The sequence below is a fragment of the Nostoc sp. JL23 genome (assembly GCF_017115065.1).
GTDB classification, from domain to species: Bacteria; Cyanobacteriota; Cyanobacteriia; order Cyanobacteriales; family Nostocaceae; genus Nostoc; species Nostoc punctiforme_A.
Map to the genome: position 1 here is coordinate 1 of NZ_JABXKN010000034.1, position 173,293 is coordinate 173,293.

Annotated in this window: 128 protein-coding genes and 5 pseudogenes; 74 read left to right on the forward strand and 59 right to left on the reverse strand. The window is 41.8% G+C overall.

All coding sequences use genetic code 11. The features are described from left to right. The first annotated feature begins 43 nt into the window (after window positions 1-43). Window positions 44-565: a class I SAM-dependent methyltransferase gene (locus HWQ42_RS05580; protein ID WP_292810042.1), complete on the forward strand. Its 522-nt coding sequence runs from the start codon at window positions 44-46 to the stop codon at window positions 563-565. Between the two features lie 16 nt (window positions 566-581). Continuing rightward, window positions 582-1,535, forward strand: coding sequence for a lysophospholipid acyltransferase family protein (locus HWQ42_RS05585; RefSeq protein WP_292810045.1), 954 nt, complete (start codon window positions 582-584; stop codon window positions 1,533-1,535). Between the two features lie 10 nt (window positions 1,536-1,545). Here the strand turns inward: HWQ42_RS05585 and HWQ42_RS05590 are convergent, their stop codons facing one another. Next, the gene (locus tag HWQ42_RS05590) at window positions 1,546-2,511 is read right to left on the reverse strand and encodes an SGNH/GDSL hydrolase family protein (RefSeq protein ID WP_292810047.1); all 966 of its coding nucleotides are present in this window, start codon (window positions 2,509-2,511) and stop codon (window positions 1,546-1,548) included. 763 nt (window positions 2,512-3,274) lie between these two features. On the opposite strand from HWQ42_RS05590, the gene HWQ42_RS05595 reads away from it, so the two are divergent. After that, entirely contained in the window at window positions 3,275-6,169 is a 2,895-nt protein-coding gene (locus tag HWQ42_RS05595) for a glycerol-3-phosphate acyltransferase (protein ID WP_292810049.1), read from the forward strand. After that, window positions 6,166-6,513, forward strand: coding sequence for a cupin domain-containing protein (locus HWQ42_RS05600; protein ID WP_292810051.1), 348 nt, complete (start codon window positions 6,166-6,168; stop codon window positions 6,511-6,513). Before HWQ42_RS05595 ends, HWQ42_RS05600 begins: the two co-directional genes overlap by 4 nt. Window positions 6,514-6,886: 373 nt before the next feature. Here HWQ42_RS05600 and HWQ42_RS05605 read toward each other — a convergent pair whose 3' ends face one another. Beyond that, window positions 6,887-7,243: a hypothetical protein gene (locus HWQ42_RS05605; RefSeq protein ID WP_292810053.1), complete on the reverse strand. Its 357-nt coding sequence runs from the start codon at window positions 7,241-7,243 to the stop codon at window positions 6,887-6,889. Between the two features lie 647 nt (window positions 7,244-7,890). Here HWQ42_RS05605 and HWQ42_RS05610 point away from each other — a divergent pair. Continuing rightward, window positions 7,891-8,265, forward strand: coding sequence for a DUF2809 domain-containing protein (locus tag HWQ42_RS05610; RefSeq protein WP_292810055.1), 375 nt, complete (start codon window positions 7,891-7,893; stop codon window positions 8,263-8,265). 655 nt (window positions 8,266-8,920) lie between these two features. Here HWQ42_RS05610 and cobJ read toward each other — a convergent pair. The 4 genes from cobJ to HWQ42_RS05630 all read right to left on the reverse strand — a co-directional run bounded on the left by cobJ (window position 8,921) and on the right by HWQ42_RS05630 (window position 11,923). Further along, window positions 8,921-10,648: a precorrin-3B C(17)-methyltransferase gene (gene cobJ, locus HWQ42_RS05615; protein WP_292810057.1), complete on the reverse strand. Its 1,728-nt coding sequence runs from the start codon at window positions 10,646-10,648 to the stop codon at window positions 8,921-8,923. A 228-nt stretch (window positions 10,649-10,876) separates the two neighbouring features. Next, entirely contained in the window at window positions 10,877-11,089 is a 213-nt protein-coding gene (locus HWQ42_RS05620; protein ID WP_292810059.1) for a type II toxin-antitoxin system HicA family toxin, read from the reverse strand. Beyond that, window positions 11,079-11,300, reverse strand: a complete 222-nt coding sequence (locus tag HWQ42_RS05625) for a type II toxin-antitoxin system HicB family antitoxin (protein WP_292810061.1) — start codon at window positions 11,298-11,300, stop codon at window positions 11,079-11,081. The genes HWQ42_RS05620 and HWQ42_RS05625 overlap by 11 nt, the downstream gene beginning before the upstream one ends. 233 nt (window positions 11,301-11,533) lie before the next feature. After that, window positions 11,534-11,923: a hypothetical protein gene (locus tag HWQ42_RS05630; protein ID WP_292810063.1), complete on the reverse strand. Its 390-nt coding sequence runs from the start codon at window positions 11,921-11,923 to the stop codon at window positions 11,534-11,536. 166 nt (window positions 11,924-12,089) lie between these two features. On the opposite strand from HWQ42_RS05630, the gene HWQ42_RS05635 reads away from it, so the two are divergent. Then, window positions 12,090-12,791 (forward strand): DUF547 domain-containing protein, encoded by a 702-nt coding sequence (locus HWQ42_RS05635; protein WP_292810065.1) that lies wholly within the window; start codon window positions 12,090-12,092, stop codon window positions 12,789-12,791. On the opposite strand, the gene HWQ42_RS05640 is transcribed toward HWQ42_RS05635, so the two are convergent. After that, window positions 12,776-13,531, reverse strand: a complete 756-nt coding sequence (locus HWQ42_RS05640) for a TIGR04283 family arsenosugar biosynthesis glycosyltransferase (protein ID WP_292810067.1) — start codon at window positions 13,529-13,531, stop codon at window positions 12,776-12,778. The genes HWQ42_RS05635 and HWQ42_RS05640 overlap by 16 nt on opposite strands. A 238-nt stretch (window positions 13,532-13,769) precedes the next feature. Continuing rightward, window positions 13,770-14,261 carry a rhodanese-like domain-containing protein gene (locus HWQ42_RS05645; RefSeq protein WP_292810069.1) on the reverse strand — a complete coding sequence of 164 codons (492 nt, stop codon included), beginning with the start codon at window positions 14,259-14,261 and terminating at the stop codon, window positions 13,770-13,772. 149 nt (window positions 14,262-14,410) lie between these two features. On the opposite strand from HWQ42_RS05645, the gene HWQ42_RS05650 reads away from it, so the two are divergent. The 4 genes from HWQ42_RS05650 (at window position 14,411) to HWQ42_RS05665 (ending at window position 18,284) form a co-directional block, all read left to right on the forward strand. Next, window positions 14,411-15,298 (forward strand): pirin family protein, encoded by an 888-nt coding sequence (locus HWQ42_RS05650; RefSeq protein WP_292810071.1) that lies wholly within the window; start codon window positions 14,411-14,413, stop codon window positions 15,296-15,298. A gap of 218 nt (window positions 15,299-15,516) precedes the next feature. Continuing rightward, complete coding sequence (locus tag HWQ42_RS05655) at window positions 15,517-16,017, forward strand: DUF1772 domain-containing protein (protein WP_292810073.1); 501 nt, start codon at window positions 15,517-15,519, stop codon at window positions 16,015-16,017. 68 nt (window positions 16,018-16,085) lie between these two features. Further along, a complete protein-coding gene (locus HWQ42_RS05660) occupies window positions 16,086-16,769 on the forward strand; it encodes an isoprenylcysteine carboxylmethyltransferase family protein (RefSeq protein ID WP_292810075.1) in 684 nt (227 codons plus the stop codon). A 111-nt stretch (window positions 16,770-16,880) separates the two neighbouring features. Further along, on the forward strand, window positions 16,881-18,284 hold the full coding sequence (locus HWQ42_RS05665; RefSeq protein ID WP_292810077.1) for a collagen-like protein: 1,404 nt from the start codon (window positions 16,881-16,883) through the stop codon (window positions 18,282-18,284). A 3-nt stretch (window positions 18,285-18,287) separates the two neighbouring features. Here the strand turns inward: HWQ42_RS05665 and HWQ42_RS05670 are convergent, their stop codons facing one another. From HWQ42_RS05670 to HWQ42_RS05680, 3 genes are all read right to left on the reverse strand, one after another. Further along, entirely contained in the window at window positions 18,288-18,848 is a 561-nt protein-coding gene (locus tag HWQ42_RS05670) for a nitrate transporter (protein ID WP_099101952.1), read from the reverse strand. Window positions 18,849-19,302: 454 nt separating this feature from the next. Further along, window positions 19,303-20,478, reverse strand: a complete 1,176-nt coding sequence (locus HWQ42_RS05675; RefSeq protein ID WP_292810078.1) for a patatin-like phospholipase family protein — start codon at window positions 20,476-20,478, stop codon at window positions 19,303-19,305. A gap of 516 nt (window positions 20,479-20,994) precedes the next feature. Continuing rightward, window positions 20,995-22,314 (reverse strand): dihydroorotase, encoded by a 1,320-nt coding sequence (locus HWQ42_RS05680; RefSeq protein WP_292810081.1) that lies wholly within the window; start codon window positions 22,312-22,314, stop codon window positions 20,995-20,997. A gap of 379 nt (window positions 22,315-22,693) precedes the next feature. Between HWQ42_RS05680 and lepB the strand changes: the two genes are divergently transcribed. From lepB to HWQ42_RS05705, 5 genes are all read left to right on the forward strand, one after another. Beyond that, window positions 22,694-23,335 (forward strand): signal peptidase I, encoded by a 642-nt coding sequence (gene lepB / locus HWQ42_RS05685; protein ID WP_292732253.1) that lies wholly within the window; start codon window positions 22,694-22,696, stop codon window positions 23,333-23,335. A gap of 440 nt (window positions 23,336-23,775) precedes the next feature. Beyond that, window positions 23,776-24,570 carry an MOSC N-terminal beta barrel domain-containing protein gene (locus HWQ42_RS05690; protein ID WP_292810083.1) on the forward strand — a complete coding sequence of 265 codons (795 nt, stop codon included), beginning with the start codon at window positions 23,776-23,778 and terminating at the stop codon, window positions 24,568-24,570. A 523-nt stretch (window positions 24,571-25,093) separates the two neighbouring features. Next, window positions 25,094-28,702, forward strand: coding sequence for an ATP-binding protein (locus HWQ42_RS05695; protein WP_292810085.1), 3,609 nt, complete (start codon window positions 25,094-25,096; stop codon window positions 28,700-28,702). Then, a complete protein-coding gene (locus HWQ42_RS05700; RefSeq protein WP_292810088.1) occupies window positions 28,699-30,534 on the forward strand; it encodes an EAL domain-containing protein in 1,836 nt (611 codons plus the stop codon). The genes HWQ42_RS05695 and HWQ42_RS05700 overlap by 4 nt, the downstream gene beginning before the upstream one ends. A 267-nt stretch (window positions 30,535-30,801) precedes the next feature. Beyond that, complete coding sequence (locus tag HWQ42_RS05705) at window positions 30,802-32,193, forward strand: response regulator (protein WP_292810090.1); 1,392 nt, start codon at window positions 30,802-30,804, stop codon at window positions 32,191-32,193. Window positions 32,194-32,215: 22 nt separating this feature from the next. On the opposite strand, the gene HWQ42_RS05710 is transcribed toward HWQ42_RS05705, so the two are convergent. Both HWQ42_RS05710 and HWQ42_RS05715 read right to left on the reverse strand, forming a co-directional pair. Further along, on the reverse strand, window positions 32,216-32,890 hold the full coding sequence (locus HWQ42_RS05710) for a response regulator transcription factor (RefSeq protein WP_292732243.1): 675 nt from the start codon (window positions 32,888-32,890) through the stop codon (window positions 32,216-32,218). 106 nt (window positions 32,891-32,996) lie between these two features. Continuing rightward, a complete protein-coding gene (locus HWQ42_RS05715; RefSeq protein WP_292810234.1) occupies window positions 32,997-34,091 on the reverse strand; it encodes a HAMP domain-containing sensor histidine kinase in 1,095 nt (364 codons plus the stop codon). Window positions 34,092-34,728: 637 nt separating this feature from the next. On the opposite strand from HWQ42_RS05715, the gene kdpA reads away from it, so the two are divergent. The 4 genes from kdpA to HWQ42_RS05735 all read left to right on the forward strand — a co-directional run bounded on the left by kdpA (window position 34,729) and on the right by HWQ42_RS05735 (window position 41,097). After that, a complete protein-coding gene (gene kdpA, locus HWQ42_RS05720) occupies window positions 34,729-36,414 on the forward strand; it encodes a potassium-transporting ATPase subunit KdpA (protein ID WP_292810092.1) in 1,686 nt (561 codons plus the stop codon). A 403-nt stretch (window positions 36,415-36,817) separates the two neighbouring features. Continuing rightward, the gene (gene kdpB, locus HWQ42_RS05725; protein ID WP_292810094.1) at window positions 36,818-38,923 is read left to right on the forward strand and encodes a potassium-transporting ATPase subunit KdpB; all 2,106 of its coding nucleotides are present in this window, start codon (window positions 36,818-36,820) and stop codon (window positions 38,921-38,923) included. A gap of 338 nt (window positions 38,924-39,261) precedes the next feature. Next, window positions 39,262-39,864: a K(+)-transporting ATPase subunit C gene (kdpC, locus tag HWQ42_RS05730; protein ID WP_292810096.1), complete on the forward strand. Its 603-nt coding sequence runs from the start codon at window positions 39,262-39,264 to the stop codon at window positions 39,862-39,864. Between the two features lie 75 nt (window positions 39,865-39,939). Beyond that, window positions 39,940-41,097 (forward strand): universal stress protein, encoded by a 1,158-nt coding sequence (locus HWQ42_RS05735; RefSeq protein WP_292810098.1) that lies wholly within the window; start codon window positions 39,940-39,942, stop codon window positions 41,095-41,097. Between the two features lie 104 nt (window positions 41,098-41,201). Here HWQ42_RS05735 and HWQ42_RS05740 read toward each other — a convergent pair whose 3' ends face one another. The 5 genes from HWQ42_RS05740 to HWQ42_RS05760 all read right to left on the reverse strand — a co-directional run bounded on the left by HWQ42_RS05740 (window position 41,202) and on the right by HWQ42_RS05760 (window position 48,459). Next, window positions 41,202-42,617, reverse strand: coding sequence for a folate/biopterin family MFS transporter (locus tag HWQ42_RS05740; RefSeq protein WP_292810100.1), 1,416 nt, complete (start codon window positions 42,615-42,617; stop codon window positions 41,202-41,204). A 360-nt stretch (window positions 42,618-42,977) separates the two neighbouring features. Further along, the gene (locus HWQ42_RS05745; RefSeq protein WP_292810102.1) at window positions 42,978-45,212 is read right to left on the reverse strand and encodes a glycoside hydrolase; all 2,235 of its coding nucleotides are present in this window, start codon (window positions 45,210-45,212) and stop codon (window positions 42,978-42,980) included. A 78-nt stretch (window positions 45,213-45,290) separates the two neighbouring features. Further along, window positions 45,291-45,521: a NifU family protein gene (locus tag HWQ42_RS05750; RefSeq protein WP_012408256.1), complete on the reverse strand. Its 231-nt coding sequence runs from the start codon at window positions 45,519-45,521 to the stop codon at window positions 45,291-45,293. A gap of 764 nt (window positions 45,522-46,285) precedes the next feature. Further along, window positions 46,286-48,049: an ATP-binding protein gene (locus HWQ42_RS05755; RefSeq protein ID WP_292810104.1), complete on the reverse strand. Its 1,764-nt coding sequence runs from the start codon at window positions 48,047-48,049 to the stop codon at window positions 46,286-46,288. Between the two features lie 173 nt (window positions 48,050-48,222). Continuing rightward, window positions 48,223-48,459: a hypothetical protein gene (locus HWQ42_RS05760; RefSeq protein ID WP_292810106.1), complete on the reverse strand. Its 237-nt coding sequence runs from the start codon at window positions 48,457-48,459 to the stop codon at window positions 48,223-48,225. Window positions 48,460-49,010: 551 nt separating this feature from the next. Between HWQ42_RS05760 and lepA the strand changes: the two genes are divergently transcribed. From lepA to HWQ42_RS05790, 6 genes are all read left to right on the forward strand, one after another. After that, window positions 49,011-50,822 carry a translation elongation factor 4 gene (gene lepA, locus HWQ42_RS05765; protein ID WP_292810108.1) on the forward strand — a complete coding sequence of 604 codons (1,812 nt, stop codon included), beginning with the start codon at window positions 49,011-49,013 and terminating at the stop codon, window positions 50,820-50,822. A gap of 402 nt (window positions 50,823-51,224) precedes the next feature. Next, the gene (locus HWQ42_RS05770; RefSeq protein WP_292810110.1) at window positions 51,225-53,408 is read left to right on the forward strand and encodes a PAS domain S-box protein; all 2,184 of its coding nucleotides are present in this window, start codon (window positions 51,225-51,227) and stop codon (window positions 53,406-53,408) included. Window positions 53,409-53,612: 204 nt separating this feature from the next. Beyond that, window positions 53,613-54,800: a glycosyltransferase family 4 protein gene (locus HWQ42_RS05775; protein WP_292732220.1), complete on the forward strand. Its 1,188-nt coding sequence runs from the start codon at window positions 53,613-53,615 to the stop codon at window positions 54,798-54,800. Between the two features lie 292 nt (window positions 54,801-55,092). After that, window positions 55,093-55,575, forward strand: coding sequence for a hypothetical protein (locus HWQ42_RS05780; protein ID WP_292810112.1), 483 nt, complete (start codon window positions 55,093-55,095; stop codon window positions 55,573-55,575). Further along, window positions 55,575-55,754 (forward strand): hypothetical protein, encoded by a 180-nt coding sequence (locus HWQ42_RS05785; protein ID WP_292810114.1) that lies wholly within the window; start codon window positions 55,575-55,577, stop codon window positions 55,752-55,754. The genes HWQ42_RS05780 and HWQ42_RS05785 overlap by 1 nt, the downstream gene beginning before the upstream one ends. A 330-nt stretch (window positions 55,755-56,084) precedes the next feature. Continuing rightward, complete coding sequence (locus HWQ42_RS05790; RefSeq protein ID WP_292810116.1) at window positions 56,085-57,134, forward strand: cyanophycinase; 1,050 nt, start codon at window positions 56,085-56,087, stop codon at window positions 57,132-57,134. A gap of 715 nt (window positions 57,135-57,849) precedes the next feature. Here HWQ42_RS05790 and HWQ42_RS05795 read toward each other — a convergent pair. Then, window positions 57,850-59,979 carry a serine/threonine-protein kinase gene (locus HWQ42_RS05795; protein ID WP_292810118.1) on the reverse strand — a complete coding sequence of 710 codons (2,130 nt, stop codon included), beginning with the start codon at window positions 59,977-59,979 and terminating at the stop codon, window positions 57,850-57,852. Window positions 59,980-60,113: 134 nt separating this feature from the next. On the opposite strand from HWQ42_RS05795, the gene HWQ42_RS05800 reads away from it, so the two are divergent. The 4 genes from HWQ42_RS05800 (at window position 60,114) to HWQ42_RS05815 (ending at window position 66,324) form a co-directional block, all read left to right on the forward strand. Then, window positions 60,114-60,812: a rhomboid family intramembrane serine protease gene (locus HWQ42_RS05800; RefSeq protein ID WP_292810120.1), complete on the forward strand. Its 699-nt coding sequence runs from the start codon at window positions 60,114-60,116 to the stop codon at window positions 60,810-60,812. Window positions 60,813-61,152: 340 nt separating this feature from the next. Continuing rightward, window positions 61,153-63,774: a PAS domain S-box protein gene (locus HWQ42_RS05805; protein WP_292810122.1), complete on the forward strand. Its 2,622-nt coding sequence runs from the start codon at window positions 61,153-61,155 to the stop codon at window positions 63,772-63,774. Window positions 63,775-64,172: 398 nt separating this feature from the next. Then, window positions 64,173-65,507 (forward strand): GTPase family protein, encoded by a 1,335-nt coding sequence (locus HWQ42_RS05810; RefSeq protein WP_292810237.1) that lies wholly within the window; start codon window positions 64,173-64,175, stop codon window positions 65,505-65,507. A gap of 169 nt (window positions 65,508-65,676) precedes the next feature. Beyond that, window positions 65,677-66,324 (forward strand): GNAT family protein, encoded by a 648-nt coding sequence (locus HWQ42_RS05815; protein WP_292810124.1) that lies wholly within the window; start codon window positions 65,677-65,679, stop codon window positions 66,322-66,324. Window positions 66,325-66,362: 38 nt separating this feature from the next. On the opposite strand, the gene HWQ42_RS05820 is transcribed toward HWQ42_RS05815, so the two are convergent. After that, entirely contained in the window at window positions 66,363-67,592 is a 1,230-nt protein-coding gene (locus tag HWQ42_RS05820; protein ID WP_292810126.1) for a DUF4336 domain-containing protein, read from the reverse strand. A gap of 310 nt (window positions 67,593-67,902) precedes the next feature. Between HWQ42_RS05820 and HWQ42_RS05825 the strand changes: the two genes are divergently transcribed. Continuing rightward, complete coding sequence (locus HWQ42_RS05825) at window positions 67,903-68,292, forward strand: hypothetical protein (protein ID WP_292810128.1); 390 nt, start codon at window positions 67,903-67,905, stop codon at window positions 68,290-68,292. A 792-nt stretch (window positions 68,293-69,084) separates the two neighbouring features. Here HWQ42_RS05825 and ptsP read toward each other — a convergent pair. The 5 genes from ptsP to HWQ42_RS05850 all read right to left on the reverse strand — a co-directional run bounded on the left by ptsP (window position 69,085) and on the right by HWQ42_RS05850 (window position 80,701). After that, window positions 69,085-71,595: a phosphoenolpyruvate--protein phosphotransferase gene (ptsP, locus tag HWQ42_RS05830; protein WP_292810239.1), complete on the reverse strand. Its 2,511-nt coding sequence runs from the start codon at window positions 71,593-71,595 to the stop codon at window positions 69,085-69,087. A 67-nt stretch (window positions 71,596-71,662) separates the two neighbouring features. Then, a complete protein-coding gene (locus HWQ42_RS05835) occupies window positions 71,663-72,418 on the reverse strand; it encodes a hypothetical protein (RefSeq protein WP_292810130.1) in 756 nt (251 codons plus the stop codon). 195 nt (window positions 72,419-72,613) lie between these two features. Further along, window positions 72,614-76,429: a calcium-binding protein gene (locus HWQ42_RS05840; RefSeq protein WP_292810132.1), complete on the reverse strand. Its 3,816-nt coding sequence runs from the start codon at window positions 76,427-76,429 to the stop codon at window positions 72,614-72,616. A gap of 1,043 nt (window positions 76,430-77,472) precedes the next feature. Further along, a complete protein-coding gene (locus tag HWQ42_RS05845) occupies window positions 77,473-77,646 on the reverse strand; it encodes a hypothetical protein (protein ID WP_292810134.1) in 174 nt (57 codons plus the stop codon). Then, the gene (locus HWQ42_RS05850) at window positions 77,639-80,701 is read right to left on the reverse strand and encodes a calcium-binding protein (protein ID WP_292810136.1); all 3,063 of its coding nucleotides are present in this window, start codon (window positions 80,699-80,701) and stop codon (window positions 77,639-77,641) included. Before HWQ42_RS05850 ends, HWQ42_RS05845 begins: the two co-directional genes overlap by 8 nt. Before the next feature lie 912 nt (window positions 80,702-81,613). On the opposite strand from HWQ42_RS05850, the gene HWQ42_RS05855 reads away from it, so the two are divergent. From HWQ42_RS05855 to HWQ42_RS05865, 3 genes are all read left to right on the forward strand, one after another. Further along, complete coding sequence (locus HWQ42_RS05855) at window positions 81,614-82,072, forward strand: M67 family metallopeptidase (RefSeq protein WP_292810241.1); 459 nt, start codon at window positions 81,614-81,616, stop codon at window positions 82,070-82,072. Window positions 82,073-82,205: 133 nt separating this feature from the next. Continuing rightward, window positions 82,206-83,378, forward strand: coding sequence for a molybdopterin-synthase adenylyltransferase MoeB (gene moeB, locus HWQ42_RS05860; protein WP_292810138.1), 1,173 nt, complete (start codon window positions 82,206-82,208; stop codon window positions 83,376-83,378). A 321-nt stretch (window positions 83,379-83,699) separates the two neighbouring features. Continuing rightward, a complete protein-coding gene (locus HWQ42_RS05865) occupies window positions 83,700-84,899 on the forward strand; it encodes an MFS transporter (RefSeq protein WP_292810140.1) in 1,200 nt (399 codons plus the stop codon). Window positions 84,900-84,966: 67 nt separating this feature from the next. Here HWQ42_RS05865 and ftsH4 read toward each other — a convergent pair whose 3' ends face one another. The 3 genes from ftsH4 to HWQ42_RS05880 form a co-directional block, all read right to left on the reverse strand. Further along, window positions 84,967-86,835 (reverse strand): ATP-dependent zinc metalloprotease FtsH4, encoded by a 1,869-nt coding sequence (gene ftsH4, locus HWQ42_RS05870; RefSeq protein ID WP_292810142.1) that lies wholly within the window; start codon window positions 86,833-86,835, stop codon window positions 84,967-84,969. Window positions 86,836-87,411: 576 nt separating this feature from the next. Further along, entirely contained in the window at window positions 87,412-88,494 is a 1,083-nt protein-coding gene (locus tag HWQ42_RS05875) for a peptidoglycan-binding protein (protein WP_292810144.1), read from the reverse strand. A 122-nt stretch (window positions 88,495-88,616) separates the two neighbouring features. After that, the gene (locus tag HWQ42_RS05880; protein WP_292810146.1) at window positions 88,617-89,330 is read right to left on the reverse strand and encodes a hypothetical protein; all 714 of its coding nucleotides are present in this window, start codon (window positions 89,328-89,330) and stop codon (window positions 88,617-88,619) included. A 673-nt stretch (window positions 89,331-90,003) separates the two neighbouring features. On the opposite strand from HWQ42_RS05880, the gene HWQ42_RS05885 reads away from it, so the two are divergent. Continuing rightward, window positions 90,004-90,660 (forward strand): class I SAM-dependent methyltransferase, encoded by a 657-nt coding sequence (locus tag HWQ42_RS05885; protein ID WP_292810148.1) that lies wholly within the window; start codon window positions 90,004-90,006, stop codon window positions 90,658-90,660. A gap of 59 nt (window positions 90,661-90,719) precedes the next feature. Here HWQ42_RS05885 and HWQ42_RS05890 read toward each other — a convergent pair whose 3' ends face one another. Further along, window positions 90,720-91,676: an aldo/keto reductase gene (locus tag HWQ42_RS05890; RefSeq protein ID WP_292810150.1), complete on the reverse strand. Its 957-nt coding sequence runs from the start codon at window positions 91,674-91,676 to the stop codon at window positions 90,720-90,722. Window positions 91,677-91,978: 302 nt separating this feature from the next. On the opposite strand from HWQ42_RS05890, the gene HWQ42_RS05895 reads away from it, so the two are divergent. Next, the gene (locus HWQ42_RS05895) at window positions 91,979-92,719 is read left to right on the forward strand and encodes an SDR family oxidoreductase (protein WP_292810152.1); all 741 of its coding nucleotides are present in this window, start codon (window positions 91,979-91,981) and stop codon (window positions 92,717-92,719) included. A gap of 93 nt (window positions 92,720-92,812) precedes the next feature. On the opposite strand, the gene HWQ42_RS05900 is transcribed toward HWQ42_RS05895, so the two are convergent. Then, on the reverse strand, window positions 92,813-94,564 hold the full coding sequence (locus HWQ42_RS05900; RefSeq protein ID WP_292810154.1) for a protein kinase: 1,752 nt from the start codon (window positions 94,562-94,564) through the stop codon (window positions 92,813-92,815). 481 nt (window positions 94,565-95,045) lie between these two features. Here HWQ42_RS05900 and HWQ42_RS05905 point away from each other — a divergent pair, with 481 nt between their 5' ends. Continuing rightward, window positions 95,046-95,909, forward strand: coding sequence for a methyltransferase domain-containing protein (locus HWQ42_RS05905; RefSeq protein ID WP_292810156.1), 864 nt, complete (start codon window positions 95,046-95,048; stop codon window positions 95,907-95,909). Window positions 95,910-96,247: 338 nt separating this feature from the next. On the opposite strand, the gene HWQ42_RS05910 is transcribed toward HWQ42_RS05905, so the two are convergent. Next, window positions 96,248-97,798, reverse strand: coding sequence for a YcjF family protein (locus HWQ42_RS05910; protein WP_292732176.1), 1,551 nt, complete (start codon window positions 97,796-97,798; stop codon window positions 96,248-96,250). A 221-nt stretch (window positions 97,799-98,019) separates the two neighbouring features. Here HWQ42_RS05910 and HWQ42_RS05915 point away from each other — a divergent pair, with 221 nt between their 5' ends. From HWQ42_RS05915 to HWQ42_RS05925, 3 genes are all read left to right on the forward strand, one after another. Then, window positions 98,020-99,456, forward strand: coding sequence for a carotenoid oxygenase family protein (locus HWQ42_RS05915; RefSeq protein WP_292810159.1), 1,437 nt, complete (start codon window positions 98,020-98,022; stop codon window positions 99,454-99,456). A 269-nt stretch (window positions 99,457-99,725) separates the two neighbouring features. Then, on the forward strand, window positions 99,726-100,208 hold the full coding sequence (locus HWQ42_RS05920) for a hypothetical protein (protein ID WP_292810161.1): 483 nt from the start codon (window positions 99,726-99,728) through the stop codon (window positions 100,206-100,208). 373 nt (window positions 100,209-100,581) lie between these two features. Then, window positions 100,582-101,439 carry a lysophospholipid acyltransferase family protein gene (locus HWQ42_RS05925; RefSeq protein ID WP_292732170.1) on the forward strand — a complete coding sequence of 286 codons (858 nt, stop codon included), beginning with the start codon at window positions 100,582-100,584 and terminating at the stop codon, window positions 101,437-101,439. Window positions 101,440-101,506: 67 nt separating this feature from the next. On the opposite strand, the gene HWQ42_RS05930 is transcribed toward HWQ42_RS05925, so the two are convergent. The 4 genes from HWQ42_RS05930 to HWQ42_RS05945 form a co-directional block, all read right to left on the reverse strand. Next, window positions 101,507-101,767: a MoaD/ThiS family protein gene (locus HWQ42_RS05930; protein ID WP_292732168.1), complete on the reverse strand. Its 261-nt coding sequence runs from the start codon at window positions 101,765-101,767 to the stop codon at window positions 101,507-101,509. A 334-nt stretch (window positions 101,768-102,101) separates the two neighbouring features. Next, complete coding sequence (gatC, locus tag HWQ42_RS05935; protein WP_292732166.1) at window positions 102,102-102,392, reverse strand: Asp-tRNA(Asn)/Glu-tRNA(Gln) amidotransferase subunit GatC; 291 nt, start codon at window positions 102,390-102,392, stop codon at window positions 102,102-102,104. Window positions 102,393-102,522: 130 nt separating this feature from the next. Next, a complete protein-coding gene (locus tag HWQ42_RS05940) occupies window positions 102,523-103,044 on the reverse strand; it encodes a photosystem I assembly protein Ycf3 (protein WP_289797571.1) in 522 nt (173 codons plus the stop codon). A gap of 199 nt (window positions 103,045-103,243) precedes the next feature. Next, window positions 103,244-103,945: an SOS response-associated peptidase gene (locus HWQ42_RS05945; RefSeq protein WP_292732164.1), complete on the reverse strand. Its 702-nt coding sequence runs from the start codon at window positions 103,943-103,945 to the stop codon at window positions 103,244-103,246. Between the two features lie 212 nt (window positions 103,946-104,157). Between HWQ42_RS05945 and HWQ42_RS05950 the strand changes: the two genes are divergently transcribed. Further along, window positions 104,158-104,769 carry a glutathione S-transferase family protein gene (locus HWQ42_RS05950; RefSeq protein ID WP_292810163.1) on the forward strand — a complete coding sequence of 204 codons (612 nt, stop codon included), beginning with the start codon at window positions 104,158-104,160 and terminating at the stop codon, window positions 104,767-104,769. 247 nt (window positions 104,770-105,016) lie between these two features. On the opposite strand, the gene HWQ42_RS05955 is transcribed toward HWQ42_RS05950, so the two are convergent. Together HWQ42_RS05955 and HWQ42_RS05960 are read right to left on the reverse strand one after the other, a co-directional pair. Beyond that, window positions 105,017-105,244, reverse strand: a complete 228-nt coding sequence (locus tag HWQ42_RS05955) for a DUF167 domain-containing protein (RefSeq protein ID WP_292810165.1) — start codon at window positions 105,242-105,244, stop codon at window positions 105,017-105,019. Next, window positions 105,222-105,638: a DUF2809 domain-containing protein gene (locus tag HWQ42_RS05960; protein ID WP_292810167.1), complete on the reverse strand. Its 417-nt coding sequence runs from the start codon at window positions 105,636-105,638 to the stop codon at window positions 105,222-105,224. Before HWQ42_RS05960 ends, HWQ42_RS05955 begins: the two co-directional genes overlap by 23 nt. A gap of 849 nt (window positions 105,639-106,487) precedes the next feature. Between HWQ42_RS05960 and HWQ42_RS05965 the strand changes: the two genes are divergently transcribed. The 6 genes and pseudogenes from HWQ42_RS05965 to HWQ42_RS05990 form a co-directional block, all read left to right on the forward strand. After that, window positions 106,488-108,305: a calcium-binding protein gene (locus tag HWQ42_RS05965; protein ID WP_292810169.1), complete on the forward strand. Its 1,818-nt coding sequence runs from the start codon at window positions 106,488-106,490 to the stop codon at window positions 108,303-108,305. Window positions 108,306-108,710: 405 nt separating this feature from the next. Continuing rightward, window positions 108,711-114,491 (forward strand): DUF4157 domain-containing protein, encoded by a 5,781-nt coding sequence (locus HWQ42_RS05970; protein WP_292810171.1) that lies wholly within the window; start codon window positions 108,711-108,713, stop codon window positions 114,489-114,491. 15 nt (window positions 114,492-114,506) lie between these two features. Further along, entirely contained in the window at window positions 114,507-114,953 is a 447-nt protein-coding gene (locus HWQ42_RS05975) for a hypothetical protein (RefSeq protein ID WP_292810174.1), read from the forward strand. Between the two features lie 24 nt (window positions 114,954-114,977). Beyond that, entirely contained in the window at window positions 114,978-115,385 is a 408-nt protein-coding gene (locus HWQ42_RS05980) for a YbjN domain-containing protein (RefSeq protein WP_292810176.1), read from the forward strand. Window positions 115,386-115,592: 207 nt separating this feature from the next. Next, on the forward strand, window positions 115,593-116,387 hold the full coding sequence (locus tag HWQ42_RS05985; RefSeq protein ID WP_292810178.1) for a hypothetical protein: 795 nt from the start codon (window positions 115,593-115,595) through the stop codon (window positions 116,385-116,387). Between the two features lie 30 nt (window positions 116,388-116,417). Beyond that, a pseudogene (locus HWQ42_RS05990) lies at window positions 116,418-116,723 on the forward strand (YbjN domain-containing protein); the annotation flags it as partial. Window positions 116,724-116,830: 107 nt separating this feature from the next. On the opposite strand, the gene ilvN reads toward HWQ42_RS05990, so the two are convergent. Next, window positions 116,831-117,349, reverse strand: a complete 519-nt coding sequence (gene ilvN, locus HWQ42_RS05995) for an acetolactate synthase small subunit (RefSeq protein ID WP_099101540.1) — start codon at window positions 117,347-117,349, stop codon at window positions 116,831-116,833. 266 nt (window positions 117,350-117,615) lie between these two features. Between ilvN and HWQ42_RS06000 the strand changes: the two genes are divergently transcribed. After that, window positions 117,616-117,981: a BON domain-containing protein gene (locus tag HWQ42_RS06000; RefSeq protein WP_292810180.1), complete on the forward strand. Its 366-nt coding sequence runs from the start codon at window positions 117,616-117,618 to the stop codon at window positions 117,979-117,981. A gap of 37 nt (window positions 117,982-118,018) precedes the next feature. On the opposite strand, the gene HWQ42_RS06005 is transcribed toward HWQ42_RS06000, so the two are convergent. Further along, on the reverse strand, window positions 118,019-118,951 hold the full coding sequence (locus HWQ42_RS06005; protein ID WP_292732153.1) for an alpha/beta fold hydrolase: 933 nt from the start codon (window positions 118,949-118,951) through the stop codon (window positions 118,019-118,021). A 128-nt stretch (window positions 118,952-119,079) separates the two neighbouring features. Then, window positions 119,080-120,099 carry a saccharopine dehydrogenase-like oxidoreductase gene (locus HWQ42_RS06010; RefSeq protein WP_292810182.1) on the reverse strand — a complete coding sequence of 340 codons (1,020 nt, stop codon included), beginning with the start codon at window positions 120,097-120,099 and terminating at the stop codon, window positions 119,080-119,082. Window positions 120,100-120,661: 562 nt separating this feature from the next. Between HWQ42_RS06010 and HWQ42_RS06015 the strand changes: the two are divergent. Further along, window positions 120,662-120,754: pseudogene (locus HWQ42_RS06015) on the forward strand (Uma2 family endonuclease); the annotation flags it as partial. Between the two features lie 157 nt (window positions 120,755-120,911). On the opposite strand, the gene HWQ42_RS06020 reads toward HWQ42_RS06015, so the two are convergent. Next, complete coding sequence (locus HWQ42_RS06020; RefSeq protein ID WP_292810184.1) at window positions 120,912-121,298, reverse strand: VOC family protein; 387 nt, start codon at window positions 121,296-121,298, stop codon at window positions 120,912-120,914. Between the two features lie 82 nt (window positions 121,299-121,380). Next, window positions 121,381-121,545 carry a PEP-CTERM sorting domain-containing protein gene (locus tag HWQ42_RS06025; RefSeq protein ID WP_334812581.1) on the reverse strand — a complete coding sequence of 55 codons (165 nt, stop codon included), beginning with the start codon at window positions 121,543-121,545 and terminating at the stop codon, window positions 121,381-121,383. Between the two features lie 258 nt (window positions 121,546-121,803). Between HWQ42_RS06025 and HWQ42_RS06030 the strand changes: the two genes are divergently transcribed. Beyond that, a complete protein-coding gene (locus tag HWQ42_RS06030; RefSeq protein WP_292810186.1) occupies window positions 121,804-123,225 on the forward strand; it encodes an esterase-like activity of phytase family protein in 1,422 nt (473 codons plus the stop codon). Between the two features lie 352 nt (window positions 123,226-123,577). Then, a complete protein-coding gene (locus HWQ42_RS06035; protein ID WP_292810188.1) occupies window positions 123,578-123,871 on the forward strand; it encodes a DUF433 domain-containing protein in 294 nt (97 codons plus the stop codon). A gap of 626 nt (window positions 123,872-124,497) precedes the next feature. Here the strand turns inward: HWQ42_RS06035 and HWQ42_RS06040 are convergent. The 3 genes from HWQ42_RS06040 to HWQ42_RS06050 form a co-directional block, all read right to left on the reverse strand. Next, on the reverse strand, window positions 124,498-124,698 hold the full coding sequence (locus tag HWQ42_RS06040) for a hypothetical protein (RefSeq protein ID WP_069072488.1): 201 nt from the start codon (window positions 124,696-124,698) through the stop codon (window positions 124,498-124,500). A 143-nt stretch (window positions 124,699-124,841) separates the two neighbouring features. Continuing rightward, on the reverse strand, window positions 124,842-126,122 hold the full coding sequence (locus tag HWQ42_RS06045; RefSeq protein ID WP_292810190.1) for a VWA domain-containing protein: 1,281 nt from the start codon (window positions 126,120-126,122) through the stop codon (window positions 124,842-124,844). Continuing rightward, window positions 126,119-127,375, reverse strand: coding sequence for a VWA domain-containing protein (locus HWQ42_RS06050; RefSeq protein WP_292810192.1), 1,257 nt, complete (start codon window positions 127,373-127,375; stop codon window positions 126,119-126,121). Before HWQ42_RS06050 ends, HWQ42_RS06045 begins: the two co-directional genes overlap by 4 nt. Window positions 127,376-127,613: 238 nt before the next feature. Between HWQ42_RS06050 and HWQ42_RS06055 the strand changes: the two genes are divergently transcribed. The 3 genes from HWQ42_RS06055 (at window position 127,614) to HWQ42_RS06065 (ending at window position 129,925) form a co-directional block, all read left to right on the forward strand. Continuing rightward, window positions 127,614-128,276 (forward strand): ATP-dependent Clp protease proteolytic subunit, encoded by a 663-nt coding sequence (locus HWQ42_RS06055; protein WP_292732139.1) that lies wholly within the window; start codon window positions 127,614-127,616, stop codon window positions 128,274-128,276. Window positions 128,277-128,396: 120 nt separating this feature from the next. Beyond that, complete coding sequence (locus HWQ42_RS06060; RefSeq protein ID WP_179067384.1) at window positions 128,397-129,008, forward strand: ATP-dependent Clp protease proteolytic subunit; 612 nt, start codon at window positions 128,397-128,399, stop codon at window positions 129,006-129,008. Window positions 129,009-129,301: 293 nt separating this feature from the next. Next, window positions 129,302-129,925 (forward strand): J domain-containing protein, encoded by a 624-nt coding sequence (locus tag HWQ42_RS06065; protein ID WP_292810194.1) that lies wholly within the window; start codon window positions 129,302-129,304, stop codon window positions 129,923-129,925. Between the two features lie 946 nt (window positions 129,926-130,871). Here the strand turns inward: HWQ42_RS06065 and HWQ42_RS06070 are convergent. Further along, on the reverse strand, window positions 130,872-132,074 hold the full coding sequence (locus HWQ42_RS06070) for a PLP-dependent aminotransferase family protein (RefSeq protein ID WP_292810196.1): 1,203 nt from the start codon (window positions 132,072-132,074) through the stop codon (window positions 130,872-130,874). Window positions 132,075-132,205: 131 nt separating this feature from the next. Between HWQ42_RS06070 and HWQ42_RS06075 the strand changes: the two genes are divergently transcribed. From HWQ42_RS06075 to HWQ42_RS06085, 3 genes are all read left to right on the forward strand, one after another. Beyond that, the gene (locus HWQ42_RS06075; protein ID WP_292810198.1) at window positions 132,206-133,021 is read left to right on the forward strand and encodes a basic amino acid ABC transporter substrate-binding protein; all 816 of its coding nucleotides are present in this window, start codon (window positions 132,206-132,208) and stop codon (window positions 133,019-133,021) included. A 395-nt stretch (window positions 133,022-133,416) separates the two neighbouring features. Beyond that, entirely contained in the window at window positions 133,417-135,411 is a 1,995-nt protein-coding gene (locus HWQ42_RS06080) for a serine/threonine phosphatase (protein WP_292810200.1), read from the forward strand. Window positions 135,412-135,567: 156 nt separating this feature from the next. Then, window positions 135,568-136,854: a protein kinase gene (locus HWQ42_RS06085; protein WP_292810202.1), complete on the forward strand. Its 1,287-nt coding sequence runs from the start codon at window positions 135,568-135,570 to the stop codon at window positions 136,852-136,854. Between the two features lie 77 nt (window positions 136,855-136,931). On the opposite strand, the gene HWQ42_RS06090 is transcribed toward HWQ42_RS06085, so the two are convergent. Beyond that, complete coding sequence (locus HWQ42_RS06090; RefSeq protein ID WP_012407469.1) at window positions 136,932-137,150, reverse strand: DUF4327 family protein; 219 nt, start codon at window positions 137,148-137,150, stop codon at window positions 136,932-136,934. 910 nt (window positions 137,151-138,060) lie between these two features. Here HWQ42_RS06090 and HWQ42_RS06095 point away from each other — a divergent pair. The 3 genes from HWQ42_RS06095 to HWQ42_RS06110 all read left to right on the forward strand — a co-directional run bounded on the left by HWQ42_RS06095 (window position 138,061) and on the right by HWQ42_RS06110 (window position 145,219). After that, window positions 138,061-138,459 carry a tetratricopeptide repeat protein gene (locus HWQ42_RS06095; protein ID WP_292810204.1) on the forward strand — a complete coding sequence of 133 codons (399 nt, stop codon included), beginning with the start codon at window positions 138,061-138,063 and terminating at the stop codon, window positions 138,457-138,459. Window positions 138,460-138,488: 29 nt separating this feature from the next. Further along, complete coding sequence (locus HWQ42_RS35445) at window positions 138,489-144,455, forward strand: class I SAM-dependent methyltransferase (protein WP_334812539.1); 5,967 nt, start codon at window positions 138,489-138,491, stop codon at window positions 144,453-144,455. A gap of 131 nt (window positions 144,456-144,586) precedes the next feature. Then, entirely contained in the window at window positions 144,587-145,219 is a 633-nt protein-coding gene (locus HWQ42_RS06110; protein ID WP_292810206.1) for a transposase, read from the forward strand. Between the two features lie 131 nt (window positions 145,220-145,350). Here the strand turns inward: HWQ42_RS06110 and HWQ42_RS06115 are convergent, their stop codons facing one another. The 3 genes and pseudogenes from HWQ42_RS06115 to HWQ42_RS06125 all read right to left on the reverse strand — a co-directional run. Continuing rightward, window positions 145,351-147,570: a tetratricopeptide repeat protein gene (locus HWQ42_RS06115; protein ID WP_292810208.1), complete on the reverse strand. Its 2,220-nt coding sequence runs from the start codon at window positions 147,568-147,570 to the stop codon at window positions 145,351-145,353. A 135-nt stretch (window positions 147,571-147,705) separates the two neighbouring features. Continuing rightward, on the reverse strand, window positions 147,706-148,257 hold the full coding sequence (locus HWQ42_RS06120; protein WP_292810210.1) for a type IV pilin-like G/H family protein: 552 nt from the start codon (window positions 148,255-148,257) through the stop codon (window positions 147,706-147,708). A 205-nt stretch (window positions 148,258-148,462) separates the two neighbouring features. Continuing rightward, window positions 148,463-148,582, reverse strand: a pseudogene (locus HWQ42_RS06125) (Uma2 family endonuclease); the annotation flags it as partial. 41 nt (window positions 148,583-148,623) lie between these two features. Between HWQ42_RS06125 and HWQ42_RS06130 the strand changes: the two are divergent. The 6 genes from HWQ42_RS06130 to HWQ42_RS06155 all read left to right on the forward strand — a co-directional run bounded on the left by HWQ42_RS06130 (window position 148,624) and on the right by HWQ42_RS06155 (window position 155,038). Next, window positions 148,624-149,214, forward strand: coding sequence for a DUF2887 domain-containing protein (locus tag HWQ42_RS06130; RefSeq protein ID WP_292810212.1), 591 nt, complete (start codon window positions 148,624-148,626; stop codon window positions 149,212-149,214). Between the two features lie 389 nt (window positions 149,215-149,603). Next, window positions 149,604-150,974 (forward strand): thioredoxin-disulfide reductase, encoded by a 1,371-nt coding sequence (gene trxB / locus HWQ42_RS06135; protein WP_292810247.1) that lies wholly within the window; start codon window positions 149,604-149,606, stop codon window positions 150,972-150,974. A 119-nt stretch (window positions 150,975-151,093) separates the two neighbouring features. Further along, window positions 151,094-151,990, forward strand: coding sequence for an ABC transporter permease (locus HWQ42_RS06140; protein ID WP_292732330.1), 897 nt, complete (start codon window positions 151,094-151,096; stop codon window positions 151,988-151,990). 59 nt (window positions 151,991-152,049) lie between these two features. Further along, complete coding sequence (locus HWQ42_RS06145; RefSeq protein WP_094347563.1) at window positions 152,050-152,259, forward strand: hypothetical protein; 210 nt, start codon at window positions 152,050-152,052, stop codon at window positions 152,257-152,259. Window positions 152,260-152,394: 135 nt separating this feature from the next. Further along, complete coding sequence (locus tag HWQ42_RS06150; RefSeq protein ID WP_292810249.1) at window positions 152,395-153,315, forward strand: ROK family protein; 921 nt, start codon at window positions 152,395-152,397, stop codon at window positions 153,313-153,315. Between the two features lie 247 nt (window positions 153,316-153,562). Beyond that, window positions 153,563-155,038, forward strand: coding sequence for an ABC transporter substrate-binding protein (locus HWQ42_RS06155; RefSeq protein WP_292810214.1), 1,476 nt, complete (start codon window positions 153,563-153,565; stop codon window positions 155,036-155,038). Window positions 155,039-155,229: 191 nt separating this feature from the next. Here the strand turns inward: HWQ42_RS06155 and HWQ42_RS06160 are convergent, their stop codons facing one another. Together HWQ42_RS06160 and HWQ42_RS06165 are read right to left on the reverse strand one after the other, a co-directional pair. Beyond that, window positions 155,230-155,652 (reverse strand): hypothetical protein, encoded by a 423-nt coding sequence (locus HWQ42_RS06160; RefSeq protein ID WP_094347562.1) that lies wholly within the window; start codon window positions 155,650-155,652, stop codon window positions 155,230-155,232. Window positions 155,653-155,828: 176 nt separating this feature from the next. Beyond that, entirely contained in the window at window positions 155,829-157,466 is a 1,638-nt protein-coding gene (locus HWQ42_RS06165) for a CTP synthase (RefSeq protein ID WP_292732119.1), read from the reverse strand. Between the two features lie 84 nt (window positions 157,467-157,550). Between HWQ42_RS06165 and HWQ42_RS06170 the strand changes: the two genes are divergently transcribed. Continuing rightward, window positions 157,551-159,305 carry an N-acetylmuramoyl-L-alanine amidase gene (locus tag HWQ42_RS06170; RefSeq protein ID WP_292810216.1) on the forward strand — a complete coding sequence of 585 codons (1,755 nt, stop codon included), beginning with the start codon at window positions 157,551-157,553 and terminating at the stop codon, window positions 159,303-159,305. Between the two features lie 69 nt (window positions 159,306-159,374). On the opposite strand, the gene HWQ42_RS06175 is transcribed toward HWQ42_RS06170, so the two are convergent. Further along, window positions 159,375-161,948: a DEAD/DEAH box helicase family protein gene (locus HWQ42_RS06175; protein WP_292810218.1), complete on the reverse strand. Its 2,574-nt coding sequence runs from the start codon at window positions 161,946-161,948 to the stop codon at window positions 159,375-159,377. Window positions 161,949-162,321: 373 nt separating this feature from the next. On the opposite strand from HWQ42_RS06175, the gene HWQ42_RS06180 reads away from it, so the two are divergent. Continuing rightward, window positions 162,322-162,594, forward strand: coding sequence for a hypothetical protein (locus HWQ42_RS06180; RefSeq protein WP_292810220.1), 273 nt, complete (start codon window positions 162,322-162,324; stop codon window positions 162,592-162,594). 222 nt (window positions 162,595-162,816) lie between these two features. Here HWQ42_RS06180 and HWQ42_RS06185 read toward each other — a convergent pair. Beyond that, a pseudogene (locus tag HWQ42_RS06185) lies at window positions 162,817-163,637 on the reverse strand (Uma2 family endonuclease). A 163-nt stretch (window positions 163,638-163,800) separates the two neighbouring features. Here HWQ42_RS06185 and HWQ42_RS06190 point away from each other — a divergent pair. After that, window positions 163,801-164,202: a hypothetical protein gene (locus HWQ42_RS06190; RefSeq protein WP_292810222.1), complete on the forward strand. Its 402-nt coding sequence runs from the start codon at window positions 163,801-163,803 to the stop codon at window positions 164,200-164,202. A gap of 232 nt (window positions 164,203-164,434) precedes the next feature. Here HWQ42_RS06190 and HWQ42_RS06195 read toward each other — a convergent pair whose 3' ends face one another. Then, window positions 164,435-164,884: a pentapeptide repeat-containing protein gene (locus HWQ42_RS06195; protein ID WP_292810251.1), complete on the reverse strand. Its 450-nt coding sequence runs from the start codon at window positions 164,882-164,884 to the stop codon at window positions 164,435-164,437. A 171-nt stretch (window positions 164,885-165,055) separates the two neighbouring features. Between HWQ42_RS06195 and HWQ42_RS06200 the strand changes: the two genes are divergently transcribed. Next, window positions 165,056-165,586 carry a YraN family protein gene (locus HWQ42_RS06200; protein WP_292810224.1) on the forward strand — a complete coding sequence of 177 codons (531 nt, stop codon included), beginning with the start codon at window positions 165,056-165,058 and terminating at the stop codon, window positions 165,584-165,586. Window positions 165,587-165,656: 70 nt separating this feature from the next. Here the strand turns inward: HWQ42_RS06200 and HWQ42_RS06205 are convergent, their stop codons facing one another. Next, window positions 165,657-166,046, reverse strand: a complete 390-nt coding sequence (locus tag HWQ42_RS06205; protein WP_099103349.1) for a hypothetical protein — start codon at window positions 166,044-166,046, stop codon at window positions 165,657-165,659. A gap of 245 nt (window positions 166,047-166,291) precedes the next feature. Between HWQ42_RS06205 and queA the strand changes: the two genes are divergently transcribed. After that, window positions 166,292-167,518: a tRNA preQ1(34) S-adenosylmethionine ribosyltransferase-isomerase QueA gene (gene queA, locus HWQ42_RS06210; RefSeq protein WP_292810253.1), complete on the forward strand. Its 1,227-nt coding sequence runs from the start codon at window positions 166,292-166,294 to the stop codon at window positions 167,516-167,518. A gap of 128 nt (window positions 167,519-167,646) precedes the next feature. Further along, the gene (locus tag HWQ42_RS06215) at window positions 167,647-168,747 is read left to right on the forward strand and encodes a tetratricopeptide repeat protein (protein ID WP_292810255.1); all 1,101 of its coding nucleotides are present in this window, start codon (window positions 167,647-167,649) and stop codon (window positions 168,745-168,747) included. Window positions 168,748-168,949: 202 nt separating this feature from the next. Here HWQ42_RS06215 and HWQ42_RS06220 read toward each other — a convergent pair whose 3' ends face one another. Next, window positions 168,950-169,645, reverse strand: coding sequence for a TrkA family potassium uptake protein (locus tag HWQ42_RS06220; RefSeq protein WP_292810226.1), 696 nt, complete (start codon window positions 169,643-169,645; stop codon window positions 168,950-168,952). Window positions 169,646-169,798: 153 nt separating this feature from the next. Then, window positions 169,799-171,133 (reverse strand): TrkH family potassium uptake protein, encoded by a 1,335-nt coding sequence (locus HWQ42_RS06225; protein ID WP_292810228.1) that lies wholly within the window; start codon window positions 171,131-171,133, stop codon window positions 169,799-169,801. A 564-nt stretch (window positions 171,134-171,697) separates the two neighbouring features. On the opposite strand from HWQ42_RS06225, the gene HWQ42_RS06230 reads away from it, so the two are divergent. Together HWQ42_RS06230 and HWQ42_RS06235 are read left to right on the forward strand one after the other, a co-directional pair. Beyond that, complete coding sequence (locus HWQ42_RS06230) at window positions 171,698-172,144, forward strand: phage integrase SAM-like domain-containing protein (protein ID WP_292810230.1); 447 nt, start codon at window positions 171,698-171,700, stop codon at window positions 172,142-172,144. Window positions 172,145-172,200: 56 nt separating this feature from the next. Beyond that, entirely contained in the window at window positions 172,201-172,359 is a 159-nt protein-coding gene (locus HWQ42_RS06235) for a hypothetical protein (RefSeq protein WP_292810257.1), read from the forward strand. A gap of 353 nt (window positions 172,360-172,712) precedes the next feature. Here the strand turns inward: HWQ42_RS06235 and HWQ42_RS06240 are convergent, their stop codons facing one another. Further along, window positions 172,713-172,907, reverse strand: coding sequence for a hypothetical protein (locus HWQ42_RS06240; RefSeq protein ID WP_292810232.1), 195 nt, complete (start codon window positions 172,905-172,907; stop codon window positions 172,713-172,715). Window positions 172,908-173,029: 122 nt separating this feature from the next. On the opposite strand from HWQ42_RS06240, the pseudogene HWQ42_RS06245 reads away from it, so the two are divergent. Further along, a pseudogene (locus tag HWQ42_RS06245) lies at window positions 173,030-173,293 on the forward strand (hypothetical protein); the annotation flags it as partial.

Sequence of the window (173,293 nt, forward strand, 5' to 3'; positions counted from 1 at the left end):
TTGAGAAAACATATTTCTTGTTTTTCTTGGAATAATTTATTCTTTGGAAGTCCCTAAATCAGTCGTGGAAATTGGCTGTGGCACAGGTAAAAATACGCTTTTGCTTTCACAAATTGCTATGAAAGTTTGTGCGATCGATTTTTCAGCACAGATGATCGAAAAGGCGAAAGAGAAAGTGAGGTCTGCGAATGTGGTATTTCTTACAGAAGACATTACCAAGCAATGGACTTGTGGCAATGAGTCTGCCGATTTAGTCACTTGTAATCTTGTTCTAGAACACATCGAAGACCTCAGCTTGATATTTTCAGAAGCATCTCGTGTATTAGTCAAAGGAGGATACTTTTTTATCTGTGAGCTTCATCCATTCAAGCAATATCAAGGAACAAAAGCTAATTTTCAAAGACAGCAAGAGTCTATTGAAATTCCTGCATTTGTGCATCATTTATCAGAATTTTTTAACACAGCGAAACTTCATGGCTTCCTACTTGAAGACTTCAAGGAGTGGTGGCATGAACAGGATAAAAATAAACCACCAAGACTAGTATCAATCTTGTTGAGAATGTGAAAAAATTTTTGGGGTATTGAAATTTAGAGCAGTTGCAGAGATACTTGCAAGAGTGATGGAAGATGGGCGACTAATTATGGAATGTCCAAAACAGGTAGAGAATATTTCTGTCAGCGCTGACAATACTTTAACATCAGAATTCTCGAAAAAGATTCATCACTCATTAACACAGCGAGATGCTCAGTTTATTGAATCATTGATGCCTGTATGGGAATGGTTTTACCGTTATTACTTTCAAGTAAAAACTGATGGATGGCACCATATACCAACAACAGGAAAAGTACTACTGGTTGGCTCTCATAATGGGGGAATGGCTTCTCCAGATTTAATAATGATGATGTACGATTGGTTTTCTAGATTTGGAACCGAGCGTTTGGTGTATGGTTTAATGCACCCTTCCGCTTGGAAAGTGAGTCCAGAAATAGCAGGATTAGCCCAGAAATTCGGAGCAATTGTTGCACATCCCAAAATGGCTAGCGCAGCTTTTGATCGGGGTGCTAGCGTTCTGGTATATCCTGGAGGACAATATGATATGTTTCGTCCTCATAGCCAACGTTATAAAATTCATTTTGCCGGTCATCAGGGCTTTATCAAGCTGGCTTTAAAGCAAGAAGTTCCGATTATTCCTGTAATCTCGGTAGGCGCTCATGATAGCTTGATAGTTTTATGTGATTGCTATGATTTCGTCAAACAATTGCATCAGTGGGGATTGCCGTGGTTATATCAAATTGACCCTGGAGTTTTCCCAATTTACTTAGGTTTGCCTTGGGGCTTGTCTATTGGCCCTCTGCCAAATATTCCTCTACCTGTGCAGATTCACACTCGTGTCTGTCATCCAATTACTTTTGAAAGATATGGTCAAGATGCAGCTAGAGATCGTAACTATGTGAATACTTGTTATGAAATAGTCCAAAGTCAAATGCAGGAAGAGTTAAATAATTTGGTTAGAAATACTCAGAAATCTAACTAAAACACGAATATTAGTGACGAAGTGACGAATCTCCCAGTATTTCCAAAAGCGATCGCTCCATAACTTCACTGATAAATTTATTACCTTGTAAGTTGAGGTGGATGTGGTCGTGAAACAAACCTTGGGGGTTGGTAGTTGAATTGAAATTCGGTAAAAAGTCAATATAGTTAATTTGCTGTGCTTTGGTAAAATCGCTCAAGCGCTGACGTGCTTTAATTTCGTAATCGCGGGGGCCTGGTTCACCAATTTCTCGTAGTAAGGGAGTCATCACCAGCAGAAATTTGCTGTTAGATTGGCGAGTCAAGGCTTGAATTTTAGCGATCGCCTCCAGATTAATCCCCACGCGATCGCCTGATTCATTTTGCACGGCTTGCAGTTCTGGTATTGGCTTTTGCTTGACGATGTAACGCTGCCACACTTCCACTAATGCCAGGGGAGGTTTACGATCGGGATAATTGCGATCGCGTCCTACTGGTAATGAAGTAGGAGGAGTAGCAAACAAATCATCGGTATTAAGTAATACCACCACTACTTGCGCGTTAAAATTGCCAAACTTCTCTAAATAAGCTAATTCATTCCTTGGTCCCCAAGAGTTAGCTGAAGCATTTAGTACTTCTACTTCCTGATAATTACTATTAGGGGATGATGCTAGAGAACGCATCATCAAACTAGATATTGTATTAGTCTGATCAGTCCACCAGCCACCATTAGCAATAGAATCACCTAAGAGGAGAATTCGCAGCCCAGTAGGTGCTGGTAGCTTTTTGATCGGACTACCTCGCATAGAATATTCATTAATTTCAATGCGATTCCCAAAACGACGGGTACGTTGGTTAGGAGCCAACAAATAACCAATTTGCTCATCGCCAATATAAATCAGGGGATTACCAAAACCAAACAGCGATCGCAATCCGATCTCGATTACTAAAAACAATCCCACAACGACCGCCAAAATTACGCTCAGTGCTATTTTCACCTACTCACACCCTCTTATACTGAGTTGCTTTTCAATGATAGTAGGGGATTGGGCATTGAAGAAGGGAATAGGGTACAGGTTAGAGGGTACAAGTTATTCCCTGTCACCTATCACCTATCACCTGTCACCTGTCCCCTTATCCCCAGCCCCCAGTCCTAAATTTTTAAAGTGAATTTAACATCATCCGCAAATAGAAGGACTACAATCAAAACGGACAAATATTTCATGCTCCAACAACAGAGGATTACAAAGCTGTGTCCGACTTAAATCGCGGAATTATGAAATTTAAGGGAGCAGATTCCCCAAAAGTAGTCACTATCTCTACCGTGTTGCTTCTGGGATCGATCGCTGCTCTCGTCATCTGGGCGCTACAAGCTGCCTATGCGCTAAACTAAAACCATTAGTAGTCTAGAAGGACACTTGTCTTAAACGGTTTCCGTCTTAGCCAAGTGTCCATTTAGCAACTAGTAATTGAAGAAGAATCCAGAATCCAGAATCCAGAATCCAGAATTCAGAATGCTTTTCCTTGCGGGATTCAAACCACTAGCTGATTGTAGACCTCTAAAATCTATAATTTGGATTATTTTTAAACCCCTGTGTTCATGTCCTAGCCATACTCCCATCCATTCTGAATTCTGACTCCTGACTCCTGAATTCTCTTTGAAAAAGCCCCCTTAATAACCATCAAAAATTTCAGAAAAACTTTAGATTTTAGATTTGAGGTTTTAGATGGAAAATTTAAATCTAAAATCCAAAATCCAGAATGTTTGAACCTTGGGGTATTTTCGTTATTTTAATTATCTGCCCCCTTTTGGGCGGATTACCCCTGATAGCATGGATAACTTACGCCCTAAAGCGGAAGCAGTTATCACAAGTTGGTACAGGAAACATTAGTGTATCAGCTGCCTTTTATCATGGCGGTAAAATTGTCGGAATTCTGGCAGTCTTGTCAGAAGCTTTTAAAGGAGTTGCGGCAGTCTTACTCACCCGCATTTTCTTCCCAGATGGATCGTTTTGGGAATTGCTTGCCCTAATCGCTCTGGTAATCGGTAGGTACTGGATAGGCAGAGGAGCAGGTACGACAAATGTTGTCTGGGGATTTGTCGTACACGATCCACTAGTCGCGATATTTGTATCTTTCTTTGCAGGTATTACTTTTACAATTCTGCAATCAAGAAAGTTAGTCAAATTTGGGGTTTTGCTGCTTTTTCCTTTGTTTGTGGCACTTCTGCACTTTAGCGATATTCCCAGAATACTTGCGGCTGTGGCCTTAGCTGGTTTAATGGGCTGGATTTACACCAAAATTCCTGATGATATGAAACTGCCAGCCCAAGAGGCACAAACAGAATCGCAAGGGATGTTGGAATTTTTACGCGGCGCTCGCACAATGGTTTCTCTAGATGAAGAGTTGAATGCTGCCATAGTCGGAGAAAAGGCGGCAACATTATCTCAAATTAAGCGCTGGGGCTATCCAGTGCCGAAGGGATGGGTACTAGCACCTATCGACAATCCAGAAGGGTTAACAGAATTTCTCCAACCATCAGAATTATCTCCCTTGGTGGTGCGTTCCTCGGCTATTGGAGAAGACTCAGAACACGCTTCTGCTGCTGGACAGTATGAAACAGTTGTAAATGTTACTAGTTCAGAGGCATTACAGTCAGCGATCGCTCAAGTTCAAGCTTCCTACAATCATCCATCTGCTATCCAATATCGGCGCGATCGCGGCTTAAATGATACAGCAATGGCTGTGTTGATTCAGCAACAAGTCCAGAGTGTATATTCTGGAGTCGCTTTCAGCCGCGATCCCATTACCCAGCAAGGCGATGCGATCATTATTGAAGCCCTTCCAGGCAGCGCAACGCAAGTCGTTTCGGGAAAAGTCACACCAGAACAATATCGCGCTTTTGTCGTTGAAACAGAAAATTCCTACTCTGTACAATTAGAGGGTCAAGGACGAGTCCCGCAATCATTAATCAAACAAGTTGCATACTTAGCTTACCGACTCGAAAAACGTTATCATGGCACTCCTCAAGATGTCGAGTGGAGTTATGATGGGCAAACGCTTTGGGTGTTGCAATCTCGACCGATCACTACTCTGTTGCCTATCTGGACACGTAAAATCGCTGCTGAAGTGATTCCTGGAGTAATTCACCCCTTAACATGGTCAATTAATCGTCCCTTAACTTGTGGAGTTTGGGGAGAATTTTTTACTTTAGTTTTAGGCGATCGCGCCTTGGGGTTAGATTTCACGAAAACAGCAACTCTGCACTATTCCAGAGCTTACTTTAATGCTTCCCTCTTAGGAGACATTTTTCTCCGCATGGGATTGCCGCCGGAAAGTCTGGAATTTTTAACCAGAGGAGCTAAATTAAGTAAGCCGTCCTTGCAGTCAACTTGGGAAAATTTGCCAGGACTAGGGAAGTTGTTGAAGCGGGAATTAAGTTTAGAAAAGGACTTCAAGGAAGATTATCACAAACGCTTCATTCCTGGGTTGTCGCAGTTGGCGCAGGAAGATATAGATAACTTGGAACCACCGAAACTGTTGGCAAGAATTGATTTTATTCTGGAGTTGCTGCGTCATGGAACGTATTACAGCATTTTAGCTCCTTTAAGTGCTGCCCTGAGACAGGCAATTTTTCGGGTAAAAGATGGGCAAATCGATCATAGCGTCACCCCAGAGGTAGCGGCATTGCGATCGCTCAGTGCCATAGCTACAGATGCCAAGCAGGTATTGATTGAGTTTGAGCCACAGCAAGTATTTGAGCAATTAAAGCAAACCCCCGAAGGACAGAAGATCCTTCAAGCATTTAACGAATTGCTGCAAGATTACGGCTACTTAAGCGAAGTAGGAACCGATATCTCCGTTCCCACTTGGCAGGAAAATCCCCAGATGATTCAGCAAATGTTTGTGCAGTTAATGCAGGGGAACGAACCGCAAGCAGGTGCTAAAGACGCGATTAATAGTATCTTTGCCAGTAAGCGCAAACGCTCTTTCGTGCAACGGCGTGTAGATATCAAAGGACGAGTCACCGAAGTTTATTCCCGACTTTTAGCTGAATTGCGTTGGAGTTTTGTGGCTTTAGAGAAGATTTGGTTAGAGTCTGGTTTACTTAGGCAAACAGGCGATATCTTTTTTCTCAACTTTGATGAAGTGCGGCGTCTAATTGGGGATGAAGATTCTAGCTTAATAGAGCAGTTAGATAAGTTATTAGAATTTAGGCGATCGCAATTTGTACAAGATAGCGAGATTATTCAAATACCTCTTTTAGTCTACGGCCATACACCTCCTCACCCCTTAGCTCCCTCTGAACTTTACTCTGACCAAATTTTACAAGGTATTGGAGCCAGTCATGGGCAAGCCGAAGGTAGGGTGAAAGTGTTGCGAAATTTACAAGACATTCCAGACATCGATCGAGATACGATTCTGGTGGTGCCTTATACAGATTCCGGCTGGGCCCCATTGTTATTAAGGGCTGGAGGATTAATTGCCGAAGCTGGGGGAAGGCTTTCTCACGGTGCGATCGTTGCTCGTGAGTATGGAATTCCCGCAGTGATGGATGTTCGTGGTGCTACATGGATCTTGCAAGATGGTCAACGAGTCAGGATTGATGGGTCTAGGGGTATTGTGGAATTATCTAATGATTTAAGACCCGAATGATTACCACTTGCCTGAAAGACTTGCCTGAAGAGTCGGTTTCTCACAATGCCGAAATCAAGAAAAAGGTGATGTTACGCTTCGGCGATTTACCTCACCTAACTAACTTTTCTCAAGCACGTTTTGCTCCTGGACAAACCGCACCAGCACACACGCATCAAGATATGTGCGAGGTATTCTTTGTAGAAGCTGGTTCAGGAGTAATTCACATTGATGGTACAGAATACCCCTTGCTTCCGGGAAACTGCGTAGCCATCGAACCGGGAGAAGTACACGAAGTTGTCAATAATGGCTCAACTGAACTTGTTTTGACATACTTTGGTTTGCGAGTCGAAAAATCGAGCTAATCATCAATTAGGATCGTTAACTAGCAATTTAGGTTAGTTTGATTTTGAATAAAACACGTAGTGGGGGCATAACAATGTTATGTCCTTAGAAAAGTTTGTGGATGTTGTTAGGACCAGCCCTTTCAAGGTGACTCGTAAAATCTCTGTTTTTCTCTCTGCGCTCTCTGTGCCTCTGCGGTTTAAAAGTAATTTATTTAACCACAGAGACGCAGAGAACACAGAGTTAAGAGATTAAAGAGGAATTTTTTGAGCAAAATTTTTACTCACCTTGAAAGGGCTAGTCCTAGTTGTTTATAAATTAATACAGTTCAGATCAACCCAAAACCCTGATGTAGAGACGCGATTTATCGCGTCTTCAAAGATCAATGATTTACTAATATACTAAGGGTGTCGCCCCGCGCATCTGACGCAAAGAATTTATACAAGCAGGACAATCACAGCCAAATAAGTCGATTGCCACATTGCTTTCTTCATCATTGAACTCCAGCATCGGAGCATCTTCTCGAGAAAACTCTATTTCACGCTGATAGTTTGGGATTTGAGCCAATACGGAAGCTCTGGCACATACTAAACCCACTTTATGTTTATTGCGTATACAAGATAGACGATCTGTGGTTTTGGCTCCTGGTTCTGGCTCCATAGCTTGTGCGTGATTCAGCATTACTCCCATAGAGAGAAGAGAGCTAATCAGCACAGGAGAAGAAAGCAAACTCAGTATGAATTTGTTCATTGGTTTTCCTGAAAAACAGTCTCGATTGCTCAGATTATCCGATTAAATCTTACAGTGCAAGTAAGTGTCTATCAGGAATAGCCCAAAATCCAGATGTAGAGATGCAATTTATCGCGTCTTTGCGATCTAAAATTTTCATCAAAAAACCTTAACCGAACCGTATTGTTATATAACGCCAGTCTGTTTCTGATAACGTCAAAGCAGAAGTTGCTACAGGCTGCGCGAAACACCGAAACGTGAAGGCAGAAGCTCTTACAGGCTGCGCAAAACACCGAAATGTGAAGGCAGAAGCTCTTACAGGGAAGACGGAAGCTCTTACAGGCTGCGCGAAACACCGAAATGTGAAGGCAGAAGCTCTTACAGGGAAGACGGAAGCTCTTACAGGCTGCGCGAAACACCGAAATGTGAAGGCAGAAGCTCTTACAGGGAAGACGGAAGCTCTTACAGGCTGCGCGAAACACCGAAACGTGAAAGCAGAAGCTCTTACAAGGAAGACAAAACAGAGAAATTTATGGGTATACAAAGAGTTTTATTTCCCATTGTCATTTGGAAACCTACTCAGTAATAATAGAATTTTCAACAGAGTCTATAAAAAATTGAAGAGGTTTATAGTCAAAACAAGTGTTTTTTGAGCGCTATTGATTGCCATGTTTATCTTCAACAAAAAATATTTTTACCTCACACTTCTATTATTTTTAATAGAGATATGTATTGCTGTTTTTGTCAATGATAGTTTCATTCGTCCTTTTATCGGTGACGTTTTAGTAGTTATACTAATTTATTGCTTTGTCAAAGCTTTTTGGAATATACATTCATCCATCGTTGCTTTATCAGTTTTGGCATTTTCTTGTACTATTGAGATTCTTCAATATTTTAATTTCGTAAATAACTTAGGATTGCAAAAATATAAGATTCTGGCTGTTGCCTTGGGAAGTGTATTTGATTGGAAGGATATCATTGCTTATGCAATAGGTATCATAACAATTCTATGGTTGGAAAATAGCAGGACTTACGCAAAATAATGGAAAAACGAACCGCATACTCCTACGGAGAAGCAAGCTACGCGCAGCGTCTCGTTAGAGCTGACTTTTCACGGGATCTCGAAAACCTCTCTCCAAACCTCTCTCCTCGCAGGAGAGAGGCTTTGAATTCTCCCCCTTCCCTTGTAGGGAAGGGGGCTGGGGGGTTAGGTTCCGCGTTAGCTTTTCCACATGACGTGAAAAGTCAGCTCGTTAGAGAAGGCGCAAAGGACACAAAGGAATGAGAGTTTCAGAGAGTTATTGCGTAAGTCCTAAATAGAACATGATTACTTAAAAGTTGTTAATAATACAATGTCTAATACCAATTTTCTATGAAGCTGCATATAATTCGATCCCCCCTAGCCCCCCTTGGCAAGGGGGGAACCGGAAAAACATCTATCAAAGTCCCTCTTTTTAAGGGGGATTTAGGGGGATCAAGATATGTGCAACTTCACATTAAATTGGTATAAGCTAGTAATGAAAAGTTTGTAGTAAGCACTAAAGTGCTTAGAAAATTAAGGACTAAAGTTCTTACTACGAACTTGATTACCCATCAATTTTTAAACTTTACAGACTACTAGAAACTATTTACAAGTAAATCTTAAGTAGGGTGTGTTATGGTTTTAGCCTCTTCGCTGACAGCGCCGATCGCGCCTATTTATTGTTGAGTATAGCGACGCGGCGTATAAACCCAGATATTACCATCGCGGCGTTTGATGGTTCGGGTTTTTGTGGAACCAACAAGAATAATTGTCCGCATATCAGCGCTTGCTGGTGTTAACTGCTCAAGTGCGATCGCTCTTACCGTTTGTCCTGGCCGACCGAGATTCCGTGCCAATACTACTGGTGTATCTGGTGTTCGATGTCGTAGTAAAATATTTCTTGCTTCTGCCAGTTGCCAGGTACGCTCTTTGGAAACAGGATTGTAGAAAGCAATGACGAAATCAGCCTCAGCAGCCGCCGCAATTCGTTGGGCGATCGCAGACCAAGGTTTCAAGATATCAGAGAGGGAAATAGCACAGAAGTCATGTCCAAGGGGCGCACCAATGGCTGCTGCTGCTGCCTGCATTGCAGAGATGCCTGGGGCCACATGAATGTCAATACTGTCCCATTCTGGTTTAGCATAGCGATCGCACACCTCAAAAACCGCTGTTGCCATTGCATAGATACCGGGGTCGCCAGATGAAACTACAGCTACATATCGCCCAGATGCAGCCAAATCTAGGGCCATCTTTGCGCGTGCTTCTTCTTCGCGGTTGTCAGATTCATGCCGTTGCTTGCCATCAGCCAGAGAACCAACTAAATCTAAATAAGTTTTATAACCCACCAGATCAGTTGCCGACTTGAGAATCTCCTTCACTTCTGGAGACATCCACAGCGAACCACCAGGACCCGTGCCAATAATCGCTAACCGTCCCCGTGGCTGACCGATGGTATTGGGGTCAATTACTTGAGGGGCAATAGCGATCGCAATGTTAGGAGAAGGAGAAGATAAAGGGGATGTACCTGTGGCGGCGATCGCTGCGGCTTCGGCGGGGCTATAACCTTGTGAAAGTAGACTTTCTAGCTGATTTTGGGTAAAAAAGCGGGTGGGTACTCCCAAGGCGCTAGATACGGCGTGGATTGTGGGATCGGCTGCGGCGGTGATGGGTGCAAATATCCCGGCGACTGATGTTTTTTCTAGTTTGGCATCAGCTAGTAGCTGTTGTACTAAAGCTACTGCATCATCAATGATGCCACTAATTGCGATCGCGATCGTTGCTGGGTGGTAGACAAGACAGTTAGCTCTAGGAGTTACCAAACGTTCTGTAACTTGGATGGTCAAATCTCCCTTGGCATCTATCGGCAATTTACTATCACTCAACCAAGGTGCTATTCCTTCGAGCTTAACTTGCGCCCCAGCTAGCACATCTGAGATAAATTTCTTCGCATCGTCTGGGTTTGCCAAATGGTATCCAGGGGGAGGAGATAACAGCGTTGTGCCCAAACGTAAATCGCCTGTGGTCGTAATTGCAGCTTTGACATCAAGGGCTTCGGCAATGCGACGAGCCAAATCGTTGACTCCACCAAGTCCGCCCAAGAGAGGGACAACAGCACTACCATCTTCAGCCACAGCTAGTACTGGTGGTTCCTGTCGTTTATCCGAGATTAAGGGAGCTAACGTCCTAATTAAAATGCCAGCAGCACAAATGCCAATCAAGGGCTTTCCCTGCATAAATAACTCGCGTAGCGTCTCACCAAAATTTGTAAAGCTGACATCAACTTCTGATGTGCGACCCTCTAAACCGTATAGTGTTGCCCCTGGTAAGACGCTGATTATTTTGCGTGCTACTGTCACGCTATTTTGACCCAGTATTACAATGGCAGGTGCAACATTCATCATCATAAATAGATATCTTGCAAAATTTGATATCCTTCAAATGAAACCACAGATTTAGACATGTAGCGACTTCACATTTACAAGCTTGAGGAATTCCTTCAGTTTATAGCGATCGCATTTCTGAGAGAATTAGGAGTGCGATGTCTACGACGGGCAACTCTTGGAGACGCTACGCGTAGCTTGCTTCCACGTTCGCGTAGCGTCCCGTAGGGAAGTGGTACGCCTACGTGCTAATTATTTTAGCTGGTTAAAATCTTCTTCTGTAATGCCCAACTGCTTGAGAATTTCATAAAACAACCAACTACCAATTTCAGCATTGCTATGAATGGGAATTGTGGTTGCTCGTCCATCTGGATGTTGCCAACGAGCATGATTGCCTTTCTGCCGCACTTTTTCAAAACCGAGTTTCCGTGCTACTCGTTCTAATTCACTGGCTTTAGCTGGCATTTACAATTACCAATTCAACGTCTTCGGGTAGAGAACGTCCTTGTTCTTTGTATTCCTCCTGAATCATTTCAAAAACATAGACAAGTTCAGCACGAGCTTCATCTGGCATTTGTCCCCAAGCATGACAACCGGAAATCGCTGGTATATATGCGACAAATGTACCATTGTTATCGGGACGGATAACAGTGGTGTAGTCTTGTAAAGAATTCATGGGTATAGCCGCAAGTTTGACTTATACCTTCAGTTTACAGCGATATCTGACAACAAGCAGGGGTGCGATGTCTAGACGATCAGTTAACAGCAAGGCAATGTAGAGGCGATCGCATTCTCTCAAAAAAGTGCGATCGCTTGTTAAATTAAGGATTACAAACTCCTAACATCTGACTGGAAATTAGAACTCCAACCAAAATCCAAAGAATTTCATCCCTAATCCCCAATCCCAACTCAATTAGCTTTACGCTCTTTCAGCACTTGATCTAGCAAGTCTCTAGCAGGTTGTGCTTTAGCCAACGCTACTTGATGGTCATTATAAGCACGAACAAGGCGAGAAAGACTGCTCACACCTGCCTTTAGTTGCTCAAGTTCTTCACCAGCAACTAGTTCTCCATCAAGCATCCGCCCAATCAACGGTTTGATATCGCCTACTTCCTGCCGGACTTTTTGGAGCTTTTCTAAAGAACTCAGTAAGGTTTTTAGTGAGTTCAATATGTCGTCAATATCTTGGGCATCCTCCACTGGTTCAGGCGGATTTTCAACTGTTATCGTATCTTTGTCTGAAACTGTAGGCAATTCCTCTACAGACGTTTCACTTATAACCCCGTTTGACCGTGCCATCAACGCTTCCTCAAGGAATTTTCCTCAGTGTATCGCTGATTTCAAGTTGCCAAAGATAGTATTGTTATAATTCGTTAAATAAATACTTGTACAAATTCAACTCTACGTTGCGATCGCGAAAGCAAAGAATTCCCTTAGCTACGGCCAACATCTAAACACAGCAATAATGATTGATTTTGAACCTTGGGACAGGTTGTTGCGTCAGTATGTCGATCAAGAGGGTCGTGTAAACTATATTGCTTGGAAAACTGAGCAACCTCAAGCGATCGCAGATTGGTTGTCGAGTCAAAAAAATCTGGCTTTTACATCTAATAGCAACACTTCTGAGCAATTGGCATTGTGGATCAACCTTTACAATGCGTTCACCATTTCGACAATTTTGGAGAGATACCCGCTTGAGTCAATTCGTCCGCGAATCTTAGGCATTCCCAACTGGTTGGCTTTTTTGTGGTTCTTCCAACGTCGTGCTTATTATATATTTGACGAACATTACAGTTTAGCCCAAATAGAGAACCAGATTCTGCGGAATAAATTACAGGAGCCACGAATTCATTTTGCAATTGTCTGCGCTTCCGTTGGTTGCCCGTTACTGCGTGCTGGAGCTTATTTTCCTCAACAAGTTACTCAGCAGTTAGATGAAGATACCCGTCGCTTCATTAACAATCCTGAAAAAGTTTGTTATGACTCAGATAGTAAAACACTCTACTGTAGCAAAATCTTTAAATGGTATCGTCAAGATTTTCTTAAGGTCAAATCCTCCATTCCAGAATATATCCACTCTTACCTAGAAACAGACCTGCCGATGAATGCCTCAACGCCAATTTCCTATCTCTACTATGACTGGGGACTGAATCAGCGAATATCTTGATAAAATTGTTTGAGATAATTTGCATCAACGCCAATTCCCCACAAAAAACCGATATAAAGGTAGATTGCGTTTGCTTTCCAGCTACCCCATTTTGCGACGCGGCGATCTGAAGAGTGAACAATGCGGTTCACCAGATAAATACGTCCTTTTTTAACCAATTTCAGGCATAAATCTCCATCTTCCATAATCGGCAATGCCTCATCAAATCCGTTGCAATCCCAAAAGTCAGTGCGACGACAAAACATTACCTGATCTCCAAACAACAGGCGCAATCCTCGAAAAAACAGGTGAGGCTTAAATAGCAGTGGTGCGTAGTAGGTTTTTAAATAATTATGTAGAGAGATGCCCCAACGAGTCGTTTGAGATCCACTCATCAGAGAAATGAACCCCCCACAGGCAATGGTTGGCTCTAATAAGGTTTGCTCTATTACAGTGATTAAGTCATCCGGCACCCAAGTATCTGCATGAAGAAAGCAAAGAATATCTCCAGTTGCAGCCGATGCTCCGTAATTCATCTGAATAGAACGCCCACGCTGTTCAGATGAGAGAACTTGTACGCATAGCGACTGATTGAATGACCCAAAGCATTGTTTTGCCACTGCCACTGTCTCATCATCACTGCCACCATCTACTACTATTACTTCAAAAGCAGGCGGATTAAGTAAAGTCAATTGGCGCAATGTCCGCTCTAAGCTAACTGCTTCGTTTAAAGTAGGAATTACAATCGAAACTTGAGACATGCAGCATAAGTAGTTTTATCGTTGCTTTTATTCTACTTGCTTAATGTTGACAAGCTCTTAGTGCAGCATTTCATTAATTCCTAGCGAATTAATGAAAGGCAATACCCTGCATTGTTAATGCGTTAGCCGCCTTGTTAATGCATCGGCTTGCATTGTTAATGCGGCGGCGGCCTTGTTAATGCGTCGGCTTGCATTAAAAACGCTACGTTTTTACGCATAACTGTACTTAGTCCAAAGGTCAACACTCCTGAGCATGGTAAGTAGCTTTTAGTAGTTTTCCCCAGATTGCATTGTAAGGATGTACAACCTTTGTCGGATGACCATTTTGAAAGATCGGTCTGCCTTCGTTTGCCCACTGAAAAATTCCACCAGTCAAGTTATAAATGCACTTAATCCCGGCTTCATCCAGTTTTTGGGCTAATTTTGCGCTCCGGTAGCCAACAGCACAGTACACAACAATTGGTCTATCTTTTGATACTGTTGCAACTGCTGCTAAGTCCTCTGTGAGAGGATCTATGCGTACTGCTGTTTCGATATGACTAACTGCATACTCAGCTTGACTTCGTGCATCTAGCACTAATGGATGGAGCTTTGCAGAATCTGATAGTAATTCAGCTAATTGGTTACAATTAATTTCCTCAACAGTAGGAAACTGAAATCTAATCAGAAGTTTAAGAAAGTTAAATGTGAGCGATCGCACTTGTGAAAAGACTCTCTGGTTAGCAAACAATACTTCTAATAGTAAAAAACTATCAAAGAATAGGCGATCGCATTGGCATCAACTCTCCAAAACAAACAGATAACTCATCGAGATTAGCTTATTTCCAAGTAAATATACTTATAATAATTACAGCATTTACTAATCACCTGCGATGATTTATGGCAATTCTTCAACTGATTGAACCCGAAGTTAAAAATCTGGGTGGTTTTTCTGCCCGCCGCAGTTTGCCATATCCTAATCGCCAAACGGTTGGTCCGTTTATCTTTTTCGATCATCTTGGCCCGTCCGTCATGCCCCCCAATCAAGGCATCGATGTCCGACCACATCCTCATATTAATCTGGCAACGGTAACTTATTTATTTGATGGTGCTTTGATCCATCGCGATAGTTTGGGTACTGTGCAGGAAATCCAACCAGGTGCAGTCAACTGGATGACAGCAGGAAAGGGGATTGTCCATTCAGAACGCTCACCTGACTTTGACCGTCAGCAAGAAACTACTATTCATGGCATTCAAACCTGGGTTGCCCTGCCTGTTGAACACGAAGAAACCGAGCCAACGTTCATTCACTATCCGGCTGAAATCCTTCCCACCTGGGAAGAGAATGGCGTTATCATCAAACTTATTGCTGGGCAAGCATTTGGCTATACCTCACCAGTGAAAGTTCTCTCACCTATCTTCTATTTAGATGCAGTGTTGTCTGCCAACATCCACTTCACTATCCCTACAGATTATTCACAAAGGGCAGTATACAGTGTCACAGAGGGATTAAGGATTAATGATGAACCGATGGAGCAATATCGTCTTGCTATTCTAGAGCCAGGCGATCGGGTTGAGGTTTCTGCTACAGATGCTGCTCGATGTATTGTTATTGGCGGTGAGCCGTTAGGTACACGCTACAAATGGTGGAATTTTGTCTCTAGCCGACCAGAGCGAATAGAGCAAGCTAAAGCTGATTGGCGCGACTATCGCTTTGCTAGCGTGCCAGATGAAACAGAGTTTATTCCACTGCCAGAAGTGATAACAGAAGCTAATCCTTTTTCATAAGTGTGTCACACTTCAACGCTCACTACCTCGCTTTAAGATGGGCAAGTTTAACCCAAGTTGCCAGTTACTCTTATGAGCGATCGCTTTGGGACAATTAAGCAATAAAATGCCCTTCAAGAAGAGAAAATTAGGAGGCAGTTATGCCACTTGATAGGTGTATGGAATTGCATCTGCATATTATATGGTGAAATATGGTAGCTGCTGTGAGGCAAAGCCAAATGACACTTATACAATTGTGGCGATTTATCACAATCATGCTAGCTTCCTTTAGTCTAAGCTTGTCTATGGCTCATTTGCTAGAACTACCGCGAAGAATGCAATTTGACCAACAACTCTGGGTAAAAGTAACCGTTTTTGAAAATGTTTATCGGTATTTTGGCTCAGTTGGTGCCGCATTTGAAATTGGCTCAGTTCTAGCAGCAATTGTGTTGGCGTTCCTCGTCCGTAAACGTGGCTCAACATTTTATTGGACGTTAGGAGGAGCGATTCTTTTAGTGCTGGCTCTTGTCAGTTGGGTAATATTTGTAGCCCCCATGAACGCGGAATTTGCAACGTGGCTGACTAATCCCGTTCCGTCAAACTGGATGCGATATCGTAACCAATGGGAGTATGCACATGCAGTTAATGCCTTGGTTAAAATAATTGGCTTCAGTTCACTTGTAATTTCTGTGCTGGTTGAAACAGCAAAACGAAAGGTTGCTCATTCTAATCACTTGTAATAAATTTCAAGTTGGTGATTATTTTAGATCGCACTTGCAAATTAACCTCGTCATTAGGTAAATGAGCGATGTTTATTTTAAAGGTACTAATCGCAATTGTTTGGAACATTGCTATCTTTGGTGGTTTACTATTCTTGCCAGCAGGAACGTTCGACTGGTGGCGTGCTTGGTTATTCCTCGGCGTTGTCGAAATTGCGACGATCGCAACCATGATTGGTGTTTTCCGAGATAATCAGGACTTGCTCGCTGAACGGTTCAAGCCTCCTATCCAAAAGGAACAACCACTTACCGACAAGATCGTTACCAGTTTGTTGGTGATTGCCTTCCTCGGTTTGGTTGTCTTCATTCCTTTAGATGTGTTTCGATTTCAGCTGCTGGTGAAGCCAGGAGCGATCGCTTCGGCTGTGGGATTGATCTTTTTTATTGCAGGTTGGTGGATTATCTCTGCTTCCTTCAAAGCTAATACATTCGCGATCCCTGTGGTGAAGCATCAGGTAGATAGGCAACAAACGGTCATTGATACGGGAGTCTATGGCATTGTACGGCATCCGATGTATGCAGGGGCAACTCTGGAGATGATTGGGATGTCTCTGTGGCTGGAGTCTTACGCTGCGGCATTGCTAGCGATCGTTCCCATTAGTCTACTAGTTGTGAGGATTGCCTTTGAAGAACAATTTTTGAAGCAAGAACTCAAGGACTACGACGCTTACACCGAAAAAGTTCGATACAGGCTGTTACCGTACCTCTGGTAACTCAGAATTTAAGGTGCATCGTGAGTGTAAAATTACTGGACAAGAGGGAGCAAATTGTTGAAAGTCAGCGTCAGGAGTAGATAATTCAACTAAAGTTATAGGTGTAACTAGATGCACAATGGTTTTAGGAGTAAGCTGCCACTACTGCTGACATTCTGCTTATTTACTAGCTTTTTGCCTGCCTCTGGTTCAGTTTTATGTCCAGCCGTTGCCTCTGATGAATACTATAAAGTAGCCAGAAATTATGGCAGAGATGGACGTGCAGGAACCGATGGGCGATCGGGTAGAGATGGTAGCAGCGGTGAAAACCAAAATATTTTTGTCAATGGTTCACCTGTAAATCTTGACTTGTCGGGTAAAGATGGTGAAGACGGGGAAGACGGTGAAGATGGTTATCAACCTGACTGTGCTTCCCAACGCAATCGCGTTAGTCATGACATAAACGCACCAGACGGCGGTAGTGGCGGTAATGGTGGCAAGGGAGGAGATGGGGGAAATGGTGGTTCCCTCACAGTCTATTACAGCAATTTGGCAGACTTACGGAATATTTCTATCCGGGCAACTGGTGGGGAAGGCGGGCGCGGTGGTAGAGGTGGCAACGGTACGGAGGGTTGTAACTGTCACAGACGGAGATGGGAAGTAAAAACCTGCAAGGGAACTCCTGGTAGCCCTGATTACAAGTGTACTGAAAAGGTTTATCGATGTAGCGATGGTAGGGATGGGCGAGATGGCAGCGATGGTAGCGATGGTAGCCAAGGGCGCTTAGGAACTTTGAGTATTGTCAATAGCAAGGAACCTTTGGCAGCTGATACTCCAACTGTGCAGCTAGCAATGTCGGAACTGATAAATAAACAGTTCAAACTCTCGAAGAATAAGTGGAATCAACGCATAGGCGCAGCTTCTCTACTTGCGCCTGGTTCTGCGATCGCCGATGATTATCGAGAGTTTGAACAGCGTTTAGAAGAGGCTTTTCAAATAGATTGGCAAGAAAGACAACCCATTACCAGCTTTGGCAATCAAGCCGTAACACTAAATTTAACTGATAACAAACAAGTAAAAATTACTTTTTCTGAGGAACTATGGGTTGAAGGTAACAGCAAAAGTGAGGCTAACTTAACAACATTTACCGTTAACCATGCCATTCCCAAAAAAGATGTCACCCGGTTAGCTGTGGCAGAGTTTGCCGATGCCGGACAAAATCTCAACTTAAAAATAGTTGATTTGGCAGCCAAGTCTGATGCTATTAATACTCAATTTCGCGTAAAATTTCGCGCCCAAGATAGCTCACACGGTTTTTCTGGCTACAAAACTGAATTTGAAGGGGATATTCCCACAGAACTTGTGACTCGTGACTACAATCGTTTTACTCTAGCTTTGAGCAAGCTCAAAATTCCTGACGAAGCTTTACGCCCTGGTGTCAACGTTGATATTGAAGTCGTAGCAACTCGTTCTTTAGGAATACGTTCTGCCAAGCAAACTATTAGCTGGCAGGGTACAATTCGCAAGCCTAGATAAAGTTTAAGAAGATTTTTTGCCATCTGAAACCATTTGCGAGAGAATATAGGCTGCAAAATCTAGTAACTGATCCAGCAAAAAACCAATGATACCGATGTATAAGATTTCCTGGATTATATAATCAGTATTGCCAGCTTTATACGCATCCCAGAGGGTAAAGCCAAGTCCTCTTGGCCCTGTTAACATTTCTGTGGCAATAACGATAAACCAAGCTACCCAAATGCTAACTTTCAAGGCATGAAATATATGAAAAATAGCTACTCGAAAGTTATTATTCTGTCTCTTGAAATGCTGCATCCCTATTGCGGTATTAATAATCATCGTCCAGAGAGTTCCCAGAAAAACTACTACAATAGCAGCCGAATCACTCTCTTGAAACGCTATTAGGGCAATAGGTAGCAAAGCTATAGGAGGGATACTATGTGGTATCTGAAATATCAGCCGAAATAGCTGATAAATCATGCTATTTATCCCGATGAAATATCCGATAAAACTACCCAATACAGCGGCTGGAATATAACCAACAAATAACCGTTGCAGGCTAGCTAAAATGTCTAAAAACATATTATTTTCTCTGCCTCAGTTCTCATGGAAAACATTCGGGAAATACTGTGGCAACAACACAAAACAGGGCTGAGAAAAATGTATTGGATTACACATTCTATTTTGTTGCTAAAAAATTTTTTATATCTTCTCCTCGTTAATTACTAATTAAAAAATTTAGGTATTATTACGATGTGATAGTAGTAGTACAAAGAAGAGGTAAAGCTTGAATTTACTAAACTTTATCAGAAAAGCAAATTTTAATTAGTAAATTAAATACAATTTATAGAATTTATCGAAGAAGGCAGTTCTTGCTAGAGCTTACGTGCGTAGTTTACCGCCGTAGGCATCGCTCCTTGATTATCTAAGCTGATGGAACGAGCCAAAAAAAGCCTTGAACAAGGCGTAGGGATCAATTGGATGGGTATTCAAACCCCAACCAATTGTAGAAAGTTGTAAATAATAACACAGTTTGCTAGTTATCTCTAATAAAAGACGCGATCGCCTTTTTTATCGGAGAACCGGAATCGTCTCTGGTATAGTACGTAAGACCTTGCTCAATGAATGCAGACGTAGTATCTATTAACTGCTGAAGAATCTCGGAATTAGTATCATCTATTTCTTCACTAACTTTTTCCCCTGTAAATTTATTTTTCCGCTCTTCTGGAGATAATACAATCCGAGGATCTTTATAAGTCTCTTTCGGCTTAGGTTTAAATGTCTCATTTAAGTCAAACTGAAGACGTAAGTAACGTTTAGACTCATATCCACCCATGATTTGTCGGCAAATCGTACTATCAATCTCAGATGTAGGTTCCATAAAAATGTTAGTCAGATTTTTGATCCAGTCTAAGCCTCTCCATTTGCTGATTTGCTTATATTGATATGGTTCACCAGTTTGACCTGTGCCAATAGAAAGAATAGAAATATCTTCCAATCGCAGATTATCTAGTTTATATTGTTGCTTGATTTCTGGAGATACTGAAGACTGGCTAATCCTCATCGCTAAACTCAAAGCTGCAAGAGCAGGATTATTAGCAGAAACTCCTCCATCAATGTGTGGGAATTCCCAATCACCAAATTTTTGTTTATCTACAGGTTCTAATTTATATGGTGGAAAAAAAGTGGGCGCTGAGGCAGAAGCGGTACATATTTCCCATAAATAGCAGTCATCGTACCATCTGTCTCCTAAATCGGGATGACAATTTGTAAAAAATGTTGTGTTGCGATATAGCGTATCGTAAGCAAGAATCAAAAGAATGGGTTTTTCGATATCCTTGATTCTTGTGGATTTATAGGCATCTTTGAGTACGCTAGTAATTCCATCATGAGAATATTTAGATGGAGAAAATACATCAATAATTGATTTGATGATGGATGGAAAGTTTTTGTAGCGCTCTTTTATCTCCAGAGGGAATATATCTTTACCTCTATTTTTATACATTTTAATGAGTTCATCACTCTCATTTCCGAGAGCAATTCCTCCTGCTAATATTGAACCAGTAGAAGTACCAGCAACCATGTCAAAATATTCGTGTAAAAACTCTCCTTTTCCCTGAGTTCTAATTTCTTGTTCTACTTGTTTAAGTATTCGTGCTGCAACAATTCCACGAATACCGCCACCGTCTAAAGCCAAAATTTTGAAGGACATAGCAATTCTCTTTGATTATTTTTCTATGGACAAGCATCATGAGATGAATCAGAATCCCATTCCATTAACTTGTTTACTCTTATCCGACTTGTCCGACTTATCCGACTGGAAGAATACCTAAGTTTTTTTTTAACGAAGTGCCTTCTCTACGAGACACTACCTATAGCTTGCTTCTCTGTAGAGGGGAGTACGCGGTAGTATTGGTGTCAACTTAAGGTAAAAGCCAGCCTAGAAGATATTTTCTCCTTCCCAGGCTCCGCATTCCGCAATACTCTTCGGTTAAGGCAAGAGACGCGATGAATCGCCGTCTCTACAATAGTCAATCTTTCGTAGAGACGTCGATTTATCGCGTCTTTGTGATGATTTAACTTGAAACACTTAGAAAATACAGCAAATTTCTACGTTGTGAGGTACAGAAATACCCCACCTGCACAATCTGGCATGAAGGTTGGGGAGGAATATATCTTATGTAGTTGCTGTAAATTCAGGGTTTTAGTAAGGTTAAATCAATATTTGCTACAAGAAAGTTAAAGCTTGACCCCGCACTTGCGTATTTACCTGGCCTTTGTCATAAACTATTTCACCGCCGACAATGGTGGTTTTAGCCCAACCGGTCAGGTTCCAGCCTTCAAAAGGACTCCAATGGCATTTGGTTAAAAGTTCCTCGCGCCGGACTGGGCAATATGTATTTAAATCTACAAGCACCAAATCGGCATCATAACCAGGGGCGATCGCTCCCTTATTCGGAATACCATAAGCCACAGCTACAGCTTTAGACATCCAGTTCACAACTTGAGCAACGGTACACTTGCCCTCCATTGCCGCAGTTAACATTAAAGCGAGAGAAGTTTCCACCCCAGGCATTCCTGAAGGGCTATTGGGATATTCTTGAGCTTTTTCTTCTAAGGTGTGTGGTGCGTGATCTGTCGCAATGAAATCAATCACGCCATCGCGCAAAGCTTGCCAGAGAACTTCGTTATCGTGGGGCGATCGCAAAGGTGGATTCATCTGTGCTAATGTGCCAATTGTTTCATAAGCACTAGTATTTAACAACAAATGTTGTGGCGTAACCTCCGCTGTCACCCAACTTGGTTTCTCCTGACGCAGCAAATCTGCTTCTTCGGCAGTTGACATGTGGAGAATATGCAGACGACGTTGATATTTTTGAGAAAGTTTTAATGCTAGTTGGGTTGCCAGCAACGCCGCTTGATTATCTTGAATTTGCGAGTGAACAGCTGGATCGTGAATGTTGGCAAATTCTTGGCGGCGTTGGTTGATTCTAGCTTGGTCTTCGGCATGAACGGCAATTAAGCGATCGCCTTTAGCAAAAATCGCCTCCAATGTTGTTTCACCATCAATCAACAACTGACCATGCATCGACCCCATGAAAATCTTAATTCCCGGTGTTGGCTTTGCTAAAAGCAAATCTGGTAAATTCTCTGCTGTTGCCCCAATAAAAAAGCCATAATTAACTAAGGATTTGTGTGAGGCCCGTTCTAGCTTGTCGTCTAAAGCCTGTTGTGTCGTAGTTAGGGGGCGCGTATTGGGCATTTCTAAAAAGGAAGTGACTCCCCCTTTAGCACAGGCGCAACTGGCGGTGAATAAATCTTCTTTGTGTTCTAGTCCAGGTTCCCGGAAATGCACTTGCGGATCGATAATTCCTGGCAACAAAGTTAAGCCTTCTGCGTCAATTTCAGTGACTAGTGCTGTTTGGGAGATTTCTGGCGCAACTTCGACTATTTGGCGATCGCGCGTCAACACATCCCCAACCATCAGTTCACCATCGGGTAAGATTATGCGAGCGCGGCGAATCAGTAACATTTTTGGAGATGACATAGGGATAACCAAGTTTAGACAGCGAGTTATGTATTACAGAAAACCATGCTTTTAGGTTAAACTTATTCGCGATCGGAGTAACCAATTTTTGCCGCGCCTTAAAAAAAAGTTTATTTTTAACAACAGAGGCAGCAGAAGTTTAAGTCCTCCACAAAATCTCCGATTTGGTGGACTGCAATTAGATAGGGTTGAACGCGAGAGCGTCTCATCTAGAAGCCTGATCTCTCCTGCCTCCTACCTCCTTCCCAATCCACAATCTAAAATTGGTAGTCAAGATGCAAACATAACTAGGAAATTAAAATTTTCCCGCTAAGATTAACAGATAAAGTCTCACTAGGCGAGTTAATTACCTACGTCTTTCATTAAGTTAAGTAATTTCATGCATAATCAAGTGTCTGATAACAATTCTAGTCAACAACCCGATAATTCTTGGATCGCAGAGCTAGGTAGAACAATTGTATTGAGTATTGTTCTAGCTCTAGGAATTCGTACCTTTGTTGCTGAAGCACGCTGGATTCCTTCTGGATCAATGGAACCGACTTTGCATGGTACGCCAAACCAGTGGGAGGCAGACAAAATTATTGTCGATAAGTTGAAGTATAAATTTGCTGACCCACAGCGGGGAGATATAGTAGTATTTTCACCGACAAAAGAACTACAAAAAGAACAATATCAAGATGCTTTTATTAAACGTATAATTGCCCTACCTGGAGAAAAAATACAACTTAAGGATGGCAAAGTCTATATCAATAACAAACCTCTCCCAGAAGCCAATTACCTCAGTTCTGGGCAAACCACAGTTATTGATGTTTGCCAATCAGGGCCACAGCCACCTTTTTTGGCCAAACCCCAGACTATACCAGCCGATTCATATTTAGTATTGGGTGATAATCGTAACAGTAGTTATGACAGCCGCTGTTGGGGTGTTGTCCCCCGCCAGAATATTATTGGACGTGCTGTAGTTCGCTTCTGGCCTTTAAATCATGTTGGCGGCATCGATAAATCGCCAGTATATCCATAATTAACAAACAATATTGCTCAAATAGTTAACAAAAGAATTTTAGATTTTAGATTGGGGACTACTAAATCACCAATCTAAAATCCAAAATCTGTCTTGAAAAGTTTAGTTCGCTCTTTGCGAGATGCTAGGACTTTTCGCCAAATCTCAAATCCAAATATTCCTATGACCGAAAACGAAAAGGATACAGAGCAACTAAATTTATCAGCCCTTTCAAGGTGACTCGTAAAATCTCTGTTTTTCTCTCTGCGCTCTCTGTGCCTCTGCGGTTTAAAAGTAATTTATTTAACCACAGAGACGCAGAGAACACAGAGTTAAGAGATTAAAGAGGAATTTTTTGAGCAAAATTTTTACTCACCTTGAAAGGGCTAGTCCTATTTATTTATGTGTGTCTAAAATGTTTGAATTTTGAATTTTGAATTTTGAATTTGGAGCGAAGCGACGTGACGCCTTACCTAGCTAAGATTTTACTGTATCCAGTTAAATCACTGGATGGTGTTGAAGTTGAGAACGCTAAAGTTCTTGCCAGTGGCGCACTACAGTATGACCGCGAGTTTGCCATTTTTGACAAACAAGGTAGATTTGTCAATGGCAAGCGTCATGCTAAAATCCATTTACTAAGGGCACAATTTGCACTCTTAAATAGAACTATCTCATTGCAAATCCCCGATGCCAACTCACAACAAATTTTTCATCTAGATAAGGAACGGCAAGCATTAGAAGCAATTTTGAATGATTATTTTGAGTTTACTGTCACATTGGGACAAAACTCTTTGATGGGTTTTCCTGACGATACACACTCACTTGGCCCAACGGTAATTAGTACAGCCACATTGACAGAGGTAGCTTCTTGGTTTCCTGGTTTAAGTGTAGATGAAATGCGCCGTCGGATGCGTGCCAACATCGAGATTGGTGGTGTACCAGCATTTTGGGAAGATCGGCTATTTAGCGAGCAAGGTGATTTAGTCTCTTTTCGAGTGGGAGATGTAGACTTTTTTGGGGTTAACCCATGTCAGCGTTGTATAGTCCCAACACGCAATTCTTACTTAGGGGAAGCTTACCCAAACTTTCAAAAAATCTTTACAACCCAGCGACAAGCAACTTTGCCAAATTGGGTTGCTTCATCGCCTTTTAATCACTTTTATAGATTGAGTATTAATACTCAACTGCCCCCATCATCAGCTGGAAAAATTTTACGAATCGGCGATCGAGTTGACATAAATATACAACAAAGTTAATATTCCGTCAAAATAAACAATCCAAAGTAAATTTTTTTGGATTTTTTTGTTTATGCTGTGTATTTGCATGACAATTCTAAAATTGTTGTAGTTAAATATAAGTTTTTGTACGAGTCCAGGGGTTTCCAGTCCAGAAAATCAACACATCAGCAATTAAAAATTAAATTTAGGATTGGGTGCCAATGGCGACCTAAATTTTAGAATGGCATACTGGAGCTTATTGGTTAAATTTCAGTTCATCTGAGAAAATTTGTGGAAATATTGCCAGATAAAACTGAGCAAATTCAGGTGCGATGGCGTACCCACGTAGATGATTTCTATAGGGGACTACTCCTGTGCAAAGTTTGAAAATTAGGCATTGGAGGAATTCAGCCAGTCAAACAAGTATAAGCATTTTGTCTTGTTTTATACTAGAAATATAAAATTTTCATAAAAAGCAATATATGTCGTTGTTGTACTTGTATAAAATATAGCTGGCATAGCAAAATGCACTTAGTAGATGCTGGGGAAGAATAAAACTACAATGTTATCCAAACTTCAGCCCGTCAAATCATTTAATCGCTTAGTTGGCAAAGTTTATGGCAAGATGCCCCTGAAATATGTTCTGATTGTGCCCTTTATCTTGCAAATTTGTGGTGCAGTGGGACTTGTGGGCTATCTTTCCTATCAAAACGGCCAAAAAGCGGTAAGGGAGCTTGCTACTCAATTAGAAAATGAAATCTGCGATCGCATTGAACAGCATCTTGATAGCTATTTAACAACCCCGAAGCAAATTAATCAAATCAACTTAGATGCGATTGAGCTAGGTTTGCTTAACCTTTCGGACTTTCAAACCACCGGTAATTACTTTTGGAAACAAATGCAGGTTTTCAATGTTGGCTATAACAGCTTTGCCAATCCCAAAGGTGAATTTATCGGTGTTGAACGTCTAGATAATGGCCGGCTCTTAATTAATGAAGTTAGCGCCAAGCATGGTATAGGCAAACTCTATGTTTATCCTACAGACAAGCAAGGAAATCGCCGCCATTTACAAGAAGTCAAAAATTACGATCCTCGCGTAGAAGCTTGGTATACAGATCCAGTCAAGATAGGCAAACGAGTTTGGAGTCAAATTTATCAATGGGAAGATAAACCAGAAATTTTATCCATATCTTCCAGCTATCCGGTTTACGATAAAAATCGCAAATTCGTTGGGGTAATTAGTGTTGATTTATTGTTGTCACAAATCGGCAATTTTTTAGCTAAGTTAAAGGTCAAAGAGTCGGGTAAAACTTTTATTTTAGAACGTTCTGGGTTAATAGTGGCTTCTTCTACTAGCGAGCCACCATATACGATCGTTAATGGTAAAGGAAAACGTCTATCAGCATTAGATAGTCAAAATCATTTAATTAAACTCACAACACAGTCTTTGATCGAACGCTTTGGCAGTCTTAAGTTTGTTGGGGGGAAGCAACAGCTAAGTTTTAGTGCCGATGGAATGCGTTATTTTGTACAGGTAAAAAGCTGGAAGGACGAACTGGGTTTAGATTGGCTAATTGTGGCGGTGATTCCCGAAGGCGAATTTATGGAGCAAATTAATGCCAACACCCGCATCACTATTTTGCTGTGCATAATTGCTTTTTTAGTGGCTACAAGAATTGGGATTTTGACTGCTCGTTGGGTAATTAAGCCGATTTTACAATTAAACAGATCGGCGAAGAAAATTGCTCAAGGTGAATGGGAGAAAACACCAGATATTCAGCGTTCCGATGAACTGGGGGAACTAGCCAAATCATTTGAAACTATGGCAAAGCAACTCCAAGCATCCTTTAGTGCTTTAGAAGCAAAGAATGCCCAGATGCAAGTTTTAAATGAGGCGCTATCTCATAATCAGAGTCAGCTAACTCAATTTTTAGAAGCCATGCCAGTAGGTGTACTTATCATCGATGGTGAAGGTAAACCTTATTATACAAATCAGATTGGGCAGCAAATTCTCGGTCAAGGAATAATCGCCCAAGTTAACACCGAAGAATTGTCAGAGGTATATCAAGCTTACCTTGCCGGGACAGATCAACTTTACCCCAGCGATCGCCTGCCGATTTTAAGGGCATTACAAGGGCAAAGCACCAGGGTTGATGATATGGAAATTCGCCGTTGTGGCAAGATTACTCCCATTGAGATTTTAGGAAAGCCAATTTATGATGAATCAGGGAATCTTGCTTTTGCGATCGCCACATTTTTTGATATCACCCAACGCAAACAAACAGAAAAGTTATTAGCAGAATACAATCGCACCTTAGAGGCTCAAGTAAAAAAACGTACTGAAGAGTTCCAGCAAGTTATCGAGCAACTGCAAACCACCCAAGAAGAACTGATTCAATCGCAAAAAATTGCTGCACAGGAACAACAAGCAGCTGTTCGGGAAGCAGCGCGAAGTGCTGCCGCCAACCTCGCCAAAAGCGAATTCCTTGCTAACATGAGCCACGAACTGCGTACCCCACTCAATGCCATTCTTGGTTTCACCCAAGTCATGAGTCGAGATTATTCGCTATCTAGCGAACATCAAGAAAACTTGGCAATAATTAATCGTGCTGGCGAACATCTACTCAAATTAATTAACGACATTCTCGAAATGTCTAAAATCGAAGCTGGCAAAATCACATTAAATTGCAGCAGCTTTGACTTAATTCATTTGTTGAAAAACTTAGAAGAGATGTTGCACTTGCGTGCTGCATCTAAAAATTTAGAATTACTGTTTGAATATGCGTCAGATATTCCTAAATACATAGAAACGGACGAAAATAAACTGTGTCAAGTATTGCTCAACCTGTTGGGAAATGCTATCAAATTTACCGATCGAGGGAGGGTGACACTACGGGTGAGAGTGGGGACAGGAGAGCAAGGGAATAGGGGAGTAGGGGAGCAGGGGGAGCAAAATCTTTCTTATCCCTCTTTTCTTTTCTTTGAGATACAAGATACTGGCTGTGGTATTGCCCCACAAGAACTTGACTTGCTGTTTGAGGCTTTTGAACAAACCGAAATCGGTAGAAAATTCCAACAAGGGACAGGATTGGGTTTAGCGATTAGCCGTAAATACGTGCAACTGATGGGAGGAGATATTACTGTCACCACTACGCCTGGTGTCGGTAGTACATTTGCCTTTGATGTTCAGATTGCTCTAACTTGCCCTAGAGAAATCCCGATAAACCAAATTAAATCACAAATTAGAGCTTTAGCACCTAGTGAAAAAGTATACCGCATTTTAGTAGTTGACGATTCCAAAGAAAGCCGTATATTGCTAGTTAAAATTCTCACATCTCTCGGCTTTGAAGTTAATGAAGCTACAGATGGTAGTGAAGCGATCGCTAATTGGGAATCTTGGCAACCACACTTGATTTTTATGGATATGCGAATGCCAGTCATGGACGGTTACGAAGCCACAAGAATTATTAAAGCTAGAGAAATCGGACATGGGACAACCAATACGTCGAGGAGGTTCCCAAAATTGAAACAACTGGTGTCATCGGCGAGCCAATACCTTGCAGAAGAGTTAACAGGTTCAGGCGAGGGTGAGGCTCTCAAAGTTGTACGCCAAGAGTCTTCTACACCAGAAACAACTGGTGTCATAGAAAATGATCCTTCTGGTACGTCCACATTGCGATCGCGGATGCCAACAACTTTGCCTCCCCCTTATAACTTCTCTAGAACAATGCCAGATAGCTCCAATACAAATACAATCATTATTGCCCTAACTGCTAGCGCCTTTGAGGAAGAACGCCAGAAAATTTTGTCCATTGGCTGTGATGATTTTATTCGCAAGCCATTCAAACAGGAAGTATTATTGGAAAAACTGAGCAAGCATCTGGGTTTAAAATATACCAATCAAGTAGAAACCACAAACACAGTAGTTGTCAATCAAGCTAAACAGATTTTTGTAAGTGTTGCCGAACTCCTGGGCCATTTATCACAAATGTCACCTGAGTGGCTCCAACAGCTTCACTATGCCGCAGCCAGCTGTAGCGATGAACTGATTTTAGAGTTACTCAAGCAAATTCCATCAGATAATGCTCAAGTTTTTCAAGTTCTCAGGGATTTAGCAAATAACTACCAGTTTGAGAAAATCATGGAATTGACTACAACAAACTTAGAATGAATTACGAGCATTTAGACCCTAATAAAAAAGATATTTTGATCATTGATGATATGGCGGATAACCTGCGGGTTTTATCCTCCATATTGACAAGGGAAGGGTATAACGTTCGTAAAGCTTTGAACTGGCAAATGGCACTGACGGCAACTCAAACATTATTACCTGATTTGATTCTACTCGATATCATGATGCCAGAAGTAGATGGGTATGAAATTTGCCAGACCTTTAAAGCTTGGGAGCTAACAGCCGATATTCCAGTAATTTTTATTAGCGCTTTAGATGATGTTTTTGACAAAGTTAAAGCCTTTAAAGTCGGTGGTGTAGACTACATTACCAAACCTTTTGAGTTTCAAGAAGTTTTAGTGCGTGTGCAAAATCAACTGGCATTGAGATCGGCACGATTAGAAATATTGAAACTAAATGTTGAACTAGAACATCGGGTAAAACAGCGGACTGGAGAGCTAGAAAAAACTCTCCAAAAACTCCAGCAAGAAATCCATTCTCGCCAGAAATTGCAAAGTCAACTGCTAGATATAGCACTGCATGACTCCCTGACTGGATTATCAAACCGAGTTTTGTTTATTAGGCGACTAGAAAATGCTCTAAATCGGGCGAAACAAGAATCTAGTTATCAGTTTGCAGTACTTTTTTTGGACTGCGATCGCTTCAAAGTTGTCAATGATTCCCTTGGTCATCCGGTGGGAGATGAATTGCTGATAGCCATTGCTCAACGCTTACAAGCATGTATCATACCTGTTGATACTTTAGCACGATTGGGCGGTGACGAATTTGGAATTCTCTTAGAAAATATCACAGATATCAATATAGCAATCCAAGTTGCCGAAAGGATTTTGCAACAGTTATCACTAGCTTTTAAACTTTCCAGATATGAAGTATTTATGAATGCCAGTATTGGCATTAGTTGGGGCAATAAAGATTACGATCGCCCAGAGTATTTGCTGCGAGATGCTGATACGGCAATGTATCGGGCTAAGGCTCAAGGAAGGGCCAACTATCACGTTTTTAATCCAGCAATGCATCAGGAAGCTATTCAGCTTTTAGAGTTAGAAAATGACCTGCGGAGGGCTGTTGAAAGGCGAGAATTCCTCGTTTACTATCAGCCAATTATTTCCCTAGTTACAGGCAGAATTTCTGGATTTGAAGCCTTGGTGCGCTGGCAACATCCGATTCGTGGTTTGATTTCTCCCATAGACTTTATTCCTGTGGCCGAAGAAACGGGTTTAATTAATGCCATCAATACTTGGGTATTACAGTCAGCTTGTCATCAATTAAGCATCTGGCAACATTATCCAGTGACACCAGAACCTCTAACGATGAGTGTTAATTTGAGTGCAAGGTTATTTTTACAGCCGAATTTGGTAGAACAAATTGACCGAATAATTTATGAAAATAAAATCAATCCGGCATATTTAGAATTAGAAATTACCGAAAGTGTAATTATGGAAAATACCGATGCGATAAAAATAATTCTTGAACAACTAAAACAGCGAAAAATTAAGTTAATTATGGATGATTTTGGTACAGGATATTCCTCTTTAAGTTACCTGCACAGCTTTCCTTTAAATGCACTTAAAATTGATAAATCCTTCGTCAAACGAATGCAGGATAACAAAGAGAATATGGGGTTAGTACCAGCAATGATTGGCATTGCCAACTCAATGGGGATGAGTGCGATCGCTGAAGGTGTTGAAACAGAAGAACAGTTAGCACAATTGAGAAGTTTAAACTGTAATTTTGCTCAAGGATATTTATTTTCTCAACCCATAGAACAACAACTGGCTCTGAAGTTGCTCAACTCAGCACCTCAATGGTAGCTATCAAGTAACATCTTGGAAAAATTTCATTGTTGATCCTTGGCTAAATAGGACGGAGTGCTAGCTACTATAATCCTTACAGCAGTTGATCGGGTTGCTAAAGTTGATAACTGGCCAATAGCTTCGATAATCTGCAAAACTCTCCAGCCACGTGAGAGTTAAACTATAAATATAAGTATTTCGGTGAAATCGGTCAACAAATTTTAGGGTGATTTCAAACAAGGATTTACTATCCTCAATAATTATACGCATAACTTTTGATCAATAATGCATTTTAATCAAACTAACCATCAGAAAAGAAATATTTTGGTGGTCGATGATACTCCAGATAATTTGCGGCTTTTATCGGCGATGTTGACTGCACAAGGTTTTGAAGTTCGCAAAGCCTTAAACGGTAAAATGGCACTGACTGCATGTCAAATGGTTTTGCCCGATGTGATTTTGCTAGATATCAATATGCCTGGTATGGATGGCTACCAAGTTTGTCAACAACTGAAAGCTGACGATAAAACTTGTGAAGTCCCAGTAATTTTTATTAGCGCCCTGGATGATGTTGTAGATAAGGTAAAGGCATTTGATGTTGGTGGTGTAGATTATATTGCAAAACCTTTTCATGGGGCAGAAGTAGTATTGCGAATTGAAAATCAAATTAATTTACGTTTGCTGCAAGTAAAACTGCAAGAAAAAAACTTTTTACTCCAACAGGCTATTGACGACTTAAAAGCCTCTCAAGTTCAACAAATTCAGAATGAAAAGATGGTGGCGCTAGGACAGTTAGTAGCTGGGCTGGCTCATGAGATTAATAACCCGATCAGTTTTATTTATGGAAATCTCCAATATGCTGGTCAATATGTGGAAGACCTGGTAAATATAATTGAAGTCTATCAGCAGGAATATCCCAAACCCACAGCAAAAGTTCAGCAAATAGCCAAAAATGTAGACTTGAATTTTATTATTAAGGATCTACAAAGTCTGATAGGTGCAATGTATAGAGGCTCCGATCGCATTCGGGAAATTGTACTGGCGCTACAACATTTTTCTCGGCATGATGAAGCAGAGATGAAACGGGTAAATATCCATGAAGACATCGAAAATACTTTAGTAATGTTACAACATCGGCTTAGGGAAGCAGCCGATCGCCCGGCAATTGTTGTAGTGAAAGATTATGGTAACTTGCCCCTAGTCACTTGTTATGCGAGTGAACTAAATCAAGTATTTATGCATTTGTTGAATAATGCTATTGATGCCATAGAAGAGGGAGTGGGAAGTGGGGAGTGGGGAATGGGGAATGTGGAACTCTCTGAGGATCGGGGGCAATGGGGAGTGGGGAATCAATCTTCAACTCCCTACTCCCTACTGCCTACTCCCCAAATTCGGATTCATACAGAAGTGACAGACTTGAATCTAGTCAAAATAGCGATCGCTGATAATGGTCTTGGTATTGAAGAGTCGTTGCGATCGCGTTTATTTGACCCATTTTTTACCACAAAACCTGTGGGTAAAGGTAGTGGGCTAGGATTATCTATTAGTTATCAGATTATCGTCCAAAAACACCGAGGAAATATAAGCTGTAACTCATCTGTGGGCAAAGGAGCAGAGTTTGTGATCGAAATTCCTATAGAGCAACCTAATATCTCATCGCAATTTTCAAAATCTTAAAAGAATTTCTTTCCCGATAAATCTAATTAATCAACAATTCTGGTGCTACCAATCCTTTTTGGATAGCTAAGACTGCGGCTTGAGTGCGATCGCGTACTTCTAATTTCTGTAAAATAGCATGGACATGAACCCGCACTGTACCAGGGGCAATGTAGAGAATTTCAGCAATTTCTTGATTACTTTTGCCAGCTGCTACCAGTGCCAAAATTTCTTGCTCCCGCTTCGTTAAAGGATTTTCTAAAGATTCCTCAGTTTTTGCAGACTGCACCGCCATCGAATTCCCCTCAAAAGCGGCTCTAATTTCAGTTGTTGCCGTTTGATCCCACCAAGAAGCGCCCGCAGCAACCGATCGCACTGCTAATATCAAAGACTCAGCCGGAATACCTTTAAGGCAGTAACCTTGCGCCCCGGCGGCAATTAACCGTGAAATCAGGGGTTTTTCAGAACGAGACGTTAAAACAAGAATTGGTAAATTTGGGTGCTTCTGCTTGATTTGGCGACAAGCCTCAATCCCGCCAATTCCCGGTAAACCTATATCCAGCAAGACCAAATCCAGAGGATAGCGATTGGCGAATTCTACAGCTTGTTCCCCATCTTCCGCTTCTGCAACAATCTCCAAACTGGTTTCTTGTTGCAACCGCATTCGCAAACCAAGCCGAAATAATTCATCATCTTCAACTAGTAAGATTTTTGTCATTTGTCATTGGTCATTGGTCATTGGTCATTTGTCATTTGTCATTTGTCAGGAATATTATTTTCTCCTGCTTCCTCTGCTTTCCCTGCTTCCCCTGCTCCCCCACTCCTCATCTCCCCGGTGGTGGACAAGCCGGGAGTCGGAAACCAAACACTGCCCCGCGTGGTGAGCGATTCTCTGCCCAAATTGTACCCCCATGAGCAGTAATAATTTGCCTGGTCAAATAAAGTCCTAGTCCAGAGCCGGAGACGTGGCGATCGCTATTTCCTTGATAAAATCTCTCAAATAAGTGAGGTAACTCTTTTTCGGTAATGCCGGAACCAGTATCGAGTATTTTTACCACTTGGTCGCTAGAATAGCCTTCAAATACTACTTCCACTTTACCGCCACGAGGGGTATGGTTAATGCCATTACTCAGGAGATTGCTGAAAACTCGCCCAAGTTGCAAAGAATCGCCGTTTACCCAAAGAAAGCTCCGAAAATCTGATTCACCATAGTGCAGAGAAATATAAACCTGTCGTGTTTTCGCTAGTTCAGTCAGTGTCGCAACGATCTCCTCCGCCACTGTCACCAAGTTAACTGGTGATATCTGTAGTTTCAGTCCTTCGGCATCATTGCGGTACACATCTAAAAGTGTTTGGACTAATTGCAATGTACTCTGATGACTACGAGCCATTGTTTGTAAGACTTTTGCTTGCATAGGCGTGATTTCACCAAATTGCTCATTTTGAAAATATTTCAGCGTTTCAATTGCTCCTAATAGGGGTGTTTTCAAATCATGCGTTAGGGTAGAAACAAAATCTTCACGCATGGTAGCTAGTTGTTCTTGGGAACGTAATTGTGCTTGCGTAAAAGCGATCGCTTCTTCATTGCGGTGGTTGCGGTAACTTAACCAACCCGTTACCATCAACGCCAATACTGCAATCAACCTATTTGCCAACGTTGGAGAATTAATCATTTCTCCTCCGGGAACAAACAAATTCAACAATGTTAATCCTGTAGCTGCAAGAGTGATCCCCAAAACTGCTCCCCGATTCAATCGAGATGCTAACAAAATCGTTCCTGTGTAGAGGTAGCCAAATACGTACTCAGGGGGTGTTAAATATTCTAGTATTATCACGATCGCAAAGACGATCGTTATTAACCCATACGTTCTTCCACGCTCATTTATAGCTTCTCTCATAGCCAATAATCGACTTAACATCGTCATTTATGATTTACTAAAAAATTGTGATTATCCAATCTGTATAACTATTTAATTTACCAATTACGATCTATCTGCAATCTATATCTGCAAATGCCAACTTAAGAATTAACCCGAAAATTACGATTCCACAAGACTGGAGAGTGCAAACTGGGTATTTGCTACAAGAAGCGGCGTCTCTACCACTATCTTCCTAAACCCTAATCCCATTAAAAAATACTTTATGATATTTATATTCTTTGAAACTAGCAAACTTGGAAAATGTATTGTATAAACAAATAATCCTAAGTAGTGAGATAGATGAATTAATAGTCAAAATTAAATATTCTTAACAAAAACTTTAATAAGTATCTGGAAAATAGTCACAACAGAAAATATTCAGGAGTTCTGTTAGCGGTAGCGGGACGTTTAGCCTCTACTGAACAAAAAGTAATGAGTAAGAATTAATACTTATGAATTTTCCTACTTTCAGCCGAGGCACTTATTACTCGGAATTAATTTGATGCTGAGTGCGATTATTGCGTTTTGTACTCAGTATTGTTTAAGGAAATCCCTTGAAATCAAATACTCCTACAGTTAATCTATTATTTCTAAGAATTGGCTTGCTACCACTGAAATTTAATTTAGCGCAAAATATATGGGACAAGGTTTTTTGCAAATTGGCTTAACGCTGTGTATTGTCATAGCAATCACTCCATTATTCGGAAAATACATAGCGCGTGTCTTTTTGGGAGAAAGAACACTGCTTGATTTTTTAATGAACCCCATAGAGCGAAGTATGTTCGTACTTGCGGGTGTTCGGAGAAAAGATGATATGACAGGTTGGCAGTATATTCGAGCCGTACTCTGTTGTAACTTGATTATGGCTATTTCAGTGTATTTTCTGATTTATTTTCAGAGACTATTACCCTGGAATCCAAACGGCTTCGGTGCTATCCGTTGGGATGTATTGCTGCACACAACGATTTCATTTGTAACGAATACCGACCAACAACACTATGTAGGTGAGACAACCTTAAGCTATTTTAGTCAGGTAGCGGCTTTAGGCTTTTTGATGTTCACCTCCGCAGCCACCGGTTTAGCCGTGGGAATTGCCTTTATTCGCGGCTTGACGGGTAGAAAACTGGGAAACTTTTACGTCGATCTCGTCCGTGGAATTACGCGAATCTTGCTGCCGATTTCGATTATTGGCGCGATCGCTTTGCTGGTAACAGGTGTACCACAAACCTTGGCTGGGACTATGGATATACAAACCTTAGAAGGCGGGACGCAATATCTGGCGAGAGGCCCGGTGGCATCCTTTGAAATGATCAAACTTTTGGGCGAGAACGGCGGTGGCTTTTTTGGCGTAAACTCAGCACATCCCTTTGAAAATCCCAATGGCGCTTCTAATTTGATAGAAATGCTCGCCATGATTTCTATACCCGCAGCCTTGATTTATACCTACGGTATATTTGCCAACAATATCAAACAAGCTTGGCTACTTTTTTGGATGGTGTTTGTGATTTTTGTCGTTCTGGTGGGAGTGACAGCCGTGGGAGAACTGCAAGGTAATCCCCTAGTTAATACCGCCTTTGGATTAGAACAGCCCAATTTAGAGGGCAAAGAAGTTCGATTTGGTTGGGCACAAACAGCATTTTGGGCAGTAATGACTACTGCTACTATGTCTGGTGCTGTGAATGGGATGCACGATTCTCTGATGCCGCAAGGAATATTTTCGACTCTCTTCAACTTATTTATCCAGGTTATCTGGGGTGGTCAGGGAACTGGAACAGCTTACTTATTTATTTACTTAATTCTCACAGTCTTTCTAACTGGACTAATGGTAGGACGTACCCCAGAGTTTTTAGGACGCAAAATTGAAAAGCGGGAAATCGTTCTCGCTAGCGTAGTGCTGTTGATTCACCCAATTCTAGTTTTGATCCCCAGTGCGATCGCTTTGGCTTATCCCATCTCCCTATCTGGAATTAGCAACGCTGGCTATCACGGTATTTCTCAAGTAGTTTATGAATATGCCTCAGCAGCAGCAAATAATGGTTCGGGTTTAGAGGGCTTGGGGGATAACACCTTGTGGTGGAACTTGAGTACTTTAGTTAGCCTAATCGGAGGACGCTACATTCCGATGATTGCCATCCTGCTGCTAGCTGACGGGATGTCTCGCAAACAACCAGTACAAGAAACCCCTGCAACCCTGAGAACTGATTCTCTGGTATTCACTGGGATCACGGCTGGAGTGACGCTGGTTTTAGGAGTATTAACTTTCTTTCCCGTTCTGGCTTTAGGCCCCATAGCTGAGGGTTTGAAACTAGCATCTGGCAGTTAGAAAAGTTATGAGTTATAAGTTTGAAATTAAGAAAGTATCAAAAAGTAATTCAGGAGGCAGGAGGCAGGAGTAACCCAGACTTAAAAGTGTGAGATTCAAGCAAGAAAGGTTTATATAGCTGTAGTTAGATATGTTAGGACAGTGTTGATTGCTCAACGCCCTGCTAACGGCACTCAGCTATATCTTGCACTACGCGTCTCGTACCAGTATCTTATTTTTAACTGGGTAATTACTCAGAACTAAAGTTTTAATTCTTACTTCTTTCCTCCTGGCTCCTGCCGTTATTTTATAAATTATCCGGTTTCGTAGGATGCGTTAGTAACGCATCCTACAGGTTGGATATTTTTTTATTAGAAGTTCCTATAACTCCTAACTCCTAACTTCTCGCTCCTAAACTTTATTTATGAATCCAGTGGCAACTAACTTCAAAGCTAGACGCCCAAGTTCTCGTTCTGGCGATCGCCGCCAAAAACGTAAAAAGACTAGGGCAAATAATAAGTGGCTGTACTTAAGAGCAATTAGAGATGCTTTTGTCAAGCTCAACCCTAAGTATGCAATCAAAAATCCAGTAATTTTTGTGGTTTGGGTAGGGACAATCATCATCCTATTGCTAACGATCGATCCCAACCTATTTGGCCCAACCCTTCAAAAGAACCCGCAAGTTTTCAATGTCTTGTTGTCGGGGATTTTATTTTTTACAGTTTGGTTTGCCAATTTTGCCGAAGCAGTGGCAGAAGGGCGAGGTAAAGCCCAAGCCGATGCCTTGCGATTAACAAAGTTAGAGGCGATCGCTAAAAAACTTGCTGCCGATGGCACACTTAGTGAAGTTTCATCCACCAGCCTCAAACAGGGCGATACCATCTACGTCGTTGCTGGGGATATCATCCCCGCCGATGGTGAAGTAATCATGGGTGTTGCCTCAATGGATGAATCGGCAATTACTGGGGAATCCGCACCAGTATTAAAAGAATCAGGCTCTGACGTTGCTAGTTCCGTCACTGGTGGAACGCGGATTATCTCAGATGAACTAATTATCTGTATTACTACTGACCCAGGCAAAGGCTTTATTGACCGCATGATTAAGTTGTTAGAAGGGGCAGAACGCAGCAAAACACCCAATGAAATTGCCATCACAGTATTGTTGGCAGTTCTCAGCTTAGTGTTTTTGTTAGTTGTAGTCACCTTGCCTGCACTTGCTTACTATGTCAACAGTCCAGTCAGCGTCCCAACTTTAATTGCCTTATTAGTAGCATTAATTCCTACCACCATTGGCGGGTTACTAAGTACCATCGGTATTGCTGGTATGGATCGAGTTGCCCAATTTAACCTCATTGCCACATCAGGACGAGCAGTCGAAGCCTGTGGTGATATCAACACTTTACTTCTCGACAAAACAGGTACAATTACCCTTGGCAACCGTCTAGCGGAAGAGTTTATTCCCCTCAACGGTCATTCAATGTCAGAAATTGCGAATGTTGCTTGGGCAGCTAGTGTCTTTGACAATACACCAGAAGGAAAATCCATTGTCCGACTGGCAGAAAAGTTGGGCGCACGGTTTGATTTTGACTCTAGTCAAGCAGAAGGAGTCAGTTTTTCGGCCAAAACCCGGATGAGTGGCACAAACTTACCTGGTGGGTATGAGGCTAGAAAGGGAGCAGTAGAAGCTATTAAAGGATTTGTCCGTTCTCGCAATGGACGCGATATACCAGAATTGGATGCTGTCTACGAACGAGTTTCTCGCTTGGGAGGCACACCCCTAGCAGTTAGCTTAGATAACGAAATCTATGGAATTATTTATCTCAAAGATATAGTTAAACCTGGTATCCGCGATCGCTTTGAGCAACTGCGAAGGATGGGAGTGCGTACCATCATGCTAACTGGAGACAACCGAATTACCGCTTCTGTCATTGCCAAAGAAGCTGGGGTTGATGACTTCATTGCCGAAGCCACACCAGAAGACAAAATCAGTATCATTCAGCAGGAACAAGCAGCAGGTAAACTGGTCGCCATGACGGGAGATGGAACTAACGATGCTCCCGCATTAGCTCAAGCTAACGTCGGCGTGGCGATGAATACAGGAACGCAAGCCGCAAAAGAAGCCGCTAACATGATCGATTTGGACTCCGATCCCACAAAGCTGCTCGATATCATTGGTATTGGTAAACAATTGTTGATTACTCGCGGGGCATTGACGACATTTTCCATCGCTAATGATATTGCTAAATACTTTGCAATTATCCCAGTGATATTTGTCGCTGCTAACCTGCAAAGCCTGAATATTATGAATTTGACTAGCCCTAAATCTGCTGTACTCTCAGCGTTGATTTATAATGCTTTGATTATTCCCGCTTTGATTCCCTTGGCATTAAAGGGTGTGAGGTTTAGACCGCTGACAGCTAATCAGTTACTCCAACGCAATATCTTAATTTACGGTCTAGGCGGGGTGATTGCGCCGTTTATTGCAATTAAGTTGATCGATGTACTAATTACACTTGTGGGCTTGGCTTAAGGATAGCAAAAGTAGAGACGCTAGGAAACGATCGCATCTTGACCAAAGTAAAATAATAAACATTTTTACTTTTACCTGTTGACAGGGGGGACAAGAAGAATATGAATAAATATCGTTTTCATTCAGCACTGCTTTGACGATATCCTTTGTTTAGTCGCAATGGCATAAACAACATCTACCACTCGCTATTTTTATCCTGCTGTGCTTGAATGTGGTAACTGCCCCAGTTGTTGTTTATGCTGTTGCTAACAGTATCTTATAAACTCCTGTTAGGGGGGCAAAAAAATTAAAAATTAAAAATTAAAAATGAAATTTTAGGCGCAATTGGAAAACTTTTTATGGCTATTATTCGAGAAACCATCAGAGCAATTTTTATAACTCTAATGCTTTGGTTGTTGACTGCAATCATCTATCCGCTGGGAATTCTTGTAGTGGGTCAAGTTTTTTTGCCCTATCAAGCTAATGGCAGCATCATGCGGAATCTAAGTAATGAACCAATTGGTTCAGCTTTGATTGGTCAGGTGTTCACATCTGAGCGATATTTCCATCCTCGTCCTAGTACTGTTAGATATAGCCAAGGCAAAAAAGCCAAGCCAACTGGCATATCTGGTGCTAGCAATCTCGCTGCAAGCAATCCAGAACTACTTAAGCGGATTTTAGAACAGGCAGATAAATTGCGAGAGGAAAATCTTCAACCCATAGCCGATATAATTTATACCTCTGGTTCTGGTTTAGATCCGCATATTTCCTTTAAAGCAGCACGGCAGCAATTGACGCGGGTTGCTGGTGCGCGAGGAGTAAAAGAAGATGAGATTTTACGTTTAATTAATAAGTATACTGATGACAGATTTTTATGGATTTTTGGCGAACCGGGAGTCAATGTTCTCCGATTGAATTATGCTCTTGACTTGCAAGATATTAATCGTCAGCAAAATCAGTAAATGGGCATGGGGCATTGGGCATTGGGCATTGGGCATTGGTAATGATGGTTTTGCCATGCAATAGGAGTGCTATAAATGTCAGATAAGACTAATACTGGTTCGGCTGGGAATGCGCCTTTAAATTCTGCAAGTTACTCGCTTTATCCGGCACGACGGCGGGGTAAGCATAAAATCTTTATTGGTATGGCTCCTGGAGTAGGCAAAACCTATCGGATGCTGGAAGAGGGACACGCATTCAAACAGGAAGGAATTGATGTGGTCGTTGGGCTTTTGGAAACCCACGGACGCAAGGAGACAGCTGAAAAGGCAGAGGGACTGGAGATTATACCCCGTAAGAAATATCCTCGCGGTGAGATGACGCTGACGGATATGGATACAGATGCTATTTTAAAGCGATCGCCCCAATTAGTCTTAATCGATGAACTTGCCCATACCAATGTCCCTGGTTCTCCACGCGAAAAGCGCTACGAAGATGTAGAAGTAGTTTTGGCCACCGGGATTGATGTCTACTCCACAATGAATGTGCAACATTTGGAAAGTCTCAACGATCTAGTAGCTAGAATTACAGGTGTGATAGTCCGTGAGCGGGTTCCTGACAGGATTATGGATGAAGCAGATGAAATAGTGGTAGTGGATGTCACACCAGAAACGCTGCAAGAACGGTTATTAGAAGGCAAGATTTACGCACAGCAAAAAATCCAACAATCCCTCGATAATTTTTTCCAACGCCGCAACCTGATTGCTTTACGGGAGTTGGCTTTGCGGGAAGTGGCAGACAACGTGGAAGGAAATGCGATCGCCTCTACTCCTAACGGACAATTTTGTAATATTCACGAGCGGGTTTTGGTATGTGTATCTACTTATCCCAACTCAGTGCAATTGTTACGTCGGGGTGCGAGGTTGGCTAACTATATGAACGCGCCGCTTTATACCTTGTTCGTTGCCGATCCAGAACGCTTTCTCACCAAAGAGGAAAGCTTACACATCCACACTTGTGAGAAACTTTGTAAAGAATTTGAAGGTACTTTTCTTCGTGTTACCAACAGTAACATCGCCAATGCGATCGCTGAAGTCGCCGAGAAACATCGGATCACCCAAATTGTAATTGGAGAAAGTCAGCGATCGCGCTGGCAAATGCTCCTCAAAGGATCTTTGACACAAAAATTGGTACGCTTGCTCAAAAACATCGATTTGCATATTATTGCCAGCGAAAAAATGGTTTCATCCAAATAGGGCAGGGGGGCAGAGGGGCAGAGCGAAAGAAGTGAAACTCTTTATGTGCAATGTTATGAGTCCTGCACTTTTTACTTCATTTACTTGAAAACTGCTGTATAACACTATTCTAGTATTTCCGACTTTGGTTCTCTCAATATCAACTCAGGCATCAAATCAGTGGAAAATGCTTGTTCCTCATTTTTGAATGTCTCAGTTTCCTCTTCAGCAGCAGGTAGCCATTTGATAAATGGTAGGGGTAACAGCGTGCTGAGGTTAGTAATTAACACCAAAATCCAAAGTGACTCAAAGTTTGTTGCGGTGATCCCCAGCCAATATGTGATTAATGCCCCGAATGCATGGGAAACCGTTCCGGCTGAATTATAGACTGACATTAACAAGGCAAATAATGTTGCTTCCACACCAGAAGGACAAAGCCTTGCTGCTAGAACCATCACTTGCATAAAGGCAATTTTCCCCATCACAGTCAGAATCAGGCTATCACCCAAACTAAACCAGTGGTCATCTATACCCAATAGCCTGTTTGTGTGAGTCACCAACAACAGCATCGTCATCCCCAAAATTGACGAAAGGACAGTACTCCAAGCAAAAATCACGCGAAAAGGGATGCTTTTGAGGAAACGTTGAAAAATCCAAACACCTGCCAAAGAAGCAAAACTTCCCACCAAGTTTACTCGCCCCAAAAATTCTGGTTCAAAGTGGAGTTCGTTGGTAGCGAAGTAGAAAAAGGCTGAGTCAGCATTTGGGGTAGCTTGCCAGATGAAGATAAATGCCGTTGGTAACCAAATTGCTTTTTGGCTAATGGCTTGGCGTAGCTGCTCCAGTTGATGTTTGATGGGTAAAGGGTTGGTCTGATTAGTATCTTGAGCATCTTTGCTAACGGGGGACTCAGCAATTAACCAAGCCACCCCTGAAACGATCAGCGGAAATAAAGCGGTAATCCCAAAGACTGTACGGGTAGTAAAGTATTGGAGTAGTAGACCGCTACAGTAGGCTGTTATTAAACCTCCGATCGCAGAAGCACCCCAGCACAGAGATTGTAGTGAACCGGCTTTTGCTTGGGATTCGTCTCTGGCTCGTTCTACAACCAGCGAGTCAACGATGACATCACTCATGGCGACACTAAGAGAACCTAGAGCGATCGCTAAGGTAGCTGCCCAGCTAGTATGAACTATTGTAGCCAGACTTATCCAAGAAGCAGTTCCCAGTATCCCGGATAAAATCAAGTAAGGACGGCGACGATAGCCAAATATAGGCAAGCCATCAGAGATAAAACCAAACACCGGCTTGATCATCCAAGGTAGGAAGACAATTCCCAATAGCGCCGATACCTGGACTGGACTCAGCAGCAGTTCATCTTTGAGAAAAAAGCTAACGGCTAGACGCGATAGCCCTAAAATTCCTTGGACAAAGTAAACGGTGAGAATTGCAATTAACTCTGCATTAGGTTCATTACCCAAGAAGATTTTTTGTGTTAATGAGTCTTTGACCTTGGACAAGCCAGATGATTGATCTACCATTCGATAAATATTTTTTAAATTTTATTTACTTGTCTATCATATCGATTCTTAAGAAGTGAGTTTTTTCTAACGTATGGTAATGGTATCACTGGTGTTTTTCTCAAATCCATTTATGCTTGTACTTGGGAAGGGTTTTTACTGAAGCCTGAAGCATTTATTTTTGCATTTACTCTCAAATCTGCATTTATCGAATGAGCAAAATATAATGCTTTAATTTCATTCAGTATCTGAGTTAGTTTAAGTGGCGGTTGCCGTCACGCGACCGCACACTTTGTCGTGAGCGATCGCACGACTCCACCGGAAGCTATTGGAGGTTAATAGGTATTTAATGAAATGGTATAACACCAAGAATATTGAGTGTTAAGGCACCTCAATGGGAATCAAAGCATTTTCTGGCAAGTAATTGGAAAAACGCCCTTCATCTGCAAGCACCAAAATCAGTCGCAGAGGATAATCTGGCGGAACTTGCAAGTCTGCCCACGGTACTGCTAACTCTAAACAATTATTTAAAGCTACTTGAGCGCGACTGAAACGGGGATGCCATTGATAATTGTCTCCAGCTTCCCGAAACTGAATCGATTGCGTCAGCAAGTTAACTTCTAAAAGATGGTGGAAATGGTAATTAAGTGGGGCTGCATCTGGTACATCTGCCAAGGGAATTGGGCTGTTAACCATTGTTTTTTCTGGATAGAACCACAGCAAATTCAACTCTGCTGGCAAATCTTGTCCTGGTGCGGCGCCACTTTTAAAGTCCAGCCGCAAATAGAAATTTAAGTGATCCACCCCGTACCAAAGCCGCTGGATGACGCTGCTATTGTGCATTGTCCCCCGCGCCCCGCCGATTTCTATGCGTCCAGCTTTGTCCCAATCTTGCTCATCACCCTTACCATCAATGACGGGGTGAATAAACCCTTGTGGAGCGTGGTTAGCCTGTGCTTCGTGGATTTCCACTGGTTGCTTGAGATAGGGCGGTACAGGTTCATTTAATGCCTTGTAAATGCCAAACAGATGTTCTCGAAACAACCGATCAAAGATCGCATCCTGATTTGAGGAGTGTCCTGCACCAAACCACCAAAACCAGTCGGAACCCTCTGCGGCATACAATGCTTCCCACGCTTCGGGGTTGTTTTCTTCCGTCGCTTCGGGATGACTTGCAAGCATTTCCCTTGCTGCTGTCAAATAATCCCAAGCACGATTTTTGGCGGGATCGCCGATCCAAGTGGTGAAACTGCCATCTACCCAAGAACCACTATGTAGCTGCCCTCCGGGGATGGTGGCTGTAGCTGGAAATTCTTCCAGAAACTCGGAGACAGTGACGAGTTTCAGGTGGGGTTCATCGCTCAAACTTTGATATAAAGCTTCTAAGAAAGGTTTACCATCTTGGGGATAAAATTCCCAGCAATTCTCCCCATCTAAGGCGATAGTAACTAGCCAAGGTTGTTCACTATGACTATCTCTTTGCATTTTAGCGATTGCTTGCAAATGTCCCACTAAATCTGCTGCTGCCTTTTTTGCTGGCATTGCACTATAAGTAAAACCAATCAAGTCTGATAATCTGTGGTCACGAAACACAATTGACAAGTCGCCCTCGGCGGTTTGCAGGCGATAGGGACGGTACAACAATTCTGGTTGCTCCACATTCCCCGCCCCATCCCGATGAAAAAGGTGTTTCAGCGTCCATCCTAAGACGGCTTCATCTGAGCATATCCACTTAAAACCTTGGTTAATAATATGCGGAAGTACCGCCGGACTTACCGACTGTTCCGAAGGCCACAAACCACGAGGTATCTGTCCAAAGCGGTCTTTATAAAAGTCCCAAGCTTTCCGCAAGTGGCGGGGAATATCTTCTTCCCACTGAAATCGCTGTTTGGGTAGTGTCATATTGGGCACAGCTACCCGACCGGAGTTAGTATCAGCTAGCAAGGGTAAAATTGGGTGGGTGTAAGGCGTGGTCGTAACTTCTAGCTGCCCCGCCTCCTGCATTTTCCGATGTTGGGGGATAATCTGGCTGAGGATTTCCCGCTGTTTGGAATAAATGCGCTGGCGATCGCTTAAAGTAAAATTCCGTCCCTGTTTTAACCAAGCAGCAATTTCTGGGTCATCCCAAAACAGCGGATCGATCCAAGCCAAATTGTGCCAAGCTAGCAAATCACTATAATCTGGCAATTCCCAATTTGCTAAACACCAAGCTTGCCCTTTTTCCTGCCTTTGCTGGTACAACTCGGCATAGCGGGGATGTGGATCGATCAAGGTATGGTGATTGGCATCGAAAAAGTGTTGGATAATAAATTCCCGCTGTTGCTGGGTAAGTTGCTCATCCGGTGTCAAGCTGGCTGTGAGGTAAGGGTCAAAAGCAGTACCAGCAATATAATCTTCGAGTTGCAATATCAGCGATGGAACTAAATTCACCGTTTGGTGTAACTTAGGATACCGCTCTAAGAGCAATACCAAATCCAAATAATCTTTAGTACCATGCAAACGTACCCAAGGGAGACGGTACTGCTGACTCGGAGATAGCGAAACGCCGCTGCCAGGAGATTTGTACAGCGGCTGATGTTGATGCCAGATAAAAGCAATGTAGAGAGGATGAGACATAGAAATAGTTAGGAGTTAAGAATAAGGAGTTAGGAGTTAATTGAAAACTCATAACTCCTAACTCCTAACTCCTAACTTTTACACCACTTGCTCAATTTCTGCAATTTCGGGAATCATTTCCTTAAGGCGGCGCTCAATACCCATTCTCAAGGTCATTGCCGAACTGGGACAAGAACCACAAGCACCTTGCAGCCGCAGTTTTACAACGGGCCCATCAAGTTCTACGAGTTCCACGTTGCCGCCATCAGACATAAGATAAGGGCGCATTTCATCTAAAACTGTTTCAACGTTGTCAATTGTGAGTTCCATAGTTTAGACCTGCTAAGTTAGGGATGGGCATAGGAAATGGGGGAGGCAGTGCGGTGAGGCAGCCCCCGTCTTGGCGGTTTCCGTCGATGGGGGACTGCCGAACCCGAAGGGTCTTGGGGTTTCCCCAAGTGGAGCAACTGCCGTTATGGGGCATTGAATAATAACGATCCCTGTAACCAACGCACCCTTACTCATTAACCATTATCCAAAGTTTTATTTTCCAGCTTTGTTAAATCGATCCTAAATCTAATTGCCGCTAGATTGTCAGGTGTCAGTTTTTTATGACTTTTGACTTAACCACTGCTGGTTTTAGCAACTTGATAGATATTAGATTAGCTGAACAATTTCTTGTGCAAGCCCTCCTACTCTACTTTAGCCTTTAAAGTACTGAAGAGAACGTAAAGAGGTGAGGACAAGGAAGGTTTTTCCCAATACTCCTCAAGAGTGCTGAGTAAGGAATATTACTCAGCACTCGGAACTCGGAACTGTTTTGCCCCATGCCCGATATGATTATTAATAGGACCAGCCCTTTCAAGGTGACTCGTAAAATCTCTGTTTTTCTCTCTGCGCTCTCTGTGCCTCTGCGGTTTAAAAGTAATTTATTTAACCACAGAGACGCAGAGAACACAGAGTTAAGAGATTAAAGAGGAATTTTTTGAGCAAAATTTTTACTCACCTTGAAAGGGCTAGTCCTAATTAAATAATAATTACTAAAAAACTTTAAAGTTTAAAACTCAAAACCCAGTATTCCCAAGTATCCAAACTCAGCACTCAGCACTACTTGTTGAGTCGCTATCATTAGACGAAACCATGACTGGTTGTTGATATAGTGGCACGGTGAATGTGACTGTTGAGCCAAGTCCTTCGCCCAAACTATAAAAATGTACCTCGCCCCCCATTGCCTCCACTAGCTTTTGGGATATTGCCAGTCCCAAACCTGTGCCGCCGTACTGGCGAGTCCGGGAGCCATCCACCTGAGAGAATAATTGAAACAGTTTATCTTGTTTGTCTAAGGAAACACCAATACCAGTGTCTGCCACACGTACTCTCACCATGCCAGGAAATTGCTGATCTTGAAAGTTCGCCTTTTTGAGTACTAAATCGGCGCTGACGGTAACGCCACCCTCATGGGTAAATTTGATGGCATTACCTACCAAATTGAGCATCACTTGTAGCAATCGTTGGTAGTTACTTTGGACAATTATTTCATCTGAGGTAGCAGGCATTTGCATCCGAAAGCTGAGGTTTCTCATTTCGGCTTGGGGACGCATAAAACCTTCTACATGACTGAACAGCTCATCTAGCTTGACTGGAGCATAAGCTAGCTCCATTTTCCCAGCTTCGATTTTGGCAATGTCCAAAATATCGTTGATGATATTCAGCAGATGTATTGATAATTGGTGAGCTTCTGTCAAAAACTGATTTTGTTCTTCTGGATCGTCTGCCATCCCTTCCAAAATCAGCTTCAAAAAGCCAATCATACCGTTGAGGGGGGTACGAATTTCATGGGATACATTAGCTAGAAACTCACTTTTGAGGCGGGAAGCTTCTTCGGCTTTTTGACGGGCTATTTCTAATTCTTCATATAAAGTAGCATGAGCGATCGCAGTTCCCAATTGATCTGCTGCTTCTTTTGCCAGTTCTAATTCCGATTCTGTTAATGTATAGCATTCATCCTGCCAATTCAAGGCAACCAATCCATTAGCTTGGTCTTGATAGCAAGTCGCAACTACTAAAGTTTTCTGCCGCCCAGACTCTTTGTATCCAGCCACTTCCATCATAACTGGTTCTAGGGTTGCCAAGGCTTGAGCAAAGGCAGGCTCAGAAGCTATATCTATGTCTGAGCCAAGCATTGATTTGAGTTCTGGCTGGCGATACTCAGCCTTCACCTGCACTTTTGGGCTTGAGGGCTGATAAGGACAAATAATGCAGCGTTCTAGCCGCAGTGCTTTCCCCAAACTATCAACTGTTTGCTGCCAAATAATATCTAAATCCAATGTCCGGCGAATATTTCTGGTAATGCGATTTACCAATTTTTGGTGTTGCTGTGAACGCAAAGCCAACTCTATTTGTGTGGGCGTTTTTGATGCCACGCGCGCTTGTTTTTTGTTGAGTGTCGCTTGTACTAACCGTCCCATCACTAAAACGGTAGTAGCAGTGGTTCCCAAACTCGGCATAATCGGACTAATCACTAAGTCCAACTCAAATAATTCCTTCTGATAGCTAAACCAACATTGAAACCTTTCTGGCACCAAATTTGTCAAAATTCGGTGCAATCGTTCCAAATAAGTAACCTTATCCACCGGGACAAAAGTTTGAGTCTGGTTCAGATCGTCAACTATTTTTTCAGTACTTAACCCCAGGAGTTCGCTGTACTGCCAACAAAAGGTCAGATAGCGCCCTGCCCCATCTTGCGTATAAACCAACTCGGCTCCTAGAGTTGGTAATAAGCCATCAGTCTTACTGGTAATAGATTCCAGATTTTGGGAAAATACATTCGACAATTGGGAATTGGCAGTAATAGTCATTAATTGAGTTGGATAGACAAAGGGTATCCGACCGTAATTTTACTAAAGCCGCTGAAATTTATACATAAATTTTTACAGCTTTTTTGGGTTTGATGGGGTATTTTTTGGTGTTCTGAAAACCAGATCGGCAAACTTTACTTTTTTTAACTTGCATTGACAGTTAAATAATGGCGTCAATCGTTCCATTCACCGCGAGGAGGAACAGGAGTACGCACAGGCGTGCGCGTTAGTTCGTCATCTCTGAGGATTTCACCCCGTAACCACTGGCGAATTGCCACCTCAATTACTTTACTTGGGTCATTGGTGAGATGCTGAATTTGCTCTAGTAACTCGGAGTCTAGGCGGACAGCAATTTCTACCTTATCGGCTGGTGTATTTTCCGCTTTGGTAGTTTTCTCTCTCATATTCATAGGTTTATATACTCTGAATTCTTTGAATTGGTTTTGTCTAAAGCTTTGTAAAGTAGTTATATTCATTATTTGGGCTAATTCGCTGAAAAATTTTCAAGGGCACAGTTAAATACTTCCCTGAAATAGCACCAAAGTAACAGTTTTAAGTTTTAAATCGCATTTTTCATATAACTGACTAGACAATGGCTCTAGAAATTTTGCCGATAAATCAGCGATTATGGGCAATTAGCAGTCGCAATTGCCCGCGATCCCTACACGATCCCTACATGTACTTATTTACATTTATTGTACGCTCCTAGCTGTTGAATACTAGCAGCGACAAATAGACTTTCATAATATTCTTAAATGTCCACCTATTTAGATCGAAAGTTAAAGATGGGGTGAAGAGGGGCAGAGGGGCAGAGGGGCAGGGGAAGAATAATAACTCCTAACTCCTAACTCAGCACTCAGAACTCAGCACTAAAACCGGAGCGTCTTGGCTAAGAAAGCATTAAAATACATTAAGTAAATTGCCCTTTTAACTTTGGTTGCTGCTAAGGCAAAGATAGTATATGACTGACGTTCCCGCAGTTCGCATTCGCAATTTTTGTATTATTGCTCACATCGACCACGGGAAATCAACCCTCGCCGATCGCTTGCTACAAGCTACTGGCACTGTTGAAGACCGACAGATGAAGGAACAGTTTCTCGACAATATGGATTTGGAACGGGAGCGCGGCATTACGATTAAGCTGCAAGCTGCCCGGATGAACTACACAGCCAAAGATGGTCAGCAGTATGTGCTGAATTTGATTGACACTCCGGGACACGTGGATTTCTCTTATGAAGTCTCCCGCTCTCTTGTTGCTTGCGAAGGAGCGCTATTGGTAGTAGATGCGTCCCAAGGTGTGGAGGCGCAAACTTTGGCGAATGTATATTTAGCGTTAGAGAGTAACCTGGAAATTATTCCGGTTTTGAATAAAATCGATTTGCCGGGGGCTGAACCAGAACGGGTAATTAGCGAAATTGAAGAAATTATCGGTCTAGATTGCAGTGGGGCGATTCTGGCTTCTGCTAAAGAAGGAATTGGGATTAATGAGATTTTAGAAGCAGTTGTTGAACGGATACCGCCACCGCCGAATACGATAAATGAACGCTTACGAGCGTTAATATTTGATAGCTATTACGACAGTTACCGGGGAGTAATTGTCTATTTCCGAGTGATGGATGGCACGTTGAAAAAAGGCGATCGCATCCATTTAATGGCATCCGGTAAAGAGTTTGAAATTGATGAGTTAGGTGTCCTTTCTCCGACTCAAAAGCAAGTTGATGAACTGCACGCTGGGGAAGTAGGCTATTTGGGAGCGGCAATTAAAGCTGTAGCTGATGCACGGGTAGGAGACACAATTACCCTGAGTAAGGCAAAAGCGGAGTCACCCTTACCAGGTTACGCAGAAGCGAACCCGATGGTTTTTTGTGGAATGTTCCCCATTGATGCCGATCAATTTGAAGATTTGCGGGAAGCCTTGGAAAAGCTGGAACTCAACGACGCAGCGCTGCATTACGAACCCGAAACTTCGAGCGCAATGGGGTTTGGCTTTCGTTGCGGTTTCTTAGGTTTGCTGCACATGGAAATTGTCCAAGAACGTCTAGAGCGAGAGTATAACCTAGATTTAATCATTACAGCCCCCTCGGTGGTTTATAAGGTGATTACCTTAAAAGGTGAGGAACTGTACATCGATAATCCTAGCCGTTTACCTTCTCCCAACGATCGCGAAAGAATTGAAGAACCCTACGTCCAAGTAGAGATGATTACACCGGAAACTTATGTTGGCAGCTTGATGGAGTTGTCACAAAATCGCCGGGGCATCTTCAAAGATATGAAATATCTCGCCCAAGGACGAACCACCCTCACTTACGAGCTACCCTTGGCGGAAGTTGTGACTGACTTTTTCGATCAAATGAAGTCGCGATCGCGCGGTTACGCTAGTATGGAATATCACATCATCGGCTACCGTGAAAATCCTCTGGTGAAGCTGGATATCATGATTAACGGCGATCCCGTTGATTCCTTGGCGATGATTGTGCATCGAGATAAAGCTTACAACGTCGGGCGGGCAATGGCAGAAAAACTCAAGGAACTAATTCCCCGCCATCAATTCAAAGTGCCAATTCAGGCATCTATTGGCAGTAAAGTTATTGCCAGCGAACATATCCCCGCTTTGCGGAAAGATGTGCTAGCCAAATGTTACGGTGGTGACATCAGTCGGAAGAAAAAACTTTTGCAGAAGCAAGCAAAAGGTAAAAAGCGGATGAAATCTGTAGGTACTGTAGATGTACCCCAGGAAGCCTTTATGGCAGTGCTGCGCTTGGATCAAAACTAATAGAATTCAGGAGTCAGAAGTCAGAAGTCAGAAAGAATTGGAGTCAGAGTAGCGGATAGCGCAACGGTAGCAAGTCCGCATCTGAGAAAGAGGCAAGGGAGCAGGGGAACAGGGGAGAATTTGCAGTAAGTCTTTCTCCTCTGTCCCTCTGCCTTTTAGGCCCCCACCACAGTTTTCTTGTTCTGAATTATGTATTCTGTATTCTTTTTCAATATCCGTTAATTTTAATTACAAAGGCTGGAAACAGCAGCCTTAAGTGTACGAGTTTCAGTATGCTGCTGGCAGGTTTAGCTTTCAAAAAGCCACACTGACTCGCTGTTGGCTCAACCATCCTTAAGTGTGTCTCTAATGCGGGATTTCTAACAGAAAAAATGATAATTTATTGTAGAAATTCAAAACATCATGAGTCGCAAGCAGACAGAAGAACAACTTTCTGAAGTAGAACAAAAGTATCGCACTCTGGTAGAACAAATTCCGGGCGTTGTTTATGTCTCACCGATTAATAACACTACAAAAGTTGCTTATATTAGTCCACAACTGCAACAATTATTAGGCATTGCTCCCGAAGATTGGAACTTTGGTTTCTTTAATAGTTGGTTAGATTACACTCATCCAAGCGATCGCGATCGCCTTTGGCAAGCTGTAAACACTACAATTGCTACCGGAGAGCCTTTGAGAATTGAGTATCGGATGATTAGGCGCGATGGCAGAATAATTTGGGTACGAAACCAAGCCAACCTCGTTTTCTGTGCCGATGGACAAACTCAGTTACTTCAGGGTTTAGTATTTGATATTAGCGATGTCTATGACGAGCTTTGCTTACGAAAACAGGTGCAAGAGAGCGAAGCACGTTATCGTACAATCCTCGAAGACCAAACAGAATTGATTGCTAGAGGCTTACCCGATGGTACTGTTACTTTTGTTAATGAAGCTTTCTGCCGATTTTTTGGACTGAAGCGAGAAGAAATTATCGCCCAGCACTACCAACCTGTTGTGTTTGAAGAAGATCGGGAACGTGTGTTTAGTCTGGTAAATTCTATCAGCTTAGAAAATCCCGTTATTACCATTGAAAATCGAGCCATAGCTTGCGAAGGGGTGCGGTGGACGCAGTGGATTGTTCAAGGGATATTTGATGAGCAGGGGATGCTTGTAGAACTTCAATCTGTTGGACGAGATATAACTGAACGCAAACTGGTAGAACAAGCTTTAAGTGAAAATGAGCAAAAATTCCGGGCGATTTTCAATCAAACCATTCAGTTTATGGGATTGCTTCAGCCGAATGGAATTGTATTAGAAATCAACCAAACAGCACTGGACTTTGCTGGGATTAATCGCGAAGAAGTAGTTGGCAAGCCTTTTTGGGAAGCAAAGTGGTGGACAATTTCTCTAAATACTCAAGAGCAATTAAAAACTGCGATCGCATCTGCTGCTAATGGTGAATCTATTCGCTATGAAGTTGAGATTTTAGGTCGAGATGCTCAAGCGATCGCGATTGATTTCTCACTGCGTCCTATACTTGATGAAAGCGGGCGTATTACCCTACTCATCTCAGAAGGACGAAATATTACTGAATATCAAGCCGCGCTTCAGGAACGCCGCAAAGCTGAAGAGGCATTGCGCTCCAGTCAAGACTTTCTACAAAAGGTTGCTAATACCGTACCGCATATTTTGTATCTATTTGACCTTTTAAAAGGAACAAGTGTTTATCTTAATGAGAAAAGTGCGACAGTTTTAGGCTACTCTCCAGAGGAATTTTGTAACGCAGATCCACACTGGTTCATAAATTGCTTTCATCCAGACGACCGACACCTCTGCTATGACATAGCGAATCGCTTCGTCAACCTGAACGACAATCAAGTACTTTCCACTGAATACCGATTCCGACACAAAAATGGAGAATGGCGTTGGCTAAATACACGAGAAGTCGTATTTGCCAGAGATGCTAACGGCAGTCCAACGCAGATTCTTGGTTCGGTAGAAGACATTAATACCCGTAAAGAAGCTGAAGTGATGTTGCGACAACAGGCCGAGGGAGAACGGCTAATTAATGAAGAATTACAAAGATTAGCTACCCTAGATGGCTTGACTCAAATAGCCAATCGCCGTCGATTTGATGAGTATCTGGAATCTGAGTGGCAGCGACTCAAACGCGAGCAATTGTCACTGTCTTTAATTTTGTTAGATGTCGATTTTTTTAAACTCTACAATGATACTTATGGTCATTTAGGAGGGGATGATTGTTTGCGGCAATTAGCAAGTGCCCTCAAAAATATTGTTAAGCGTCCAGCCGATTTAGTCGCTCGTTACGGTGGGGAAGAGTTTACTATCATTCTGCCTAATACAGAGATTCAAGGAGCAATCTATGTAGCTCAAACTATCCGACAAGCAGTCTGCGACTTAGCCATTCCCCATACTCAGTCTCGCGTGTGCGATCGTGTTACCGTTAGTCTAGGCGTTGTTAGCATTGTGCCAAATTCTGAAATTTCGCCGCCAGACTTGATTAATGCAGCAGACAAAGCACTTTATGTAGCCAAACAGCAAGGACGCGATCAAGTTCATGCTGTTTCCGTCGTTATCCCTTCTTGACACCTAGTTGCGAAGGGGAGGCTCAATTACGAATTATTACTATACCTTGCTTTCTATCCTTAGCCTACAGTTGATAACCTTTAAGAAAATCACTGTTAAAAAATCTAAACATTTTAGTAAAAGTACTCACTGCGTTGGCCAGACTTGTATTTTTAGGTAAATGTGGTTTCTTAGATATTTATAAAGTGTTGGGGAGTCTAGTAGATGAAGATATTGGTACTGAGTTGGGAGTTTCCACCAAGGATTATTGGGGGAATTGCGCGGCATGTAGCGGAGTTGTACCCGGAGCTGGTAAAGCTAGGACATGAAATCCACCTGATTACAGCAGAGTTTGGTCAGGCATCGATGTATGAGGTTGTTGAAGGAGTGAAAGTACATCGAGTACCAGTGGCATATAGTAACGACTTTTTCCACTGGGTAGTGAATCTCAACTTGAGTATGGGAGATCACGGTGGTAAGTTGATTTTAGAAGAAGGACCCTTTGATTTAATTCATGCCCATGATTGGTTAGTCGGAGATGCTGCGATCGCTCTCAAGCATAATTTTAAAATACCACTAATTGCTACAATTCACGCTACAGAATACGGACGCTATAACGGTATTCACACAGATATCCAAGGCTATATCAATGGCAAAGAAACCTTGCTAGCTTACAATGCTTGGCGGATTATTGTTTGTAGCGACTATATGCGCCAAGAAGTAGAACGAGCGCTCTACAGTCCTTGGGACAAAATAGATGTCATTTATAACGGTATCCGAGCCGAAAAGAAACAGCATCACATCGATTTTCATGCTCTGGATTTTCGCCGCCAATTTGCCGCAGACGATGAGAAAATCGTTTACTACCTCGGTCGTATGACCTATGAAAAAGGTGTACCTATATTACTTAATGCCGCACCCAAAATCCTTTCAGAAATGGGAGGTAATGTTAAATTTGTGATCGTTGGTGGTGGCAATACTGACCATCTCAAACGCCAAGCCTGGGATTTAGGAATTTGGCATCATTGTTATTTTACCGGTTTTCTCTCCGATGAATACTTAGATAAATTTCAAACTGTCGCTGACTGTGCGGTTTTTCCGAGCCTTTACGAACCCTTTGGAATTGTAGCTTTAGAAAGCTTTGCTTCTCGTGTACCTGTAGTCGTTTCTGATACTGGTGGTTTTCCAGAAGTGGTGCAACATACCAAAACAGGTATTGTGACTTGGGTGAACAATCCCGATTCATTAGCTTGGGGAATTTTGGAGGTTTTGAAAAATCCAGGTTATTGCCAATGGCTGGTGGATAACGCTTATGAGGATTTAGAACAAAGATTTAGCTGGCCGAAATTAGCCAAGCAAACCGAGCAAGTATATCAGCAAGTTGTACAAGAGCGATCGCAAATTGCTTGGTAAGATAAATCCTTGACTTCTTGAAGAAGTCGGGGATCTAAAATTTTATTTGAACCTGCATAAATCCTTAATCAACCTTTGATAAGTTTATAGCTGGCACTGCTTCAATTTATAGAGTAGTGCAAATTTAATCTGGTTTTAGATATTACAGCATATTTCAAGTTAGTAAGGTACACAAGCTAAATCTGTTACCCAGGTATAAAGCGTTTTTTACTCCTGAATTATGCTGCATTTTTGGAAATGCGAAATCAGTAACACTATAAAAAGCTAATTCATCAAGGATGACTATAACTATATGAAACTGCTTCCTTTGGATAAACTAGGAGCTAGAGAAGCCAACGGTATTGTTGATTTTGGACTATTTCTGCCTTGGGTTTCTCAAAAGGATGGAAATCGGCTAATAATTAAAATTATCCACGAAAAAGATCAATTTATCCAAGATATTCAGCCTTTAGAATTTGAACTAAAGCATTCTATCGACTCAGAGTATGGTGATTATTGGTCAACTCAGGTAGATATCAAAACTCAATCAAAACCCAGTGCCAAATCTGCATGGGGAGAACCAGGTAGATATGTTTACCGTTATTGCTTACAAAATCCCAATCAGGGAGAAATAGATTGGATTCTTGACCCTTTTGCCAGAGAATTTGGTGTAGGTAAATTATCCGCCTTCACACTTGGCTATCAACAATATGAGTGGAGCCAGAAGGAAAAAACCTGGAAAACTCCAAATTTAAAATGCTATTTTCGCGCAAACATGGTAACAAGTTTAGCCTAGTGGCACTTAACTTTAGCGATCGCGATCAAAATGTACCCTTCTGGTTCCCAATTGCTGGCAATTATCAGGAAGAACTAAATGGTGAAAACAATTTAATCGGCGTTCCCAGTTATTCAGAATATTGGGTAACTATTCCCAGTAACTACGGAAGAATCTGGACACTGACAACCAACACCTAATCTATTTTAGGTTTCATCTGACCAGAATTAAACGCTACAAGCAATGTAGAATTTTTGCACAGTAACGCAGACAATTAATGATCGCTCTGCGTTATTTTGCGTTAACAAACAGTACAAGCCCTGTACGCTGGAAATTCTACCCTATCTAGTGCCACAGTTAAGCTAGTGCGCGTCTAAATTGCACATTTTTCGTTAAGACTGTCCTAAGTCAATTGGTTATTCACAACAACTGATAAATGACTAATGACAAAGGACGAATTTCACGAATAAATAAGCAATTAAAATGCGTCACAGCCTAGCAATAATTGCAGTTTGCTCTAGAAGTTTAGTATGACAAAGGCATTCCCAAGCATAGCAAGGCGCTTGAAAAGTACAGGAATCAAGTTGTTGAAGATGGGAACCTTCCTAATAACCCGTTTTATTGCAAGCTGGAAACGCTTCTTCCTGGGTGACACTGTTGATGTTCGCCCCTCCACCTCTCCCTCCTTTGATTTCCGTCCCTCCTTAGCGGGCCCAGTCCTGAGTTTGGGTGGGGGAGGCCCCGATGTCGATGATGCTATCCAGTGGATGATTAACCAAGTTAGGGGTGGTAGTAACTCCAGCACTAAAGTTAATGTTGTAGTTCTCCGCACTAACGGTAATCACGATTACAATCGGCTAATTTATGCCATGAAGGGTGTAAATTTTGTGGAAACTCTTCTGGTTAGGGATAGACAAGAGGCAAACAAAGCTGAGATTTATGAAAAAATCCGAAATGCTGATGTAGTTTTCTTTGCTGGCGGGGATCAATGTCAATATATCCGCAACTGGAAAGATACCAAGCTTGAGGCTGCCGTTAAGTCAGTTTACCTGAAGGGAGGTGGTATTGGTGGCACTAGTGCGGGTGCAATGATCCAAAGTGATTGTGTCTATGATGCTTGCGCTTCTTCCGAAAAAGGCATTGAAACTAGAGACGCACTCGAAGATCCCTACCGAGACATTACTTTTACTTACAACTTTTTCAATTGGAGTAATTTGAAGGGAACTATTGTAGATACACACTTCGACAGACGGGAAAGAATGGGTCGAATTATGACTTTCATTGCGCGTCAAATTAAGGATGGTGTATCTAGCAGTGTTTTAGGTATAGCGGTTAGTGAAAGTACATCGGTTCTTGTGGATAAAAACGGTTTGGTGAAAGTTATGGGTAGGGGTGCGGCATACTTTGTACTTGGTAATCATCTGCCAGAAGTATGCGAACCCCGAAAGCCTTTGACCTTTTCCAATTACAAAATTTGGAAAGTTCGCAGTGGCGATACCTTCAACTTAAGAAACAGACCAACTTCTGGGTACTATCTCAGGAGTGTCAAAAGGGGACGGATTGATTCAAATCCCTATTGAGTCGGGAATGATGGCTAGGGCTGTTTTATATCTTGTCCGCTTGATTACTTATTAAACCCGAATCACCCCACCCGGCAAAAGGTACGCTTTGTCTCCCCTCCCCGATGCTTTGGGGAAGGGGATTAATTTTTAGGAATTATTTGTGTGTACACCGTAGCCTATTAAGAAAGGGAAACCTGTAGCTTTAGCTATAAGCTCTTTGGGCAATACGGTTCAGTTAAGGCTAAAACTGTTGTCCAAGTCAATTTTTTAACGAACCGCCAAGGTGCAGAGGACGCAGAGAGAAGAAAGAGAAGGAAAAAATTGCTTAACTGAACTGTATTGCTCTTTGAGGTTATTTTATTATGGGCAATTTAACAGACACGATCCAATCCTAACTTACGTGAGTTCGATGAACCTCTCCCTCCCAACCTCCCTCTCCGAAACGGAAAGGGAGGAGCAACGAAAAATTCAGCTTTTTGCTCCCCTCTCCGTGTCGGAGAGGGGCTGGGGGAGAGGTCAAATAAGACTTGTCGAACTCACGTTAACTTCGTCAATTTGATAGGTTGCTTAGGGGTTGTTTGAAAAGTGGTTGGCTATGATTTTAGGCACTAGCTGATCCCCCCTAGCCCCCCGAAAAAAGGGGGGAATCGGAATCAAAGTCCCGCTTTTTAAGGGGGATTTAGGGGTATCTAGAATGTTTTTTTACCGAAAAGAAAACTTTTAAAACATCCTTTTAGGGTGTTGTCTGCGGTGGATTGGTGGAATTAGGAAATGGAAGAATTGGTACGATTACAGGCTGTGGTTTTGCGCCTTGCAGTTGAATTTGGGCTTGATTGCGGCCGTCTATTGCTTGTTGGTAATTAGGCTTGTATTTTATTGCTCGATCGTAAGAAGCGATCGCATCTTGATATCGTTTCAAATTTAATAGGGCATTGCCTCTGCTATACCAGCTTTCGGAATGGTCTGGTTTATAACGAACTGCCTTATTATAAGACGCGATCGCATCTTCATATTTCTGCAATATGTATTGCGAATTCCCTAAATTATACCAAAGTTGATAGTTATTTTGCTTCAGCGTTGCCGCTTTATTATAAGCTTTTATTGCTTCTTCATAGCGTTGGTTTTGATGCAGCGACCATCCCAAATTATACCATGCTTGATAGCTTCTGGGGTTGTATTTAATTACTTGATTAAAAGATTCAATCGCTTCTGGATAACGCTGCAAATTCAGCAGTATATTACCTCTAGATAACCAAGCTTGGTAATAATCTGGCTGATATTGCACCGATTTATCATAAGCTGCAAATGCATCTTGATAGCGTTTTAAATTTACTAGCGCATTCCCTAGATTATACCAGGCTTGCTCGTAGTCTGGTTTTAAATCAACGACTTTTTGATAAGCTGCGATCGCTTCTTCATATTGCCTAGAATTCTGCAAGGCTAATCCTTTTTTATACCACGCTTCATAATTATCTGGTTTGAGTTCAATCGCTTTTTCATAAGATTTAATTGCCTGGTCATATTGGTTTAAATTACTGAAAGCTTCACCCTTAGCATTCCAGACTTCTGAGTTGTCATTCTTTAATTCTAAGGCTTTGTCAAAAGAGGCGATCGCTTCTTGATATCGTTGTAAATTTCCCAATACAGTGCCACGTCCAATCCAAGCATCTAAATAATCTGGCTGAATTTGAATTGCTTTATCATAAGCCACTAATGCTTCTTTATATTTTCTTAATTTATTTAGCGTTTTGCCTTGACCATTCCAAGCTTTAGCATAATCTGGTCTAAGACTAATGGCTTTTTCATACACTTCTAGCGCGTCTTGATAACGTTGCAAATCAAAAAGTGTATTTCCTTGTTTAGATAATTCTATGGCATTATTTGAATTAATGTAACTCCAAATAAATATTGATGCTACTCCGCCAACAGTCAGGAAAAATATTGTTAGTAAAATTTTACCTAATATACCTTTTTTAGGTTCAGGTTTGTTGATATTTTTTGGTGGAGAAGGAGGAGTTAACGCTATTGTTTGCGTGGGTGGTTGTGTTAACTCTTTCAGCGCTTGTAATGCCACCGTTGCTGAAGGATAGCGTTGCCGAAAGTCGTAGCACACCATTCTATCTAAGAATTGAGCAAATTCTGGTGTTACCGTGGCTTTGTCATGCCAGATAATTTCGTTAGTATCAGCATCCTTTACTATTTCCTCTGGTGATAATCCAGTGAGAGCTTGAATAGCAATTATTCCCGCAGCATAGATATCACTGCTCAATTTTGGCGTACCATGAGCTTGTTCGCCAGGAATATATCCAGGTGTACCGATAGCTACTGTTGCTAGAGTTTGACCTTGGGGAGTTATAACTTGAGTAGCAATTTGTTTCACTGCACCAAAATCAATTAAAATTAATTTGCCATCTGGTTGGCGTCTGAGAATATTGTGGGGATTTACATCACGATGAATTACATTTTGTTGATGGACAAATTCTAAGATTGCCAAAAGTTCTTGTAAAAGTGAAATGACTTCCTCTTGACTGAGGGTTTTACCTGGTGTTAATTCTTTACTCAAGTCATGACCTTCGATCAATTCCTGTACAAGATAGAATTCGGCATTTTCCTCAAAGTAAGCTAGAAGTTGGGGAATGCGATCGTGAGTTCCTAATTTATACAGAACTTGCGCTTCCGTATCAAATAAACGCCTAGCTGTTTCCAAAGTTACTGGATCACTTGCCTGGGGTTTGAGTTTCTTAACAACACATAGAGGTGAACCAGGTAATTGGGTATCACAAGCCACAAAAGTTTCACCAAAACCCCCACCTCCCAAGTTACTAATAATTTGGTATCTTCCTACAAGTGTGTTTCCTAGCATCTTGTTTGCCTAGTTAAGTGCGATGCGATCTGATTTCAATCTTGCCACACGTTAAGGGGAAGTGAAGGAGTGAGGGAGGCAGGGGAGGTAGAGGAGGCAGGGGAAGAATAACTAATGACTAATGACAAATCTATATGATTCCTATTAGTGATAATATTCGTTGTCGAAGTAAGCCAATTATTAATTACTGGTTGATTGGCATTAACCTGGCTGTATTTTTATGGGAACTTAAACTAGAGTTTAGCGGTCAATTAGGCTATTTTGTCCATAGTTGGGGTGTGATACCAGCGCAGATTAGTGGAGCAGTTACAAATGCTCTCTTTTTCAACTCTGCGGCTTGGATAGTTGTAGTTTGGCGGGTATTTACCCTATTTTTTGGCATATTTCTACACGGCAGTTTTAGTCAAATATTAGGAAATTTACTATTTTTGTGGGTTTTTGGGAAAACTGTAGAAAATCTTCTAGGACACGGACGCTATCTAGGATTTTATCTGGCTGCTGGTGTGATGACAGGGGTAATACAAATTTTGGCTGAACCGAGTTTGACAGTTCCATTGATTGGGGCAAATGGTGCGATCGCAGCTATTTTAGGAGTATACGTTATGAAGTTTCCTAAAGCTAAAATTGACACTGTTTTGCCGCTAATAATCTTGTATATCCCTATCCAGCTACCAGCCTTTTTCTATATATTTTGGTGGTTTGTACAACAATTATTTTATGGTATCGGAAGTTTAAATATTCCTCCTGTTGGCGTAAATCAATCGGGTGTTGTCTTCTTAGGGCAGGTTGTGGCACTATTAATTAGTGCAGCTATCATCCGATTGAAGAAATAAAATTTATTTAGCTATCTAGCTATTTTTGTAGGGTGGGCACTATTAAGTGACTGATGTCACAAAGCTCGATTTTGATATTTTTGGCAGGCGGTGCTTACCCTACAATTATCGAAACTCATATATACCTTTTGGGTGAGATTCATAAACTGTTTTTGCTCCAAAAAGCATATATTCAATAATAAAAAAACGATCGCGGCGATAATTTTTTAATTTTTAATTTTTATGTACCTTTTCAGAGGTTACATTTGATAGCTGAAATATTTATTTATAGGTGAAACTAGGGGAAACCTACTCTTCAAGTCGATATTGTCGATATTATTAAATATTAACGGTGTACAATATGCAAGATGTTGATAAAATTAACTTTCAAGTTACTGATGAATTAGCAGTTTTACGGCAGCGTGTAGCTGAGTTAGAGCAATCAGAAATATTTTATCAACAAAGGCAAACAGCCCTTGAGGAAGAATTAATAGAACTAAAAAGACAGCTGCCAGTAAAAGCAGAAAATTCTCATCTTCAAGTTGTTGATTGGCAGATTGAGAAGGATGCATCTGGACATCAAAATTTACCAACAGATGTAGCAGTAATTTTACAGCAACTCCAACAAGAAATTGCAGAGCGACAGGAGAGTGAAGAACGACTTAGGCTAGCTCTAGATGTATCCCAGATGGGCTTGTGGGATTGGAATATTGTTACCAATCAAGTTATCTGGTCAGAAAATTATGAACTGCTTTTTGGTTTACTTCCAAGTAGTTCTGATAGCCCTTATGAGACGTTTAAAAGGTGCGTTCATCCTGAAGATAGCCCATCTGTCATGCAAGCGATCGCCCACGCTTTGGCACAAAAAACTGACTACAATGATGAATTTCGTATAGTTCGCCCAGACCAAAGTACACATTGGATTTCCGCCAAGGGAAAATTTATCTATGACGCTCAAGGGCAAGCGGTACGAATGATCGGCGTTTGTATGGAAACTACTGTGTGTCAGCAGGCAAAAGAAAGTACTCGCGAACTGACGACACAAGTCCAAGAACAGGCAAATATTTTAGATGCCATCCTTACCGCCTCAGTCGATCATATTTACATCTTTAATCGCCAAGGTTGTTATCAGTATGTTAGCCGTGATGGCGCAACTTTACTAGGTTTAAAGCCCCAAGATATTGTCGGGAAAAGTTTGCCAGAAATGGATTTACCCGCTGACCTAATAATGCAAGTAGATATTCAACGACTTGCTGTCATGAGAACTGGGCAGCCGATAAAAGATGAGTGTAAATATTTTACTGGCGATGGGTTGCATTATTATGAATACATTCTCACACCATTACGAAATTATAACCAAAGTATTGAAGGCGTAATTACTGTTTGTCGCGATATTACCGAACACAAACGGGCAGAAAAGACTTTACGTGAAAGTGAAGCGCGATTTCGGCGTTTGTTTGAATCTAACTTGATTGGGGTCGCTTTTTGGAATGTGCATGGCTTTGTTAATGATGCCAATGATGCCTTTCTTCAACTAGCTGGCTACACTCGTGAGGAATTTACCACTCTAGGTAGAATTAATTGGAGAGAACTTACTCCTATTGAGTATAAAGATTTAGACGATCGCGCCTTTTTGGAGGTGCAAACCACTGGAGTTTCCAGAATTTTCGAGAAAGAATACATCCACCGCAACGGTAAGCGAGTACCAATAGTTTTGGGGATAGCTTTGCTAAATGACTCCCAAGACAACGGTGTTGCTTTTGTACTGGACATAACCGAGCGCAAATTGGCTGAAGAAGAATGCGATCGCCTACTCTACCGCGAAAAGACAGCACGCCAACAAGCAGAAATCGCCAACAAAATTAAAGATGAATTTCTGGCGGTTCTCTCCCATGAACTGCGAACCCCACTCAACTCCATTCTGGGATGGTCGAAAATGCTGCGGACTCGCAAATTTGATGAAAAAACTACTCACCACGCCTTAGAAACCATTGAACGCAACGCCAAGTTACAAACCCAGCTAATTGAAGATTTGTTGGATGTGTCGCGCATTCTCCAAGGAAAATTAAACTTGAATATCTGTCCTGTCAGCTTGGTAATGGTAGTTGAAGCAGCACTAGAAACAGTACGACTAGCAGCACAAGCCAAGTCAATTCAAATTCAGACCGTATTTGATACCAATTTGGGACAAGTGATGGGCGACCCAAATCGGCTGCAACAAGTTGTGTGGAACTTGCTCTCCAATGCAGTAAAATTTACACCAACAGGAGGACGGGTAGAAGTTCGACTCATGGAAGCTGCAAATCAGGCTCAAATTCAGGTGAGCGATACAGGTAAGGGAATTAGCCTAGACTTTTTGCCTTATGTGTTCGATTACTTTCGTCAATCTGATGGTACAACTACAAGGACATTTGGTGGACTAGGTTTAGGACTAGCGATCGTGCGTAAGGTTGTAGAAATGCATGGGGGAAATGTTCAAGCCGAAAGTCTTGGAGAAGGACTGGGTGCAACCTTCAGTGTCGAGTTACCGCTTTTGGTTAGAAGCGAACAGGTTCGGGGTGAAGAGAATCAGTCTTCATATTCTGAGCCGGAATCCTCGCTGCCTGCGGACACTCAAGTTTTGGTAGTGGACGATGAACCAGATATCCGCGATTTAATTACCTTTATTTTGCAAGATTACGGTGTGCAAGTAACCGCCGTATCATCAGCACAAGAAGCACTACAAGCGCTATCTGAGTCGATACCAGATGTTTTAATTAGCGATATTGGAATGCCAAAAACAGACGGTTATATGTTGATGCGGGAAGTGCGATCGCGATCGCCCCAACAAGGAGGAAACGTACCAGCGATCGCGCTGACAGCTTATGCGGGGGAAATGAATCAGCAGCAAGCATTAGCCGCAGGATTTCAAATGCATATCTCCAAACCAGTAGATCCAGATGTATTGGTGAAAGCGATCGCTGATTTGATTGAATCAAGTTGATATAGGTAAGCGTCCGTCGGCTGTCCATCACTTTAGTGTTGTGCGATGTTGCAATGGCATTGTTAGCCGACACAATCGCATTGTCAGCCGATGCAATGGCATTGTTAGCCGATGCAATGGCATTGTCAGCCGATGCAATGGCATTGTTAGCCAATGCAATGGCATTGTTAGCCAATGCAATCGTATTGTCAGGCGAAACAATCGCATTGTTAGCCAAAACAATTGCATTGTCAGGCGAAATAATCGTATTGTTAGCCAAAACAATCGCATTGTCAGGCGAAACAATCGCATTGTCAGTCCCCAAAACGCGATCGCCCCGGAACACTACTAAAGGTACTAGTTATCCCTTTGAAAATCGCTATAAGATGACTAAAAGGGTCTTCTACGTTTGGATGAAAATGACTGAGCAACGTGATGCCGACTTACCGTCAACTGATTCTCAGCAATTGAGTGAACCGAGCGACAAAACGATTACCAAGTCGGTTGATAATTCCTGGACAAATCAGATTGGTGGTGTTTGGAACAAAGCAACAACACGTCTAACGCAACTTTTACCCGTAGAACAAGTGGCACAGACAGTTGTGGAATGGTTTAGTGTAAGCGAGACTCAGGTTGCAGAGATTTTAGAGAAAATCCGAGCCGAACTGCCAACAACAGAAGCCCTTTTAATTGGTAAACCCCAAGCCGGAAAAAGTTCTATTGTCAGAGGATTGACGGGAGTTGCTGCTGAAATTGTCGGCCAAGGATTTCGCCCACACACACAACACACCCAGCGCTATGCCTATCCTTCCAATGACCTGCCATTACTGATTTTTACTGATACAGTGGGGCTGGGTGATGTCAAACAAGATACTCAAACAATTATTCAAGAGTTAGTTGGCGATTTACAACAGGAAACTCGTTCCGCCAGAATCCTGCTTTTGACCGTCAAAATCAATGATTTTGCAACAGACACCCTACGACAAATTGCTCAACAACTACGCCAGAAGTATCCAGACATTCCCTGTCTCCTGGTAGTCACCTGCTTGCACGAGGTTTATCCTAGTGATATCGTCGATCATCCCACCTATCCGCCAGATTATCAGGAAGTCAACCGCGCATTTGCGGCAATGCAACAAGCCTTTGCAAAAATAACAGATCGCGCTGTACTCATTGACTTTACCTTAGAAGAAGATGGCTACACGCCGGTATTTTATGGCTTAGAAGCACTGCGAGATTCCTTGGCAGAACTACTCCCACAAGCAGAAGCCCAGGCGATTTATCAGCTATTAGATCGAGAGGAAGTTGGGAAGCAAATTGGCAATCTTTACCGAGATGCTGCACGTCGTTATATTTTGCCATTTGCGATTATGTCTGCAACTCTGGCTGCTGTACCTCTGCCATTTGCCACAATGCCCGTACTGACTGCCTTGCAAGTATCAATGGTGGGTTTGTTGGGTAAATTATATGGGCAGACAATTACTCCATCTCAGGCAGGAGGTGTTGTGAGTGCGATCGCAGGTGGTTTTTTAGCACAGGCCATTGCCCGAGAGTTAATTAAATTTATACCAGGTTTTGGTAGTGCGATCGCAGCCTCTTGGGCAGCTGCCTATACCTGGGCACTAGGCGAAGCAGCCTGTGTTTATTTTGGTGATTTAATGGGAGGTAAGAAACCCGATCCCCAAAAAATTCAATTGGTAATGCAAGAAGCATTTCAGGCGGCGCAAGAACGGTTTAAGGGAATCAAACGTTAATACTCAAGAATCCCTTTCACAAATGAGAAAGGATAAAGCACCTGTTGCTAATCAGTTAAAATACTCAAAATATTTTTAATGAAAATGATAATTGTATATGAGGAGAAGGCGAGTAACGCTTGCCTGCCTTTGATGTGAGATTATCTGTCTGTAGGGAAGCAATAAAATCATGCAAGACCGAACTTGGCAGCCACCAGGATTTATTCAACTCAACGGTCAATTTGTAACACTCAGACCCCTGATTCCAGAAAGGGATGTGGAAACCTTGTATGTAGCTTCACACGGCACTCCTGAAAAAGAAGCCGTATGGAATTATCTATTTTACGGCCCATTCGATCGCCCTTCTATAATGAAAGACTGGATGGAAAAAAACATAGTCAGTAAATCCGACCCTCTGACTTGGACAGTCTTTGAAAACTCAGCAAATACTCAAGTTGGCATTGTGGCATTACTTGCAATTGTTCCAAATCATGGTCGTGCTGAAATTGGTCATGTCTGGTTTACTCCCGCAGTCCATAAAAGTAAAATCAATACAGAATCGCAGTTTTTGCTACTTCAGCATCTTTTTGATTGTCATTCTTATCGTCGAGTTGAGTGGAAGTGTAATTCCCTCAACCATGCGAGTCGAACTACCGCTACCAGAATGGGATTTATTTATGAAGGTCGTTTTCGGCAACACATGTTTGTGCGTGGAAAAAACAGAGATACTGATTGGTTCGCAATGACAGATAAAGAATGGTCGCGTTGTAAAAGCAATTTTGAAAAATGGCTTTATTCCCACGAAAATGTTTCATTAATGGAACTAAACAACAGCTAATTTTGCATTCTTTAACACAGCAGTTACCAAAAAATTTCTTACACCTTCTCCTTTGGTGCTGGTACAATGCCAAACTTATTTAAACCTGCATCGATTTCTCTAAGTGTTTTAAAATCCTCCTCTGGTAAAGGATAGCTGCTACTGCTAAACAAACCTCCACTGAAAGCGGGCTGTTTTTCCAAAAAAGAGAAAGCTTGGCGAAACTGATGTGGTTTAGCTTTAATCGGTGAATCAAAGTGGCAGGGAATTATCCACTCGAAGTCCCAACTTGCAACTTTATCAGCCCAGTCAATGGTTTCTTGTGGTGCGCGGTTAAGAATCAACGTTTGTAAAATTGGTGCGACAAACAAACGCCCATCACCTCGCAGGGCATCAAACGATCGCTGCCAATCTGACTGCCATTTAAAGGGGTACAATCCAAAATAAGCTTTCCTTGAGCGTTGTGGAGCTTTTAAGGAATCTTGTAACACCTGACTCCATCGGCGTATATCTAATGCCTGTGGTTGAAAATACAAAGCAAACAGACAGATGCGCTGCCAACCCTTACGGCGATTTACTTGAATATCTGCAACAAGATCAGAAGCAGAATCCTTGGCATGAAATAATAAGGGATATGAATCTAATAAAACGATCGCAGGTGGATCTTCTGGAATAGAAAGTACAGAATCTGTGACTAAAAGAGTATGCGATCGCTTGTGGAAAAAAGCAACTTCCGCAAACCTTCCAGGGCCAAGTCCGATGGGGCCCAGCATTGCATAATCAAACTCGCCAGCAAACGGCGTTTTGCTACTATCTTCTGGAAGTACTTGAGTTCGTTTTGGGGGTAAACCAAGCCAGCTAAGGGGGAGATTTAGCGGGAAACTCCACTGATGCGGAGCCACAAAAACCTGTGCAGTCGGAAAGTATCTGGCGAAGGGACCAACGAAGACTTTGTGTTCTATACCAGAGATAGTTGGCAAAATGATGTACTTAATGTTGCCATATTTCGCCACCAACTCATTCACAAGTCTGATGCACTCTGGGGTTGGTGCAACAGGCGCATAGACGAGAAGACCCCCTGTTTCCAGCTTTACAACAGTCATGCGAATCGGGACGACAACGTAGAAAATGCCCTGAATCTGGTCAAAATTCCAGATTGTGTCCTTAAGCACTTCTTGACGAATTGTCTGCCGCCTACCGTAGGGGTAGAGTGGCACAACAGGCCATAATCCCCAGGAAAAATCCTTTGGATAAATCTGTTGTGTGTTGACTATGCGTTCATCAGCCACTCTGCAACCCCCTCCAAATTCGCAATACTCAAATTGTTTTTATTTGCTATCCACGAAGTTGGAGAGCAAATTGTTGAGATAATAATACCAATTTGTAATTCGTAATACTTGCCAAAGGTAAGAAGTAAGCTACGTAATTAGTAATTCGTAATTAAAAGGGGTTAGATTTACTCTGGATTTCCAGCTTTGCATCTGTAGGTTTTTTTGCAAATGGTATTACCAAAAAGAGATTTTACGGCACTGGGGTTCTTTTTATGCGTCTTCATAAAGAATTGGTATCAGTCCTAAAAACAATTAATCGGAGAACAACGTGAAAATAGCGATTATTGCTAAAACATTAATTACATCTATAAGTTTGTTAACTTTGTTTGCCCCAAGTCAAGCATCGGCTCAACTGATACCGCAACCTTGGGTTTCAGTCGGTGGAAAAGATGGTGATGTAACTTATGCTGTCGGAGCTAGGGCTTTGAATTTCGGGGTTGAAGTGGGAACTGGCGCTGATGGTGCTACGGGAGTAGATGTTTTAAAATTTATCAATTTGCCTGTAATTTCACCTTATGTAGGAATTAGACTTTATTCTGAGGATAAAGGCGTTGCAGTTTCAGGTGGCGTTCAGGTAGGTGCTACTAATAACGTTTTTGTTGGTGCTGGTTACAATACTATTCGCGGCTTTAACGGGCAATTGGGAATAAGATTTTAACTAATATCATGTCCGCTTAATTACTTATTAAACCTGAAGAACCCCACCCCCGCCAAAGCTATGCTTTGTCTCCCCTCCCCGCTCTTCGGGCTACGGTATACACAGAAGTTTCTTGTGACCTGCAATGGCATTGCATTGACTAACAATGGCATTGCATTGACGGACAATGGCATTGCATCGACTAACAATGGCATTGCATTGACTGACAATGGCATTGTATCGACTGACAATGGCATTGCATCGACTGACAATGGCATTGCATCGACTAACAATGGCATTGCATCGACTGACAATGGCATTGCATTGACTGACAATGGCATTGTATCGACTAACAATGGTATTGCATCGACTGATATCATGTCCGCTAGATTACTTATTAAACCTGAAGAACCCCACCCCGCCAAAGCTATGCTTTGTCTCCCCTCCCGAAGAGCGGGGAGGGGCTGGGGGTGGGGTGCAATGACTGTGGAAATAATAACTATAGCGGTTCTCACGTGGATGCAATACACTCTGACCTCTCTCCAAACCTCTCTCCTAAAAGGAGAGAGGCTTTGAATCTTGCTCCCCTTCCCTCGTAGGGAAGGGGCTGGGGGTTAGGTCCGTATTGGACTCAACCGAGAAGCGCTATAATTATACGGACATGATATGACAATGCTATTTCTCTTGTTCCCATGCTTTGTATAAGAATGAGTTAAGCCTCATCAAGCAAGGTTTTTAGGACTTGTATGTACACCGTAGGCTCTTCAGGAGAGACTGGGGGTGGGGTGTATTGACTGTGGTTAGCATAACTAATTATGCAGGGGGAGTAATTGAAGTTGAGATTAGTTTTCTAACATGCTCTGCGGAGTCTTGTTGCAATGCGGATGCCGCGATCGCTTCACTTTCAACTATACAAAACCTAGCGATCGCCTGTTTCACTCCAGGTATACTTTGGGGATTCACGCTCAACTCATCCAGCCCTAAACCTAATAAAATTGGTGTTGCTAAAGTATCTGCTGCCAATTCTCCACATAATCCTACCGAAATCCCTGCCGCATGGGCAGCTTGGACAGTTTGCTGCAACATTCGCAACACGGCTGGATGTAGCGCATCAACCAAATTTGCCACGCGTGGGTTAGTGCGATCGCTAGCCATGACGTACTGAGTCAGATCGTTAGTCCCTATACTAAAGAAGTCTACTTCAGCAGCTAACCGATCGGCGATCGCAACTGCTGAAGGAACCTCCACCATAATTCCTACTTTCATCGCGGCATCAAAGGAAATACCAGCTTGATTTAGTTCAGCTTGCACTTCACCCAAAATTACCTTAGCTGCACGTACTTCAGTTACAGTAGCAATCATCGGCAACATGATCTTAATTTGGTGTCCGACACTCGCTCTCAAAATTGCCCGTAACTGAGTTTTGAACAAATCTAAATGATCCAAACAGAAACGAATTCCCCGCCAACCTAAGAAAGGGTTAGCTTCTGGAAACCCTACTCTGAGATAGGGAAGTGGCTTATCACCACCGACATCGAGAGTACGAATAATTAGCGGACGATTATCTAAAACTTGGGCGATCGCTTGATATACTAATAATTGTTCTTCTTCAGTCGGGGCGCTGGTTCGGTCTAAATACAGAAACTCAGTGCGGAGTAGTCCCACACCTTCTGCACCGCTAGCCACAGCAACTTGCACATCATTTATACTACCAATATTGGCGAAAACGCTAACTTGCCGACCATCACGAGTAATCGCTGGCTGATGTGCCTTAGCTCGTGCTTCCTGTTGAGCCGTTTGCCAAGCTGACTGCTTTGCTGCCAGTAAATCCAGGATTTCTGATTCTGGTTCTACCCAAGCTCTGCCACTTTCACCATCAAGTGCCATCAGTGTACCATCAGCCAACTGCAACACCTGGGCATCTACTCCCAAAACTGCGGGAATACCCAACGTTCGGGCGATAATTGCACTATGGGAGGTGGCGCTACCAGAAGTAGTACAAATACCCAACACCTTTGTCGGATCTAGTCCCGCCGTATCTGAGGGGGTTAAATCAGTCGCCACCAAAATCGCTGGTGACTCAAGATGCAAGTTAGCCGCAGCATTCCCAGCGAGTAATCGCAGCACTCTTCGCCCGACATCTACAACATCGTCAACTCGCTCTTGCAGATAAGAATCCTCAAGTGCGCGGTAGGAAGTCGCTACTTCATCGACTACAGCTTGCCAAGCTGCTTCAGCATTTATATGGTTTTCTAAAATGCGCTGATGAGCCACTTCCAAGAGTACTGGATCTTCTAAAAATAGTAATTGGGCATCAAAAATGGCGGCTTCAGCATCACCAATTTGCAGAGATGCTTGTGAAAAAACCGCTTGAATTTCTTGTCGGGCAATATTAATAGCTGCCTGTAATCGTTGCCACTCTGCATCAGGATCGTCTACGTGGTATTCCTTAATCGCAATGTGAGTAGGTTGATAATGAACAACAGGTGCGATCGCTACTCCTGGAGAAGCTGCAATCCCCGAAAGTTCGCCGTGAGTTGCTGGAGCAACTTCATGGTGAAATGCTGGTGGAGAATTCAAGGCAACATTATCTTCACCAAAGTTATTTGCAAATAATGCCTGCAATGCTGACAGCGCCTGATCTGCATCAGAACCTGTGGCAGTAATTAGCAGTTCGTGTCCTTGACGCACCCCTAAAGTTGTAACTTGGTTAATACTGTTACCCCTGACTAGCTCAGTATTTCTCGTTAAATTCTGCACCAGAATTTGCGATTGAAACCGGGCTGCGGTTGCCACAAACTGGGCTGCGGGGCGGGCGTGTAATCCTAAGCGATTGCTCACAATCAGCCGGATTTCTGGCGTTGGCGATTCTATATTGGTTGTTATTGGGGTAACAACTGACAACGGCCTACTAACTACACCCAATTGAGTTGCTTTGGCGAGGAGTGCGCCGCGTGCTTCCGCCATAACTTGGTGAATATCTCTACCAGCCGCCGCCGCCACTACAGCAGCGATCGCGCCTTCTACTAGAGATGCTTCGCACAAATACACTTTCTCCTGCTGTGCTTCTGGCAGAAACTCGATTGCCATTTCTGCACTCAGCAAAGCACTACCCAAATCCATCAACACCAAAACACCATCATCAGAAAAAACAGAAGCGATCGCCTCATAAACCTGAATCGGATCTGTACCCAATGGATTTTCAGGATCTTCAATACCTGCTGCAACAGCAATGGGGACTTGGCCTTGAACCATCTGCGCGGCGAGTTCCCGCACACCCAAAGCTAGTTGTTTACTGTGAGAAACAATAACAATTCCGATCAATGCCACACCGTCAACCTTGTTGAGAGGTTTGCGTTTAGCTAGTTATCCATTTCATTTTCCCATTCTGCTACAATTGCAACTGCCCGAAAATATTCCGGTCTTTCCAGCTAGAAATACGAATAAAATAGCCTTCTGTTACGGAAATACGTGGTGTCCACTCATAAACTCCATCGCTAGCAGTACGGGAAGAAATGTTTTGGATAAGTTTGTTCCCATCGTACAACTTAATCGAGACATCACCGCCAAAATTATCCCGCCACAATATTAAAAAAGGTTGATCCTTCTTTGGAAGTACCTTACCAACTGGTTGAGCGATCGAGATTTTTGGTGCAACCTGATTTGTGCTTTTCTTACGGAATCCCAGATAATGAGGTAAATGTCGAAAAGTAGGATTTTCTTGCAGATTAGACAGTTGGGGAACAATAATGTTTCCCTTTTGGGAATTGAACAAATAAGTTGATCTGCCACCGTCAACGGTAATGATATCGCCTTTGACTCCTAATTTACGTAATAAATCGGCTGCCTCATCAAGAGTTGCTTGGTTCACCGTCATAATCAACAAAAGCTCGTCACCTTTAACACCATCCTTGTTTAGAGTACCGATGACTTGATACTTATTCGCTTGGTTTTGGGCTAATACTTTCGCCGGATGATCGCTATATCGGTAAGTGACGATCGCATTCTTCACTGCTTTTTGGTTAAGAGGCGCACCGCTAGCTTGGTTGTAATCGGTAATGTACGCCTGTTTATCATCCCAGACTAAAGTCTTGAGGCGAAGTAGTCGAAGTAGTCGAGATGCTCGGCACAAGTCAAGGCAAGTCACTCAGTGACCGAGGAGCAGGGGGAAAAGGCTTTTCCGATTTTTGCACAGATGCGATAGTCATAAGTGATTAACCGGACTTGAGATCGCTAGACATCTCTGAAAAAGAAGTAATTGCATTGAGCAGTCGAATGCAAGGTGCTTACAAAAGCACCTCGCAACCTGTGTCGTTTAACGAGCAGAGAATGTTAATTACGATTAAACTAATACAAAGTTCTTTTCAGTTAGTGTTACACCACCAGATAGTTGTGCAAATTTTACCTGAGTAAATGTACTTGCACTGCCATCAAGGTCAAAATATAGCGCACCTGTAATATCGTCATAGATAAATCGTTGATTCCTTGTTGTTGCAGATGTTCCGATGGTAAACTGACTTGTTTGAAGTGAAGGCGTTGACAACCCGCCACCAAAATCATAAGTCGATACCTGAATCAGTTCATTAGTAGCATTGAAGTCATAAATAGTATCAACACCTTGGTTGTAACTATTGAAAGCAAAGGTATCAGTACCAGCTCCTCCAATTAGACTATCATTACCATTGCCACCTATGAGAAAGTCATTGCCATTGCCACCTGTGAGGATATTTTTACCAGAGGCGTCATAGGCTATAAGAGTATCATTACCATCGTCCCCAGATAGCAGGTTATCGCCTGTTGAACTGCTAGCATCCAAGCGATCATTTCCTGCACCTCCGTTGAGGGTGTTATTACCAGACGAGCGAGAGTCGTTGAAATCACTGGAGTTGTAGCTGTAGTAGTTACCAGAAAGATCAAGCTGATCATTGCCATCACCTCCCGAGAGCAGGTTATCACCTGTTAAACCACCAGCTCTCAAGCGATCGTCACCTCCACCTCCGTCTAGGGTGTTATTGCCCTCCGATCGTGAGTCGTTAGAGTCGCCGTAGCTGTAGCTGTAAGAGCCAATAAGGTAAAGAGTATCATTGCCGTTGCCACCAGAGAGCAGGTTATCGCCTTTTGAACCACCAGCACTCAAGGTATCGTCACCTGCACCTCCTTCTAGGGTGTTATTCCCCAAGGAGCGAGAGCCGTAGGAGTTGCTGGGGAAAACTGAGCCAGAAACCCTAAAAAAGCCAGAGATGTCAAGAGAATCATTGCCATCACTTCCAGAGAGCAAGTTATCGGCTGTTGAACCGCTAGCATTCAAGGTATCGTCACCAGCACCACCGTCAAGGGTATCATTGCCTGTAGTGGTAATGAGAGTATCATTTCCCACACCGCCAATGAGAATATCATTTCCTACACCACCTCTAAGCAGGTCATTACCACTTTTGCCGTCGATGATGTCGTCACCCCCTTGACCATTGATAACATCATTGGAGTTGTCAAAACCCGTTATATTGTTGTCGAGGTCATTGAGGAAGGTAACTGTGTTCCTGTTGAAAAGGCTAGTTTGAGTGGAATTGGCATCAAACACATCAAAACTGTCAATGATGCTAGTTTGTCCATCAAACAGGATATTTCCAATAGCTGGTTGTGAAGAAGTTACTGGCAGATTATCCAGATTTTCTAATTTGAAGTTTTGGAGAATGACTTTGCTATTAGGAACATTTTCAAAGGTGATTTCTAAGTTGTTACCATTTTGAGTTAATTGCAGATTTTGAGCATTGAAGACACTACCTATAGCGAATACACCACCCGTAAATTGCAAGGTGTCTGAGGAGGCAATCACTGCCGCAGACGGATTTGAGCCTTTACCTACGCCACCGAAATCGGTGATAATATCAGTGTTAGTGTCGTTAGAGTAGTAGCTGTCGTTGAAGTTGTAAACAAATTTATCATTGCCCGCGCCACCAGTTAGGGTGTCGTCACCACTCCCACCTGTCAGGATATCATTACCGACACCGCCAATAATCGTATCATTTCCACCATAGCCCCCAAAGAGCGTATCATTACCACTGTTACCAACAATGTTGTCATTGTGATATGTACCTGAGATATTTAATCGCTCGATATTTTTGTAGCTAACCCGATTCGTGCCTGCCGTAATTGCTCCAATGTTAGTAGAGGTATTGAATGTCGTTGTAATCCCCCCAGAAACACTGTTGTAATTGCTGTAATCGACAGACAACACATCGTCACCCTGACCTCCATCGATCGTATCTTTACCACCATAGCCCGCAGAGAGTGTATCGTTCCCACTGTTCCCCACAATATTGTCATCGTAGGCTGTACCTGAAATATTTAATTGTTCGATATTCTTGTAGTTAACCCGATTTGTGCCTGCTGTAACTTCTCCAATGTTAGTAGTGGCATTGAATGTCGTTCTGATTCCACCTGGAGAATTGCTGTAATAGACGGACAACACATCCTCACCCTGACCTCCATCGATTGTATCTTTGCCACCATAGCCCGTAGAGAGCGTATCGTTGCCATTGCTCCCCACAATATTGTCGTCGTAGGCTGTACTGGAGATATTTAATCCTTCGATATCCTTGTAGCTAACCCGATAAGTACCCGCTGTAACTTCTCCAATATTAGTAGTAGCATTGAATGTCGTTGTGATCCCTTCTGTAGCTAAGGTGTAATCTACAGACAACAAATCATCACCCTCACCTCCATCTACTGTTTGAGTCACTAAATCAGAGGGGGCAGTCTCTGGGGATGTCGTCTTTAAATAGAAAAAATCATTGCCATCGCCCCCAGAGAAGAAGTTATTGCTTGTTGAATACTCAGCACGCAATGTATCGTCACCAGCGCCACCATTGAGGGTGTTATTGCCTGAGGAGGTTAAAAAATTATCGAAGGGTGTGACATAGCCAGAGATGTCAAGAGAATCATTGCCATCTCCCCCAGAGAGCAAGTTATTGCCTGTTGAATTGCCAGCATTCAAGGTATCGTCACCAGCACCACCATTGAGGGTGTTATTGCCTGATGAGCTAAAATTAGGCTCCCCTCTATAAGTATAAATGCCAGAAGTGGAGAGAGAATCATTGCCATCTCCCCCAGAGAGTAAGTTATTGCCTGATGGAGACTCAGCATTCAAGGTGTCATCACCAACGCCACCATCGAGGGTGTTATTACTTGAGGAGGGGTAATAGATGTATCCACTGACGCTACTATAAACGTTAGAGGTAGAGAGATAATCATTGCCATCGCCCCCAGAGAGTAAGTTATTGCCAGATGTTGCCCCAGCATTCAAAACATCGTCACCAACCCCACCGTTGAGGGTGTTATCGCCTGTTGAAAATTCGACATTCAAGATATCATTGCCCGCACCACCAACGAGAGTATCATTGCCTGTGAGGGAGTCATTCCCGACACCACCAACGAGAGTATCATTCCCCACACCACCAATGAGGAAGTCATTACCCGCACCACCTCTGAGTATGTCGTTGCCACTTAAGCCGTCAATGAGGTCATCCCCGCCCTGACCATTGATGACATCATTTGAGTTATCAAAGCCGCTAACATTATTGTTGAGGTCGTTAAGAAAAGTAACTGTATTCAAGTTGAAGATAGTGCTTTGAGTAGAGTTAGCATTGAAGACATCAAAGCTATCTATAGTGCTAGTTTCTCCATCAAATAGGATATTGCCCAAATCTACAGTGGCATCTGTAGATTTGCTGAGGTTTTCCAGGTTTTCCAGAGCAAAGTTTTGCAGGATAACTGGCACATCAAAAAACCTCGTTATATAAGCATCCCCTGCAAAGCTGATTTCCAGATTGTTGCCTTTTTTGGTCAACAACAAATTTTGGGCTATGGCACCAGTGCCCTGGAATTCTAGGGTATCCACTTCGGCAATGACTGCTGCTGTTGGGTTTGTCCCTTTACCTACACCACCAAAATCGGTGATTATCATAGTATTGTTGTTGTTGTTGTTGGTGTAGTTGTAGTAGTAGTAGACGAATTTATCGTTGCCGCCTCCACCACTTAAGGTGTCTTTGCCACCGTTAGGATATATGGTATCGTTGCCTGCAAGACCCTTAATTGTATCCGCGTCATTATAAGTACCCTGTAGGGTATCATTACCGTTGGTTCCAATGATATTTGCCATAACTTTTACCTACCTAAATCGATTTTTTTAGTAACATCAGTTGTCAATTTGCAGATTGTGCTGTTTAAAAGCGCAAAAATTCACCGAAATCTACATACTTTATACGTCACCCTTGAGGAACAGTAAATTTCTCGAATATTCATCTTATTCCAAGGTTTTTACGTATACTTTTTTAAGAGTCTCAAACTATCTAAGTCTTAAGCAACTGTACAAATTAATTAGCGTGTGAATTTCCGATAACTGGTGATTTCAGGCTTTTTTTATCATTCTTTTTGAGTAAAAATCACTCTTCCAAGTATCGGAAAGTTCAGCTTCAATGAAATTCATCCTTCATATTTGATATTTGTTTTTTTGCCAGTGCCTAAGTCCTTATAGAAGAGAAAATAATCAACAGTTGACTCTTAATCGGGAAAAAGATTTTGATGTCTTCTTTGTGGGCTGTTATCCGTGGGTGTCTAGCTTGAAAATAGAGAACATCTTAAGAGCCTCAAAATAACTACATAGTCAATAAGCTGTTAAGCATATAAGAAAGCACATTGAGATCGCAGGAGGGCAGGGGGCAGGGAGCAAGGGAGAGGGTTTGCAGCTTTTATCACCATAAAAATGATGCAATTTAAATGACGATTAGCTTATCATACTTAGATGTCTATACTTAAATACTCATCTTTGCATACTCTTCACATTACTTGCTGAAAAATGTATACACAAGTACTGAGCTTTGTATATTCTTTATATTCTACTGAGGTCTAGGCAATAAGAAAGTAGAACCTAGTAGGCAAATGTTTTAAAGAGTAATAAAAAATACATTTTTTCTTTTTTAAAGGCTGTGATACCTTCTCTGCCAGACGCTACGCGTAGCTTGCTTCCCCGGAGGGGTACGGTAAGCTTTCCTGCGGAAGGCTGCGCGATCGCTAACGCCTGCGGTTTTTGCTAGCCTACGCCTTGGTTAACTTATACTACGATGAGAGCGATCGCCTGCCAATATATAACCGTGCAAAAATCGCTATAGGTTATCAAAATTATTAACGCAGACATAAATCGACTTAACCAAGAATACTGCAAATCATCCGCACCCATGCCAAAAGTTTAGCAACAAAACCCAACACATAACTTTCTGTTAACACTAATTGTATTAATGAATCGAATTGAGATGCCCAAAAGGGCATTTCACAACCTGTACTTAGAGTGATAGCAAAGCGGTAAGCACGATTAGACAACCACAAAGTTGTTTTTGGTTAGTGTTACACTACCCAAAAGTTGTGCAAATTTTACCTGAGTAAATTCGCCTGTACTGCCATCGGCATCAAAGTACAATGCGCCCGTAATATTGTCATAGATAAATCGTTGATTACTTGTTGTTGCTGATGTTCCGATTGTAAATTGATTAGCGAAGAGTGAACCTATTGATAACCTTGCAGATGTTACGATTGTAAACTGACCAGCTAATGATAACTCCTTATCAAAACCAGCAGATGATACCTGAATTAGGTCATTGCTGGCGTTGAAGTCATAAATAGTATCAACACTTCCATAGTAACTATCGAAAACAAAAGTATCAGTGCCAGTTCCTCCATACAGACTATCATTACCCGGGCCACCTGTGAGGATATCATTGCCATCATCTCCAGAGAGTAGATTATTGCCTGAATAGGCACTACCAGCACTCAAGCTATCATTACCTGCACCGCCAATAATCGTATCATTGCCACCATTGCCAGAGAGCGTATCGTTGCCACCGTTACCTACAATGTTGTCATCGTACTGTGAACCTGATATGGTTAATCGTTCGATATTCTTGTAGCTAACGCTATACGTGCCCACCGTAATTGATCCAATGCTAGTAGTAGCATTGAATGCCATTGCGATCCCCCCTGTAGCATAAAAATAGACGGACAATAAATCGTCACCCTTACCCCCATCTATCGTATCATTGCCACCAGTGCCAGTGGAGAGCCTATCGTTGCCATCGCTCCCCACAATGAAATCATCGTAATCTGAACCTGAGATATTTAATCGTTCAATATTCTTATAGCTAACGTTATTCGTGCCCGCCGTAATTGAGCCAATGTTATTACTGGCACTGAATGTCGAAGTAATTGCCCCAGCAGCAAACCCAGAATTGACGGACAACAGATCGTCACCCTTACCCCCATCTATCGTATCTTTGCCACCATTGCCCGTGGAGAGCCTATCGTTGCCATCGTTCCCCACAATATTATCATCGTAATCTGTACCTGAAATATCTAATTGTTCGATATTCTTGTAGCTAATGCTATACGTACCCGCCGTAATTGAGCCAATGTTATTACTGGCATTGAATGTCGTTGCGATCCCCCCTGTAGCATAATAGCTGTAATTGACGGACAACAAATCGTCACCCTCACTCCCATCTATCGTATCTTTGCCACCATTGCTTCCAAAGAGTGTATCGTTGCCATTGCTCCCCACAATGTTGTCATCGTACTGTGAACCTGAAATATTTAATCGTTCTAAATTCTTGTAGCTAATGCTATACGTACCCGCCGTAATTGAGCCAATGTTAGTAGTGGCATTGAATGTTGTCATGATTCCTCCGGTAGGATTGCCAAAAAAGACAGACAACACATCGTCACCCTTACCCCCATCTACCGTTTGTGTTACTAAATCAGAATTAGAGGGGTCATAATAGGATAAGAAGCTTACATAGAAGGCATCATTACCATCGCCGCCAGAGAGTAGGTTATCGCCTGTCGAACCGCTAGCATCCAAAGTATCATCACCAGCGCCACCGTTAAGGGTGTTATTGCCGGATGAGCGATAGTCGTAGTAGAAGTCGCTAGCTTGATTCTGATCGTCGCCAGAGATGTTAAGAAAATCATTGCCATCGCCGCCAGAGAGCAGGTTATCACCTCTTGAACCGCTAGCACCCAAGGTATCGTCACCAGCGCCACCGTTGAGGGTGTTATTGCCAGACGAGATAGAGTTGTTGGAGTCTGAGTAGTTCCCGCTGCTACCTCTATACTCATAGCCAGAGATGTCAAGAGAATCATTGCCATCGCCTCCAGAGAGCAGGTTATCGCCTTTTGAACCCCTAGCACTCAAGGTATCGTTACCTGCACCACCGTTGAGGGTATTATTACCTAACAAGAAAAGGTCGTCTTCTTGTGGACCATAGACGGAGCCGAAGTCGTACTGGTAGCCAGAGGCAAAGAGAAAATCATTGCCATCGCCCCCAGAGAGCAGATTATCGCCTAATAAAGAGTCAACATTCAAGGTATCGTTACCTGCACCACCGTTGAGAGTATTATTGCCCGCACCACCTCTCAAAAGGTCGTTACCACTCAAGCCGTCAATGATGTCATCACCCCCCTGACCATTGATGACATCATCTGAGTTGTCAAAGCCGTTAACATTATTGGAGAGGTCATTAAGAAAGGTAACAGTGTTCTTGTTGAAGATAGTGCTTTGAGTGGAGTTGGCATTGAAGACATCAAAGCTGTCTGTGATGGTAGTTTGCCCATCAAACAAAATATTGCCCAAGTCTACAGTGGCTCCTGTAGATTTGCTGAAGTTATCCAGGTTTTCCAGGACAAAGTTTTCCAAGATGAGTTTGCGACCACCAAACACCCCAGAAAAGCTGATTTCCAGATTGTTGCCATTTTGGGTCAACAGCAGGTTTTTGGGAGTTAAGCCTGCACCTTGAAATGTTAGGGTGTCCATTTCGGCAATGACTGCTGCTGTCGGGTTTGTTCCTTTACCTACGCCACCGAAATCAGCGATATTGTTATTGTTGTAGCGGAAGGAGGTGTAAACAAATTTATCCTTGCCACCGCCACCTGTAAAGATATCCTTGCCACCGCCATCTGTGAGGATGTCATCGCCATTACCACCGTTGAGGGTATTATTACCAAAAGCGCCAGAGGCGGAAAGAGAATCATTGCCATCACCCCCAGAGAGCAGGTTATCAGCTGGTGAATTGCTAGCATTCAAGGTATCGTCACCAGTACCACCGTTGAGGGTGTTTTTGTCAGGCGAGTCTTGTTCCTGGAAGGAGTACTGCGGATCGGGAGAGGAGTTAGAGACGGAGAGAAAATCATTGCCATCGCCCCCATTCAGTAACTTATCGCCTGATGAATCGCTAGCACTCAAGGTATCGTCACCAGCATCACCAATGAGAGTATCATTTCCTGCACCACTTCTCAAAAGGTCGTTGCCTATTTTACCATTAATCGTGTCCGCGCTGTCGCTGCCCATTAGAGTATCATTACCGTTGGTTCCAATAATATTTGCCATAATTTTTACCTACCTAAATAGATTTTTTCAGTAAATTAACTTCAGTAAATTAACTTCAGTTTTCAAGTTGATATTTGTGCGGTTTTCAGGCACAAAGGAATTGCCGAAATTTGACATTTTCGGCATCCTTTATACGTCATTCTTGATCAAAAGGAATATTTCTTGAAGACTCACACTATTCCAAGACTTCTAAGCATCACTTCTTTGAATTTCTCAAACTATCTAAGTCGAATGGCACTGTACAAATTAATTAGAGTATGAATTCATGACCATTGGTTATTTCAGGCTTTTTTAATCATCCTTATTCAGTAAAAATTACTCTTCACAGTATAGAAAATTTCGGATTAAATGCCTAAAATGCGTCCTTCCTATTTGTTTTTTGCCAGCGCCTAAATCCTACTAAAAGAGAAAATAGCCAACAGTTGACTTTTGATTGGGAAAAAGATTTTGATGCCTCCTTGTGGGCTGTTATCTGTGGGTGTCTAGCTTGAAAATAGAGAATATCTCAAGAGCCTCAAAATTACTACATAGTCAATGCCAATATTTTACTTAAATGTCTATACTTAGATACTCATCTTTACATAGTCTTCACATTACTGGCTGATAAATGTATGTACAAGCACTGAGCTTTGTATATTCTTTATATTCTTATAATTTCTAGGTCATAAGAAACCATAACTTATTAGGTAAATATTTTGATGAGTTATACAAAATACATATTTTCTTTTTTTAATGCTGCGATACCTTCTCTGCGTTCGCGCAGCGTGTCGTAGACAGATGCTACGCGTAGCTTGCTTCCCCGGAGGGGTACGGCAAGCTTTCCTGCGGAACGCTGCGCAAACGCCTGCGGTTTTTGCTAGCATACGCATTAAGCAAGAATTGTTAGAAGTTGCTAAAATTACAAACGCAGACATGATTGAACTTAGCCAAGAACACTTGCAAACCATCCGCACCCATGCCGAAAGCACCTATCCAGATGAGTGCTGTGGTATAATTTTGGGCTATCTGGCTAATGAGGGCAAAACTGTGGTAGAAGTCATGCCAACAGAAAATGCTTGGAATACAGAAGCGGCTGCTGAGTTTCCAGGAGAACGCACAACAGAAAGTAAAAGACGGCAATATACGATCGCACCCGAAGTTATGTTAAAAACACAAAGGGAAGCACGCGATCGCTCATTGAACATTATCGGCATTTTTCACTCCCATCCAGATCATCCTGCTATACCCTCAGAATGCGATCGCCTATACGCTTGGCAGGGATACTCGTATATAATAGTTTCCGTCCAAAACGGCAAAGCTGGAGAACTCAAAAGTTGGAGCCTTGATGATACTCATCAGTTTCAAGCAGAGGAAATTGAAAATATAAAATAACTGACTTAGTTTAAAGACAGTCACTCATAGCTGTTTTCGCCGCCATCACAAATGAAAATTCGTCTTTCCCACTCTTAATAAGATCCAGTTTTTCGATAGGATTAATATTCCGCTTTCCCACATCATAACTGCTATGCTCAATCCCAATCTGGACGAAATCCAGTTGACCAAAGACGATTACGAACGCTACTCCCGACACCTGATTTTACCGGAAGTAGGACTAGAAGGACAGAAGCGCCTGAAAGCCGCTAGTGTAATGTGTATCGGTACAGGTGGACTCGGTTCACCACTACTTTTATATTTGGCGGCGGCGGGTGTTGGACGCATCGGAATTGTGGATTTTGATGTTGTCGATACTTCTAATCTGCAACGCCAAGTAATTCACGGGACATCCTGGGTGGGTAAACCCAAGATTGAATCGGCAAAAAACCGTATCCACGAGATTAACCCCTATTGTCAAATTGATTTATACGAAACTCGTCTAACTTCCGAAAACGCCCTGGATCTGATTCAACCTTACGATATCGTAGTGGATGGTACTGATAACTTCCCCACCAGATATCTAGTTAACGACGCCTGCGTATTGCTGAATAAGCCCAACGTCTACGGTTCAATTTTACGCTTTGAAGGGCAAGCTACTGTATTTAATTACGAAGGTGGCCCGAATTATCGTGACCTTTTCCCAGAACCACCACCACCAGGGATGGTTCCTTCTTGTGCAGAAGGTGGCGTATTGGGAATTTTGCCAGGAATTATTGGTTTAATCCAAGCAACCGAAACTGTTAAAATCATTCTGGGACAAGGCAACACTCTCAGCGGGCGATTGCTGCTATACAACGCTTTGGATATGAAATTTCGGGAATTAAAGCTCCGTCCGAACCCGATTCGCCCAGTGATTGAAAAGCTGATAGATTACGAAGAATTCTGCGGGATTCCACAAGCTAAGGCAGAGGAGGCAAAACAGCAGTTGGAAAGTCGAGAAATGACCGTCAAGGATTTGAAGGAATTGTTGGATAGCGGTGCGAAGGATTTTGTACTGCTAGATGTCCGCAACCCTCATGAGTACGACATTGCTAAGATTCCGGGTTCAGTGTTGGTGCCCTTACCAGACATTGAAAATGGGAATGGCGTTGCTAAGGTGAAGGAAATATTAAACGGCCACCGCTTAATTGCTCATTGTAAGATGGGTGGGCGATCGGCAAAAGCCCTAGCTATTCTCAAGGAAGCCGGGATTGTCGGGACGAATGTTAAAGGCGGAATTACCGCTTGGAGTCGAGAAATCGATCCTTCAGTTCCAGAGTATTAACAAGAGAGGCAGAAGGCAGGAGGCAGGAGGCAGGAGGAATACTAGCCTCTGTTTTCTGCCTTCAGCAGAGCGAGTTTGCGGTTTAAGTCCTCACTTCCCATCTCCTGATGACCTTTTTGGAATTAAAAGTTAAAAGTTAAAAATTAAAAATTGTTCTATTTTTAATTAATTAATTTTGCTACAGAGCTAACAATGATAGATAGCGTAGTGTTAGCGAGGCCACGTACTCCTGCAAAGAAGCAAGCTAGGCGCAGCGTCTCGTAGAGAACGTCTTGAAATTTTAAATTAATAATTTTTAATTTTTAATTGGAGCGAAGCGACTTGACTACCTCGAAATCTCATCTGAATATTTTATGGGTACAAGTTTGGGTGTTGGCAGCGGTGCAGGGAGCAATTACCCTCTCGTGGTTAATTTATAATATATATTTGCCGCAACTTTTGACTCAGTTTGGTTTTCCTGCTTCATTGGCAGTTGGTTTGGTGCTAGTCGAAAATGGTTTGGGTGCGGTGTTGGAACCATTGATGGGCGGACTTTCAGACCAAGCTAGGCGCTGGGTAGGAACTCGGTTTCCTTTTATCTCAGTAGGTATGATTCTCGCATCGGCTTTGTTCATTGCGATACCATGTGTTGTAAGTTTGATCCCACCTACTACCGTGATGCGATCGCTCTTACCTATAGTATTGGTAGCCTGGGCATTGGCAATGACAATATTTCGCTCTCCAGTTATGTGCCTATTGGGGATGTATTCAAAACCAGCCCAGTTACCTTTAACAGTAAGTTTTGTCACTTTAACAGGCGGTGTGATTGGAGCTTTTAAACCAATAAGCTACAAGTTTATTCTGAGTTTAGGCCCAGTTTATACCTTTGCGATCGGTTCTTTTGTGATGCTGGGGGCGGCAGCCGTGTTTCGCTTAGTCAATCCCCCAGAAGTACCAGTGGATAGACACCAAGCAGAAACAGTAAAGTTGCCCTTAGAGAAATTGGGGTTGATTTTAGGAACTGGTTTCGGTGTTGCGTGGGGTATCCGATTTCTCATGGATGTCTTGGGTAAAGTACTCAAAACCCAACTGAATACTGATAATATTGATATGCAACTGGTGTGGATTGGAATAGCGATCACAATTGCCAGCATACCAGCGGGTATCTTCGCTGTCAAAATTGGTAATCGTCAAGCAATGCTTTGTGGGATCTGTGCAATCATTCCCTCGTTATTAATAATGATATCTCTGGGCGCACAAATTCCGATCGTTGTGGTAATCGTTGCGAGCTTTAGTTTAATTGTCAACGGGGCAATTCCTTTTGCTTTGGGACTAGTACCCCAGCGGTGGGCGGGATTAGGAATTGGGATGTATTTTGGTGGGTTTGCTTTAGCGATGAGTTTGTTTGGCATTATATTTCCCCAACTGCAAGTAATAACACCTTTTATTGGTGCTGTTGGGGGTGGATTGGCATTTTTGTTTGCTGGTGTTTGCATTGCGGTGAGTGGCATTTCTGAAACGCAGAGGAACCCAGAGGTTTAACGCAAAGGTACGCAAAGTTTTTCTCTGCGTACCTCTGTGGATGAAATCTGACTTTCTTAATTACGAATTACGAATGAGTTACAGGTTTAACTTGACTCAACAAACTGTGCAGTTTTTCGCCTTCAATGACCTCTGTTTCTAAGAGTTGAGTAGCGATCTCTTCTAGCAAGTCTCGATTCTGTCTGAGAATCTCTAGGGCTTGCTCGTGGGCTGTTTCCACGATTTCCTTGACTTCGCTATCAATGGCTTTGGATGTGTCTTCACTTACCGCCCGTCGAGGATTAGCCCCACCATTACCCAGGAATGCTGCTTGTTGCCCTTGTTGATAAGCTAATGGCCCTAAGACTTTACTCATCCCATAGGCTGTTACCATCCGTTCTGCCAAGTCAGTTGCTCGTTGCAAATCGTTGGAAGCACCTGTGGTAATACTGTTAAACACAATCTCTTCGGCGGAACGTCCACCTAACAAAGTTGCAATCTGACCCCGCAATTCTGCTTCATTCATCAAAAAGCGGTCTTCAGTTGGTAATTGCAGAGTGTAGCCCAAAGCTGCCATCCCACGAGGAATAATCGAAATCTTTTCTACACGACCGTTTCCGGTTGTGAGCGCCCCGACCATTGCGTGACCAACTTCATGGTATGCAACAATCTTTTTCTCAGTCTCGTTCATCACGCGACTCTTCTTCTCTAAACCGGCGACAACCCGCTCAATTGCTTCGGCAAAGTCTTCTTGAGCAACCTTTTCACGCAGATTGCGCGCTGCCAATAATGCGGCTTCATTCACTAAGTTTGCCAAATCTGCGCCAGCAAAACCGGGGGTACGAGTAGCGATCGCTTTTAAATTTACATCATCTCCTAATTTTACCTTTTGAGCGTGAATCTTGAGAATTGCTTCACGATCAGATAAATCGGGACGGTCTACCAACACTTGGCGGTCAAAACGACCTGGACGCAGCAATGCAGGATCTAGTACTTCGGGGCGGTTGGTAGCTGCTAGCACAATCACTGTTGCATCCCCAGCCGCAAATCCATCCATCTCTGTTAGTAATTGGTTGAGAGTTTGTTCTCGCTCATCGTTACCACCGTAGAAGCCGTTACTGCTACGAGACTTACCAATCGCATCCAATTCATCAATAAATACAATACAAGGAGCTTGTTTTTTAGCCTGTTCAAACAAATCCCGGACTCTGGAAGAACCTACACCGACAAATAATTCTACAAACTCGGAACCAGAGATGCTGAAAAATGGAACTCCTGCTTCTCCTGCTACGGCTTTCGCTAAAAGTGTCTTACCAGTACCAGGAGGGCCAACCAACAGCACACCTTTGGGAATCCTAGCGCCAATTTGCGTAAACCGTGCCGGAGTCTTGAGGAAATCTACAATTTCTACTAACTCAGTTTTTGCTTCTTCTACCCCAGCCACATCTGCAAAGGTGATTTTAGCAGATTCGCCTTCAACGTAAACCTTAGCTTTGCTCTTACCAATGGAAAGCGCACCTTGGGGGCCACCGCCACCACCACCACGAGCGAGAAAGAACTGCCAAATACCAATAAAAATCAGTGGTGGAATCACCCAACTTAAGAGGGTTGTAAACCAAGTATTCTTGGGTGGCGGTGTAGCAGCGAACTCAACTCCCTTTTCTTCTAGCAGTTTGGGTAACTCTAAATCAAAGATTGGTGTCGTTGCAAATACTTGAGCCGGCTCGGCATTTTCTGCTTTTAATTGGTAGATAATCTGGTTTTGACCAACGGAAACGCGGCTGACTTCCCCTTCTTGAACTTGATGAATAAATAAGCTATATGGAACACCAGTAGGGCCAGAAGCAAATAAACCAGGCAAAAATAAATTTAAGAGCAGGAATAACCCTGATACTGCCAGTAATATATTAGCAACGATCCGAAACTGAGGTGACTTAGGCTGTTCTTTAATTGCCATAGATTTTACCAATCCTTAAGAATGAAAACTAACTTGAATAATTGGGCATAGGGTATGGGGCATGGGGCATTGCTTTTCCCCTGCTTCCCCTGTTCCTTATTTCCCTTAACGCTTTGAGAAACTTGATTAAAGACTGGTCAAGAATGCTGGTATATTCGCCCAATCTGAGCAATGTCTACAACGGGCTGTAAGGCTCATGATGCTCGTTAGCCCTTGCATCTCTCTTTGGGAGAAGACTCGCTAACGGTAACGCAAAATTCTTCTAGCTTGTCTCGGTCTTTAAGTATACTACCGTTTCTCATAATTTCTCCCATTTAGCAATGTTTGCAGCATTTGTGTACTTATTTATGTAACTAAACTTAACAATTTAATTAATCTTTGTGAACTAACGAGCAAATACGGTTTACCGTACTCAAAGGATATGCAGAGATTGGGAGACGCAAATAGAAATCCCCCACGAAGAGTTATTCTGGAGCCTTGGCGGAGCTTTCCTTGCTCCACTGCTGAATTCTTCTTCAATAATTTCACTTTGAACTTTGGAACTGCATTCTCCATATATGCGGTTCCTCTTAGCCATTAATGTCCATCATTTGACCAGTGGGGGCGATCGCTAGATAATTTAATCACACCGTAAGAACGGCCAACCTGCCATAAAGTAGAATTTTCATAACTCGTTCGTGGCTGATTAATACTAACTATAGTTCCACTAGCGTTTTTGATATTTAAGGTTCCTGACCAAGTAATTTCCCAATCAATTGCTAATCTTTGGGTATGACGAGAGGTAAGAACAGGTCGAAAAGCAATATTATAAGCAGACACCATTTCTTTAGCAGCTTGGACAGAACCAGCATTGGTGTAATGTAGCCAATTAATATCTACATTAGGCATAGGTGGAACATCTTTGGCAGCAATTTCATTATTACTAATACGGAAAGCATAGTGCATTAAATAAGCTCGTTCTGATGGGCGGAATACTGAAGCTACACTAATATTAGCTCCGGCATTTTTTAAAGCTTGCTCAAAAGCTTGTACTTTTTGACGGAAGGGAGAAGCTAAATCATCAATTAAATCGCTGTCGGGGAAAACATTAACCCAGGCTTTTCCACTCAGTAGTTGTCTTAATTTTTTGGCGTATTCAGTTATGTTGTCTAAAGCCAACTCTAAATCAATGCCAAGCTTGGTTTTTGTTGTATTAGAAAGCTGTTGAGCTAACTCGGCTCGAAAATTGATGTCTCTTATTTTATAAGTTTCTGCTAGTCCTTTTGTACTGTTAGGGCCAAAGTCCCCATCAGCGACTAACGGCGGATTCAAACGACCGATCGCTGTTAAACTTTTTTGTAAATCTTTGATCTCATTCTCTCCAAAGTTGAGATAGGTTAATAATTTTTCTCCAGCATTGGTATAGATAGCAAAATAAATTGCAAAACCTTGCTCTAGCGCTTTTTTATAAGTAGCAGTATCGACAATTCCCGTTACTGTTAAAGCATTACTAGTCTGATAATCACGAGTTGCTTGAGTTGTAATATTCCCAAAATCCCCATCAACGGCAGCAATAGGGAAGTCATAATCTAAAAGAAATTTCTGCCAAGCAGTTACAATTAGCCCTTCGGATTTTTTCTGGAGAGTCGGAAGTTGCAAAGCTTGAAGTTTAAAGCTCATAGTTTTTATTGAATGAAACAATTGTGTTCAGTTAATTTTTATGTCACTATTCACTCTAAGACAGTAAAAAGTAAAAAAGCCTGGGTGCAAACAATCGTACAGATCATTATACACAGGCTAGTCTAGGAATAATATTCATAAGCAATTGCGTCACCTAAGTTTCCAAGTGTGATAATTGTTTTTTTTCCAGTAATTTTCTCCCCAGAACCAGTTAAAACGTATGGAGTAATCTGAAGGCGCTTTCCTTGAGGCATTTCAAGATTTTGAAATTCTTGAAATGCTTTAATTGCTCTCTGACTTCCAACAAATTCTGCATTGTTAGGAGACATACTCTTTTGCTGATAAGCAATAGATGTCTCTCTCATACGGGAGTAATCCAACAAAAAGATGCCTGTTGACTTAGCTGGCACAGTACCAGGTACGCCTACACATTCAAGAGTCCCTATCGCACTTTCTTGACCTCTCATGTCTAAATATGAGTAAGGTAAATCAACCAAATTAATAAATTTGTTTTTGTACAAATTTATTAATTTGGTTTTATTTGAATTTTTTCTAGGGAGCCTAATCCCTACTTGATTAATAACAACAGGAGATATTCCCTGATTGTATATCTCAAAAAGCAGAAATTCTTGTTGAGGACGCTGAAGTATAAGAGGCCCATTGTGAGCGCGTTTTACAACTACACTTACTTTTGTAGTATCTTTCTTTAGATTCATCCATCCAATTATTAACGCACCAGTTGAAGTAAATGCACCGATCGTCTTAATTGGGTCACTGATCAAAGCAGACCAGATTATATTTAAGGTACTCAATATAAAATTTACAATTATTGTCATGAATTATCTCTACACTAATTTCGTCAGTAACTCATGTGGGTATTCGTCGTATAATTTAAGTTACTACCGCTGCCAATTTAGTATCTCGTACTTCATTAGAGCGATTGGAGTTCAATAAATGCTGTTTTGCAAAACCCACTTTGGATTATAACATCCGCAATTATATTAGCTTTTCTCATGGATACTTAAAATAGAAAGTAGCTATCTCTTTAATTTGTTGGCAAATGTGGTCAGAAACTTTCTGGAAGTCAGCTACAGCAAATTGCGTAGGCTAGGAAAACCCCAAGCATCGCCCATACTGTTGTCAAAAATCCGCCAATTCTGATTTGGGATGAGGATACTCTACGGTAGGTAATGAAACCAAAGCGGCTATTCAAAAATCTCTGGCTATAATTACCCAAAATTATATAACCATAGCGTAGGCAAAGCCCGCACTTCGGCTACGCTCAGTGACCACCGTAGGCATCGCTCATCGCCGTATATATAAACGCCTCTTTTGGTCTTTCTGTGATATCTTACGGTCAGTCGCTACGTGTAATACGTTAATTAAATTCATCCTATCAGGTGAGTCTAATGGGTGAGGTACAAGAAACAGGAAGTATTGTACCTTGAGGCTATAAATAAATGGTTGTTTAGCACCCCAATTTCTAGGCTCAAAATTAGGAAGTAGATAATGACTGTAAACCAAATTATTGGAGATTCAAAAAATCAGATTTTTGCAAACCTTGGGAAACATTTGTTTGGCTGGATAATGGCTCCAAGTACCAGCAAACACGATAAAATTGTCAGCGATCGCAAACATTCTCTTTTTGCTAATCTCCAAGGTAAAGTGTTAGAAATTGGGCCCGGAACAGGCACTAACTTATCCTACTATCCTAAAGATATTCATTGGATAGGAATTGAGCCAAAGGCAGATACACATTCTTCTCTCCAAAAACAAGCCGAAAAACTGGGTTTAAACATCGACCTCCGCATTGGTAATGCTGAATGGTTAGATGCCGAAGATAATAGTATAGATACTGTTGTTAGTACCTTGCTTTTATGCTCAGTGCCAAATATAGATTATACATTACAGGCAATTTTAAGAGTACTTAAACCAGGTGGACGCTTCTTATTTATTGAACATGTCGCCGCAGATCAAGGAAGTTTATTGCGACAAATACAAAACACAGTTAGTCCGATTTGGAAAGCAATAGGTGATGGTTGTCATCCAGATAGAGAAACTTGGATAGCATTAGGAAAAGCTGGTTTTAGTAGCATCCATTATGAGCGATTTGATGCGCAATTACCAATTGTTAGTCCTCATATTATCGGCGTAGCGACAAAATAAAAGTATGAATAAACCCCCGACTCAAGCCGTGGGGTTTATGAAGTTTTCCACCAGAGATTTTATGGATTCTCGCGCAGGAAAGTTTCAATATCATTTAGTTCCTGCTGATTGAGGCGGAATTCTCCAGCACCAATGATTCCTTCCACCTGCTTGGGATTGCGTCCGCCAACGATCGCCGCAGTCACCGCCGGATTATTTAAAGTCCAAGCGATCGCTACTTCACCTGGGGAGCGATCGTGTTGTTTACCAATGTGTTGCAACACCTCGACTAGCTTCAGGTTACGAGATAGACGTGGCTCCTGAAATTCACTATTGTTTTTGCGCCAATCATTATCTGGGAAATTAGCAACCCGCTCAGGTGTAATCGCCCCTGTGAGCAAGCCAGATTGCATCGGTGAATATACAATCACACCTATATTATTTTCTTTAGAAAAAGGCAGAATTTCTTTTTCGACATCAGGCTTCACCAATGAATAAGGCGGTTGCAATGATGTAACTGGTGCAATCTCTTGGATACGTTTTAACTGTTCTACATTGAAATTGGAAACTCCGATATAGCGAACCTTCCCCTCATCCTTGAGCTTGGCTAGAGTTGTCCAGCCTTCTTCGATATCTGAGTCAGGGTTGGGCCAGTGGATTTGGTAGAGGTCGATGGTTTCAATGTCGAGTCGGCGCAGACTGGCTTCAACCTCCCGCCGCACAGAATCTGCTTTGAGACTGCGACCAATTTCACCCTTTTCATCCCAGATCATTGAGCATTTCGTGAAAATGTAGGGGCGACTAGATCGACCTTTGAGTGCCTTAGCAACAACCTCTTCAGAATGTCCTAAACCATAAATAGCTGCGGTGTCAATCCAATTAACGCCGAGATCAAGAGCGCGATTGATCGCTGCGATCGATTCCTGATCATTTTGCTCTCCCCAACCAAAAGCCCATTCACCGCCACCAATCGCCCAAGCACCAAAGCCGATTGGGGTAATGTTAAGCTCTGAATTGCCAAGCTGTTTGGTTTGCATATCTACCTTCTTTAAGAATTTTTGAGTCAATTGTTACTTTACGCTGCAAATATTTTCTCAACAGCTATCTCAGGTGTGAATTACTACTGGTGCAAACACGACAGCCAATCACTCTTAAATGTTGTGTTGATACACACTACTGATATACCAATAGGCTTGGGTTAAGGGTTATTGGTATAGATAATTGGTATTTGAAAACACGATTTATCGCGTCTCCACATCAGGATTTTGTATTGACTCGTATACTAAACTTGCTCAAAGATAGTAACATTTGTCAGTGTCGAGCAAAATAGAGAAGCTATATGTCAGAAGATTTAAAAGGCAAAGTTGCGCTGATCACAGGTGCAAACAAAGGTATTGGGTATGAGATTGCCCGCCAATTAGGTTCTAGAGGTGCTACTGTTCTTGTTGGTGCAAGAGATATAAGACGTGGTGAAAAAGCGGCGGATAAACTTCGTTTCAGCGAGATCCATGCCCGAACAATTCAACTTGATGTAAGTGACCAAAAAACAATCGACTCTGCGGCTAAACAAATCGAGAGTGAATTTGGAAAACTTGATATCCTGGTGAACAATGCTGGAATAATAAGTGATGGCGATCGCCTTCCACCTAGTCAAGTTGATATTGAAACACTGCGACATACTTATGAAACGAATGTATTTGGAGTGTTTGCAGTTACAAAAGCATTGTTACCACTTTTAAAGAAGTCAAAAGCAGGGCGAATAGTGAATTTATCAAGTAGTTTAGGTTCTCTGACTCAGAACTCCGATCCAAATTATGAATTCGCTGATTTTAAGCTTCTTGCTTATAACTCATCAAAGACAGCAGTGAATGCAATCACAGTTTTATTGGCTGCCGAACTTAAAGATACCCCAATTAAAATCAATGCTGCCGATCCTGGTTTTACAGCAACTGACATTAATCAATATCAAGGATATCGCACTGTTGAGCAGGGAGCGATCGCACCAGTGAGACTCGCTACTTTACCAGATGATGGTTCTAGCGGAGGTTTTTTTGATGAAAATGGTGTGGTTCCTTGGTAAAAAGTAGAGGCTATTGGGCATGGGTTATTTCCCTTGTCCCATCGCAAGCTATATACAGCATCTCGTAGAGAGCGTGATTACGAATTACTAAATTTACCGAATATTAATTTCTTGAAGGTAATTTACTTCTTGAAGATATTCAACCTGAGTAGTTGAGCTTTTCGGGGAGAATAAATTTGTTCTTTTTGCAGAAGCTATCTTTTGATTGTCAGCCAGTACGCGTTGCTTTTGAGTATACTCATTCAATTTGACTTGAGCTTGAGCATAAACTAAAGTATCTTGGGGAATATTTCTGAGAAATTTTACGGCACGATTAAAATCACCAATAGATGCTTTTTTATAGGCTTTCTGTAAAAAGTAGGCTGCTCTGATCTGCCGCTTTCGATTGTATTCAGCTAACTTGTCTTGAACTAAAGCACCTGCATGGCTTTCTTGAGGAATTTGACGCAGATATTGTAAGGCAGCAGAAAAATCTTTTTCGGTAGCTCTTTCGTAAGCTTTTGTTAATAAATCTTGCGTCTGTATTTCAATGTTAACAGATGCTTTCTGAACTATTTTATCTGTTTTAGATTGCCAATAGAAAATCTTGGGAACTTTCGCAGCAGCATGAAGAACATCTGACCATCTGCTCTCATTAAAAGCTAGTTGTGCTATTTCATATTGCTGTGCAGCTACTTGCCATTGTTCTTGCCATTCTTCAATTGTGGCTTGCGCTTCTGGATAAACATTGCTGTGGGAAGGAATTGATTTAGCGAGTGCGATCGCTTCTTTCAAATCTCCTGCTTGATATTCTTTTGTTGCTTTAAATAAAGTATCTGTTTCTGAGTATGCAGGTGCAGTACTAGCTAAAGAATATACACTAAATCCCATCAATAATGAATTAGCCGCCAGCCCTACTTTCATTCCTGTTAATAACGGGGATGATTTTCTAGACGCAGGATTTTTCGCTACTTCTAGGGAAAATTGAGAATCTCCCTCTAATGTTTCTGATGGCTGAGGTTCCCAGATTATTTGTTTAAGTATCCGCAGCACTTCACCCGCAGACTGAAAGCGGTCTTGGTGATTATAGCGGATCATTTGGCTGAGAACAGCAGCTATATAATCGTTAACTGGCGTGTTTTGAGAACGCCAAAAAATTTCATTAGTAGAAGGATCGGTTTTTAATTGTAGTGGTTCTAGCCCTGTTAAAGCCTGGATAGCAATCATACCCAAAGCATAAATATCACTGTTGGGCTGTGTTTGACCAATAAATTGTTCTGGCGGTATGTATCCCAATGAAGTGACGGGAATTCTATAGATGGGCAATTCTGCACCGATGCCAAAATCGATAGACTGGATTGAGCCAAAGTCAATCATAACTAATTTGCGATCGCTATCACGTCTGATCAAATTTTCCGGTTTGATATCGCAATGGATCACGCCTTGAGAATGGACAAATTCTAGAATAGCTAAGACATCTATCAAAAATTCTACAACTTCGCTTTCACTCCACAGACACCCGAAATATTCTTCAATGGGCAATTCCGCAGTCAGCGCATGTCCTTCAATACACTCCTGCACTATATAAAATCGCTCGTTTTCTTCAAAGCAGGCGATGAATTCAGGAATTTGGTCATGGCTTCCCAGAAGCTTCAAGGTTTGGGTTTCAGTCAGAAACAGTAACCTCAACATATCCAAGTAGCCGGATTCGGAACTGCTAACTTTAATCTGCTTAACAACGCATTTGGGATTCTCTGGATAATCTACGTCTACAGCAATGTATGTTTCTCCAAATACCCCTGCACCGAGGCTTTGGACAACTTGGTAACGCCCTTGTAGTAATTTACCGATTATGTGGTTGGTCATGACCTGGTTACTCAGTAAGTCCTTTTATCTAGTTTTTCTGACATTCCCTCCTGTTTCCGGAACACTTTAGAAATAAATAACCAGAATTTTGATACTTTAAATACAAGTTAAATTTTGTTAAGTATTATTGCGTAGAATTAATTCAAGCTTATATCAAAATAAATACTAAAATATTTGCTTGCAAAGTATTAGTGATGCCACATTCTTAACTGGGATATTGATGTTTATAATAGTTGCCTTGTAGAAAAAATACCTTAAAATACTTAGTATTAATTTTTAGAAAAACCGCAAATTTAAATTTCTTCTTGGCTAAAAGTATTCTTCAATATCTTGCGGAGAATACGCTGAAGATGAAGGTATTTTCTGAACAAAAAACATCTGAGGACAACAGGAGAGTAATACTTACAGCAGGTACGCCACCGCACCCATTTATGAGAACGCTATTTGCCTTATGCTAAAGCGGAAAGTAAAAACAACACTTATGAAATTTGCACAAAATATTACCCGCCGCAAAGGCTTACTGAAAGCCCTGACTCTAGCAATCCTTGTATTGGCATCCGTAATGCCCCCAACTGTTCTAGCCAACGATAGTGAAAAAGCAACATTTAACAGCACAACCACACTCCAAACCATACTCAGCAGCAGTCATCGCTCCGTTGCAAATCGTGACCGAGACAAGTACCGCCACCCAGCCCAGACCCTCGAATTCTTCGGTCTGCGCCCAAATATGACCGTAGTTGAATTGTGGCCAGGGGACGGCTGGTATACTGAGATATTAGCCCCATTTCTAGCGTCCAAGGGACTACTTATAGTTACTAACTTGACTCCCAGCATGAGTAAACCCGCTTTGGCTTTCCAAGAGAAGCTGGCAGCTAATCCAGAGGTTTTTGGTAAGGTCAAAGTCGCCCAAATCAATCCCCCAAATGAACTAACTCTAGCCCCAGATAATTCTGTGGATATAGTTGTTACCTTCCGCAATATTCACAACTGGGTCAAAGCTGGCTATGACGAGCAGGTTTATGCGGCGGCTTATAAAGCACTCAAGCCAGGGGGCATTTTGGGAGTGGAAGAACACCGCGCCCTTGAGGGGACTTCTTTAGAAGAGAGTATTAAAACTGGCTATATGTCTGAAGATGGGGTAATTGCGGCTCTAGAGAAAGCTGGCTTCAAATTGGTAGGCAAATCAGAGATTAATGCCAACCCAAAAGATACCAAGGACTATCCGGGCGGAGTTTGGACACTACCTCCAACCTTGAGCCAAGGTCAAAAAGATAGGCAACGCTTTCTCACTATTGGGGAGAGCGATCGCATGACCCTCAAGTTCATCAAACCCAAAGCCTCCTAAGAGGGGAACAGGGAGACAACTGTTGCCTCCTGACATGAATAATTACTATTGACTGTGCCAATTTTAGATTTTAGATTTTAGATTTAGGATTTAGGATTTTTTAATCCAATACGTTTCAGTTAAGGCTAAAACTCTGTTCTGTTATCCAAGTCAGTTTTTTAACGAACCGCCTTCGCGTAGCGTCTCGTAGAGAAGGCGCAGAGGACGCAGAGAGAAGAAAGAGAAGAAAAAAATTGCTTAACTGAACTGTATTGTTTTTTAATCCAAAATCGTCAATCCAAAATCAGTTGACCCTTGTGGTCGGGATCAATCCAAAATCCAAAATTTAAAATCCAAAATCAGTTGACTTCTTCATCATGTTCAACCACCTCAGATTTATCTTGTAATGGCTTCACCACTCGCGCGATCGCTTCCTGAATAAAAGCTTTAATAAATTCATCTCTGCGATTAATCTGAAACTGTCGCTGTACAACTTCCGTCATTCCCCCATCACCCCAATCTTGGTCATGACGAAAATATTCAATAAAACTTTTACCGGCTATTCGCGTTAAATAAGCTGCTGTCACGCCTTGAATTGCTCTACCAATAATAAAGGTGGCAACATTGAGTTGCAACGCTGTAGATAATAATTGAATTGCTCCCTTAACAATGCCTAAACTAGCGATTGTTTTTGCTAAAGAAAGAGCTAATTCTCGTCCCCGTTCCATATTTAATTCACAGCCATACACTCTGCCAATTTCCACAACCATTTGAGCGTTGACTGCGGCTGTTGCCAATAAATCTACAACTGGTATCGGTGTAACTGATACCACACCAGCACCAATCCATTGAAACCGTTCTACAATTTTGTCAGCTTGACGGCGACGCTGGCCATCGATAAGTTTTCGCGCTTCATCTCCTAATCGCAGAGATTGCAAAAGAATATTATCCGCCACCAAATCTTCACCTTCGGCGCGTAAAACAGCAGCCGTGCGCCGCAGCAAAGGAACAATATCGGGTTCTGGCTGGAAGGTTTCGCCAGTTTCTAGTTGTGCAGGTTGAGGATTCGCAGCGATCGCAACCACATCATTAGTAGCAATAAATCCCCGTACCCGTTGACGCAATCTCGCGAGGATGGATTCTTTATCTTCGTCTGTATATAAATCAGTTTTGTTGAGAACTAGGAGCGATCGCTTGCCAATTTCTGCCAACCCCCGTAGTGGCTCATATTCTGAACGCCGTAAGTCATTATCTACCACAAACAACAGTAAATCTGCTTCTGTCGCCAGTTCTCGTGCCATCTGTTCCCGTTCCGTTCCCGCCACCCCTGCTTCTAAAATCCCCGGCGTATCCGTAATTAAAATCTTGCGTTCTAATCCCTTCAACCGCAGACAATAGGTTTCTCCAACCTGAGTTGTACCCATTGGTGCATCCACCTGACCAACCATGCGTCCCATAATCGCATTTACTAGGGAAGTTTTGCCAGCGCTCCCCGTACCAAATACCACTACTTGAATTTCACCTCGTGCAAGGTTGGCTTCAATCTCTCGCGATCGACTTAATAAAGCCTGGCGTGTGACTTCATCTTGAATTTGCGCTACCTGTTGCCGCACAGCCTGGAGAGTTGTAGAAGCTGCATCAGATTTAGCAGCCGGAATTTGTGCCGCAGTCGCTCGCTTCGGATTGCGACGCGATCGCTTTTCCCCGGATCTAATCACCAATACATAATAAACAAAAGCTGCAACCAAGGCTCCAATGAGGATAATCAGCAGCAACAGCAGTAAATTACCTAGCAACGGCGAATAGGATAATTGCCAATAGAGGCGTGACAGGGAATCAATTAGCCATAGGGCTAGCCCCAAAATGACGATCAGACCGACAATCAGCGTTACTATGCGTGACAGAGGCATGGCTGGGAAAGATTAGTGAGTATTCAGTAGGCAGATGCTTCTAATATTAATAGTTTCGGTATTTTTTACCAGAGTAGTAAGAGGCAGGGGGCAGAGGGACAGGAGAAAACAGGCTTTCTTGATAAATCAACAATGTTCACTCCATTTTTTGCATCTTTAAAAAATTGCAACAATGTAAAAATGCAATTGTCTACATTATCGATATTTCGAGAAGTTTTAGTATGCAGACTATTACCAAAAAGTCAATAAATAATTCCTGGGCTGGTGCGATCGCAGAACCTGCAAAAGAATTTCCCCTTACTCAACTGTCAATTATTTCTGGCAAAATTCCAGATGGCTTGCGTGGCACACTTTACCGTAATGGTCCCGCACGCCTAGAACGCGGTGGCGCTCGTGTCGGACACTGGTTTGATGGAGACGGGGCAATTCTCGGCGTTCATTTCACAGATGCAGGAGCTACCGGAGTCTATCGCTATGTGCAAACAGCAGAATATCTAGCTGAAACTGAAGCGGATAGGTTTCTTTATGGTGTCTATGGGATGCATCCGCCAGGCCCCATCTGGAAGCGCTGGGGTCAACAAATCAAGAATGCAGCGAATACCTCAGTGTTGGCATTACCTGATAAATTATTGGCTCTATGGGAAGCAACAAATCCCTACGCTCTTGATTTGCAAACTTTAGAAACGAAGGGATTAGATGATTTAGGTCCTTTGGATAACGGATTACCTTATTCTGCCCATTACAAGCGTGATGCACAAACAGGCGAGATTTTTAACTTTGGAATCAGTATCGGAAGTTCTATACAACTAAATCTCTACAAAAGCGATGACACGGGCAAAATTATCACAAAAACGGCTTTTAAGCTAGATCGCTACTCGATAATGCATGATTTTGTTTTAACTCAAAGGTATCTGGTGTTTTTCATGCCACCAATGCGGATGAAAATGCTGTCACTTTTGCTAGGTGTGACTACCTTTAGTGAATCTCTGTTGTGGGAACCTCAATTAGGAACCCAGGTGTTAATCTTTGACCGGGAAAACTTATCCTTAGTAAGTCGTGGTGAAACTGATGCCTGGTTTAATTGGCATTTTGGTAATGGCTATGAAGATGAAGACGGTTCCGTGGTTTTGGACATGGTGCGATATGCAGATTTTCACCAAACTAATGAGTATTTCAGAGAATTCGCAAGTGGTGAGACGCACACAGTAACTCAAGGAACATTGTGGCAAGTCCGCCTCAATCCTCAAACTGCTAAAGTGTCAGCAATGCAGCAAGTTGTCAATCGCAAGTGTGAATTTCCCGTAGTGCAGCGATCGCAAGTTGGGCAACTTTGGCGCTATACTTATGTATCATTAATGCCCCACAGAGGGGATATAGACAAAGAATGGTTCGGTGCGATCGCCCGCTTCGATTACAAAACTGAAACCCTCACTGAAGCAGACTTAGGCGAAAACCGCTATCCTTCAGAACCCATCCACGCCCAAGATGCCCAAAACCCTGAGCAAGGCTGGGTGCTAACCGTTGTATACGATGCTAATACTCATAGTAGTGAAGTTTGGGTATTTGATAGCGATCGCCTGGATGCAGAACCCGTTTGCAAACTAGGATTACCTAGCGTCATTCCTCACAGCTTCCACGGCACTTGGAACCCAGCTTAACAATTCGACTGGGGACTTGGTAAGAAGCAAGGGAGCTGGGGAGCAGGGAGAAATCAATTCAAAATTCAAAATGACGCTCGCGGACTCGCTAACGCTGCGCTAACAAAATTCAAAATTGAAGACTGGGAAGGACACGGGGATAAGGAGAATAACTATGCCCCATGCCCCATGCCCAATCCCCAATCCCCAATTCACTCTAATCTTTGATAATTGCTAAGTGTAAAAACGTAGTATCCTACATATTGGTATCTAAAAATAAGTCCAAAATCATGAGGAGAAACTCTATAGCATTACTAGTTAGCGGAGTGATTGTCAGCTTTGGACTATCATCATTGTTAGCTCAAGCACAACAAAAAGTTTCTGATGCCCAAGTCGCGGCAATGGTAGAGGCGTTGCGACTAGCTGCACCGCAGACCGGCATCGCAAATGATGGACTTTACAGTGAATGGCAAGTTAAACCAGAAACCTTAAAAGGCTGGTCGAAATATTGTCTCAAAAAAGAACTAACTCCGACGCAGTTTGAAAATAGCCCCACGAAGGCACGCCAAGTTGTATCTTGCATCACGCGCCGTGAGTTTAACAAGCAATTTCTCGCCAGCAATAATAATGAAACCGCTGCTGTGCGTGGCGTCGGTTGCTGGTGGATGACTGGCAGCTATACAGGCTGCAACAGTGGATTTACTGCTACATATCTTCAAAAGGTTGTCGGTTTTTACCAGCAGCAGCGTTCAAAACCAGCAACTACTCCATAGATAAGGTAAACCACATCTAGTTTACATATCTAAAATTTATATAACTCTTGTGGGGTGGGCATCTTGTCCGCCGTAGTTATGCAATTTAAATGTGGAACAGCTTATCACCGAATTAATCGCCGCGATGTGGCAATAGAAATATGAGTAGAAAGTAATTTAGAGACGTAGTAGTGCTATGTCTCTTCAAGGGTTATGAAAAACGCATATTTAATTTCACCGAATATCTAATGATTAAGCGATCGCAATTAAGTAAAATCAACCCCTATGCGTGTATGTTGACTTTAATACAGAGTTTTAGCTTTAACCCAACCGTATTGAGTTATATCTAAACAAGGGATTGTTTGAACTTTGCCAATGCTGTTAGAATGCCTTGATGTCAAAAAAGCAACATTTATTAAACAAAAAACTCGGTTGGTCTTTGGATGAGCGAGATCCAAAGTTCATAGAATCTCTGATGCCTCTGTTTGGCTTTTTGTATCACTACTATTTCCGAGTTCAAACTAGTGGCTGGGAGAATATTCCACCCCAGCAAAAAGTCTTATTAGTTGGTTCGCACAATGGGGGACTCGCGGCACCCGACATGGCAATGATGATGTACGACTGGTTCCGAAGATTTGGTGTAGAGAAACCAGTTTATGGTTTGATGCATCCCAAGGCTTGGCAGGTTAGCACGCCACTAGCGCAGATGGCTGCCAAGGCTGGAGCAATCATCGCCCATCCGAAAATGGCTTACACTGCCTTGCGCTCTGGAGCGAGTGTGCTAGTTTATCCCGGTGGAGCCGAAGATGTCTTCCGACCGCATTATTTACGTAACAAAATCTACCTTGCGGGGCGACAAGGATTTATCAAGTTAGCGTTACGGGAAAATGTGCCGATTGTGCCTGTGATTTCCTGGGGCGCTCACGATACACTTATTGTTATCGCTGACTGCTACAAAGTTGTGCAGCAACTCCACGAGTGGGGGATGCCTTGGCTATTAGGTATCGATCCAGAAGTTTTTCCAATCTATCTCGGACTGCCTTGGGGATTAGCAATTGGCCCATTACCCAATATTCCATTGCCAGTGCCCATATATACGCGGGTTTGTCCGCCAATTGTATTTGAACGCTACGGCCGTGAAGCAGCTAGCGATCGCTATTATGTCGATAAATGTTATGAATTAGTTGTTAGTCAGATGCAGCAAGAGTTAGATAACTTAATAAAGCTAACTGCTAAGACCAATTCTCTTTGAATAGTTATGAGTTAGAGTTTTGAATTTTTAATTTCTCACTCCTAACTCCTAACTCCTAACTCTTTTCCTAGCCGCCGCTAACTGGTGGAATCAACACAACCTCATCCCCATCTTGTAGTAGGGTATCTGGTTCGACAAATATCAAATTAATCCCAAAACGGGTTAAATCGCGCCATTGGGAGAGTTCAGGGTGTTCAGCTATGAGGCGATCGCATACTGCTTTGACTGGCATACTATTAGGAAATTCCAGCACTAGTTCCGAAACCCTAAAGGCTTCTTGATAAGCAGCGAACAATTTGACGGTAACGGTGATTACAGATTTAGACATAGAACATACTTTGGCAGTACGAGCAAGTGTTTTAATAATTGCCAATAATCTAAACAAATGTTCAACATACTTATGTATGTCTTGCTTCCCCACCCCTTGTGCGGGAAACAAATCTAAGTATACGCTGTTAGGACTTGCTCTAAGCGTACTCCTACGGAAAAGCAAGCTACGCAGTAGCGTCTCTAAAAGTTGCTATGCCGTTGGCGTACTCGTGCAAGTCTCGCAGATAAGCCTCTAGTACCATTTTTTGGAAGTAAGCTACGCGTAGTAAAGAAGGCTTTACGCTGCACTATCGTCAATCTAAAATGCAAATCTAAAATCCCAAATTGTTTGACTATTCAGCGTTGAGGATTTTTGGCACTTTGAAAAATTCGCCTTCCTGTTCAGGCGCACCGTTGAGAATACTTTCCCGGTCAGGATAGGGTTGCAATTCATCCTCTCGTGTGATATTGCTGACATCAATTGCGCGTGTTGTTGGCAGCACATTACTGACATCAAGTTCATTCAATTGTTCGATATAGTCCAGAATACTTCCCAACTGGGAAGTGAATTGTTTCTCTTCTTCTGGAGTCAATTCTAAACGAGCAAGATTAGCTACTTTGTGAACTTGTTCTTGGTCAATCATCTTTTTTTAGTTAGGAGTTAGAGACGCAATTAATCCCGTCTGTACAGGAGTTAGGAGTAGAGACGCGATAATTAATCGCGTCTGTACAGGAGTTAGGAGTGATTGATTAATAATTCCTAACTCATCACTTTTAGAAGAATACGTCAATTTGCGATCGCCCGGTGGTTTTCAGCCAGTTTTGAGCTTCGACATAGTTATTGGGGGCCATGCGAATCGCACGAATCCAATAGTCTGCTGCTTGGTCAAAAAGTGCTTCGCCAGCCTCGTTATCTCCAGCTTCTTTTTCTTTTTCGCCTTGATAGTGGTAAATTACAGCGATGTTGTTCAAGGCTTGGGGCATACGTGGGTTTAACTCAATTGCCTGATGATACAGTTCTAAAGCCTTGTTGTGGTCGCCATTGCTGGCATAAATTAGCCCCATATTGTAGAAAATATAGCCGCGATCGTTGGTATCTTCCTCTAATGTTAGAGCTTCTTCATAATATTCCAATGCCTCAGCATATTCCCCTTCCGCTTGGGCCGACATACCATCTCGATAATAAACAAACGCTTCTTTAGCTTTTTTGTTGGTTGGCAGGATCTTCAGAATGATATCCGCCATCACAGTAAAGGATTTGTCAATAAAATTATCGTTTTTTTGTGTTCTTGGCATATTTGTCTCTGGGTATTGGGTATTAGGGCATTGGGCATGGGGCATGGCGCCTGGAGAAGGGACAAGGTAGACAAGTCAGAGGGGGGAGACAAGGGAGAGACTTGTTCAATAATTCCCCCTTGTCCCCTTGTCCCCTTGTTCCCCTATTCTCCCGCCCCTCATCTCTCTCATTTCCCCAATCCCCTAGTTCACTCAATAGTTAATTTAACTGATTTGCGGGGGCATTCTTCTCGCTGAGGGGTACGATACATTCTGAACTATTATGTCGAGAGTTGTTTACCAAGGTGCTAACTGGATATGCAATCATTGCTGGCGCTGGATAGGGACGCAATAGCTGCTGTAGGGTTTGGGCCGTTTGCACTTGGGAATCTAGCCATAAATCGTAATCTTGTGGCTCTAGAATCACTGGCATCCGCTCGTGGATGGGTTGGAGTAATTCGTTAGCTGCCGTTGTCAAAATTGTACAAGAGATTATTTCTTCGTTAGCAGGCGATCGCCATCTCTCCCACAAACCTGCAAAACCGAAGGGTTGCCCATCTTGAAGACGAAAATAAAATGGCTGCTTCTTACCTTGTTGGCGTTGCCACTCATAAAAGCCATCAGCTAACACTAAACAGCGTCTGTGCTTAAAAGCCGAACGAAAAGCGGGTTTTTCGGCAACAGTTTCGGCCCTAGCATTAATCAGCTTTGCTCCCATTCCTGCATCTTTCGCCCATGACGGAATTAATCCCCAATGCAACTGCTTAAATTCCCGCTTTTCGCTTTCGGGATTTTGCAACACTGTCGCCACCATTTGCGTAGGCGCAATGTTATATTCGGCTGCCAAATCGGGAACAGACTCGACATGGAAAACTTCAGACAATCCTGCTGCCGACTGATTTAGAGTAAATCTTCCACACATAGTTTTATTTTCGACCACTAACTACATTAAATGTCTCAATCTAGAATCTCAATCTAGAAATAAATAATGCTTTTTTTTATTTTCTCGAATAATTTCCTGTAGTACGTTCAGATACTAAATACAAAAAAAATATCCGGTTTTGGGAAAATCTTTTGGTAAAATATTGTATTTTGAACCTTCACTTCTCAACATATTCCTAACTGTATTTTAACATGGAACTACTGCATCTGTACGATTTTTTACCTTCTGGACATGGTTATAAGATACGTCTTTTATTGACACAACTAGGTATGCCTTTTGAGAGGATAGAGCTTAACATCTTGAAAGGCGAGACTCGAACACCAGAATTTTTAAGTAAAAATCCTAACGGTAAGATACCTGTTCTGGAAATCGAGCCAGGGAAATATTTGGCAGAATCAAATGCCATACTGGTTTATCTGAGTGAAGGTACAGAGTTTTTACCTTATGACCGCTTTTTACGAGCGCAAGTGCTGCAATGGTTATGTTTTGAACAATATAGCCATGAGCCTTTTATTGCTACATCAAGATTTTGGATTTCTATTTTAGGTAAAACTGAAGAATATAGTGAAGCTATCAAACAAAAACGTGAACCAGGCTATGCAGCACTTAACTTGATGGATAAACACTTAACTTCTCAAGATTTTTTTGTAGGAGAGCGTTACACGATTGCTGATATCGCCTTGTTCGCTTACACTCATGTAGCTGATGAAGGTGGGTTTGATTTAATACAATATCCTGCTATCCAAGCTTGGATAGAAAGAGTCAAAACTCAACCAAGGTATATCAGCATTACACAGGCATGAATCAATTCAAAATTCAAAATTCAAAATTAAATTCAGCCACAAGGGGTGGGGTTTCTACCTATCTTGGGAAGCAAGGATTCTTTCGCCCACAAGGGGCGAGGTTTTAAACCTTCACTTTTTTCGTAAAAATTAATTTTACAAGTTTATATCTCTCCTTCCTTGCCTCTAGTAGAGAATCTACTAGGTGGAATGTAGCTCACAGGAGATAGCAAAGTCTTCAAAAAAGGTATTTATTATTAAGTAGCAGTTAGGTATTCGTATCAATTTCCATCAGCTTTTGCCGAGAGGAAAAACCTGACTTAATTCTGATATGAGACTTGGGTACATCAAATTTATCTGCTAGTAGTTTAATTAACTCTTCATTAGCCTTACCATCAACTGGAGCCGATTTTAAATAAACAGTCAGACTGCCATCAGGTTGTTCTTCAATTTTTTGCTGTTTTGAATTAGGTTTAACCTTGACTTTTTTTTGCATAACCTATTCCGTGTAATTGTCGCAGCCACAACCAGCCTAAAACAGAACCCAATACATAATGAGGAAAATCCCACCAAACAAAGGTGGTACCAAGTAACAATTTACCTATCAAAGTGGCACGAATTTGCTCTAATAGTGGCGGATGCCAAAGTTGCAAGAATTCTAGTATACAGGTAATCACAAAAACCCATATAGGAATTTGGATTACTGCTGCACAACTTCTGAAAAAGCAAAATGCGAACAGACACCAAAATATTTCGTAAAATACAGCTGCTCCGTAGTCATTAAACCAGTGATGGGCAGGCCCATTATAATACTTAAACAAAAACCCTATTGGTACAACGATGAGCACAGAAATAATAATAAATATTGTTTGGTTACGGTATCGAAGCATTTTCTATAGACTAGAGACTAAGCAAAATTTTAGCAACGGAACGACTATAAGTCTCGGCTGGGTACTTGGGAAGAAAATATAAGTAAGATTTAGTTAAGGGTCTGAATCGCCATTCAAATTTTCAATAGTCCCCAATTTACGCGCTCTGGTTTGGCTTCAGTCCCCTTTCAATCCTACATAGGCTATTGCTCCAAATACAGAGTTGGGATGTATTGATCTATAGGGAAGCAATATATGACTAAATATTCATGTTTATCATCCCACAGCATAGAGAAATGTTATTTTGTAATTAAACATAATAGTTATTTAACAAAAAAAGATATTTCAACCTAACTTCATGACAAACACCATCAAGCTAAAAAGCTGGCGAAATCAACATTAACCAAACGAATCAGTAGATTTGAAAAAATATTTAATTTCAGGTTTACAGACACATATCAATGTATTATAAATCGTATTTATTAAGGATTTGGAAGATTTGGTAAAAAAGTTCGTGTAACCTTATACTTCATAATAGTTAGATAATTACAGCATAGGTTCAAAAAATTGGCATAAAACCAAAGTATTTGAGCTAATTACTGAATAATTTGCGTAATCAATTAAGGAATTTTCAGAAAATAAATTATCTGATTTTGTAGGGTAGGCGTTTCGCTTGCGACTGTGGGCTGACCGGAAAAGTCAGCCCACAGTAAGTAGTTGGATATTTTCTCTTGAGAAGTTCCTAACTAAATAGTTAATGTTTTTTAACATGAGATTATGCAAATTACAAGTAATCTACATTGAACTGATAAATAGTTCTTTGATTAATGCTGAACTTACGTATTTAGTGAGAAATTTAGGAGAGATAAGATGGCTTTCGGTACTACAAATCCTGACACGATAAATGGGAGTTTGGGAAATGACACCATAGTTGGTTGGGCTAGTGGTGGTAACGCCAATAGTACCTCCGGTAACGATATATTGAATGGTTTGGCTGGTAACGATTCCCTCGCAGGTGGGACTGCAAACGACAGTCTAAGCGGTGGAGATGGCAATGATACACTTGATGGGGGCACAGGAAACGACACTTTAAAAGGTGGTGCAGGCAGTGACATCTTCAAAGGCAGTCAGGGTAACGACAGCATTGATGGTGGAGATGGCATTGATACCGCAGACTACACTCAACTCGGTCAAACCATTACCTTGTCAGGTGTCGGAACTATTCAAAAAGGTGGAGGATTGGGAAAAGACCTACTCTTTAAAGTCGAAAAGGTTATTGCTAATTCTAAGGTTGCCAACAATACCATAGATGCATCCCAATCTTTGGCTGGGGTATCTATCGCCGTTAACCTGCAAACCCAAAGTTTAGCTGCCAGTAACGTTCCTGGTTTAGGAACATTGTCATTTACCGCAGTCAACTTTGATAATGTCATCGGCACAAATGGAAATGACATCATTGTTGGTGACAACCAAAATAACCAATTATCCGGTAATAATGGCAATGATACAGTTGATGGGGGTATAGGAAATGACACTTTAAAAGGTGGTGCAGGCAGTGATACCTTCAAAGGTAGTCAGGGTAACGACAGCATTGATGGTGGAGATGGCATTGATACCGCAGACTACACTCAACTCGGTCAAACCATTACCTTGTCAGGTGTCGGAACTATTCAAAAAGGTGGAGGATTGGGAAAAGACCTACTCTTTAAAGTCGAAAAGGTTATTGCTAATTCTAAGGTTGCCAACAATACCATAGATGCATCCCAATCTTTGGCTGGGGTATCTATCGCCGTTAACCTGCAAACCCAAAGTTTAGCTGCCAGTAACGTTCCTGGTTTAGGAACATTGTCATTTACCGCAGTCAACTTTGATAATGTCATCGGCACAAATGGAAATGACAGCATTGCTGGTGACAACCAAAATAACCGATTATCCGGTAATAATGGCAATGACACACTTGATGGCGGTTTAGGTATTGATACTTTGAATGGGGGAGCAGGTGACGATACTTACATTGTTGACACTACTCTTGATACCATTACAGAGGCTGCGAATTCAGGCATAGATAACGTCCGGTCTTCTGTCAACTACACACTAGGAGCCAATCTGGAGAACTTGAGGCTCAGAGAAGGTGGCAACATTACCGGGATAGGTAACAGTTTTAACAACTTTCTTTTTGGTAATACTTCTAATAACACTATAAATGCGAGAGCAGGCGATGATACCCTAGACGGTAATAATGGCGATGATATCCTCAATGGTGAGGACGGCAATGATAGCCTACAAGGTGGACCGGGCAATGAAATACTCAATGGGGGATCTGGAAACGATATCCTAATCGGTACTTTTCCTGGTAGTCCATTTCCACCTGGATTAGGGGAAACTGATACCTTAACTGGCGGGGCTGGGGCAGATAGATTTATTCTAGGGGATGCTGTAAATGTTTTCTACGACGATAACAATACTACGAATCCTGGTTTTGGAGACTTGGCTTTTATTACTGACTTCAACTCTAGCCAAGACCGAATTGAACTCAACGGATTTTCACAGGATTACCGCTTGCAAGTTGTTGGAAATAACACACGAATATTCTTAGACAAACTGGGAGCAGAACAAGATGAGATCATCGGTATTGTGCAGGGAGTAGTGGGTCTGACACTTGATAGTGACAGCTTCACTTTTCTATGAGCGGAAAAATACTGGATAAAGTACAAATAATACACTTGCCAGCCCTGAAGGGTTATCTTGCCTGAAGATGGCGGAACTTTCTCTGGTAACAGTTTTAATCCTGATTTTTCTTATACACTAGGAGTCAGTTTTGCATAAAAACTTTGCCAACTTAAGAAAGTACTAATTTCAGAATACAGATTCGAGGATACTTTTCCTCGTGGCTAGGGGAACACGGCTGCGTGTTCCTCTTTGTCCGACATAAGACTATTTACAAGCTAGTACTTATCTCCAGGGGCAACACATCTTAATTATTTCTAATTGATTAGCGTTCTAAAATTATCTTGATAATTGCAATTTTGGGTAAATGATAGTCAAAACTAATCACCTAGACAAATTGAATCGTCAATAGTTGCAATAAAACCGATGAAATCCCTTAAAAGTCCTTCATCCAGCTTTTCTAATTTTCAAGCACCAGAACAAACTCCTCAATTGGCCTATAGACCGTTTGGTGGCCAAACTCAAAAAGCTTCATTCTCTACGCCCGTGACACAAACGGACGTAGAGAATGAAGCTTTTGTAGAAGAAAAGATGGAAGTAACTGGATTGGAATTACAAGCCAAGCATCGGACGATTACGCCAGAGGGACAAGAACGGCTGACTGTATTGCAAGCCAAGATGGAGCGGTCGTTGAATTCTCGACTGGAAAAAGCAACTCGATTTGGTCATAGCTTTGCCAATATTCCAGTCAGAAGACCAGATACATCAACACCAATTCAGGCAAAACTGACGATTGGGGAACCTGGAGATAAGTACGAGCAAGAAGCTGACCAAACGGCGCGTCAGGTGATGCAAAAAATTCATCAGCCACAGAGTGAGCAACTTCAGCGAGAAGAATTACCTGATGATGAAGATGAATTGCAAATGAAACCAGAGGGCAGTATTCAGCGCGAGGAACTGCTAGAGGAAGAAAAAGTACAAATGAAATCTTGGGGAGAGACTCCCTCGCTGCAACGGGAGGAACTACCAGAGGAAGAATTGCAAATGAAGCCGCTTGGTACTTTATCCCAGATAGTGAATGAGGTAAAATCCCCAAGCAAACCACTTGGACATGACATTAGTCGAATATCACTGCGGCGTCCACAAACAAAACTGACAGTTAACGAGCCTGGAGACATTTATGAACAGGAGGCTGATAGCGTCGCTCAGTTGGTGATGCAGAGGATGAGCGAACCTGTGCAGTCTATCCAACGGGAGGCATTATCAGAGGAAGAAGACCAATTACAAATGAAATCCCTGGCGGATTCCATTACTCCTTTGGTGCAGCGTCAGGGTGGAGGAAGAACAGCAGCAACATCTGAGCTAGAAACTTCTATCCAACAAGCACGTGGAAATGGGCAGCCGCTTGCAGATGATATTAAGCACCCAATGGAGCAAGCATTTGGGGCTGATTTTGGCGGTGTCCGGGTTCATACTGATGCTCAATCTAATCGCTTAAATGAATCTATACAAGCTCGTGCTTTTACCACAGGGCAAGATGTGTTCTTCCGTCAAGGCGAATATTCTCCTGGAAGTGATGCAGGCAAGGAATTACTGGCTCATGAGTTGACGCACGTTGTCCAGCAGAATGGCAGTGCAGTGCAGCCGAAATCTCTTTATGTAGCACCAAAAGAAAATAAACTTCAGACAAAAGTGCCGACAACCTCTGCGGGGTATGGGCTAGCTATCCAACTGCGAGAGAATTTCCAAAAACCAAGTGACGAAGATAACCAAAAAAATTTAGAATCCAAAACTGATACGAAAAACGGCGAACAACAAAATCAGGCTACGACAGAAAAACACCAAGCTATCCCCACACCCCCAGATGATGGTGGGAACGCGGCAACAGATCCACCTCCGACAAAAAAGGTTGGTGCAGCAGTAACTCAGAAACAGGTTGAGGTTGGGGGTAATCAACCAAAAGAGCCTGAGTCAAAAGATACCAAAGCTAATACAGACAAGGTCGATTCTCAACAGCAAGCTCAAAGCAAAGGAGCAGATGTAGCTAAGGGAGCCGCAGATTTACCTGGAGGAAACGCAGGGAAAGCGATCGCAGCATTACCAGGAGCAAATATAGCGAGTACATCAGTAAAATTACCTGATGCAGCAGCTGATGGTAAAAAGGCTCCCACTTCTCCTGAAGATGACCCAGGATTTCAAGCGGTAGTCGGCACAACAAAAGAGGTTGCCGGACACGAGAAAAAACACCCACCTGCTAATAGCAAAGCCCAAGAAGCCCAAGCGGCAGCCCAACCCCCAGGTAATGAAGTAGACAGCAAAGCGCAAGCTAATCAAGTTGGGGAGATGCAACAAGCTCCAACACCAGGATTTGACGCTGCCGCCTTCAAAGCCAAATTGATGGAGCGCATTGCTGATATGGCTCCCAAGAACTTGGAAGAGGCGGACAACTTTAAAAATAACAACAAACTTGACTCTGTTAAGGGCGATTTGAGTGGCCAGGTTAAAGAAGAGCAGAAAAGCTCTCAGGGTCAGCTAGAAGAGAAAACCAAAGAAAAACCTGATGCCAGTGGGATTGAGGCTAAACAAGTAGCACCACTGCCAAAGAATGAGCCAGGGACAGCGCCAACAGGTGTTGATGCAGATAAAGCTGCACCCAAATCTAAAGGACAAGCTGAAGTCGAGGCACCACTGCAAGATGACAGTAAAAAACTTGACCAGCAGATGAAAGAGGCGGATGTTACCGAGGAGCAATTGGCAAACTCCAATGAACCGGAGTTTCAAGGGGCACTCGCAGCCAAGAAAGATGCTCAAACCAATGCACAAGAAGCGCCGCCACAATATCGCCAGCAAGAGCAAGGGATACTCGCAACCGCTCAAGCTACGGCAGAAGCTACAGCCCAACAGCATTTGCAAGCAATGCACGGTATCCGTACCCAAAACTTGGGTCAGGTAGGGGAGCAGCAGATTGGAGCCAAGAGCAAGGATGAGCAAGCACGGGCAAAAGTTGCTGGTGATATTAATAAGATTTATGACAAGACCAAAGGCAAAGTTGAGAAAACCCTTGGTGAACTAGACGGGCAAGTTATACAAGCCTTTGATGCTGGTGCTGCTGATGCCAAAAAAGCCTTCGAGGATTACGTTGGCAAGCGAATGGACGATTATAAGAGCGATCGCTACAGTGGCTTTTTTGGGCCAGCAAAATGGCTGGGAGACAAATTGTTTGGTATGCCCTCAGAGGTGAACGCTTTCTATCAAGAGGGACGGCAGCTTTACATTAATCAGATGGATGGTGTCATTAACAAAGTTGTCGCCATTATCAGTAAAGGACTTACCCAAGCCAAAGCAGAAATAGCCAATGGTAAGCAGGAGATTCAGAATTATATTAGCCAACTACCGCAAGACCTGAAAGGAGTTGGTCAACAAGCTGCCGCAGATATTGACAGCAAATTTGAAGAATTGCAACAAAGTGTTGACGATAAGCAAGATGAGCTAATTGACACCCTAGCGCAGAAGTACAAAGAAAATCTAGAAGCTGTTGATGCCCGCATTGAAGAGATGAAGGCAGCAAATAAAGGTTTTATTCAAAAAGCTTTCGACTTCATCGTGGGAGTCATTAAGACGATAATTGAACTGACCAAAATGCTTTTGCAAGTGCTAGCGCGAGTTGCTGGCGTAGTTGGGCAAATCCTCAAAGACCCGATTGGTTTCTTGACTAATTTGATCCAGGCGGTGAAACAAGGCTTCCTCAACTTCATGAATAATATCGGGAAGCACCTCCAGCAAGGATTAATTGGCTGGCTGACAGGCACAATGGCAGAAACTGGTATTGAAATGCCAGAAAACTTCGACCTCAAAGGGATCTTTAGCCTAGCAATGCAGCTTTTGGGCTACACATATCAAGCAATTCGCGCCCAAGCTGTGAAACGATTGGGTGAAGAAAAGGTCAGTCGATTGGAACAAACTGTTGATGTATTTCAAGTCTTAGCCAGTGAGGGTGTGGCTGGGATTTGGGAGTTTGTCCAAGAGAAGATGGGCGACCTCAACGCCTTGGTGATCGAACCCATCAAGAATTTTATTATTGAAAAAGTGATTACAGCCGGGATTGAGTGGATTCTCAGCCTGTTGACCCCGGCTTCAGCATTCATTAAAGCTGCTAAGGCGATTTATGAGATTGTCAAATTCTTTATTGAACGTGCCCAGCAGATTGCCGATTTAATTAATGCGATACTGGATGCCATTGGTGCGATCGCTAGTGGTGCGATCGACCAAGCAATCAAGGGCGTTGAAAATGCCCTAGCGAAATCTTTACCAGTCGTCATCAGTTTCCTAGCAAGTCTTTTGGGCTTAGATGGAATTGCTGGCAAGATTCAGGCAATCTTCCAGAAGCTGCGGAAACCGATGGAAAAAGCAGTTGATTGGATAATTGATAGAGGTGCGAAGGCGTTTAAGAAAGTTGGTAACAAAGTTAAGAATAGCAAGTTTGGTAAGAAGGCTGGAGAATTGAAAGATTCGGCGAAGGAAAAATATAAAGCAGGTAAGCAGTGGGTTGAGGATAAAAAGGAAACTGCACAAAATTGGTTTGAAGAGAAAAAGGAAGCTGCTTTAGGTGGAAAAGACCAGAGGACGCAAGAACAGAAATCAGCCGATTTAAAAGCTGCACTGAAGGAAGCAGAAAGGATTGGCGATAATGATGAATTGTCCTTAAAGGAAGTGAATAACCGCATCAAAACCATCAAGAAGAACTACCGGATGCAATATCTCAAGCTGGTTGTTGATAAACAGACAAAAGATGGAGATATGATTCACTTTGAAGGAAAAATTAATCCTGACGGCAAATCAGACCAGGTTGAACATAAGAGCAATAAAGAAGATGAAGGCAGATTTGATAAACTGCTGTATGAGTCTTTGAAGCAAGTTTCCAACACCCATTATAAAGGTTATTCTAAAGTCGATATCCGCAGCGGTAAAGCGCGACAATCATCGGAATTAATAGATCCTCGCGGTGCTTCTACTACAGAAAATCCCACAACTGAGACACCACGGAGAGATCGTGAATTACTTGAACGTTCAATATCTAACCAAAGCGAGAAAACAGGAAAATTATCGGGTGTAAAAGATCCTCGCGGTGCTATCGAAAATCCAACGGCTGAGACACCACGGAGAGATCGTGAATTACTAGAACGTTCCAGAGCTGATAGAGAAACGACAATAAAGCGAGAAGGTAATAAAATTCATCAAGAATTGGCTAAAGCGCAGATAGCTTATTCTGTAGCCAGTCAAGCAGAATTTTATCCGAATAATACTTTTAAAGTTGGTGGGGGAGATTTCTTTGTCTGCCAGGTGAATAATTACTACATAGTACCTACAGATAAAGCAGATAAAGTATACGACTACTATTTGAAATCTGCTAGCGGTGACACCTACAAACAAACAAGATCGTTATTACAAAAGAGACTTAAAGACTTACAAGAAGAAAAATCAAAAGCCGAGAGAGCAATCAGCGCAATTCAAGAAAATGACAAAATTGCTGACAAGCATAAAGCCGAAAAAATCCAAAATAAGGAACAATTAATTCAGCGTATTCAACAAGATTACACTGCCATAGAGAGTGCGGGAGACCCCAACATCATGCTAAATATCTGTAAAGAACAAATCCAAAATAAGAAGATTACAGGTTTAAACTTGAGCATCAAGGCAAAAGTTGGAGTTCCCCGAGAACTGACAAGTAAGTATGACTATGGAAGTAATGCTGTATCAGTTAAACAAGCTAAAGAGTTCTATAAGAATTTTCCCAATAGTATCACAGGTGCATCAAATCAGGAAACAGTATTTGTAGCATCAGTTGTTGCAGAACCATCACGGCATTCTGTGGTACATATTACCAATATGCTATTACTTGACGAGAGAAGTGAAGGCTTTAAAGATGAAAATGAAACTGTCTTCCAACATTTTTCAATGTCTCAAGCCGAGAGCGATCCTAATCCTAGTGATATTAAAACTGAGGAACTTGACTCTAGGCTAAATCATGAAGGTAAGAGAGAAATTGTTACTAGTAGAGATTTATCAGCAGTGAAAGAGAAAAATCCAAAGTTATACCAAGATTTACGCAAGATTTTTGAAGATCATAAAGCTGAAAAAGATGAAAGTATTGTTGTCAAATTTAGTGACGCTATCATTAAATACCTGGAATTGCCTAACAACAGTTGATTATGAATAAAATATATGACAATACATTTTATAATGACTGCTTTGCTGGAAGCAGGTTGGCGGTCAACACTGACCGATGATTATTGGTTATTAATTCCTGTGGAGGAAGGTCACAGAGCATTTTTTATCTCTTTTTATTGTCAAGAAGAGCATAAAATGTTGTCCGCTAAAGGTAATATTCCAGTATATGTACCGGAAGAGAAAGAATCAGTAATTCTTGAGTTTATCAATTATGCAAATTATAGAATACCTGTTGGTAATTTGGAATTAGATATAAATAGTAAGCAAGTATACTTTAAAATAGGTATGTTTTTTGAAAACATCCAGTTAAATCCTCAACTAGTACACAATATTGCACAAGAAGTTTGTCAAGGAGTTCAAGATTTCTGGTTATCAATCCCATCGATTTTAGAAGATGAAATGGCTATAGAGGATGCATTTCAAAAAGCCAACCTAAACTAAATCCTTCAGGAAGGATAAAGGCTTATGGACGAAAAAATTTTACAGGCTTTGAAAAAAGAAGGTTGGAATTTAGAGAAGGCTAACAATGGTTTATATCACACTCGTTATCATGGTCAAAATGCTGAGTTAATAGTTCATCTCAATACCACGAATTTAGAGAAATCTATTATATTAGCCATTGCATACCTACCTATAAAGGTTATGCAATCTCAAAATAATAAAGTAGCACAATTTCTCAATCAATTAAACCTGAAAACATTTTTTGGCAGTTTTGAGTTGAATTATACTACTGGGGAAATTGCTTTTCGTACTGGTATTTTCTACTTTAATACAGACTTACAAATGCCCATGATCGTTAATTGTCTTGATGCTGCGGCTTATGCTGCTGATATGGATTACCCATCTATTCTAGAAAAAGTTGGAGATAATTGAATATAACATAACGCTGAAGCTGGAAATCTCAATATAGCTGAATATAAAGTGCGATCGCCTCATACTAACTTGGCAATGGGATAAGGTGTAGGGCGATCGCGCCTTTTGGTCTTATATTATTAGTCCAAAAGCTTAGTCCAAAAGCCTCGGTTCAGGTTAAATTGCAATTCTATGAAAGCTATTAATGCAAGCATAAATTTGTAGGATATGGTAACTGAAAATCATCAATTAGACAGCGAACTAACCCTACACGACTCCTCGCAATCTCCCTTAACCGTTCGCGCCATTAGCCTCACTCTCACTACACAAGACAACGAACTCATCGAGTGTCGCCTCACCTTCCAAGTCAACCCACAACTCTACCAACGCATCGACACCGCCGCCTTATTCAATCTCAAACCGGATGTGCGTAACCCCATATCATCTGTAAAATTCCTCAGCGAACCAGACATCACCATCGAAACCAGTCTGAAACCCGATTTATTATTACCACTCTTTGCAGAACACGCCATCAACATTGATGAAACTGCAAAATATATCCTGAATTTAAGCCAAGAAGAACCCGATAACCAAATCCTCTTCACCGAAAGTTGGTTGGGTTTATCTGTTAAACAGCAACAAGAATCAGGCGAAATCGGCTATCGTACTCTTTGGTCTTATATTAGTCCAGAAAATATTGCTCAAACAAACGTTTCCGGTGAAGGAATTGCTGAAGGTATTGTCAACTTTTTTAAAGATTGGACTGAGGCAAATTTATCAGCTAAAACTCAAAAATCTGCTGCTAAAATGCTAGAAGTAATCAATAATTTTTTGACTGAATTCGCTGATATTAACACAGATGAGATAACACAAAAAATAGAGGCAACTTTATCCTCACATTCTACAGATGGTAATATTTTTGAAGCAATAATTAATTTCTTCCAAGCTGATGATTGGCCGTTTGTACAACTTCCAGGACAGCCAGCTTTACAAATACCGTTCCAAGGCGAAAATGGCAAATGAAATTGTTACGCTAGAGCCAGAAGTGAACAAAATCAATTCGTTTTTTACTCAATTTGTCCAGTCAATGCACCAGAAAATAAACGGCTGGCTGTAGCAGAGTTTATAACTAGAGCTAATTCTGGCATGATGATCGGCAATTTTGAACTAGATTTTACTGACGGCGAGATTAGTTACAAAACCAGCATTGATTTCGAAGGCGATCGCCTCAGTTTTGCACTTATTCAACGGGTGGTTTACGCCAATGTGACGATGATGGATGAATATCTGCCAGGGATTATGTCTGTGATTTATGGTAATGTCTCGCCAGAAGAAGCGATCACTAAAATTGAAGGGTAGTTGGATATTTGTTTTTTTGCTAGTCCCTAAGCAGAAGTCATAGTAACAATTGCCACTATGACTTCTGCTGCGGTTGAGTATTTCTGTGTCTTGATTTAAATTCCCAACTAAACCTTTGCTTCCAAAGATTTGAGTAACTCGGTATTCACGCCTGATTCACGAGTTAGGGCAATTTTGCCAGTGCGGGCGATTTCTTTCAAACCAAATTTTTGCAACACTTGCACGATCGCTACCATTTTACCTGGATCTCCCACAACTTCTAAGGTGAGAGAATCTTCCGCCACGTCCACGACTCGCGCCCGGAAAATCTGAGACAATTCGATTACTTCTGAGCGATTGCTGGTACTAGCATTCACCTTCAAAAGCATCAATTCTCGCTCGACACAAGGAGTTTCGGTAATATCCTGGACTTTCAGGACATTGACTAACTTGTACAGTTGTTTGGTGAGTTGCTCGATCACGCGATCGTCGCCAGGGACAACCATTGTAATTCGAGAGACTCCTCCTTGTTCAGCAGGGCCAACAGCAAGGCTTTCAATATTGAAGCCGCGACGCGCAAATAAACCAGATATGCGGGAAAGAACACCCGCCTCATCTTCTACGAGAACTGAAAGGGTATGTTTCATCTTCGCCAACAGAGGCTAGAGCAGGAATTGAGTAATGCAGACACTAGCTAAGGGCAATGCTAGACCTACTACCGCACTAAATTTTCAGTGCGACCTCCTATTGTAAACTTAACCGTTGCACTCATTGCATTCTCAATCGAGAAATTGTCTAGAAATCATACTGCAAGCAAGAATTTCATTGAATATATCTTTTTATTGGCAGATGCAGCATTTTTGTAAAACTTTTATACTCAGATTTTATAAGCCGCTAATAGGAGAAAAGTTTTATGGGTTGGTTAAAAAGATTGTTTGGAATGGAAAAACCTCAAAATGCAGAAGTAAATCCGGCTCCACAGGCTATACAGCAAGCGCCTAGTAGTGATGTTGCTACTGCTACGCAATCGATACCCCCAGAACGTCTGGGTTTGAGCGGAGAATATGACCAAAGTGGTTTAGCAAAGCGGGTAGCGTTGGCATTCGATCAAGACCCCCAGCTCGACGATGTTGATACTCTTTGGGTGGCTCAGACGGGTAGCACTGTAGTGTTGAAAGGAAAAGTCCCCAGTCAAGAAATTCTCAATAAGATGGTTTCTGTGGCGCGTTCTGTAAATGGTGCTACAGATGTTGACACTAACCAAGCGACGATTGGCTAGTTACTGCTGATGCGATCGCACCCCCATTGCATAATATTTAGGGAACAACCAATGGTTGGCGGTCGCCAATCCATCTTTCAATCCAATCTAAAATCGCTTGGTTAACTTGTTCTGGACATTCATCATGGGGACAATGCCCTACATCCTCTAGATTCAGCAGTTCCAACTTCTCGTTATATTGGGCAAATTGGCTAGCTAGTGCTGGCGGCACAAATCGGTCTTTTTGTCCCCAAATTAAAAGCATCGGAATTGTTAAGGTTGGTAATACTGTCTTGACACTGGGACTAAAATTAATTCCGATCGCAGCTTTGAATAAAGCACTAAATGCCCTCGCAGAACCCCGGTCTTGGGGAGGCCCTGCTAAAATTTCGATCAGTTCATCGGTAATCGCCTCTGGGTTAGCGTAGGCGAGACTAGCCCAGCGACGCAGCACCCCAGGACGGCGCACGAAGTTAAATACAGGTTTAAGTATCAACGGTGAAGCGACAACATTTTTAATTGCTGTTACCAGTGGGCGCAGCATAGGAGGAATTGCTTCTTGTTCTAATGACGGGTCTGGTAAACTCATCATCACCATACCCAGCACCATATCAGGGTGAGTGGCTGCGGCGGCCATAGATATTAGTGAACCGTTGGAATTGCCTATTAATATCGCTGGTTGACGGATAAATGTTTTCCAGAAATCGTAAACCTGTTCAACCCAGAGTTCGATGCTGTAATTAGCTGCGGCTTTTTCAGAAGCGCCAAAACCCAACATATCTATGGCGTAAACTGTGTGATGCTCACTCAACACCTCTAAATTATGTCGCCAATGGCCAATGGAAGCACCAAAGCCATGTAACAGAATTAGCGGTGTTGTATTGGGGTGACTTTGGCTAGGGCGAATGTAAGTGTAGCGGGTTTGCCAGCCACGCCAAATCCAATCTCTTTGATTACCAACCCGTTCCTGCCAGTGTACGGTAGTGGTCACACTTACCTCCGATTTATCAGCGTTGAAATTCTATTATAAGAATTGGGCATTGAGCATTGGGCGGGGTGCAGAGGGGAAAACTCTTGAACCTATTCCCCATTCCCCATGCCCCATGCCCTATCCCCTATTTACCTAACAAATTGAGGCATAATTTCAGCAGCGGTGAATATTCCATAGATGCCGCGTTGGTGCAATTGTCTACCAGCTTTGAGATAGCCAAAAGCAGGGCCGCAGACATTGGCTGCCATGCTGGTTTCATCTCCGAGAGTAAATGTATGGGTGGAAATCTTCCCTTCAAAGGTACGTCCTGTTACCTTAACATTGGTGCTGAGAGGCTTTTTGGGATTGCGGGTATCGACTACACCACCAACTGTAACGCGATCGCGCCCTACTATCCCGGCTACTTCTAACATCACATCATCAGCGTGTTCCATATTTGTCAAGGTCAGCACGCCATTAGTTTTATCTAGTAGCGCTTCTACTTCTGCGTCAGTCATCGCCCTAGCAACTTCCACTGTGTAACCAGGCATGTGGCCAATGTCTTCCCGAACAGTGGCGCGGTAAGCTTCCCAGTTAGCAATTCCCACCCCAAAGGTAATTTCAACTTGATGAATTTCGGCGTAGCTTTGGGCGGCTAAAGCTGCTGCTGCTGTTAACAGTCCAGGGGTAGCACCGCATCCTGTCATGTAAGTAATCCCGGCGGCTTGCAGTTCCTCTTTCATCGCTAGGAGTTGTTCTACAGCAGTGGTGCGTTTAATCGCATCTACTAGTACCCCACGCCAACCAGATTTGATAAATTCCTTGGCGACATTGGGAATAAAATCATTTGGCAGGTTGGGTAAAGCCAAAAAATACCCATCTACTTCCGCTATTTCGATTAAATCCTGAATACTTTGATTTGTTAATGTACCAATTGGCTCTAAATAACCCACCGAACCTTGGGACTGATAGGTTGCAATGGATGCTTCAGTATTTAAACCTTCGGCAGCATAAGCGTAGCCTTTTTGATCTGCTGCTGCGACTAAAATCATTTCTCGTTTGCCAGCAACTACCTTGGCGGCTGCTTGTCCGAGTCCGCCGAAACCCAGTACTCCCACACGTATCGCTGGCGAAATATTTAGAGAATTTTTGATTTGTTCAGAATTCATAGTCAATTCGTTAATTTGAATCAAAAGCCTTGATTATTCGGCATCTCAGCTTCCGGCTGGTAACTGGTGGCTGATGGCTGATAACTCAAAGCTATAGAGATTAATTATGATTCATTATCCTGGGTTCTTTGGCTGGATATTGCAGATATTTATCTACTAGCGATCGCTTTTGAGTTTTTTGACTGGGAATATACCAGATTTAAAGCAATGGTCGCAACTGGCAACCCAGAAGAAAGCTTAAGAATACTGACTAAACTTGACACTTTGACACAATAGAGTTTCTGGCACGATGATGCAAACACTCACGGAGGCGATCGCCTAAAGTGGTATGAACTTGTTAACATTCTGAGCATTATGAAGCGCATTTGCACTACAGTTAATATTTTTACAATAACTTCATTATCTGCTTTTATATTTGCTACCACCACTAATTTATTACTAGTGCAGATAGTCACAGCTAAACCAGTACAGACAAAAAAGCCAGTCAATCAACCAATACCATTCAACTCAAGAGTACGAATATATCCTGCAAATAATAGCTTACCAGCAAGTCGTTTGAAGCTATACTCAACAACAATACCGACTCAACCAATTAATTAACTCGCTACTTTTGCCCGGTATTAAACTTCGGTTAGATGACATTCTGCCTCGTTAAGTGTAGATGCAGAAGAAAATTTAGAAGTGTAGGCATAGTTTATGAATATAGAAATTTTGGCAATAAGAAACCGTATTAGACTGGTGCGTAGGCGTAGCCCATTTAGACATCGCTTCATTATCTATAGTGATAAAAGCTTTGTCTGTCAGCAGTAATTTTAACGCTCATAAATTTCTAATGGTAAATTGTCTGGGTCTTTAAAGAAAGTATATTTCTTGCCTGTAATTTCATCAACTCTGATATTTTCTACTTCTAACCCTTTTGATTTTAAATAAAAAACAGTTTCCTCTACATCCTCAACTTGAAAAGCAAGATGTCTTAAACCACAAGACTCTGGTTTACTAGGTCGTTCTGGAGGATTTGGGAAAGAGAATAGTTCGATTTGAGTATTTTCTGCAACTTTTAAATCTAATTTATAAGAATTTCTGGCGGCGCGAAAAGTCTCTTGAATAATCGAAAATCCTAAAGTTTCGACATAAAATGCTTTGGAGCGATCGTAGTCAGAACAAATAATCGCTACATGATGAATACCAGTGGTTTTCATTGGAGTTTTGCTTTTTTAATACAATTATTAAGAGAGTGTACGCAGGTGGAACCCAACCACATTACACCCTCTTAAGTCGAGGTTAAGCTTTAATGTTTTTGATTGATCTTACCTTTCTTTTCATGAACAAGCCAATAGTGCCAAGAAGAAGTGTGCTACCTAAAGTACTAGGTTCAGGTACTTGTCGATAAGAAACTATACCGGAATCGGAAGTTTCAGAGGAGACAGAAAATAATGTTCCAGTAATGTCGTAACTTTGGCTCTCCCAGAGTAGTTATGATAAAATAGTACGAAAAAGTCTTTACCAATTTTTATATATAACGTGGTTTTTATTTGTCTCTCGCTAGCAGATTTGGAATGCTACTAGTAAGAGTTTTATACAAACTTTAATATTCCTATTTAATCTAAGCTTAATTTTTGCTTAACCACTGGTAATAGATACTAAAAAAGTAAAAAAACTGACAATATTTTTTAATAAATACTGTCTTTTCGCAATAGAAGTGATATGCTCAACAAAAGTCTCATTTTGTCATTGTTGGTGTTATTTGCAATGGCTCCTGCCGCCAATGCAGAGGTTAAATTAATTGCAATTGGGAGCCTAGATGGCAAGATAGGCGATCGCTCCACCGAAACATCTGCTCTCCTTGAAAATGGCGTTCCGGGAAATCTCTTAGGTGGTCTAGGGTCGGGACTAGCCTACGCTGGTAATAATACCTTTATTGGTATCCCAGATCGAGGCCCAAATGCGGTGGCATACAACAGCGCTGTGAGTGATACAGCATCCTATATCAACCGTTTCCAAACTATCAAACTGAAACTTGTACCAAGCAAACTTGGTTCAGCGTTGCCTTTCACCCTTACCCCTTCCTTAATTAACACAACTCTGCTGTTCAGCAAAGACCCTCTTTACTACGGAAGTGGTACGGGATTAGGTGTACCTAGCGGTGTACCAGCCTTAAATACCAACAATAAAAACTATTTCACTGGACGCTCAGACAACTTCAACCCCACCCAAATCTCAACATATACCAACAATGCGCGTTTCGATCCTGAAGGGGTGCGTTTATCTAATAGTGGAGAGCAGATATTTATCTCGGATGAATACGGCCCTTATATATATGAATTTAATCGCAATACAGGTAAGCGGATGAGGGTCTTTAACTTACCTAGCAAGTTTGCAGTCAGCAACTTGAGTCCCGTTAGTGATACAGAGATTAGTGGTAACACGTCCGGTCGGGTTACGAACAAAGGTATGGAAGGGCTTGCAATTACTCCCAACGGTAAAACCCTGTTTGGCATTTTGCAAAGTCCCTTGCTCCAGGATGGTGGGACTAATGGTGCTTATACCAGAATTGTCAAGATTGACATCGCCACAGGTGCTACTCAGGAATACGCCTATCAGCTAGATAATATTGGTACGTCGGTTAAACCCAAGTATCCCACAGTCAGCGAGATTTTAGCCATTAGCGATCGCCAATTCCTAGTAGATGAACGCGATGGCAAGGGGTTTGGCGACGGCTCCAAGGCTGCCTTCAAGAAAATCTATCGGATCGATCTGACGAATGCTCCAGAAGTAAGCAATATTACCGGGGAAAACAACCTTGTTGGTAAGGCAGTAAGCAAGACCCTATTCCTTGATGTGGTAGCTGCACTAACTCAAAACGGCATAAAAGAAGAGGACATTCCTGCCAAACTTGAAGGTTTAGCTTTCGGAAAAGATGTGAAGATCAACGGAGTGGAAAAGCATACATTATTCATCGCCAATGACAACGATTTTCTTGGTACTTTAGCGCCGGATACTTACCATTTGACAAGTGTTGACAACCCAAACAAGTTTTTCGTTTTTGCAGTTGACAGTACCGATCTGCCGGGTTTCATAGCGCAGAAGATCAAAGGGAAAGACGAGGATAGCAGAGGTGATGATTGATATTCGGTTTAGTTGATATTTAATAGACATCTGGTGAAAAAGAACGTAGAGACGTAGCAGTGCTACGTCTCTACAAGGGTTCTGGGTAACGCATATTTAATTTCACCAGATGTCTAATCATTAGAAGCTGTTAGAGTAGGCAAAATGCCCACTCTACATGCTTAACTATTTTCGCTTGTTTACTAGTTTATTTAAGTAAGTCACGCATTGATTTCGGTGTATCGTTTATTTGTAGTTAATTATTTCTTTCTTTCCCTTACCCATGCAGAAACCGCTATAATGCCTAAATAATGTTAATTAATAATTTGCTTATAAAATTGGGCGCAAGTAAGAAACTAAAATAAGCAATGGCATGAAATTAGATCGCATCACTAGCAATCCTAATCGCATGAATGGACAAGCTTGTATCCGTAATCTTCGCCTTACCGTTCGTCGGGTGATTGAGTTATTAGCTACCTACCCTAATCGAGAAGAACTGCGCCAGGAGTTTCCCGAATTAGAAGATGAAGATATTCAGCAAGCCTTAATTTTTGCATCCTCCTACTTGGATGATCGCATCATTGAACTACCTAACCACTATGAAGCCTTTACAGTTGAGCCAAGCCGTATTCGTATCCGTCGTTTAGCATTTTTGCCTGATGTCTAAACTTTCGCATATTTAACTTAAATTTATATTTAATCAGCAAAAAGGCATATTACTTTCTCAAAACTTCATATTTAATAAGCAAAAAGCCATATTGCTTACTCAAAATGGCGTTTTACTTTCTCAAACCCCAGTTTGCTTTCTCATTTTAGTGTTTTCCGCAAGTAAAAAGAGCTTTTACTTTCTCAAACCCCAGTTTGCTTTCTCATTTTGGTGTTTTCCGCAAGCAAAAAGAGCTTTTACTTTTTCAAACCCCAATTTGCTTGTTTATTTAAGTAATTTCCGCATTCATTCTGGTATATCGTTAAGCCGTTAGCTTGCGATGCCTGCGGCGGGCGTAGCCATCGCTTCATTCAGCAAAAATCCTTCAATTGTTGCTTACTATATAGATTTCATCCCTAGACATTAATATTGTCACCTAGTTATATTTAACTTTTCAGCCCATTCTCTTTATGTTGGAAAAATTGAAGCATCTGCGACACTTGGTAAAGTTAAAACCGATTCGTAATTATACTAATAAATTTATTTACCCTTATCTAAAATTTTTAGTTTTTAGCATTATTCTGCTGAGTTTATTTGTTGGTCGTCAAAAAGCCACTACAGCAGAATATGGGTGTCTATGAAGTAGCTCATTCCCATTGCTGGAGTTCATCTTCTGGCAGTGGTTCAAAGAAAGCATCGCCGAGTTGTCCTTTTAATAAACCAGGGGTGCGAGGTTGTGTACGTTCTTGACTTAAACCTAGCCGAAAGTAGTGAATTAGGTCATAAATTTCTGCTAGTTTGTCTTCAGGGATGTCTTGCAATTCTTGGACAATCTTCTGGATCAGCATAAGTCAAACTCTTCGGTGGTTGTTAATTAATAAGTTAGGAATATGCGACTATTTTGTTGCTCAATAGAGGAATAAAATATTTTTCTCGCTTTGCACCTTGGCGTGAAACTTTTACACCGTTAATCAGCAACGTTGAATTTTTACTATTCCTGTAAAACGGTTTTTGATGCAATTCTAGTTTTCTTGAGGTCTGCTTCGGAAAGTTCTTCTCCAGCTTGCAGACGAGTAGCGGAAGTTTGCAACACTGTCGCCGCCCCTTTATCTCCAATTTGTAAAGCAGTTTTGGCAGCTGTTTGTAGCATTGTAGCTGCACCAGTGCGATCGCCTTGTTGCAATTTCGCCTCGGCTAACTGGGTCTGACGATACTTCGCTAATGCTAAAATAGACTTCTGTACCTGGGGATTAGATGTCGGTTGATACGCCCGCACTACATCTGCATACACCGGCATCAAGGGCGAAAGTAAACCTTCTTCGTTAACCAACGGGTTATCATAACGGATTTGTAGATGAGCGATCGCTTGTTTACCTTCTGGCAATTGTCCCAGATAAATGTTCGCTAAAACTACCCGTTCTACATCCTGCATCAAATCTCCCAAACGTATAGCAAAGCTACCATCAGCTTCGGGTTCCACTGGTAACTCGATTGTGTCTGGGGCAACTTGGGCAATGGGTTTCAATTCTGCTAGTCGGACATTAGGCACTAGAGATAACAGCAAGTAAGCATTAGTTAACCCAATCGACTGAATCCGTCCAAACAGTCGGCTAAATTGCTCCACAGCTTGTTCAGGACGTTCAATATGGGCTAAAGTCCCACCACCGACATCAGCAATTTTTTCTAGCAAATCCTGATTCCAGCTATTACCAAATCCGAAAGTGTTGATAGTTAGGTTAAGTTTGGCAGCCTTTTGCGCCAGTTTGAGACAGCGCTTATTGTCATCTCGCCCAATATCCCATTTCCAAATCCGCAAACCACTTTCACCATGCCCATCCGTTAGCAGAAACGCCTGGGAAACAGCGCCTCTTGTACCCTTCATCAGTTCTGTAATTCCCAGTTCCAAACCGTCAGCGATCGCAGTACCGCCGCTAGCAGTCAGTTTGCTTTTAATTTGAGATTTGATGCTTTCGGGGTCTTCGATCGCTTGGTTGGGGATAATGACTTCCGCAGTGCCGGAAAAAGCCACAACTGAAATGCGATCGCCTACTTTCAACCGATCGATTACTCCTTCCACCGCCTGGATCACCGTTTTAATTGGTTGTCCATGCATGGAACCACTTTTATCCAAAATCAAGCAGAGATTAAGAGGGAGATTTTGATCGGACTCACCAGCGATCGCAAAAATCGTCATTGCTAGTTGACGTTGGCTACTTGTTTGAGCCACATCAACATTATTGTCATTTAACGCCGAGAGCAATTTAACTTTCATTGCGGAGGGGTATCTTGCAAAACTGTTTTGGAGACAATTCTGGTTTTCTTGCGATCGCTTTCAGATAAATCTCCACCAGATTGTAGCTGGGTGGCAGAAGTTTGCAACACCGTCGCCGCCCCAGTATCCCCCATTTGCAACGCAGTTTTCGCAGCCGTTTGTAACATCGTCGCTGCACCAGAGCGATCGCCCTGTTGCAATTTCGTTTCGGCTAGCTGGGTTTGGCGATACTTAGCTAATGCCAAAATAGACTGTTGTACCTGGGGATTCGGGTCTGCTTGGTAATTTTTCACTACATGGGCATAAACAGGGATATTTGGTGTAACTAAACCTACTTTGTTGGCAGCTGGATCGTCGTAGCGGACTTGCACATTAGCGATCGCTTGTTCACCTGCTGGCAATTGTCCCAAATAAATATTAGCTAAGATTACCCGTTCTGCATCTTTCATTAAATCTCCCAACCGCACAGCGAAACGTCCATCAGTTTCTTGTTGCAGTGGTAACTCGATTGTGTCTGGGGAAACTTGGGCGATAGGTTTGAGTTCCGCTAGCCGGACATAGGGCATCAGGGAGAATAAGAGATAAGCATTAGTCAATCCCACAGTTTGAATACGGCTGAACAGGCGATTAAACTCTTCCTCTGCCTGTTCGGGTTTTTGAATATAAGATAAAGTACCTAAGCCAGCATCGGCAATTTTTTCTAAAACATCTTGGTTCCAGTTGTCACCAAATCCCAAAGTATTCAAAGTCAAATTATAGCTAGCAGCCAATTGGGCAAATTTCAAACAGCGATTGTTATCACCGTGTTCATTTTCCCCGTCGGTTAACAAAAAAGCTTGGGAAACAGTATCTTTTTTGCCCTTCGCCAACTCCTCAATCCCCAAGCGCAACCCTTCATCAATCGCAGTTCCACCATCGGCGGCTAGGCGATTAATTTGCTGTTTGATTTTCTCTGGATTTTCGACACTTTGACTGGGTACTAAGACTTTGGCACGGTGATCGAAAACTACCACACTGAGGCGATCACCGGGATTAAGTCTATCTACCAGACGATTCGCTGCTTTTTTGACCGTTTCTAGCGATCGCCCGTTCATCGAACCACTATGATCGAGAATTAAGCATAAATTCAAGGGTACATGGCGGTCTTGAGTCTCTGCGATCGCCGAAATCGAAATTCCCAACTGACGTTGACTGTTCAGTTGATTTGCGTCCAAATTACCATCATTCAAGGCAGGCTGCAAATTAACCTTCATAACTCAGAGTCCCTATTCAGGATATACATATTAAAAAATAACTTCAAAGCACTACTTTAGCTCTACGGAAAACCTATCCAACACAAATACACTAATATAATCAGAATATCTTAGAAGCCAAGCATTGGCAGATGCGAAGCCACCTTCAGCATTAGGGAGAAATCCGCACCTTGAGGAAGGGTGGCATCGCGCTAGGATGTATTACAGTTAACGGCATAGTTTCAGGCGATCAGTTGCTATGGACATTTCCCCAATTAAGGCTGTTCAAGCCCCATATTACGGCGATAACTTTTACCGGACACCACCGCCAGATTTACCTTCCCTTTTATTGAAGGAGCGAATCGTCTATATTGGGATGCCACTGGTGCCTGCTGTTACGGAATTAATCGTGGCCGAATTGCTGTTTTTGCAATCCGACGACCCCGACAAACCGATTAAAATCTATATCAACTCCACCGGCACTTCCGGTTACAGTGGCGAACCCATTGGCTTTGAAACCGAAGCCTTCGCCATCTATGACACCATGAAATATATCAAACCTCCTATCCACACCATCTGCGTCGGTTCGGCGATGGGTATGGCAGCGATGCTTCTCAGTGCTGGTACAAAAGGTTGCCGCGCTAGTTTGCCTCACTCCTCGATTATCCTGCATCAGCCCAAGAGCTACGCCCAAGGTCAAGCAACGGATATTCAAATTCGCGCCAGGGAAGTTTTGGTAAATAAAGGGGCCTTAGTTGATATCTTACATCGCACCACTGGACAGGCTCCAGAAAAAATTACTAAAGACATGGATAGGTTGTTATATTTAACACCCTACGAAGCGAAGGAATACGGGCTAATTGACCGAGTTTTTGAGAAAGAAGAACTCGCAAATCCCCCACTCCCTGCCAGTGTTCTTTAATTTGTCATTCGTCCTTTGTCCTTCGTCCTTTGTTAATAACTAAAAATTATTAATGACCAATGACTACTGACTAATGACTAATGACCAATGACTAATGACTAATTAAAAACGGAGTAAATTATGCCTATAGGCGTTCCTAAAGTTCCTTACCGGATGCCCGGTGGACAATATACAGATTGGATTAGCATCTACGATCGCCTTTATCGGGAAAGGATTATTTTCTTGGGGCGAGATATTGATGATGAAATTGCCAATCAAATTATTGCTGTAATGCTGTATCTGGATTCAGACGATCCAGGTAAAGATATTTATTTATACATCAATTCCCCAGGTGGAATGGTTACATCTGGCATGGCTATTTTTGACACCATGCAACATATCAAATCAGATGTGGTAACTATTTGCGTGGGATTAGCTGCTTCAATGGGGTCTTTCCTGCTGGCAGCTGGCACCAAAGGCAAACGGTTAGCATTGCCTCACTCGCGGATTATGATTCACCAGCCTTCAGGTGGCACTCGCGGACAAGCAACCGATATCGAAATTGAAGCTAGAGAGATTCTGCGGATTCGTCACCAGCTCAATGGCATTTATGCCGATAAAACCGGTCAGACCATAGAAAAGATTGAAAAAGATATGGATCGTGACTTTTTCATGTCTGCTGAAGAAGCAAAAGAATACGGTTTAATTGACCGTGTGATTGAAGAACGAACCTCGGTAATAACTGGGGAGTAGGAAGGTAGAGGGGCAGAGGAGCAGAGGAGACAAGGGGGACAAGGGGGACAATGAGGACAAAGGGGACAAAGGGTAATTATTGAACAAGTCTCTCCCTTGTCTCCCCCCTCTTCCTTGTCTACCTTGTCTCTTCTCAATGCTCAATGCCCAATGCCCAATGCCCTTTTATGAAAAAACTGTCAACATTGAACTTTAAAATAGAAAATTAGCCCTTATCATTAATAGTCCGGGCTTGAAGCTGATACTGACAGATAATAGCCAATAGCGAAATATTCGATAGCTGATAGCTCAAGATGGATCTTGGAGATTGCTACCGTTTACTAGGTTTAAGATCGGGAGCTTCTTTTGCTGACATCAAAGCGTCTTACCGACGACTGGCGCAGCAATATCATCCCGATATCAACCCAGATGACAACAAAGCCAAAGATAAGTTTATTGCCTTGACAGAGGCCTACAAACTCCTGCTGACGGTAGTACTACCAGAGGAAATTGGCGCACATTCAAGTCAGGTGTCAACGTCTGGACGTGACAACGCCAAGGCAACGCAGCGGCAGAAAACACCAGTTACAACGGTGACAAGCCAAGAATCAGGGAAACCAAAGCCGCCGAATCTGTTGGAAATAGAAGAACGGCTGAAGTGGAAGACTTATGAGCAATTGCAGCGATTTTTGCAAGAAAGACGATTTCCGCAAGCGATCGCCCTGGCGGAAGCTTTAGCAGATCGGTTGTCAACAGATGCAGAAGTTCGCCAATGGCTAGCGATCGCCTATCAAATTTGGGGACGGGCGCTAATTTCCGAAAAACAACTACTCAAAGCCAAAATTTATCTCAAAAAAGCTTTGAAAACAGATCCTCATAATAAAAGTCTCTGGTATGAAGTCCAGCGGGATTTCCAGCGCTTGGAACAAATTTTTTAAAGATTCAGAATTAGCTCTTTCAAGACGGGTAAAATTTTTGGACAATCATTGTTCTTATTTCTGTGTTATCTGGGACTAATGCAGTTAAATAAATTCCCAAAAAAATGCTGAGTCACCTTAAAAGGGCTGGTTCTGAGTATAAAACTTTGACCAAAAACCTTGATTTTCGGATTCTGTTAGAAAATAAACGCTTCAATTATCGCTTTATTCACCGTTGAAAAATAAGCTCTTATTTTTCTTTTATCAGAGTAATTAAACAGGGTTAATTACTTTAGACTTTTGTTACATACTTGGAAATTTTTTTGCCTACTTACTATAAATAGTTAATCTAGTAAATAAATATAAAATTGAATTTGGAAACCACTCATGGCGATCAGAATAATCACCAGGGTTGTCGGCCTATTCACCTCCACATCGCTAGCGTTTGCGACCGTTGCTCAGGCTGCGCCTTTTAACAGTCCGGGCTATCCAAACTACCCTTATGAAGGTCGCTACCCGGAGTCCACGCCCTGCCGTTACAACCTCCAACAGAGTAAGAGGGCAACCTGGGCTGGAAGCAACATAACGCTGAAGTACTTCTACAGCGGCCAATGCGGTTCATTCGCGCGAATCGACAACGCGCCGCCTTACTGCAAAGTCTACCTTGATCGCACCCGGAGCAGTAACCCCAAGCCCACCAGTTGGGACTATGTTGGCGAGACCGTCGATCCGGGCATTAACTTTGCCTACACGAAGGTTGGCAATAACCTCAGTGGACGGCTCTCCCGCGCTGCCCTCGTCTGCGGCACTGGAACCGTCGTAACCCGGACTAACTGGTACTGAGCCTACTTTTTACGGGATGTGGAAAGGTGAGAGTAGTTAGCGAATTGCTACGGCTCGTAATTTGGAAAATCCGATCTAAGGAAACCTTAGATCGGACTTTCCACAAAATCTAAAATTGGTACGATTATCGTTGCCATCCGTGCAACACTGCTCCCAAAGTAGCGATTCCCTCAAGAATCTTCTCGGTTGTTTGAAAGCTAAAAGCTAACCTAATGGCATCATCTCCCTGTCCATCGGCATAGCAGCTAGTCCCTGGTAAAAAACTGACGCCGTGTTCACTAGCAGCAGTTAGGAGGGCTTTGGCGCTGATGTCTGGCGGCAATTTACACCAAACGAAAAAGCCCCCACCTGGTCGCAAAGCAACTACATCACTGGGAAACTCATGAGCGATCGCTTCTAACAACAAATTACACTTATGCTTGTAGCAGGCGATTAGCTCCTGAATGTGATAATCTAGTTTGCCTGTAGCACAGTAGCGGCCAACCACATGGCTGACAAATGGCCCCACAGGTCCTTCACTTTTGAACATTGCCAACCGCTCAATAATTGCTCGATTGCCACAAGCCCAGCCGAGCCTGATACCAGGTGCAATGATTTTTGAGAAGGTATTCACGTATAACACCCACCCCTCCTTGTCAAGGCTTGCCAAGGATGGCATAACTTCGCCTTGAAAGCGCAAATCGCTGTAGGCATCGTCTTCTACCACCAACACGCCATACTCAGCCGCTAACGCTACCAGTTTTTGGCGGCGAGATAATGACATAGTAGTGCCTGTGGGATTATGAAAAGTAGGGATAGTGTAAATAAACCTGGGTCGAATACCCCGTTTTTTCAACTCGCTTAAAGTTTCTTCTAACGCATCTACATCCATTCCCATCTCATCAACAGGAATAGTAATCAGGCGTGCGCCAGCCTGGACAAATCTACTAACTACTCCCAAGAAGGTTGGCCCTTCCACAATTACTACATCACCAGGTTCGACAAACACATCTGGTAGCAAGCCCAAAATCTGACCGGAACCGTAGCCAATAATCACGCGATCGCGATCGGCAGGGATTCCTTGAGCTTGCAAGCGGAGAATTATTTGTTCATAAAGTTGGGCTGAAGGTGGCCCGTAATTGAGAGCGATCGGAGCTTCTTCTGCCAGTACAGCCGCACTTGCAGCAGACAAGTCAGCATGGGGAAAGAGAATTGGGTCAGCCAGACCATAGGCAAAGCTGACGGTAATGATTTTGGTTAACTCAGTGCCGTAAGTTGGGGGTGTCAGATTTCTAGCTCTTTCGGCAAACAAATCAGTAATTTGGTAAGCAGAAGTGGTAGGAGCCATAAGTAATTAAAAATTGGGAGTCAGAATATAGAACGCACACAAAGGCAATTGGCGAAAACTTATACGTATGTATTCTTTCTTATAACATCATGACAAGTATTGTAAATATTGATTACTAGAACAAAATTACTATGGTGAAATTAATTAACTTCAAGTGGCAGCAGCTAATTCTTAGCTTAGGCTGCCTACTACTGATTATTGGCTGTCAGAGTTTATATCCCGCTACTAACCCAGACGCTAAACCTCTCAAGGTGGCCACAGACCCCACCTTTGTCCCTTTTGAATTCCAAACAGCTGACGGTAAGTTAGAAGGTTTTGATATTGATTTGATGAATGCGTTGGCGTCGCCCGCCGCAGGCATTGCTAAAGTAGGAGGTTTTGCAGTCCAGTTTGAAAGTCTGCCCTTTGATGGCATGATCTCGACTTTGCAAGCTAAAAGAGTCGATGCAGCAATTAGCGGAATCACAATTACCGCCGAACGCCTGAAAACAATTGCTTTTTCACGACCTTATTTTAAAGCCGGACTAGCGATCGCTGTCCGCGATGACAATCAAAATATTAAAGACTTCAATAGTCTCAAAGGCAAAAAAATTGCTGTCCAAATTGGTTCCACTGGGGCAGATTTTGCCAAAACCATCCCCAACGCCAAAATTAGTACTTTTAATTCTGGGCCAGAATTTTTTCAAGACTTACTCAATGGCAACGTTGATGCTGTGGTTAGCGATGCTTTTGCGACTTTGTATGCGATTAAAAATGGCAAACTCAAAGGCATTAAAGTTGTTGCGGATTTGCTTACCCAAGAATACTACGGGATTGCTATGCCCAAGGATTCACCCCATTTGGATGCAATTAACAAAGGTTTAGCAACTTTGTTATCCAATGGCACTTACAAGCAAATTTATCAAAAATGGTTTAAAGTTGAACCTCCACAATTGCCAGACTCTTGACAATTAGGTATTGGGCATTGGGCATTGGGCATGGGGCATTGAAAAGATACAAGGAAGAGGAGGAGATAAGGGAAAGACTTGTTCAATAATTACCCCTTGTCCTCATTGTCCCCCTTGTCTCCTCATCTCCCCTGCTCCCCTGCTCCCCTGCTTCTTCCTCATCCCCATCATCTTCTCCATTCCCTATGCCCCATGCCCCATGACCAATTCCCCATTTCTAAGGAATTGCCTGACAATATATGAAATATTTATCTAATATGCGTCACAATTAATACTGCCACCAAAATTCATTGAGAAACTACAATCTACTGTAGTCAGGGACAGCCAATTGTGGCACCTTGGATTTTAGTAGCTAGAAGCACCTTGGAACGAATGGGAATAAAGGAACTTCCACTATGCTGATTTGCCCTCAGTGTAAATTTGAAAACCCCAATAGCAACAAATTCTGTCAAAACTGTGGCACATCCCTGACTCATAAGGTCTGTCCTGAATGCAGTACCGATGATGTACCTGTGAATGCACTACGTTGTCATAACTGTGACACAGAATGTGGAACAGTGTTTTGGGCAATTATTGCTAAAGAAACGACTGGGGAAGCTTTGAGAGGAGAAGGGGATGTAGGAGATGTGGGAGGTGAGGGAGATGAGCAAGCAATACCCTCCTCATCTCCTCTATCGCCTAGTTCTCAAATGACATTAGGCTCCTATTTAGATTCCCAAGAGCGCTATCAATTGTTAGATCCGCTACCTACTCAAACGGAAACTGCCATTATTGCTGATGTAGGTGTGAGAGTTCTAGACTGCCAGCCGTATCAAATATCACCGATTGAGGCAATCCTAGAAAGTCAGGAATCAGATTTGCTAACACCGTCAGTGGAAACGAGTAAGATTCCTCACCTTGCTAAACTTTATATTGCTTTACAATCCCAAGGTGAGCGGGGGATACCGTCGATTCAGGACGCATGGCAGCAAGGTGATATACAGGTATTAATAATCGAAAACCGCTCGGCGTGGCAGCATTTACTCGACCTGTGGCAAGAAGAAACAACCAGTTCGTTAAAAATTCTACACTGGTGTTATGAAATGACCCAGCTTTGGGCAGTATTGGAACCAGTAAATTGTCGTCAAAGCCTGTTAGATTTGTCGAATTTGCGATTGGATGAAGACCAAACGTTGGCACTACAAAGGTTATATGTGGAATCACCGAATTCTCAACCCGCCACGGAGTCGCCAGAAGATGGCCAAAGCCAAACATCTACTATTCCAGAGGAGCCATTAACTATCCAAGCTTTGGGAAGGGTTTGGCAAGCACTATTTAGACAGTCGCAACGGACTCAATTTGGCTCTGTAGTTCAGATGTTGGGGGATTTAGAGGTAGGTAAAATTCAGACGATTGCCCAATTGCGATCGCGTTTGGAGGAAATTTCTATTGAACTGGAAGCACTAGGAACCGCAACTTTGCCGCCAATACAGGAGAAAAATACTGCTGTGTCCACTATCCCGCAATCAAATGAGTTAAAAGATATCATTAGCAAAACTGATGATATGCCAACTGTTGTGCTGGCGATGCAGTTAAGTAGCTTAGAAGATGCCGGACGCACAGATGTGGGGCGTCAACGTCATCATAACGAGGACTACTTTGGCATCGAAACCAAAATTCAGAAACTGGAGTTCCCTAGAAGTCGAGTTCTAGAAGGGCATGGTTTGTATATTCTTTGTGATGGTATGGGTGGACACGCTGGCGGCGAGATAGCTAGCGAGTTAGCAGTTAATACCCTACGGCAATACTTTCAAGAACACTGGATTGCCAACCAGCTGCCAACAGAAGATAGCATTCGTGAGGCAGTGTATTTAGCTAATGAGGCGATTTACAAGCTCAATCAACAAGATGCTCGTTCTGGAGTTGGGCGTATGGGTACAACTTTGGTAATGCTTTTAATTCAAGATACTCAAGCAGCAGTTGCTCATGTGGGAGATAGCCGTCTCTATCGCCTGACGCGTAAGCAGGGACTAGAACAAGTCACAGTAGATCACGAAGTTGGGCAACGGGAAATTAACCGAGGAGTGGAAGCAGCCATAGCTTACGCCCGTCCAGATGCCTACCAACTTACCCAAGCCTTGGGGCCTCGTGATGAAAACTCGATTAATCCCGACGTAGGCTTTTTCGACATCAACGAAGATACTCTTCTGCTGTTGGCATCGGACGGTCTATCAGATAATGATTTACTAGAAACCCATTGGCAGACTCACTTAGAACCCTTACTTAGTTCTGGTGCTAACTTAGAACGGGGTGTTACAGATTTAATTGATTTGGCAAATCAACACAACGGTCACGACAATATTACTGGTATACTTATTCGGGCAAAAGTACGCCCAAATCTAGAAAGTTAATCATAAATGGGCATGGGGAAGAAGCAGGGGAGCAGGGGAGCAGAGGAGAAGTTGCAGTAAATTTTTCCCCTCTGCATCTCTGCCTCTTGTGCCCAATGCCCAATGCCCAATGCCCCATTCCCCATTCCCTAATCCATTTACCTTGTAGGTTGTATTGTGGTTAGTCTGACCCTGTTAGAACCGCAACAGAAAACGCCCCTCCAGCAGTGGTGCTTTGAGAACTCCTCCATAATTCGGATTGGTCGAGCGGCAGATAATCACGTTGTTTTAAATGATAGTTTAGTTTCGCGGCATCATCTAGAACTGAGAAAAGTCGGTGACGCTAGCAATGGCCATGCTTGGCATCTGATTAGTCAGGGTACAAATGGGACTTTTCTCAACGGTATCCTTGTACTTCAGAGTCCGTTGCCAGATAATTCCCTTTTGCAATTGGCACAGGGAGGCCCAATACTGCAATTCCAAATTCAGGAGGTAACAGTACTGGAAACTGGTTTGCGATCGCAGCAACAAATACAAGGGACAGAAGAAAACGCCGCTGAGACACTTTACTCAGCAAGAAATCTGGCAAATATATCTTCAACTTGCACGCACGAAGGCAACTCTCCAAACAATCTGTTTTGCATCCACTGCGGTCAACCTCTCTCAGTCCAACAGAGAATTCGCCATTATCAGGTGTTGCGAACTCTCGGACAAGGAGGTATGGGTACTACCTATCTTGCTTGGGATGAGGCTGGTCTGATTGCGGGTATGCCACAACTGCTAGTGTTGAAGCAAATGAATGCTGATATGCTGAAAATTGTCAAAGCTCAAGAGTTATTTGAGCGAGAGGCGCATACTCTCAAATCTCTTAACCATCCTGGAATTCCCAAGTATTACGACTTCTTTGTAGAAGGCGGAAAAAAATACTTGGCAATGGAATTAATCCACGGACAAGATTTGGAGAAACGGGTCTATACCACTGGCCCAGTGACACCAAACCAAGCGATCGCTTGGATGATCCAAACCTGCGATATTTTAGACTATCTTCATAGCCAAGAGCCTCCACTGATTCACCGCGATATCAAACCCGCCAATTTAATGGTGCGAAGTTCAGAAAATCGCATCGTGGTGCTAGATTTTGGCGCAGTTAAAGAAATTGGCACAGCGCCTGGTACTCGAATTGGTGCAGAAGGTTACTGCGCTCCTGAACAAGAACGAGGACAACCTTTGACTCAATCTGATTTGTATGCAATTGGGCCAACGCTGATTTTTCTGCTCACAGGCGAAAACCCTTTTAAGTATTACCGCCAACGAGGGCGAAACTTCAGGTTTGATGTGGCAAAAGTTCCCACCATTAGTTCCCAATTAAGAGATGTTATTGATCGCGTTACAGAACCATTGCCACGCGATCGCTATCAAAATGCAAAGGAATTGGCTGCGGCTTTAGCTGCCTGTAAAGTCTAGAGAGTCGGGAGTGTGTAGAGACGCGATTAATCGTGTCTAGGGAGTGGTGAATATTAAAAATTCCCATTCCCTATTCCCTACTCTTCATCCCAAGTTTCTACAGCTAGCAATTCACTAACTGGGTCTTGCATACTAAAGCCAAAGTCAAGCAGTTCCTGTTTCCAGTGCTGCCATTCATTACCATAGAGCAAAGCGATTTTCCAGATGCTATCGCTTGGCTTGATAATATTCGATTCTATGAGTGATTGCACATTGCGCTGCAATTTCACCATTGGGTGAATCACTTGCTGAGTCATAACCTCGATTGAATTCTGATTTTGTGGGTAAATGCTTAATTAAAACTGCTTCCCATTCTGCAATTGTTGCCGGCCCGTAGAGTGGTGTAATTTGGTAAAGCTAGTCTTAACTTTTTAACTATACCATAACAAACTCTACTAAGTTACTGGTAAATTCGGTTTTGTACGGTAATTACCACCAGAAAATCCTAATTTTACCAAGCAATCCTTAAACTTTTTGCAGAAGCCAGACAAAAATATAGGCAGAAGGGGTAAGGGATATTTATATTTCCCCTTTTTCCTTTAACCTTTGCCCCTTTTGTTTTTCCTCTTTATCTCTACCTTTTTTTCACAAGGGTGCAACACTACCTTTCGTAAGATATCTATTGTGGACGCCGAGCAGAATAATTAGTCCTCAAGGAAGTTCCACTAAGTAGTGTGACTGAGGACTACTGGGAAAATTCTGTTTGTTTAAATTAGGGAAAATATGCTTGCTTGTTGAAGAAGCTATAGGATACGAGCTAGTTTGAAAGTTGATGACTGACAGGGAAATTTGCAATTGAGTAGAGATATCTACTCTTTCTGTTGATTTAAATGTTATTTACAATATCGCAAACATCTGGCTTTAGGTAAAATAATTGCAAATCTTTATATAGTTTTAATATTTTGCTCAGATAATTAAGACCTGTTAGGGCGCAGGGTAGGGTTTTGCTTTGAGCTATGGGAGCGATGCCTACGGCGGTAAACTACGCATGGCAAAATTGCTGGTTTAACATGGGTTTAACATAAATTCCTCCATCTTCAGAGTCAATATTTGAAGTTTGTGTAAAAAATTTTTAGCGAGGATGTTAGTTTCTGTTGAACAGATGGGTATCCTCAGAACGGGAGGCTTGCTGATACCTAAGCATTTACCGCAGCAAGTATGTGAGGCATGGCTGGTTCAGACGAAGAATACCTAATTACCCGCAAAAAGAAGATTCAGCGGCGACAAAAGATTGTCACGATAGTGTCGATGTTCTCGTTTTTTGGTTCTACGGTATTTGCAGTTATTCCGGCAATCCAACAGGCTACTCAACCTAAGCCAGCAACTGCGTCTGCTTCTCCTGAGTCAGGATTGCTGCAACAGGCGCGGGGCTACGAGTTGGTTTTACAACGGGAACCAGAAAACCAACTTGCTTTAGAGAAACTGTCTGTGCTGCGGTTGCAATTAAAGGATACGAAAGGTGCGATGGAACCTTTGGAGAAGCTAGTGAAGTTGCATCCCGATCGGCAAGATTACAAAGTTGTATTAGAGAAGATTAAGAAGCAACAGGGAAATAGCGATCGCTAGAGTAAACAATCAAAGATAAGAATACGAATATGAATAAAAAAATTGACGATTCTGAACTGAACCGTTTGATTCCTGCGGAAATTAAAAATGATGAATTTTATGCGGCTATTCAAAAAATTGCTAGAGAAGAAGATATTAAAACAGTTTTAGAAATTGGTTCATCTTCAGGTCAAGGAAGTACCGAAGCATTTGTAACAGGACTTAGGGAAAATCCCAACAAGCCTACATTGTTTTGCATGGAAATCTCCAAAAATAGATTTACTGAATTAAAAAATAATTACAAAAATGAAGATTTTGTAAAATGCTACAATATGTCTTCTATTGCTGTAAAAAAATTTCCTACAGAAAAGGAAGTTATTGATTTTTATAATAGCCTTCATACTAATCTCAATATCTATCCTCTTGAGCGTGTGCTTGGTTGGTTGAGACAAGATATTGAATATGTAAATAATTCTGGAGTATCTGACAATGGAATTCAAATAATTAAAAATCAAAACAATATTGATTATTTTGATTTAGTTTTAATTGACGGTTCAGAATTTACTGGTCAAGCTGAATTAGATGAAGTATATGGAGCAAAATATCTTTGCTTAGATGATATCAATACATTTAAAAACTATCGAAGTTTTAATCGCCTGTTGAGCGATCCTGATTACCTGCTCATTATCTCAAACCAAAATATACGTAATGGCTATGCGATATTTCAACGAAAAATAGTGCAATCAATCAGCTATCAAAATATCCATGATGCTGTTGAATCTATTGAAGGATTCATGGTTCCTGGGCAAGAAGAATACCTTTTTAATAAGGTGAAATCTCTTCCTGAAGATGCTGTTATCGTTGAGATTGGTTCTTTTAAAGGCCGCTCTACAGTTGCTATGGCATATGCTTGCATAGGAACCAAACGTAAAATTTATTCTATTGATACATGGGATGGTAATGATGCTGACTTTTCTGAGCGACAATTCTTTGAAGTTTGGCAGCAAAATGTTCAATTAAACGGTCTTGAACAATATGTAATACCGCTACGTGGCTACTCTCACCATGTATTAAGCTGTTGGGATAAATTGACAAATAGTAAAGCTATTGATTTTATTTTTATTGATGGATCTCATCAGTATTTAGATGTTTTAAAAGATTTTGAACTATCGTTTTCATTGGTAAAAAACGGAGGATGGATAGCATTTCATGATGTTGTACCCACATGGCCAGGACCAGAACGAGTATGGCATAACATTGCTAAACTACGCCTTGTCAACCATGAATATTCCTCAACGCTAGCATGTGGTCAGAAAAGTTTAGCTGCTATCACCTCTACCTCAACGCCAGAATTACCAATTCACTTTTTTACTATTGTTCTGAATGGTCAACCATTTATCCGCTACCATATTGAGATTTTCAAACAACTTCCTTTCAAATGGCATTGGCACATTGTTGAAGGTGTAGCTGAATTAAAGCACGATACTGGATGGAGTCTACAACTTGGTGGGTATATAAACGATGAAATCCATTATAATGGTCGCAGCAATGACAGTACGACAGAATATTTAGATGAATTGACACAGCAATATCCTGACAATATCACAGTTTATCGTAAGCCAGATGGTATGTTTTGGGATGGCAAACGGGAAATGGTTAATGAGCCATTGTTGAACATAAATGAAGAATGTTTACTATGGGAAATAGATACAGATGAGTTATGGACAGTCGAGCAGATTTTGACTGCACGACAGATATTTATTGAGAATCCTGATAAAACTGCTGCTTTCTATTGGTGCTGGTATTTTGTAGGAGAAAAAATAATTATCAGTACTCGTAATTGTTATGCCCAAAATCCCAGACAAGAGTGGTTGCGAACCTGGAGATATAAACCAGGATCAGTGTGGGTAGCACATGAACCACCAAGACTAGAAGAGCCTTTGCCAAATGGTCAATGGCGGGATGTTGCAGCAGTAAATCCTTTTTTGCATCAAGAGACTGAAAAATATGGTTTAGTTTTCCAACATTTTGCTTATGTAACAGAAGAACAATTACGATTCAAAGAGCAATACTATGGTTATAGAAATGCTTTTTCTCATTGGAAAGTGTTGCAAGAGATAACTAAATTTCCAGTTCTGTTACGTGACTATTTTCCTTGGGTTTTAGATGAAACTCAGGTAAATGTTGCAGATTCATTGGGAGTAATTCCAATTGCACAACGAGAACTAAGCAGCAATGCTTGGCAGTTTTTGCGATCAGATCAAATACAGCAGCAAATTCCACAAATTAAAAAACTAGCACCAATCATCCTTGTTGATGGTGTATTTTTCCAAATCAACCAAACAGGCATTGCTCGTGTTTGGACATCTTTGCTAGAAGAATGGGTAAATAGTGGCTTTGCTAAGTATATTGTTGTGCTTGACCGCGCTGGAACTGCTCCCAAAATTCCCGGTATTAAGTATCGCACTATAGCAAGTTATGATTACAACAACACTGATGCTGACCGAGAAATGCTACAGCAAGTGTGTGATGAAGAGGGTGCAGAGGTATTTATCTCATCTTACTATACAACACCGACTACAACACCTTGCGTTTTCATAGCTTATGACATGATTCCAGAAGTCATGGGATGGGATATTAATAGTCCTATGTGGCGACAAAAACATCAGGCTATTCAAAATGCATCTCAATATATAGCTATTTCAGAACATACGGCACGTGACTTGGTAAGCTGTTTTCCTGAAATAAGCACAGAGTCTATAACCGTAGCTCATTGTGGAGTTAAAAGCACTTTTTTACCAGCAGATATTCAAGAAATTAACAATTTTAAAACAAAATATGGTATTACAAAACCATATTTTATGTTAGTAGGTGTTGAAAACAATTATAAAAATAGTATTTTGTTCTTTCAGGCTTTTTCTCAGCTTGCTAGCAGTTTTGGCTTTGATATTATTTGTACAGGAAATAGAGGTACATTATCACCTGAGTTTAGAAGCTACACATTAGGCAGTATTGTTCATATTCTCCAACTAAGCGATCATGAGTTAGCCACTGCTTATTCTGGTGCAGTAGCACTGGCTTATCCTTCAAAATATGAAGGTTTTGGTTTGCCTATAGTAGAGGCAATGGCTTGTGGTTGCCCTGTAATCACTTGTCCTAATGCTTCAATACCAGAAGTAGCAGGAGAAGCAGCGATCTATGTGAATGATGATGATGTCAATGCACTAGCAAATGCACTCTGTGAAGTGCAAAAGTCTAGTGTTCGCAACTCATTAATTACCGCAGGTTTGGCACAAGCGAAAAAGTTCTCCTGGTCAACAATGGCGAATACTGTAAGTGCTATCTTAATTAAGGGCACTATTCTACATTTAAATCTTAAAGAAATTAATTTAATTGTTTTTCCAGATTGGTCACAATCAGAAGATTTAATTAGCTTAGATTTAGAAATAGTAATTAAAACATTAGCAACTTATTCAGACAGTCAAAAGACAACACTAATTATCGACACAAGTGATATTGCTAGCGAAGAGGCTGCAATTTTACTTTCTGGTGTGACTATGAATTTGCTAATGCAAGAAGATATAGATATTACTGAAGGGTTAGAAATCTCCTTGTTAGGAAATTTAGCTAATATTCAATGGGCAGCTTTGCTACCTCGCATTAGTGCAAGAATTATTTTGGAATATGAAAACAAACAGGCGGTAGAAACATACCAACAAATTCTTGAACAAGGAAATAAATTAAATGGATTAATAGAGCAATGTAATGTTAAAGAGTTCATACATAATTATGAGTTAAGGAATAATTTAATTAGTTTAGCAACAATATATCAACAAGAAGATTCAAACATATCTGTATTAAAGGAACTACGTTTATTGAGAATGCAGATTGCTGAATCACTGATACATAAAGATAAAAATTCACTTGAAAGACTATACTTGAGCAAATTTGGTGAGGCTTATCAAGCATTGTTAAATAGTGATATTCAGAATGAATCGATAACAGACTCTGAACAGAGCTTTGTAAATGACTTATTAGCAAGAGTTGCGAAGAGATTTAATGAACAAAATGCTATTCAGTATCTTCTGGTAGCAATGCTGTACTGCCGTTCTCACCAGTTACCCTTAGTGTATGATCTAACTAAAATTCCTATTTGGTTACTTAATGACTATCTCAAATTTACTTTCAAACCTCCCCTTTATTTTCAGGAGATAGGAGAGGCAGATGATTACTATCAATATATGGAGAATTTAATTAATTATCTCCACAAAAACATTATCAGTAATTCTGAGTCTAAATTTTGGCAAGATATTGCTGAATATTTTACATATACAGTAAATTTAATTCCATTGTATTTTAATGAATTAAATTTGAAAGATATCTACACAAAACGTGCAGATATCATGAAATCATACTTACAAGAATTAAATCAAAATATTGAATACGAGTTCCCAGAACGCTTGGATGAACGAGTTAAAATTAGGGTGGGTATTCTTGCTAGCCATTTTGGTCCGCAGACAGAAACTTTTGCTACTTTGTCACTATATAAACATTTAAATAGAGATTTATTTGAAGTAATTCTCTTTACATTAAATGTGAGTAATCATCGTTTAGAACGATATTGCATGGGTCATGCAGATGCTCTTATTAAACTTCCAACTAACCTAACAAATCAAGTAGAAACTATTCGAGAATCTGACTTAGACATTCTGTTCATTTCTACCAATATTACCGCAGTTACTCATCAAATTACCTTGCTCTCTTTATATAGGCTAGCTAGAATCCAGATTGTTGATGCTAATTCTCCTGTAACAACTGGTATGCCTCATATAGATTATTATATTTCAAGTAAACTTTCTGAGACTGAAGATAATGCTCAAGAACATTATACGGAACAGCTAATTACATTAAATAGTCCTCCCCAGTGTTTTGATTTTGCAACCGAAGAGCAAATACTTGCCACAAATGCTATTAGTCGAGAAAGTTTGGGAATTGAAAAAACTGCTATAGTTTATGTTTCAGGAGCGAATTACTACAAAATAATTCCAGAGCAAGAAGTAACATGGGCAAAAATAATTGCTAGCGTACCTAATTCTATACTTTTGCTTTATCCATTTAATCCAAATTGGTCATCTTCCTACCCTTGTATAGCTTTTCGGAAGCGTATAATTACTACTTTTGCTAAATATGGTCTAAGCGAGGATAGATTGATCATTCTTGACCCAGCACCAAACCGTGCTGATGTTAAAGAACGTTTAAAACTTTGTGACATTTACTTAGATTCCTATCCTTACTCTGGCATGACTTCACTCATCGACCCGTTTGAAGTAGGTTTACCAACGATGGTTATGGAAACAGAACCCTCTCGTTCTCGAAAGGGAGCATCACTTTTACGAGAACTCCAAATATTTGATTTAATTACAAATAGTGAAGAAGCTTACATTGAATTAGCTGTTGCTCTCGGAATTAACTCTGAATTGCGTCAGCAAAAATCGGAGCAAATCAAGCAAAAAATGCACCAAAATCCAATTTTTCTTGATAGCCGCTCTCACTCTGCTCAAATGGGAGAACTCTTTCAAGAACTATTCTATAAACATCAAGCGATCGCTCTCAAAGAGCAACTCAATTTAAGAGATATTAACCTAGTTATTTTCCCAGATTGGTTACAGCCAGAAGACCTACTATATCAAGATTTAGCAAGTGTCATTTCTACTCTTACTAGCCACCCAAATAAAAGTTGCTTAACTCTCTTGATAGATACTCACAACATTTCTGAGGATGAAGCTGATATGCTTTTATCGTCTTTAACCATGAATTTGCTCATAGAGGGTGATATAGATATAACTGAGGGGCCAGAAATTTCTCTGTTAGGAAACATGAGTAGTATGCAATGGAAAACTCTTTTGCCTAGAATTAATACTCGAATTGCTTTAGCAACAGATAATCAATCTGCGATCGCACAAGCGAAAGCAGAAAATCTCCCATTCTGTGATGTAGATAGCTTGAGCGCATATTAAAAAGCCTTTTAAAAATAAGTTTGTAGTAAGCACTTCAGTGCTTAAATTTATCATTTTAGAGGAGGAGGACTAAAGTCACCACTACGAACTTTTGAATTGTTTGTAGTAAGCACTTTAGTGCTTAAAAATCCATGTATGAATATCGCAAACTCACAACAGAACAAAAAGCTGAACTAGTTAAATATCGCTTAAGCCAGGGTTATCCACCCCACTCTCCACCACATCCTGTACAAGATAAGCAATTTTATTTATTAACAGCAGCTTGTTATGAGCATCAGTATTATATACACACTGAATCTCGTCGTCAGCAACTGCTAAATATGATTTTTGATAGGTTTGGTGGAAGTGGAAATGAAGAGAGGGGCGCTGAAGCGCTCACTACAAACTTAAGAATATGTGCTTGGGTTGTTTTGCCTAATCACTATCATTTACTGGTTTATGTGGAAAATTTTGATGTATTAGGTGACTTGTTTCGCAGAATACATGGTGCGGTTTCTCGCCAATGGAATATAGAAGACAATGTAACTAAGAGAAAAATTTGGTATCGTTGGAGCGATCGCGCCATTCGTTCGGAAAGACATTATTATACAACTGTTAACTATATTCATTACAACCCAGTTAAACACGGTTTAGTCAAATCTCCTTACGACTGGGTTGAAAGTAGTGTTCACTGGTATTTACAAGCTTGTGGACGGCAATGGCTGCGTGATTGTTGGACTCAGTATCCAGTTCAAGATTACGGCAAAGATTGGGATAATTTTTAATGTTCGTAGTAAGGACTTTAGTCCTTATTTTCTAAGCACTGAAGTGCTTACTATGAACCCTCAAAACTAGCTTGACAAAGTTCTAGCCCTTATTGATATTTAATTCGAGGGTTAAAACCCTCACTACGAGCTTATTTTTTATCAATATACCTTTGCCACATCTGCTCGTAAGCCTTTTCCATCTCACGGGTAAACTGTTTGCCATTCCACAATGGGGCTGTTTGCCGCGATGCTTTCAGCTTCAGAGCAACTTGCTGGCGTAAAGCCTCATCTTTCCCCAAGCGCACACCCCATTCTATATACTCTTCATCAGTCCAGGCGATTCCTTCTGTGATACCCGCATTTATCATCATGGTGTAGCTGTTACGCGCTGCAAATTGTTCACCGACTCGCGTCACCAAGGGAATACCCATCCACAATGTTTCTAAGGTTGTTGTCGCTCCGTTGTAGGGAAATGTATCTAATACAATATCAGCAATGCCTAAATTAGCACGATGAACTGACTCTGAAAAAACTTGTGGTAGAAATCGTAACCGAGAACAATCTACACCTTCTTCTTCAGCAATTTGGTAAAAGAAGCGTTTAATTGTTTCCTCCTCAGCAGGCCCTTTAATCAAAAAGTAGCTGTTAGGTACTTGTTTAATAATTTGCATTTGCCACTTTGTCGTTTCTGGATGGCGCTTATATCCTCTTTGGGCGCTGAGATATACAACGGCATCCATAGGAATATCCAAATCATCGCGGCGGAGAGTTGGTACACCAACTTCAAAACCATCTACTGCTATGTAAGTTTGAGGTAATCGCCAGATTTTCTCTGTATAGTAATCTTGTGCATCATTTGGTAGTACATAAGGATCTGCGATAAAGTAATCAATTGCAGGTATGCCTGATGCATCCCATCCCAGCCAAGTAACTTGAATTGGTGCTGGCTTGAGTGCCATAACTTCACTGGTAATATCTAGAGTGATGCTATCAAGGTCAACTAAAATATCAATTTCATCTTGATATATCTGGTCAGCAATTTCTAGACCATTCATACCTAATTGACGAGGTTTTTCTGCCTGATTTAAATACCACTCTTGGAGATAGTCATTTACTAATTGATAGTTCACAAAATAAGTATGAATATCAAATTTATCTCGGTCATGATGTTGAAATAACCAGCGAGCTAACCAACCAACAGAATGATTCCTTAAAGCGTAAGATACATAACCAATTTTTAATTTCTTAGTAGGGTAAGATAAATATCTATTGCTGCTATTTTTGTGACAATAGTTTTTTCCTTCTGATTGACCAAAAGCTTTAATATAAAAGTTGAAAATCTCAGCTACCTGATTATGAATAGCTCGAAAATTAGCAGGAGCATCTTTAATGTGAGGTATCGCAAAAGATGGCGTAAGCAATCGTAAAATTCTTCCTTCTTCTAAAGGAATTCGTTCAGCTTTAATAAACTGTTGAAACACAGTTTCTAATTCTTGACAAGTTTTACATATCTCTTGCCAATATCCCCCGGCTGTCATTAGACCCCTTAACAGTAAATGGAGTGCAAAAATTTTATCAGCCAAGCTTTCTGATAAAGAATAACATAATCTAGCTGTCTCAATTCCTTGAGAATAATTACGAGCATCTTGATAAAAAGTGGCTAAGTGCCGCAAAATCTCTACATTATTTGGCTCCAATCGTAAATGCAATTCTAGCAGAGATGCTGCTAGTACAGGCTGCCGTAAAGTATGACCAATTTGGATAGCAGCAGGAAGCAGTAGAGAGAAACATTGATGAGTATTAGAGAAATAAGGAAGACTAGCTTCTATTAAATTTAGATTAATTGGATGTAATGGAAGAGTATTTAAAAATTCTTTTAGACATTGGATTAATAATTTGATATTGATTTCTATATTTTCTTTTGCGTTTAAACTTTCAATTAATCCCCAATCATTCAAATTATCAACTTCTTCAAATTTTTCCAACTTGAGAGAAAGTATAAGGATTTGAAGCAAATTATTTATATCGCCAGGATTAATTTCTCGTATGTGCTGGCGAATTAGCCAAGCTATAGAATATTCCGCCAGTATCTCGCGTCTTTCAGCTTCTATTTGTAAAAATTGAAATAGTTCATTTATCCATATTGGTAATTGTTCTTCATCTGCCTCTGTTATTGGCAGCATCCAAGTCATTTGAGCCTCTACTTCTTGCCCTTGTAATAGCAATAGTAATCCTAAATGCCAATAATAAGAGATAGTATTTGGTTCTATTGCTATTGCTTGTTCGTATAACTCTGCTGCTTGCGAATATTTTTCTTGAATGAAGTATTGTTCAGCTTGATTTTGCCAATTACATACATCAGTAATCATTGTAATTCTCTGAGAAGATTTGATGAGGAATATACTTTTGAACAACTTATACAATGAAAATAAAGTGGATAGAAGCATCTACCCACTTTGGAAAATATCTAGTTGAAAGACAATTTATATACTGTCTGTGCTTGGTTACTTAGCCAAAGAGACGTAGCTGCTGGGACAAGTAGGTGCTCCAGCGGTGGTGGTAATTGTAACGGCACTTGCGTTTACACCAGCGTTAACCATAGCGTTGTTAGATTCACACAAAACAGCTACGGTCGTAGCTTCACTGGTAGCTTGTTGGGTTGTCACCTCTACAGCACCAACATAGGCTTTGAGAGGCGCAGCGGCATTTATTACTGTTGCTCGGTTGTTTACTGAACTAGCGTCACCATTAATAGCCGTATATGTGTAATTTATGGTTTGTGTTGCAATACCAAGGCCTAAACTACCAATTGAAGTTGAAAATGTATTATTTTCTAAGTAATAAGCTTGTTGTGCGCGGTTCATGGAACCTACGTAGGTTTTAGCTTCTGACTGCTTGGCTTTGTTAGCTTGGTTCAAGAAAGAAGGTAGAGCGATCGCAGATAAAATACCGATGATGATAATTACTACTAGTAATTCAATAAGTGTAAAACCCTCGTCTTCCTTCTTCTTGGCGAGGATGTGTTGGAGAAACTTGGCTTTTAATTCAGTTTTCATAAGTGTTTTCCTGGGGGTAGGAAGTGCTTGGGTGTTCTAGATGTAACTTACCCAGATGCGATCGCTTTCCTATCACCTTCAGAAAAAAAGTTTGGGGAAGTACAATTACACAATCTAAAATCCTTGCATCCCAAATGGCACAAACATTACTGAGCCAATGATGTTGACCAAGGGCAAGATTTTCAACTTCGATTGTGGAAGCGCCTTATTCAAACTCAGGTGGCCACAGTTCTGATATTGCCAGTTCCCAACCTGGTAGCAAGTCTGGCAATATGAGCGTGTTGCCATTCTCCAATACCACTGGAGTTTGGTTTATTTGATAAACCGGTCAAGGGATTTGAAAATGAACCTTTATACTTTGTAGAATTGCAAACATACAAAGATGAAGAATTTTACGAACGATTTTTTGGGGAAATTTTTGTTTACTTCCGTCAATATAAACCAGCAAACTCAGACTGGTACGCAATTGTTATTTACGACAAACGCATTCATGAAACCCCACCTCACCCCCGCTATCAGGCTTTAGTAGAAAAACATCTACGCTGCATTTATCTGAATGAACTTTCTACTATTACTGAAGATTCCTTGGCGATAGGAATTGCCAAACTATTTGTAGAAGCGCCTACAAAAGCTACTTTCTTAGCCCAACAGCTAATCACTCAGGCACGAGAAGACTTCCCCGATGAAAATCTTCAAAAGAAAGTGATAGCATTTATCCAAGCCATTGTATTTTATAAGTTTCCCAATCTTACTTTAGAGGAAATTGAAGCTATGCTTGATTTAGATGCATTCAAAAATACTCGATTGTACGAGAGTATCGTGGCAAAGACAGAACCAGAAACCAAGCTGAAATTAGCCCCAAAATGTGTTGAGAAAGGTATGAGCATTCAAGAAATAGCTGAATTTCTAGAGCTAGACGTTGAAATTATCAAGAAATATCTACAAGAACAGTCTTAGTGATTCAGAATAATGTAACTTATGCAACTGGCATATACATATATTAGGAGCAATTGAAACCATGTTTGATTTAGATGAATTTACAAGTATTCGATTGTACAAGAGCATCTGGGAAAAGAGTAGATTGAAATTAGCCCCAAAACTTAGGGATCGAGGTATGAGTGTTCAAGAAATGGCAGAATTGCTAGAAATAGATATTGAAGTTATCAGGAAATATCTGCGAGAAAACTTTTAGCGGTTAAGAGTATCTTTGGCAAGTGTTGAGCGCATAGCACCGTAGGCATTTTGCGTAGGCGTAGCCCGTCGCAGACATCGCTTACCATCTGACGTAGCCAATCGTAAATTGTTATGCTATATTAAGCGTAGTCGTTATGAGTTTATATATTGTCATGACTAACCCAACTGTAGAAAACTTGGTAATTATCGGTTCTGGCCCAGCAGGATACACAGCCGCCATCTATGCTGGACGCGCTAACCTGAAACCTGTTGTATTTGAAGGTTTCCAAGCCGGGGGTTTACCTGGTGGGCAATTAATGACAACGACAGAAGTTGAGAATTTTCCTGGATTTCCCAAAGGAATTACCGGGCCGGAATTGATGGATCAGATGAAGGCGCAGGCGGAGCGCTGGGGGGCTGAACTATATACTGAAGATGTTATATCAGTTGACTTGAGTCAGCGTCCCTTTACAGTGCGATCGCAAGAAAGGGAAATAAAAACCAACAGTATTGTCATTGCTACGGGTGCAACCGCAAAGCGTTTAGGTTTACCCAGCGAACATGAATTCTGGAGTCGGGGTATTTCCGCTTGTGCAATTTGCGATGGTGCAACACCAATTTTCCACGGTGCAGAATTAGCTGTAATTGGTGCTGGTGACTCGGCGGCGGAAGAGTCTATTTACCTCACCAAATACGGCTCTAAGGTAAATATGTTGGTACGCACCGATAAAATGCGGGCTTCTAAAGCCATGCAAGACAGGGTTTTGAGCAACCCGAAAATCCAAGTCCATTGGAATACAGAAGCCGTAGATATCTTCGGTAATGGTCACATGGAAGGGGTGAAAGTCCGCAATACTAAAACTGGTGAAGAGAGCCAACTGCACGCTAAGGGTTTATTCTACGCCGTTGGTCACAGTCCCAACACTTCTTTATTTAAAGGACAATTAGAACTGGATGAGATAGGTTACGTTGTCACCAAGCACGGTTCTGTAGAAACCAGTGTCGAGGGCGTTTTTGCTGCTGGCGACGTACAAGATCATGAGTTTCGGCAAGCAATTACGGCTGCGGGTACTGGGTGTATGGCGGCGATGTTGGCAGAACGTTGGTTGTCATCCAGTGGCTTGATTCAAGAATTCCATCAACAGCCAGAAACAGCAGATAATGAATTAGAACATCAGCCAGCCAAAAAGACCGAAGCCGAGGAAGAAGCTGGATTTAATTTGGATGGGACGCGCCATGAGGGAGGCTATGCTTTACGGAAATTGTTCCATGAAAGCGATCGCTTACTCCTTGTTAAATACGTCTCTCCTGGTTGTGGCCCTTGCCATACTCTGAAGCCAATTTTAAATAAAGTGGTGGATGAATTTGACAGCAAAATTCACTTTGTGGAAATTGACATCGACAAAGACCGAGATATTGCTGAAAATGCTGGTGTGACAGGAACGCCAACGGTTCAATTGTTCAAAAATAAGGAACTAGTGAAGGAAGTCAAAGGCGTTAAGCAAAAGAGCGAATACCGCCAGTTGATTGAAAGTAATCTTTAGGGACTGGGGCATGGGGCATTGGGCATGGGGCATAGGTAATAACCAATTCCCAATTCCCAATGCCCAATTTGATATGTAAAATGGTCAGCGTATCAAGCTTTGATCCAGGCGATCGCTTTATGGCCATTACAAAACGGCGACTACCGACATTTTTACAGTTTGGCAAAAGTCCCAATCTTTCCCAAAAACTCATGCTCATCGGGTTAGCTATTACCCTATTTTTCATCTTCCTGGCATTTTTCGCTCCCGTATTGCAGGCTTGGGGATGGCTGCAAAACCCCAAAGATTTTCTCTCTAATCCAATTCACGAGCCACCCTCAGCTAAACATTGGTTTGGTACTAGTCGTCTCGGCTATGATGTGTTCTCCCGGACGTTGTTCGGCGCTCAAGCTGCTTTGCAGGTGGTAATTTTGGCAACAGCGCTGAGTATGATTATCGGTGTGCCTTTGGGGATGTTGAGTGGTTATCTAGGCGGAAAATTGGATAAAGTGCTGCTATTTATTATGGATAGCATCTACACTCTACCAGGGCTACTGCTGTCTGTGACACTGGCGTTTGTGGTGGGGCGTGGGATATTAAATGCAGCGATCGCTATTAGCATTGCCTACATCCCCCAATATTACCGCGTTGTTCGCAACCACACCGTGAGCGTGAAAACTGAAGTGTTTATCGAAGCTGCTCAAGCAATGGGTGCTTCCACTTGGGTTGTGCTTTCTCGTTATCTGTTTTTCAACGTCATTCAAAGCGTACCCGTCCTATTTACACTCAATGCCGCTGATGCGATTTTGGTGTTGGGCGGTTTAGGCTTTTTGGGGCTAGGACTTCCCGAAGAAGTGGCAGAATGGGGACATGATTTAAAACAAGCCCTAGAAGCTCTACCTACTGGTATTTGGTGGACTACACTTTTCCCTGGTTTAACGATGACATTCATGGTGGTAGGGTTATCACTACTTGGTGAGGGGTTAAATGAATTTGTCAATCCCCGATTACGGAGAGAAAATAGAATCCGACAGTAATCATTGGTCATTGGTCATTAATTTTAGACAAATGACAAATAAACAATACAGAGATTTGTATGAAAGATAATCTAACGTTAATTGCTGCCGCTACTGGCGGGTTTATCCTTTCCGTTGCTCTTGCTGGTATCTTAAGAGGTGCGCCAATTACGGCTTGGCAGGAACAATCGAGTTTTCGTACCACAACTGTTGCTAATTTACAGAGAGCGGAGTTGAAAGCCGCGCATCTTAAAATCGGTGATGAAAACAACTTGCACTCAATAGAATAAAAATTTGAGTATTTTTTCGCGCCAAGATGCTAAGTATAGATTTACAGAAAATAATGGCGAATTGAGGGGTGAAATTGAAACGCAGAGGAGCGCAGAGGTAAGCGCAAAGGGTACGCAAAGGTTTGCTAGGTGGCTATGGTTTGGTCTGAGGATTTTAAAGTGGTGAGTTCTCAAGTAATTGGCATTGATGTCGGGGGAACAGCTATTAAGCTGGGGCGTTTTGCAGATGATGGTACTTGTCTGCAATCTTTGACTGTGGTATCTCCTCAACCAACAACGCCGGAAGCGGTGTTGGCGGTGCTGGTAGATGCGATCGCTCAAATCGATCCAGATAATCAAGCTGTTGCGATTGGTGTTGGTACTCCTGGCCCATCTGATGCCGCCGGACGCATTGCCAAAATCGCCATTAACTTACCTGGATGGATCGATGTGCCTTTAGCAGACTGGTTAGAAGCTAAAACTGGCAAACCGACTGCGATCGCTAATGATGCTAATTGCGCTCTTTTGGGAGAAGCTTGGCTGGGAGCCGGTCGCCACTTTCAAAATCTGATTCTGCTAACTTTAGGCACTGGAGTTGGTGGTGCAATTATCCTTGATGGCAAACTATTTATTGGACATCAAGGAGCCGCCGGAGAATTGGGTTTAATTTCCTTAAATCCTGATGGCCCAATTTGTAATAGTGGCAATCGAGGCTCTTTGGAACAATATGCCTGTGCTACTGCAATTCGCCGCCGCACTCTCAAAGAACCTATCGAATTGGGTTTTCTTGCCCAACAAGGAGATGCCGCAGCATTGACTTTTTGGCAAGAATATGGTGCTAATTTGGGAATTGGTTTGACGAGTTTGATTTATGTACTCACACCGCAAGCGATCGTGATTGGTGGCGGTATCAGTGGTAGCTTTGAGTTTTTCTTACCAGGTGTGAAGGCAGAAATTGAGAAGCGAGTGCAGCCTTTATCACGAGAGGGTTTACAAATATTGCCAGCGGAGTTAGGCAATTTTGCAGGAATAGTAGGTGCAGCAAAGTTGGCATGGCAAAACTATTCAAGATTTTAAATTATGGTTCAAACAACCCCAGCTAGAGACATCTGTCTTTACAAATTAGAAGAAAAATGAAGCTCTAACTAAGAGATAATTTAATTAATTTTACATTACGTAACATAGTTTAATTTATTCTTGCCCACTTACTTAGCAATTCTGACTGATGGTGAAAAGTGAGTAAAAAGCAACTATTTAAGCTTGAATAAGCGCTATGTAATGTCAGAAGATGCAGTAAAGATGTTTTTCTGGCAAAAATCATAAAATGAACATGTTACTCAGAACCAAAGCCAGTTTAATGACTAAAGGCTTGAAGTATCAGCAAAGAGTCAAGCAAACTTTTACTGTAATGCTAATAAGAGCTAGCCATCGCTACGTACTCGTGGCATTAATACTCAGCTTGATAATTCTTGCCTGCATTAACATTTTAAAATCTAGCCAATCTTCAGTCACCGAGTCTCCTATTAACAGTAAAGTCCTGAAGATTTGGTCAGATAAAGGTTATACTTTGGAAGAGGATGAAGCGCTCCAGAAGATCATTAGTAACTGGGAACAACAAAGCGGCAACAAAATTAAACTTACTTTCTATACTAACGATGAATTGCCACAAAAGACTCAAAGGGCACTTCAGGCAGGTAATTCACCCGATCTCGTCATAAATAGCAGTGCTGAGAGGGAGCTGTATCCACGTCTTGCCTGGGAAGGTAAACTGGCAGATGTCTCTGATGTAATTGAGCCAGTTAAAAGTATTTATTCTGAAGGTGTTCTGGAAGCAGTTCGTTTATATAACAACGTTGATAAGAAGCCGAGTTACTATGCAGTCCCAATTAATCAATTAACAATTCACATCTTTTACTGGCGAGACTTACTAGAGAAAGTAGGTCGAACTGAAAGCGATATCCCTAAAAATTGGGATGCTTTCTGGGAGTTTTGGAAACAAGTGCAGGATGATTTGCGCGCACACCAAAAACAGAATATTTACGGGTTAGGCTTTCCTTTCTCCACTGGTTCTACAGATACCTACTACTTGTTTGAGCAGATTTTAGAGGCATACAATGTCCAAATTTTAGACTCCAAGGGTCAACTTCTGCTCAACGATCCCAAGGTGTATCAAGGTATTGTTAAAAGCTTAGAGTGGTATGCGAAATTTTTCCAGCAGGGCTACGTACCACCGGACGCAGTAAACTGGTTAAATCCAGACAATAATCGCAGCTTGCTCAATCGTGGCGTGGTTATGACACCTAACAGCTCGCTTTCGATTTCTGCTGCTGTCCGCCAAGATTCTGACACCTATCGTCACAAGCTTGGTATCCTAGAATTTCCGAACAAACCTAATGGTAAACCGATGCGCTTCTTAGTCTCGATTAATGAAATAGTTTTGTTTGCCGAGTCTAAAAATCAGAAGGTAGCCAAAGACTTTCTCGCGTATTTAATTAAACCTGAGATAATAGGAAACTATCTCAAAGCTACCGGAGGACGGTATTTACCAGTAATGAAGCCTGTTTGGAAAGACCCCTTTTGGACAAATCCAGCAGATCCTCATCTTTCCACTGCAACTCAAACACTAACTAAAGATACTCGCCCATTTTATATTGTTCAAAACCCTGCTTACAGCTTAGTTTTAGAAGAGAATGTTTGGGGTAAGGCTCTCAATCGAATAGTTGTCAATAGCATATCTCCAGAAGAAGCAGCAGACACGGCAATTGAGCGGATAAAACAAATTTTTGATGAATGGCAGTGAGCTATATGCAATTTTAGAATTAGCACCTTAGCACTAAAGTTACAATTTTATTCTTAGATAACTCTACAAAAAAGATGATTCAATAGCTAGGCTAATTGAGCAGAAATTCTTACAAAGCATTTTTTAAGATTAGGAAGGTAGTAAATCTGGTTTTCAACTTTCTTGTTACCTTGTTCTACTACACAGGGATTTCAAGACAAAGAATATCCTGTTGCTTTCTTAACGTATTTCACAACTTTTTCATAAGATTCAGGATTACTCACAGGGTTGATGATGATGGGAATAGTGCCATCTGGCAACCAAAAAGTTATCCTACCGTTCGGTTCATGACAAAAGGAACTGATACAGTTGAGATTAATTACATATTCATTTTTTTCGTAATTTATTCTTACCCAGTGGGCGTGATCTAATTCTAATCCTGTCACACATTCTAAATAATCAAAAATCTTTTGATAATCTTCCAAATTACTTTGCGGGTTAATCACTATGGGAATGGCACTATCGGGTAGCCAAAAAGTCACCCTGCCATTGAGTTCATAACAAAAAGCATGGACACGCTCAAAATTCACCACATATTCTTTCCTCTCGTAAAGGATTTTCACCCAGTACGCCACAACATCTCCTCAAGTCCGAAATTTACGAATGATGCACCCTGGATGTCCAAATCGAGTAAAGCCCTAAGTTAATGTTGTTATGCACTAATTCAAAATCTAAAAAATTAATTTTGAATTACGAATTACGTTAGCGTAGCGGTAGCGAGTCCGCGAGCGTCATTACAAATTACAAATTTTTATGACACCTCCAATGGTGTTGGTGTGCTAGATGTCGAAAGAGAAAGAGCGATCGCTGTTTGAATAAACCCTTTAAATAAGGGATGAGGTGTACTGGGGCGTGATTGAAATTCTGGATGAAATTGGCAAGCAAGAAAGAATGGGTGCTTGGTTAATTCCACAATTTCAACTAAACGCCCATCGGGAGAAGTACCACTAATCACATAGCCAGACTTTAACAACAAATCGCGGTAATCATTGTTAAACTCATATCGATGTCTATGTCGTTCATAAATCACATCTTCTTGATAGAGCTTAAAAGCTAAAGTATCAGGGAGAACACGACAAGGATATAGTCCTAAGCGCATTGTACCCCCTAAATCCACTATTTCCTGCTGTCCTGGCAATAAATTAATTACTGGATCAGTTGTATAGGGGTCAAATTCAGCACTGTTGGCACCTGTTAATCCCCCTACGTGCCTAGCCCATTCAATCACGGAACATTGCATTCCCAGGCATAATCCCAAAAAGGGAATTTGGCGATCGCGGGCGTATTTAATGGCGGCAATTTTGCCATCGACTCCCCGAACCCCGAAACCTCCTGGTACAACTATGCCATCGACACCCTCAAGAGAATTTTCGGCTGCTTCAGTTTCCAAATCTTCTGAATTTATCCAACGCAGGCGCAGTTTGCCGTATGTGGAGATTGCAGCATGATTTAATGCTTCCACTACAGATAAATAGGCATCACTTAACTGCACATATTTACCAACGATCGCAATTTCTACCTCGTGCTTGGGACTATGTAAACGTTGTACCAGGGTTTGCCACTGCGTCAAATCTGGTTTACGTTGTTCCATTTGCAGCAAGTTCAGCACTTGTTCTGCCATTCCTTCACGTTCTAGATTCAGCGGTACTTCATAGATACTTTTGGCATCTTGGGAAGTAATGACGCATTCTTCCGGTACATCGCAAGATCCCGACAATTTTTGTTTTAATCCTTTGGGTAAAGGGCGATCGCTCCGACAAACTAAAATATCTGGTTGAATACCAATGGATCTCAGTTCTTTAACTGAATGCTGTGTCGGCTTAGTTTTCATTTCACCAGCCGAGGCAATCCACGGAACCAGCGTTACGTGCATATACAGCACATTCTGCCGTCCCACCTCTTTACGGAACTGGCGAATTGCTTCCAAAAACGGCAGTGATTCAATATCTCCTACCGTACCGCCAATTTCTGTAATCACTACAGAAGGGTTTGTGCTTTTAGCAACTCGCAGAATCCGGTCTTTAATTTCATTGGTAATATGAGGAATTACCTGGACAGTACCGCCATTGTAGTCTCCGCGCCGCTCTTTATTGATGACTGCCTGGTAAATCGAGCCAGTAGTCACACAATTTAAGCGCGACATTGAGGTATCGGTAAAGCGTTCGTAATGCCCCAAGTCTAAATCTGTCTCCGCACCATCTTGGGTAACGAATACTTCCCCATGCTGAAAGGGACTCATCGTGCCAGGATCGATATTAATATAAGGGTCGAGTTTGAGAATCGACACCGAATATTCGCGCGACTTGAGCAAACGCCCTAGACTTGCTGCTACAATGCCCTTACCAATACTGGAAACTACGCCTCCAGTAACAAAGATAAACTTAGTCATAGTATTTTGAATTTCTAACAACTTCTAAAAATACATCCCGTCATTGTGCCACAGTTGTTGTGGTGTCATCTTCTGTGATTTGCTGTGAAAAACCTCTTAGGATTAGTAATATTAGGCTGTATTCTCACCTCCTCAGTTGCATTGGCAGAGCCATCTCTTATAGTCGTTTTTCCCCAGACAAACTACCAGACAAGTGCCCAAAAAATCTTCTTTCTGGGCACTGCACCACCAGATGGTCAGGTTTTGATCAATAGTAAGCCAATTACCCGCAGCAAAGCTGGTCATTTTTCGCCTAGTTTCCCCTTGCAGTTGGGGGAGAATCTTTTTACTGTGCGTTACCACAATCAAGAACTTAAAATTAAGGTGATCGGGCTTAACGCTAGCCCTGAACTACCACAGGGGGTAGCTTTTGCGAAAGATTCCCTGACTCCCGCAGTTGACATTGCCAGATTACCAGGAGAAGTAATTTGTTTTGGCGCGATCGCACCCCCTAACGCTAATGTCTCTGTAACCCTGGCTAATCAAACTATTGCCCTTTTACCGCAACCTCAACAGGCACAACTACCAAGTAATTTGGCAGCTTTGACAGGGCAAAATCAGCCTCATGCCCAGTCTAGCGTAGGCAACTATCAAGGTTGCACCACAATGGCAACAGCCGCCGATCTGGGAAAACCTCAATTTCAACTGATCCTTGATGGCAAGACACTAACTCAATCAGGATCTGGTAAGATTGAAATCCTCTCAAGATCGCAGTTGCCAGTTTCTGAGGTTACAGTAGAGTCAGGCGTGGCTCGTACTGGGCCTAGCACCGATCATTCTCGACTTACACCACTGCCCAAAGGCACACGCGCAACGGTTACAGGTAGGGAAGGTGAATGGTTGCGCCTAGATTATGGCGCTTGGATTAATAGTAAAGAAACCCGCATTTTACCTGGTGCAGTTCCGCCACAAACAATAATTCGCAGTGTCGGATACCGTCAACTCCCTAGTGCGACAGAGATAGTTTTCCCTTTGCAAGTTCCCGTACCCGTGAGCGTACAACAAAGTGAGCAAACTCTCGCTCTCACTCTCTACAATACCACTGCCCAAACAGACATAATTCGCCTGGATGATAACCCCCTAATTAATCGCCTAGACTGGCAACAGGAAGCTCCAGGACAAGTAAAATACACCTTTAACCTCAAAAAAGCTCAACAGTGGGGATATAAGCTGAGATACGACGGTACAACCCTGGTTTTGGCTTTGCGTCATCCGCCTAAAATCGGGAACACAAGACGCAAGTCTTTAGCTAATTTCAAGATTGTACTAGATCCAGGGCATGGCGGTAAAGAATCTGGTGCCAGTGGCCCAACTGGATATTTAGAAAAAGATGTGAATTTGGTGGTATCTAAGTTGCTGCGCGACGAGTTGCTGAAGCGAGGGGCAACGGTGGTGATGACGCGGGAGGACGACAAGGAAGTTTCGCTAGTAGAACGTCAGGCAATTATCAGTCAAGAAGAACCTGCGATCGCACTTTCCATACACCATAATTCCCTACCCGATGATGGCGATGCCGAAAAAACCAAGGGATTCGGCGCTTTTTGGTATCAACCCCAAGCCCACAACCTCGCAATATTTTTACAGAACTATGTAGTCAAGAAACTCGGTAGACCTTCTTATGGTGTTTTTTGGGATAACCTGGCGCTGACACGTCCGACAGCTGCACCATCGGTGTTGCTGGAATTGGGTTTTATGAGCAATCCTGATGAATTTGAGCAGGTGGTGAACCCAGAGGAACAGAAGAAAATGGCAAAAGCGATCGCTCAGGGGATTACTGAGTGGGTTAGGAGTGTACAGTAAATTTGGAGGTACAACTAGTGTTGTACCTTCATTGTATTTGGTGGAGTGCGATCGCTCCTTTCGCTACATTTATTTCTTTGTAGTAACTTCAATCTTGTAAGCCTGACGACCAAGCTTCTCTTGAACGAACTTAAGAAGTTCCGATTTATGTTTAAGCAACCATTCAGGCTTATTATTAGGATACAAATATATATTGTAAGTGTAAGTGTAGACTTCCCAATCAACCTTGCAAACTGCTTTGCAATGGTAAAATAAATTAACTATTCTTGTTAGAGTCCTTGTCGCCTTTTCACTTTCTAATGTAAATGATAAATCCAGATTTTTGGGAATACCCAAATCTGTTTTGGGAATACTCAATTTTGTTTTGTTCTGCCGAAAATCAATTTCATTCCTGCCTTTACGTCTATTGCAAATAACACACAGAGTTTGTAAGTTTTCTACAAATGTTTTCCCACCCATAGAAAACGGTTTAATATGGTCAATTTGTAATTTACCTTCTGCCTTAACTCCACAACATAGACAAGCATAACCGTCTCGTTTTTTTACTTGTTCTCTTTCTTCTTCAGTAGGGTACCGATCATCCCCCGGTGGTGTAGGCGTAGGAATAGGTTTAGGTATTTCATTGCCATACCCATCAGTCATTATTTTATTGATAACCAACTGAAGGGCTATTAGAAGACGATTTGGTGTTTTATAGAAAGTTTCCCACAACATCCCAGCTTTTGAAAACTCTTGCTTGATATAGTTGTTTAGTTGTGGATTTGAAAAATTAATTAGCTCATGAGCAATTTTATCTAAGTCATAGATTTCTCTTTCTTCAAAGGAATGATACGGGGGTTTAGAATGTAGATCATCTTGAGCGATGTGACGAACGATCTTAATTAAATCTGAATTAATTCTTCTGCCAACGTCATCAGTTTCATCGTCAAAATACTTATCTATCCATTCTTCAACTTGAGGCTGCATCCATTTATCATCAAGATACTCTTTAGACCATTCATCTTGCAAGTTTGAGCCAAGAATAAAGTTAATAAAATTCTCAAACTTGGATTGTGTATGTTCATAGACCATGACAAATTCGGTAAATGGCTCCATTGAGTCATTGTTATTATCAGAGTTAGCATATACAATTTCAGTTTTATACCATCCAATAGGAAATATTTTCTTATATTCTATTGGATAAACTCCATCATTCTCAATTGACTTCGATAATTCTTCGATTAGACGAATTGATATATATTCGAGTGGATAATGTTCTCCTTTTCCAGGCTTTTTATCATCAGGTTTAGTATCGCCATCTATTGGGTTAACCCAGTCAATTAAACGTTTCCAGTCATCGAAGAATAAAATAACATTTGCCTCACTGCTGCTCCCTCCTGCTTTTTTCCCACGTAAAGCTCTACCAATCATTTGAGTCATTAGAATTGAGCTTGTTGTTTGGCGAGTAATAAATACAGTTTGAACATTGGGAACATCAACCCCTTCTGTTAACATTCTTACATTGATCAAAACATCAAGCTTATTATTCTTAAAATCATCTAAAATTCTTTTATTATCATCTTCTTTACGTTTATTATGTGCCTCTGCCGAACCTGGATCAGCATCTATATGGGAATAAATTGCATCTGCTTTAATGCCTTTATCAACAAGTTTATTCTTTATATATTCACATTGAAACCAACGGTCAGCAAAGATAATAGTTTTACCATAAGTATTTTTTTTAGACACATAACTATTTACTATGAAATTGTTTCTATGTTTATCTTTTGCAAGAATTTCGATAATTGATTCAGGAAGGTCTTTATGTTGTTTAACTAATCGGTCATATAATCTATCATCAACTTCCATCTCTGTGCCAGTTGACACTTCAATGTAATTAGGTCTAGCTAAAATACCTTGTGTTATTAAAGTTTCTTTATCAGCTTGATAAATAACTCCATTATCTCCATCTGTAAATATTTTCCATAGCCAACCTTTCTTAGCCTTATCTGTATAAGTTGGTGTAGCTGTTAAACCAAGTATATTGGAATTGCGTACTAGCTCTCGAAGTCCTTTTTCACCAATCAATAAATTTCTGCAACCATAAGCCGATGAATGGTGAGCTTCATCAACAATTACAAAAAGTCCTGTTTCTTTAGAATCCTCAATAAATTTTCTAAAAGCTGTCTTAACTTTATTACCCAAACCGTCTAAAGCATCAGGGTGTAAATTACTGATAGCTGTTTGTATTGTCATAATGACAATATCATCGGTTAGTTGTATAGATGATGCTTTGGCATGAGAGGGATTGCTGGAAACGCGCCTAATATTCAATGTTTTTTTAGAATGTGAAATATCTCTGGCATTTTCACAAAAAGTAGAGAATGCTTGATCCAGTAGATAAAACGAAGGAGCTAACCAAAGTATTTTAATATTTTTAGGGATTACATGGTCACACGACCACTTAACAGCTGTAAATGTTTTGCCTGCACCCGTTGGAAGTACTAATAATCCACTCCTCGGTTCTTTACTGTCAAGTTTAAATGTACTACTGAGTTTTTTAAACGCCTCGACTTGATGCTGAAAGGGAGGCTTAGGGGAAAAGTGAGTATCTTTTTTTCTCAGTTGCTCAAGATTGAACGATTCATACTCTTTATACTCCATAAATATTCTCTTTTTTTGGAACGCAAGTTTTTGTGGATAAATACAATTTGTATTTCAAACTTAGAATTCCCACAATTTTGTATAAAGTATCACTGTGCCGAATCGGGAAAATTGTACATTAAGAAATTTAATAAACCTCGACCGCGCAAGAATGGCGCTCAAAATCATTGATATAGTTTGCCTATGCTAAATAAAGTAAGAAATTTTGTGCAGTAGTTTCTTACTTTAGAGTTTTTCAAAGCATTTTTTCCTCTGCTGCTTTGAGGCGATCGCTCTTCTAACTCCTACAGAATCAAACATTACTCTCTAACGTCTGTAGCTTCTGCTCTACAATGAAGTGAAGAATCTAGCAGCTTAAACAGGGGATTTATTTATGTCCCACCCTACGCTCAGTAGCCAAGAAGTCGCCCGACGTGGAAAGGAACTCTATCAAAGAAGTATCCGTGCCAAAGTTGAGACACAAGAGAACATTGACAAAATTATCTCGATTAATGTTGAAACAGGAGATTACGAAATCGGTAATGATTTAGTCGAAACGAGTCTTCGATTACGATCCAAGCAAACCGATGCAGCGCTTTGGGGAGAAAGAATTGGTTTTGATGCCGTTTATGCAGTTGGTGTTACATTGCTCAGAACGGCACAGTGATACACGGGACTGTAGTTTGCGATCGCACCACTGCCAAACCTAAAAGATGGAGCCATGCAGAAGATAGCAAAAACAGCCCTCAAGTTATTGAAAGGTGCGTTGGCTGGCGTAGCCCGTCGTAGACATCGCTGATTTACCTAATAATTAAAAGCTAGTTGAAGTCTGTGGTAAGCTTTTACCCGTGATTACTAAGTTTTTCGGCTTGCCATAACTTAGTAAATATTACTCTACTTCTGGATCGATACCCATTGCCCTGAGCCGTTCTGCTAATTGTGCAGCTTTTTGTTCTGCTTGTTCAGCCCTTCGTTCTGCTTGCTGGGCTTTTTGCCTTTGCAACTCGGCTTCTTCTTGACCAATCAGTAACAGATTTCCCTCTAAATCCCACCAGCGCAACCAAAATTGCTCAGGATTATTCAAGTAGCTTCCTTGCCATAACCCTAGTTCTACTCCTAAAGGAGGAATTGGGTAGCGATCTCGCTTATTAGGCTGTATTTTGTGGTAGGAAAAATCTACCAGGTGATAAACCTCCAGTTTGTCATTACTAATTTCATAAATGGCATAGTAGGGAATTCGGATTATTCGCTCATATACCCAGAATTTACCCGGTTTTGCGCCTTCTCGACTACCAGCTAGAGGTAAAGGAGTAACATCTCGTTCTTCATCGCCATTACCACTAGCTAGTTCTATGGCAATCAATGGGGGTATGTATTCTCGCCACAAAACATAGGAGCGGCGGTTTTTGCCATCTAGCCTTGATGGTACACCAGGGACATAAAACTATCCGGTGCTGCTGCTCCTTTTTCTGGTGGTTCAGTTTCTCGCCAATAAATACCACAATCTTGACCAATGCAATACTGTCCATCTGGATGTAAGCGTTGCAAAACTTGAGCAATTGAGTCTGTCAAAATGACGGTTTGGGGATGCTCTTGAAAATTATTGCCTTCGGCACGCTCCGCGAACACAAACGTACCATCAGACTCTGGTAGTTGAGTGTGATCGGGAAACTGGGGCGGTATGGCAATATCACCAAGTGTTTCACTCATACTTTGAAAAGTATTGCAGCTATTTATTTAGTGCTTGACGCTTCCCATAAAGTGTTACTAACTAGTATAACACCTTGCTCTGTCTTGATTTCAGTGCTTTTACCCTGCCAGAACCGCTTTGATTGCGGATAGAAATATATGAAATCTTATATTTTGAAACTGTATGTATTTTAAAATAGGCGGGATTGTGGGTGCGATCGCTATTTTATTAAGTAATGGTAGTGCGTTCACCGGAGGTGTTGGCGCAGCCATCGCTGAAAATGCACAAAGATATATCACTGTAGGGCATGATAAATTAGGAAACAGTGTAGCTCTGGATACGGAAACTATAAAAGGCACTACATACAAGCTTTACGGAATGTATGGTGATGGCATTTTCGAGACTACATTCGATGCTTCGTGCAAAGAATCGCGGCTTTTTCGGAATCGCATTGCCATTTATGGATCGAAAGGACAGCTACTTCAAGAAGATCGAGAAAAAGGAGAAATACCTTTTGTAGCTAATTCTTCACCAGGTAAAGGAATGCAAATTGTTTGTCAAAAGATTGGTGCAAATGGTTGGTAGGTAATCATTAAAAAGACAGGAGGCAGGAGATAAAAACTGCTCAGGAAGATGATTTCAGGGGCTGGCATTTGTACATTTCATGATGTCCAGCCCATTTATTTCTACCTGTAGATTAGGTAGGGACTGAAGAAGATTTAATTAAGTAAATTAAAGCAAATTTTCATTACAGAAAGTTTAAATCTCTCCCCTCGTCGGTGACTTCCCTTTCTCTTGCCTCCTGCCTCCTACTTAACTAAGGACAAAACAACGTGTCACGCGTATCTCTTCCTGTAGTTGGATTAGTCCCTTTGGCAAGTTTGCACAATTTTTTTTGCTCATCGGGACGCAGCAGCGTATCGGTAAAATCTGCCCCATCAATGATTGCACCATCAAATCTGGCGTTAGCAGCAAAGGCACCCTCCAACAGTGCATTTGTCAAATTTGCTCTGACTAAACGAGCTGAGTCTAAAGTGGCATTTCTCAAATCAGAACCCTCTAAATTCGCAGACTCCAAATTTGCTGCAAAGAAACTGACACCGTTCAAATTAGCTCGGCTGAAGTTGCTCTGGCGAAGATTAGCTTTAGTAAAGCTAGAGTCTGTTAAATCACGTCCTGAAAAATCAGCCTCAACTAAAATTTCCTTATTATATTCGAGTGCCAAAGCTGTTGGAGCAAAACCGACCGTTGCGGTGATGCTAACCATTCCCCACAGGAATAAGCTGAGTATGCTTACCCAAATGTGATGGTTTGTTTTACGCTTCAATTCCAACTCAGTGCAGGATAAGTTGAGTGTAGAACCCGTTGTGCGTAGGCGTAGTCCGCCGCAGGCATCGCTTAACCTAGAATTCACAGAATTCATGATATTTATTAGTCAATGGCTAACCTTCCTCCATCTCATTATCCAGATATTGGTTCATTAGGAGAAGACCTAGTAGCCCAATGGTTGCAATCTACTGGTTGGATAATTCTCCATCGTCGCTTTTCTAGCCGCTGGGGGGAAATTGATATCATCGCTGAATATGATAGAAAAGCAGAGGAAGCAGGGGAGCAAGGGAGCAGGGGAGCAGTAGAAAAACTCAGGACTCAGCACTCATTATTGGCATTTGTTGAAGTCAAAACCCGTAGTTCAGGTAGTTGGGATGCCGGGGGAAGAAGCGCAATCACTTTACAAAAGCAAGCAAAAATCTGGCGTACAGCTGAAATATTCTTAGCCCAGTATCCTGAGAAGGCAGATTATTCTTGTCGATTTGATGTTGCTATTGTCTACTGTCAAAGGATGTCAAAAAATCTGACTGGGGTTACAGCAAACCAGGAAGCTCTAGCTACTTCATCAGTACCCGGATACAAGTTTAAGCTGCAAGAATACATTCTGGCAGCTTTTGACTCTTTAATTGATAATGGTTAATTGGTAATTGATAAAATAGCTTAATTACCAATGACCAATAATTTTGTAGTGGCGTTACAACCCAATAGTCTCACGCCAGAGTTTCTGGACAGTAACCTAAGCCCCGGACAAACTGTTGCCTGAACGCTTCAATTTCGTCTCTTTCTGGGCTACCATGAGAAACGATCGCTACCTGATAGCGACGCATCACATCCACAGGGCACTGTCCCGCTTCCAAACTCCAAAGTGCCATTTGCACCCTCATTGGCGGTTCGTAGCTAATTCCTAATTCATTTAGAAAAGCCCGAAAGTCGCCATCTTCTTGGGCCGAGACTTGACCTTTGAGTTTGATCCTAACCACCCAGCCATCAATTTGATGAATTACGGTGACGAACGAAACTGGTGTCTGGGGTCTAGCGTGGAGGTGTTGAACGACCCTCAGGGTTAGACTGGCATTTGCCAGATAGTACAAGTATTCCATGTTTGTTGGTGCTTGGGATCAAAGCCAATCCTACATATCTATATTCGTCAATAAGTCCCTGTTCCCGGTAGGGTAAAAGCCCCCGTTTTTAGATGGGGAGGTTTACCCAATTTTTATGTTAATTTTTCCGTGTTACTTAATAGTAACAATCTTATAGCCTAGCGACAAAACTGAGCGAAGATGCCTTAAAGTTCCTTTATAAGGGAAAACTTAACCTAGCCTTTTTAAGAGAGTATAAATACTAAATAAAGCAAAAACTAGTACAAGCCAATTTGAAAGATACTTCTAGCCCACAAGAAAAAGATTTGGAATTAGATTGCTCGGTAGCTGGCTATGACTACGAACTACCTCCAGAACTCATTGCCCAAAACCCAGCAGTTCCTAGAGATAGCTCACGGTTACTGGTGATTAATTCTCCGACTACAGGCATCGAAGCAGCACCTCTTCACCATATTTTCCATGATTTGCCTGCACTGCTACGCTCTGGTGATTTGTTGGTTATGAACAATACAAGAGTCATTCCAGCGCGGCTTTATGGTCATAAATCCACTGGTGCGAAAATCCAGGTGTTGCTATTGGAAGAACGGCAGCATAACTGTTGGTTAGCTTTAGTTAAGCCAGGAAAAAGCTTTAAACGGGGAGCTAAGATTATTTTTGAACCAAGGGAAGCGGGGATTGGGCATTCAAAAGAGGCAGAGGGGCGGGGTGCGGGGGGCAGAGGGGAAAATTCTCCCTTACTTCTTGCTCCTAGCCCTCAGCTAACGGCTACGGTTCTAGAAACAGACGCAGCAACCGGGGGGCGTTTGTTGCAATTTGATGTAGCAGAGGGAAAGACTTTGGTGGAACTGTTAGAGGTATTTGGTGAAGTACCGTTACCACCGTACATCACTACCTCAGAAGCTGCTGATGAGCAGTATCAGACAGTTTATGCTAAACAACCAGGAGCGATCGCAGCTCCGACGGCAGGATTACACTTTACCCCAGAATTATTACAACAGTTGCGCGATCGCCAAATCAATCAAGCTTTTGTGACGCTGCACGTTGGTGTCGGCACATTTCGCCCTGTGGAAGTGGAGGATGTAACTACCCATCAGATGCATGAAGAATGGATTGAAGTTCCTGCCGCTACAGTAGAGCAAATCCGCGCCACGAAAGCTGCTGGCGGTCGAATTATTGCTGTGGGAACAACGGCAGTACGGGCTTTAGAAGGGGCGGCTCAATCGGGTAATTTACAACCATTTTGCGGAAAAACAGACTTGTTTATTTATCCTGGCTACCAATGGCGGGTGGTAGATGGTTTGATTACGAATTTTCACTTACCGCGTTCCAGTTTGTTGATGTTGGTAAGTGCCCTAATTGGCAGACAACGATTATTGAATATATACAACGAAGCGATCGCTTTTGGATATCGCTTTTATTCATTCGGCGATGCCATGCTAATTTTGCCTTCAGCTATGGGAATGGGGAATTAGGAGTAGAGACGCGATTAATCGCGTCTGTACAAGAGTTAGAAGTTAAAAGTTGGAAATTGGGAATTTTTTCTTTCGTGGTGGGTACTCTGACTTATGAGGAGTTAAAAATAAGTACAGGTCTGCTATTAATGTCTGAAAAATACCTATTTTCTCATTGGTTAAATTTATTTTGTCAGGTAACACTCGGTAGCTGTTCTGCTTTTTTGATTTTGGCTGCACCGACAATTACTAATTTCCCAGTCAGCAAGCTGCTGGCAGAAACTGCAATTTCTCAGGATCTCGAAGCAGCTAGCTTTTTCCAGCAGGGAGTCACGCGCTATAACCGCCAAGACTTACAAGGTGCAGAATATGCCTTTCGTCAAGCGTTGCAGCGAGATCCTAACCTTGGGGTAGCACGGAATTTTCTCGGTAATATATTTATGGAGCAAAATCGCCTGGATGTAGCTTTACAAGAATTTACAGAGGCGATAAAAGTTAATCCCAATTTTAGCGAAGCTTATTACAACTTAGGGTTAGTGTTGCATCGACAAGGAGAAAAAGATGCAGCGATTACGGCTTATCGCCAGAGCTTGGTAATAGATTCCACAAGGGTGGCAGCGCTGTATAATCTGGGTTTGTTGCTGTATGAACAAGGAAAGTTAGAGGAAGCGATCGCTGCATACCAGCAAGCAATTAATCTAGATGGCAGCAATGCCAATGCTTATCTTAACTTAGCGATCGCCTTGCAACAACAAGGTCAAATAGAGCCTGCGATCGCCAATTATCGCCAAGCTTTGAAGCTAGATCCTAAAAATGCCACAGCCTACAGCAATATGGCAAATTTGCTAGCAATGCATGGTCAAGCTCCTGAGGCTATTTCTGTTTATCGGCAAGCTATTCGCCTAAATCCAAAAAGTGCCTCAGTTTACTATAACTTGGGAGTAACTTTATATAATCAGGGCGAGTTCAAAAAAGCCAGTGGAGTCTTGAAACGCGCTCACAATGAATATCGTGAGCAAGGCAACATTGAACAAGTCCAGAAAATTGAGCAGTTAATGCAGCAAATTGCTCAGAAAAGTGGGCAGCAGCAACCTCAAGCCAGTCAAACAGCTACTCCTTCTCAGAGTTCAGATTCTACAGTACAAACACCTGAGCCACAGACGCAAAATCAACCAGAAACGCCCGCGAACCCTGGCGATGTGCCTGTCTCAGTTGAACCACAATCCACTTCAACAAGTCCCGGACAATAAAAAACTCAGAGTTAAGGCGATTTGCCCTCAACCCCTTCTCCCAATATTGGGAGAAGGGGAGCGAATTTCAAAGTCCCTCTCACAAGCTTGAGAGAGGGATTTAGGGTGAAAGCTCATTGATTCATGCAATAAGTCTATTCTCTACTGGAGGTTAGGTTTGAGTAAAAGTTGCACACGGCATAACTCCTAACTCCTAACTTTTTTAAATCGGCAAACGATTAATATCTTTATTGCAACCAATAACAACCATTGCTGAACCACGCTCTAAACGCTTGGTAGCATCAGGATTAATTTGAAATTTCCCATCCTGGCTTACTGCTAGTAAATTTAAACCATAGCGGTTACGAAGTTGAAGTTCCGTGATGGTTTTGCCGTGAAATTCATCAGGCACAATCAACTCTACAATACTGTTATCTGGGTCGAGGTCAAACCGATCTAGAATTGCTGGTTTAGTAAGAGTACGCGCTAGGGCACAACCCGCTTCATACTCAGGAAAAACAACATGATCTGCTCCTACTCGCCGCAACAGTTTACGATGAACTTCACTAGAAGCTTTAGCAACTACGTGAGGTACACCAGCCTCTTTCACATTTAGGGTGGTTATGATGCTTTCTTGAACGTAGTTGCCAATCGCGACAATTACAGTATCAAATTCAAAAATTCCAGCTTCTTTGAGGGCGGCTGGTTCTGTAGAGTCTAGTTGCAAAGCATGACCAACTATTCCCTCAGTTAATGCTTCTGAAACTCGTTTTTCATCAATATCTGTTGCTAGCACTTGATAGCCAAAATTGTGCAGTGTGGAACAGACAGACCTTCCAAAGCGACCTAACCCAATTACAGCAAATTGCTGGTTATCTTTACGTAAACTGCAAAAAAAACTTAATGATGACAGATTCACCCTTTTTATCCTTATTATGGCTCCCTGTATTTAGGGCAAAAAACGGTTATACGGCTTGAATTAAAAATTTTATTTTTTGCCTTAGAATGTATATTTTATCAGTTTGGGCATTGGTTATTTTTTCTCTCGCACTCTGTATGCCCTCTCCTCTAACTATCCCACGAGTAAATTTTCTTCAGGATAGTGAATTCTGGTAGGACGCGGATCTCCTAGTACGGCAGACATTAGTAGCAAAACACCTACTCTGCCAACATACATCGTGACAATTAAGATCAGCTTTGCCGCTGTAGAGATAGTTCCTGTAATGCCTGTAGAAAGCCCCACCGTGGCGAAGGCTGATACCACTTCAAACAAAATTTGAATAAAATCTAATGTTGGATCTGTGAGGCTAATTAAAATGGTGGCGAAAATCACGGTCGCTACCGATCCTACTAGCACACCTACAGCTTTCAAAATTAAAGTTATTGCTATCTTGCGATCGTACAACAAAACTTCTTCTTTCCCCCGAAGAATCGTTTTCGTACAACTGGTTAGAACTCTCAAAGTTGTTGTTTTCATCCCTCCTCCTGTTCCACCTGGACTTGCACCAATAAACATTAGTGCAATCGTAATAAATAGACCAGCCGTAGTCATTTTGCTAATATCAATAGTGTTAAAACCAGCAGTTCTAGGAGTAACTGATTGGAACCAAGCTACTAATATCTGGTCACGGAAATTTAGAGAGCCAAATGTTTCAGGGTTTCTGATTTCTATACAGAAAAAGGCTATTATTCCGATGAATAATAATATAATGGTTGTACTGGTTGCAACTTTGAAATCCAGAGTAAATACTTGGGTTTGAATTTTTTTGTGAATGCGATCGCGCAACCAAAGATACATTTCCAAAATTACCTGATAGCCAATTCCCCCAAAGATAATCAACATAGAGATGGTAAAGACGACTAAGAAGGATGACTGATAGCCAATTAAGTTATCTTTAAATAAACTAAACCCAGCATTGTTCCAAGCATTGATGCTATGGAAAATCGCTAACCAAAGTCCTTGACTCCACCCATACTCTGGAACAAAAGCTGGTAAAAGTAAGAAGACTCCCGTAATTTCAAAAATTAAAGTTGTGGCAATAATTGAACGGATAACTTGGGAGCTACCACTCATCCCTGGACGGTCTAAAGCTTGTTGAATGGCGATTTTTTGCCGCATATCAAACTTACGACCAATAAGCAAAATCAGAAATGTGGTGGTTGTCATGTAGCCCAACCCGCCAATCTGAGCTAATAGGGCAATAAATAACTGACCCCAAAAGGAAAAATAAGTACCAGGATCGACTACTGATAAACCTGTGACACAAACTGCGGATGTGGAGGTAAATAGTGCCACAATCAGGTTATTCCATGTACCATCGCTAGTTGAGAAAGGCATCATCAACAGGATAGTACCAACAGCAATGACAGCCAGGAACCCCAAACAAATTGTGCGAGCGACAGTCATAATTAATTCAAAATTCAAAATTCAAAAAGTCAGATTTAAAATGGGTTGCCAGATGCTTTAAGCTGTAGCCCTATTTGGGAGAATTGACATAAATTCGACTCAGTAAAGTTTATTAAGGTAAAACCAATCAATTTTTTCAGAGAGGATAAATCTTGGTTTACCTTCTCTGGAAGTAAAAATACCCTTATTTAATTAAAAACATACTTTAGAGCCTGAAAGTATGTTTGCTCTATAATATCTATATTTAAACTCTTTTAGAGCTAAATAGTAAATTTTGAGCATGTATTGAGCATTTATGGTTAGTAGCGTAAAAACCTCCACTGGTAAAGCTAAAAAGGGTCCAGTATCTGTACGGTTAGATTCTGGGAGCCTGGGAGCATTAAGGCTTGTTTCCCAAGATCATACTGTAATAAAGGACAGATTAAGCTAGCTACTGGGATATCGTTGATTAGTGGTTGGGAGTCAAAAGCCGGACAGTAGCAACGACGATTACAGATAGAACTAGAGGATGGGAAGCTGGACGACGGTCAAGGAAATTTTGATTTAAGTCGTTACCAGGATATTTTGAAAGAGTACGGGTTACAAGCAAAATTGAGGATATCTAGGGAGCCTTCAACGTCAAATAATCAACTCCCACCTAAACCAGAAATCTCTATCCTCGAAATATGGGATATGTATTGTGACTATCGTAAGCCAAGCTTGAGAGAGACTACTTTTAAGAATGCGTATCAAGGACATTTTAAAAAGTACATTGAAACGGCTGTAAAAGCTGTTAAATGTGAAGATTATTTAAAAATTAGAAACTGGTTGATTGAGAATAGAAATCATAAACAAGTTAAGGAGCTATTCTCTAATTTATCTAAAGCTTATCGACTAGCGATAAAGAATAAATTGTTGAACCATAACCCTTATGAGGGTATGGCGGAAGAAATGACTAATAAAGGAATGCAGGGCAAAACACAAGATGAAATTGAATCAGAAAATGATAATGATGTTTTAGACAAAACGTAAGGATTCAGGTGGCAGAGTATTGACAAGGGGGACACTTGAGGGGGAGTATCACAAATATGAACCAAAACCTGCCTCAAGATTTAGACCGAGAAAGCTTGAACCAGTTATCAAAAGAAGAACTGGTGGAGATAATTATTGAGCATATCCAGCCAATAATTTTTCACTACTCAGTTGGTTTCAAAAGCCCATCAATCAAAAGAAGAGAATTTTACTGACCTCGGTCAAGCAACTCTGACTAATCGGGCTAAAACTGAATAGTACAAAAGTAACAATTTTAAAGACAGTAAATGAATTTTGTGTGAACCATAAACAATAGTCAGCAACAAAAAGTAGTTGATTGAATATAAACGCTTCTCACTGCTGTAACCTGAAAATTATCAGTAAACAAGGTGTAGCTGTGAAAGGTAAAAATAAATCGACACGGAGGCGCTAAGGTTCTCACAAAGTCAAAAATACAGCTATAAATTTAAGGCTAGAGTCAATTTTCTAACCCTAGCCTTAAATCTGTGATGTATGTTGCTTTTCAACTATCTGTAGTTTAGACAGAATCTTAGAAATAAAGCTCTAATTACTGTTGCCTTCCTTTCTTTTCATCCAGTGCTTTTTGAATGGCTTCTCTACAAAATTCAGGAGGATTGTCTTGCGCTTTGACCTCCTCTTCCATTGACTTAGTGACACGAATAGTAAGTTTCCCATCTAGAGGTTCTTCTCTGTCAGATTTAATTGGTTCAAAATTTTGAGGATTACCTTTAGGGTTAGGCATTGTTGAGAAATATAAATAACACTTGATTCGATGTCTACCGAAGAATAGAGTGTTTATTCGGTGGTGATGCCAGTCTCGCAAACAGTTCACCACCGATACCACTTTTAGTAAATGGCTACTCTATGTTTACACGAACGGAACTCGAAATCAAAACTATCCAGGAGTTACGCGACTTGTGCCGTCGCTACGGTCTTAAGCCTACTGGGAACGCTGGATATAAGACTAGCTACGTTACTTCACTTATAGCCTTCTCTGCGATCGCACTGAACCAGATGCAAGAAGGTAGGGGATTAAGACGGTTAAGGGACTTCCAGAAAATAAACTATTCCACCAACAGTAATGATAATCATTTTAAAGGGGGGATGAAGGGGCTGCCGACGGCAGCC

Bases quoted from the DNA above. Each gene is read 5' to 3' on its own strand.
- HWQ42_RS05595 (WP_292810049.1), top strand. From the start codon at position 3,275: ATGTTTGAACCTTGGGGTATTTTCGTTATTTTAATTATCTGCCCCCTT.
- HWQ42_RS05600 (WP_292810051.1), top strand. From the start codon at position 6,166: ATGATTACCACTTGCCTGAAAGACTTGCCTGAAGAGTCGGTTTCTCAC.
- HWQ42_RS05605 (WP_292810053.1), bottom strand. From the start codon at position 7,243: ATGAACAAATTCATACTGAGTTTGCTTTCTTCTCCTGTGCTGATTAGC.
- HWQ42_RS05610 (WP_292810055.1), top strand. From the start codon at position 7,891: ATGTTTATCTTCAACAAAAAATATTTTTACCTCACACTTCTATTATTT.
- cobJ (WP_292810057.1), bottom strand. From the start codon at position 10,648: ATGATGATGAATGTTGCACCTGCCATTGTAATACTGGGTCAAAATAGC.
- HWQ42_RS05620 (WP_292810059.1), bottom strand. From the start codon at position 11,089: ATGCCAGCTAAAGCCAGTGAATTAGAACGAGTAGCACGGAAACTCGGT.
- HWQ42_RS05625 (WP_292810061.1), bottom strand. From the start codon at position 11,300: ATGAATTCTTTACAAGACTACACCACTGTTATCCGTCCCGATAACAAT.
- HWQ42_RS05630 (WP_292810063.1), bottom strand. From the start codon at position 11,923: ATGGCACGGTCAAACGGGGTTATAAGTGAAACGTCTGTAGAGGAATTG.
- HWQ42_RS05635 (WP_292810065.1), top strand. From the start codon at position 12,090: ATGATTGATTTTGAACCTTGGGACAGGTTGTTGCGTCAGTATGTCGAT.
- HWQ42_RS05640 (WP_292810067.1), bottom strand. From the start codon at position 13,531: ATGTCTCAAGTTTCGATTGTAATTCCTACTTTAAACGAAGCAGTTAGC.
- HWQ42_RS05650 (WP_292810071.1), top strand. From the start codon at position 14,411: ATGGCAATTCTTCAACTGATTGAACCCGAAGTTAAAAATCTGGGTGGT.
- HWQ42_RS05655 (WP_292810073.1), top strand. From the start codon at position 15,517: ATGACACTTATACAATTGTGGCGATTTATCACAATCATGCTAGCTTCC.
- HWQ42_RS05660 (WP_292810075.1), top strand. From the start codon at position 16,086: ATGTTTATTTTAAAGGTACTAATCGCAATTGTTTGGAACATTGCTATC.
- HWQ42_RS05665 (WP_292810077.1), top strand. From the start codon at position 16,881: ATGCACAATGGTTTTAGGAGTAAGCTGCCACTACTGCTGACATTCTGC.
- HWQ42_RS05670 (WP_099101952.1), bottom strand. From the start codon at position 18,848: ATGTTTTTAGACATTTTAGCTAGCCTGCAACGGTTATTTGTTGGTTAT.
- HWQ42_RS05675 (WP_292810078.1), bottom strand. From the start codon at position 20,478: ATGTCCTTCAAAATTTTGGCTTTAGACGGTGGCGGTATTCGTGGAATT.
- HWQ42_RS05680 (WP_292810081.1), bottom strand. From the start codon at position 22,314: ATGTCATCTCCAAAAATGTTACTGATTCGCCGCGCTCGCATAATCTTA.
- lepB (WP_292732253.1), top strand. From the start codon at position 22,694: ATGCATAATCAAGTGTCTGATAACAATTCTAGTCAACAACCCGATAAT.
- HWQ42_RS05695 (WP_292810085.1), top strand. From the start codon at position 25,094: ATGTTATCCAAACTTCAGCCCGTCAAATCATTTAATCGCTTAGTTGGC.
- HWQ42_RS05700 (WP_292810088.1), top strand. From the start codon at position 28,699: ATGAATTACGAGCATTTAGACCCTAATAAAAAAGATATTTTGATCATT.
- HWQ42_RS05705 (WP_292810090.1), top strand. From the start codon at position 30,802: ATGCATTTTAATCAAACTAACCATCAGAAAAGAAATATTTTGGTGGTC.
- HWQ42_RS05710 (WP_292732243.1), bottom strand. From the start codon at position 32,890: ATGACAAAAATCTTACTAGTTGAAGATGATGAATTATTTCGGCTTGGT.
- HWQ42_RS05715 (WP_292810234.1), bottom strand. From the start codon at position 34,091: ATGTTAAGTCGATTATTGGCTATGAGAGAAGCTATAAATGAGCGTGGA.
- kdpA (WP_292810092.1), top strand. From the start codon at position 34,729: ATGGGACAAGGTTTTTTGCAAATTGGCTTAACGCTGTGTATTGTCATA.
- kdpB (WP_292810094.1), top strand. From the start codon at position 36,818: ATGAATCCAGTGGCAACTAACTTCAAAGCTAGACGCCCAAGTTCTCGT.
- kdpC (WP_292810096.1), top strand. From the start codon at position 39,262: ATGGCTATTATTCGAGAAACCATCAGAGCAATTTTTATAACTCTAATG.
- HWQ42_RS05735 (WP_292810098.1), top strand. From the start codon at position 39,940: ATGTCAGATAAGACTAATACTGGTTCGGCTGGGAATGCGCCTTTAAAT.
- HWQ42_RS05740 (WP_292810100.1), bottom strand. From the start codon at position 42,617: ATGGTAGATCAATCATCTGGCTTGTCCAAGGTCAAAGACTCATTAACA.
- HWQ42_RS05745 (WP_292810102.1), bottom strand. From the start codon at position 45,212: ATGTCTCATCCTCTCTACATTGCTTTTATCTGGCATCAACATCAGCCG.
- HWQ42_RS05750 (WP_012408256.1), bottom strand. From the start codon at position 45,521: ATGGAACTCACAATTGACAACGTTGAAACAGTTTTAGATGAAATGCGC.
- HWQ42_RS05755 (WP_292810104.1), bottom strand. From the start codon at position 48,049: ATGACTATTACTGCCAATTCCCAATTGTCGAATGTATTTTCCCAAAAT.
- HWQ42_RS05760 (WP_292810106.1), bottom strand. From the start codon at position 48,459: ATGAATATGAGAGAGAAAACTACCAAAGCGGAAAATACACCAGCCGAT.
- lepA (WP_292810108.1), top strand. From the start codon at position 49,011: ATGACTGACGTTCCCGCAGTTCGCATTCGCAATTTTTGTATTATTGCT.
- HWQ42_RS05770 (WP_292810110.1), top strand. From the start codon at position 51,225: ATGAGTCGCAAGCAGACAGAAGAACAACTTTCTGAAGTAGAACAAAAG.
- HWQ42_RS05775 (WP_292732220.1), top strand. From the start codon at position 53,613: ATGAAGATATTGGTACTGAGTTGGGAGTTTCCACCAAGGATTATTGGG.
- HWQ42_RS05780 (WP_292810112.1), top strand. From the start codon at position 55,093: ATGAAACTGCTTCCTTTGGATAAACTAGGAGCTAGAGAAGCCAACGGT.
- HWQ42_RS05790 (WP_292810116.1), top strand. From the start codon at position 56,085: ATGACAAAGGCATTCCCAAGCATAGCAAGGCGCTTGAAAAGTACAGGA.
- HWQ42_RS05795 (WP_292810118.1), bottom strand. From the start codon at position 59,979: ATGCTAGGAAACACACTTGTAGGAAGATACCAAATTATTAGTAACTTG.
- HWQ42_RS05800 (WP_292810120.1), top strand. From the start codon at position 60,114: ATGATTCCTATTAGTGATAATATTCGTTGTCGAAGTAAGCCAATTATT.
- HWQ42_RS05805 (WP_292810122.1), top strand. From the start codon at position 61,153: ATGCAAGATGTTGATAAAATTAACTTTCAAGTTACTGATGAATTAGCA.
- HWQ42_RS05810 (WP_292810237.1), top strand. From the start codon at position 64,173: ATGACTGAGCAACGTGATGCCGACTTACCGTCAACTGATTCTCAGCAA.
- HWQ42_RS05815 (WP_292810124.1), top strand. From the start codon at position 65,677: ATGCAAGACCGAACTTGGCAGCCACCAGGATTTATTCAACTCAACGGT.
- HWQ42_RS05840 (WP_292810132.1), bottom strand. From the start codon at position 76,429: ATGGCAAATATCATTGGAACCAACGGTAATGATACCCTACAGGGTACT.
- HWQ42_RS05850 (WP_292810136.1), bottom strand. From the start codon at position 80,701: ATGGCAAATATTATTGGAACCAACGGTAATGATACTCTAATGGGCAGC.
- HWQ42_RS05855 (WP_292810241.1), top strand. From the start codon at position 81,614: ATGATTGAACTTAGCCAAGAACACTTGCAAACCATCCGCACCCATGCC.
- moeB (WP_292810138.1), top strand. From the start codon at position 82,206: ATGCTCAATCCCAATCTGGACGAAATCCAGTTGACCAAAGACGATTAC.
- ftsH4 (WP_292810142.1), bottom strand. From the start codon at position 86,835: ATGGCAATTAAAGAACAGCCTAAGTCACCTCAGTTTCGGATCGTTGCT.
- HWQ42_RS05875 (WP_292810144.1), bottom strand. From the start codon at position 88,494: ATGAGCTTTAAACTTCAAGCTTTGCAACTTCCGACTCTCCAGAAAAAA.
- HWQ42_RS05880 (WP_292810146.1), bottom strand. From the start codon at position 89,330: ATGACAATAATTGTAAATTTTATATTGAGTACCTTAAATATAATCTGG.
- HWQ42_RS05885 (WP_292810148.1), top strand. From the start codon at position 90,004: ATGACTGTAAACCAAATTATTGGAGATTCAAAAAATCAGATTTTTGCA.
- HWQ42_RS05890 (WP_292810150.1), bottom strand. From the start codon at position 91,676: ATGCAAACCAAACAGCTTGGCAATTCAGAGCTTAACATTACCCCAATC.
- HWQ42_RS05895 (WP_292810152.1), top strand. From the start codon at position 91,979: ATGTCAGAAGATTTAAAAGGCAAAGTTGCGCTGATCACAGGTGCAAAC.
- HWQ42_RS05900 (WP_292810154.1), bottom strand. From the start codon at position 94,564: ATGACCAACCACATAATCGGTAAATTACTACAAGGGCGTTACCAAGTT.
- HWQ42_RS05905 (WP_292810156.1), top strand. From the start codon at position 95,046: ATGAAATTTGCACAAAATATTACCCGCCGCAAAGGCTTACTGAAAGCC.
- HWQ42_RS05910 (WP_292732176.1), bottom strand. From the start codon at position 97,798: ATGCCTCTGTCACGCATAGTAACGCTGATTGTCGGTCTGATCGTCATT.
- HWQ42_RS05915 (WP_292810159.1), top strand. From the start codon at position 98,020: ATGCAGACTATTACCAAAAAGTCAATAAATAATTCCTGGGCTGGTGCG.
- HWQ42_RS05920 (WP_292810161.1), top strand. From the start codon at position 99,726: ATGAGGAGAAACTCTATAGCATTACTAGTTAGCGGAGTGATTGTCAGC.
- HWQ42_RS05925 (WP_292732170.1), top strand. From the start codon at position 100,582: ATGTCAAAAAAGCAACATTTATTAAACAAAAAACTCGGTTGGTCTTTG.
- HWQ42_RS05930 (WP_292732168.1), bottom strand. From the start codon at position 101,767: ATGTCTAAATCTGTAATCACCGTTACCGTCAAATTGTTCGCTGCTTAT.
- gatC (WP_292732166.1), bottom strand. From the start codon at position 102,392: ATGATTGACCAAGAACAAGTTCACAAAGTAGCTAATCTTGCTCGTTTA.
- HWQ42_RS05940 (WP_289797571.1), bottom strand. From the start codon at position 103,044: ATGCCAAGAACACAAAAAAACGATAATTTTATTGACAAATCCTTTACT.
- HWQ42_RS05945 (WP_292732164.1), bottom strand. From the start codon at position 103,945: ATGTGTGGAAGATTTACTCTAAATCAGTCGGCAGCAGGATTGTCTGAA.
- HWQ42_RS05950 (WP_292810163.1), top strand. From the start codon at position 104,158: ATGGAACTACTGCATCTGTACGATTTTTTACCTTCTGGACATGGTTAT.
- HWQ42_RS05955 (WP_292810165.1), bottom strand. From the start codon at position 105,244: ATGCAAAAAAAAGTCAAGGTTAAACCTAATTCAAAACAGCAAAAAATT.
- HWQ42_RS05960 (WP_292810167.1), bottom strand. From the start codon at position 105,638: ATGCTTCGATACCGTAACCAAACAATATTTATTATTATTTCTGTGCTC.
- HWQ42_RS05965 (WP_292810169.1), top strand. From the start codon at position 106,488: ATGGCTTTCGGTACTACAAATCCTGACACGATAAATGGGAGTTTGGGA.
- HWQ42_RS05970 (WP_292810171.1), top strand. From the start codon at position 108,711: ATGAAATCCCTTAAAAGTCCTTCATCCAGCTTTTCTAATTTTCAAGCA.
- HWQ42_RS05975 (WP_292810174.1), top strand. From the start codon at position 114,507: ATGACAATACATTTTATAATGACTGCTTTGCTGGAAGCAGGTTGGCGG.
- HWQ42_RS05980 (WP_292810176.1), top strand. From the start codon at position 114,978: ATGGACGAAAAAATTTTACAGGCTTTGAAAAAAGAAGGTTGGAATTTA.
- HWQ42_RS05985 (WP_292810178.1), top strand. From the start codon at position 115,593: ATGGTAACTGAAAATCATCAATTAGACAGCGAACTAACCCTACACGAC.
- ilvN (WP_099101540.1), bottom strand. From the start codon at position 117,349: ATGAAACATACCCTTTCAGTTCTCGTAGAAGATGAGGCGGGTGTTCTT.
- HWQ42_RS06000 (WP_292810180.1), top strand. From the start codon at position 117,616: ATGGGTTGGTTAAAAAGATTGTTTGGAATGGAAAAACCTCAAAATGCA.
- HWQ42_RS06010 (WP_292810182.1), bottom strand. From the start codon at position 120,099: ATGAATTCTGAACAAATCAAAAATTCTCTAAATATTTCGCCAGCGATA.
- HWQ42_RS06020 (WP_292810184.1), bottom strand. From the start codon at position 121,298: ATGAAAACCACTGGTATTCATCATGTAGCGATTATTTGTTCTGACTAC.
- HWQ42_RS06030 (WP_292810186.1), top strand. From the start codon at position 121,804: ATGCTCAACAAAAGTCTCATTTTGTCATTGTTGGTGTTATTTGCAATG.
- HWQ42_RS06035 (WP_292810188.1), top strand. From the start codon at position 123,578: ATGAAATTAGATCGCATCACTAGCAATCCTAATCGCATGAATGGACAA.
- HWQ42_RS06040 (WP_069072488.1), bottom strand. From the start codon at position 124,698: ATGCTGATCCAGAAGATTGTCCAAGAATTGCAAGACATCCCTGAAGAC.
- HWQ42_RS06045 (WP_292810190.1), bottom strand. From the start codon at position 126,122: ATGAAAGTTAAATTGCTCTCGGCGTTAAATGACAATAATGTTGATGTG.
- HWQ42_RS06050 (WP_292810192.1), bottom strand. From the start codon at position 127,375: ATGAAGGTTAATTTGCAGCCTGCCTTGAATGATGGTAATTTGGACGCA.
- HWQ42_RS06055 (WP_292732139.1), top strand. From the start codon at position 127,614: ATGGACATTTCCCCAATTAAGGCTGTTCAAGCCCCATATTACGGCGAT.
- HWQ42_RS06060 (WP_179067384.1), top strand. From the start codon at position 128,397: ATGCCTATAGGCGTTCCTAAAGTTCCTTACCGGATGCCCGGTGGACAA.
- HWQ42_RS06065 (WP_292810194.1), top strand. From the start codon at position 129,302: ATGGATCTTGGAGATTGCTACCGTTTACTAGGTTTAAGATCGGGAGCT.
- HWQ42_RS06070 (WP_292810196.1), bottom strand. From the start codon at position 132,074: ATGGCTCCTACCACTTCTGCTTACCAAATTACTGATTTGTTTGCCGAA.
- HWQ42_RS06075 (WP_292810198.1), top strand. From the start codon at position 132,206: ATGGTGAAATTAATTAACTTCAAGTGGCAGCAGCTAATTCTTAGCTTA.
- HWQ42_RS06080 (WP_292810200.1), top strand. From the start codon at position 133,417: ATGCTGATTTGCCCTCAGTGTAAATTTGAAAACCCCAATAGCAACAAA.
- HWQ42_RS06090 (WP_012407469.1), bottom strand. From the start codon at position 137,150: ATGACTCAGCAAGTGATTCACCCAATGGTGAAATTGCAGCGCAATGTG.
- HWQ42_RS06095 (WP_292810204.1), top strand. From the start codon at position 138,061: ATGGCTGGTTCAGACGAAGAATACCTAATTACCCGCAAAAAGAAGATT.
- HWQ42_RS35445 (WP_334812539.1), top strand. From the start codon at position 138,489: ATGAATAAAAAAATTGACGATTCTGAACTGAACCGTTTGATTCCTGCG.
- HWQ42_RS06110 (WP_292810206.1), top strand. From the start codon at position 144,587: ATGTATGAATATCGCAAACTCACAACAGAACAAAAAGCTGAACTAGTT.
- HWQ42_RS06115 (WP_292810208.1), bottom strand. From the start codon at position 147,570: ATGATTACTGATGTATGTAATTGGCAAAATCAAGCTGAACAATACTTC.
- HWQ42_RS06120 (WP_292810210.1), bottom strand. From the start codon at position 148,257: ATGAAAACTGAATTAAAAGCCAAGTTTCTCCAACACATCCTCGCCAAG.
- trxB (WP_292810247.1), top strand. From the start codon at position 149,604: ATGACTAACCCAACTGTAGAAAACTTGGTAATTATCGGTTCTGGCCCA.
- HWQ42_RS06140 (WP_292732330.1), top strand. From the start codon at position 151,094: ATGGCCATTACAAAACGGCGACTACCGACATTTTTACAGTTTGGCAAA.
- HWQ42_RS06145 (WP_094347563.1), top strand. From the start codon at position 152,050: ATGAAAGATAATCTAACGTTAATTGCTGCCGCTACTGGCGGGTTTATC.
- HWQ42_RS06150 (WP_292810249.1), top strand. From the start codon at position 152,395: ATGGTTTGGTCTGAGGATTTTAAAGTGGTGAGTTCTCAAGTAATTGGC.
- HWQ42_RS06155 (WP_292810214.1), top strand. From the start codon at position 153,563: ATGAACATGTTACTCAGAACCAAAGCCAGTTTAATGACTAAAGGCTTG.
- HWQ42_RS06165 (WP_292732119.1), bottom strand. From the start codon at position 157,466: ATGACTAAGTTTATCTTTGTTACTGGAGGCGTAGTTTCCAGTATTGGT.
- HWQ42_RS06175 (WP_292810218.1), bottom strand. From the start codon at position 161,948: ATGGAGTATAAAGAGTATGAATCGTTCAATCTTGAGCAACTGAGAAAA.
- HWQ42_RS06180 (WP_292810220.1), top strand. From the start codon at position 162,322: ATGTCCCACCCTACGCTCAGTAGCCAAGAAGTCGCCCGACGTGGAAAG.
- HWQ42_RS06190 (WP_292810222.1), top strand. From the start codon at position 163,801: ATGTATTTTAAAATAGGCGGGATTGTGGGTGCGATCGCTATTTTATTA.
- HWQ42_RS06195 (WP_292810251.1), bottom strand. From the start codon at position 164,884: ATGGTTAGCATCACCGCAACGGTCGGTTTTGCTCCAACAGCTTTGGCA.
- HWQ42_RS06200 (WP_292810224.1), top strand. From the start codon at position 165,056: ATGGCTAACCTTCCTCCATCTCATTATCCAGATATTGGTTCATTAGGA.
- HWQ42_RS06205 (WP_099103349.1), bottom strand. From the start codon at position 166,046: ATGGAATACTTGTACTATCTGGCAAATGCCAGTCTAACCCTGAGGGTC.
- HWQ42_RS06215 (WP_292810255.1), top strand. From the start codon at position 167,647: ATGTCTGAAAAATACCTATTTTCTCATTGGTTAAATTTATTTTGTCAG.
- HWQ42_RS06225 (WP_292810228.1), bottom strand. From the start codon at position 171,133: ATGACTGTCGCTCGCACAATTTGTTTGGGGTTCCTGGCTGTCATTGCT.
- HWQ42_RS06235 (WP_292810257.1), top strand. From the start codon at position 172,201: ATGAACCAAAACCTGCCTCAAGATTTAGACCGAGAAAGCTTGAACCAG.
- HWQ42_RS06240 (WP_292810232.1), bottom strand. From the start codon at position 172,907: ATGCCTAACCCTAAAGGTAATCCTCAAAATTTTGAACCAATTAAATCT.